At 61.3% G+C, this 230686-nt stretch carries 154 protein-coding genes, 6 tRNA genes and 1 pseudogene (2 of these 161 only partly in view); 77 read left to right on the forward strand and 84 right to left on the reverse strand.

The annotated features are described in order from the left end of the window. Both KBB96_RS06910 and KBB96_RS06915 read left to right on the forward strand, forming a co-directional pair. Positions 1 to 471, forward strand: the 3' portion of a protein-coding gene (locus tag KBB96_RS06910) for a fumarate reductase/succinate dehydrogenase flavoprotein subunit (protein ID WP_211633860.1). It extends 1500 nt beyond the left edge of the window; the window shows 471 of its 1971 coding nt (coding positions 1501-1971); its start codon lies beyond the left edge, outside the window; the stop codon is at positions 469 to 471. A gap of 19 nt (positions 472 to 490) precedes the next feature. Further along, positions 491 to 1255 (forward strand): succinate dehydrogenase/fumarate reductase iron-sulfur subunit, encoded by a 765-nt coding sequence (locus KBB96_RS06915; RefSeq protein ID WP_211633862.1) that lies wholly within the window; start codon positions 491 to 493, stop codon positions 1253 to 1255. Between the two features lie 82 nt (positions 1256 to 1337). Here the strand turns inward: KBB96_RS06915 and KBB96_RS06920 are convergent, their stop codons facing one another. The 5 genes from KBB96_RS06920 to KBB96_RS06940 all read right to left on the reverse strand — a co-directional run bounded on the left by KBB96_RS06920 (position 1338) and on the right by KBB96_RS06940 (position 11559). After that, positions 1338 to 3086, reverse strand: a complete 1749-nt coding sequence (locus tag KBB96_RS06920) for a methylmalonyl-CoA mutase family protein (protein ID WP_211633863.1) — start codon at positions 3084 to 3086, stop codon at positions 1338 to 1340. Further along, a complete protein-coding gene (locus KBB96_RS06925) occupies positions 3083 to 4165 on the reverse strand; it encodes a cobalamin-dependent protein (protein WP_211633864.1) in 1083 nt (360 codons plus the stop codon). The genes KBB96_RS06920 and KBB96_RS06925 overlap by 4 nt, the downstream gene beginning before the upstream one ends. A gap of 84 nt (positions 4166 to 4249) precedes the next feature. Further along, complete coding sequence (locus KBB96_RS06930; RefSeq protein WP_211633865.1) at positions 4250 to 5359, reverse strand: nucleoid-associated protein; 1110 nt, start codon at positions 5357 to 5359, stop codon at positions 4250 to 4252. Between the two features lie 113 nt (positions 5360 to 5472). Further along, a complete protein-coding gene (locus KBB96_RS06935; RefSeq protein WP_211633866.1) occupies positions 5473 to 10530 on the reverse strand; it encodes an autotransporter-associated beta strand repeat-containing protein in 5058 nt (1685 codons plus the stop codon). A gap of 81 nt (positions 10531 to 10611) precedes the next feature. Beyond that, positions 10612 to 11559, reverse strand: a complete 948-nt coding sequence (locus tag KBB96_RS06940; protein ID WP_211633867.1) for a pectinesterase family protein — start codon at positions 11557 to 11559, stop codon at positions 10612 to 10614. 69 nt (positions 11560 to 11628) lie between these two features. Between KBB96_RS06940 and KBB96_RS06945 the strand changes: the two genes are divergently transcribed. The 3 genes from KBB96_RS06945 to KBB96_RS06955 all read left to right on the forward strand — a co-directional run bounded on the left by KBB96_RS06945 (position 11629) and on the right by KBB96_RS06955 (position 14616). Beyond that, complete coding sequence (locus KBB96_RS06945; protein ID WP_211633868.1) at positions 11629 to 12360, forward strand: class I SAM-dependent methyltransferase; 732 nt, start codon at positions 11629 to 11631, stop codon at positions 12358 to 12360. Then, positions 12357 to 13220, forward strand: coding sequence for a sialate O-acetylesterase (locus KBB96_RS06950; protein WP_211633871.1), 864 nt, complete (start codon positions 12357 to 12359; stop codon positions 13218 to 13220). The genes KBB96_RS06945 and KBB96_RS06950 overlap by 4 nt, the downstream gene beginning before the upstream one ends. 76 nt (positions 13221 to 13296) lie before the next feature. Further along, on the forward strand, positions 13297 to 14616 hold the full coding sequence (locus tag KBB96_RS06955) for a DUF2252 domain-containing protein (protein ID WP_211633873.1): 1320 nt from the start codon (positions 13297 to 13299) through the stop codon (positions 14614 to 14616). Here the strand turns inward: KBB96_RS06955 and KBB96_RS06960 are convergent, their stop codons facing one another. After that, positions 14617 to 15453: an alpha/beta hydrolase gene (locus KBB96_RS06960; RefSeq protein ID WP_211633875.1), complete on the reverse strand. Its 837-nt coding sequence runs from the start codon at positions 15451 to 15453 to the stop codon at positions 14617 to 14619. A gap of 181 nt (positions 15454 to 15634) precedes the next feature. On the opposite strand from KBB96_RS06960, the gene KBB96_RS06965 reads away from it, so the two are divergent. The 4 genes from KBB96_RS06965 (at position 15635) to KBB96_RS06980 (ending at position 20120) form a co-directional block, all read left to right on the forward strand. Then, positions 15635 to 15719, forward strand: a tRNA-Ser gene (locus KBB96_RS06965). A 104-nt stretch (positions 15720 to 15823) separates the two neighbouring features. Continuing rightward, a complete protein-coding gene (locus KBB96_RS06970) occupies positions 15824 to 17560 on the forward strand; it encodes a site-specific integrase (RefSeq protein ID WP_211633877.1) in 1737 nt (578 codons plus the stop codon). A 312-nt stretch (positions 17561 to 17872) separates the two neighbouring features. Then, positions 17873 to 18412, forward strand: a complete 540-nt coding sequence (locus KBB96_RS06975; RefSeq protein ID WP_211633878.1) for a hypothetical protein — start codon at positions 17873 to 17875, stop codon at positions 18410 to 18412. 826 nt (positions 18413 to 19238) lie between these two features. Further along, a complete protein-coding gene (locus KBB96_RS06980) occupies positions 19239 to 20120 on the forward strand; it encodes an IS1595 family transposase (RefSeq protein ID WP_211633880.1) in 882 nt (293 codons plus the stop codon). Positions 20121 to 20277: 157 nt separating this feature from the next. On the opposite strand, the gene KBB96_RS21305 is transcribed toward KBB96_RS06980, so the two are convergent. After that, complete coding sequence (locus KBB96_RS21305; RefSeq protein ID WP_211633881.1) at positions 20278 to 20526, reverse strand: helix-turn-helix domain-containing protein; 249 nt, start codon at positions 20524 to 20526, stop codon at positions 20278 to 20280. Positions 20527 to 20590: 64 nt separating this feature from the next. Between KBB96_RS21305 and KBB96_RS06990 the strand changes: the two genes are divergently transcribed. Further along, a complete protein-coding gene (locus tag KBB96_RS06990) occupies positions 20591 to 20920 on the forward strand; it encodes a hypothetical protein (RefSeq protein ID WP_211633882.1) in 330 nt (109 codons plus the stop codon). Here the strand turns inward: KBB96_RS06990 and KBB96_RS06995 are convergent. After that, positions 20914 to 21129, reverse strand: a complete 216-nt coding sequence (locus KBB96_RS06995) for a hypothetical protein (RefSeq protein WP_211633883.1) — start codon at positions 21127 to 21129, stop codon at positions 20914 to 20916. The genes KBB96_RS06990 and KBB96_RS06995 overlap by 7 nt on opposite strands. 10 nt (positions 21130 to 21139) lie before the next feature. Here KBB96_RS06995 and KBB96_RS07000 point away from each other — a divergent pair, with 10 nt between their 5' ends. Beyond that, positions 21140 to 21394, forward strand: a complete 255-nt coding sequence (locus KBB96_RS07000) for a hypothetical protein (protein WP_211633884.1) — start codon at positions 21140 to 21142, stop codon at positions 21392 to 21394. Positions 21395 to 21492: 98 nt separating this feature from the next. Next, on the forward strand, positions 21493 to 22125 hold the full coding sequence (locus KBB96_RS07005; RefSeq protein ID WP_211633885.1) for a hypothetical protein: 633 nt from the start codon (positions 21493 to 21495) through the stop codon (positions 22123 to 22125). 160 nt (positions 22126 to 22285) lie between these two features. Here the strand turns inward: KBB96_RS07005 and KBB96_RS07010 are convergent, their stop codons facing one another. The 5 genes from KBB96_RS07010 to KBB96_RS07030 form a co-directional block, all read right to left on the reverse strand. Continuing rightward, positions 22286 to 23074, reverse strand: coding sequence for a hypothetical protein (locus tag KBB96_RS07010; protein ID WP_211633887.1), 789 nt, complete (start codon positions 23072 to 23074; stop codon positions 22286 to 22288). Then, on the reverse strand, positions 23071 to 23496 hold the full coding sequence (locus KBB96_RS07015; RefSeq protein ID WP_211633888.1) for a PIN domain-containing protein: 426 nt from the start codon (positions 23494 to 23496) through the stop codon (positions 23071 to 23073). The genes KBB96_RS07010 and KBB96_RS07015 overlap by 4 nt, the downstream gene beginning before the upstream one ends. Positions 23497 to 23685: 189 nt before the next feature. Next, a complete protein-coding gene (locus KBB96_RS07020) occupies positions 23686 to 24546 on the reverse strand; it encodes a hypothetical protein (RefSeq protein ID WP_211633890.1) in 861 nt (286 codons plus the stop codon). Positions 24547 to 24612: 66 nt separating this feature from the next. Then, positions 24613 to 25263: a hypothetical protein gene (locus tag KBB96_RS07025; protein ID WP_211633892.1), complete on the reverse strand. Its 651-nt coding sequence runs from the start codon at positions 25261 to 25263 to the stop codon at positions 24613 to 24615. Between the two features lie 489 nt (positions 25264 to 25752). Then, positions 25753 to 28386 carry an autotransporter-associated beta strand repeat-containing protein gene (locus KBB96_RS07030; protein ID WP_211633893.1) on the reverse strand — a complete coding sequence of 878 codons (2634 nt, stop codon included), beginning with the start codon at positions 28384 to 28386 and terminating at the stop codon, positions 25753 to 25755. A gap of 83 nt (positions 28387 to 28469) precedes the next feature. Here KBB96_RS07030 and KBB96_RS07035 point away from each other — a divergent pair, with 83 nt between their 5' ends. Beyond that, positions 28470 to 29381, forward strand: a complete 912-nt coding sequence (locus tag KBB96_RS07035; protein ID WP_211633894.1) for a helix-turn-helix transcriptional regulator — start codon at positions 28470 to 28472, stop codon at positions 29379 to 29381. A 299-nt stretch (positions 29382 to 29680) separates the two neighbouring features. Here the strand turns inward: KBB96_RS07035 and KBB96_RS07040 are convergent, their stop codons facing one another. Beyond that, complete coding sequence (locus KBB96_RS07040; protein WP_226373698.1) at positions 29681 to 32293, reverse strand: DUF6797 domain-containing protein; 2613 nt, start codon at positions 32291 to 32293, stop codon at positions 29681 to 29683. Positions 32294 to 32328: 35 nt separating this feature from the next. Continuing rightward, complete coding sequence (locus KBB96_RS20960) at positions 32329 to 33048, reverse strand: 3-keto-disaccharide hydrolase (RefSeq protein ID WP_226373665.1); 720 nt, start codon at positions 33046 to 33048, stop codon at positions 32329 to 32331. A gap of 406 nt (positions 33049 to 33454) precedes the next feature. Here KBB96_RS20960 and KBB96_RS07045 point away from each other — a divergent pair, with 406 nt between their 5' ends. Further along, positions 33455 to 33841 carry a VOC family protein gene (locus KBB96_RS07045; protein ID WP_211633896.1) on the forward strand — a complete coding sequence of 129 codons (387 nt, stop codon included), beginning with the start codon at positions 33455 to 33457 and terminating at the stop codon, positions 33839 to 33841. Between the two features lie 95 nt (positions 33842 to 33936). Here KBB96_RS07045 and KBB96_RS07050 read toward each other — a convergent pair whose 3' ends face one another. Further along, on the reverse strand, positions 33937 to 34278 hold the full coding sequence (locus KBB96_RS07050; RefSeq protein ID WP_211633898.1) for a zinc ribbon domain-containing protein YjdM: 342 nt from the start codon (positions 34276 to 34278) through the stop codon (positions 33937 to 33939). 133 nt (positions 34279 to 34411) lie between these two features. Between KBB96_RS07050 and KBB96_RS07055 the strand changes: the two genes are divergently transcribed. After that, the gene (locus KBB96_RS07055; RefSeq protein WP_211633899.1) at positions 34412 to 34801 is read left to right on the forward strand and encodes a hypothetical protein; all 390 of its coding nucleotides are present in this window, start codon (positions 34412 to 34414) and stop codon (positions 34799 to 34801) included. Here the strand turns inward: KBB96_RS07055 and KBB96_RS07060 are convergent. After that, on the reverse strand, positions 34798 to 35703 hold the full coding sequence (locus KBB96_RS07060) for a tRNA1(Val) (adenine(37)-N6)-methyltransferase (protein WP_211633900.1): 906 nt from the start codon (positions 35701 to 35703) through the stop codon (positions 34798 to 34800). The two genes, KBB96_RS07055 and KBB96_RS07060, sit on opposite strands and share 4 nt — an antisense overlap. Positions 35704 to 35806: 103 nt before the next feature. Between KBB96_RS07060 and KBB96_RS07065 the strand changes: the two genes are divergently transcribed. The 3 genes from KBB96_RS07065 to KBB96_RS07075 all read left to right on the forward strand — a co-directional run bounded on the left by KBB96_RS07065 (position 35807) and on the right by KBB96_RS07075 (position 38371). Further along, positions 35807 to 36766: an arabinan endo-1,5-alpha-L-arabinosidase gene (locus KBB96_RS07065; protein WP_211633901.1), complete on the forward strand. Its 960-nt coding sequence runs from the start codon at positions 35807 to 35809 to the stop codon at positions 36764 to 36766. 189 nt (positions 36767 to 36955) lie between these two features. Then, positions 36956 to 37357, forward strand: a complete 402-nt coding sequence (locus tag KBB96_RS07070) for a hypothetical protein (protein ID WP_211633902.1) — start codon at positions 36956 to 36958, stop codon at positions 37355 to 37357. A 36-nt stretch (positions 37358 to 37393) separates the two neighbouring features. After that, positions 37394 to 38371 carry a tyrosine-type recombinase/integrase gene (locus KBB96_RS07075; RefSeq protein ID WP_211633904.1) on the forward strand — a complete coding sequence of 326 codons (978 nt, stop codon included), beginning with the start codon at positions 37394 to 37396 and terminating at the stop codon, positions 38369 to 38371. A gap of 574 nt (positions 38372 to 38945) precedes the next feature. Here KBB96_RS07075 and KBB96_RS07080 read toward each other — a convergent pair. Further along, positions 38946 to 41345: a family 20 glycosylhydrolase gene (locus KBB96_RS07080; protein WP_211633905.1), complete on the reverse strand. Its 2400-nt coding sequence runs from the start codon at positions 41343 to 41345 to the stop codon at positions 38946 to 38948. A gap of 467 nt (positions 41346 to 41812) precedes the next feature. Beyond that, entirely contained in the window at positions 41813 to 50590 is an 8778-nt protein-coding gene (locus tag KBB96_RS07085) for a putative Ig domain-containing protein (protein WP_211633907.1), read from the reverse strand. 426 nt (positions 50591 to 51016) lie between these two features. Here KBB96_RS07085 and KBB96_RS07090 point away from each other — a divergent pair, with 426 nt between their 5' ends. Both KBB96_RS07090 and KBB96_RS07095 read left to right on the forward strand, forming a co-directional pair. Further along, complete coding sequence (locus tag KBB96_RS07090; RefSeq protein ID WP_211633909.1) at positions 51017 to 51343, forward strand: hypothetical protein; 327 nt, start codon at positions 51017 to 51019, stop codon at positions 51341 to 51343. A 444-nt stretch (positions 51344 to 51787) separates the two neighbouring features. Beyond that, a complete protein-coding gene (locus KBB96_RS07095; RefSeq protein WP_211633910.1) occupies positions 51788 to 52861 on the forward strand; it encodes a substrate-binding domain-containing protein in 1074 nt (357 codons plus the stop codon). A 543-nt stretch (positions 52862 to 53404) separates the two neighbouring features. On the opposite strand, the gene KBB96_RS07100 is transcribed toward KBB96_RS07095, so the two are convergent. From KBB96_RS07100 to KBB96_RS07130, 7 genes are all read right to left on the reverse strand, one after another. Beyond that, on the reverse strand, positions 53405 to 63793 hold the full coding sequence (locus KBB96_RS07100) for a putative Ig domain-containing protein (RefSeq protein ID WP_211633911.1): 10389 nt from the start codon (positions 63791 to 63793) through the stop codon (positions 53405 to 53407). A gap of 804 nt (positions 63794 to 64597) precedes the next feature. Next, the gene (locus KBB96_RS07105; protein WP_211633912.1) at positions 64598 to 64918 is read right to left on the reverse strand and encodes a glycosyl hydrolase family 95 catalytic domain-containing protein; all 321 of its coding nucleotides are present in this window, start codon (positions 64916 to 64918) and stop codon (positions 64598 to 64600) included. Positions 64919 to 64942: 24 nt separating this feature from the next. Continuing rightward, complete coding sequence (locus tag KBB96_RS07110; RefSeq protein ID WP_211633913.1) at positions 64943 to 65632, reverse strand: 3-keto-disaccharide hydrolase; 690 nt, start codon at positions 65630 to 65632, stop codon at positions 64943 to 64945. Positions 65633 to 65668: 36 nt separating this feature from the next. Beyond that, positions 65669 to 65944, reverse strand: a complete 276-nt coding sequence (locus KBB96_RS07115) for a hypothetical protein (RefSeq protein WP_211633914.1) — start codon at positions 65942 to 65944, stop codon at positions 65669 to 65671. A 64-nt stretch (positions 65945 to 66008) separates the two neighbouring features. After that, positions 66009 to 68639, reverse strand: a complete 2631-nt coding sequence (locus tag KBB96_RS07120; RefSeq protein ID WP_211633915.1) for a hypothetical protein — start codon at positions 68637 to 68639, stop codon at positions 66009 to 66011. Between the two features lie 242 nt (positions 68640 to 68881). Beyond that, on the reverse strand, positions 68882 to 69997 hold the full coding sequence (locus KBB96_RS07125) for a GntR family transcriptional regulator (RefSeq protein ID WP_211633917.1): 1116 nt from the start codon (positions 69995 to 69997) through the stop codon (positions 68882 to 68884). Positions 69998 to 70263: 266 nt separating this feature from the next. Continuing rightward, complete coding sequence (locus tag KBB96_RS07130) at positions 70264 to 71331, reverse strand: LacI family DNA-binding transcriptional regulator (protein WP_211633919.1); 1068 nt, start codon at positions 71329 to 71331, stop codon at positions 70264 to 70266. Between the two features lie 217 nt (positions 71332 to 71548). On the opposite strand from KBB96_RS07130, the gene KBB96_RS07135 reads away from it, so the two are divergent. After that, a complete protein-coding gene (locus KBB96_RS07135; protein ID WP_211633920.1) occupies positions 71549 to 76804 on the forward strand; it encodes an autotransporter-associated beta strand repeat-containing protein in 5256 nt (1751 codons plus the stop codon). A gap of 649 nt (positions 76805 to 77453) precedes the next feature. Here KBB96_RS07135 and KBB96_RS07140 read toward each other — a convergent pair. Further along, positions 77454 to 77530, reverse strand: a tRNA-Pro gene (locus tag KBB96_RS07140). Between the two features lie 67 nt (positions 77531 to 77597). After that, positions 77598 to 78272 (reverse strand): lipoyl protein ligase domain-containing protein, encoded by a 675-nt coding sequence (locus tag KBB96_RS07145; RefSeq protein WP_211633921.1) that lies wholly within the window; start codon positions 78270 to 78272, stop codon positions 77598 to 77600. Between the two features lie 92 nt (positions 78273 to 78364). Between KBB96_RS07145 and KBB96_RS07150 the strand changes: the two genes are divergently transcribed. From KBB96_RS07150 to KBB96_RS07170, 5 genes are all read left to right on the forward strand, one after another. Further along, a complete protein-coding gene (locus tag KBB96_RS07150) occupies positions 78365 to 79189 on the forward strand; it encodes a CbiX/SirB N-terminal domain-containing protein (protein WP_211633922.1) in 825 nt (274 codons plus the stop codon). A gap of 12 nt (positions 79190 to 79201) precedes the next feature. After that, positions 79202 to 79870, forward strand: a complete 669-nt coding sequence (locus KBB96_RS07155; protein WP_211633923.1) for a DR2241 family protein — start codon at positions 79202 to 79204, stop codon at positions 79868 to 79870. Positions 79871 to 80420: 550 nt separating this feature from the next. Next, positions 80421 to 81299, forward strand: coding sequence for a metal ABC transporter substrate-binding protein (locus tag KBB96_RS07160; RefSeq protein WP_211633924.1), 879 nt, complete (start codon positions 80421 to 80423; stop codon positions 81297 to 81299). Positions 81300 to 81387: 88 nt separating this feature from the next. Then, positions 81388 to 82296, forward strand: coding sequence for a hypothetical protein (locus KBB96_RS07165; protein ID WP_211633925.1), 909 nt, complete (start codon positions 81388 to 81390; stop codon positions 82294 to 82296). A 205-nt stretch (positions 82297 to 82501) separates the two neighbouring features. Continuing rightward, the gene (locus tag KBB96_RS07170) at positions 82502 to 83824 is read left to right on the forward strand and encodes a DUF4062 domain-containing protein (RefSeq protein ID WP_226373667.1); all 1323 of its coding nucleotides are present in this window, start codon (positions 82502 to 82504) and stop codon (positions 83822 to 83824) included. Positions 83825 to 84017: 193 nt separating this feature from the next. On the opposite strand, the gene KBB96_RS07175 is transcribed toward KBB96_RS07170, so the two are convergent. The 8 genes from KBB96_RS07175 to KBB96_RS07210 all read right to left on the reverse strand — a co-directional run bounded on the left by KBB96_RS07175 (position 84018) and on the right by KBB96_RS07210 (position 100736). Further along, entirely contained in the window at positions 84018 to 87941 is a 3924-nt protein-coding gene (locus KBB96_RS07175; RefSeq protein WP_211633927.1) for a S8 family serine peptidase, read from the reverse strand. Between the two features lie 192 nt (positions 87942 to 88133). Next, a complete protein-coding gene (locus KBB96_RS07180; protein ID WP_211633928.1) occupies positions 88134 to 89486 on the reverse strand; it encodes an efflux transporter outer membrane subunit in 1353 nt (450 codons plus the stop codon). 161 nt (positions 89487 to 89647) lie between these two features. Then, entirely contained in the window at positions 89648 to 92830 is a 3183-nt protein-coding gene (locus tag KBB96_RS07185) for an efflux RND transporter permease subunit (protein ID WP_211633929.1), read from the reverse strand. A 125-nt stretch (positions 92831 to 92955) separates the two neighbouring features. Next, positions 92956 to 94149: an efflux RND transporter periplasmic adaptor subunit gene (locus tag KBB96_RS07190; RefSeq protein ID WP_211633930.1), complete on the reverse strand. Its 1194-nt coding sequence runs from the start codon at positions 94147 to 94149 to the stop codon at positions 92956 to 92958. A 70-nt stretch (positions 94150 to 94219) separates the two neighbouring features. After that, positions 94220 to 94822, reverse strand: a complete 603-nt coding sequence (locus KBB96_RS07195; protein WP_211633931.1) for a TetR/AcrR family transcriptional regulator — start codon at positions 94820 to 94822, stop codon at positions 94220 to 94222. A 125-nt stretch (positions 94823 to 94947) separates the two neighbouring features. Continuing rightward, entirely contained in the window at positions 94948 to 96300 is a 1353-nt protein-coding gene (locus tag KBB96_RS07200) for an efflux transporter outer membrane subunit (protein ID WP_211633933.1), read from the reverse strand. Next, positions 96293 to 99469, reverse strand: a complete 3177-nt coding sequence (locus tag KBB96_RS07205; RefSeq protein ID WP_211633935.1) for an efflux RND transporter permease subunit — start codon at positions 99467 to 99469, stop codon at positions 96293 to 96295. The genes KBB96_RS07200 and KBB96_RS07205 overlap by 8 nt, the downstream gene beginning before the upstream one ends. Positions 99470 to 99569: 100 nt before the next feature. Then, entirely contained in the window at positions 99570 to 100736 is a 1167-nt protein-coding gene (locus tag KBB96_RS07210; RefSeq protein WP_211633936.1) for an efflux RND transporter periplasmic adaptor subunit, read from the reverse strand. A gap of 140 nt (positions 100737 to 100876) precedes the next feature. Between KBB96_RS07210 and KBB96_RS07215 the strand changes: the two genes are divergently transcribed. After that, on the forward strand, positions 100877 to 101812 hold the full coding sequence (locus KBB96_RS07215; RefSeq protein WP_211633937.1) for a LysR family transcriptional regulator: 936 nt from the start codon (positions 100877 to 100879) through the stop codon (positions 101810 to 101812). A gap of 56 nt (positions 101813 to 101868) precedes the next feature. Here the strand turns inward: KBB96_RS07215 and KBB96_RS07220 are convergent, their stop codons facing one another. After that, positions 101869 to 104937 (reverse strand): FG-GAP-like repeat-containing protein, encoded by a 3069-nt coding sequence (locus tag KBB96_RS07220; RefSeq protein WP_211633938.1) that lies wholly within the window; start codon positions 104935 to 104937, stop codon positions 101869 to 101871. 258 nt (positions 104938 to 105195) lie between these two features. On the opposite strand from KBB96_RS07220, the gene KBB96_RS07225 reads away from it, so the two are divergent. Further along, on the forward strand, positions 105196 to 105360 hold the full coding sequence (locus KBB96_RS07225) for a hypothetical protein (protein ID WP_211633939.1): 165 nt from the start codon (positions 105196 to 105198) through the stop codon (positions 105358 to 105360). A 56-nt stretch (positions 105361 to 105416) separates the two neighbouring features. On the opposite strand, the gene KBB96_RS07230 is transcribed toward KBB96_RS07225, so the two are convergent. The 5 genes from KBB96_RS07230 to dnaB form a co-directional block, all read right to left on the reverse strand. Beyond that, entirely contained in the window at positions 105417 to 106037 is a 621-nt protein-coding gene (locus KBB96_RS07230) for an LON peptidase substrate-binding domain-containing protein (protein WP_211633940.1), read from the reverse strand. A gap of 43 nt (positions 106038 to 106080) precedes the next feature. Beyond that, positions 106081 to 106857 carry an acyl-ACP--UDP-N-acetylglucosamine O-acyltransferase gene (gene lpxA, locus KBB96_RS07235; RefSeq protein ID WP_226373668.1) on the reverse strand — a complete coding sequence of 259 codons (777 nt, stop codon included), beginning with the start codon at positions 106855 to 106857 and terminating at the stop codon, positions 106081 to 106083. 197 nt (positions 106858 to 107054) lie between these two features. Further along, complete coding sequence (locus tag KBB96_RS07240) at positions 107055 to 107540, reverse strand: hypothetical protein (protein ID WP_211633942.1); 486 nt, start codon at positions 107538 to 107540, stop codon at positions 107055 to 107057. Positions 107541 to 107603: 63 nt separating this feature from the next. Next, positions 107604 to 108908, reverse strand: coding sequence for a PA14 domain-containing protein (locus KBB96_RS07245; protein ID WP_211633943.1), 1305 nt, complete (start codon positions 108906 to 108908; stop codon positions 107604 to 107606). Between the two features lie 171 nt (positions 108909 to 109079). Continuing rightward, positions 109080 to 110519, reverse strand: coding sequence for a replicative DNA helicase (gene dnaB / locus KBB96_RS07250; RefSeq protein ID WP_211633945.1), 1440 nt, complete (start codon positions 110517 to 110519; stop codon positions 109080 to 109082). A 282-nt stretch (positions 110520 to 110801) separates the two neighbouring features. Here dnaB and KBB96_RS07255 point away from each other — a divergent pair, with 282 nt between their 5' ends. Further along, positions 110802 to 112019, forward strand: a complete 1218-nt coding sequence (locus KBB96_RS07255) for an aminotransferase class V-fold PLP-dependent enzyme (protein ID WP_211634630.1) — start codon at positions 110802 to 110804, stop codon at positions 112017 to 112019. Positions 112020 to 112042: 23 nt separating this feature from the next. Here the strand turns inward: KBB96_RS07255 and KBB96_RS07260 are convergent, their stop codons facing one another. The 4 genes from KBB96_RS07260 to KBB96_RS07275 all read right to left on the reverse strand — a co-directional run bounded on the left by KBB96_RS07260 (position 112043) and on the right by KBB96_RS07275 (position 115417). Next, positions 112043 to 113347 carry a glycoside hydrolase family 2 TIM barrel-domain containing protein gene (locus KBB96_RS07260; protein ID WP_211633946.1) on the reverse strand — a complete coding sequence of 435 codons (1305 nt, stop codon included), beginning with the start codon at positions 113345 to 113347 and terminating at the stop codon, positions 112043 to 112045. A gap of 60 nt (positions 113348 to 113407) precedes the next feature. After that, complete coding sequence (locus tag KBB96_RS07265; RefSeq protein WP_211633947.1) at positions 113408 to 113848, reverse strand: VOC family protein; 441 nt, start codon at positions 113846 to 113848, stop codon at positions 113408 to 113410. Between the two features lie 98 nt (positions 113849 to 113946). Then, a complete protein-coding gene (locus tag KBB96_RS07270) occupies positions 113947 to 114543 on the reverse strand; it encodes a redoxin family protein (protein ID WP_211633948.1) in 597 nt (198 codons plus the stop codon). Between the two features lie 79 nt (positions 114544 to 114622). Continuing rightward, complete coding sequence (locus KBB96_RS07275; RefSeq protein WP_211633949.1) at positions 114623 to 115417, reverse strand: protein-disulfide reductase DsbD domain-containing protein; 795 nt, start codon at positions 115415 to 115417, stop codon at positions 114623 to 114625. A gap of 307 nt (positions 115418 to 115724) precedes the next feature. Between KBB96_RS07275 and KBB96_RS07280 the strand changes: the two genes are divergently transcribed. Next, positions 115725 to 119312, forward strand: a complete 3588-nt coding sequence (locus KBB96_RS07280) for a PVC-type heme-binding CxxCH protein (protein WP_211633950.1) — start codon at positions 115725 to 115727, stop codon at positions 119310 to 119312. Between the two features lie 166 nt (positions 119313 to 119478). Here KBB96_RS07280 and KBB96_RS07285 read toward each other — a convergent pair whose 3' ends face one another. From KBB96_RS07285 to dnaX, 3 genes are all read right to left on the reverse strand, one after another. Continuing rightward, positions 119479 to 120483: an endonuclease/exonuclease/phosphatase family protein gene (locus tag KBB96_RS07285; RefSeq protein WP_211633951.1), complete on the reverse strand. Its 1005-nt coding sequence runs from the start codon at positions 120481 to 120483 to the stop codon at positions 119479 to 119481. 76 nt (positions 120484 to 120559) lie between these two features. Next, positions 120560 to 120865: a YbaB/EbfC family nucleoid-associated protein gene (locus tag KBB96_RS07290; protein WP_211633952.1), complete on the reverse strand. Its 306-nt coding sequence runs from the start codon at positions 120863 to 120865 to the stop codon at positions 120560 to 120562. Positions 120866 to 120985: 120 nt separating this feature from the next. After that, entirely contained in the window at positions 120986 to 122554 is a 1569-nt protein-coding gene (dnaX, locus tag KBB96_RS07295; RefSeq protein WP_211633953.1) for a DNA polymerase III subunit gamma/tau, read from the reverse strand. 54 nt (positions 122555 to 122608) lie between these two features. On the opposite strand from dnaX, the gene KBB96_RS07300 reads away from it, so the two are divergent. Both KBB96_RS07300 and KBB96_RS07305 read left to right on the forward strand, forming a co-directional pair. Next, positions 122609 to 123079 carry a GAF domain-containing protein gene (locus KBB96_RS07300; protein ID WP_211633954.1) on the forward strand — a complete coding sequence of 157 codons (471 nt, stop codon included), beginning with the start codon at positions 122609 to 122611 and terminating at the stop codon, positions 123077 to 123079. A 106-nt stretch (positions 123080 to 123185) separates the two neighbouring features. Continuing rightward, positions 123186 to 124757, forward strand: a complete 1572-nt coding sequence (locus tag KBB96_RS07305) for a glycoside hydrolase family 75 protein (RefSeq protein WP_211633955.1) — start codon at positions 123186 to 123188, stop codon at positions 124755 to 124757. A 162-nt stretch (positions 124758 to 124919) separates the two neighbouring features. Here KBB96_RS07305 and KBB96_RS07310 read toward each other — a convergent pair whose 3' ends face one another. Both KBB96_RS07310 and KBB96_RS07315 read right to left on the reverse strand, forming a co-directional pair. Continuing rightward, positions 124920 to 125519: a hypothetical protein gene (locus tag KBB96_RS07310; protein ID WP_211633956.1), complete on the reverse strand. Its 600-nt coding sequence runs from the start codon at positions 125517 to 125519 to the stop codon at positions 124920 to 124922. Between the two features lie 82 nt (positions 125520 to 125601). Then, on the reverse strand, positions 125602 to 126003 hold the full coding sequence (locus tag KBB96_RS07315; protein ID WP_211633957.1) for a hypothetical protein: 402 nt from the start codon (positions 126001 to 126003) through the stop codon (positions 125602 to 125604). An 88-nt stretch (positions 126004 to 126091) separates the two neighbouring features. Between KBB96_RS07315 and KBB96_RS07320 the strand changes: the two genes are divergently transcribed. Beyond that, entirely contained in the window at positions 126092 to 126913 is an 822-nt protein-coding gene (locus KBB96_RS07320) for an aminotransferase class IV (protein WP_211633958.1), read from the forward strand. 5 nt (positions 126914 to 126918) lie between these two features. On the opposite strand, the gene KBB96_RS07325 is transcribed toward KBB96_RS07320, so the two are convergent. After that, positions 126919 to 127794 carry a helix-turn-helix domain-containing protein gene (locus tag KBB96_RS07325; RefSeq protein ID WP_211633959.1) on the reverse strand — a complete coding sequence of 292 codons (876 nt, stop codon included), beginning with the start codon at positions 127792 to 127794 and terminating at the stop codon, positions 126919 to 126921. 316 nt (positions 127795 to 128110) lie between these two features. Between KBB96_RS07325 and KBB96_RS07330 the strand changes: the two genes are divergently transcribed. The 3 genes from KBB96_RS07330 (at position 128111) to KBB96_RS07340 (ending at position 134358) form a co-directional block, all read left to right on the forward strand. Beyond that, entirely contained in the window at positions 128111 to 129355 is a 1245-nt protein-coding gene (locus KBB96_RS07330; RefSeq protein WP_211633962.1) for a hypothetical protein, read from the forward strand. 267 nt (positions 129356 to 129622) lie between these two features. Then, positions 129623 to 132898, forward strand: a complete 3276-nt coding sequence (locus KBB96_RS07335; protein WP_211633964.1) for a DUF1553 domain-containing protein — start codon at positions 129623 to 129625, stop codon at positions 132896 to 132898. Continuing rightward, positions 132895 to 134358, forward strand: a complete 1464-nt coding sequence (locus KBB96_RS07340) for a DUF1501 domain-containing protein (RefSeq protein ID WP_211633966.1) — start codon at positions 132895 to 132897, stop codon at positions 134356 to 134358. The genes KBB96_RS07335 and KBB96_RS07340 overlap by 4 nt, the downstream gene beginning before the upstream one ends. Positions 134359 to 134380: 22 nt before the next feature. Here the strand turns inward: KBB96_RS07340 and KBB96_RS07345 are convergent, their stop codons facing one another. Beyond that, positions 134381 to 135154: an AraC family transcriptional regulator gene (locus KBB96_RS07345; RefSeq protein ID WP_211633968.1), complete on the reverse strand. Its 774-nt coding sequence runs from the start codon at positions 135152 to 135154 to the stop codon at positions 134381 to 134383. A gap of 72 nt (positions 135155 to 135226) precedes the next feature. Between KBB96_RS07345 and KBB96_RS07350 the strand changes: the two genes are divergently transcribed. From KBB96_RS07350 to KBB96_RS07365, 4 genes are all read left to right on the forward strand, one after another. Next, positions 135227 to 137470, forward strand: a complete 2244-nt coding sequence (locus KBB96_RS07350) for a PSD1 and planctomycete cytochrome C domain-containing protein (RefSeq protein WP_211633969.1) — start codon at positions 135227 to 135229, stop codon at positions 137468 to 137470. A 1-nt stretch (position 137471) separates the two neighbouring features. Continuing rightward, positions 137472 to 138926 (forward strand): DUF1501 domain-containing protein, encoded by a 1455-nt coding sequence (locus KBB96_RS07355; RefSeq protein ID WP_211633970.1) that lies wholly within the window; start codon positions 137472 to 137474, stop codon positions 138924 to 138926. A gap of 101 nt (positions 138927 to 139027) precedes the next feature. Then, the gene (locus tag KBB96_RS07360; protein WP_211633971.1) at positions 139028 to 139369 is read left to right on the forward strand and encodes a YciI family protein; all 342 of its coding nucleotides are present in this window, start codon (positions 139028 to 139030) and stop codon (positions 139367 to 139369) included. A gap of 254 nt (positions 139370 to 139623) precedes the next feature. Continuing rightward, a complete protein-coding gene (locus KBB96_RS07365) occupies positions 139624 to 141798 on the forward strand; it encodes a hypothetical protein (protein ID WP_211633972.1) in 2175 nt (724 codons plus the stop codon). A gap of 98 nt (positions 141799 to 141896) precedes the next feature. Here KBB96_RS07365 and KBB96_RS07370 read toward each other — a convergent pair whose 3' ends face one another. The 3 genes from KBB96_RS07370 to KBB96_RS07380 all read right to left on the reverse strand — a co-directional run bounded on the left by KBB96_RS07370 (position 141897) and on the right by KBB96_RS07380 (position 146971). Continuing rightward, entirely contained in the window at positions 141897 to 143300 is a 1404-nt protein-coding gene (locus tag KBB96_RS07370) for a TonB-dependent receptor (protein ID WP_211633973.1), read from the reverse strand. Then, the gene (locus tag KBB96_RS07375) at positions 143297 to 144421 is read right to left on the reverse strand and encodes a hypothetical protein (protein WP_211633975.1); all 1125 of its coding nucleotides are present in this window, start codon (positions 144419 to 144421) and stop codon (positions 143297 to 143299) included. Before KBB96_RS07375 ends, KBB96_RS07370 begins: the two co-directional genes overlap by 4 nt. A 63-nt stretch (positions 144422 to 144484) precedes the next feature. Beyond that, the gene (locus KBB96_RS07380) at positions 144485 to 146971 is read right to left on the reverse strand and encodes a transglycosylase domain-containing protein (RefSeq protein WP_211633976.1); all 2487 of its coding nucleotides are present in this window, start codon (positions 146969 to 146971) and stop codon (positions 144485 to 144487) included. Between the two features lie 32 nt (positions 146972 to 147003). Between KBB96_RS07380 and KBB96_RS07385 the strand changes: the two genes are divergently transcribed. After that, on the forward strand, positions 147004 to 148116 hold the full coding sequence (locus tag KBB96_RS07385; RefSeq protein WP_211633977.1) for a class I SAM-dependent methyltransferase: 1113 nt from the start codon (positions 147004 to 147006) through the stop codon (positions 148114 to 148116). Between the two features lie 209 nt (positions 148117 to 148325). On the opposite strand, the gene KBB96_RS07390 is transcribed toward KBB96_RS07385, so the two are convergent. From KBB96_RS07390 to KBB96_RS07400, 3 genes are all read right to left on the reverse strand, one after another. After that, positions 148326 to 148673: a ribbon-helix-helix domain-containing protein gene (locus KBB96_RS07390; protein ID WP_211633978.1), complete on the reverse strand. Its 348-nt coding sequence runs from the start codon at positions 148671 to 148673 to the stop codon at positions 148326 to 148328. Between the two features lie 96 nt (positions 148674 to 148769). Continuing rightward, positions 148770 to 149483: a DUF4145 domain-containing protein gene (locus KBB96_RS07395; RefSeq protein ID WP_211633979.1), complete on the reverse strand. Its 714-nt coding sequence runs from the start codon at positions 149481 to 149483 to the stop codon at positions 148770 to 148772. Between the two features lie 11 nt (positions 149484 to 149494). Next, the gene (locus KBB96_RS07400; RefSeq protein ID WP_211633980.1) at positions 149495 to 150082 is read right to left on the reverse strand and encodes a DUF2239 family protein; all 588 of its coding nucleotides are present in this window, start codon (positions 150080 to 150082) and stop codon (positions 149495 to 149497) included. A 111-nt stretch (positions 150083 to 150193) separates the two neighbouring features. Here KBB96_RS07400 and KBB96_RS07405 point away from each other — a divergent pair, with 111 nt between their 5' ends. Both KBB96_RS07405 and KBB96_RS07410 read left to right on the forward strand, forming a co-directional pair. Next, positions 150194 to 151141 carry a hypothetical protein gene (locus KBB96_RS07405; protein WP_211633982.1) on the forward strand — a complete coding sequence of 316 codons (948 nt, stop codon included), beginning with the start codon at positions 150194 to 150196 and terminating at the stop codon, positions 151139 to 151141. Between the two features lie 64 nt (positions 151142 to 151205). Further along, positions 151206 to 151281, forward strand: a tRNA-Ala gene (locus tag KBB96_RS07410). A 188-nt stretch (positions 151282 to 151469) separates the two neighbouring features. Here KBB96_RS07410 and KBB96_RS07415 read toward each other — a convergent pair. Together KBB96_RS07415 and KBB96_RS07420 are read right to left on the reverse strand one after the other, a co-directional pair. After that, positions 151470 to 151631 (reverse strand): hypothetical protein, encoded by a 162-nt coding sequence (locus KBB96_RS07415; RefSeq protein WP_211633983.1) that lies wholly within the window; start codon positions 151629 to 151631, stop codon positions 151470 to 151472. 121 nt (positions 151632 to 151752) lie between these two features. Next, positions 151753 to 151962 (reverse strand): hypothetical protein, encoded by a 210-nt coding sequence (locus KBB96_RS07420; RefSeq protein ID WP_211633984.1) that lies wholly within the window; start codon positions 151960 to 151962, stop codon positions 151753 to 151755. A gap of 200 nt (positions 151963 to 152162) precedes the next feature. Here KBB96_RS07420 and KBB96_RS07425 point away from each other — a divergent pair. Continuing rightward, positions 152163 to 152247: transfer RNA gene (locus tag KBB96_RS07425), tRNA-Leu, on the forward strand. A gap of 254 nt (positions 152248 to 152501) precedes the next feature. On the opposite strand, the gene pssA is transcribed toward KBB96_RS07425, so the two are convergent. Beyond that, a complete protein-coding gene (gene pssA, locus KBB96_RS07430; RefSeq protein ID WP_211633985.1) occupies positions 152502 to 153395 on the reverse strand; it encodes a CDP-diacylglycerol--serine O-phosphatidyltransferase in 894 nt (297 codons plus the stop codon). A gap of 315 nt (positions 153396 to 153710) precedes the next feature. Here pssA and KBB96_RS07435 point away from each other — a divergent pair, with 315 nt between their 5' ends. Together KBB96_RS07435 and KBB96_RS07440 are read left to right on the forward strand one after the other, a co-directional pair. Then, entirely contained in the window at positions 153711 to 154259 is a 549-nt protein-coding gene (locus KBB96_RS07435; RefSeq protein ID WP_211633986.1) for a rhodanese-like domain-containing protein, read from the forward strand. Between the two features lie 153 nt (positions 154260 to 154412). Further along, on the forward strand, positions 154413 to 155351 hold the full coding sequence (locus KBB96_RS07440; protein ID WP_226373669.1) for a sugar phosphate isomerase/epimerase family protein: 939 nt from the start codon (positions 154413 to 154415) through the stop codon (positions 155349 to 155351). Between the two features lie 158 nt (positions 155352 to 155509). On the opposite strand, the gene KBB96_RS07445 is transcribed toward KBB96_RS07440, so the two are convergent. Together KBB96_RS07445 and KBB96_RS07450 are read right to left on the reverse strand one after the other, a co-directional pair. After that, positions 155510 to 156235: a hypothetical protein gene (locus KBB96_RS07445; RefSeq protein ID WP_211633988.1), complete on the reverse strand. Its 726-nt coding sequence runs from the start codon at positions 156233 to 156235 to the stop codon at positions 155510 to 155512. Between the two features lie 81 nt (positions 156236 to 156316). Beyond that, entirely contained in the window at positions 156317 to 165721 is a 9405-nt protein-coding gene (locus KBB96_RS07450) for a Calx-beta domain-containing protein (RefSeq protein WP_211633989.1), read from the reverse strand. 506 nt (positions 165722 to 166227) lie between these two features. Here KBB96_RS07450 and KBB96_RS07455 point away from each other — a divergent pair. Next, complete coding sequence (locus KBB96_RS07455) at positions 166228 to 167256, forward strand: COX15/CtaA family protein (protein WP_211633991.1); 1029 nt, start codon at positions 166228 to 166230, stop codon at positions 167254 to 167256. Positions 167257 to 167547: 291 nt separating this feature from the next. Further along, positions 167548 to 167622, forward strand: a tRNA-Thr gene (locus KBB96_RS07460). A 19-nt stretch (positions 167623 to 167641) separates the two neighbouring features. Here KBB96_RS07460 and KBB96_RS07465 read toward each other — a convergent pair. The 6 genes from KBB96_RS07465 to KBB96_RS07490 form a co-directional block, all read right to left on the reverse strand. Continuing rightward, on the reverse strand, positions 167642 to 168736 hold the full coding sequence (locus KBB96_RS07465; protein ID WP_211633992.1) for a site-2 protease family protein: 1095 nt from the start codon (positions 168734 to 168736) through the stop codon (positions 167642 to 167644). Between the two features lie 93 nt (positions 168737 to 168829). Beyond that, complete coding sequence (locus KBB96_RS07470) at positions 168830 to 169828, reverse strand: TIGR01777 family oxidoreductase (protein ID WP_211633993.1); 999 nt, start codon at positions 169826 to 169828, stop codon at positions 168830 to 168832. Continuing rightward, the gene (locus KBB96_RS07475; RefSeq protein ID WP_211633994.1) at positions 169825 to 170313 is read right to left on the reverse strand and encodes a thiol-disulfide oxidoreductase DCC family protein; all 489 of its coding nucleotides are present in this window, start codon (positions 170311 to 170313) and stop codon (positions 169825 to 169827) included. Before KBB96_RS07475 ends, KBB96_RS07470 begins: the two co-directional genes overlap by 4 nt. Before the next feature lie 30 nt (positions 170314 to 170343). Then, a complete protein-coding gene (locus KBB96_RS07480) occupies positions 170344 to 170784 on the reverse strand; it encodes a hypothetical protein (protein ID WP_211633995.1) in 441 nt (146 codons plus the stop codon). 37 nt (positions 170785 to 170821) lie between these two features. Continuing rightward, positions 170822 to 171235 (reverse strand): hypothetical protein, encoded by a 414-nt coding sequence (locus KBB96_RS07485; protein WP_211633996.1) that lies wholly within the window; start codon positions 171233 to 171235, stop codon positions 170822 to 170824. Positions 171236 to 171290: 55 nt separating this feature from the next. Next, the gene (locus KBB96_RS07490; protein ID WP_211633997.1) at positions 171291 to 171812 is read right to left on the reverse strand and encodes a GbsR/MarR family transcriptional regulator; all 522 of its coding nucleotides are present in this window, start codon (positions 171810 to 171812) and stop codon (positions 171291 to 171293) included. A gap of 428 nt (positions 171813 to 172240) precedes the next feature. Here KBB96_RS07490 and KBB96_RS07495 point away from each other — a divergent pair, with 428 nt between their 5' ends. Both KBB96_RS07495 and KBB96_RS07500 read left to right on the forward strand, forming a co-directional pair. After that, positions 172241 to 173563 (forward strand): SGNH/GDSL hydrolase family protein, encoded by a 1323-nt coding sequence (locus tag KBB96_RS07495; RefSeq protein ID WP_211633999.1) that lies wholly within the window; start codon positions 172241 to 172243, stop codon positions 173561 to 173563. Positions 173564 to 173700: 137 nt separating this feature from the next. Then, entirely contained in the window at positions 173701 to 175026 is a 1326-nt protein-coding gene (locus tag KBB96_RS07500) for an SGNH/GDSL hydrolase family protein (protein WP_211634001.1), read from the forward strand. Positions 175027 to 175487: 461 nt separating this feature from the next. Here KBB96_RS07500 and KBB96_RS07505 read toward each other — a convergent pair whose 3' ends face one another. The 3 genes from KBB96_RS07505 to KBB96_RS07515 all read right to left on the reverse strand — a co-directional run bounded on the left by KBB96_RS07505 (position 175488) and on the right by KBB96_RS07515 (position 178805). Further along, the gene (locus KBB96_RS07505) at positions 175488 to 176396 is read right to left on the reverse strand and encodes a ThuA domain-containing protein (RefSeq protein ID WP_211634003.1); all 909 of its coding nucleotides are present in this window, start codon (positions 176394 to 176396) and stop codon (positions 175488 to 175490) included. Positions 176397 to 176500: 104 nt separating this feature from the next. Further along, the gene (locus KBB96_RS07510; RefSeq protein WP_211634004.1) at positions 176501 to 177664 is read right to left on the reverse strand and encodes a Gfo/Idh/MocA family protein; all 1164 of its coding nucleotides are present in this window, start codon (positions 177662 to 177664) and stop codon (positions 176501 to 176503) included. A 97-nt stretch (positions 177665 to 177761) separates the two neighbouring features. Continuing rightward, on the reverse strand, positions 177762 to 178805 hold the full coding sequence (locus KBB96_RS07515; RefSeq protein ID WP_211634006.1) for a sugar phosphate isomerase/epimerase family protein: 1044 nt from the start codon (positions 178803 to 178805) through the stop codon (positions 177762 to 177764). A gap of 239 nt (positions 178806 to 179044) precedes the next feature. Here KBB96_RS07515 and KBB96_RS07520 point away from each other — a divergent pair, with 239 nt between their 5' ends. Further along, entirely contained in the window at positions 179045 to 179470 is a 426-nt protein-coding gene (locus KBB96_RS07520) for a Minf_1886 family protein (RefSeq protein ID WP_211634008.1), read from the forward strand. Positions 179471 to 179606: 136 nt separating this feature from the next. Here the strand turns inward: KBB96_RS07520 and KBB96_RS07525 are convergent, their stop codons facing one another. Then, on the reverse strand, positions 179607 to 179957 hold the full coding sequence (locus KBB96_RS07525; RefSeq protein WP_211634009.1) for a hypothetical protein: 351 nt from the start codon (positions 179955 to 179957) through the stop codon (positions 179607 to 179609). Positions 179958 to 180276: 319 nt separating this feature from the next. Here KBB96_RS07525 and KBB96_RS07530 point away from each other — a divergent pair, with 319 nt between their 5' ends. Genes KBB96_RS07530 through KBB96_RS07565 form a run of 8 tightly spaced genes read left to right on the forward strand, consistent with a single transcriptional unit; the run spans position 180277 to position 190392 of the window. After that, complete coding sequence (locus tag KBB96_RS07530) at positions 180277 to 181224, forward strand: TlpA family protein disulfide reductase (RefSeq protein ID WP_211634011.1); 948 nt, start codon at positions 180277 to 180279, stop codon at positions 181222 to 181224. Between the two features lie 50 nt (positions 181225 to 181274). Continuing rightward, positions 181275 to 182246, forward strand: coding sequence for an AAA family ATPase (locus KBB96_RS07535; protein WP_211634013.1), 972 nt, complete (start codon positions 181275 to 181277; stop codon positions 182244 to 182246). Positions 182247 to 182257: 11 nt separating this feature from the next. Continuing rightward, a complete protein-coding gene (locus KBB96_RS07540) occupies positions 182258 to 183112 on the forward strand; it encodes a DUF58 domain-containing protein (protein ID WP_211634015.1) in 855 nt (284 codons plus the stop codon). Continuing rightward, on the forward strand, positions 183109 to 183927 hold the full coding sequence (locus tag KBB96_RS07545; protein WP_211634017.1) for a hypothetical protein: 819 nt from the start codon (positions 183109 to 183111) through the stop codon (positions 183925 to 183927). The genes KBB96_RS07540 and KBB96_RS07545 overlap by 4 nt, the downstream gene beginning before the upstream one ends. Further along, positions 183924 to 184841, forward strand: a complete 918-nt coding sequence (locus tag KBB96_RS07550) for a vWA domain-containing protein (RefSeq protein ID WP_211634018.1) — start codon at positions 183924 to 183926, stop codon at positions 184839 to 184841. The genes KBB96_RS07545 and KBB96_RS07550 overlap by 4 nt, the downstream gene beginning before the upstream one ends. A 5-nt stretch (positions 184842 to 184846) precedes the next feature. Then, on the forward strand, positions 184847 to 185854 hold the full coding sequence (locus KBB96_RS07555; RefSeq protein WP_211634020.1) for a VWA domain-containing protein: 1008 nt from the start codon (positions 184847 to 184849) through the stop codon (positions 185852 to 185854). Continuing rightward, positions 185851 to 186588: a hypothetical protein gene (locus KBB96_RS07560; protein ID WP_211634022.1), complete on the forward strand. Its 738-nt coding sequence runs from the start codon at positions 185851 to 185853 to the stop codon at positions 186586 to 186588. Before KBB96_RS07555 ends, KBB96_RS07560 begins: the two co-directional genes overlap by 4 nt. 33 nt (positions 186589 to 186621) lie before the next feature. Further along, the gene (locus KBB96_RS07565; RefSeq protein WP_211634024.1) at positions 186622 to 190392 is read left to right on the forward strand and encodes a hypothetical protein; all 3771 of its coding nucleotides are present in this window, start codon (positions 186622 to 186624) and stop codon (positions 190390 to 190392) included. Positions 190393 to 190915: 523 nt separating this feature from the next. On the opposite strand, the gene KBB96_RS07570 is transcribed toward KBB96_RS07565, so the two are convergent. Continuing rightward, positions 190916 to 191416, reverse strand: a complete 501-nt coding sequence (locus KBB96_RS07570) for a hypothetical protein (RefSeq protein ID WP_211634025.1) — start codon at positions 191414 to 191416, stop codon at positions 190916 to 190918. Between the two features lie 34 nt (positions 191417 to 191450). Further along, on the reverse strand, positions 191451 to 197141 hold the full coding sequence (locus tag KBB96_RS07575; RefSeq protein ID WP_211634026.1) for an RHS repeat domain-containing protein: 5691 nt from the start codon (positions 197139 to 197141) through the stop codon (positions 191451 to 191453). A 148-nt stretch (positions 197142 to 197289) separates the two neighbouring features. On the opposite strand from KBB96_RS07575, the gene KBB96_RS07580 reads away from it, so the two are divergent. Further along, positions 197290 to 197553: a hypothetical protein gene (locus KBB96_RS07580; protein ID WP_211634027.1), complete on the forward strand. Its 264-nt coding sequence runs from the start codon at positions 197290 to 197292 to the stop codon at positions 197551 to 197553. Positions 197554 to 198145: 592 nt separating this feature from the next. Here the strand turns inward: KBB96_RS07580 and KBB96_RS07585 are convergent. From KBB96_RS07585 to KBB96_RS21230, 4 genes are all read right to left on the reverse strand, one after another. Continuing rightward, positions 198146 to 198625 carry a hypothetical protein gene (locus tag KBB96_RS07585; protein WP_211634028.1) on the reverse strand — a complete coding sequence of 160 codons (480 nt, stop codon included), beginning with the start codon at positions 198623 to 198625 and terminating at the stop codon, positions 198146 to 198148. 475 nt (positions 198626 to 199100) lie between these two features. After that, positions 199101 to 199658 carry a hypothetical protein gene (locus KBB96_RS07590; protein WP_211634029.1) on the reverse strand — a complete coding sequence of 186 codons (558 nt, stop codon included), beginning with the start codon at positions 199656 to 199658 and terminating at the stop codon, positions 199101 to 199103. A gap of 44 nt (positions 199659 to 199702) precedes the next feature. Further along, positions 199703 to 200254, reverse strand: coding sequence for a hypothetical protein (locus KBB96_RS07595; RefSeq protein ID WP_211634030.1), 552 nt, complete (start codon positions 200252 to 200254; stop codon positions 199703 to 199705). Between the two features lie 762 nt (positions 200255 to 201016). After that, on the reverse strand, positions 201017 to 206533 hold the full coding sequence (locus tag KBB96_RS21230; RefSeq protein ID WP_211634032.1) for an RHS repeat domain-containing protein: 5517 nt from the start codon (positions 206531 to 206533) through the stop codon (positions 201017 to 201019). A 148-nt stretch (positions 206534 to 206681) separates the two neighbouring features. On the opposite strand from KBB96_RS21230, the gene KBB96_RS07605 reads away from it, so the two are divergent. From KBB96_RS07605 to KBB96_RS07615, 4 genes and pseudogenes are all read left to right on the forward strand, one after another. Beyond that, positions 206682 to 206945 (forward strand): hypothetical protein, encoded by a 264-nt coding sequence (locus KBB96_RS07605; protein WP_211634027.1) that lies wholly within the window; start codon positions 206682 to 206684, stop codon positions 206943 to 206945. A 156-nt stretch (positions 206946 to 207101) separates the two neighbouring features. Then, positions 207102 to 208145, forward strand: coding sequence for a glycosyltransferase (locus tag KBB96_RS07610; RefSeq protein WP_211634033.1), 1044 nt, complete (start codon positions 207102 to 207104; stop codon positions 208143 to 208145). A gap of 31 nt (positions 208146 to 208176) precedes the next feature. Further along, a pseudogene (locus KBB96_RS21310) lies at positions 208177 to 208512 on the forward strand (glycosyltransferase family protein); the annotation flags it as partial. Further along, entirely contained in the window at positions 208513 to 211797 is a 3285-nt protein-coding gene (locus tag KBB96_RS07615; protein ID WP_264176992.1) for an alpha-1,2-fucosyltransferase, read from the forward strand. Between the two features lie 108 nt (positions 211798 to 211905). Here the strand turns inward: KBB96_RS07615 and KBB96_RS07620 are convergent, their stop codons facing one another. Both KBB96_RS07620 and KBB96_RS07625 read right to left on the reverse strand, forming a co-directional pair. Further along, positions 211906 to 212241 (reverse strand): hypothetical protein, encoded by a 336-nt coding sequence (locus KBB96_RS07620; protein ID WP_211634035.1) that lies wholly within the window; start codon positions 212239 to 212241, stop codon positions 211906 to 211908. Positions 212242 to 212616: 375 nt separating this feature from the next. Then, a tRNA-Leu gene (locus KBB96_RS07625) sits at positions 212617 to 212703 on the reverse strand. Positions 212704 to 212826: 123 nt separating this feature from the next. On the opposite strand from KBB96_RS07625, the gene KBB96_RS07630 reads away from it, so the two are divergent. Both KBB96_RS07630 and KBB96_RS07635 read left to right on the forward strand, forming a co-directional pair. After that, on the forward strand, positions 212827 to 215814 hold the full coding sequence (locus tag KBB96_RS07630) for a M16 family metallopeptidase (RefSeq protein WP_211634036.1): 2988 nt from the start codon (positions 212827 to 212829) through the stop codon (positions 215812 to 215814). Positions 215815 to 216408: 594 nt separating this feature from the next. Next, a complete protein-coding gene (locus KBB96_RS07635; protein WP_211634037.1) occupies positions 216409 to 219285 on the forward strand; it encodes a M16 family metallopeptidase in 2877 nt (958 codons plus the stop codon). Between the two features lie 139 nt (positions 219286 to 219424). Here KBB96_RS07635 and KBB96_RS07640 read toward each other — a convergent pair whose 3' ends face one another. Together KBB96_RS07640 and KBB96_RS07645 are read right to left on the reverse strand one after the other, a co-directional pair. Then, positions 219425 to 219931, reverse strand: coding sequence for a DUF3592 domain-containing protein (locus tag KBB96_RS07640; protein ID WP_211634038.1), 507 nt, complete (start codon positions 219929 to 219931; stop codon positions 219425 to 219427). A gap of 42 nt (positions 219932 to 219973) precedes the next feature. Next, positions 219974 to 220516, reverse strand: coding sequence for a GNAT family N-acetyltransferase (locus KBB96_RS07645; RefSeq protein ID WP_211634039.1), 543 nt, complete (start codon positions 220514 to 220516; stop codon positions 219974 to 219976). A gap of 148 nt (positions 220517 to 220664) precedes the next feature. Between KBB96_RS07645 and KBB96_RS07650 the strand changes: the two genes are divergently transcribed. From KBB96_RS07650 to KBB96_RS07700, 11 genes are all read left to right on the forward strand, one after another. Further along, positions 220665 to 221120 carry a GatB/YqeY domain-containing protein gene (locus tag KBB96_RS07650; RefSeq protein WP_211634041.1) on the forward strand — a complete coding sequence of 152 codons (456 nt, stop codon included), beginning with the start codon at positions 220665 to 220667 and terminating at the stop codon, positions 221118 to 221120. 3 nt (positions 221121 to 221123) lie between these two features. Beyond that, on the forward strand, positions 221124 to 221786 hold the full coding sequence (gene ispD / locus KBB96_RS07655) for a 2-C-methyl-D-erythritol 4-phosphate cytidylyltransferase (RefSeq protein WP_211634043.1): 663 nt from the start codon (positions 221124 to 221126) through the stop codon (positions 221784 to 221786). After that, positions 221783 to 223021 carry a M16 family metallopeptidase gene (locus KBB96_RS07660; RefSeq protein ID WP_211634045.1) on the forward strand — a complete coding sequence of 413 codons (1239 nt, stop codon included), beginning with the start codon at positions 221783 to 221785 and terminating at the stop codon, positions 223019 to 223021. The genes ispD and KBB96_RS07660 overlap by 4 nt, the downstream gene beginning before the upstream one ends. After that, complete coding sequence (gene gluQRS, locus KBB96_RS07665; protein WP_211634047.1) at positions 223018 to 223851, forward strand: tRNA glutamyl-Q(34) synthetase GluQRS; 834 nt, start codon at positions 223018 to 223020, stop codon at positions 223849 to 223851. The genes KBB96_RS07660 and gluQRS overlap by 4 nt, the downstream gene beginning before the upstream one ends. Before the next feature lie 31 nt (positions 223852 to 223882). Then, on the forward strand, positions 223883 to 224128 hold the full coding sequence (locus KBB96_RS07670; protein WP_211634048.1) for a hypothetical protein: 246 nt from the start codon (positions 223883 to 223885) through the stop codon (positions 224126 to 224128). Between the two features lie 87 nt (positions 224129 to 224215). Next, entirely contained in the window at positions 224216 to 224758 is a 543-nt protein-coding gene (locus KBB96_RS07675) for a peptidylprolyl isomerase (protein ID WP_211634050.1), read from the forward strand. Between the two features lie 231 nt (positions 224759 to 224989). Beyond that, on the forward strand, positions 224990 to 225712 hold the full coding sequence (locus tag KBB96_RS07680) for a hypothetical protein (RefSeq protein WP_211634052.1): 723 nt from the start codon (positions 224990 to 224992) through the stop codon (positions 225710 to 225712). Positions 225713 to 225747: 35 nt separating this feature from the next. Next, positions 225748 to 226269 (forward strand): hypothetical protein, encoded by a 522-nt coding sequence (locus tag KBB96_RS07685; protein WP_211634054.1) that lies wholly within the window; start codon positions 225748 to 225750, stop codon positions 226267 to 226269. Continuing rightward, a complete protein-coding gene (locus KBB96_RS07690; protein WP_211634056.1) occupies positions 226266 to 227312 on the forward strand; it encodes a hypothetical protein in 1047 nt (348 codons plus the stop codon). Before KBB96_RS07685 ends, KBB96_RS07690 begins: the two co-directional genes overlap by 4 nt. Positions 227313 to 227387: 75 nt before the next feature. After that, complete coding sequence (locus KBB96_RS07695) at positions 227388 to 229403, forward strand: ABC-F family ATP-binding cassette domain-containing protein (RefSeq protein ID WP_211634058.1); 2016 nt, start codon at positions 227388 to 227390, stop codon at positions 229401 to 229403. 201 nt (positions 229404 to 229604) lie between these two features. Beyond that, positions 229605 to 230686, forward strand: partial view of an FN3 associated domain-containing protein gene (locus KBB96_RS07700; RefSeq protein WP_211634060.1) — the 5' end (the start) only. The gene runs 3241 nt beyond the window's last position; only the first 1082 of its 4323 coding nucleotides appear in the window; its start codon is at positions 229605 to 229607; its stop codon lies beyond the right edge, outside the window.

Consider the following 230686-nt stretch of genomic DNA (forward strand, 5'->3'; position numbering starts at 1 on the left):
GGCAAGCGCACGGTGGATTCCTTCCACCGCGACCTTGGCAAGGTGATGTGGGACAAGTGCGGCATGGAACGCAGCGCCGAAGGCCTGCAGGAAGCGCTCAAGGAAATCCCGGCCATCCGCGAGGAGTTCTGGAACAATGTCCGCATCCCCGGCTCCGGCGAGGGTGCCAACATGGAACTGGAGAAGGCAGGCCGCGTGGCCGACTTCCTCGAGTTCGGCGAGCTGATGTGTTACGATGCACTGAACCGCGAGGAGTCCTGCGGCGGCCACTTCCGCGCCGAGCACCAGTACACCAATGCCGACCCTGAAGTGCAGTCCGGCAAGACCCAGGCCGGTGAGGCGAAGCGTGATGACGAGAACTTCGCCTACGTCGCCGCCTGGGAATTCACCGGTGCGGGCAACCGCCCGTCGCTCCACAAGGAGCCGCTCGTGTTCGAGACCCTCAAGCCTTCCGTCCGCAGCTATCAATAAACCTTCCGCCGACCATACCATGTCCAAGAAGCTCAATCTCACTCTCAAGGTCTGGCGTCAGAAGAACGCCGACGCCACCGGCAAGATCGAAACCTACGCGGCGAAGGATATCCCCGAGGAAGCTTCCTTCCTCGAGATGCTCGACATCGTCAACGAGGAGCTCGTGAACTCCGGTGACGAGCCGATCCACTTCGACCACGACTGCCGCGAAGGCATCTGCGGCATGTGCTCGCTGACCATCAACGGCATCCCGCACGGCAAGGACCGCGGCGTGACCACCTGCCAGCTCCACATGCGCAAGTTCTCGGATGGCGACACCATCTGGATCGAACCGTTCCGCGCCAAGGCCTTCCCGGTCATCCGCGACCTGATCACGGACCGCTCGGCCTTCGACCGCATCATTGCCTCCGGTGGTTACATCGACGTCCGCACCGGCTCCGCCGTGGATGCGAACGCCCTGCCGATCCCGAAGGCGGATGCCGACTCGGCTTTCGACGCCGCCGCCTGCATCGGCTGCGGTGCCTGCGTGGCCGCGTGCAAGAACGCCTCCGCGATGCTCTTCGTCTCCGCGAAGGTGAGCCACCTCGGCCACCTGCCGCAGGGCCAGCCGGAGCGCGACAAGCGCGTGCTTGCGATGGTCCGCCAGATGGATTCCGAAGGCTTCGGCAACTGCACCAACCAGTACGAGTGCGAGGCCGTCTGCCCGAAGGAAATCAGCGCCGACCACATCGCCCGCATGAACCGCGACTACGCCAAGGCCGCTGCCAGCGAGGCACTGGTCTGATCGTTGCCCTCGTTTTCAAAAGCTAGGATCGGTTCTCCGATCCTGGCTTTTTGTTCGTGGCGGCGGTTTCCAACCGCCACCATCACACCAGCGGCCTGAACCGTCCCACCGTCTCCTGCAAGGCCTTCGTAATCTGCCCCAGCGAACAATACTCCACCGTCTCAATCAATTCGCTGAACACATTCCCACCGTCCCTCACCACGCGGGTCAATCGCGCCAGCGCAACCAGCGCACGCTCCGCATTCCTCAGTTTGAAATCTTGGAGCCGATCGATCTGAAACTGCTTCCGTTCATCGGGAATCCTCACCAGCACCGGAACCGGCCGCGGCTCGTCACTCCAATACCGGTTCACCCCGATCACCGGTCGCGTGCCATCGGCAATCTGCCGTTCATACCGATACCCCGCCGCTTGGATCGCGGACCGTTGGTAACGCTGTTCCATCGCCTCCAATACGCCACCCAGACGGTCCAACGTCTCGAATTCTGTTAGAATCGCCGCTTCCACCGCGCGTTCCACCTGCGTCATCCCCGATGAACCGGCGAGCAGGTTCATCGTGTGGCGGAACAAACCGCTTTCCTCCAGCAGGATCGACTGCGCATGCGATGCCAGCCGCGCGTATTCCTCCGTGGGCGTGGTGAAGGGTTCATCCGCGCTGTTGCTGTGGCACGAATTCGTTCCATTGAGGCAGGCCAGCAACAACTCCAGAGCCGTGCGGGTAAGGTTATTCTTGAACTCCGCCGATACCAGCGAGCGCCCGCTGGTCTGGGTGTGCAGCTTGAACGACTGCCCGCGCTCCGTCGCACCGAACACATCGCGCATCCCGATCGCCCACAGCTTCCGGCAGACACGCGCCAACGCCACGAATTCCACATCCAGCGAGCAATCGAGGAAGAACGAAAGCCGCGGCGCAAACTCATCCACCGGCAATCCGCGCTGCCGCAGCATCTCCACATACGCGAATCCGTTCGATAGCGTGAACGCCGCCTGTTGCACCGGCGTCGCTCCGGCCTGCGAGATGTGATAGCCGCTGATCGATACCGGATACCACCGTGGCATCTTCCGCACGCAGTGCTCGCACATGTCCAACAGGAACCGCAGCGAATCCTCCACCGGGAACAGCACCTCGTTCTGCGCCTGCACTTCCTTGAGAATATCCGCCTGCACCGTGCCGCGCAGCTTCTCCGCGGCATCCTTACCAAACCGCCGTTTCGCCGCCGCCACGAACATCGCGAGGATCGTCGGAGCCGGTCCATTGATCGTCATCGAGACGGACGTGGAAGCCGCCGTGAGATCAAAGCCCGCATAAAGCTTCTCCATGTCCTCCACCGTATCGATGGCCACCCCGCCCTCTCCGATCTTGCCGAAGACTCCGGGCTCATCGCTGTCCATGCCATAGAGCGTCGGTCCATCGAAGGCCGTGCTCATGCGGTGCGAGCGCTGGTTCTTCGTCAGCAGATGGAAGCGCTCGTTGGTATCTTCCGCCAGGCCGAGTCCCGCGAACAATCGCGTCGGCTCCTCCGTGCGCGGGCCTTCAATGGGATCGAGATACAGCTCCGGGTACGCCGATGAAATGTATGGAAATTTCCCCGGCAATCCCTCGCCCTGGAGAAACTTCACCACCGCCCCCGGCTCATCGAGCTCCGGCAGCGCCAGCCTTGGAAGGCGCAGGCCGGTCGGTGTCTCCACCTCGGGAACCTTGGCTCGAAGCACACGCCACTCTTCCATCACGGCCTGTCCTTTCGCCGGGTCGGATCGGACCTCCGCCACGCGCTCTTCCACCGCCGCATTGAAACGGCGTATGGCCTCCACGATGTCCCCCAGTGTTTTCATAGCAGCTTCAAGAGTTCGGCAACTCCCGCGTCCCCATGCCGGCTGGCCACGCTCCGCACCAGCGGCTTGCCCGGGGCGATGGCGTCGAGATGGCGGCGAATCTCCAGTGCCGCTGCATCGCTGCCCGGCCGATCCTGCTTGTTCGCCACCACGATGTCCGCCACTTCCAGCATCAGGATCTTCTGAAGCTGCAGGCGCGCGCCGTAGTCGGTGTTCATCACCAGAATCCGGCGATCCACCATCCGATCCGGAAACGGCAGCGCTTCCTGGCCGATGCCGACCGTCTCCACCATCACCAGGTCGAATCCGGCCTCGGCCGAGGACAGCCATGCCAAGGCGGGCCCCGTCGCGGGTGACAATCCACCCTGCCGCCCCCGCGTCGCCATGCTGCGCAGGAACACACGGTCATCCTGTGCATACACCATCGTCGCCCGGTCTCCCAGCAACGCTCCCTGATGCAGCGTGCTGGGATCGTGGGACAAGATCGCCACCCGATGGGCCGGATGCTCCACCAGATACTGGCGCGTGAGTTCATCGATGAGGGTCGTCTTCCCAGCTCCTCCTGGCCCCGTGATGCCCACTACCTTCGCAGATCCGCGGGATGGAGCATCCAGAATCATCCCCTCCTCCAGACACGTGATCATCCTCGCGAGGCAAAGGGGGGCGCCTGCCTCAAGGTGCTCCGGCTTCTCCACTGTGCGCTCATAACGCTCCCGGACATAGCCCACCATGTCATCGAACGATGCACCGGCCAAAAAGATCCGGTCCGTCCCCTCCACATGCATCCGCTCCGCGTCCGCCGGAGTGATGGTTCCCCCGCCCCCGCCGAACAATCCGATCTCCCGACGCCCGGCTTTCCCCAATCCGTCCGCAACCTCGCGGAAAAACTCAATGTGGCCGCCATTGTAGCTGGAGATACCCACCGCCGCCACATCCTCCTGCACCGCCGCCCGGACAATATCCGCCACCGACCGGTGGAAACCCAGATAGACCACCTCGATCCCGTGGCGGATCAACTCCAGATTGACCGCCGTGATCGCGCTGTCGTGACCGTCGCACAGCGGGACGGCGGTGAGCACGCGAACGGGAAACCCGGCCATGCTTCACCATAGCAGAGTCCGCCGCGTCACGCGATCATTTCCAGGAGGCGCTACAACATTCCATCAAGACAGGTCCTCGTTGAAGTAGACCTTGATGAACTTCATCTTCTTGTCCTCGTCGAAGCCACGTTCCAACACCGAATCCGCCTCACCGGAAAGCGTGGGCTTCAAATGAATCTCCACGCCGGTGTCCAGCTTCACTACCGCAGCGATCTTCTTCTTCGCCTTGTTCACGTCCTTCTTGGAAATTTGGAAGGAATCATCGAATGTGTGACCTTGATCCCGCTCCACCTCGGCGCGGTGGCGCTTGAATTTTTCCACCGCCTCCGGAGTCTTGAGCACCTGCTCCTCGAATTCCTGGAGACTGAAGTTCTCCTTTTCCTCGAAATAGGAGATCGCATCCCGGGCCGCGCTGTGGGTGCCCCATGGCGGCGTGTCATCGCCCGGCTCGGTTTCCTCCGGAGCCTGTTCCTTGCGCGCTTCCTTCTTTGCCTTCTCTTCCTTCTTCACGAAGGCCACCGCCATGTCCGCGTATTTGTTGGTCAGGAATGAAGGATCGGTCACCGGCACCACGCCGAGGAAGTCACGCACCCAGAAGCGCGACTCCGCACCGGAGCGGTCGAAGGTCAGGACATGGTAGCCCTTTTGCGCATGGTGGTTCAGGATCAGGCAACCCTTGTCGATCTTCTCCGGATTGATGCCCTGCTCGGTGTGGAGTTCGAGGTCGCCGTCCTTCGTGGAGATGCTCAGGAACGGCACCACGCTCTCCGATTTGAGAATGCAGATACCCTGCACCAGCTCGCCATTCACCTCGATATCCCTGATGAAGGAGATGCAGAGATCGCCGGACTTGATGTTCGGATGGTTCGACTTCGAGTAGAGGCGCTTCGCGATGTCGCAGCCGCGCTCCAGCAACCCATCCTCCGAATTGAAAATCGCCGTCGCCAGCGAGTTCATCTCGTGCTGATCGAGCGAGGAATGATGGCTGAAGCGATGACCGGAGAGGTTCTTGAACGGCTTCAGGAAGATCGCCGTCAGCACCTCCTGATCCGCCTCATCCACATGGAAGACCTGCTTGGAGGTCTGCAAGGGTTCCTCGCGCTGCGGGTGGCCCACTTTGGCGAGGACGAGACGGGTGGCGGATGCGGAGGTGAAGCGGATCTTGGCAGCCATGGCGACGGGAGGCGGAACCTAGGCGGATCCCCGGTTTTGAAAATCAAAAATCGGGGCCGTATTCACCACCGGTTCGCTCCCCGTTCACACTCAGGCAGTCGCACGTTTGCGTTTCACGGAACCACTTTCACCCGGTAAAACCGCTTCGGCAGTCCGCTGGCATCCGTGTAGTCGGTGGTCGTCGCCGTCGCGGTTTTTGTCGCAATCACGGCCCACCCGGAGGACAACATCGTAGCGGCCTCCACCTGATAGGATTTCCCGGCCACCGAATTCCAGGACACTTTGAAGCCAGCACCCTCCTTGGCCACGGATGCGCTGAAACGCGAGGCGGGGTTCTTCGGCAAGGTGCCCGCGAGAAATTCCACCTGATTGCTCTGCCCGTCACTGTCCGGATCGGCATTGGGGTCGGACTCCAATGACGAGTAACTCCCGAACTTGGAAAAGCGCCACTGCTCGTACGGTCCCGCCAGCACGACCGCCACCTGTCCAGCCACGGTGGTATCCAGCACTGCTGTCAAACCCGATGGAGCTCCCGTGAGGGACACCGCTCCCACCTGCACACTGCCGGACACCGTGAACAACGGATAGCGCCCCGCGGCGGTTCCCGCTGGTACGGACAGATTGAGAATCCCTCCCATCGACAGATCACCAGCCACCGACACCGAGTCCGCCGAGGCTCCGATACGTGCCTGAAGCAATCCTCCATCCGGCAGCGTCAGGCTGCCCCCGACCACCAACGGCCCGCCCGTCCCGGTGCCGTAGCCCCGGAGGGATAGCGCACCTCCACCCACCAGATCACCGGTCACGGTCCCGTAGGCACTCATGATCGCACCGGCTCCGGCGGTCACCGTATCGAGTGCCAGCGTGCCGCCTTCCAGTTGCAGCGCGGCCCCGTTCGCCACTTCCAGCGTGTTCAGGCTGGTGAGCGAGCCTGTGACCTTGAGCACCCCCTGCTCCACCGTGGTGCGACCGCCATAGGTGGAATTCCCGGAAAGAGTCCATGTGCCGCTGCCCGTCTTCACGACCGAGGTCGGACAATAGACGTTCTGGTCCGCGATCACACCCGCGAAGGTGGCGTTCGTGCCAATGCCGCCGATGCGATAAGTGAGAAAGCGTCCACCGGTGGCACCGCCCATCAGATAGGCGCTCGCGTCACCGGATACCTCTCCGATGGAAACGGTCGTTCCATCGCCACCGGAAAGCGTGCCGACGTAATACGCCGTGGTATTGGCGGTCAGCTCGACCGCCGCGTTCGGAAAGCCGGGATAACCGTACGATGGGCCGAACCGGAGATCGCCACCATTGTTGGTGGAGTCGATCACCCGCAGCTTGCCGGTGAAGCCCGACCAATCGCCATAGAGGGTCGTGCGGACGTAGGGGATGCGGAAATCCAACGTTCCGCCACCGGTCAGGGTGCCATAGAGATCGCAGCGGTCGTCCGCATTGAACGTGCCGGTTTGTCCGGCGGGCACGACGAAGTTGTAGGTCGCGCTGTTGTAGGTGGCGGAATTCCGGTACATCGACAAGGTCCCGCCCTTGAAGGTGATGGGACCCGGTCCGAGTCCATACGCATTACCATCATCATTCGTGAACTGGATGGTGCCGCCTTCGATGTCGGTGCCGCCCGTCCACGAGTTCATCGCCACATAACGCAATGCAACCGGAGACGCGGTGGCCGTGGCATTCTGTGAAAGCGTCAGCGTACCACCATCAACGATGGCGGCGATCACCGTGCCCGCCGGAATGCCTGGGCCGGTCACACTCATGCCTGCGGCGAGGTTGGTGGTGACCACTGTCACAGTGGCGCTTGAAGCCGTCGTTCCCGAATCGAGGGTCACACCCACCGGGGAGAGCGTGAGCGTGTTCGTGCCGCGTTTGGTGAGCTTGCCAGTGCCCGAAATCGCGTGACCGGCCAAAGTGTAGGCCTTGCTGCTATTGTCCACGATCATCGAACGCGGAGCCACCGGACTGGCCAGCGTGAGCATGGCTGTGGTGGCGGTGTCATCGAAGGTCAGCGCATCAAAGTTATAGTAGGTGGAAGCCACGCCACCGTTGGTCCAGTTCGAGGTCGTATTGAGATCCCAGTTGCCGTTGGTATTCCCCTTCCATACCAGCGAGGCGGCATTGCCGGTCACGGTCAGCCAGATCGAGGAAGGATTGCTGCCCGAGGCGGAGCGTCCGAGCGCGAAAGTCTGGCGGGTGCCGGTGGTGGGAAGATTGTGGGTCAGACTGAGGCCGGAGATCGCACTGCCGGTGGCTCCATCGATCAGCGGATAGGTCCCCGGTCCGAGCAATCCATCGGTGAGGCGGAATTTGAAATTGAGCGTGCCGGAAGCCGTCAATGTACCACCTTGCATGGCGACACGGTCGTTGCCGCCGGAGGACGACGACGAGAGATCGAAAGGCAGCACGGAGCCATTCGGCAGAGTGACGCCGCCTGCCACCTGGAGCACTCCCGCCGGAGTGGCGGCGGTCCCGGGGGACAAGATGCCCCCGCTCTGGAGCGTGACCGGACCGGTGACCGAGCCGGTGCCCGCAAGGGTGCCGCCATTGGCTACGGTGATTGCCGTACTTCCAAGCGCGCCTGTGATCGAAAGAGTCCCGGCGTTCACCGTGGTGGTGCCGGTATGCGTGCTGGTTCCCGCCAGCGTGAGGCTGCCCGCGCCGGTCTTGATGATGTTCGTCGCCGCGTTTCCCGTGCCATTGACGATCGCACCGGAGAAAATCGTGCTCTCCCCCTTTGCCCCGATGCTGTAGGTGCTGGCCGCCACCACGCTCTGCGCTCCGCTCAAGGTGCTGCCCGATGCGCCGGACAACGAACCGATGTCGTAGCTGGTCGCGCTGCCATTGCGATTCATCAGCTGGCCGTTCGTCCCGAGATCCACCGCCACGGCGGGACTGCCGAAGCCGCCATTGAGCCGGATGCGCGGTCCACCCGCTCCCAAGGTCAGCCGTCCGGTGTAGCCGGTCCACGTCCCGCCCACCGTCCACAGGTAGTTGCCATTCACCGTGACATTGCCCGCGCCGGTCCAGTTGCCGGTTTCATTGTGCTGGGACTGGACGGTGATCGTGGTGTCGGTGTCGAATTGCAGCGCATTGGAAATCGTCCCGTTCGAGGCGGCATTCAGCGTGAGAGCCCCGCCGTTCATGCGGATGGGAGCCGTGCCCGCCGCTCCCGCGGAATTGAGAGCCAGCGTTCCTTCCTCCACCGTTACCGCGGAGAAGCCATTGGTGGCCGAGTTCGACAGAGACAGAGTCCCGGTTCCCCGCTTGAGCAGAGGCCCCGTACTCCCGATCGAACCCGCACCGGTGAAAGTGTAGTTCGCCGAAGCAATGACATCCATGGAGCCGGGCGAGACCGTGGAAGGAATGGAAACCGATGGTGACGTGGACCCTGTGTCATCGAACACCAGCCGGTCGCCATTGCCGAACGCGGTGACCGTGCTGCCCTGCTGGAAATTCAGCGAGGAAGTGTCCCATAGATTGCTGGTGCCATCGCCCTTCCATTTGAGATCACGCGGCAAGGCACTGGAACTGACAAGAATGCCGCAGGTCTGTGTCCAGGTGCTGCCATCCGCATCCGTTACCGTGAACTCAAAACGCGCGCGCCCTGACGTGTTGACCGTCGGATTGAAAGTCACGATCGCGCCACCGGTCCCGGATTGCACGGCGGCGCCACCGGTGACTCCGGAAAGCGTGAAAACCGGAGTGTTTGGAAAACCGAGCGTGAACTTGCGCAGATCGATGCTGATCGAAGTCGGCGCGGACCCGGTGCTCTTCGCCACCACTCCATGCGGGATGGCGAGGAAATGGAGATACTCCTCCAGCCGGGTGTAGCCCAGCGGAGTGGATGCGGGGAAGAAGGTCGTTCCGGTGATCACACCACCCGATCCGGTGAAGGCGGTATTGTGGTCATCGACAGCGGGATTGAATCCCAGCGCCTGCTCCCAGTAGTCCGGCATCCCATCCTGATCGCTGTCGATGGGCGAGCTCGCGGACGCCAGCGTGCCAAAACCGGCATTCGAGGCACCGGTTTCCGATTCACGGGTCACATGCTTGTGAACCTGCCCGGTCAGGGCGGCGAAGAGGATCGTATCAACCTCATCGCGCAGCGTCTGCGAGGCATCCACGGAGAGCCGCAGCGCGCCACCCTGCGACACCACCTTTTTGTAAGCCGTCAGGGCATTGTCCATGGTCACCGCCACGGCACTGGAGGGGAATGGCGTGGCGGAAGTGTTGTAGGAGCCGGAGGCGATGCCGTAGCCCTTGTCGGTGCCATTGAGAATGCCATCTCCATCGGCATCATGCAGGCAGCCGTTCAGGTAGAGGCTGAAGTTCGGCACGCCATTGCGGTCGAGGCTGGCTTTCTCCAGCGCCTTGGAGCGCAGGTTGCCCGGCGGGCTGAGGAAATAGTTGTTGCGGACGTTCGCCTTCCAGCTCGCAGGAGTCTCGGAGTCCCCCATGATGAAACCGATGTCCCAATCGAAGGTGACGTTGTTGATCCAGTCGAGCGTGCCGGGTCTGGCCTTCGGGTTGCGGGTGTGGTTGTGCGCCCACAGTGTGTGATGGGCGGTGGCGTGGTTCTGGTCCCACAAGCCGCCGCAGGAATGGGATTCCAAGCCCCAGGCATTGACCGCCCACTGGAGCGTCAGATCCTCCGGCGGACTGCTGAAGCTGGACATGTTTTCGTCCGTGCTGAACTGCATCGAGATGTGATCCAGCACCGAGCGCGTCGAGTTGCTGTCCAAGTCGATGCAGTCTCCGCCGGAGCCATACTTGCCATGGCGGAAGCGCAGATGGCGGATCACCACGTCATCCGCTGAGATGCGGAAGGTGCCGTCCTTCAGACCGATGCCATCCCCCGGTGCCGTCTGGCCCGCGATGGTGACCTTGTTCTGGGTCATCCGCAGGTTGGACCCCGGCACATGAATGTAGCCGCTGACATCGAAGACGATCGTGCGCCCGGCCGCGGGCGCATTGGCGATGCCATAGGCCAGCGAACCCGCACCGCTCGAATTGAGATTCGTCACATGATACACGTCACCCCCACGTCCGCCGACGGCGAGCGCGCCAAAGCCCTCCGCTCCGGGGAAGGCGGGAATGGAGGCCTGGGCATGGAAGGTTTGATTGCCGAGCAGCAGCGCTGCCGCGACGAGGGGCTTTCGTGGCATGCAACTTTTCAAGACCGAAAGTTACCACGCTCCGCTTGTAGCATTCCGGAGAAGCGTCGGAAAACTACAGATGATCCCCTTTCACCATTTCGGTTCCCAGCCGAGCACGGCTCTCATGGTGCAAGCGGCCGCTTCTTCGGCCGCCAACTGCCGCGACCAAGCCACGCGCCGGATGATGGAAGCTCCCTCGCCTGTATTCTGGAATTCGGCATATCGGGCCGTCTTCTCGTTTTCAGGATTCCGCCAGTTGTCCCATCCCTCCGGAGCGATTCCCTTGCCCAGCGTGCAATTCAGGTAGGCAACCGCCGAGTACGGGCGCCAGGGACGCCCGAGATAGACGCGCTTCGCCGCAGGCGCGACTGAAATGGCACAATGATCGAACACGAAGCCATATGCCTGATTCTCCGGAGTCGAGGCGGCAGTGATGTAGCCATTGTCCTTCACATGGATCTCGCACGCATGAAAGTAACCGATGCCCGCCCCAAAGATGAAATCCACATCACCCTCGATCCGGCAGCGATCGAAAAGATGCGCCCCGGACTGGATCAGCAGCGTGTCCTGGCTGCCCAGCAGCCGGCAGTTCCGGAACTCGCCCCGCTCGCATGCCAGCGATACCGCCACGGCCTGGCTGCCCTTGCCGCGGGAGTTCTCAAACGTGAGGTGGCTCGCCCGGATCTTCGGACAGCGGAAGGTCACCGTGGCGCTGTCAAAGGTGCCGACCGTCCCGCCTTCCGGTCGCGGTGTGTCCGCGCCATCGCCGAAGACAATCACGGTCTTGCTCTCATCCTCTCCTTCCAGGGAGATCTCGCCCGCTTCCTTCGGAACCACCAGTTTCTCGCGATAGATTCCCGGCTTGATGACAATCCGGCATTCGCCGGCATGCTTCGCCGCGCGCGCCACCGCGGCATCGATCGCCAGCTTCACGGTCGGGAATGCCTTGCCGTCCGTAGGATCGACCACAAGAGTCTGCGAAGCCGCGAGAACGGTTGCCGTTCCCGCGAAAAGCCAGGCGATGAAGCCGCGTATCATGTCCCGATCCATTCTTGTCCGATGACGGTTTGTCCATCCCGAATCCCTGCAACCGCAATCCTGCTGGCGATGACCATCCTCTCCGGAGGATGTCGCAAAACGGGCACATCCGCGGCCGTAGCGGCCCCTCCTCCAGCGGTCACCGCACCTGCACCACCACCTCCTACGGCATACACCTTCGCGACGGGAAGTCCTGATGGCATCGGCAAGTTCTTCCATGGCCGGGAGATCGCCAAGGTCATGGGCCATCCCGCCATCGGCTGGCTGGAACGCGACGAGCGCGAGAAGGAAGAGGCCCCCACGAAGGCCATCGCCGCCCTCTCCCTGAAGCCGGATGCGGTGATCGCGGACATCGGCGCGGGCTCCGGCTACTACAGTTTCCGTATTTCCCCGCAGGTCCCGCAGGGCAGGGTCGTGGCCGTGGACATCCAGCCGGAGATGCTCGATTTCCTCCGCAACAAATCCCGCGAACTGGGCATCACCAATGTCGAGCCTCACCTCGGAGCCGTCGATGGCGTCCAACTCCCCGCCGCATCCCTGGACGCGGCCTTGATGGTGGATGCCTATCACGAATTCTCCCAGCCCGCGGAAATGCTGGCCTCCCTCCGTCACGCACTGAAGTCCGGAGGAAAGGTCTATCTGCTGGAGTTCCGTGGTGAGGATCCGGAGGTGCCGATCAAGATCCTCCACAAGATGACCGAGGCCCAGGCCCGGCTGGAATTCGAAGCCGCGGGCTTCCGCTTTGTCTCGAATTCCACCGCCCTTCCATGGCAGCATCTGCTCGTCTTCGAGAATCCATGATCCGCGCGTTGCTCTTCCTTCTCTGTCTCGCCTGTCCGCTTTCAGCGCGGGAAGTGGATGTCTACCTCCTTGGCGGGCAGTCGAACATGCAGGGCATCGCGAAGCTCACCGATCTGCCGCAACATCAGCTCACTCCTGCCCCGGGGGTTCTATTCTGGAATGGCAGGGAATTCGAACCGCTTGTGCCCGGCAAAACGAAGTCTTCGAAACATGAAGGCGAATTCGGCCCTGAGCTCGCCTTCGCCCACGCGATCCCCACTCCGGGCCGCCCGGTGTTTCTAGTGAAATACTCCGCCAGCGGCATGCCCCTCGATCCCGGCTGGAATGCCGACAAGTGGCTCGGCGGCGAAAAGCCCGGACGCGTGAATTTTTATCCGGGTGCCAACCGCACCGATCCCAACCGCGGCCGCCTCTACTCGGCGATGATCACCTGCTTCGGTGAGGCGATCGGTGCGCTCTATAAGCACGGCGATACACCGGTGATCCGCGGCTTTCTCTGGATGCAGGGCGAGCAGGATGCCAAGCACCCCCTCTCCGCAGAGCACTATCCGGCAAACCTCAAGCTGCTGCGGCACCGGATCTCCGAGGACCTGCGTGTGGAGAATCTGCCGATAGCCTTCGGCCAGGTGCTGCCCCATGATCCGCCTCTGCCACGCTTCATCGCCCGCGACCAGATCCGGCGCCAGATGGCCGCCTGTGACATGGACTCCGGAAGTCCGCTCGCCATTCCCCGCTGCCGCATGATCTCCACCAACGGTTTTCCGATCGGCACCGACACCGTCCACTACAACGCCAAGGGGCAGTTGCTGCTGGGAGCCGCCCTGGCCAAAGGAGTCGGCGAGGCGATGCTCTCCAAATAAGGGGCAACATTTTCAGCCACACAACCTTTCGGATTCGCTTCCGTGAAAAACTGTTGTTAGGTTCGCGGTTGATCTCATGAAGCCGCCCCATCTCGCCGACTACCGTGAACGGCTCGCCGCCGGACGCACCCTGCGTTTGAAACTCCCCCGCAAGGAACTCGGTACCTGGCAACCGGCGGAGCGGGATGTGGTGGAACTGATCCGCCATTCCAATCAGGACCGCGTGCACAAACTGGTGCCCCTGAAGATGGCGCGTATGGCGGCCTCGCCGTTTTCGTTTTATCGCGGCACCGCCTTCCTGATGGCGGGTGATCTCTCGTCCTCTCCCATCACTGGTATTCACACGCAGATCTGTGGGGATGCCCATGTCCGCAACCTCGGCGCCTATGCCACGCAGGACGATCTGTTCCTCTTCGACGTGAATGATTTCGACGAGACCACACCCGGGCCATGGGAATGGGATCTCAAGCGGTTGGCCGCGTCCATCATCCTGGTCGGACGGGAAGCCGGACAGAGTGAAGATGCCTGCGCCGATGCGGTGCATCAGATGGCCGAACGCTACCGGAAGTCCATGCGGGCCTTCGCCCGGATGCCCGTTCTCGACCTCACCCGCTATGCCGTGATGCGCTCGGTGGGGCACGGGCCGGTGCAGCGCATTCTTCGCAAGGCCGAGCGCAAGACTCCCGCGCAGGAGATGGAAAAGCGCACCGCACCGGACGGGAACGGCCTGCCACGCTTCCGCGAGCTTCCCTTGCAAACACCGGTGCCGGAAGCCGTCGCAAGCCGGGTGATCGGTTCGCTCAAACACTATCGCGAGACTTTGACCGCCAACCGCCAGTCGATCTTCGATGCCTATCATCCATCCGATGTCGCCTTCAAGATCGCCGGCACCGGCAGCGTTGGCTCGCGGGACTACGTGGTCCTGTTGTTTGGAAACGGCCCGGACGATCCGCTGTTCCTCCAAGTGAAGGAAGCCTTCGCCTCCTGCTACACCCCCTACCTCCCGGAAGTCGGAGTGCCTGCTCATCACGGGCAGCGCGTGGCACAGGGCCAACAGCGCATGCAAACCGTGAGCGACCCATTCCTCGGCTGGACCACGATTGGAGACCGCCACTTCCTCGTGCGGCAGGTCGCGGACCGCAATGCCGCCATCGATCCACAGGATCTGAAGGGCAAAGCTTTGCTCCAGTATTCCCTCGTCTGTGGCGAGGCACTTGCCAAGGCCCACGCCCGCACCGGTGACCCGGCCTTGCTCGCCGGCTATCTGGGGAAATCGGAAAAATTCGCCAAAGCGCTCGCCGCGTTCGCCCGCACCTATGCGGATCAGGTCGAGAAGGACCACTCCACCTTCACCGCCGCCATCGCGGACGGCAGACTCCAGGCTGCGATGATCTGATCAATCCCCCTTCCTCAGCACCCGGTCCAGGAAATCGATCGCGGCATCGTGGGCTCCACCGGGGAAGAGGAATGCCGTGATGTGTCCCCTGCCCTTGAGCCAATAGATCTCATGGGAAATCCCCTTCCTCTCCAGCGCGCTGGCAAATCTCCGGATGTGCTCCGGAGGCACCAGCCCGTCCATCGTACCGTGATAGAGAAATACCGGAGGGCTGTCCTTGGTCACCTGGTACACGGGTGAAGCCTCAATGTAGCGCCGGGGAATGCGCTCCTTTTTCCCGCCGAGGAAGTCCGCCACCATGCTTCCACTTTCCACCATGGTCAGGTCGGCCGGATCACCGCCCGCCACCACCGCCTTGATCCCCTCGTCATACGGATGCTTCAGCAATCCTGCCAGCGAGGCGAGATGAGCACCCGCCGAATAGCCGTAGGTCGCGATCCGCGTGGCATCGATGCCGTTTTCCTTCGCATGCACACGCATCCATAACAGTGCCTGATGGATATCCTCGACCTGCGCGGGATAAATCCAGCGCGGGGCCTTGCGATACGTGATATTGAAAACCACATAGCCCCGCCCGGCCAGCTTCCGGGCGATCGGAGCCATGTGATTGCGGTGATCCTCACCAGTCCATCCGCCATAATGCAGCAGCAATACCGCGGGGGCAGGCTCCCCGGCCACGGGCCGATAAAGATCCCCCTGCAAAGCCTCCGGCCAATCGGACGGCGTGTAGGTGATGTCCCGCCACACCGTATAGTCCGTCCTCACCGGTGGCACGGACTTTCCCACGTGGCCCACATGCGTCGCACATGAGGCGAGGCCGAGACAAACAAAGGCCATCCCCCACCGCAGGGCTCGCAAAGGTCGTCGGAACATGCCTGGAACCTAATCCGCTCCACGGCCAAGAAAAGAATCCGCGCCCACAAAAACCGCATCGAGCCATTCATCCCAAGCCCTGCCGGTGGTTTTCCCTTGAAAGCCTGCTCCCGGAACCGCATACGAACGTCGCTACGCGCAACCGGGAGAGGTGGCAGAGTGGTCTATCGCGTCGGTCTTGAAAACCGAAGACGGGAAACTGTCCGTGGGTTCGAATCCCACCCTCTCCGCTTCATTTTCGCAACTTGTTTGGACTCAGCGAATCTGCTTATAATCAAGGTCTTGGACTACGATTATGGGACACACGACTGGGACACAAAACGAATCGCGAGAAATGGGCAAAAACCACCTAATCAAGCGTGGCAGCCGCTACTTTTTCCGGCGTCGGGTTCCTGAAGTGATTCAGGCGATTGTCGGCAAGAAGGAGCTAAAGGCTGCCCTTGGCACTTCTGATTTCAAGGAAGCGGTCCGCAAGGCCACCGTCGAAACTCTGAAATCCGACGAACAATTTGAGGCAGCCCGACGTGCACTGAAATCGGTGCACCCGGGTGCACCAGCCAAAAGGCGGGTCGGATACAGCGAGGCCATGCACCTTCTGACGAGGTGGTATCAAGAACTTGAAAACGGTTCTCTGGTCTGGTTTGAAGAGAATCACGGCATCCGTGGAAACCCTGATGAACTGCGAGACGTCCTTGAAGGAGGATACACCGATCTTGCCGCCTACAGCGGAGAGCGGCACCCAAATGATGGATGCTGTCGAAAAGAGCTTCGGTCACTGATCGAAGACGCCGGAGTAGAATTCGGGGGCACCGACGACGAATTCACCCGCCTGTCAGGACTGATGAAGCGGGGACGTGTGCTCGATCTTCAGAAGCACATCGCTCGCCTTGAAGGCACCGGAGAAATCCAAGCGCCACAGATGTATAGCGGAATCAGACATGAAAAATCGTGCGCATCTGGATTTCCTTCCTCATCTCAACCGGTCAACGCTCCGAGCGTTGGGGACGTAATCGACGAGTTCTTGGAAGCGAGGAAACTGAATGACAGAACTGACGCCACTTTGAGGGCGTATGCGGGACCAACCAATTTTCTACGGAGCATTCTTGGTGGGAGCACTCCAATCGCCAACGTGGATCGCGCCCAAATGAAAGAGGTGCTCAAGCTGCTCGTCCAATTCCCGGCAAACGCTGCGAAACACTACCCCGGCAAGCCAGCCCTCCGATGCATCGAATTGGCAAAGGCGGACGGAAGAAAAGCCATCAGTGCCAACACACTGAAAAACTACCTCATTTGCGTGCGTGCACTGTTCAATTTCGCGGTGGAAGCGCAGATGATTTCTGTCAGCCCTTTGAGGGGAATTTCGTTTCCGGGACGTGGGGTGAAGGGCGGATCAAAACGGCCACTCTTCACAGTCGATGAGGTGAATAGGCTCTTCCGTCACGATTTCTACAACGACAACGAGGCGAGACGAAAGCTCTCCCTCGAAAACGTTCCCGGCCGATTTTGGGTTCCCTTGATCGCGCTCTTCCACGGCTGCCGCTCCAACGAAATTTGCCAGCTTTACACCGACGACGTTTTCGAAAAGGACGGCATCCTTTGCATCAACATCTCAGACGAGAGAGCAGACGGTTCATCCTGCGAGAAGCGCCTTAAAACCCAGCAAAGCAAGCGGTTGGTTCCAGTTCATCCAACACTGCTGGAAATAGGGTTCAAAACCTTCTGGAAGCAGAGGGGGCGCGATCAGAGGAATCCTCGGCTATTCCACGATCTCACGTTGGGCAAAAACGGAAACTACAGTGACGCATTTCAGAAGCACTTCCACAGATTCCTTTCTGATTGCTTCAGGGAAAAAATGCCAAAGGCAACCCTCCATTCCTTCCGCCATATGTGGAAAGATGCTGCGACCGAAGCTGGCATTCCTGAAGAGGTGGCAAGACGACTGGGGGGCTGGGTTGGCGACCGAAGCGCGGCTGCCGGGTATGGACGTGGACCCTCCGTTCAAAAGCTCTTCGAAGCTGTCCAGCGGATCGAATTTCCCGGACTCAAAATTGATCACATCCGGTGGGTCTGAGAACGCCACTTTTTGCTTTGCCTTAGACGCTCCGAATCCGTCATGCTGCATGTGTCCGCGAAAGCGGACGGAGCCTGAGAAACTCCAGATAAGCGGTAATGGCGTTGGCCGTGACAACGTCGCCACCTCGAAATGGTTCGGGGAGGCGGCTGTATGTTCAGGCTGCTCTCGTAGCGGCTAAAACAGTCGCGGCTGGCTTATCCAGTTTCTCAACTCCCCGAGCCACCTGCGGAATGCGGCGGCTCTTTTCCTGAGAAACGAACAGCCATGAGAGCCAGAGCCGCAAAAGTCAGCAACATCCGCCAAGGGTGCATGAAAGTCCTCCTTGGAGTCATTTTCGCTTTGGGAGCCATCATCCCGATCAGCAAAATCTTTTCTAATTCACCTCGGGAGAAGAGTGAGAGTGCCAGCAACCGCGAAGCTCAGATGCAGACCCTCAATGGGCGTTCCTTCGTTCTCGCAGAAGAAGCGGGAATGACTGGCGTTTTCATTGAAATCACCCCTCAAGTGGATGCTCAAATGAGGGACGCACAGCGGGTGAAAATCACCTTCTCAGCGCCGGGAAGATCGAATCCCGCAGAAATGCGGAAAGAGGTGTATTTGCTTGTGAAGGAATTCTTCAAGCGATCCAAACAGACCCCGGGATTTGAGGACGTTTCATCATACTGGTTTTCCCCAACGGCAAAATTGGTGGACCAATATGGACACGAAACTCAGGGGGCGGCAGGCAAGCTCGTTATTGATAGAGAGGTGATGTTCAAGATGAATTGGGACAATGCCACCCCACAAAGGATAGAGCAGCTTTTTAATACGGAAGCAACATTGTCTTGGAAACGCTCAGAACAGGAATAAAATCTAACCGGCATCATTATGATCCTTGTGTTTCTTGGGGCGATATTCGCAGCCCTTGTCATCGGAGGCGTTGGGGGCACGTTCTACGGCGTGTATGTGTTCTTCCGGAATCGTCGTGAGCAACGTGAATACCATGAGTGCTACTTGGACGAAGAAGACGCAGACTTGGCTTTGGATTTGCCTGCACATCCAAAGCCATCAACCCGCGCAAAGGCCCGTTCTTGTGTGCCACCTGTGATACCGAATCACCGAACGCAGCCCGGCACGGGCCGTTTGCTTCCGCCTCCACCTCGTCGGGTGTTGCGAGATTAAGCAACACCCTTATATACCTGAAACACCCACGTTTTGCAAGCAAAATCGCCAATAAATCTTGACAAAATGACCGAATTCGCTGTTTGCGGGTGATAATGTTGAAAATTCGATTTCAGACCATGGGTCTAGGCATGGCCGGGGTTCCCATTCCTAGCGAAATTCAATCGCCTGTTCCCTTCGAAAAGGGGCAAACGGTGTATCACAAGAACTCTGACCGCCATCGTCATTTTGAGGTGTATTCGGCGTATTGGGTCGTGGATGATTGTGATGGAGAGTTTTACCAACTCGTTTCACTAGGAATGCCACTCCCCAAAGGAGAAGACGGTTCCTACGAACCGTAGCGTAATCAATCTGCCACCCTTCTCCGTTCCAAAATATCGGCCTCCCGTGAGGGTCGATCTGCCATCTTTCGTATTCATTTTTAGTCATTATTCTTTCTAGTTCTTTCGCATCCCTCGTTAGGTGATTGACACACCCAAGTCTTTCTGCTAGAGTCCGCGCCAATCAAATTTATATGTATAGTTTTAATAAGATTTTCCCCGATGAGGCGGCAGCCATAGCCTTCCTCGAAAACGCCCGATGGCCTGACGGCAACATCCAATCGCCCTACGGGGACAAGGGCGCGTATCGAATCGAAACCCGCCCCGGCGTTTATAAATGTAGGGCTACCCGCAAGCAGTTCAGCGTAAGGCAAGGCACAATTTTTGAGGAATCACGCCTACCCCTTCACAAGTGGTTTTATGCGATTTTCCTTACGCAATCGACCAAGAAGGGAGTGTCCAGCATCCACCTCGCAAATGTGCTTGGCGTCACCCAAAAAACTGCATGGTTCATGATGCATCGCCTTCGTTATGGAGTCGAACATGGGGATTGCTTGCGTCCCCTTTCCGGGATCGTTGAAATGGACGAGCATTATTCCGGTGGCAAGGGACGCGGCAAACGTGGTCGTGGTGCGGAGAACAAGACTCCGGTGTTCGGCATGGTTGAACGTGGCGGCGAGGTCCGCGTGCAGGTCGTTCCCGACTGCAAGAAAAAGACGCTGATACCGATCATCAAGAAGCACGTTTCCACGGAGAACACGGAGGTCATGACCGACGATTTCCCCACCTACAATGCACTCGATGGCATGTATGACAGACAGGTCATCAACCATAGCGCCAAGCAGTATGTGCGAGCAGACGGCCACGTTCACACGAACACGATTGAAGGATTCTGGAGCCACCTCAAGCTAGGTTTGAAGGCGGTTCAAATCCACGTCAGACCCAAGCACCTGAACCGCTATTGCAAGGAATACGAATTCAAGTATAATACGCGCAAATTGACCAATTTTGAGCGTTTTTCCCGTTGGTTTGACTTCTGCAATGGGCGTCTCACCTACAAAGCTTTGACCGCCTAGCATCATGCCGCCGAACCCGCGCCCGATCAACTACCCTGATGATTCTTTCGAGAACATCTTGAGAAGGCTTGCCCGTGTTCCCCCGCCACCGAAGGAAAATCCCCCAGACGACAAGCAAGAAGCGGTGAAACCTAGGAAGAAAAAGAAGAAGTAATTACTATTCTTCTAGTTTCTTTTCACAGGCGGCAAGCATTTCGCTAGGAGTCGTTCCAAAGACCCATGCCAGTTTGGCCAGTGTCTCCACCGTTGGACGACGCTTGGCGTGTTCTAGGTCAGAGACAAAGGAGACGGACAATCCGGCCCTTGTCGCGGTTTCGTTCTTCGACAAGCCGCAAGCGGTTCGCCTCGCAGTTATTTCGTTTCTAAGGAGTTCTGAAAGTTGGTCAGCCCGTTCGTTGATCTTCATCCCGACAAGCTAGCCGTCTCTCCAGCTTGACGTTTCTTTCGCTATAGCGGAAACTGGAGAGGCTATGAGCGATCCTCAAAGACCGAAAAAGCGCAACCTCTCCACCTACGGGAAGCAACCAACCCCGGATTTCGACATGGTTTCCATCCTGTTTGGTTCCCTCGGGATTCTGGCTGGAATCGTGTTCGTGATCGGATTCTTCTGGTATGCCGCTCACACCGAAAACCAGACTTCCTCTAACGCTTCCCGTTCAAAGTATGACTCCATGAGTCAGGAGGAATTGACGCGGGCCAGAGAACAGGAGAAGCAGGACGGAGCCAACGTGCTTCGTCAGATTGACGAGCACCGGGAGAACACCCTTTGGAAGGAGGAGAAGAAACGCCGGGGTTATTGAGAAATCAGTTCTTCGGTTTTCGCATAAAGCAAATATAAAGATTGGTTCTCATCTCCACAGGGATCAATGCGCAAAAAGGTTCCATCACTGAATTCCAAATGAGCGACGCGAATGGCACCATCATCGGTTACAACTGATTCAAAATCAGATATTTGCTTGCCTCGCAACAACGCGGGCATTTTTGCTGGATCGTCTATATGTTTTTTCATAGTTTGAGTAATGACTTACGAAGAAGCTGAAAATAAAGTTAATGTTTATGAGGATAGCGATAAAAGCGGAAGGGCGTTTTCGGCTGTATGCCCATATTGCCCGGACCTCCACAAAGAGACTGTAATAGTTTCTAGACTTAACGATGGCCAAGCAAAGCATGCTGTGGTCGGAAGAATGATCGCTCATTTCCGAAGAAAGCATTTCGTTGTGGATGAGCCGCCTGTGGCCGAAGAGGAAGCGGCAGAAAAAAAGGAAGAAGAGTAATAAATATTAATCTCGCCCCGGCCCCACCGGGGCTTTTTTATGCCCAAATTGGGTGTTCAATCTATATAACCGCCAAATTTTATTTAAATGATCACCTATTGCATGAATTTGAAAGCCGACTTGGGCACAATCGTGTGGTTTTCACTAAGAGGCTTTCAGATGTTTTGCACGCGCTTGAGATACCGGTTACGCCCCAAGAGGAAAAAGCGGAAGAAGAGAATCTTCAGAATTTGAGCGTCAATGCTGTGTTGCTAGATGAACAGCTTTTAGAAAATGAGGGAAAGGAACGGTGGTGGATGAAAAATTCGACGGAAGGAATCGCGCAGGCCATCGCACACAAACAACAATGGATGTCCGAGAGCGGAATTGGGGGAGCCCTTAAAGCCTTAGAGGAGCAGCAGAAGTTATTTTCGCAGGGCGCGTTTGGGGGAATTGCGAAAGCCATTGCAGATCAACAAAAGTGGATGTCCGAGAGCGGAATTGGGGGAGCCCTCAAGGCTTTAGAGGAGCAGCAGAAACTATTTGCGCAAAGCGCGTTTGGCGGCGTCGCGAAGGCCATCGCAAGTCAACAAAAGTGGATGTCCGAAAGCGGAATTGGCGGAGCCCTTAAAGCCTTGGAGGAACAACAGAAGTTATTTTCGCAGAGCGCACTTGGGGGAATCACGAAAGCTCTGGAACAGCAGCAAAATTCGATCGGCAAAGCGTTAAAAGGCTTCGTGGAACCATTGTGAACTGTTGCGATTGGATTAATAAATCGTGAATTGCCCCATCACGCTTCAATAATCCAAATGCCTGCATGGAGGGTCGCTTATCCATTCAATCATTGAAACAAGAAGATCCGAAAATCATGCCAATAAACTTCCGCATCCTTCATTTAACAGGTGCATGCACTCAGTCTGCCTCGTCATTTCTAAAAAAGAATGTGCCCCTCTCCTTGGAGGCACTAATAATCCATTCTTGAATAATAGGAACAAGGTTTCTTGCCGCGTCCAAATACTCTTGGATCGAATTCAGGAAAGACCCATTTAATTCATCAGACACCCAAGTGAGATCCTCATTTTCTGACAAAAACCCGTACTCTTGAATGGCATATATTCTGAGCAGGATTATTTCTCTTTCATAGCAATCCCGCAACTCCATGAATTCTTCAGCTTGAACATCTGAACGGAAATCGCTAATTTCTAGATCAATTCGATCAGCTAATGATGCCGTTAATCCCAGCATGAGGCGATAGTTGTCCTGTGATGGTCCGCATCTATGGATATATCGTCTTAATAGGCTGGAGTAGACTACGCTTTTCACCGCGCTTCGACCGGATGCCAGAGCTTGAAGAAACGTCCACTTTTTCAGGGTGCGGTGATATATCGTTACGTCATTCAGGAAAGGATCAAATGTCCTTGTTTCCCAAGCGTGCTTTTCTGAGTAATTTTGGTGTTCTTCGGGATGCTTGTTCCAATAGAACACAATTCCTTTGGTGGTGGAAAAATTGCTAGCATGCTCCTTATGTCCTTCCTCCGCTAAAAAATACGGCAAATCTTTTCTCCTTAAGAACCTGCATGTGGTGTGTGAAGAATGCTTCAAAATTGAGCCATGCTTCAGGCAAAATCCATGCCGCGTTCCCAACTCTTGATATTGAGAAGGGTTGAAAATGCAATTGTCGCATGTAAACGGGTTGTTCATGCTCGACGAAAAAACGGTTGGATCTGGCTTCCGCACCAATTAATTCGGTCCTTTCGATCCACGTGGGAAAAATCGAATTCCCACGATATTACCGCTTCGTGGGCTTTTTCCGCATATTGAAGGGCTCGCTGGGCCAAAACCCTTTCTGCTCTTTTGGAAGCTTGAATCAGAAGGCGCAATTCTTCGCGAACAGCGGTGTGAGCTACAAACCGATGGCTGTTAGCGATGACCTCTTCTGGTGAGGTGGAGTACAGTTCTCCGCCAAAATGGCGGATCGATTCCTCACGTGCCGAAACCGACGTGAGATGGGTCTTCAAGCCTCTGCATTTGGTGATGTGTTCTACCAGCGTAACCACATTATCTGGATTAGGCGGGGTGATTCCATTTGGGCTGTCCTTGCGATAGTGGAGCGGAATCGACATCAGTAGGGGTGGGCGGAGCTTTTGAGCCAGTATTTTGATTCTTAGGAAGAGCCTTGGGGAGGAAAATCTCAGAAACCTCCATTTTTCTGGCTACCTCCCTTGATCGCTAGCCTTCTAGTGTGAGGCAATTTTCCTGCTTGCGGCGTCGAAGCTCCACCAGCAAGGGAAAGCTGCGAGGTTTCAGTTTTTCTACATTTTTCCATCCCGCCATTCCTCAAACGTTCGGCAGAGCTTCGTCCCTTGTCGGATATGTCGCTTTCCTGCCGGAGAAGGAGCAAGAAGATCGTGGATCAAAAAGTCAACGAGCTCAGGAAATCTCTGAACTCCCAGATGATTTCGAGTCCGTTTTCCAAGCCGGAATTTCGTTTTGATTTTTTTACCGAGGCGTCCGGGAGACATGGCCGGAATGCTCTTCCAATAGGTATTTGCCAAGTCTACGAGGTACTCGATGTAACCGCAAAAATTAGCATCGGCTCCAATACTGTTTGCTGGGAACTTTGGCTTTGTTGCCTTCTCAGAAGCAAAATGATTCACCGTAATTGGTGCGTGATTGTCCCTGCCGACAGCAACAGAGACCCCTTTGTTGCCAGATACAGCGGAGACTCTTGGCTTGGGATTTACATGCTTGAGCAGCAAATTTGCTTGCGCCTTGAGTTCCCCGGTCCATTCGCGAATACCTTTGCTCTCATGCAGAGTTTTGATCTCGCCTAGCAATTCCACCGTGTAGGTCTTCTCATTTGAATCGACAATTTTGTGGCAGGTCTTGCAGAGGACGAGAAGGTTCGGGAAATCGTTGCGTTCTTTAAGAGTCAAATCGGGATTATAGCGCGGCCCTTTCTTGTTTCTGGCCCCGATGTGGCAAACGTCTCCGACTACCGTTTCGCCAATAATGATCGGACTCTTGCATCGAGGCATGGCGCATTCGTTATGAGAGCCAGCGAAGAGCCGCTTGATCGTTCTTTCTGTGTAGGGCACCTCTGTATTAAAGGGTTGAGACTGAATTTGAAAAGGGCTTCGTGCCAAGCTAGCTGAACATTTCTCCTGATCCATCTCCTTCTTGGCAAGCGGCGTCCAAAGGGTAATCTTCTCCGCGTTGGCGTATTTTAGGCTGTCTCGTCAGGCTTTCGAGGCCGCTGCTTGGGGCGTGGCGCTTTGATCTGATCTTGTCGAAACAGGCCCCGGAGGCGGATTGTGAACATACTCCAATTCCGTTTGGGGGGTTCCTTTGTATCGGCAAAGAATCCAGTAATCGGAGGTCAGCTTTTTTCGATTGGAAATGATCTCACTTTCGATCAGGCGCAAAAAGTGCCCTATTCTACCAACGGCCACTTTGAAAGATTCGAAGCGAGCAGGCTGACCAGCTAGGAGCGAGTAGCAGAGGCTGTTCAGATCCTGTTGCGCGTGAAAGAGTTGCTGGTGGAGAAACGAAAGCTGAGGGAAATACAAGCGGATAAACATAATGATCTTCTTGTTGTGATTCAGCCCATAAAGGTCGTCGATTTTTTGAATTTCAAATTTCTCGTCCGGCTTGCCGTGGAACCATTTATCAACAGCATCGAATCTAGCGACATTGTCTTGAGCCGACTTATTCAGGAGGAGGTAGAGTTCTTCTAATTTCGCGATTAGGAGCTTTGTTTGCTCCCGCTTGGATGTGGCAAATTGAGTGAGAACACCGACCAGAAATGCTACGGAGGCTGCCACCCCTGCCGCAGCCAAAGGCACCAAGGTGCTTGGGTTTGCCGAGAAAGAATCGGAAAGGAAGGTCATTCAATTTACGAGCGAGGGTTGATGGAGCCGTTGTTGATCCACGGGCATGCGCCCCAAAATCAAGCTGCTACGACATTCTCACGATGGAACAGCGGTTGCTAGCCCGTTCCTTGCGGTACCTTGAGCATATTTTCATGGTTGCAAAATGGGACACAAACCTGCTCCACTTCGTTCGTGTCTCGCTAGCTTGAATTGTTGATTTCAAGCAAGTTACGATTGATTGGTGGGTTTCCCACCCTCTCCGCCATCGACAGTTCACGGCTCGCACGAAGGTGCGGGCTTTTTTTGTGTGACCATGGAGCGGGAGGGATGAGAATGCGACGGTCGCCTGCGACCTTGTCGAAGCGAAGCCTGTTTGGCATGGAGCCCCAGGCTCAACCTTCCCGAGCGAAGCGAGGCTACTGACCCTTTTTCAACGGTAGGCCGTTGAGAAAGTCTTTGAAGTGAGGGGTTTCAAGTTTTCAGGTCGTAAGCCCGCGCCGGGGGGGATTAGTTTGGGGTGATGGAGAGACGCACGAAGCATCTGCCCTGTCTCGAGGGAAGCATGTAGGCCACCGATGCGGCAAGGTTTGTCAGGTTGGCATCACCTGTCGGGATGTCTGCCCAGCTTGCGAGATCCGACGATGTCTGAACCTTGAATTCGGTGCCATAGGCGGTCGCGGCGATGGTCCCTCCGTTCGGCCAGGTGATTTTGCCGCCAACGATTCCGGGAAGGGTGATGACGCCAGTGTTGTTCATGAAGTAAGCGATCCCATTCTGAACGCCGTCTCGGTTGTAGTCCTCATCCGCGGCCTGTCCGCCGGCATGGCTGGCTGCCCATAGAGCGTATCCCGTCAGGGGGACGACTATGAGCACTCCGGTGGCGGGCACGAATTCGTAGGTGACCCCGTTCTCGTTCATGGTCCATTTGCCTGCTTTCTTGGTGAAGGCTCCCCGGGAGCTGCTGGCGAGCGCAAAGGTGCTGCCGTAGGTTTCCGCCAGGGTGGAGGTGTTCACCAGAGTCCAGGCATTTCCCGGAGCATTGCCCGCGGTGGTGAGATCGAGCACCAGGGTGCCGTCGAGATTGAGAGTGCCGGTGCCGGTGAGTTTGTTGCTGACGCCATTCGCGCCGACCTTGAACCGCAGGGCTCCGCCGCTGGCCAGGGTCAGCGCGCCGCCGGAAATGAGGGTGTCGCCCGTGTAGGTGTTCTGGCCGGAGAGGGTCTGCGTGCCGGGACCGTTCTTCGTGAGGCCTGCAGGGGAGGCGCTGGAGATCACGCCGGAGAAAGTGGCGCTGGCACCACCGGCGAGAGTGAGTGTGTTCCCACTGAGGATGACATTTCCAGAACCTGCCAGTGTGTCCACGGTCTGAGACAGGCCATATCCTGTCAGAAATCGGCCAGGAGAGTTGATGGCCAGGGCGGTCACGGAGGGGAGCGCGTTGCTCACCAGTGAAACGAGGTCGCCCTGGTTGACCGTGGTCTTCCCTGTGTGGGTCATACCCGCCGTCAGGAGAAGGCCTCCTGTTCCGCTTTTGGTGAAGTCTCCGGGGCCGGAGATCGTGCCTCCGACGGCTCCTGAAACAGGAAATGAGGGGTTGCCGAAATACACATTGCCGACATTCGCAAATTCGAGATCAGAGGGACCTGTCTCGGGATCAAGGAAATCGACATAGTAATCCCCGTGCGGATGTTGCTCGATGAGCCGGGAGTTGAGCACACGGATGCGACCGGTCCGGTAACCTGCCGGTGCGGTGCTGTAGTCGGCAGTGAGGGTGAGGGTGGCGGCCCCGTTCTTATAGAACTCGCCAGCACCGGAGATGAGCCCGCTGTAGGTAAAATCGCTGTTTGTGGGGATGACCAGTGTGGCACCGGAATCGATGAAGAAATTGCCGATGGGTTGCGGAGTTACAAGGGTTCCGCCGGTGATGGTGGTCCCGCCGGTGTAGGATTGTGGATTGCTGAAGGTGAGATGACCATCGCCGGCTTTGGTAAAACTGCCGGTACCGGATATCGTGGCTGCGAAGAGTCCCGACGCGTTCCAGGTGAGTTTGGCACTGCCGCTGAGATTGTAGCTTTGTGCCATCGGAGCACTCTCGACAAGGCTCCCGCCCGTGACGAAGACCCCGCCTCCCGCACTGTTTTGTGTTCCGGTCAGGGTCAGATTGTATGATCCGCTCTTGGTGAAGGAACCCGTGCCGCTGATCCTGTCTCCGTAGGTCTGGTGGCTCGTCCCCGTTCGGAGTTCCAAATCACCACCATTGAAGGTGAAGCTGCTGGTGACGTAGGGATTGTGGAAGGTGGCGACGACAAGCCGGCCGGCCTCGACCGTCGTGGACCCGGTGTAGTAAACGTCCTGCGTCATGATCAGTACCGCTCCGCCTTTTTTCACGAAGGAGCCGTCGCCGTAGATGTTTCCGCCGTAGGAAAGATCTCCCCGGGTCCCCCACCCGGAATCGGTCGGAATATCGAAGCCCATGGTGGCGCCTGCGCGGATGTTGTAGTCGTTGATCGGATTGTCCGTGATCAGTGTCCCGGCAAACACGTTGGTGCCGGAGATGACCGAGCCGCGCTGTTGGTTATAGGGAGAGGCGATGACGGCGGTGCCGCCCTCATATTTATTCAAGCTCCCGCGGCCATACACGTTGGCGTTGAGGGTGAGCACCGATCCAGTATCGACGTTCATATCCATGTAGGACGACGCAAGGGAAGTTCCGAAGGAAATGCCATAGGTGGAATTGATCGTCACCTGCGGGCTGGTGTGGTTGACATTGAGATGCACGGACGACGCGGAGGTGGCTCCCGAGGCGATGGCGCCGACATTCAGCGTCCAATTCTGCTGGGAGAAGTTCAGCGACGACGGGCTGACGCTCCGGGTGGTCGTGACGATGCCGTTGACGTCATGGTAGCCACCACTGCCGAAATAGAGATCGTAGCTGCTTTCGTCGTTCGAGTTGAGGAGAGAAGTGCCAATGCCGGTGCCTCCCACATCCCAGTGGGAACCGTCCCAATCGTCGGAGCTTCCTCCCATCCAATAAGCGTTGATCGCATGGGCGCAGGGGCCGAGGGCGAGTGCGCCTATGGGGATGGCGGAAGCGGCGATCCGGGTGAAGAGGCGGCGGTGGATGCGACGGGAGGTTTTCATGAGACGAGGCGTGGGTTGCGACGGACGTTCGTGCAAAACATGTGCGGGATGCATCCTGACGATCCGATTGCCTCTCCGCCAGGGTGCTGATCAGCACCCTGGCGCGGGTCGGCTGGCGGCTACGATCTCCCGGTGTCATGACACGACGAAGGGTGTCGGGGACCGGCATTGCGCTGGCTTTCGCGGCGCATTCCTGCATTAACATCGCCATGACGGACGCCCAGCGCGAGAGGGTTCACCAACTATGGGATTCGCTTACGGATTTTCCGGCCTCCGAGACCGAACGCGCGCTGGAGCATCTCATGGCCGGCATCGCCAACATGATCGATGCCGGCAATGCCTACTGGCTGGGCTACATCCGCCTATGTGCGCCGGTGCCGGATGATCCGCTCAAGGGACTCCGCCCAGGAGCCGGGCGCTACCTTCATCCCACGCCGACGCATAGCGAATCCGCCCGCAGCCAGACGAACCAGTGGAATCGCCGGCAAGTCAACGAAGGCTACGTCCGGGCCGCGCGCGACGTGGGGCGGTTTCGCTCCTTCCGCCTCCGCAAGGAAATGCGACCCGCCTATTTCGAGGAGGAGTTTTACCAAACCTTTCACGCGGCCCGCGGATTTCATGACCAGTGCATCGTTTTCTTCCCGGTGAACGACGACTACGAATCCATGTTCAACTTCCAGCGCGTCGGCGTGGCCCGCGATTTCACCGCTGCCGAGGAAGCCATCGCCGCCTACGCGTTGCGGGGCATCAAGTGGTTTCACCGCCAGGTCGCCCTCGGCTACGGCCTCCTCCTCGCGGAGCCCCCCCTCACTCCGATTCAACGCCAAATCAGCCGCCTGCTCCTCACCGAACGCAGCGAAAAGCAAATCGCCGCGGAAATCGGCCGGACCCAGGGCATGATGCACAAGCACATCACCGAAATTTTCCGCAAATTCGGCGTCACCGGCCGCGCCGGCCTGATGGCCGTCTGGCTCGGGAAGGTGAAGGTCGTGTAGCCGGCCGCACCGGGGTTACGTGCGTTTCGGTGCATCAACGTCAGTAAGAATCCGCCACAGCACGTCGAGAGCTTGATGGCGAAAGCCTCGGAAGGTCGCTGATACATCGTCTGACATGGAGGCATGAACGGAACGGCGAAGCAACGAACGGAGCGAGGCGATGTTGCGGGAGCGGCATGCCCACCACCAGCTTGATTCCGAAGCTGGTTCGTAAACCGCACTCGCCCTCTCCGCCAGCTCAACATCAGGGAGCAGGAGCTCCCACTTTATGGTCGGATGTGGATATCCGATCCATTCCCTCATCTTCCCTCTGGGTCGCAGGGCGGGTGTCGCTTGAAAGCAGAGGCGTGCATTTTCATTTCGCGCGGGCTCCCGTCCTCTGCTGTGTAGCGCAGGATGAGCTCATATAGATCCGTTACCGGCATCTCGCATTCGATGAAGAGAGTCCTGCCTTGATTGAGCACATGGTAGGCTTTGACGGGGATCGCCGGTTTATCATGCTTGAGATCCCGCATCCCGTATTGGCTGCTCCGCACCATGTCCCAGTGGATCAGGGATGATCTCGTGTCATCCACCTGCTTCACGGCGTCCGTAAAATCGAGGCGAATTCCATTTTCAAAGACTTTCACCGACCCGGGATAATAGGTGGGCCGTCCCGTGTAGCGCACCCGGTAGAAGCCGCTGGGAGCCGTGCGGCTGGACGCCCAGTCACTCAGTCCACAGGTGTAGAGTTGACCGTCCTTCGGATTGAAGTGTCCGCGCATGAGCCCGGTGCTGGCATAGTCGGCGCTCCCTTGGCGGACCGGCACTTCGATGTAGGCTCCTTGTCGCTGGCCATCGACATCATCCATCGCGATGTGGAAGATCTTTCCGCAACCATAGGACAGGGCGATCAGTTCTTTTCCGAGAGGCCCCCACTGCTTGCTATCGACCTCAAGCATTTCGGAGGGTGAGCGATCGACGTCACGGTTTACCCACAGTACGGGTTTCGTCACGTATTTGTCATCCTTCGCCTTGTCACCCAGTTGATGGTAGCCATAGGTGTAGCCGAAGAACTGGGGATTTTCAGCATTGGGTTCGATCAGGTTGATGGCGTTCTCCGGCCTCCAATTGCCTTCTTGGTCGGAGAGGTAGATCTCCCCCTCGGAGGTCATGCAAAGCCCGTTTGTCGCCCGGAAGCCGGTTGCCACCACACGACTGGCCTTGCCATCGGAGTCCACCTGGATGCAGGTGCCGTGCTGCGGAACGAGGAAGGGCGACGAATGGCGCCCTGCCTTGGTGTAATAGAAACAGCCTTTTTGATCCACGATGAGTCCGGAGGCGAACTCATGCCAGTGAGTGGTCACCATCTGGTCGCTGTTGAAGGCCTCCACAAAGTCAATTTCCCCATCCTTGTTATGATCAGCGAGGCGGGCGATCTGATCACGGCAGGTGACATAGATATCACCACGGTGGATCTTCAGTCCCAGCGGTTGAAACAGGCCGGTGGCGATGCGACGCCATTGTACTTGCCCGGTGGTGATGCCCTCGATCAGCCACACATCGCCGTCCCAGGCGCAAATGGCGGCGCGATCTGGGTTGTCAGGGAAGAAATCGATACCAGCGAATCGCATCCGGCAATGCCATGGTGCTCCCGTGGGTGCCGGGATGGCGTCCACCACATAGGGACCGTCGTCCGGATTCCGGACCACCGTGGTGGTGAAGGTTTGATTCCAGTGCGGCGCGTCGAATTGTTGGATCGCCTTGGCCAGATCCGGGATGGCACCGGCCTCCGGGGTCAGTTTCTCCAAATCGAGTTCCATGCTAGCGGTCAAGGTCACCACCACATTCACCGCGTTGCCGGCGGGGACGTGCAGCATGTAGTAGCCGTCCTGTTCGTTCACGGTCACGCCATCGCCGTGACGCACCGCCACCTTCACATCCGCGGGTGCCAGACGGTGCAGCAACTCATGAGTGCCCGCGCCAACATGCATCACCCGCTGGAAGACACCCATCGCCGGGCTGCTGTATTGTTCCAACACCTGGCGCTGGCCGATACGGTATTGAAGGATGGGTAAATCCCTTTGGTAGTGAATGCCTTCGAAACGTCCCCATGCGGCAGGGAGCGGTCCGTAATGCTTTTGATCGGGGCCGGTATAGCGAAGATCATCAAATTTTCCCGTCGCTGGGTTCGCCCACGCCGGTTGATTGGGCATGGTGAAGCGCACCGTGCCCACTTTTTGATGTTGGTCGTCCGGTGTCCGGTTCCCAGCCAGCGAAATGACGGCATAGTCCGAAAATATCCCTTCCCAGCCCGCAGCAGGCTGCAAGGTGTCTTGGTCAAACACCATCCAGATGGCCCCTTTGGTGATGCCACCCATCCCCTTGTTCAAGCGCACGGCAATTCCCTTCATCACCGAATACTGGTGGATGTCATAGGTCGCCGCCATGGTGGGGCCGTAGTCCATCATCTGCCACGGCTTTTCCTGCTTTGCCTGATATGGCAGCTTCATTCCCGCCGCCTTGTCCAAGTAGGCGGCATCCAGTTCGGTGTATTGGCCCGGGCGGTGCGGCTTCACGAAGTGCTCGCGGATGTAGTGAACCACATCGTAGATTTCCGCGTCCGAGAGTTGCACTTGCGGCGGCATCTGGCGAAACCCCTTCTTGATGGTGTTGAACATCTCATGAGGAGTATGGCCGTTCTGGAAATCCGCTTGGGCAAATCGTCGTGCGTCGGGCAGCGACCCCGGCGCTTCAACCGTGCCGTGGCAAATCTGGCACGTGCGGGTGTAGATCTCTTCCCCCCTTTTGAATGCGTAGTTGTCGAGATTCCTCAGGTAAGTGGCATGGGAAATTTCCCCCTGTGCCTGGCTGGTGACGGGAAGAAATCCAGCGGTGATGAACAGAGCGAGTGCGACGATGCTGCGTTTCATTGAATGCAAGGCCCGGTGAACCCTGGACTGATGCGTCACTTCGCCGCCACGGGCAGCTTCTTGACGCGGATGTTCCGAAACCACACTTCGCCACCATGATCCTGGAGTCCAATGATTCCATTTGGCGCAGCCCCCTTGGCGGGGCTGCCTTTCCATTCGCTCGCAGCGAAGGCTTCCTTGAATTCCGGAGAGTCGAGATCCACTTTCAAGATGCACTTGCCATTGAGCCAGTGCTCCAGATGGCGGCCATCGGCGACGATGCGGGTCGTATTCCATTCGCCCGGCGGCTTCAGGTCCTTCCCGTCGTTGGGACCGAGGATGGAATACAGCGCGCCCGCGCGGTGAATGGGGGGAGCCTTTCCATCATGGAATCCCTCGTCATCGAGAATCTGGTGCTCGAAGCCGCTTGGCCATGGCTGGTTTTGACCGTCCTTGATGCGATAGAAAACTCCGCTGTTGGCGGCCTTGCCGACCTTCCATTCCAGTTCGAGCACGAAGTTTTGATAGTCCGACTCGTCGGTGGCGAGATCTTGCCTGGCCCAACTGCCATTGCCCGGCGCGCGATGCAGCGAACCATCGGCCTCGACCGTCCACACTGGTGGAAGGCCTTCATGCTTTTCGTGGCCATACCAATGCCAGGCGCTGGCAGGGAGAGGAGTCCACAGCTCGGTTTGAGCCGAAGAATCGGCTGAAAAGGCGGCGGATATGATGGCGAGGAGGGCGCAGGGAAGAATGGCGGGCAGGCGGATTTTCATCAGAGATGGCGATAGCGGGGCTGCGTGGTTGGCAAAGAGCGCGGAGAATGAAAATGCAAAGTTGGAGGGTAGGTCTATTTTGTCCGCACCATGTCTGCGAAATGTGTCGGCTGGCAGTGGGCAGTACTGTCCGTCTCCCGTGGACTTAACGAATGGTTTCCAACCAGCCTTTCTCCAAAATCACCGAAGCCCCGATCCGCAAGCCAAGCCGCCGAAGGGCGCATTGATCCAACTGACGGGCAGGGCCGGAGGCAATCCCACCCGGAGATCACTCGATCCCCCCAACCACACCGCCACACATTCCTTCTTGCACGCGCTTCCTTCCATGCCATGGGTGGTATTCCTCTGATCGGCTCCCGGAGGTCCCTTGCATGTCGGAGCCGCCTACCACGAACCACTTACTACCATGGGACAACAAGGCTACACCCCCGGCGACTTCGGCTGGTCCGAACTCACCACCACCAATGCGGCGGACGCGCTCTCCTTTTACGGCAGCCTCGTCGGCTGGGAAAAGAAAGGCGAACCGGCTCCCGGCTATCATTGCTTCGGCCGCGGTGATGAAATGCTCGGCGGCATCACCCAGCCACAGGAAGGCTGCGGCGGCCCGCCACGCTGGATGCCCTACATCACGGTCGAAAACCTGGACGCCACTTTGGCCAAAGCGACCGAACTGGGTGCGACTACCATCCTCCCGCCGATGCCCTTGCCCGAGGACTCCGGCCACATCGCCATCATCCAGGACCCGCAGGGCGTGATGACCGGCCTGGCGCAGTATAACAAGAAGGCCTGTTAACAACGGCTTTGCCCTTCACCTCATCAAAGGCCGACAGCTCCATGCCGTCGGCCTTCTTCTTTGGCAGGAATACCAAGCACTAGCTGGTATCACATTCACCCCTGTACCTTCTTCACATAGCACGCCTTCAGCGCGATCGAGATGCCGTTCATTTTGCAGGAGATCTCGTGATCACCATCCACAAGACGGATCGGTTTAGACTTCGCACCGGTCTTGAGAACCTCCGAGGTGCCTCCCAGCTTGAGATCCTTGATCATCGCAACGATGTCACCGTCCGCCAGTATGTTGCCGTAAGCATCCTTCACCACGCGCACATGCTCCGGTTCATCGGCGGCTTCCTCCTTCGCCCATTCATGACCGCAGGTCACGCATTCGTAGCGGGTGCCATGATCGAGAAGTTCGGTGCTATCGCAGATCGGGCAGACGGATTCACTCATGCACAAGGTGAGCGGATGGCGGACACTTTGTCCATCGAATGCAGCAGGTTCAAAAACGGCCACCCATTTGTCACCAAACAGGTTTTGCACCCGACCGGCCGGGAAGGATTTACTGGCAGCCCATTCGTCGCCGATGCACCTCGAACGATGCCAGGAACAAAGCCAGCGCACGCTGGATCAATTTTACGAAGAGTTTCTGCGGGCGGATCATTCCCCCTCCCGTGAAGGCGCCCGCACGATGCTGGGATTGATCCACCGGCTGCGCGCCTTGAACGATCCGCGCAGGGTTCACGGACGAACCTCCCATTTCATGCTCTGCCTGCTGGCAACCGATCACAGTCTGGCTCCGCCACACGTCACGATCCACGTGAATAACGGCAATGGATTCCGCATTGATTATCTGATGCCCGCGCACACCGCACCATGGCCCGGCGCGCGTGTCACTGCTGAAGCATGGACCGAGGATGAGGCGCTGGGCATGGTGCTCGAAGCCATGGACCTCTCAGGCGGCTGGAGCTTCTAGCAGCCGTGCCCGCCGTGGGCTTCGCCGTCTTCAAAGCCGAAGCCGCGCCTCACCGCCGCCATCTCCGCGGTAAGCCGGCCGCTCTCGTAGCGGACCACCAGCGGCGGTTCATCCTGCGTTTCCTCAATCGCCACCTCCGGAAAGCGGCAGGCAAAAAGCGTGAACAACGGCGGCAATGTCTCACGCGGCACCACATCCCGCATCCGCACCACCTTCAAACCCGCGGCCGCGATCCCATCGAGCGCACGCTGTTTTTGCCGGGAAGGAAAGCACAGCACGAACCACCCGTCCGGCAGCAGGTGCTTCACGGCAGCCCGTGCATAGTCGGAGACATCTCCACGTAGCTCGAAGCGGGCATGCGCCTTTTGCGAATCCTGGGGCACCACACCATCCGTCACCGGAAAATACGGGGGACTGCCGGTAATGAGCGGAAACTTCTTCTCCAACGCCAGCTCGCGCAAATCCCCATGGGAGCAATCCACCCGCGAGCGCAGTCCATTCGCATCGAGGTTCGACTGCAACAGCCGGTAACTGATCTCCTGCGCCTCCACGCAGGTCAGCCGGGCTTCCATTCCCATCCCCCACAGCGTCAGCAATCCCACCGTGCCGATCCCGGTACCGAGATCCAGATGTTCCAGCACCGGCGGCGAACATTGGAGGGCATACCAAGCGGTCAGCACGTCATCCGCGGAATGGCGATGGCCCTTCAAGCGCTGCGCGATCAACCAACCAGCGGAGTATCCACCGTCATCCTTCAATCCATCCACGGCACAAACACCCCGCGGACCAGTCAGCGCATCAAGGGTGATGCGTTCTCCCAACTCCTCTTCCAGACGCTGCCGCTCCTCCTGCCAGTGTTGGAGGGACGGATGGGACGAGGAAGCACGGGTGGCAGGAAGCATCGGAGACGGAAATTGTCCGGGCACGGACCGCCGACGAAAAGCCCGAAATCCCTTCCACCCCACCGGCTTGAACAAAGCGAGCCCATCCGGCGTATTCCGCTCCATGCCATTTTCCCTCCCCGGTCTGATCATGCTGTTCCTTCTTGCTGCCGCTCCGGTGCAGGCCATGTCGAAAGTCCACGATCCCTCAACCATCGTGCGATGTAGCAAACAAGCGTGGTTCTTCAGCACCGGTCCCGGGATCAAATCCTTCAATTCGCCCGACCTGGTCACATGGACGGAAGGGCCTCCTGTTTTCAAGGCCTTCCCCGCATGGCACGAGTCCTTCGTTCCCGGTAACCGTGGCTACCTCTGGGCACCGGACGTGATCCTGAGCAAAGGCCGCTACTGCCTGTATTATTCCGTCTCCACCTTCGGAAAAAACACCTCGGCCATCGGCCTCGTCTCCACTCCCACTCTCGACCCCGCCGATCCACGCTACGGATGGAAGGATGAAGGCGTGGTCATCCGCTCGCGGCGCGGTGATGACTTCAATGCCATCGACCCGGCCGTCCACGCGGACAACGATGGCAGGCTGTGGCTCACCTTCGGCTCCTTCTGGTCCGGCATCCAGTTGCTGGAACTCGATCCCTCCAGCGGTCTTGCCAAGAAGGATGCGAAGCCGAAACGGATCGCCTGGAACCAACAGATCGAAGCGCCCGCCATCATCCATCATGGCGATTTCTACTATCTCTTCGTGAACTGGGGTCTGTGCTGCAAGGGCATCGACAGCACCTACGAAATCCGCGTCGGCCGCAGCCGCACGATTGCAGGTCCGTATCTCGACAAGGATGGACGCGACCTCGCCACTGGCGGCGGAACGCTCTTCCTGAAAAGCGAAGGCCGCTATATCGGTCCCGGCCACTTCGGAGAAATCGTTGGCTCCTCCAGGGGCCGTTTCTCTTTCCACTACTACGATGGCGCAGCCGCCGGCATGTCGAAGCTCGGTGTTCGCGAACTCACGTGGACGAAAGAAGATTGGCCTGAAGCAGGCAAATGGATCTTTCCCGCCAACCCCCCGTGAAGAAGGGAGCAGATCTCAAGGATCACTTCGTGCGAGGTCGGGCTGACGGCACGGACAACCACTCTTTGAAAAAAGGTGGTCGGGACGGCCAGATTCGAACTGACGACATCATGCTCCAAAATAAACAGAAATTTCAATTCGACCAATTTATTCTAAAACAATTACAAATTCACTCTCAGGTTTCACGCCTTGAATTTGTCCGATGATTTGTCTAAAATGCCATTACCATGGCACGCCCCCCCTCGCCTTCAACGTTTCAGAATCGAACGCTTCAAGAACCCCAGCGGAAAGCAAGTTTGGCGGGTCGACGGCTACCGTTCCAGCGGTGGACGTATTCGGGAAAATTTCAAGACGAAGAGTGAGGCCCTCGAAAGAATGAACGCATTGGAGCAGGCGGAAGCTGAAGGCGCACTCTCGACGGTGCCAGTTCTCCAACGCACGATCCTCTCCGCGGAACAGATTTCCGACGCCGAATCTGCGACGGCGATGGTTCCCGGACGTTCCCTTGCGGCATTGGCCGCGCACCTCACACGCTGGGAAACCCAAGCGGCACGGATCGGACTCAGCGTCGATGAGGCACTGGCATTCTGAGAGAGCCGTTACCATCCCGATCTTCAAGAAGTCACCGTGCTGCAAGCACGTGACGCGTTTCTGGCATCGCGGCGCGGAATTCGTGAGAAAACCCGGTCCCACTATGAATCCGCCACCCAGCGGCTGCTTCGCCCGGACCCGAACAAACTCGTTCATCGCATCACGGTTTCCGATCTTGAGAGCATTCTCAAGAACTACGAAAACCCCAATTCGTATCGGACTTACCGACGCTGTGTCAGCACCTTCTTCAGATGGGCTGTACAGAAGCGCATGTGCGCGGAGAACCCTTGCGAACGGTTGGATCTTCCTCCACCAGTCTCTTCCCATCTCCAGATCCTGAGCCTCCGAGTAACGACGCTCCTGCTGAGAGCCGCAATGCTTTACCGCAAGGGCGAAACGGTCCCCTCAATCGCGATTGCGCTCTTCGGAGGACTCCGCCCAAGCGAACTAGAAAATTTGCGCCCAGAAGACGTGAAGCACGATCGCATCCGGGTGACCGGGGGAAAAATGCGGCGAACTTTGAAACGTTCCGTCCCCATCCCGCCCAATCTAGCGGCGTGGTTGAAGGCGTATCCTTTCAAAGGATTGCCGAAGAACTTCTACGGAAAGTTCCGAACTCTTCGGAAGGCTATCGGAGAGACCACATGGGTTGCAGACGTTTTCCGTCACACCAGTATTTCCTTCCAGCTTGAGAGGGACAAAAACGAAGCATTGACGGCATACAACAACGGAACGTCGGCCAAAATGATTGAATTCCACTATCGAGACCTCGTCGATAACCCGTCGGAGGTTGTGGCATACTGGACTCTATCGCCGGGGGTCGTTGCACAAGCACTGACTTCGATTCAACTGCCAAAGTCATCCACCGTCGAATGGCCTGGCAACGCCGTTCTCGCCAAGTGGGTTCAGTCCACATCCCTGAGCAAAATCGGCGCTGAACTAGGGGTTTCCGATGTCGCGGTGAGAAAGCGCTGCCTCAAACAAAAGATCATCCTGCCATCACGACACGCCTAAAACGAACGAGGTTAGTGAAGTGGTGGTCAGAGCGGGGTTCGAACCTGCGGCAAAGCCGTGCGCCACATGGCGTATGGCGTCCTCGAAGGCATCGGTGATCGCGGGCGTGTCCCGGACGGAAATCACCGTGGCCTCCGTTGAGTTCTTAATTCACCCGGAGTGAGAAAATTTCGGGATTTATCTACGCGGAATGACTTCCCGGGATGAAGGCTTCGGAGATCGACGCATTGCTCCCGAAGAACTGGCAGCCTGCGAACGAGGTTCTCGTGCCGATCCAAGCTGCGTTCTCAAAAGAGGCTCCATGCCTCCCTCAGTCAAGAGAGACCCCATGGAGCACTTACGTTTGGCCTCGTTGAGATCCATCTGCCCGAACTGCTTTTTCCAGCGGTGGAATGTCGACCCCGGCTACGGCAAGCACCTTCTTTCCGTGAAAAAGCACCGGCCCCTCCCCTTCCTCGACTTGAAACCAAAGGGAGGAGCTTTCGTTGTTCACCTAGGAAAATTATCCGACTCAAAAGCCTTCTCCAACCTCCACGAAGTCCCTTCGGAAACACCGGATGTGGCAACTTGGCGGTTACTTTCCGGTGCGCTTCATTACTTCCAGTTCGAAGATCGAATAGCCCCATGAGGTCACGGGTTCCTTCATCACGATCCGGACGTGGCGGGCCTGTACGGCCTGAAATCCTATCCTGGTACGGTCACCTTCCACATGCGCCGCAGCAACCGGCTTCCAATCCTTGCCATCCTGTGAAACCTCCACCTCGGCCTGTCCAGGCCGGGCGGCTTCCCATGCGATGTCGATGGCATTGAACTCCTTCCCACTGCCGAGATCGACTGCCAGCCATTGGCTCGATCCCGTGGGCCCGGACGACCAACGGCTGGAGGAACTTCCGTCCACCGCCTTGTCCGGCGTGAAGTCGTGCTCGTCATCGGAAACCGATGCGCTGACCGCCGCTCCCGCAGCCAGATTGTCCGGCATGTCCAGTCCCGCTGCGCGTCCGATTTCCTTGGCAGAACATGCGCGGTTGAAAACCTTCAAGTTCCGGACCGTGCCGACAAAGGAGTTTCCGTTGGGACTGCCCAGCAGAGCCAGCGGACACAGCATCTGGTTGTTGCTTTCGCCCACCTTCACGCCATCCAGGAAGACCGTCGTCTTTCTCTCATCCCCTACCACGGCCACCTTCACCCACTTGTCCTTGGCGGGAGACGGTCCATAGACACGGCTCACGTCGCCGACGATGAAAGAGGATGCCGGATCCGCTCCTGGCGTTCCGGCGGCCCGCACGATGCCTATGCCCTTCAGGGTTTCCTTGGTCGTGATCTCCTTGTCGTCCGTACCTTTGGATTTCCTGTTCTCGGTGCGGGAATAGTCGGCACAGATTTCGGCCAACCCGGACGATAGGATGACACCGCGCCGCTCTGTGTCGGCGGTTTTCCGGATCTCCATCGTCAGCGTCCACGGGTATTCCAGATCGGCCCGCGCGCGGCCTTGGAAGGCGAGCGGTTGTCGCGCGTCCACTGAGTCGAGCGTACGTTCACCGGGCAGGTCCAGCACCAGGCCCTCCGGCCCCTTTGCGGGTATGCGGTCGAAAACCTGCACACCGGGCACCGGCGCGATGAGAGCCGCCCGCTTTTGAAACGCCGCGTAGCTGGTGGAACCCTTCGTGCCCCACATCTTCTCGGAAAAAGCCTGGATGCTGGGAAACGTGAGGGAGGCGATCTCCGTCATCGTGTAGCCGGTCGGTCCCTGGTCGTTCCACACGTGGAGCTTCCCGCCGAGCAGGCCTGGATCCCCTTCTCCCGGATTTTTGGATGGATCGCCACTGATCCTCCACGGCTGCCAGTTCTGATAAACCCCGCCATTACTAACCCCATAGTAATGCGCCCCGGGGACGATGTAGGTGGTGCCGTCGCTCGAATTAATCACCTTGTGACCCGCCGCGATCTGGCTCTTCGCATCGTTGGTTTCCCACATGTCGATCGTGATGGAAGGATCGATCGCCGTGGTTCCGCCCATGTTCTCGAATCCGGACCAAATCCGCATGTTCTTGCCCCGCGAGCGCACGTGCGCGTTCATCGTATTGATGAACTTCCGGAAGGCTTCGTGTAGTTCCGCCTTCCGTTCCTTCGATCCCTCCACCCGGTACTCGTCGGTGCCAATGTGGAAGTCCGGCGCATCGAACAAAGGAATCATCTCGTCCAGCAATTCCTTCATCCGCTCCACCGTCTTCGGGTTGGTGACGTCCATGTAGTCTGGTTTTCCGGGCAGGGCGAGGTCCGGCCAGAAGTTGGTGAAGCAACGGGAATGCCCCGGCATGTCGATCTCGGGTGTGATCGTGATGCCGAGTCCCCGCGCCATGTCCTGCAGCTCGCGCAGGTCCCGTTTCGTGTAGAACAAGTCCTTCGCCGCAAGCCCGGGAAACTTCGCGCTCTCCACCCGGAAGGCCGCGTACCCGCCGCCGAATGACTCGTCGCTCAAATGGAGATGCAGCTCGTTGAGCTTGTACCACGCCATCATCCGCAGGTAGTCCTTCAGCACCGGCAGCGGGAACGGCTTGCGGGCGACATCGAGCATCAACATCCGGCGCGGTACGGAGGGCCAGTCCTCGATGGTCCCGTGAGGCAGGACCGGATCATGAGCCGCCAGTTGCAACACCGTGAACATGCCATTGCGGAGACCTTGCTCGTCCGCGCCCCGGATGACCAATCTCTCCCCGATCTCCACCGCATAGCCGCCTGGCTTCAATACATGGCCCGCACGATCCAGTGTCAGCACGATCTTCGGGCCCTCCGTTGCCGGAGTTCCGCCGGTAGCCGTCGCAAGCTGCTTCGAGAACATTCCGGCGATCCCCTCCAAGGCCTTCGAGCCGCCCTCCGTCGTCACTGCGCCGCCCTTGGCATTGAATGTGCCGTCCGCGGCCTTCCACGACCGGACGGCGGGCACTACGGCCAGATCCTCCGCATGCAAGGACATGGTGAAATTGGAAATGCAAAGGACAGCCAGCGGCAGGGGTTTTCGAAAGCACAGTTTCATGGTGATGGATCAAAGATATTCAGGACATCCGGTTTGGATGCTGTGGGCGGAGCATACTATTTGAAGGAGACGGCGAAGTGATGGTGATCAAGAGCTGACCAGTCCTTGATTTTGGTTCATGAAAGCACATCACGTTGACGGAGGCGCTGGAAGCATTGATCCGCTTCTGTTGTTTCCCAGGCCGGTCCGGGACCTCCAATTCCCAAAAAATCATCTGGTCCGACGAGGCCTTCGAATCCCATGGATCCCATGGATCCCATTCCTCCCACAGTTCCCTGTCATTCCCGTTGGTGCACATCGTGATGGACAATATTCGGACTTCCGCCCCCACCTATGGATGGGCGGCAGACCAGTCGTTCATCGACCGATACTGCCGCCCGCTTGGATTCGTTCAACTCACCCGAACGTCACGGAGTTACCGTGATGTTGTCGAACGTCGAGGCATTCAGCCCGGTGGTGTTGCCGCTGCCCACGGCCAAGCCGATGTAGCAGTTGCCCGCCATCGTCACCGTCACCGTGCCCACCGTCGTCCAGCTCGTGCCGTTCGTGCTGCTGTAGGCCGTGATGTCATTGCCCACCCGTATCAGGCGCACCCATACGTTCGGAGCCGTGGCCGTGCCGCTGTTCGACGTCGTCGTGCTGCCCGCCGTCGCCGTCCGGCGGGTCCAGGTGAAGGCACCCGAACCGTCCGTGCCGAGGAACACATGGCGCGCATCGACGGCCAGCGTGTCACGGATCATCACCCCGATCCGCGAGCTGGTGCCGGTGTTGGCGAACGTCGGGATGCGCACCGTGATGTCGCCATCCGCGGTCAGCGCCTGATACGTGTAGCGGAAGCCGTCCGCCGTTCCTCCCACCACGCCCGCGCCGTTCAGCGTATGGACGTTGTTGAAGAACTCCGAGCGTCCCGCCACGCCGGTGGTGCCGATGTCCCCCGTGACCCACGGCGAGGGATACGGAGTCACCGTCACGTTGTCGAACGTCGCCGTGCTGGCCGTGGTGGTGGAGGTGGCGTCCACCGCCAGACCCACCCGGATCGTCGTGCCCATGGTCACCGTTTCCTGGCCGACCTGCGTCCACGTCGTGCCGTTGGACGACACGTAGGTGGTGAACAGCGAGCCGCAGCGCGTCACCCGCACCCAGTTGTTCGGGTAGGCGTTGAGCGCCGGTCCGGCGATGTGGCTGCTGCTCGCACCGGTCGTCGCGCGATACTGGTTGGCGAAGCCGTTGGATGGAGTCACCACCATCATCGCGTGGGCGGAACCGGCGGCGGTCGTATCACGCATCATCACACCGGCCTTCGCCCAGCCGCCCGTATTGGTCTGCGAGGTCACCCGCGCGCGGATCTCGCCGTCACCGGTCATCGCGGTGGAGGCGTATTGGAACGCATCAGCCGTGCCCCAGATGTCCGAGCCCGCACCACTGATGGTGTAGAGGCCGGTACCGGAGGTGTAGCCGCTGGAACCCGCGATTCCCGTGCTGCCGATGTCGCCCGCCGTCCAACCGGACGGCAGAACCCCATAGACCGTGATGTTCATCGTCGCCGTGGCGCTCTGGCCGTCCGGATCGGTGACGCTCACCGAGTAGCTGCCGGCGCCCGCGTCGCCCGCTGCCGGAGTGCCGGACAGCGTGCCATTCGAGGCGATCGTCAGCCAGGACGGACCGGACACCTTGGCGAAGGTCAGCACGTCGGTATCCGCATCGGTGGCCTTGCCCACCAGGCTGCCGGAGTAGGCGCTGCCCACCGTGGCATTGCCCATCGTGAACGAGCTGGCGGTGAACGCCGGCGCGCGGTTGGCGATCAGGCCGTCATGGAGGCCGTTGAGTTCACTGGCGCTCAGCGCGCGGGTGTAGAGGCGGACTTCATCGAGCAGGCCCTTGAAGCGACGGTTGTTGTCACGCTGGTCCCAGCCGATCGACATCGTGATGGTGGACACCAGGCTCTTGGCGGTGCCGGAGGCGGTGGCCAGCGGATTGCCGTCCACATAGACGGTGCCGGTGGTGCCGCTGCGGGTGGCCGCCACGTGGTGCCACTGGTTGTCGTTCACCAGGCCGTAGGTGGACGGCGTGACGATGTCGAACTGGTAGCCGTTGTTGTAGATGTAGAACTCGACGGTGCCGTTGGACAACACCTGGAGTCCGTATTCGCCGTTGTAGCCGGAGCCCGTCGCGTCGCGCTGCTGGATGATCACGCCCGTGCCGGAACCCGGAGCGATCTTCACCCAGGCTCCGACGGTGAAGTCACCGGTGCCGGAGAGCGACGGAGCGGCACCCAGCGTGATGCCGTCATCGGTGCCGTCGAGGTTCAGCGCGTTTCCTACGATACCTGTCGTGGAAGCCGGACTGCCCGCGATGGTGCCGTCCTGCACGCGGCCGGTGGCGTCATCGGCGTTGGTGCCGGAGGTTTCGTCGAGCTTCCACCAGCCGCGGAGGTTGGTGTAGATCGAGCCCGGGACGGACGCCACGTCGAATGGCGCGGTGCCCACGGTGAACTCCAGGCCGGTCGGCGAGCCGTCGCCATCCGGATCGGCGGCGAGGTCGGGGATGATCACGTTGATGGTCAGCGTGGTTTCGGCATAGGCCCCCGTTCCATCGGTGGCGCGCACCGTGAAGACGTTGGCGGTGCCGCCATCGGCGAGTCCCGGCGTGCCGGTGAGCGTGCCGTTGGAAGCGACCACCAGCCAGGACGGGCCGGACACCTTCGAGTAGGCGAGCGTGTCACCCGCGTCCACATCGCTGGCCGAGCCCGCAATGCTGCTGCCGGTGTAGGGCATGCCGGAGGTGGCGTCCGGAGCGGTCAGGGTGGTGGCGAAGGTCGGCGCGTCGTTGGTGTTGGCCACCGTGATGTTCAATGCCGTGGTGGCATTCGCGCCCGCCGCATCCGTCACCTTCACGGTGAAGGCGTTCGCACCGACGTTGCTGTTGTCCGGTGTGCCGGACAGAGCACCGTTGGAAGCCACGCTCAGCCAGGACGGGCCGCCCACCTTGGAGTAAGTGAGGGTGTCACCCGCATCGATGTCCGCGCCATAGCTGGCGATCGAACCGGAATACGCACTGTCTTCCGTGGCACCGGCACCTGTGATCGGATTCGCGGTGAAGGCTGGGGCGTCGTTCGTGTTAGTCACCGTGATGTTCAGCGTCGTGGTGGCATTGAGCCCGGCCGCGTCGGTGACTTTCACCGTGAAGCTGTTCGCCCCCACGTCGCCATTGAGCGGCGTGCCACTGAGCGCACCGTCGGAAGCGACCGACAACCACGACGGGCCGGACACCTTCGAGTAGGTCAGCGTGTCACCCACATCGACATCCGCGCCATAGGAGGCGAGGGAGCCGGAATACGCGCTGTCTTCCGTGGCACCGCTGCCCGCTATCGGGTTCGCGGTGAAGGTCGGAGCATCGTTGGTGTTGGCCACCGTGATGTTCAATACCGTGGTGGCATTCGCACCCGCCGCATCGGTCACCTTCACGGTGAAGGCATTCGCGCCAACGCTGCTGTTGTCCGGAGTTCCGGACAGAGCGCCGTTGGAAGCGACCGAAAGCCAGGCCGGACCGGACACCTTCGAGTAGGTCAACGTGTCCCCCACATCGACATCCGCACCGTAGCTGGCGATGGAACCGGAATACGCGCTGTCCTCGGTGGCACCGGCACCTGTGATCGGATTCGCGGTGAAGGCCGGGGCGTCGTTCGTGTTAGTCACCGCGATGTTCAGCGTGGCGTCGTCGGTGGCTCCCAGGCTGTCCGTGACGCGGACGATGAAGCTGTTGGCACCGACATCGCTATTGGAGGGAGTTCCGGTGAGATCGCCGTTGGCGGAAACCGCGAGCCAGGCGGGACCGGACAGCTTTGAATAGCTCAGCGATTCGCCGGCGTCGGGATCGGTGACGCGGCCGGCGAGGGTACTGCTGTAGGCGGCGTCTTCGGCGACGGCGGGCGTGGACATCGGATCGGCGGTGAAGGCCGGCACGGTGTTATATCGGGTGTAGGCGAGCACCAGGTTGTTGCCCGACTGCTGGATGGCCCAGGTCCCTTGCGGGGTGGTGAGGCCGCTGGTGTTGATGATGAATTTGTCCGCGCTGAAGCCGGTGATGCCGGAGGTGGTGGTCGCGAGGACGAACGATGTGCTGGCCTCCGTGAAGTTGGCGAGGGCCACTTCCGACAGACGAATTTCAACCGGGTTGCTCGAGCTCGCGGTGATGCTGAGGGAATTGGCCGTCAGTTTGTCCCAACCCGTGCCTGCCGTTCCCGTCCAGTTGGAAATTTCGCAATGGATGGACGAGCTGTCGGCCAGCGTGACAGAGTTGTTCACCGTGAAGTTTCCGACTCCGTTGGCACCCGGAGCCAGCGTGCCACCGCCTTGGACGGTGGTCGGACTGGCGAGGCTGCCGGTGCCGGCAAGCGTGCCGCCCGTGACGGTGGTCGCGCCGGTGTAGGTGTTCGCACCGGTAAGGGTGAGCGTGCCTGTGCCAGTTTTGGTCAACGTGCCGCCAGTGCCACTGAGCACTGAATTCACCGTGGCCGCGCGGCCGGAACTGATGTTGAAAGTGTGCGCGCCCGTGTTCGCCAAGGTGATGGGGATATTGGCCGCAATGGTCAGGTCAGTGCTGGCATCAAAGTTGGCGATCGTGCCGTCATTCCAGTTGAAGGCCAGGGTTTGGGCTCCGCTGCCCGCAATCGATCCCTTTTTGATGTTCTGCGCGGAAAGGATGCTGCCACCGTTCAGGTTCACGGTTGCGGCCATACTTGTGTATTGGCTGTTCCAGTTCGAGCTGAGCAAATTCAGCGTGCCGATTTTCAGAGCCGCGCCATTCGTGAGATTGACCGTACCATTGGCAGCCGGCGCATTGGCTCCGCCTGGGTAATAGGCATAGCCCATATTCATCGAGCTTGCCGCCAACGATCCGCCATTGAGAGTGAGCACTCCGGTTCCTGTTAGCCCATCTCCGTTGTTTTCGTAGCCGACATACACGTTGGGCGCGGTGGCGACGACCCCGGTAAGATTCAAACTGCGCGTTCCTGAAGCCGCGCCGGAGGTGGCGTCGCCGATATAGAGATCGCTGGTGTCACTCAAGTTGCCACCGCTGATCGTTCCGGTGATGCCGTTACTGAAGGTGAGTTTGCCCAAGGTCTGGCTGGTGCCGCCGAGTGCCAGGATGCCGTTACCGGAGAAGTTGACGGTGGTCGCAATCGGCAAGCGGTTGGTGCCGCCCGAGAGCGCGAGTGTGCCCGCAGCGATGCTGGTCGTGCCGGTGTAGGTGCTGACGCCTGAGAGTGACAGTGTGCCCGCGCCTGCTTTCGCCAGGCCTTTCGTGCCCGCGAGCCCCACATTCACCGCAGCCGTCTGGTTGTTCACCGTCATGGTCGGCGTCCCGCTGGTCACATCGAGTGTGAGCGAGCCGCCGCTGCCGGCGTTAAGCGTCCAGTTGTTGCTCGGTGTGGTGTCTCCAAAGACCAGGTTTCCGATGGTCCAGCCACCGTCCAAAGTCACCGTCGCGTTCGCGGTGAGGTTCAGGGTGCTAAAGTTTGCCGTTTTGTCCGCACCACTCGCAATGGTGCTGCCGCTCCAGTTTCCGGCATTGAACCAGGAACCGCCCGCCGCATTGGTCCAGGTGCCATTGCCGGAGGGCAGGTTGACCGTCACTTGAAGCGTGGCGTCTGCAGTGGCCCCGCCCGCGTCGGTGACGCGCACGGCAAAGGAATTGGTTCCGAAGTCCGAAATTGCCGGTGTGCCGGAGAGCGCTCCATTGGTGCCCACGCTGAGCCATGCGGGGCCGCTCACCTTGCTGAAGGAAAGCGTGGCGCCCGATTCCTCGTCGCTGGCGTCGCCCGCAAGACTGCCCGAGTATGCACTGCCTTGGGTGGCGTCAGGCTTGGTGATCGTTGCGCTCGTCCATACGGGGGCGTCGTTCACACTCGTCACGCTGATATTCAGCGTGGCAGTGGCGATCGCGCCACCCACATCCCAGGCTTTCACGGTGAAAGTGTTCGCGCCAATGTCGCTGACAGTTGGCGTGCCGGACAGCGTGCCGTCGGCCGCCACGCTGAGCCAGGCAGGACCGGAAAACTTCGAGTAGCTCAGCGAGTCGCCCGCGTCCTGATCCGTCGCACTGCCGGCGATGGTCGCCGAATAGGCGCTATCCTCCGCGGCTGCCGGCTTGGTGATTGGATTGCTGGTGAAGACCGGAGCATGCGACCAAACGCCCGACGCATACACCTGGCCAATCTGCTGCGCGGTGAGCGCGCGTGAATACACCCGCACTTCATCCAGGCTGCCCTTGAAGAAACGGCCACCAAGGGAATCCTGGCCAATGTAAGCGGTCGCGTTGAACGTGTGCGAGGAGTGCGCGACACTGTTCACCACGCTCTGCATCGCCCCGCCCGCAGGCTGCATGTAGAACGTGGCCTTGGTCGGTTCCACGACGACCGCGCAGTAGGTCCAGGTGTTGTCGGGGATCACCAGGCCGCTGGCGAAGTTGTAGGAAGATGCGGCACCATTCCAGTGGTAGCGCAGCTCGCCATTCGATTTCAGGTTTAACCCCGTCGCGTTGCCGCGCTCGAAGAACACGCCTGCCCAATCGGCTTGCGTGCCGTTGCGCTTCACCCACGCGGACATGGTCGCGGTGTTGGAACTGAAGTTCAGCGTCGGCACCTGCACGGATTGGTTGGCTCCATTCAGCGTGATGCCGTTCCCGGAAAACCCGGACGACCAAGATGCGGCATTCATCAACGTGCCGTTTTTGCCGTTGCCCGAGCTATCGATGGTGGTCGAACCGCTGCCTTCATTCAATTTCCACTCGGCTTTGGTATCGGACAGGATGTCACGCACATCGACTTGGATCGTTGCGGTGTCCGAATCGCCGTTGTTGTTGCTGATTTTCACGGTGACCGTATTCGGCCCCACATCGCCTGCCCCTGGAGTTCCTGAAAGGATCCCCGAGGCGTTGACGCTCAGCCACGATGGCCCGTCAAGGATTTCGAAATTCAGCGACGCGGCATCACCACTCCAAACCAAGTTCCACAACGATTGGCTCCATGCCTGTCCGGCGAAGACGGAATACTGCATCGTCTCTTCAAAAAATTCAGGGGCACTCCCGCCAACCTGGGCGACGAGACCCTGCACTTCGGAGGTGTTCAAGGCCTTCGAATAGATCCGCACGTCATCATAGCAATACTTGTCCCTGCTGAAGCAGCCCAGCGCCAAGGGCGCGCGGCCGTTGAAAATCATGCCATTGGAGGTGAAGGCATTGTTCTTTGTCGCCACCACCTGGCCGTTCACATAGAGCCGGATTTGATTCGCCGCGCGGTCAAACACCGAGGCGAAGTGATACCAGCGCCCCGGAATCAGGTTGTAGGGAGCGCTGAATGACTGGATGCCGGACGCGCCGTCAAAGATGCGGTAGTGCATGCCGACGGTTCCGTTCATCGCGTAGATATCCCATCCCACGCTCGTTTCCGGGTGCCACCAGCGCGAGGCGATGTAGGCCATGTCAAACCCGCCGGGGAAATCCGTGCCCGTGTAACTATCGCTGCGGAACCAGGTGGCAAAGGAGTAATCGCCATCAAGGATGTCGTAATGACCGCCATGACGATTGAATTCCAGCTCGAATGGCGTGGCGTGCCGGTTATTCACCAAGGGGACCGGCGAGAGACTGCCCGATCCCACCAGCATGCCGCTCCAGTTGGCGTTCTCGATGTCATCGTCATTCGGAAAGCCGTTCACGCGGATCCCGTGACCCAGCGGTGAGGTCACCCTGTCGGTGGCGAAATTCGCGCCATTGAGGTCACCCGGCACACCGCCTGGCACACCGTTGCCAACCGAGGTGCCTGAAGTTTCCTCCATCTGATAGCTCACCATCAGGCCAGGACTGGCAACCTCGACGTGGACGGCATCCCGGGTCTTCAAGCCCATGGGCGAACTGTCCCGCACCGTGTAGGCAATCATGTCCTTGCCCACGTAGCCGGCCGGCGGGGTGTAGCGCAGTTGGTTGCCGACGATCTCCACCGTTCCGCCCGGAACGGTCGTCGTCGAGCAACTGTCGATCACGAGCGTGTCGCCGTTGGAGTCGTGGTCATTGGCCAGCACGTCGATCATGACGGCGGTGTCCTTCGGCGTGCGTGCGACGTCCACATAGGTGTGGGGAGCCACCGGATCCGTGTAGGGCGCGGCGACCGGCAAATCACCACGGTCGATGGCAGATTTCCGCCCGTTTACGAGCATTTTATCGGTGGTGATCGGTCCGAGCGAAGGCTTGTTGCCCCCCATGGTGTCGCACTGGTAAACCAGATGGGAGGCTCCCCATTGATGGGTGGTTTCATGGTAGAGCGCACCGCCAGCGGCGCCGGCTTGACTTTTGCCAACCCCACCGTTCGCGGAGATGCCTTGCGAACCCCAGACGGTATCCCAGCGGGCCGTCGCCAGCGGCGCGGATTTCCATGTGTTGGCATAGTCACCCAGGCCCGGCGTCCCGGGATCGGCGGGATAGAAGTTCTCCGTGCGGACGACGATGGTCGGAGTCACCACGCGGACGAACACGTCGCGGATCATCATCATCTCGAAGACCAGAGCATCGAGTTCATACTTGGCGAGCACGTTGTCGATGGTCCCTCCGGCGCCGTTGTATGCCGCGACGGTCATATCCATCCCGAGTTCGAATTCCACGATCGAGCCATAGGGCACCCCGTTCGCAGCGGTGCCGGTCGGCACCTTCGGGCCGATTTTTGCGGGCCCGGTCGAACCATTGATCGGTTGTGCCACTGTCTGCGCCGGCATCGGCGCGGGATTGGTGTCAGGGGTCGCCAGTTGGCTGGAGACATCCATCCCGTCGACTTGCCAGCGGAAGTTGTGACCCCACGCCATGTCGATGCAGCGGACCCTGAGCTTGTTATTGCCGTCGATCGACGCGAGCACGATGGCATTCGGGTTTTCCGTAACGGTGCCGCGGTAAGTGCGCGCTTCCGGGGTGATCACCTCGTAGCCTCCGGCGGAGCTCCATTTGTAAATGACTGCATCCGCCGTTCTCGCGGTGCGCTTGTGCAGGTTCAAGGTCTGCGTGCCGCCATCCGCAGTGATCGTCAGCTTCAGGTCGTTCGGCAAAGGAGCCGCGTGCAACCCGGTGACGCCGAGAAGCAGCAGCGCGGCCCGACGAAGCACGACGGGAATCGTGTGCGAGGTTTCTGTGGTGGGTTTCATGGGTTTTTGGCGGTTGCGAGTCCGACAGCCCTGGAAAAAGGGCGGATACTCAAGGTTTTACGAAGGCCGGGGGCAAGGGAAGAGGTTCTGTCAAAACAACCCGTCGAGATTTTCGATGGGTTGGACGGGTGACGGAAGGCTGAGAATCCGCTTTTCTCCGGGCGGAAGTCGGCCGCATGCTAGCGTGGTGAAGCGCGTGGAACGGCTTGGATTGACGGCTCAGACCGTGGAATTCCTGCGCGGGCAAGTGGGCCGGCAAGTTTCCGGGGATTCACGCGATGGCCGCCGAGTGCGGCGTATCCCACGATGTCATGCGGGCTGCGGTGCTGCGGCTGGAAAACGAGGGCTGGATCGTGCCAGGTGGCGGCGGTGACGCCTCGTGCCAGCCGACGGACGCTGCGGGTGGTGATCCTGTTAGCCTTGCCGATGAAGGACGAGGACAGTCAGATGCGCGATGTTTTCCAAACGATGCAGGCTTTGATCGAGTCCGGCGGCCATTCCTTCCGCTTCGCCCCCAAAAGCCTGCGGGATCTGAAACACGACCTCAACAAGGTGAAACGGTACGTCGCCACCCAAGCGGCCGACGCCTGGGTGGTGTTGGGGGCCGGGATGGACATTCTCCAGTGGTTCGCCGATCAAGCAACCCCGGCCTTTTCCTTTGGAGGGCATCTTTTGAAGATTGGGATCGCCGGGACCGGCTTCATGAATCACCACTCCCGATTGCCCCGAAAGGGCGGTCAAGACGGCGAATGAGAGGCATCTCCACACCGTGGAGAACGCCTCGCGATTGGAATACCATGGGAAGGAAGTGGATCGGAAATCATCTCGGTTTGAGTGACAGGAGTGTCGGTTTCGGAACCCAAGCCGCAGGTTAATGAATGGAATGAAGCCGATGCCGTTTCCCGAATGGGATGGATCGCCGATGCAATCCCTGATTGGCGCGAGCACGACGACCAAGCTGGAGTAACGGTTGTAAGCATGGGGTGGATTCGATGCGGACAGCGTATCAGATGCCGGGCCCACCAAGGCCCGGGTGTATTTGCGATCACACAGACGGAACGCCCATATCCGGACAAGCGGCTTCGCCGTGCGAACCACTCGGAAAATTCGAGAGATCTACCGCTACACAACGGGCCACCCTCCTCATTGGAAAATCCAGCTTGCCACCGTCTCCGTGGACGGAGCAATGATCCAAGGGTGAAGCGGATCCAAAAGATCGGACTAGCCGGCCAGACGGTTGAGTTCTTGCGCGAGCAACTGCGCGCGGGCAAATGGGCCGGCAAGCTTCCAGGGATTCAAGCGATGGCAACCCAATGCGGGGTTTCCCACGACATCATGCGCGCAGCAGTGTTGCGGCTGGAACAAGAGGGCTGGATCGTACCGGGAGGCGACGGGAAGCGGCGCGAGGCAGTGGTGAAGGCAGACCCCACCCAGCGGCGAAGCCTTCGGGTCATGACCCTGCTGGCCATGCCCATGGAGGATGAGAACAACCTGCTACGTGAAGCCTATCTCAAGATGCAGGCCTTGATTGAGACCGACGGCCATACCTGCCGCTTCGCCCTCAAGACCCTGCGGGATTTGAAACTCGATCCCAACCGGATAAAACGTTATGTGTCCACCCAGTCGGCGGACGCCTGGGTGGTGGTGGGCGCGCCTGTGGATGTTCTCCAATGGTTCGCTGACCAAACGACCCCGGCCATTGCCTTTGGCGGTGGCAGCCTGCATATCCGGATAGCTGGGACGGGGAGCCTCTTGCTCGAAGGGTTGGGCCCCATCTATCGACGTCTGATCGACCTCGGCCACCGCCGGATCGTCATGATCGCCACCGACTTGATCCGTCACTCCACTGTGATCCCGCTCATCCGGGAAGAACTGGCCGCCTGCGGAGTGCCCATGAGCAACTACCACGTGCCGGAATGGGACGAAACGCCGGAGGGCTTACAGGCACTGCTTGCGAACGCCTTCCACATGACACCCCCGACGGCGTTGCTTGTTCAAAACTCGAACTGGCTGGCAGGCGTGATCTCGTTTCTAGCCGCCTCGAACCTGCGGGTGCCCCAGCATATTTCACTGGTCAGCCTCACGAACGATCCCAGCGTCGCTTGGTATCAACCGCGGATCGGGCATCTCCACAGGGACCATATGGAACAGGCACACCATGTCTCGCGCTGGGTGAACGAAGTGGCCCGGGGGAAAAACGATCGAACGTTCCGCCCGGTGAAGCAGACGTTCATCGAAGCCGATTCGGTCGGAAGCCCTCCGAGGAAGTAAGCATCGGTATCGCCTGATTTCGCATTTCGCACCGCACGCTCCAACCGCAGCGGAGCGATGAGGTCGCTTTCAGATCCCACTGGTACCGGACAACTGGCCCCATCGCACGGCGATGGCAGGCAGCACGGTGATGATGACGGTGGCGAGCAACTGCTACCTCGACCTGGTGACCGCCAGTGGGAGCACCACCGCGCTCAATATCTAGGTGACTCCTCAATGGGAAACCAAGATACAGCCGCCGCAACTTGGGCTTTGAACCAGATCGACGAACCGCTGGATGACCTGCGCCTCATTTGGGCAGATGGCGGCTACGCGGTACCCAAGCTTCAGGGTTGGGTGCGGGAGAACCGGGGTCTGAATCTCTCCCACCTCATACCGGTGCGCTATCCATGTTTATCATAGTTGCTGCAATATGCCGCCTCTCGTGATCAACAGTTGATTGGAGTCGGAGGGTTCCTGATCCCCATCCGCAGAATGCAGCTTCGGAGATTGTCCGATCCCCGAAGCCGCGTCCCGCCTGGATTTCACTCAACTCAACCGTCGTTACGGAGTCACCGTGAGGTTGTCGAATGTCGAAGCGTTCAGCCCGGTGGTGTTGCCGCTGCCCACGGCCAGGCCGATGTAGCAGTTGCCCGCCATCGTCACCGTCACCGTGCCCACATTCGTCCAGCTCGTGCCGTTGGTGCTGCTGTAGGCCGTGATGTCATTGCCCACCCGTATCAGGCGCACCCATACGTTCGGAGCCGTGGCCGTGCCGCTGTTCGACGTCGTCGTGCTGCCCGCCGTCGCCGTCCGGCGGGTCCAGGTGAAGGCACCCGAACCGTCCGTGCCGAGGAACACATGGCGCGCATCGACGGCCAGCGTGTCACGGATCATCACCCCGATCCGCGAGCTGGTGCCGGTGTTGGCGAACGTCGGGATGCGCACCGTGATGTCCCCATCCGCGGTCAGCGCCTGATAGGTGTAGCGGAAGCCGTCCGCCGTTCCTCCCACCACGCCCGCGCCGTTCAGCGTATGGACGTTGTTGAAGAACTCGGAGCGTCCCGCCACGCCGGTGGTGCCGATGTCACCGGTCACCCACGGCGAGGGATACGGAGTCACCGTCACGTTGTCGAACGTCGCCGTGCTGGCCGTGGTGGTGGAGGAAGCGTCCACCGCCAGTCCCACGCGGATCGTCGTGCCCATGGTCACCGTTTCCTGGCCGACCTGCGTCCACGTCGTGCCGTTGGAAGACACGTAGGTGGTGAACAGGGAACCGCAGCGTGTCACGCGCACCCAGTTGTTCGGGTAGGCGTTGAGCGCCGGTCCGGCGATGTGGGTGCTGCTCGCACCGGTCGTCGCGCGATACTGGTTGGCGAAGCCGTTGGATGGAGTCACCACCATCATCGCGTGGGCGGAACCGGCGGCGGTGGTGTCACGCATCATGACACCGGCCTTCGCCCAGCCCGCGGTATTGGTCTGCGAGGTCACGCGGGCGCGGATCTCGCCGTCACCGGTCATCGCGGTGGAGGCGTATTGGAACGCATCAGCCGTGCCCCAGATGTCCGCGCCTGCTCCACTGATCGTGTAGAGGCCGGTGCCCGAGGTGTAGCCGCTGGAACCAGCCACTCCGGTGCTGCCGATGTCACCCGCCGTCCAACCGGACGGCAGAGCGCCATAGACCGTGATGTTCATCGTCGCCGTGGCGCTCTGGCCATCCGGATCGGTGACGCTCACCGAGTAGCTGCCGGTGCCCGCGTCGCCCGCTGCCGGAGTGCCGGACAGCGCGCCATTCGAGGCGATCGTCAGCCAGGACGGACCGGACACCTTGGCGAAGGTCAGCACGTCGGTATCCGCATCGGTCGCACGGCCCACCAGGCTGCCGGAGTAGGCGCTGCCCACCGTGGCATTGCCCATCGTGAACGAACTGGCGGTGAAGGCCGGGGCGCGGTTCGCGATCAGACCGTCATGGAGGCCGTTGAGTTCACTGGCGCTCAGCGCGCGGGTGTAGAGGCGGACTTCATCGAGCAGGCCCTTGAAGCGACGGTTGTTGTCACGCTGGTCCCAGCCGATCGACATCGTGATGGTGGACACCAGGCTCTTGGCGGTGCCGGAGGCGGTGGCCAGCGGATTGCCGTCCACATAAACGGTGCCGGTGGTGCCGCTGCGGGTGGCCGCGACGTGGTGCCACTGGTTGTCGTTCACCAGGCCGTAAGTGGCCGGCGTGACGATGTCGAACTGGTAGCCGTTGTTGTAGATGTAGAACTCGACGGTGCCGTTGGACAACACCTGGAGTCCGTATTCGCCGTTGTAGCCGGAGCCCGTCGCGTCGCGCTGCTGGATGATCACGCCCGTGCCGGAACCCGGAGCGATCTTCACCCAGGCTCCGACGGTGAAGTCACCGGTGCCGGAGAGCGATGGAGCCGCACCCAGCGTGATGCCGTCATCGGTGCCGTCGAGGTTCAGCGCGTTTCCTACGATACCTGTCGTGGAAGCCGGGCTGCCCGCGATGGTGCCGTCCTGCACGCGGCCGGTGGCGTCATCGGCGTTGGTGCCGGAGGTTTCGTCGAGCTTCCACCAGCCGCGGAGGTTGGTGTAGATCGAGCCCGGGACGGACGCCACGTCGAATGGCGCGGTGCCCACGGTGAACTCCAGGCCGGTCGGCGAGCCGTCGCCATCCGGATCGGCGGCGAGGTCGGGGATGATCACATTGATCGTCAGCGTGGTTTCGGCATAGGCCCCCGCTCCATCGGTGGCGCGCACCGTGAAGACATTGGCGCTGCCGCCATCGGCGAGTCCCGGCGTGCCGGAAAGCGTGCCGTTGGAAGCGATGACCAGCCAGGACGGGCCGGACACCTTCGAGTAGGTGAGCGTGTCACCCGCATCCACATCACTGGCGGAGCCGGAGATGCTGCTGCCGGTGTAGGGCATGCCGGAGGTGGCGTCCGCCGCCGTGAGGGTGGTGGCGAAGGTCGGCGCGTCGTTGGTGTTAGCCACCGTGATGTTCAATGCCGTGGTGGCATTCGCGCCCGCCGCATCCGTCACCTTCACGGTGAAGACATTCGTCCCCACGTCACCGTTGAGCGGCGTTCCAGACAGAGCACCGTCGGAGGTAACCACCAGCCAGGCCGGGCCGCTCACCTTCGAGTAAGTCAGCGTGTCATCCACATCGACATCCTCGCCATAGCTGGCGATGGAGTCGGAGTAGGCGCTGTCTTCGGCAGCACCGGCACCCGTGATCGGGTTCGCCGTGAACGTCGGAGCATCGTTGGTGTTGGCCACCGTGATGTTCAGCGTCGTGGTGGCATTCGCGCCCGCGGCATCGGTCACCTTCACGGTGAAGGCGTTCGCACCGACGTTGCTGTTGTCCGGCGTGCCGGACAGCGCACCGTTGGAAGCAACCACCAGCCAGGACGGGCCGCTCACCTTCGAATAGGTGATCGTGTCACCCACGTCGACATCCGCGCCATAGCTGGCGATGGAGCCGGAATACGCGCTGTCTTCCGTGGCACCGGCACCCGTGATCGGATTCGCGGTAAACGTCGGAGCGTCGTTGGTGTTGGCCACCGTGATGTTCAGCGTCGTGGTGGCATTCGCACCCGCGGCATCGGTCACCTTCACGGTGAACGCATTCGCCCCGACATCAGCATTCAGCGGTGTGCCGGAGAGTGCACCGTTGGAAGCAACCACCAGCCAGGATGGACCGGACACCTTCGAGTAGGTCAGCGAGTCACCCACGTCGACGTCCGCGCCGTAGCTGGCGATGGAGCCGGAATACGCACTGTCTTCCGTGGCACCGGCACCCGTGATCGGGTTCGCCGTGAACGTCGGTGCGTCATTGGTGTTGGTCACCGTGATGTTCAGCGTCGCAGTGCTGTTCGCACCCGCGGCATCGGTCACCTTCACGGTGAAGGCATTCGCACCAACGTTGGCATTGAGCGGTGTGCCGGAGAGCGCACCATTGGACGCGACCGAGAGCCAGGAGGGGCCGGAAACTTTCGAATAGGTGATCGTGTCACCCACATCGACATCCGCGCCATACGAGGCGAGGGAACCGGAATACGCGCTGTCTTCGGCAGCACCGGCACCCGTGATCGGGTTCGCAGTGAACGTCGGAGCATCGTTGGTGTTGGCCACCGTGATATTCAGCGTCGTGGTGGCATCGGCACCCGCGACATCGGTCACCTTCACGGTGAAAGCGTTCGCACCGACGTCACCATTCAGAGGCGTGCCAGACAGTGCGCCGTTGGAAGCAACCACCAGCCAGGACGGGCCGGACACCTTCGAATAGGTGATCGTGTCCCCCACGTCGACATCCGCGCCATAGCTGGCGATGGAGCCGGAGTAGGCGCTGTCCTCGGTGGCACCGGCACCTGTGATCGGATTCGCGGTGAAGGCCGGGGCGTCGTTCGTGTTAGTCACCGTGATGTTCAACGCCGTGGTGGCGTTCGCACCCGCGGCATCCGTCACCTTTACGGTAAAGGCATTTGCACCCACGTCACCATCGAGCGGCGTGCCGGAGAGCGCGCCATTGGAGGCCACGCTCAGCCAGGACGGACCGGACACCTTCGAGTAGGTGAGTGTGTCGCCCGGGTTGATGTCGGAACCGTAGGAGGCGATGGAGCCGGAGTAGGCCGCATCCTCGGTGGCATTGCTGCCATTGATCGGATTCGCCGTGAAGGTCGGAGCCGCGTTCGGCACCGTGAACGACGATGTGACGGAAGTCACCGTACCACCGCTGTAGATCGCCTTCGCGGTGAAGTTGTGGCTGCCCACCGTAACGTTGTTCGTCCAGGTGATCGAGTGCGGGGCGCTGCTGTCGGAACCGATCAGCGAGCCGTCCACGTAGAACTCGACGGAAGTCACGGCCAGATCGGTCGCCACCACGTTCGCGGACACGGTCACGTTCGATCCGGAGGTGAGGTTGCTACCCGCCACCGGCGCGCCCACATTGATGCACGGAGGCACCGCGGGAGCGAGGAACTGCGGGAAGATAGCCGTGGCCGGAATGGCCGCGCGGCTGATACCGGGACCCTGCCAGGCCACCGAAGCGTGGTCACCGCCACCGCCTTCGTTGTGCTGGACCTCCATGTAATACACCTTGCCGGCGGTCAGCGTGAAGGTCGCCGACTTCTGCGAAGACTGCGAATCCCATGACTGGAAGCCGGTGTAGCCGCTGACGGTCGCGATCTGCGACTTGTTCGCCGCGGTCTCGTCCGTGCTCAGGTAGAGGCGCGAGGCATCGTCCGAAGCGATCCAGAACGTATAGTCGCCGGTCGTGGGCACCTGGATGTAACCGGTGAGCTGGCGCGAGTAGCTGTCCGCCACATCCTGCGGCGTGGTGAACGTCGCGAGCGAACCGGTGTAGTTGGTCGTGCCGGTCCAGGTGTTGGTGTTGTAGGCCGTGGCACCGGCGAAGCGCTTCTCACTCACACCCGCCACCGCAGGCGGATTGCACACCACCTTGAACGAGCCGTCGCCTGTGGCACCCGCGCTGTCGATCGCACGGACGACGAGGTGACGCACGCCGGGATTCGGCAGCGAACCGGGAGTGACCAGCGTGACCTGGCCGCTGGCATTGATGGCGAACAAGCCGCCTTCATCACCTGCGACGATCGCCCAACCGGTGATGGTGCGGCCGGAGGCCGGGGTGGCTGTGGCCGTTCCGAGCACCGTGCCAACGCTCATCGCGGAGGTCGCATTCACCTGGTTTGTGGCTACCACCGGTGCGCTCGCATCGAGAAGCGTGACGGTCATCGAGGACGGAGCGGTCAGCGAGGCACCCGAGGGGCTCGACAGCGATACCACGATGCCTTCCGGAGCTTCGCCGATCGCATCGGTGAGGAGGCTCAGCGGCAGTGACTTCATCTGCTCGCCGCTGTTGAAGGTCAGCGTGCCATTGGCCAGCGAGTAGTCGCTGCCATTGGTCGCCGTGCCGGTGGAGGTGTAGTTCACCGTGATCGGGGTGGAACCCGCCGGACGATCGAGCAGCACCTGGAGCATCGGCTCGGAGCCGTCGGTTTCCAGGCGGGTGCTCGAAGCACTCAGCATGCGCACCGTGCGCGGAGCGGTATCGGTAGGCAAGTAGCTGATCGGCGTGCGGGTGAAACCCGGGCCCTGCCAGGCGACGGAGACATGGTCGCCCCCCCCACCCTCCTGGTGCTGGACCTCCATGTAGTAGGTCTGGCCTGCCGTCAGCGTGATGTTCGCCGATTTCTGCGAGGCGTTGGCATCCCAGTTCTGGAATGCCGTGTAGCCGGACACGGTGGCGATCTGCACCTTGTTCGCGGCGGTGGCGTCCGTGCTCAGGTAGAGGCGGGAGGCGTCATCGGAAGCGATCCAGAAATTATACGTACCGGTGGTGGGAGCGGTGATCGCACCGACCAAGCGCCGCGAATAGTTGTCGGCGACGTCCTGGGCCGGAGTGAACGAGGTGAGGAAGCCGGTGTAGTCGGCGTTGACCGTATTCCAGGTGTTATTGGTATAGACGGCGGTGTTGTTCCAGCGCTCCTCGGTGACAAGACCCGAGATGACATCGTCGAAGATCGCGAGAGACTCAGTGATGCGGCCAGTGGTGAAGCTCGCGTTGACCGGATTGATCAACTGGAGCACGGCGGTCTCCATGCCTTCGATATAGCCGTCGTTCTTCACCCGGATGCGGAGATTCTTCGTCGTTGTTCCCGGCGGGAAGGTCAACGTGGCGTATGGAATGACCGCGTTGCCATTGGCCGCATCGACGAAGGCCCAGTCGACATCGTCGCCCATCGCGCTGCCACCGCTGGAGATGCAGTTGACGGTGACGGTGGAGGCGGAGGCGGCGGAGAGCACAACCGGCAGGTCGCGATACTCACCCAGCGCGCCCGGCTGCTCGCTGAGAGCGATGGCCGCCTGCTGAAAACCGACCGTGACCGGGGCGACATCGTTGTCGGTGATCTGGTAGGTTGCGGAGGCGGGAAAATCCGGGCTATAGCCGGTGCCCGCAACCACGGTGACGGTCACCGTCTCGGAACCCTCCACCAAGGCGTCGTCCACAGACGTCACCGCGACGGTCGCGACCGCCGCTCCGTCCGGAATGACGACCGTGCCACTCAGGTTCGCGTAGTCGGTGCCATTGGTCGCCGTGCCGGAAACCGTATAGTTCACCGTCAGGTCGCCCGTGGTGCCCACCGCGCGGGAGAAGTAGAAGTTCGCCGCCGTCGGACCAGCTTCCGAAGGCGTCTGGTTGGTGGTCGACACCACCACCCGCTCGCCACCGCTGTCATTGTCGCGGATCAGCGCGGTGGCCGAGGGATCGTTGTAAACCTTGTAGCCGGTGCCCGGGGTGATCGTGACCACCACCGTCTCGGTCGGCTCGACGGTCGTGTCGTTGAGGACCGGGATGATGACCGTCGTGTCGTTGGAGCCGTTCACCGGAACACTGACGGTGCCCGAAAGCGCGGTGTAGTCACTGCCCGCGGTGGCGGTGCCGCCGACGGTGTAGTTCACCGTGAGATTGCCGTTGCCGGTGCCGATGGTGTGGAAGATGAGCGTGGCGTTCGATCCGCCTTCCGTGCCGATTGATCCCGCACGGACGGTGACCAGCACCGGATCGTTGTTGTCCGTGAGGGTGACCGTGCCCTGGTAGGCGGAGCCGATGCTGTAGGCATTGTTGAAGGTGCTCAGCGAAAGCACCACGGTCTCGGCGGGCTCGCTGATGTCGTCGTCATACGGCGTGATCACCACCGGGGCGCTGGTGGCACCCGCCGCGATCGTCACCTGTCCGGTGAGGGCGGCGTAGTCGGTGCCGTAGGACGCGGTGCCGGTCAGACCGTAGTAAACGGTGAGCGGAGCGGCGGTGCTACCGGTGCGGGTGACAAGGAAGGTGCCGGTGTCCGGGCCGCTTTCCGAGGCGTTCGGATCGGGCACGCTCACCGTCACCACCGGCGTGTCGTCATCGGTGATGATGACGCTGGCGGTGGTGGCGCCGGCATCGCGCAGATACGCGGCATTGGTGGAGATGGTCGCGACCACATCCTCCGGCACTTCGATCGCGCTGTCGTCGGTCGGCGAGACGATCACGTCCACCGAGCTTTGTCCTACGGGGATCGTCACCGTGGTCGGCAGCGTGGTGTAGTCGGTGCCATTGGTGGCGGCTCCGCTCCAGGCGACGGTCAGGTTCAGCGCCGCGGCGGTCGAGCCGGTGCGGGTGAACGTGAACTTGCCGGTATCGGTGCTGGAGGGAGCTTCCGTGGCATACGGATCGGGAGCGGTCACGGCCACCAGCGGCAGCGTGGTGTCGTTGTCATTGACCGTCATCACCACCGAGTTCGAGCTGCCGGAGACATAGCCGGCGGACGAAGCGAGCTGCAGAGTGATGGTTTCCGGTCCTTCCGCGGCGGTGTCGTTCACCGCAGCCACCACCACATCGAGCGTGGCCGAGCCCGCGGGGATCGTGAAGGACTTGTAGGAACCGGACGCCACGTAGGCGGGCGTGAAGGTGTAGTCCGTGGTCATCGTGGCGGTGCCGCCAACAGGCGAAACCAGCACGACGAGATCCGCGGAGGTGTCCCCGGCGCGGGTCAGGCGGAAGTTGCCATTGGAGCCGCCTTCGGTCGGATCCGCGGTTTTCGTCAAAGTCACCAGGGTCGGCACGGCGCTCGTCCAGTTCACCGTGTTCGTTCCGGCGACCACCGTGTAGGGATTGGCCGTGGAAGGCGTGAAGGTGTAGCCGGGCAGCGAGGCCGTCAGCGTGGTGGAGCCGGTCGAAAGCCCCGGCAGCGAATAGGTGCCGTCCGCATTGGTGAAGGCATACTTGCTGCCATTGCCGATCATCACGCCCGCGAGCGGGTTGGTGCCGTCCGTCACCGTGCCGGTGATCTGCTGCTTGCCGTGCGAGCCGACATTGATCACCACCGAACGGCGGACCGTGCCACCCTTCATGTCGGAAACGGTGAGCATCGCATTCACCTGCGCCGCCGTGTTGAATGTGCGGGTGAACACCGCGTTGTTCGTGCCATAGGTGCCGTCATCGAACTGCCAGTAGTAGGCGAGCGGATCGCCATTGGCATCGGATGCGGTGGCGGTGAAGGTCACGCTGCCACCTGTGGAGATCGTCGTAGCAGAGGCGCCGAGCGTCGCGGTCGGAGCGACATTGCCCGGGAACGGTCCGCGGTTGTAGACGACATCCAGCGAGACCGGCGTGGTCGCGTTCTTCGCCACCACCGTGAAGTGCTGGTCGGACTCCCAGTCCGAATACGTGCGCCCTTCCCCGATGCCCGCATCGCCCTTGCCGCCCGGGGTTCCGGGAGTGGTGTCGAGCAAATGGCCGGCGTTGGTGCCCCCCATGCCGTCGTAGATCACCAGCGCCTGGTCCGCGAGCAGTCCGCCGCGGGCCGGATGATACTCAATGTTGTAGCTGCGGATGCTGTCCTTCGGGACGTTGATGGCGTAACGCTTGCCTTCCTCCAGTTGCGGCTGGTCGTAGGCATAGATGCGGTAGAGGCCGTTGCCCTTCGGAGCATGGTAGTAGTTCGGCTGGATCCAGCTGAGCCGGCGCTTGCTGATGGTGTTGTAATGGCCGCTGAAGCCGTAGGCACCGCCCATCACGTCGTAGCCGTTGCCGTAATTCTGGCTCGCGCCGGTGCCGTAGGCGGTGCCATCGCTGGTGTTCCAATAGTTCGCGTGGTTGAGGCCGAGCGAGTGGCCGCATTCGTGGTTGAGCACGTCCATGCCGTCCCACGTCACCCACACGCTGCTGCCACCGCCCCAGGAAGATCCACTCAGGAGAGGGCCGCCGTTGACACGGACAATCGTGCAGTCGAACTGGCTGGAATCGTAGCCAAGCGCCTTCGCCGCGGCGCGGGAATCGCTGTGCACGAGGTTCAAGCCCACCTGGTAGCCATCGTTTTCCTTGTCGATGTACCACTTCTGCGTGTGCGGCAGGGTGACCAGCGGCGAGAACGTCGTGGTCTGGGTCATCTTGCCGTAAGAAGCCTCGATGTAGTAGCGCGCGTTGTTGCGCATGTCGTTGTAAGCGCTCTCCTCGGTGTTCGGCGCGGAGGTCTGATCCTGGTAGAGCACGCGGATGTAGAGGCACTTGAAGGCACCGATCGAGCGCGATGCCGTCCCCGGGAAATTGTCCATGAAGAACCCGCCGCCACCGGAACCGCTGGCCTGGGCATAGGTGCGGTAGTCGTCCTGCAGCACCGCCACGTGCCCGCCCTCACAGAGCGAGATGATCGTTTCACCGATCTGCACCGTCGGCGTGTCCTGGGTCACCGTCTCACCGGCGGAGACCGATTCCGTCGTCTTCCCGGACACCGGACAGGTGGTCTGCACCGTGGTCCCTGCGGGAATCTTTTCGCCGACGTCCAGCGGACGGACCGCATTCGAAGCCACCGCGAAATCGCCCCCATCCGCATAGCCCTGCAGCGGTGTGCTCGGGATCGACAAGACACTCTGCAACTCGGCAGGAACGTGGGCCTTGTAGCTCACGCCTCCCGTCACAAAGGAGCGCATCGTCAATGCCTCGCCCGGAACCTCGAGCCCAGGTGCGGGCCGCCCCATGAGAACATTGTAAGCTCCGACCGCAGACACCGGAGTCTCCAGCTGGCTGGTGATCTCGGCAGGCAGATCCTGCCGCTGCACGCGTGTCACCGCGCGGTCCACCGCCTGGCGGGGATCGAAGGAAATCAGCGCGCGGTATTCCGGACGGCGGTCGCCTGCGAGACGCGCGCCCTCCTTGGCCAACGCCTTCCGCTCTTCCGGCGTGGCGTTCTTCCACTGGGCCATCCAGCCGTCGAAGGCATCGAGCTTGGCGAAGTCCGGCTCACGCGGCTTTTCATAGGCCCAGGTTCCGAAGTCCCCCTGGCCGTTCGCGGCCGGGGCATTCGCCGCGGCTGCCGCATCCCCGGCATCGGTGGCTGGAGCTTGCGGACTACCTGGCTGGCCGGGGGCGGGATGAACGGCTTCCACTCCGCCCCGGGCATGGGACTTCGCGGTGGAGGGTGTCGACTTAGCGTTGGGATATAGCCTCAGAATGACGGCCGTACCGGCGACCAAGAGCACGCCAAGACAGACTATGGAAGATCGGCGGGATTTCATGGGTTTTTGCAAGGGAATAGATGAACGAACAAAGCGGATCAGCGAAAGATGACGGAGCAAACCGATCCACTACCCGATTCATCGTCTTCCCACCAGAACCCAAATCGTCAGGCTTCGATCAAGTGCATACAATTCATTGGTTGGCCTAAGATTAGACCACTTGACCCGATGGCCCCGGAGATTCGGCTTCACAACGAGTCACATCCGGGCCGTACACTTGTGGAGATCGGGTATGCGGGTCGGGCGATCTCCGGCGATCATCTTGATGGCGGCTCGTCTTTCGACCGGCAATCACATTCATCACTCAACAGTTTGAATGATTTCGCCCTGCTATCGCCTTTCGGACGACGATTTCCTGCCTCACATAGCGCGCCGCGTGGGAGCAGCGAGGGGGTCATCACTCCTGCCTACAGCCCGTCAATTCCGTTTGGTGTTCCCGCCTTGTTGCACCGCCACGTTTGAGGGACAGCCAGGAATGGACGGGGGGAGCCGATCTTCCGTCCGCAGAAACCGGCGTGGCTGTTTCTTCGAGGCATTCTTCCTCTCACACGAAGGGAGGCCAGCCGGACATTTACCGTTTTCCATGAACCACCTGATCAAACCCCATCTCATTGCAGCCCTCCTTCCGGCCTGCGCATTCACCGGGCATGCGATGGCACAGGGGACGACGGTGGTTTACACCCAGACGCAGTCCACGGTGAACGGGCAGCCCTTAGCGGGCAGCGGCGAATCAGGGCGCGAGCCGGCGACCATCAGGTGGCGGCCGAACTGGAAATAGAGGGCCTCGAGCGCGGGGTCCTGGGTTTGCTTGACGCGCTTGAGCCGCTCCGGTGTCGGCAACTTTGCGGCGTCGGTTTGCAGTAGCTCGAGCTGGCAGCGGCGCATGTAGCTGCCGTGGTCGGCCGCGGAGGCATCGCGCATCGCGACAAACGAATGGTCGAGTGCCCTTTGCAGGCGTTGGTCGATCACCGCGGTAAAGTTCGTTTTGTCGAACATGTCGGTGCCATGGTTTCAACCGCCTTACTTCACGATCTCGCGGATCTTGATGTCGCGGAAAAAATAGCGGTGACCTTCAGGACCCAAGTGGACCTGAAGGGCGATGAAGCCTTCGGCCGCGCCCTTGTCGTCGGTCAGGTCGGACGCGGCTTCACCGTTGAGCCAGGTGCGGATGCGGTTGCCTTCGCAGACGATTTTGATGTGGTTCCAGTCGTTGTGCTTGAAGGTCTTGCCGGCGGCGAACACGGGCAGGTCTGCCTTGGCGTCCTGCGGCTTGACCGGTTGCAGCCAGCCGCGGCCGGCTTCCTCCTGAATGCCGCAGGTCCAGGCGCGAGGCGAGGGATCCACTTCGCACTGCCAGCCGCTGACCCTGCCTTGCTCGTTGATCCGGCTGCGGACCTGGATGCCGGAGTTCATGTAGGAGGTGTCCTTTTCCTCCAGCTTGACGTCCACTTCCAACTCGAAGTCGCGGAAGGTTTTGTCGGAGCACAGGAAGGTGTTGGAGCCGCCCTTGGCGCTGGTGCCGACGATCACACCGTCCTCGACGGCGAAGGTGGCCTTGCCGCCCGTACCCTTGGTCGACCACCCGATCAGGGTTTTGCCGTCAAAGAGCGCGACCGCTGCCGCCGCGTTGGCGGGCTCGTCGGCGTAGCTAGTGATGCAACCCAGTACGGTGCAGACGAGAAAGAGGGCGGAGCTGGATCGGATTTTCATGAGGGTATGGAAAAAAGATGGGGGTGAGGAGGACTTTCATGGGTGGTGAGCGGGAACCGCCTGCGCGAAATGGCCGCCGGGGCGGTCTTGCGTGCGATCGAGGGATTCCGCCTGCAGCCTGGAACCTTCGATCCCGTTGTAGCCGGCGGTGAAGAAGTGGCCGCTTCCGCCGCCGCTGCCGTCGGTGTTCGGTTCCAGGCTGAGCATGCCGAGGGTGGAGCCGCCTTCGCGGATCAAGCCGAGGTATTCGGCGAAGGGCCATGCCGGAGCGGCGAGGGCGAGGAAACCGATGGCGAGGCGGGATAAGGGCAAAGCGATGGTTTTTTCATCGTGGGGAATCGGTCAGACGCTCTTGGCTCTCAGGAATCAGGGCCGGCTATTTCTTTTCCGAAGCCTCGATCTGTTTCGTGAGCACGTCGATTTCCCGGTTGATGGCGTTGATGCGTTCCTGATTGCCGCCCCTGGCAGTGTCGGCATTCAGACGATCCAGTTCCTTTTGCAAGGCTGCGATCTTGCTCTGTAGGGCTGATGCATCGGATCCCTGTTTGCCGCAGTATTCCGCATACACGCGGTCGATGACCACCGATGACGCATCCTTGGCGCACCAGGCCGGTTTATCATAGCGTTGGTAGCCGTCCATGATGCCAAACCATGCCTCCGCCCAAGGAGCCAGATTGATCTGTTGGTTTTGCGCCGAGGCGATGATGCCCTCGAGCCGGGCGGCCATGTCCTTGCAGGTCGGCGTGTCCCGTTTGGAGGCGACATGCGCCTTGAGGCCCTCGCTGGTCAGGTCGAGCAAGGCCTGTGTCCATGCCTTCTCGTCCGGCTTCGAGCCGAGGGCGTTTACCAGAAACATGGCTGCTTCATCCTGGACCACTTGGTAGCCCTTGCTTCCTTTGGTCAGGCACAGGCCGCGCCTGGCGTACTGGTCCGCCTGCGATTTCATCCAGACTTTTTTCTGCTCGGGATTCTTCATGTTGTCAGCGACATACTGGAGTTTATCCCGCATGGCTTTGCGTGCCTCCTCCGTGCGATAATAGGCGCTGAAATGCTGGTTGAGGTCCTTGGTGAGGCCCGACAGGAACTTGTCCCCACCCTGCGCCGCAATCTCATATTGGCTCACGAGTTTGACCGGGGCGCCCGAGGCTTGCATGGCGGAGTAGATGCGGCTGCAAAGCGCGCGATCGCTTGGCACGGGATACTTTTGCAGTTCCGTGGCGAATTTCTGAAAGGGATTGCCGGTCACATACCCTTCCTGCGGGCAGCCAGGCTTCTCCTTGGACGCAGTGAGCGCGGCTTGGAAGCCCTCCCACGAAGCGATCAATTGCTCAGGGTTCTTCATGCTTTCCAGCGCACGATAAGACAGATCGAGGTTATACGGATTGCGCATCCATGCGCTTTTCAGCAAGCCGGGCCCGTAGGTGTCGGCGACCGTTTGGGGAAGCTGCATGAAAAGCGACCAGCCCAGATTCGAGTCCGCGAAACCTTGCAGGCCGTAATTCATCGCGGCGGCGAGGGACAGCGCCTTGCGGTCGCCGCCGAGGACCGGCTGCGGTTTCACGTCGAGGGGTTTTTCCCCGAAATACCACTCATCGCTGCAACTCGCATCCGCTGTGGTGTAGATGCCCTTGGCGTCCTTTTCGAAGAAAGCTGGGTAGGAGTGGCCGGGCGAAGAAGCGCTCAGCGGGCATTTTCCGAGCGCCACGCCGGCCAGATTGGAGGTGGCCGTGTGCGTGCCGCAGACGCCGCCGTCCTTGCGCATCATGGGCAGGGAGCCGTAGGCGAATTCGAAGGCGGTCATCCGCCGCAGAGCCAGCTTGGGCGGATCCTGGGCCACTTGGTTGACATATTCGATATAGCGCATGGGCCGCTTGCCTGTGCGCTCCTCTTCCCAGGCGAACTCCGCTTCACGCAAGGGAACCGGGTTGACCATCAGATACATGGCGAAGGGCCAGGCATCCGGCAAAATGGCGCCGCGGGTTTCCGCGTTGTCGATCTGGTAGGCGAGCCAGACATTCGGCAAGGGCTTGTTGTCGCGCTTGGCCGGCAGACGACCCTTCGCGGTGTACGCGTCGAAAAACATTTTATACGCCCGCGTATGGTCCTTCACATGCGGGAGGGTCCAGGCGACGGCCGTGAAGCCCCAATGCAGCTCCTTGTCGCCGCAGTCCAGTGGCTGCCAGTCCTTTTGCCTGGAGGCCATGTAGGCGTTGAATTCGTTCTGCAATTTCCTGTCGGCCACAATGTCACAGGCCCGGATGACTTCGCGCCGGGGGACGACGGAGACCTTGCCGTTCCTGAGGGTTTCCTCCTCCTCCATGAAATTGATGATGTGGTCATTCATGTCCAAGGGCCTGTCCTTGGGATGTGTATCCACTTTGACCAAGGGCGACTTGGGAATCTCGACCTTGAGCGGCGCACGCGCTGCCAGGCTGAGATACCTGATCCCTTTTTCGTAATCCTTCACATGACGGTCGCGGATGTAGAAGGTGGAATCTTCCGGTTTGGCGAGGTCCACATGGCCGGCGTGAAGCATGACGGTCGCCAGAACCGGCTGCGGGTACTTCGACATGCGCGCGGTGCCGAGATCCAGCTCCAGGGAGCGCAACAACACCAGCGCCTGGGCGGGACTGGCGCCACGGATTCCATAAAGGGTCGATGCGACCGTGGGTGTCTGTTCTACCCAGGCAAACAATGCGGCGGGAAGGACGATGCGGTGCTTCGCCAGCTCCTCCATGGCCTGCGCCTTCCGGTATGCCAGATAGGACGACTTCACCCCATCGGTGAACCCGCCCCGGTCATTCTTCAGTTGCTGCAGTAATAATTTAAAACCAGCGTCCGCGCCGGCCACACGAGGAATGGTGGTGTTCGTCGCCGCTGCGGAGGGCGGTGTGCTTCGATTGGCGTCCTGCGCGAGCGCGAGGCCTGGGTATAACAGGGCGACAAGGTGAAGACGAAGTTGTCGCCCGACTTCTGCGCCTGCATGGCGGAGGAGGTTTTTCTTCACGGTATAGGCAAGGTGTTCGGTCTGCAATGAGGAGAATTCAGCAGCATAAGCCGATGGTGAACCTACGGGAAACGTGAGGGAGTCGAAGCTTCGCCGGGACAACATGTTGTTCCGGACACTGCTTCAGATCCGCCACTCCCTTTGAATCCCCCTGCTTAGTTGGCTTCTTGATTCTTCCTCCAAAGATCCCGCTTCGATCAAGGAACAGTATCGAACTCGATGGCCTACCATTAGGCCATTTTTTAAGCCCCCCGCTTGGGCTCATCCACCTTGACCCGACCGATCGTATTGCCACGAGCCAGCAGATAGGAACCGAGGTATCGCTTCGTCGCCTGACGCCCAAAGGCCTGGTCTTCGATCCACCGGGTGATATTGCGGACGAACTCGTCGTCGTTACGCTGCAGGCCGGTGAGTTGTTTGCCGGGCCAATACCACGCGAGCGACCGGACCTCCCCGACCACCGCCACTGACACATCGTCCGGCATCTCCAAACGCTGCCGACTTAGAAATCCCAGCACACCGGAGGCATAATGCTCATCAAACAGGATGATCGCCGTGGGTGGCGTGAGCCGGAAAAGCGATTCGAGCAGGCGTTCCAGCCCCTCTGGAGTCTCCTCCCAATCCGGCAGGTGATAGTCACTGAGCTGGATTCCCGCCTCGCTCAGCACATTCCGATAAGCCACAAGAGACTCCGACAACACCGGCTGGCGATGGATCCTGGAGGTGATGAATACAATCCGGCGATGACCAAGCGCCAGAAACTCGCACGCGAGTTCGAGAAGCGCGGATTTGATACTGATGCCCCCAGCGGGAATCCTTCTGAGACCGTGGATCGAACCTCCCCACGCCAGGACCGGCTCGTGACGATGCCCATCCAGCCACTCCAACACCACCCGCGGGCCACAAAATACGATCCACGCATCGGCATTCATGGAATCCATGAGCTTCTCCAGTCGTCCCAATCTGGGCGAATCATTGGAAAGGGCCATGTGCGCGACACAGGGCGTGTGCCCGAGTTCCATGATCGAGCTCATGATGATCTGGCGGTCGATGCGCCAGAATTCCATTTCGTCCTCCGCCTCCACGGGCACGAGGATGCCGATGCGCCACTGGCGCGTCTTCGGCTCCACCACCGCCTGCGCGTTCGCCACGACCACGCGTCCCCTCGATCTGCCGGACCGCGCCACGCAGCCCTCAGCCTCCAACCGCTGGAGCGCCTTCGCCAAGGTCATGCGGGCCACTTTCAATTCCGCCGCCAGTTGACGCTCACTAGGCAGACGCCCTCCCCAGCAACCGTTGCCAATGCCTTCAAGCAGCAATTGGTAAACCCTATCGACGACAGGAAGGACCGGTTCCATGGAGAATCGAAGTTGGTTTCAAAGAAAACAAACGGACTCACGAACCATCCGGAATTTCGAATGGCGTGACATGCCATCTGCGCCAAAAATCCGCCGCCGTAAAAGCCATTGGAAATCAAAATCATTCAAACTATTGAATAACCGGTGTGAATGCCAATTCAGCCCGAACCCATCCTTGTTGGAACTGGAATCACCCGTGAACCACCGGCCGGATCAGAAGGTCCCGCCTGCGCCGCCATCGGCCTGATCACCGGAGCTGCAGGTTCCTATAGACGCTTCCGCCCTTTGCTCTTCGCCCGCTTCAAGGTCTTTCCCGCGTGCCACCTGCCTTCGATCAGATGATGTATCGGCGACACGGGCACGCCCGTTTCATGGCGATGAATCATGCTGACAACCAGGTCGATCATTGCCTCGCCGATCTTCTCGAAATCCTCGTCAACTCCGGAGATATCGATCCCGCTTGCCGAGAAGCCTCGTCCTGCTTTTCCGCAGTCCGGATGCCAATCCTCGACCTTGAAGGATGGCGCGGCTACCCCCACATCTCTCGGCACGCGGACTCCCTTCGATTCAATTACCTGGATGATCACCTCAGGCCTGCTGGTGACAATCACATCCGGCAGCTCCCGTTCGAACCAGCCCAGCAGCCCCCTTGCCACCTCGGGATCGCCTTCGAACGGTGGCACCCTGTCTTCCCTCGGAAGGGGGGCTTGGGCGTCTAGAAATCCCGCTCTCCAATAGTGGTCGGTGTGACCGTGGGAATAACGACCCAAACACAGGCCGGGTCGCCGGTATCCCAATGCGAACAGCTCTCGCATCAACACCTGCATGTTGTAAAATTGATGCGGCTGGACCCGATGCAAACGCGGCTGCGCCAGCGTGTGTGCCATGGTGATCGCCGAAAAGCCCGACCAGTCGAGATTCATCACCAGATTCTCCACATCCTGTGGCGCAATCAGGACTCCTTCGATTCCACGCGCTTTCAAAATCCTTCCAATCTCTTCCGGAGAATGTCCCGAATGACCGGCACATACCTCATCCAGCTTCCATCCCAGCATCTCCGCACGTTTGCTTGCTCCCGCCCATAGTGCCCGGAACCCTTTGCGGGAGCTCTTGGGTGGCGGCCAGAAGTCCACCCACGCAATCGACTCATGAGCGATCTTCCGGATCTTGCTGGATCTGTATGTGGCCAGTGCGGATAGGAGCGGATCAGGCCGGTAGCCCATCGCCTCGGCGATCTTCTTCACATGATCGCGCGTCACCTCCGGAATGCCGGGACGATCGTTCAGCGCCAATGAGACCGTTGAATAGTGAACCCCTGCCTTTTCCGCGATCATCTTGAGGGTAACTCGTCTCTGGATCGGCATCGCCCCCTTTATTCAATAGTTTGAATGATTTCAATCCACAATCGCCTGTTGAGCAGCGGCTTTTTGCATCACACGACGCGCGATGCAGGAGAGCAGAGCGAAAGCTCCATTACTGAAAACCGCGTTTACCCTGATTCCTCTTATAACCTGTGCATTGACCGGACATGCGGTTGCACAGGGGACGACGGTGGTTTACACCCAAACGCAGTCCACGGTGAACGGGCAACCCTTCCTCGCGAAGGGGGCGTATAACGGCATCGCCAGCGACTTCCCGAAAATTGCCGGCTACGGCATCAATGTGGTCCAGAACTACGGGTTCAGGAGTTGGACGGACGCCCAGGTTCAGAGCTACCTGGATCAGGCCCAGGCCAACGGCCTCAAGGTTCTCTTCAATCTGAACGCTGCCGTGCCGACGCAGGCGATTGTGGACCAGGCGAAGGCGCGTGTGGCGATGTTCAAGGACCATCCTGCGATGTATGCGTGGTACCTGGCCGACGAGCCCAATGCCGCCAACACCGATCACGCGCTGCTGAAAAGCCTGTATAATTGGATCAAGCAGACGGATCCGAACCACCCGGTCTTCTCTTCGAACTGGGAGTTGGACACGTTCAAGGATTGCTGCGATGTCGACATGCCGCAGCTTTACAACGGGCCGCCGTCGCGTCAGCGCGGCGGTGCCCTGCCCGGTATGGAGCAGTATCGGGCAAGTACCGGCATCCCGTGGATCCCCATCCTCAATGTCACTGACGGTTTTGGTGGCGTCGCCAGCCACCTGGATACGCCAATCAAGGTCCGGGGCGCGTTGTTCGACATGTTCGCTCACGGGGGTAACGGGGTCTTCAATTACCTCCTGTACGCCGAAAACAATCCGGATTCGATTTTCTACACCCCGGCGCTCCGGAGTTCCTTCAGCTCCACCACGCAGGAGTTGGATGGACTCTGGCCGCGCATCAGCGCCCCGTGCCAGAACTCGTCCACGTGGTATGAGGAGTCCGGCGATGTGTTTCTCTGGTATCGCCGTGTGGGCAATCAGATCACGGTGATGGCCGTCAACGAGAGCGAGAACGTCCGGACGGTGAACACACCTCTGCCGAGCCTGTCGAGTCAGCCATCCATCAACGCCACGGTCAGTAGCGAAAACCGCAGCGTCACGGTACTGAATGGCTATCTGTCGGATACCTTCCAGCCCAATGAGGCTCACATCTACCTGATCGACGGCGCGGGGCCGGATACGGACTCAAATGGAGTCTGGACCAACGTGACAGGAGGATCATGGCAAGCGGGCGGCAACTGGAGCGGAGGGACTCTCGCCAATGGAGTGGGCAAGACGGCGGACTTCAGCACGCTGAACCTCACTGCCAACGCCACCGTTACTCTCAATGGAAGCTTCATCATCGGCACCCTGAAGTTCGGGGACGCCACCACGGCGAGCAACGACTGGACGCTAGGCCCGGGCACGGGAGGTTCGCTGACCCTGGCTGGTGGCGGTGCCATCGACGTGGCCAACCGCACGGCCACTATCAGCGCCGTACTAGCGGGACAAGGTTTCCAAAAAACCGGTTCGGGTTCCCTCATGCTGTCAGGGACGAACACCTACCGGGGTGGCACAACGGTTTCCACAGGTTCGGTGACCGTCAGCGGAGATCAGTCTGGCGCCAACGGGGGATGGACCGTCAAGGCCGGTGCGGCGACCTTCCAGAGCGGTTCGAACATCGCGGTAACGAGCACGCGATCGGTGTCGATGGACAATACCGTCTCCGCGCACTCCATCACCACCTCCGGCACGGTCACCAACGACGGCTCCCTTTCGATGGGCGGCGCCAGCACGCTGACGCTCAACTCCGGCGCCAACTGGAATCAGAACGGCCAGATGAACCTGGCGCCTTATTGGTCATATGCCACGGCGCGCATCCAGGTGAACACCGGAGCCACGTTCACCTACACCGGCACCTCGGTCATCGCCCTCAAATCCAGCAGCGTCTCAGGCACCACGGACAAGTCCATCGTCACGATTTCCGGCGGCTCCTTCGTCACCGGCCAGGGTTTCCAAAACCCGACCGTCGGCGGGGCCGGTTACGCAAGTATGGAGCTCTACGGCGGAGGCACGTTGAAACTCACCGGCGATATCCCGGCACTCGCGACCACGGCGGACCGTCCCTTCAATGTGCTGGTTGGTGCAACGGGTGGCGGCATCGTCGATACCAACGGCTTTTCCACCACCATCACACCAGCCATTGCCGACATCAGCGGCCAGACCGGCGCGTTGACGAAACGCGGTGACGGCACGCTGACTTTGGCAGGTGCCAACAGCTACACCGGAACGACCACCATCGAAGCCGGCACGCTTGCGATCAACGGCTCGCTCGGAAATGCCCCCGTAACGGTCAAAAACGCCGCCACTCTCAGCGGCACCGGCACAATCTCCGGCGTGGTGACGGTGCAAAACGGTGGCACTCTGGCACCCGGCGCGGGAGGAATCGGGACTCTGACGGTGAACAACACCGTGACCCTGTCCGGCACCACGCGGATGGAGCTGGGCAAGTCCGCCTCCACGCTCACCGCCGATCTGCTCAGCGCCACCACCCTGAACCATGGCGGCATGCTGGTGGTCACCCATGGGGGCCCTGACGCGCTTGTGGTCGGCAATAGTTTCACCCTTTTCAGTGCCACCAATCGCTCGGGAAGCTTTGCCAATATCCAACTCCCGGCCTTGGGGGCGAACCTCGTTTGGGACACCTCCACGCTTTACACCAATGGCACCATCCGGATTCGCGCGCTACCGGTGGCGGTGACGGACTTTGCTCCAGTCGCGGTCAACGGCTCGGTCACCATCGCGGTGCTTGCCAATGACAGCGATGCCGACGGTGATCCCCTCTCCCTCCAATCCATCACCCAAGGCGCACATGGCACGGTGACCAAATCCGGCAATAGCGTGATCTACACCCCGGCGGCGGATTGGAGCGGCACCGATAGCTTCACCTATACGGTTGCCGATGGTCGGGAAGGGACGGTCGTCGGCACGGTCAATGTGCCCGTGGGCGTTGGGAACCATGCGCCTACATTCACCAGCAATTCCTTCAGCCGCTCCGACGCATCCACAGGAGCCCCCTATTCGGACACGATCGCCGGAAGTGCGACGGACCCGGACTCCAGCCTGGGCGACACGCTGACCTACTCGAAGGTTTCCGGCCCCACCTGGCTCACCGTCGCCGGCAGCGGAGCACTGGGCGGCATGCCCACGAACGCAGATGTCGGAACGAACATCCCTTTCACCGTGCGCGTCACGGACATGGGCGGTGTTTCCACCACCGCCACGCTGACCCTCAGTGTCGTGGTCGGCCCCACCGACGGCACGTGGTACAATGCCACGGGCGGAAGCTGGTCCACCGCATCGAACTGGAGCGGAAGCCTGATCGCCGGCGGCGCAGGCAAGGCCGCCGATTTCAGCGCGCTCAATCTCACCGGCAACACCACCGTTGCGCTGAATGGCGCGATCACCCTGGGAGGTCTCGTTTTCGGTGACACCACCCCGAGCCACAACTGGAGTCTCACGGCGGGCACCGGAGGCGTCCTTACCTTGGATGCGAACTCCGGATCACCGGCCATCGCGGTGAACAATCAAGCCACCACCATCAGTGCCGTTCTCGCCGGGTCCAAAGGACTGACGAAAACCGGTGTCGGCACGCTCGTGCTGACGGGCACGAACAGCTACACCGGCGGCAACACGGTCTCCGCGGGAACCCTCCAGCTCGGTGACGGCACCACCAACGGCTCGATCAACGGCAGCTATCAGATCGCAGCCGGAGCCACCCTGCGCCTTGCGCGCACCGCCAAGACGACCGTGGCCAATAACGCGCTCACGGGGGCGGGCACCATCAGCCTCTACGTGGCTGGCACCGCCAATGGCACAGGCGCCTACCAGTGGGACAGCTTCACGACACTGGACTCCAACTTCACCGGCAAAATCGTCGTGGAGGAAGGGCGGATCTATTACACGTCCGCCAAACTGGGAGGCACCACCGCGATCGAAATCCAAAATGGCGCGCAGTTTCTCGCGAAGAATGGCTCCACCTACCCCCAAGCGATCAGCATCGCGGGTCTCGGTTGGGGCGAAAGCGGTTTCAACAACGGCGGCCTGCGCATGGAGTTCGGCGGCACAGGCACATGGGCGGGCCCCGTCACTCTCACCGCGAACTCCGGCATCATGGCCCAGCCGGGAGCCACCTTCAACATCACCGGTTCCATCAGCGGAAATTTCGAATGCCTGTTCTATGCGGGCGATCCGAATACGGATACCGGCACGATCAACGTCACCCCCTCGGGGACAGCTCAGAATTCCTACGGCTCCACTCGAATCAATGGCCGGCCCAGCACTTCCATCGTGGCGGGAAACTCCCGCGCCTTCAGTCCCGGAGGCCTCGCCGTGAATGGAGGCATTCTCAAGCTCAACGGCAACAGCTTCACTTTCACCAACCTGAGCGGCTCAGGCGGTAAAATCGGCAACTATGGTGCTGCCGCCGCTTCCCTCACTGTGGGTGGCGACAACACCAGCACCACAAGCGCCACCGTCCTGCTCGACGGCGGAACCGGATTGCTCGGCCTCACCAAGGCCGGTACTGGCACGTTGACCCTGACCGGTGCCAGCACCTATACCGGAGCAACTACGATCAACGCGGGCACGCTCGCCATCAGTGGTTCACTCGGAGCCACAGCGGTGGAGGTGAAGAACTCGGCGGCACTGGGAGCAGGAGGCAACTTCGGCGGAGCAGTCACGATTCGTTCCAACGGGCACCTGGCATTCGCGATCGCATCGTCACCGGGAGCCCAAACCGCCCGCACCATTGGCGGCACTCTGACCTTTGATGGCGGCAGCGTACTGGATCTCAACGCCATCTCAACACCATCTGTCGGCACCTACACACTCGCCACCGCGTCGTCGGTTTCCGGCATGCCCGGCACCGTAACCCTTCCCTCTGGCATGAATGGTTCGGTTTCCGTGTCGGGCAACAGTCTGATCCTGACCGTGAACGCATCGTATGCGACTTGGATCGCCACTTACAACACGGGCGGCAAAGCGGCGGCGAATGACGATGCGGATGGGGATGGCATTCCGAATGCCGTCGAATACGTCCTCGGCACCGCGCCCGATGTTCCCAATGCACCAAATGCCGCTACGCCGCAGGCGCAGAAGTCAGGCAGCAATTTCGTCTTCAGCTTCCATCGTGAGGATAGGTCGAAGCAAGGGAACCTTCCGCTTGCCGTGGAAGTCGGCTTTACTCTCCAGTCGTGGAGCCAAGTTTATCAGATCGGAGCGACAACAGCAGAGTCCAGTTCCGGAGTCATCGTGACGGAGAACGATTCAGCGCCGGATACCATTATAGTGACCGTGCCCGTCAATAACGCTTCCAGTTGCTTCGCCCGGCTCAAGGTGACGGTCCCGTAGTGATCGTAACATGACCTCGCTTTTTCGGGACTGAACACCTAGTTCCCCATCGTGATGGCATCCACGTCCATTTCGGGGCGACTGGCAAATTCATCCCCCAAAGCAGCGCTCAAAGCGAGGATGGCCAGTTGGACTGGCCGAGGGTCACCGCTGTCAGTCGACCGACTTGAACACTTCGACCGGCTTCATACCCAACGATCGAAGGGACTCATTGAGGCGGTAATAGCCTCGCAAGCCGTGGACCGGTAGGATTTTGCCGCGATTGACCAAATCGAAAAAAGTCGACCGAGCGATCGGTGGCTCGAAAAACGTGGAAAGCGTCTCACAGTTCACCGCAAATTCAGGCACATTGGGAGTCGTCACTGGTGATTGCGGAATTGTTACCCAATACGCCCCACTTTGGAAAGCCAATGGACCTCCCTAGCTTTCTGGTTCACGGACGGGAGCTGGCCCACTAGAATTTGGCTCGGCGTATCCGCCCAGCCCGACCCGAAAAAGTTCGAGCGTGACCCAAAAATTTGCCCATAAATTTGTCCATATTACCCCATTTCTCCGGATTTCGGCGGACTTTCCGGAATCCAGTGGACTTTGGCACAAAAAGCCGATTCCTCAAAAAGCCCCAAATTCCAGCAACTTACTGAAAAGAAAGTGGTCGGGACGGCCAGATTCGAACTGACGACATCCTGCTCCCAAAGCAGGCGCTCTACCAGGCTGAGCTACGTCCCGCGACGCGGGCGCGAAAGTTCTCCATTCCTTCGCGGGAAGCAAGGTTTTAACCACACGAAATGATCATTCAGCGGCGGGCGGTCCATTTTGCATCGGCATAGTGGCGGACGCGCATCTCGAGGAGGCCGTCAGAGAGGAGCGGATGGAACATGTCCCACCGTTCCGATAGAACCTCCGACAAGCGTTCGGCTCGAATGACCGCATCAGCCCAATCCGGGCCTCCACTCACCGAACCCTGGTGCAGCAGCCCGTTCCGGGTGCGTCGTTGCCCGGCACCGGCGATCTTCCGGCCCGCCTCATCCACCAGATCATGGCACACCGGATTCTCAAAACAGGAAGCAGCGCCGGTCTCCAACGAGCCGTCCGCCAATCTCACGTTCCAGCCCTCCTGCGGCAAGACCTCCGCCAGAGCGGCATGGATCACGCGGTAACTCTCCGCACCGCGGGCGGTGGCCAGTTCCTCTTCCGTCGGCACGACGAGGGTATAGGTCCAGTCCACACGATGATCGACCGTGCCCCCCCCGGTCCAGCGCCGGACCCAGGACAACTCCGGGAAACTGTTCCGGGCTTCCGCCAAGGCGCCGAAATACCCCAAGCTCCCCCACCCGGGCTGCCAGCGATAAACGCGCAGCACAGGCTGGAGAGCGGTTTCGTGCAGCCATTCGTCCACCGCCATGTTCTCCGGTCCGCCGCGCTCGACATCGTCACACCAGCACAGGAGGCTCTGGAATACAGGAAACACGCCCGTGCCGCTAAACCGTTTCCGCGCGGAGAAAAGCGCAAATTTCCAATTCCGGTTTCCCCGCCCGCGTTTTTCGCGCTTAACCTCCGCCCATGCCTCTCGCCCCGAAGCCCGAAAGCGCCCTGTTCATCGTAGGACATGGCTCGACGGAGAATCCGGACTCATCCACTCCCTACTTCGACCATGCGGACGAAATCCGCCGCCGCGGTCTCTTCAAGGAGGTCCACTGCTGCTTTTGGAAAGAGGAACCATCTTTCCGCGAGGCGTGGTATCTCACCGACTGCCAGGAGATCTACGTGGTGCCGGATTTCATCAGCGAAGGCTACTTCACCCAAGACATCATCCCCCGGGAATTCGGCCTCACCGGCCCAACCTCGGACATCCGTGGAAAAACCTTCCACTACTGCCAGCCGGTCGGCGTCCATGCCTCGATGACAGGCCTGTTGCTGCGCCGCGCCCGGGAGGTCGCTCCGGGCATTGATCCGGCATCCACCACCCTCGTCATTACCGGCCATGGCACCGGATTGAACCAGAATTCCACCAAGGCCATCCGCGATCAGGTCGATCTGATCGCCGCCTCGGGAGCCGGATATGCCAAGGTAACCGATGCCTACATGGAAGAGCAGCCGTTCATCGCCCGCTGGGACGAACTGGCACCCACCGGGAACGTGGTGGTCGTCCCCTTCTTCATTTCGGACGGCGCTCATTCCTACCAGGACATCCCCGTTCTGCTTGGAATCGAGCCCGAGGTCGGCCTTGCGGCCTCCCAGCGCGAAATCTTCCGCCATAATCCCCATCACCTCCGGGGAAAGACATTGTTCTATTCCTCCGCCATCGGAACGGAACGCCACCTCGCGGACGTAATCCTGGACCAAGTCGCCGATTTCGACGCACGCCGCGCCCTCGCGACCGCCTAATTCCCTCTCCGCATGTCCATCCTCCAGTTTCTCTCCGATTCGCTCCGGAATGGGGTGCATCGCATCGGTCAGATCGAAATCCAAACAAACGATTCAATCGATCAAATCCAGCTCGTTCATGTGGACGATATTCCCCTCGCCGCCCAGCCGGATCAGGGTGGATTGAAAGTCCATCGTGACCCGGAAGCGGCACGCGATCTCTCCACCTTTTCGGAGGACGGGGAATATCGATTCACCAAGGGACAGACCAACCTGCGCCGTGGCTGGTTGATGGAGCTTTCTTCGCTGGACGAGCTTCGACGGGCACTCGACCTGTTCTATCCGGCAGCCCTCGGCCTGCTGGCAGCCCAAAAGGAAGGCCGGTTGGAAATCGAACACCTCCGGGACAAGTTGAACCGCCAGACCGGCATGTACCGGTTCGCCCGCACCATCAGCGACGCCGGAGCCCAACAGTTGGTCCGTGAGGTCTGTGGACCAGCCCACCAGTGCGCCAAGCGCATTCTCTGGCAACTCGATGCCACGACCTCCTTGGAAGACAGCGATGCCAGCCGCTACAGTGGCATTCCGGGTGACATCGTGGAATCGGAGGCTTTCCCTCTTCTTTGCCGGGAGGCCTGCAATCACTTCGTCGCGGAATGCCGGAAAGTTTCCAAGGCAGAAGCGGATCGCGCCAAAGCCTGATGGGCGCAAATTCGGCCACGCAAGTGTTTATAGACCAGCATAGAAACAGCTTTTCAACAAGTTGTTCACAATGGCTTTTTCGGTGGCTCAATGGCTGCGCGACTTTGCGAACGTTTGTTTGAGTGACGGATCTGTCACTGGGTCATAGCCGGTTGAGCGAGGTCTAAAATCGATCTGATGATGACTTCTTCTTAAACCCGTTTTTCACCGTAAAAATTTTTGTTAATCCATTAATTTCAAATAATTTAACTGAATCAATCAGCGCTCTCACAACCGAAAAATCATACGATTGATTTAATCATTTTTGAAAACCCTGCCACTTATTTGATGCCGGTGGAGCTTATGTTTCTAACATCATTTTGATAGCCTTTATCGGCATCCACCTTACTCAAAAGAACGATCGTTTGACTCCTTCTATCGAGGTTATTCGCGGAGTTATCCAGAGAGCTGTTCTTGCATTGCTCCTTTGCTTCACGAGCCAATCCGGCGCGAACCAAATTGCAAAATACTTGTATAAAGTCATTTCAGCCGCACATTGGCCTGCCGCCCGATGTTTCGTCCGCTTCTGTTGATCTTCTCCTTCCTTTTCTCCGGCATGGCCGTCGCGAGGATGAAGGTAGCGACCTTCTATCCCCTGCTCACCGATCTGGTCCGTCAGGTCGGTGGTGACCGGGTGGAGGTTGTGGACCTCATCAGTACTTCAGGAGATCCCCATCACTTCGAGCCTTCCCCGGAAGACCTCCGGAAGGCGACGGGAGCCCGGTTGTATCTCGTCGCCGGCCTGGGATTGGAGGCTTACCTCCCTTCGCTTCAAACGATTGTTCCTTCCACCAGTCGATTGGTTGAGGTGGGCGCGAGTTTGCCGGTCCTGCATGGCTCGTGTGACGAAGCCGATCACAACCACTCCGATCATGAAACCGATCCGCACTGGTGGCATTCCATTGATCGCTTCAGGCGTGCGACCACGGTCGTCGCAGAGGCCCTCGCCACGGCGGATCCGGAAGGTGCCTCCTTTTACCGTACGAACGCTGCCACGTATCGGGAGAAACTGGACGAGCTCGAGCGATGGACGAGAAGCCAGGTGGCGAGAATCCCCCGCGACCGCCGCCAACTCGCCACCACCCACTCCGCGTTCAACTACTTCTGTGCGGATTATGGATTCACTCCTTTCTCCGTCCAAGGTTTGAACCAGGAACAGGACCCGAGTGCGGCCACTCTCGCGAAATTGGTCGCGGATTTGAAACAGCACCGGGTCTCCGCCCTCTTCCCGGAAGTGGAAACCAACCCGAAGCTCTTGTCCGTCCTGACCCGGGATACCGGCATCCGCCTCGGCAAACCGCTGATCGCGGACGGCACCAATTCCCCCACGTACGAGTCGATGGTGCGCCACAATGTGTCGGTGATCGTAGAGGCTCTGGCTGCCAAGTAAGGCACTCGCCTTCGGAAGCGGAACCACCAATGGGCTTGAATCACTCTCCGCTCCGATGATGGAATGACCCTATCCTTCCATCACGTCCATGCGCCCCCTCCTCCCATCGGCATGTCTCCTTCTCCTCGCCTCCGCCATCGCCCCGGCGGAAACTCCGGGTGCCAACGAGAGCACCGAGCTCACCAATCTCCGCGCGATCTATGAAAGCCAGCGCAAGGCACTGGATGAGCAGTATCGGTCCAAGCTGGACACACTGGCCAAAATCCAGATCCAGCAGGGCAATACCGGCGGCGCCGTGGCGACGCGTGAGGAGTTGAGGAAACTGGATACCGCAACAGCCCCTGTGGAGAACGCCAGTGCTCCCCATGTGGAGACCAATCCGTTCTACAGCGGAACGAAGTGGTGGGAAAGCAACGGCGGCTCCGTTGTGGAATTCAGATCCAACGGCATCTGGTCTGAAAACTATCACGGTTGCGAGTTCTTCGGACGGTGGAAAACCAACGGTCTCTATAACTCCGTGACCGTGACCCTGCCCGATGGCAATATGGTGGAGTACTCGGCATCCGCCGATGGCGCTCACTGCACCCGGGTCCGGGACAAGCTCTACTATGAAAAAAGCTCCACCTTCTTCCGCAGCGAAGCGATGGCAGGCATCTCGGTGATCGGTAATGCTCCCATTCCTCTGGCATCATCTCCTTACTCCGGTTCCCGCTGGGAAACGTTGAACGGGCAGGCTGTCATCGAGTTCAAGGCGGACGGCTCCTGGGTCGAACACTGGGATGGCAAGGATACTCCCGGCAAGTGGACGACCACTGCGATCAAAACGGAGGTCAAGGTGACCTGGCCCAAGTCCGAACCGTTGGTGTTCGCCACATCCGATGACGGGCTCTTCACCCTACGAACGAACGACCACAAGCTTTTCAAGCTGATGAATACCAAAGGCGCCGCCCCATCGGGAAATTCCGACAAGGGAGGTTCGAATCCACGTCAATTCTGAATCGACATTCAAATCCGTACCCCAATTCTTCATTCGCACTAAGGAGGCCTATTCTCGGCCTGAGCAGCCACCCCAATATTACCAGATTTACATTTCCTGCTTTTCGTTCAGAATCCTCATACCAATCGCCGAAAACGAAGTAGATACACACGGCAGCTTCCTTTCGGTTTTCTGTTAAGAAATTCCTTCCCGACAGATACTCATCATGGGACGACGACTTCGCGTTTTTGTAAGCAGCACAATGAAGGACATGCGGAACGAACGTGCCGCCGTAGTGGAACGATTGAGCTCGTTCAACATTGAACCGGTTAATGCGGAAGGCTGGACGCCTAACGGCTCAAAATCATGGGATCGCATTGAACCTGAGATTGAATCTTCTGACATATTTGTCCTAATATTAGGAGCCAGTTACGGTTGGATTCCCGATGAAGGCCCGAAAGCCTCACTAGGCATTTCGGTCACCCACTTGGAATTCACTCACGCCCAACAACAGAGGATTCCGGTTATTCCCTTCCTTAAGCGCCTCGAATACGACACAGATCGAACATCTGAAGATTCCATAAGGAGAGATGCTTTCAGAAAAGAGGTTCAAAATTGGAACGGAGGCTACTTCACCTCCGAATTTGAACTGGCTGCGGACCTCGCTACCAAGGTCGGTGAAGCTCTCGTAGGCCTGTTGACGGATGAATTTCAAAAGGCGAAGGTAAGGAGCAGATCGGTAGTGACGACGAAAATGGCATTGGCTCTGGACACAGAGCCTGCGGCACCGCATCGACCCCCTATTCTGCCAATCGACCTCATAGATGCAGTCCGGCATAACCGGGCAATTCTGTTTGCAGGATCTGGAATCTCGCTCGCAGCCGGTCTCCCATCCGCAAGCGCATTTGCTGAAAGCTTTATTCAATCAATCAGAAGGTCCACGCCCGGCTATTCGGCAAATCCAACTGGAGCGGCATTCGCCGGCATCGCGACCGATCTCGAAGCATCTCACGGCAGGAATTACTTACTTGATTCAGTCGTACGGCTTATTGATTCACCTCAAGGGATCGAGCCGACGATTGCGCACAAGATCGCAGTCAGCCTATTCAGTAAGATCATTACCACCAATTACGATACCCTTTTTGAATCAGCCGCCGTCAATCAGGGCGTAAGCATGCAAGTCCTCGCAAATGAGCTAAGTGGTGAGATTGCCCAACGATCAATAATCAAACTACATGGTTCTTACGATTCGCCTGAATCGCTTCTTCTTACAGAACGGGAGGTTTTTATGTTTGATAGAAGCCGATCTCGATTGTGGGACTCGGTGAAATCCGAGCTAAGCAGAAACATGGTTATTGTCGTTGGCGCCTCGTTACACGACCCAAGTATTATCCGACTATTTAGCGAGATTGGCCAACTATTGGGTGGTTACTTTATCGCCCCAAAATTGTGGGACTCCACACCAGAAAGGCTCCGTCCTTGGAATTTAAAATGCATCGAAACGGAAGCTGATTCGTTCATGATTGAATTATCCAAATGCCTCGTATGAGGTGCCATGAGAGTCTCATGATAAGGTTACTTAGAGTGAGTGTTTTACATACAGCAGATCGGAGTCCCGCATAACCGAACTTCCTGGGCCGCGTGCGTAGAGCATTCATCTCTAGATCAGTCGATTGCCGCCGTAAAAAGACCAGCATCATCGCAGATACCGCGCTCTGTAAAGTCTTGTTGCTAGTCGCAGCTTAGAAATTGCGGCGTGCGGACAAACGGAAGAAGGCGGCGGCTGGCTGGGGATCGCTGATCCGGACCCGCAGGCGATGCACCCCCGCCGGCGTGCCGGTGGTGCTGTCCTCCAGCACCTGCACGCGATCCGTGCGCCAGCCCCCCGAGAGACTTTCGCTCCACTCGATCTGATAGCTCACATTGGGATCGCCGGGCCGGGCTTGGAACTCGAAGACATTTCCGGCGGCCGAGGTCACACTCTTGGGGTTGCGTGCGGTCGGATCGTTTCCGGTCAGATACTCCAACAGGTTGGACACGCCGTCACCATCGGCATCCGCCACATCGGCCCACAGGGTGCCCTCGGCGTCATTGGCCAGCATGTTGTCGCTGGTGAAGTTGGCAGCCAGCCACGAGCTGTATTGAACGTTGGGAATGACCTTGAGTACCACCGGCAGGGTGAGATTCGGATGGATCGGATCGTTCGAGTTCAAGGCGATCACCTGGGTGTAGGTGCCCACGCCCAAGGAGGTCGTATCCACCGTAAGAGGGATATTGGCGGAAGCTCCTGCCAGGAGCGTTCCAGCGGTCACCTGGGGCTTCAGCCAGGAAGGCAACACCGATTTCAAAGCCTTGTAGGCATTGAGACGTCCCTGGCTCGCCACTTTGCCTCCAAGGGAGCCGAGCGAATCGGAGCCGAACATGAGCAGTTGCTTGATCTGAGACGGGGTGAGCGACGGGTTTTTGGAAACCAGAAGCCCGGCGACCCCGGCGACATGGGGTGCCGCCATCGAAGTGCCCGATTTGGAGGCGTAGCCGCCTCCCGGCTGGAGGCTGAGGATGTTGGAACCCGGAGCCGCGATGTCCACTGTGGCCGCACCACGGTTCGAGAAATAAGAGAGATTGTCCCGCTCGTCGGTTGAAGCCACCGACACCACATTCGGAAGCTGGTAGCTGGAGGGATATTGCGGCGTGACATCGTTGTCCGCAGCGTCATTGCCCGCGGATGCCACGAAGAGATCGCCAGCTTGTGCGGCTTGATTGATCGCATCGTAGAGAGCCTGCGAATAGCCGCCGCCGCCCCAACTGTTGTTGGAGATCTTCGCGCCCATGCGGGTGGCGTAGGCCACGGCCTTGACCGCATCCGAGGTATAGCCGGAGCCGTTGTCCGCAAGGAACTTCACCGGCATGATGCGGGCGCTCCAACAGACACCGGAGACTCCCGCCGCATTATTCCCACGAGCGGCAATGGTGCCAGCCACATGCGTGCCGTGGCCATGACCGTCCGCTGGAAGCGCGTCATTGTTTGCGAAATCCCAGCCATTGACGTCATCGATGTAACCATTGTGATCGTCGTCGATGCCGTTGTTTGGAATCTCACCGGTATTCGTCCAGAGATTGCCTTGGAGCTCGGGATGACTGCGATCGACACCGGTATCGATCACGGCAATGACCGCACCCGTGCCACCGGTGGAAACCGCCCAGGCATGCAGGGCATCAATGCCCCCGCTACCGGAGGAAGGAGCACGCAACGCCCATTCGGAAGAGAGCATCGGATCGTTGGGGCTGACCGGCTGATCGGTAGGTGTTCCCGCATCGGTGCCGACTCCCTTGAGAACCAGATTCCAGTTCAGGTTGGCGGCACCGGTATTCGCCAGATTGAAGGTGCGGGTACCACTGGTTCCAGCCACCATGCTGACGTCGAGGGTGAGCGGAGAAAGCGTTGCGACGGGGACACCTTGTCCGGTTCCGGTGACGGGAACCGCACAGACCGGTTGGGACGGATCATTGCTGGTGATCGTAACCGTTCCTGAAGCCAAGCCCATGACTGTCGGCTTGTAAGTGACTGGCACGGAGAACGATCCTCCCGGCAGGATGGAAATCGTTCCTGGTGGAGTGACGAGGAACTGGGAACTGGAGGATACCGCGCTTTGCACCGTCAGCGGCTGACTGCCGTTGTTACGAAGATCCAGATACCAGGTGCGGGATGTCCCGATGGGCAGGGATGGGAAGGCCAGCGATCCGGGTGAGACGATCAAACGCGGACCTGTCGTGGGGCCGGAGGAGGTTCCATACGCATAGATCCGGATATTGTCGAAACCGGCCAAACCCGATCCGGTATCGGCCGTGTGGAAGCGGATGTCCTGCACGTCTCCTCCAGTGGTGACGAATGAACGGCTCCATTTGGAAACCCCATTGACGAAAAATTCCCAGCGTCCAGCAGCCATGTCGATATCCACGGCGATGCGGGTCTTCGTCCGGGGGCTGATTCCCGCGGGATAGTTGAAGGTGGACGAAATCTGATAGACATCCACGGAGCCATTGGGTTTGACCATGAACTTCTGGACGGCTCCGCCAGTCGCAGCACCGTCGAACAACACCGAGAAATCGGTTTGCAAATCCAACCAAGCATCAAACTCCAAACGGTAGGCCGCCGCCTGCTGCCGGACTCCGAAGCGGATCTGCTGATAACCGCTGCCTTTCAATTCCAGAGCCTGGCCATCCAGATCGCCAATCGAGGGCCGGATGGTCGGTGTCCCGAAGTTGATGCTGCTGGGTGCATAGGCGCCACTGACCGCGGTTAGCAGCCCCGCGGTGTGCTTGGGGGCATCAAAGGTCACGTCATAGAGCAAGGGTGGCTCCGGTGAAGCGGGTGGAGAGGATTCCTGGCCGTCCACCTGCACTCCGATGTTGTCGACCATGTAATGGGGCCCGCTCACCACCACGCTCTTCAGATTCGAGAAGCCGGCGTCGAAGGTGAAATGCTGGAAATCCTCGGCCACTCCCGTGCCGTCGATCACGCCATCGGTCGTGAAGGTCTTGGTGACGGTTCCGCCATTCGCCTTGTAGCCTGTGAAAGTGATGTTGGTGGGGGTCGCGAAGGTCGTGCTGTACTCCGCGAGATCCACCGAAAGCATCGCGAAGGGAAGGTTCTCGCGATGGCGGATGGTCACATTGTCCGAATATCCCATACTACGCAGATAGTAGGATCCGTTGTTGGGATATCCCGATGTGTAGGCGCCTTGGACGTAGGTTGAATCGGCGCAGCCGACCACGAAGTTCTGCTCTTCAAGATAGGGATCGTAGGATGCCGGGCCGCCAAGGAAGTAGGGTGCGTCAAACCCGATCACACGGGCACCCGCGGGGAGTGCCTGCAGGCGTTGCTCTTGATCCGCCTCCAGGGTCACCGGATCCGAAGCGGGTGCGGCCGCCTGCTCCCCGGCTCCCACCGGCAGCAGTGAATCACTCCGCACAAGCTGCCCGTCCACCATCTCAAGCACCACATCCTCTCCCGGAATGTCCGATGCATGGACAAGATAATCCGGCTCGGCGTAGGCGACGCTTCTGTTGCCGGACAATTTCGCGATGGCCTCATCCACCCCATGCAATGAAGCGGCGGGAAGAGAGACCAGCCAACCGCCATCCGGAGAAAGGTTCTCACGAACCGTCAGCCCTGCCGCAGCCATCGCCGCGCGGAATTCATCCGAGCTCACTCCGGAGGCCGGACGGACCACCAGATGATCGGCCACTTTGGCAATGGCCCCCGTCAGTTCGTTGTTCTCCGCGTCCTTCCTGCCGGCCGGAAGCAGTCCCTCGAACACGAGCCTGGAATACTTTCCCTGCACCTGGACCAACGCGGTTCGGTGGATGCGGCCATCGGGAGTGGCGTTGTCTTCCGTCGCGAGGACACGCGGTTGATCCAAGCGGCTCCACAAGGCAGGAGCGGACGGACGTGCGGGTAGATTGCGCGCCGTCTCCATCAGGGCATCCTTTGGCCCCTTGACCTCCGTCGCCCCTTGAGATTCGGAAATTCCGGCGTTCCGAGGAACCGGCATCACCGGACCGGTCGAAGTCGCGGACGGACCGCCACCCATCTGCCAAGTCGCCAAACCAGCCACCAAAAGAGCACCTATCGGCAATAGAGTGCGGGTATAACAGGACTTCATTGAAAAGGGGGAAAAGGAAGATGCAAATTTCGTAGCCAAGTTAGATATCACACGGAGGCGAACAAGTCCGGAAATGTGAAAAAACCATGAAGTCACAGGTGACTCCACCTTTTCCCAAAGGCTGCCACAGCAGAAAGGCCGGTGGTTCGCACCACCGGCCTCTCACGTTCAACTCACTCGCATGGAAAAGGCTCACCAACCTCCGCCCAGCGCCTTGTAGAGCGACACAAGGTTCGCCTCGCGCGACAGACGCAGCTGGATCAGGCTCTGCTGCGCCGCATACAGGTCCTGCTGCGCGCTGAGAACCTCGAAGTAGCTGTCCACCCCGCGCTGGTAACGGGCATCCGCCAGCGAGAAACGCTTCTCCTGCGCCGCCACCAGCGCCTCCGTCGCCGAGATCCGGTTCGCCAGCCCGCTGCGTGCCGCGAGGCCGTCCGCCACTTCGCGGAACGCCGTCTGGATCGTCTTCTCGTACGTCGCCACCTGGATGTTCTTGCGCACCACCGCCGCATCCAGGTTCGCCTGGTTGCGGCCGCCGGTGAAGATCGGCAGGTTGATCTGCGGTGAAAACAGCCACGTGCCGCTGCCGCTCTTGAACAAGCGTGAGAACGAGCTGCTCGCCGTGCCGCCATTCGCTGTCAGCGTGACCGACGGGAAGAACGCCGCACGCGCCGCACCGATATCGGCATTCGCGCCGATCAGATTGTGCTCCGCCTCGCGGATGTCCGGACGGCGCGTGACCAGGCTCGAAGGCAGGCCGGGCGACAGGTCGTGGACGATGCCGGAGTCGAGGCCGCGGCCGCCGGGCAGGTTCGACGGAATCGAATTGCCGGACAGCAGCATCAGCGCGTTCTGCGTCTGGGCGAGCTGCTGGCGGTAGGTCGCGAGGTTCACCTTCGCCGTCTGTACCTGGGTGTTGACCGACTGGACGTCGAGATCCGAGGCATCGCCCGCGGTGAAGCGCTGGTTGATCAGGTCGTAGGTCTTGCTGACCGCGCCGAGCGTGCGCTCGGACAAGGCGATCTGTTCGAGCAGCGCGCGCTCGGTGAGATACTGGACGGCCACTTCGGATGCCAGAGCGAGCTGGACGCCGCGGCGTGCTTCATCCGAAGCGAGGTAGTTTTCCAAAGCCGACTTGTTGAGGCTGCGGACACGGCCGAAGAGGTCGAGCTCGTAGGAGGTCACGCCGACGGTGGCACCGTAGAGGTGCGTCGTCGTTCCGGCGCTGCGGCCGCTGGCGGCCTCGCCGCCGACGCCGACGGTCGGGAACAGTTCGGAACGCGAGATGCGGTACTGGGCGCGGATCTGCTCGACGTTGAGCGCGGCGATGCGGACGTCGCGGTTGTTTTCCAGCGAGAGGGCGATGATGCGGCGCAGGCGCGGGTCGCCGAAGAAGCCGCGGGAATCGATGCCGTCCTTCGACGAGCCGCCGCCACCGTTCGGCCAACGGTCCGCGACGGGAGCGCCGGGGCGCTGGTAGTCGGGGATCAACGAGCAACCGCTCAACAGCAGCGGGATCAAGGGAATGAAGAGTCGGGAGTGCATGGGAAGTCTTTCTTTGTAGCCGGAGTGGTGACACTTCGGGTTGGGTGGATTCGCCCCCACCCAAGGGCTTGGTTCTCCGGAGATCGAAGGGCAATGGTTGTCTGAGGGATGGCATTGGTTTACCCCGCCCGAAGTGTTACCACTTCGGCTACGCCCCGGGATCACGCGGGTTCTTGCAAGCCATCATCTTCCATGGGAGCCGGAGCCGGTTTCGGCTTCTTTATTCCGAGTTTTTCCAACACCACGTAGAATACCGGCGTCAGGAACAAGCCGAAGATCGTCACCCCGATCATCCCCGAGAACACCGCCACGCCCATCGCCTGGCGCATTTCCGCACCGGCCCCCTTCGAGGTCACCAGCGGGAATACCCCGGCGATGAAGGCGATGGAGGTCATGAGGATCGGGCGCAGGCGCAAATGCGCAGCCTCCACCGCGGCCTCCACGATGCCCCTGCCCTCTTCGCGCAGCTTCACGGCGAACTCGACAATCAGGATTGCGTTCTTCGCCGCCAGACCGATGAGCACGATCAAGCCGATCTGCGTGAAGATGTTGTTGTCACCGTCCTTGATCAGCACGCCGGTCATCGCGGCGAGGATCGCCAGCGGCACGATCAGCACCACCGCGAACGGCAGGCGGAAGCTTTCATACTGTGCGGCCAGTACCAGCAGCACCAGCACGATGCAGAGCGGAAAGACCAGCACGCCGGTGTTCCCCGCCACCTGCTTCTGATAGCTGAGATCGGTCCAATCCAGCTTCATGCCCTTCGGCAAGGTCTCGGCGGCCAGCTTCTCCATCAGCGCTTCGGCCTGGCCGGAGCTGTAGCCGGGTGCGGGCGCGCCGGTGATTTCCGCGGCGGGATAGCCGTTGTAGCGCATCGCACGGTCCGGGCCGTAGGTTTCCTTCACATTTACCACCGAGGCGAGCGGCACCATCTGGCCGTTCAGGTTACGCGTTTTCAAGCGGCCGATATCCTCTGCACTGGCACGGAACTTCGCGTCCGCCTGCGCCACCACCTGATAGGTGCGGCCGAAGCGGTTGAAGTCGTTCACGTAAAGCGAGCCGAGGTTGATCTGGAGCGTGTCGAAGATGTTCGCCAGCGGCACGCCCTGCTGCTTCGCCTTCGCGCGGTCCACATCCGCATAAAGCTGCGGTGTGTTCACGGTGAAGCTGGAGAACATCCCTGTCAGTCCCGGGGTCTGGTTCGCCTTCGCGATCAACGCCTGGGTGGCGGTGTAGAGTTCGTCGTAGCCAAGACCGGCGCGATCCTCCACGTAAAGCTTGAAGCCCCCGGTGGTGCCGAGACCGTTCACCGGCGGCGGCGGGAAGATCGCCACGAAGGCCTCCTGGATCTGACCGAACTCCTTCTGGAGATCCGCCGCGATCGCCTTGCCGGACATGTCCGCGCCCTGGCGTTCCTCGAACGGCTTCAACGTGGCGAAAACGATGCCGGAGTTCGGACTGTTGGTGAAGCCGTTGATCGAGAGGCCCGGGAAGGCGATGGAATCCTGCACGCCGGGATGCTTCTTCGCGATCTCGGTCATGCGGCGGATCACTTCATCCGTGCGGTCGAGCGATGACGCGTCCGGCAACTGCGCGAAGGCGATCAGATACTGCTTGTCCTGTCCTGGCACGAATCCGGACGGCACCTTCTGATAGGTGCGCGCGGTCATGAACAGCAGACCGCCGTAAATGAGCAGGGCGACAAAGCTGAAGCGGATCACCCGTCGCACGCCGCCGGAATACTTCGCCGACGCCCAATCGAAGAAGCGGTTGAAAGGACGGAAGAACCAGCCGAACGCGCGATCCATGAAGCGCGTAAGCACGTCCTTCGGCGCGTGATGATCGCGCAGCAGCAGCGCGCTGAGCGCGGGCGAAAGCGTCAGCGAATTGAATGCCGAGATCACCGTGGAGATCGCAATGGTAATGGCGAACTGCTTGTAGAACTGACCGGTGAGGCCGGGCATGAAGGCGGTGGGGATGAACACCGCGGACAACACCAGCGCCGTCGCCACGATGGGTCCGGTCACCTCTCGCATCGCCCGCTTGGTAGCCTCCACCGGCCCGAAACCAAGCGCGATGTTACGCTCCACATTCTCCACCACCACGATCGCATCGTCCACCACGATACCGATCGCCAGCACCAGCCCGAAGAGCGAGAGCGCGTTGATACTGAACCCGAGCATGTGCATCACCGCGAAGGTGCCGATCAATGACACCGGCACCGCCGCCAGTGGAATGATCGAGGCCCGCCACGTTTGCAGAAACAGGATCACCACCAGCACCACCAGCAGGATCGCCTCGATGAGGGTATGCACCACCGCCTCGATCGAATGGCGAACGAACACCGTTGGATCGTAGGCGATGGCGTAGTCCAGACCATCCGGGAAATTCTTCTTCAGCTCCTTCATCGTCTCGCGGACCTTGTCGGACACCGCGATCGCATTGGCACCTGGAAGTTGGAACACCGGCAGCGCCACCGCCGGCTTGTTGTTGAGCTGCGAGCGCAGCGCGTAACCAGAGGCGCCGAGCTCAACCCGCGCCACATCGCGCAACAGCGTGCGCTGGCCGTGATCGCCGTTCTTCACGATGATCTCGCCGAACTCCTCCTCATTGATGAGTCGTCCCTTGGTGTTCACCAGCAGTTCGGTGTCCACCGGATTCGGGTTCGGCTGCTGGCCCACCGCACCGGCGGCCACCTGCACGTTCTGCTCGCGGATCGCGGCCACCACTTCGGAGGCGGTCAGTCCGCGCGAGGCGATCTTGTTTGGATCCAGCCACACGCGCATCGCATAGTCACCGGAGCCGAAGATCTGCACCTGGCCGACCCCTTCCAGACGCGACAGCGTGTCCTTCACCTGGAGCGTGGCGTAGTTGCGGACGAAGATATCGTCGTAACGGTTGTCCGGGGAGAAGAGGTGCACCACCAGCGTCATGTCCGGAGAGCTCTTCACCGTGGTCACGCCGATGCGTTTCACTTCATCCGGCAGCTTCGCCTCGGCCTGGGCCACGCGGTTCTGGACCTGCACCTGCGCCTTGTCCAGATCGGTGCCGAGCTTGAACGTGACGGTCAGCGTCATCACGCCATCGCTGGTCGCCTGCGAAAACATGTACATCGAGCCCTCCACGCCGTTGATCGCCTGCTCCAGCGGAGTCGAAACGGTCTCGGCAATGGTCTTCGGGTTCGCACCGGGATAGGTCGCGGTCACCACCACCGTCGGCGGCACCACTTCGGGATACTCGCTGACGGGAAGATTCCACAGCGAGATGCCACCCACCAGCAGGATGAGGATGGACAGCACGCCCGCGAAGATCGGGCGCTTGATGAAGAAGTCTGAGAAGTTCATTGAGGGAGGCTGGAAGGAGGTCGGAAGACGCCAAATGAGGCGGCGAGGGACCATCGGCCGGGAGCGACGAACGCTCCCGGCTTTGATTCAATTTCGGAGGATCGCGCGCGGATGGCGCGATGGGATCACATGCTGGTGGTCTCGACCGTCATGCCCGGGCGGGCATGCTGCAGGCCGTTGATGATCACGGTTTCATTGGCGCGGAGACCATCGCGGATCACGCGCTTGCCTTCGACCAGCGGCCCGAGCTTCACCGAGCGGTAGCCCACGGTCTTGTCCGGGGCGACGGTGAGCACGAACTTCTGGCTCTGGTCGGTGCCGATCGCGCGCTCGCTGACCAGCAGCGTAGGCTGCGAGGCACTGACGGGCAGGCGCACGCGAGCGGAGAGGCCGGGCACCAGCTTGCCATCCTGATTCGGGACCACCATGCGATATACGAGGCTTCCCGTACCTGGATCGACGCGGTTGTCGGTGGACTCGATGTAGCCGCGGTGCGGGAACCCGGTTTCGTCGGTGAGCTGGATGTCCACCGGCACACGGCCGTTCTCCATGTGGATGCGGCCTTCATCGCGGAGGCGGTTGAAGTTCAGCACCGTGGACTCGTCCGCATCCGCATAGACGTAAACCTCACCCACCGAGACGATCGACGCCAGCAGCGTGGCTCCGCCCGGCGAACCGGACACCAGGTTGCCCGCGGTCACCAGCGCCCGGCTCACCCGGCCGCGGATCGGCGCACGCACCTCCGTGTATTCCAGATCGAGGCGGGCGCTTTCCAAGGTCGCCTGCGCGGCTGCCAGATCGGCCTTCGCTTCGCCCAGCGTGGACTGGCGCTTCTCCGCCTCCTCGGCGGAAACGGCGCGCACCTCGCGGAGTTCGGTCGAGCGCTTCGATTCGCTCTCGGCAATGGAGACGCGGACCTTCGCGCGATCCACCGCAGCGGTGGCGAGATCGAATTGCGCGCGGTACCAGCGTGGATCGATGGTGAAGAGCACATCGCCCTTCTCGACGATCTCGCCCGCCTTCAGGCGCACTTCCTGGATGTGGCCGGAGACACGCGGACGCAGCTCCACGGACTCCACCGCATCCACGTGGCCGAGCAGTTCGCGGTAGTCGACCAGCGGCCGCTCCTCCACCGCCGCCACCGTGACCGTAGGGGCCGGTGGCGCGGGCGGAGCCGCGGGCGCGGAGGATTCCGCATGGCTGCCAGTCACCCAATAACCGCCCGCCACCGCGGCCACGACCGCGGTCGAAAGGGCGATGTTCCGCACCCGGGAGCGGACCGATACCACCGGGGCCGATGCTGTTTCAGAGGTATTCACGACTGAGGATCAAGGAATAGTAGTTGACTAAATAGTAAAATATCAGAGCAAAAAAAGAGGAAGCACCTGCTCAGGCGCGCTTCGCACCGAGGAAATCCAAGACGACCGCCGACAGGTTCTGAATGAAGGTCAGGTCATTCTGGATCCGGGACTGCCCCATCGCCCCCTCGAACAAGGCGAACAGGCACTTCGCCTTCATCGCCGCATCGCCAGGAGCGATCGCCCCCTCACCCTGCGCGTCACGGATCGCGGATTCGAGGTAACGGAGCTGGGTTTGGAGGATCTCCTGGGTCTTGGTGCGGAGTTCCTCGTTCTGAGTACTGACCTCAGTACCCAATGAAAAACAAGGACATCCAAGCACCTGGCCATGCTCCTTCTGAAGTTCCGCCTGGGTATCGTACATCATCCGCAGGTAGTTCGTAATGCGATCCAGTGGCGGCACGGAAGCGGAGAAAATGGAATCCCACTTCACCTTGCCGCACTTCTCCCAGTTCTCATCGAGAGCGGCGACCGAGAGCTCGGACTTCGATTCGAAGAAGTAGTAGAAACTCCCCTTCTTCACCCCGGCCTTGTCGCAAATGGCATCGATGGTCACGACGCCGTAGCTTCGTTCCCAAATCAAACTCAACGCCGCATCGAGCAGACGTTGGCGGCCATCACTTGCGCGACCCATAAACGACTAGTAGTTGACCGTTTGGTCAAATACAAGCGGAAAAATTCGAATCCCTGCATCAAGCAGAAAGGCCGGTGGTTCGCACCACCGGCCTCTCACGTTCAACTCACTTGCATGGAAAAGGCTCACCAACCTCCGCCCAGCGCCTTGTAGAGCGACACAAGGTTCGCCTCGCGCGACAGACGCAGCTGGATCAGGCTCTGCTGCGCCGCATACAGGTCCTGCTGCGCGCTGAGAACCTCGAAGTAGCTGTCCACCCCGCGCTGGTAACGGGCATCCGCCAGCGAGAAACGCTTCTCCTGCGCCGCCACCAGTGCCTCCGTCGCCGAGATCCGGTTCGCCAGCCCGCTGCGTGCAGCGAGGCCGTCCGCCACTTCGCGGAATGCCGTCTGGATCGTCTTCTCGTACGTCGCCACCTGGATGTTCTTGCGCACCACCGCCGCGTCCAGGTTCGCCTGGTTGCGGCCGCCGGTGAAGATCGGCAGGTTGATCTGCGGCGAGAACAACCACGTGCCGCTGCCGCTCTTGAACAGTCGCGAGAACGAGTTGCTGGCCGTGCCGCCATTCGCTGTCAGCGTGACCGACGGGAAGAACGCCGCCCGCGCCGCACCGATGTCGGCATTCGCGCCGATCAGGTTGTGCTCCGCCTCGCGGATGTCCGGGCGGCGCGTGACCAGGCTCGAAGGCAGGCCGGGCGACAGGTCGTGGACGATGCCGGAGTCGAGGCCGCGGCCGCCGGGCAGGTTCGACGGGATCGAGTTGCCGGACAGCAGCATCAGCGCGTTCTGCGTCTGGGCGAGCTGCTGGCGGTAGGTCGCGAGGTTCACCTTGGCGGTCTGCACCTGGGTGTTGACCGACTGGACATCGAGGTCCGAGGCATCACCCGCGGTGAAGCGCTGGTTGATCAGGTCGTAGGTCTTGCTGACCGCGCCGAGCGTGCGCTCGGACAAGGCGATCTGTTCGAGCAGCGCGCGCTCGGTGAGATACTGCGTGGCCACTTCGGAGGCCAGCGCGAGCTGGACGCCGCGGCGCGCTTCATCCGAAGCGAGGTAGTTTTCCAGCGCCGATTTGTTCAGGCTGCGGACACGGCCGAAGAGGTCGAGCTCGTAGGAGGTCACGCCGACCGTTGCCCCGTAGAGATGAGTGGTGGTGCCGGCGCTGCGGCCGCTGGTGGCCTCGCCGCCGACGCCGACGGTCGGGAACAGCTCGGAGCGCGAGATGCGGTACTGGGCGCGGATCTGCTCGACGTTGAGCGCGGCGATGCGGACATCGCGGTTGTTTTCCAGCGAGAGGGCGATGATGCGGCGCAGGCGCGGGTCGCCGAAGAAGCCGCGGGAATCGATGCCATCCTTGGACGAGCCGCCACCGTTCGGCCAACGGTCCGCGACGGGAGCGCCCGGGCGCTGGTAGTCGGGGATCAACGAGCAACCGCTCAACAGCAGCGGGGCGATGACCAGAGGTGCGAGTGTCTTATGCATGTTGTGTTTCTCCTTTCTCGGGAGTTTCAGAAGAGTCTTCGCCGGGGCCTTCAGGTTCGCGCGGGGCGTCGGCATTCTTGCCGCCCACCAACCGGCTGACGAACACATAGAAAACGGGCACGAGGAAAATCGCGAGCACGGTGGCGGCGAACATGCCCCCGGCCACGCCGGTGCCGATCGCATTCTGGCTCGCCGAACCGGCGCCGGTGCTGATCGCGAGCGGCATCACGCCGAGGATGAAGGCCATGGAGGTCATCAGGATGGGGCGGAGCCGCAGATGCACAGCCTCCACGATGGCCTCGACCAAGCTCATGCCCTTCGCCCTCAGTTCCACCGCGTATTCGATGATGAGGATGGCGTTCTTCGTCGCCAGACCCACCGTGGTGAGCAGGCCCACCTTGAAGAACACATCGTTCGGGAAGTCACGCATGGTCACCGCGAGCAGAGCACCGATGATACCCAGCGGCACCACCATGATCACCGCGAACGGGATCGACCAGCTCTCGTAAAGCGCCGCGAGGCAGAGGAACACCACAAGCAGCGAAAGGCCATAGAGCATCGGTGCCTGCGAGCCGGAAAGACGTTCCTCATAAGACTGGCCGCTCCATTCATAGCCGATACCCGGAGGCAGATCCTTGGCGAGGCGTTCCATCTCGACCATCGCTTCACCGGAGCTGCGGCCCGGCGCCGCGGCACCCGCGATGTTCACCGCCGGCACCCCGTTGTAACGCTGGAGCTGGGGCGAACCGAAGCTCCAGTTGGTGGTGAGGAAGGCGCCGAGCGGCACCATTTGCCCGCTCTTGTTGCGCACGTGAACGTTCTTCAAATCCTCCGGGCTCATGCGGAACTTCGCATCAAGCTGCACGATCACGCGCTGGATGCGCGGGCCGTTCACGAAGTTGTTCACGTAGAAGGAACCGAACGCCGTCTGCATCGTCGTATTGATGTCCGCCAGAGAGACGCCGAGCGCGACGGCCTTGTCCTGGTCGAGCTCCACCTTGAGCACGGCGGCGTCTTCGAGACCCTGCACACGCACACCGGCGAGCACATGACTCTTCACGGCTTCGGCCATGAGTTGGTCGCGGGCGGCCATCATCTTCTCATGACCCACATTGGCTTCGTCCTTCAACCAGAAGTCAAAGCCGGTCGAGGTGCCGAGCTCGGCGATGGCTGGAGGATTGAGCGGGAACACGATCGCGTCCTTGATGCCGCCGAAGCCCATCATCGCGCGCTTGATCACCTCCTGCACCTTGTGCTGCGCGCCCTTGCGCTCTTCCCAAGGCTTGAGACGGACGAAGGCGAGCGCGGAGTTCTGGCCGCGGCCGTTGAAGCTGAAGCCCGCCACCGTGATGTAGCTTTCGATTTCCTCCTGCTTGCCGAGGTAGTCCTCCATCTGGAGGATCACGTCACGGGTGCGGGTATCCGCCGCGCCCACGGGCAGGTTCACGTTGGTAAGGAAGTAGCCCTGGTCCTCGTCCGGAAGGAACGCGGACGGCAGCTTCACGTAGAGGAATCCCACGCCGACGATGATGGCGATCAATGCCACCATGCCGAAGACGGTGCGCTTCACAAGCGCCCGCACCCAGCCCGAGTAGCTGTGGGTGAAGGCATTGAACGCGCGGTTGAACCAGCCGAAGAAGCCGCGCTTCTCGTGATGATGTCCAGCCTCCACCGGCTTGAGCAGGGTGGCGCAAAGGGCCGGAGTGAGCGACAGGGCCAGGAACACCGAGAAAATCATCGAGGCCACCAGCGACATCGAGAACTGGCGGTAGATGGTGCCCACCGATCCGCCGAAGAAGGCCATCGGGATGAACACCGCGGTCAGCACAAGGGTGATGCCGATGAGCGCGCTCGTGATCTGTCCCATGGCCTTTCGTGTCGCCTCCTTCGGCGACAGGCCCTCCTCGGACATGATGCGCTCCACGTTCTCCACCACCACGATGGCATCGTCCACGAGGATGCCGATCGCCAGCACCATGCCGAACATGGTGAGCACGTTGATCGAGAAGCCGAAGGCCGCCATGCAACCGAAGGTTCCCAACAAGGCCACCGGCACCACGATCGTCGGGATCAGGGTGGCGCGGAAGTTCTGCAGGAACAGATACATCACGAGGAACACCAGTACGATGGCTTCCACGAGGGTCTTCACCACTTCCTCCACGGAGATCTTCACGAAGGCGGAGGTATCCAGCGGGTAATCCACGCGCACACTGGCGGGGAAAAACTTCGAGAGTTCATCGAGCTTCGCGCGGATCGCCTCGGCGGTATTCAGCGCGTTCGCGGACGGAGCAAGCTTGATCGCAGCGGCGGACGAAGGGCGGCCGTTCACACGGGCGCGGCTGGAATAGTCTTCACCGGCGAGTTCAACACGGGCGACATCGCGCAGATAAACGCGCGAGCCGTCGGTGTTCACACGCAGGGCGATGTTGTTGAACTCCTGCACGTCGCGCAGCGTGGCGCGGCCCTGCATGATGATGTTGAGCTGCTGCTGGTCGACCGATGGCAGCATGCCGATCTGGCCGATGGGCACCTGCGTGTTCTGGGCCTGGATGGCCGCGGAAATGTCGGCGGGCGTGAGGTTGTAGCTCACCAGCTTGTCCGGGTTCAGCCAGACACGCATGGCATACTGCGTGCCGAACTGGGTCACCTCCCCCACCCCTTCCACACGGCGGATCGGGTCGAGCACGTTGGCGGCGAGATAGTTGCCCAGGGCGATTTCATCCAGGCTGCCGTCCTCGGACGAGAGCGTGAAGAACATCATGAAGTTGCGCGTCGCCTTCGCCACGGTGATACCGGTCTGCTGCACCACCTGCGGCAGGCTCGGTGTGGCGAGCTGCACCTTGTTCTGCACCTGTACCTGCGCGGTATCCGCGTTTGTGCCCGGCTTGAAGTAGAGCGTGATGATCGTCACCCCGGAGGCGTCCGCGGTGGACGACATGTAGAGCAGGTTGTCGATGCCGTTGAGCTGCTGCTCGATCACCGAGGTCACCGTGTCGGTGAGGGTTTCCGAGGAAGCACCGGAATAGACCGCCTTCACGGAGATGGCGGGCGGAGCCACGTTCGGATACTGGGCCACCGGCAGACCGGTGATCGCGAGTACCCCGAGGAGGCAGATCAGGAGTGAGACCACCCAGGCGAACACGGGGCGGTCGATGAAGAAACGGGCCATGATAGGAAATGACTGATAACTGAAACGAAATGACTAAGAAAGTCCGGAGCGCGACCAAACGGGCGCGTGTTGCTTGTTAGACAGGAGGAGCAACGGAACCTCAGCCCTTGTCCGGGGCCGTCTTGCCGTTGTTGCTCGAGGCGGTCTTGGAAACGAACGGCTCGGGCTTCACCTCGGCGCCGGGACGGGCCTTGAGGTGGCCTTCCATGACCACGCGTTCACCCGCCTTGAGGCCTTCCGTGACCACCCACTTGTTGCCCACGGCGGCATCGGTGCGGATCATGCGGAGTTGGACGTGGTTGGAATCATCAATGACCAGCACGCTGCCGGTACCGCCCTGGCCGCGGGTCACCGCCTGCTGTGGCACGGTGATGGAGTTGTCCTTCAGCGCCTGGGTCACGCGGACGCGGGCGAACATGCCCGGCAGCAGCGTGTGCTCCGGATTCGGGAACTGGGCGCGGAGGCTGACCATGCCGGTGGTTTCATCCACGGACACTTCCGAGAACAGCAACTTGCCGGGCTGCGGGTATTCCGTACCGTCTTCAAGCAGCAGCTTCACGACCGAAGCTCCGTCCTTGTCGAGCTTGCCTTCCTTCAACGCGCGGCGGAACGCGAGCAGGTCGGTGCTGGATTGGGTGAAGTCCACATAGATCGGATCGAGCTGCTGGATCACCGCCATCTTGGTGGCATCGGTCTGACCGACCAACGCACCCTCGGTGACGAGCGCCTTGCCGATGCGGCCGTCAATCGGCGCGGTCACGGTGGCGTAGCCGAGATTGAGTCCGGCGGTCTTGATCGCGGCCTCCGCCGTCTGGACCTCCGCCTGAGCCGTTTGCACGGCGGCTTGGGCGAGGTCGTAGTCCTGGCGGCTGATGGCCTTCACATTGACCAGTTCGGAGTAACGGTTCGCGGTGGTCTGGGCTTGCTTGAGGTTGGCGGCGGCCTTCGCAAGCGAGGCCTCGGCGCTGGCCTTGGCAGCTTCCAATGGAGCGGGATCGATGCGGAAAAGTTCCTGGCCGGCCTTCACGTTCGCGCCTTCCTCGAAGGTGCGCTTGAGCAGGATGCCAGCGACGCGGGCACGGACCTCGGCGACACGCACGGCGTCCACCCGGCCGGGAAGATCCCGGGTGAGCTCCACCTTCTCCGATGAAACCGGAACGAACGAGACGGCGGCCGGAGGCATCTGCATCGGCGGGGCCGCCTTTTTCTCGCAACCGGTGAGTCCGGCGGCGATCAAGGGAAACAGCGCGTAAAAGGAGGATCTCATAAGGGCGGTAAGGTCGGGGAATGAAGCCGGATGTCGTTGCGGACCTCGCGGTAAACAAGATGGTATTTAACTGCTCAAACGCTCGTTCGGAATGACTTTGTTGTTTCCAGAGTGGAAACTACAGGTTACCAGTGCCGTGGATGGAACTGAGGCACCTGCGTTATTTCGTCACCGTGGCGGAGGAACTGAACTTCCGGCGTGCAGCGGAGCGCTTGAACGTGACGCGTCCCGCCTTGAGCAAGCAGATCAAGGACCTCGAGGAGGAACTTGGCGTGACTTTGCTGGATCGCAACACGGTCCGCGTGACATTAACCGATGCGGGAAATACGTATCTCGTGGATGCGCGGGCGATTCTCGCCCATGTGGATCGCGCCAAGGTCCTCGCCCGCGAGGTGCAGGCGGGCCGCCGTGGTCATTTGTTGATCGCCAGCGTGGGCCCGATCGCCGCCGGCTTCATGCCGGAGGCGCTGAAATCCTTCGGTGATGAATTCCCGGACGTGGATGTGGGTTTCGTGGAAATGATGCCGCCCGACCAGTTGGACGCGCTCACCAAGGGACAGATCCACATCGGTTTCGCCTATGGCAAAAAGGCTGCCCTGCCCCGCGGCTTCAAGAGCCTGCGCATCCTTCAGACGAAGTTCGCCGTGGCGCTCTACCACGGCCATGCGCTGGCGGAGAGGAAGAGTCTCACGCTCGGTGACATCACCCGCGAAACCCTGCTGTGCCTGGGCCGCGAATCGGAGTCCAAGCACTGCAAGGACGTGCGGACCTTTTTCAACGCCGAGGGTGTGACCCACGGCCCGACGCGCTACATCCAGGGCTTTGACTCGCTGCTCACGATGATCGCCGCGGATCACGGCGTGGCCCTCCTGCCGCGCATCCTCGATCTGAACCGGATTCACGGCATCGTGCTGCGGCCGCTCATCGCCACCAAGGCGGACCTCGATTTCAGCATGTGGGCCGTGTGGAAGGACGACGTGGCCTCGCCGCTCGTCCATGAATTCATCCGCCGCCTGAAGGACCGCCTGCCGGTGCCCTTCAAGTCCCCCGCCGCCGGGATGGAAGGCGCGGCGTGAAATAAAAAAGGCGCGGTGGAGACCACCGCGCCTTGGAATCAGAATACAAGCCCTTCTCAGCGGGTGACCGTGAAGGTTGCCGAAGTCTTATCACCCAACACGAACGACGTATCCGGCAGCAGCGACACGGTGCAGCCGAAAGCCGCCTTGGCCGACTTCACGTGATAGACTGCCGAAGAAGCGTGCGCCGGGAAAGTGACGCGGCGGCGCGTGGAAGACGGACGGCCGCCGACCGGATTCTTCTCCTCCACCAGTGTGAACGTCACCGATTGTTCCAAGCCACCGCTGCGGACGACAGGCACATCAACACCCGACACGGATGGAGCCTGGGTTTGCAGGCTGACCACCGAGCTCACATCCAGCAACTCGATCGTCGCGGCCGAACGTCCCGCAATGGTTCCATAGCCCGTGCCACTGGTAACAGTCAGAGTCACCGTTTCGATGCCTTCCACGATCTTGTCCGCGGTCGGGGTGAAAGGCACGGTCACCGAAGACTGGCCTGCGGCGATGGTTGCGGTGGTGGGCAGCTTGCGATAGTCCTTCGCCGCCGTAGCGGAGCCGGAGGCCACCAGGTTCACCTTCAGAGCCTTCGAGAGATCGCCCGTGCGGGAGATCACGAAGCCGCGCGAACCAGCAGCGGCGGTTTCAGAAGCTTGGGAGAGCCCGTTGAGCAGCGCGATGGAAACGGCGGTTTCGTTGTCCGCGACATCAAGGGTAGCCACGCCCGGAAAATCGACCTTGTATGCGTTCCCGGGAACCAATGCCACGACGAGTTTTTCCGGGCCTTCCGCGAGCGTGTCATCCACGGCCTTGATCGTTCCGGCAGTGGTCGCCGATCCTGCCGGGATGGTGGCCACCCACATGCCGTCTCCGGCATTGGCAGCTCCCTGGATGGTCACATCCGAAATGGACGCCGTGCCAGCCAACGTGAGGCGCACGTCGAGCGGCGACGAAGTCGGACCCGTGCGGGACACGGTGAAGGAAGATCCGGCCTGCGAACCTTCGGAAATCGCAAGAGCGCCAAGGCTGAGCCCCACGGCAGGTCTCACCTCCACACCCGCGGGCGCGGTCTCAAACGCGGAGAAACCATACTCGTAACCACCGAATGCCTCGTAACCATCCGCGGTCCAGAGCAATCCCGGCACGCCATCGCTCAATGTCGCACGGGTTTCCGTGGACCAGATCGGTCCCGTCGAATCCGGCCAATACTGGAAGCGGTTTCCGGAGTTGATCCACAGGCCCTGGTCCGAGCCCGAAAGCAAACCGCTGATCTTCGCGTTCGACACGGCCAGCGGAGTTCCGGCGGAATAGGTTCCCGGCGCGGTCGCCGTATAGCGAACGGTCTTGCCGTCGGTCTTGCCCAAGGTGAATCCGTTGTTTTGGAGAGTCAGCGCGGAAACGCCTCCTCCCACGGAAAGCTCCACGGACCGGGCAACCAGATCCACCACGGCAAGGCCATTGCCGGTGCCACAAAGAACAACTTCGGGAGCACCATCTCCATCGACATCTCCAATCTCCATGCAGGTGAAGCCCTTCGTATCCGTGCCCAGGATCGGTGAACGCCATTCCACCGTGCCTGTCGTGTAGTCGATGATGCTGACACGCGAACCATCCCCGCCTTTGTTCACGGCAACGACCTCGAGTCTGCCATCTCCATCCAAATCGACGATTTCCGCGTTGGTGTAGCTGGCGTCCGCAGGTTTGTCAGGGTTCGACCAAATCTTGTGGAACGTCCTGCTGCCCGGTTCGTAGTGCAATATCGAGATGTCACCTTGGCTGGCATGATCTCCGGTGATCACGATTTCCTTGGTACCATCGCCGTCGACATCACGGAGTTTCACACTGGTGATTCCGAAATTCGAGTCAGCGGAAGGAAGCTGATCGGACGTTGCGAGGATCTCCAGGGACTGGCAGTCGAAGACCACGACATTTCCATGGAAGGAGTAGCTTGAGGCACCGATGATTTCCGGAATCCCATCGCCTGTGATATCTCCGACCACGGGAGGGAGAAACGGACTACCCAACAGCGTATTTCCCGCCCACCGTCCTGCCAAGGTATCCCCGCGAACCAGCAGAAAAGGAAAATCACCTACCGAGCTTCCGTTCGGACTCACCAGCAGATCCTTGACACCATCTCCATCCACATCGCGTCCCGCCAGGATGCTCTCCGCTCCACCATCCGGGACATATATCCCGAAGTCGAAGGCGAACGATCCCCCATTCAAGGAATAACCTGAGATTCCCTCGGCATCACCAATCAGCAACTCCAGGCCGGGAGTATCGTCGATGTCGGCGATCGTGAGAGATTTGACCGCGGACGAACGAGGCTGGTTGATCAGGAGCCGGTTTTCTTGCACGTCAGCAGCCGAAAATCCATACGAGGAAGCCTGTGTCACAAAACTGTAAACCTCGTCCCGGCCGTCGCCATTGGCATCCGCGAGAACCAGCTGGGACCATGTGGGCCAGTCCGACGGGCGCGTCCATTGGATCGCGTGTGTTGCGCAATCGATGACACGCCCCGATGACAGGACGATTTCCTTGGCCGGATCGTCGTCCACCTGTCCGACTGCGATATCCCAGGTCGTACCGCTAGGCGACAGGGATGTGGTCCATAACAAGACCCCGTTTCGGTCATACACGCTCAGCGCGCTGGATGTCTGCGCCACAATCTCCGGAAGACCGTCACCATCCACATCCGCGATCTGCATCCCTCTGGGCGTGGTCGAAAAGCCGACGGGGATTTGAACCGTTTTGACCAGTTCGAAGGTCACCGGATCGTAAGCCAACACGGTCCCATCATTGTATCCCGCGACAATCTCGGGGGTGGCACCGCCGGTCATCCTTGCCGGTACGATCCGCAGCGCGCTCCCAACAGCAGGTGCCACGTGCTTCTGCTGGAAAGAAGAGGTCGCCGGATCCCACACCATGGCATACCAGAATGAGCCGGACTTCACGATCACCTCGCGCCCTGATGGGGTATCCATCGTAAAGAGAGGAGTACCAGAGAAGTTCGCATACTCCCAAAAGGAACGGATGGCGGATTCCGCTGGCACATCCCACACGGCCGCAGAAGCGGCAACGGGCATGGCGAGCGCGGCGGCAACAAGAGCTGAGCGGGCAGGCATGGCACGAACTAGGAGCCCGCGTTCCGCCTCGCCAGTAAAATCCCGTGTGATTCGCCGATTTCACGGAATCTTCACAATCCCTCGCCGACCGGACTCGCAGCTCAAAATGCAACGCCGCTCATTTGCATAAGTTTATATTTTCCAACAATCTACGTGATATCACGATCACTCGATTGCATGAGTTGCATCAGCATCAAAATCGGCCATGTTGCGTGCATCGCTACCGCGTGATGCGGCAACGGACTCCTCCCACCTACCGTGCACATCAATGGCTCGATCTTCGCGAACAGCCTGACGACCAGCTCCGAGGTCCATCTTCCCGGCTACAACGGCAATCTCAACCTCGTACCGGAGCCCTCGTCCGCCCTGCTCGGCGGACCCGGCATGACTCTTTTATTGACGCGCAGAAGGCGTCAGGGGTGAAGCCTGTGTAATCAGGCGGGTCCCGGAGCCGGGGTGGCTCCGGGACTCACATCCGCTCATCCGTGGCCGGTGGCCTTGCGGAGGTATTCGCAGATCATGCCGATGCGCTTGCCCGCGGAGTCGGTTTCCAAAATTTGTTGGCGCACGTCCGGATCATGGACGAACTGCTGGGCCACGATGTCGGTCAGCAGCGGCGGCTCATTGCCATGGTGGATCAGGTTCATCACCTGCTGCTTCACCTCATCCGGCATGTCGCGGATCGCATCCTCCACCGCACCGCGCAGCGTTTTCATTGCCGCCTCTGCCTGAGCCTCCGGCTCGAAGAACGTGATCAATGGCTCGATAGTCGCATAGGGATACGGCTTCTCCAGATGCCAATGAGTGAACTTCACACGGATCACCCCGTGCAGCAGCAGTTGCGAGGTACCGTCCTCCTGCTGGTGGGAAGCGCGGACGAGTCCGATGGTGCCGACCTCCGCGGCACAGTCCGCGGGATTGCGCGTCTCCTCACCCAGCAGGCGGGTGACGGCGAAGAACGCCGAGCCCTCCAACGAGTCCTCCAGCATCTTGCGGTAGCGCGGCTCGAAGATCCGCAGGGGCAGCCCGCCATGGGGAAACAACGTGCAATCCGGCAGCAGCATCACGCCGCAGGTTTCGGGGAGATGGAGGGCGGACATGAATGGATCGGGTGTCTGACTAACAGCGGCACCTTCCACCGGATCAGCCTACAATCACGCCTTTTTTCGAAGGTGTCGCCACGGCATCGATCAGCGCTCTGGCTGCCGCACCCCACTCGCTCTGTGCAACGAGCGCGAGTGCCTGGGAAAGCGGAATATGGGAGAAGAGCAAAAGCTTCGCCGCAGCCTTGATCTCCGAGCGGGCGGCGGCATCGAATCCGGCGCGGCGCATGCCTACCACATTGAGGCCCGCAAGCTGGTTCTGGCCGTGGCAGATGCAATAGGGCGGCACGTCCTGGCTGATTGCGGCATTTCCCTGGACCATCGCGAAATCCCCCACATGGATGAACTGGTGGAAGCCTGCTCCGCCGCCGAGGAACACGCGGTTGCCAATACGGACATGACCTCCCAACAGCACGTTGTTCGCCAGCACGTTGTGATTGCCCATCGTGACATCATGGGCGAGGTGGACGCCCGCCATGAGGAAATTCCTCTCCCCCAGCGTGGTGTAGGTGCCGTTCTTCGAGCCGCGGTGGATCGTCACGTATTCCCTCAGCGCATTGAATGGACCGAGGCGCACTCCGGAACGCGTCGAGCGATCGAACGAAAGATCCTGCGGATCCGCACCGACCACCGCGCCCCAACCAATGTCGCAACCTTCGCCGATCTCGGTATCGCCGGTAATACAGGCATGTCCGCCGATCTTCACCCCGGCGGCAAGTTTCACCGGCCCCTCGATCACGGAGAAAGGCCCGATCGTCACATCATCAGCGATGATGGCTTCCGGCGAAACGATGGCGGAGGGATGGATCTGCGGCACGCCGGGATGTTGGGCGGACAGACCGGTGCTGGAAAGGTTTCTTCGTGCGTAGTTCCTCCTTCAGGAGGGCGCGGAGAACTCCGCAGCCAAACTCAACCGTCTTGCGGCTCCCGTCCAGCTCTCGGTACTTGCCGCAGTCAGGAGCAAAGATGTCTCCTCCGCCCTCCTGAAGGAGGAACTACATACGAAGAGAAAGATCACTCCCGGCCGCTGCGCGCACTCTTCACATGCGACCATGCCAGCGCCCTCGCCAGGGTACGCTCGTCATCATGCAGGAACTTGAAGCGTTCCCATACCGAAACGCGCTTCACATAGCTGACCTGATAGTCGGTGACCTTGTCTCGGTTCGGGGTTTTCTCGACCAACCGGAACGTCCGGCTCGCGGGCACCTTCGAGGGAACAAACCCCGCCGAGTACACCACGCGGCGCTGCCGTGCCGGTGTGCCGGGGCTTTCGCCCAGATCCTTCAGCACGGCGGGCGGACGGCTGGCCAGGAAGTTGCCAATGCCGGAAGCCAGCAGCACCCTGCCCTCGCGGGTTTGTGGAGCGCGGCTGACGGGACTGCCGATCCGCTGCCGGACCTCCGGCTCCGATCGTTCGCCCGAGACATTGTAGTAATGCGTGGCGCAGCTGCCTTGCAGCAGGAGAACGCCGGTCAGGGTGATCGCACGGAAAGGCTTCACGCCCCTCCGATAGCGGATCTCCGGCAAAATGACACGGCGATTTCTCCTACGACCTTATTGAGATCAGATGCCGCCGATCGCGGTGCGCTTGGACACGGTCCAGATCGAGCCCTGTGGATCGTAGGGCGGCTGGTTGTCACCATTGAGCTTGCCCGGCAGGGTGCCATCGGTGCGGAACAGCGGCAGGATCGGTGATCCGCTGGAGGACTTCTGATAGGTCGCCCCTACCTCCTCGATCATCAGCGAGGCGGCGAAAAGTCCGCCCCAGCCTTCGCAGATCAGGATGTCGATGGGATACTCCTTGCCCGCCTGGACTTCGAACTCCGGCCCGACCGCGCAACCGCCGATCTGACTGTTCCAGTTCCCCGTGGTGGGATATTGATAAAAGGTCACCGGAGCCTCCATCGGGCAACCGCGCAGGGCATTGCGCTGCTTGGGATCCTTCAGCGCGGCGAGGAAGGTCTCATGGCGCACGGTGCCCGAAATGAAGCCGAAGTCGAAGATGTTCCGGTTGTTGAAACGCACCACCATCGTGTCATCCCCCGCTCCGACAAAGCGGTACTTGCCCGTCTTCGGCGGAATGATCGTGCCGCGATAGACCACCATCCAGCGCGGATGCTCGTCCGGCGTCATGCCGAACGCCTTCGGTGCCTCCGCCGCATTCATCGCAGGCATGTAGATGCGGGTCTGATAGAGTTTCTTCGGGGATGCCTGGTACTTCGCGAGGCTGGCATCCTTCCATCCGCGCGTGACGAAGTCGTTGATGATGTCCCACTGCCGCGGATTGTCCGTCTTCAGTTCGTTGCCGTCCGAACGGCGGTCGATGTTGTAGAACGTGCCCACCAGCGCATTGGCATTGGGATCGATCATGCCGAACGGGCTCATACCGCTGGCATTGCCGCCACCGAGGCCCGGGCCCATGCCGCTGCCGAAGCCCTTGCCCTGGCCATCGCCACGGCCGCCACCGGAGCCGCTGCCGCCGAGACCGCCCGACAATCCGCCGCTGCTCAGCGAGCCCACCGAGGACATCGCCGAGGCCGCGTCCGGCTCGGGAAGCGCGAAGCTGCTGGTCGCCCCCTTCGCCGCCATGCGCGGCGTATTCGGCGTGGACATGGTCGCGCGCTGCTTCTTGTTGCTGATCTCCTTCACGCCCGGAGAGCCGCCACCGCCACCCTTCGGCATGAAATCGGGATCCGGCACCTTGTCCGGGATCACTTGGAAAATCCACACCAGCCCGATCGAGAGCAGGATGGCGTGAACGATGAGGGAGATCGAAAGCGATCCACCACCCAGTTTCTTCCAAAAAGACGGCTTGTTTTCCGCAGCGTGGACTGCCTGCGGCGGCTGATCAAAATCATCGGAGGTCATGGCAATAGAACAAAAATTGCAAGTAACATTTGTGACGAAGCGATTCAACAATCGTCACAACCCTTTGATTATATCACTACTCCGACTTCTCCACTCCAGCAAAAACAATGGGACGATTTGGTAGAATCCGGGCAAAATTTGGGATGCCCGCGGCTCCGGATATTCTCCGGTTCAACCTTGCGGCTCATCCGCCGGACGACCGGTTTCGAAGCGCATCAGGTCCGCGATGAACGTCAGCGGAATGTGGCCGGTTTCGCCGTTGCGGTTCTTTGCCAGCACCAGCTCGGCCCGGCCCTCTTCCGCCGCCTTCGCTTCCGCGTCTTCGGCGTAATAAGCGGTTCGATAAAGCAGGCCCACCATGTCGGCGTCCTGCTCGATCGAGCCGGATTCACGGAGGTCGGACATACGCGGCACGCCGAGGCTCTTGCCCGTACGGCTTTCCGGACCACGGTTGAGCTGGGCGAGGATGACAACGGGAATTCCCAGTTCCTTGGCCAGACCCTTGATACCGGCGGAGATTTCCGCGATTTCGCGCTCACGGGAGTTCTCCGCCTGCTTGGTGCGGGACTTCATGAGCTGGAGATAGTCGATCGCGATGAGCTGGATGTCCTCGTCGCGCTTCTTGCGGCGGGCCTTGGCCCGCACCTCGTTGATGGTGATGCCCGGCGTGTCGTCCACGAACAGCTTCGCTGCGGAGATCTCGATGGCCGCGCGCTGGATGCGCTGCAGGTCGCCCTTGCTCGGGGTGTAGCCGCGGTTGAGCTGGCTCATGGCAAAGCGCGCCCGCGAGAACAGCAAGCGCTGCACGATCTGGAACGTGCTCATTTCGCAGGAGAACACCATCGCGGGCTTTCCCTGATCGATGCAGATGTGCTCCACGATGTTCATCATGAACGAGGTCTTGCCCATCGACGGACGGGCCGCGACGACGAACATTTCCCCGGGCTTCAGGCCGCTGCACATCTTGTCCAGCACCTCGTAGCCGGTGGAGATCCCCTGCGCACCACGGTCACCGGAAAGGAGAGCCTCGAATTGCTCGATCACCTCCGTCACCGATTGCTTGGTCGTCGGAGCCTTGTTCGTTTCCGAGCCTTCGCGAATCCCGAGCACGCTGGCCTCCACGGAATCCAGGAGTTCGTTCACCTCATCCGGCGATTCGTGTGCGCGGGAGATGGCGGAGTTCGCCGTCTGGATGATCGCGCGCAGCACGTGCTTGTCCTTCACCAACTGGAGGTGGTGGCGGAAATGGCCGGCGGTGGGCGCGTAGGTGAAGAGATCGTAGATCGCCGAAGGCCCGCCGACGTGGTCGATGAGCGCCTTGTCGTGGAGTTTCTGAACCAGCGAAACCAGCTCAATCTCCTGCCCCGCCTCGTAGAGATCCACGATGAACCCGTAGAGCGTGGCGTGGGCCGGGAGGTAGAAGTGATCCTTGGTCAGCTTTTCTTCCACCGCGATGCCGATGTACTCCTGTGCGTCCTGGAGCATCGAGCTGAGAATACTCTTCTCCGGCCCCAGCGCATGGGGCAGCGAGCGCATCACATCCTCCGCCGATACAGGGGACTGTTGGAGGGAAGGAGCAGCAGGCGGGGAACTCAGAATCTCAGGCGGCATCAGCGGAACGGGAGGATGCAAAAGTCAGGCCATCCCTGCAAGCGCCCGTCTCTTCGTACGTAGTTCCTCCTTCAGGAGGGCGGTGCGTGGCGCTTCGTGCTGAACGGCTTCCAAATCAGAAAAGCCATCTCCTGCTACAGGGGACAGGGCCGCCCTTAAACGAAAATCACTCCTCCCCACCCGCCTGAAGGCGGAACTACGCACAAAGACCCACAAACAACCGATTGAAGCACCCCTAAGCCTTGGCGGACTGGTCCTCCCGTGCCATGGTCCCGCCACGCCATGCTGGATGCCGCCTCTCTTCGCCGTGATTTTCCGATTCTGAGCACCACCGTGAACGGTCGTCCGCTCGTATATCTGGACAATGCGGCCACCACCCAGAAACCGCTGGCGGTGCTGGATGCCTCCCGCCGCTACTACGAGGAAACCAACTCGAACATCCACCGCGGCGCACATTTCCTCGCCCGTCTCGCCACCGAGGGCTTCGAGGCCGCCCGCCACACCGTGGCCACCCACCTCCATGCCGAATCCCCGGACGAGGTGATCTTCACCTCCGGCTGCACCGATGGCATCAATCTCACCGCGATTTCCCTCACCCGCTCCGGTCTGATCGGCCCGGGCGACAAGGTGCTGATCTCCACGCTGGAACACCATTCGAACATCGTGCCGTGGCAGATGCTTTGCGAGCAAACCGGCGCGTCATTGCTCATCATCCCCTGCCATGAGGATGGCTCGCTCGATCAGGACGCCTACGCGAAACTGCTGGAGCAACAGCCGAAGCTGGTCGCCTTCAACTGGATCTCGAACGCCTTCGGCACGGTGAATCCGGTGGTGGACATGACCGCCAAGGCGAAAGCCGCGGGCGCGCTGGTCTTGATCGATGCCGCGCAGGCCGCACCCCACCTGAAGATGGATGTCCAGGCCATCGGCTCCGACTTCCTCGCCTTCTCCGGCCACAAGGTCTATGCGCCCACCGGAACCGGCGTGCTCTGGGGCAAACGTTCCGTACTGGAAGCCATCCCGCCCTATCGCGGTGGTGGCGAGATGATCAAGGAGGTGACATTCGAGAAAACCACCTACAACGATCTTCCGTTCAAGTTCGAAGCCGGCACGCCGAACATCGAAGGCGGCATCACCCTCGCCGCAGCCCTCGACTACGTGAACAGCGTGGGCCTCGATGCGATCCGCGAGCATGAGACCAAGCTGATCCAATCCGCCGCTACAGGTCTTTCGGAAATCGACGGCATCCGCTTCTATGGTCCGGACGATCGCGCGGGCGCGCTGTCCTTCGCGATCAAAGGCGTTCACCACTACGACCTCGGCACGTTGCTCGACCAAATGGGCGTCGCCGTTCGTACCGGTCACCACTGCTGCCAGCCGCTGATGGCGCGCTTCGGCATCACCGGCACCACCCGGGCCTCCTTCGCGCTCTACAACACGGAAGAGGATGTGGCCGCGCTCGTTTCCGCCGTCAAGAAGGCGGCGGTGATGCTGGGGTGATCCTCACCGGGATCACCGGTGGTCTATTGAGGATCGATCAGGTAGATATGGGTTTGGTTCCCGCTGAACTGATCCTTGAGGATGCCGTTTTCGATTTTTACGCGCCGATTTTCCCCGCTGACCGTGGCATGCAGAACAGGGTAGCGTTCAAGGCTGGGAATGGGAGTGTTCACGTTGTGCGTGGCGGTGCTCTCATTCACCAGCATGAGGGTGATGCGCGTGGTTTCACGGCGGAACCAGCAGAACACATCCTTCGTTTCCTTGTCGTACCAAGTCGTTGAATTTTTGGCCGGGGCGCAGATACGCGGCCAGAGAGTGTCGAGTTCGGCCAGAGTGGACTTCAAGGCATCGCGCAAGGCCGGGCGGGTGAAGATCGTGTAGTATCCGTATTGTTCGTTGATCGAATCCTCAGGCTGATAGAGCCAGTAGAAGATTCCATTCGAGCCATGGGCCATCATGGCGAATGCCTGGCCCCGGACTTTCTCCGGAGTGTCCGGAAAGGCGGGCAGTGTCTTGTAGGGAGGATTCGCCAGGTGAGTCTGGATGGCTTTGATCTTGGTGCGGATTTTTCCGGGATCCGCATCGGGCAGATGTTTGGCAGCGCCCTCATTTTTCATGAGATAGGCGGGGCTCAGGCACTCCGCGTCCGGAGGGACGGGGAGCGAAAACTCAAGCGCATCGTGGGTGTTGGCGATGGCGATCCACGGCACGCCGTTTTTCTCATATATGGATTGCCGCTGCGGCAGGGGCCCGTTCCGCAGGCGCGATGGCGGGCCATGGTAAAACTGTGGCATGTCCACATCGCAGGCGTCCTTGAAGTTGTTCAATTCCCAGTTGGAGGAAAACACGGGATGCGCCGGATCGGTCTTCTTGATCCATTGGTAAAGGGCGGCCAGATCCTCCGGCTTGTACTTCGCCACGCTGGGTTCGTCGGCCAGATACCATGCGTAGAGGGCGGGATGATCCTTGAACTTCCCGACGCGCCGTCTGACGGGGTCCACCACATCGGGCGTCAGCTTGTTAACGCCGAGATGGAACAAAACCTTCAGCTTCCGGTTCTGCGCCTGCTTGAGATAGTCGGCGACTTGTTCATCGGTCCAGCCGCTGAAGCCGTAGTTTTGCACGACGTTGAAGCCATAGCCGGCGACTTTGCCCATTTCTTCCATCCCGACTCCATAGACGCCTTTCACGAGGAAAGGCTTGCCGCCGATGGCGGAGGTGCCCTGGTCGTAAACGACTTCGCCGCGAAGTACGGCCGCAAGTGCGAGCCCGAACACAAATGCGGTCGCCGCCACGCAAGGGCGCAGGCTATGGATGAGTCGCTTCATGAGACTGGGCAGCAGATGTTCCAAGGTGGCTGCCAGACGAGTCCGAGGAAAATACTCCCGTCACCCGATCTCCTCCGCCAGTTCGATGATGATCCCCTCCGGCCCCCGGACGTAGAGCAGCTTGTAGCAGTCCTCGTAGGTCTCGACCTCGCTGAAGAGCTCCACGCCCTTGCTTTTCAATTTCGCGACGATCGCATCGATGCCTTCGACCACGAACGCCAGGTGACGGATGCCCAAGGCATTGGCGGCCTCCGGACGGATGCCGCGTTCATCCGCGGCGGTGTGGAACTTGGCCAGCTCCACATTGGAACCGCCGTCCGGCGCCCCCAGCATCACGATGGACGTTCTCACGCCTTGGAGCCCGACGATCCGGTCGAGCCATTCCCCCTGCATCCCATCCATTTTCCCCAGCACTTCGAAGCCGAGATCAACAAAGAACTCCGTGGCGGCGGCGAGATCCTCCACGATCACCCCCACATGATCCATTTTCCGGACTTTCATGACTTCAGTTTGCTGGTGGTTCAATGATCCGTCCCCTCCCCACGAAAAGGGACGGCTCGCGCCGTCCCTCCCGGAAAACAGGATGATCTACGATCTCCTTAGTACTTCACACCGCAGCCATACGGCTCGGTCTTGGCGGTGGTGACGGCCTTGCCTGCGAGGGCGGCATCGGCGGCGGCGGAGACGTAGTTCTCGGAGGAAGCGATGTCATCGGCCTTCGGCGTCGCCTTGGAATCAATCGCGCCGTTATAGACCAGCTTGCCTTCCTTATCGATCACGAACATGTGCGGCGTGGTCTTGGCACCATAGGCCTTGCCGATCTTGCCATCGCCATCGATGAGGTAGTGGGAGCCCTTCCACTTTTCCTCGGAGGTCTTGCTGAGGGCGGCGGCCGCATCGAGGAAGCCTTCCTTGCCGGTGGCGGCGGAGTTCACCGTGAGCCAGACCACACCCTTGCCGGTGTAGGTTTCCTGGAGCTTCTGCATGTTGCCGCTGCCGTAGTGTTTCTTCACGAACGGGCAGCCGAAGTTGTTCCACTCCAGCACCACGACCTTGCCCTTCAGATCGGAGAGGGAAACGGTCGAGCCCTTGGCGTCCTTCGCGGAGAAATCCGGAGCGGGCTTGCCGACTTCGGCGGCATGGGCGGCGGCGAGGGCGACGATGCCTGCGATGGCGGAGGTAATCAGTGTTTTCATGAGGTTATGGGGTATGGGGTCGGTAACTAACGTGAAAAGGACGGTCGTTTTGTCCAATGACTTTCGCCTCGGCTGTTATTTATTTGTTCTGCCAGGTGACAGTGGCCGGGTGCGGCAATCCGCCGCCATCCAACACCAGTTCGAGCGTTTTGGCCGGGCCGCTGAGATACTCGCTCTTTGCCACCGTGGCGGTCCACGCATCACCCGATTTCGCGAACTGGATCTTCGCCGCCGGATCGACCACCTGCGGCGTGGCCTGGAATACCGAGAAGGCTGCCGGATTCACATCCTTCGGCGCGGTGAGCGTGAGCACCAGATTCTTGTCCGCATCCTTCACCTCCAATTTCAGGCCTTCCACTGGCGCGGGCACCTTCGTCTTCGCCTTCGCAATCACCGGTGCCGCGGGCGTCGGCGCGGCAGCCCCCGGCGACAACGCCACCTCCAGCGCCGCATCGCCAGGCACACAGGCGGCGTCATTGCAGGTCAGCCAATCCACCTTCAGTCCGATCTTCGCCGGCCCGGTGGCGTTGGCAGGAGGCGTGAGTGTCACCGGCAGCACGATCTCGCCGAAATATCCGAAACCCGGCAGTTCTCCGGTCATGAAACGCCCCGGCACCGGCCAGCCCACCTCACCGGCCTTCCATCCCTCCGGAAGCTGCCACTCGATGCCGAGCTTCATGCCCCCTTCCCCGGGATTGGTCCAATACGTGTGCCACTCCGGATCGACCGTGATGCGAATCGCGGCATCCACCGGCTTCGCCGCTTCATAGGTCGTGGAGGCGGCGATCAACTCGGCGGCGGCGTGACCGGAATGGGTCGCAGCGGAAGCCACCGAGGCGGCCATCAAGGGCGCCAGAGCGTGAAGCAATTTCATCAGGTCCGCACTTTCACGCGAAATGCAGACAGGGCAAGTCCTTCCCGTCTGCGAATATGTGAAAGTCCGGCCAAGCGGTGGGGAAACACCCGTTATCTTGGCGGAAAATGACATCCACCAACGAACTGGAATACCCACCCAACTCGCGCTAGAATAGGGATTATCCGGAAAATGACGCCCTCGCCCCGGGGAATCAAAACGTCGCAAATCTACACACGTTGAGCGGATTCCTACAAGCTGTTTCCGGGTTCCTCGTACACTGTGAAAGAAGGATCGCGCTCACCGGCGTTGCCCAATCATCCCATTCATGAAAGCCGCTTTCATTCTCCCTTCCCTCCTGTTCGCTGCCCGCATGGCATCGGCGGCCCCCGCACCCGTTGTGATGCCCCAGGAAAACGCCCGCCGTCTGGAAGTGCTCTTCTTCGGAGCACCCACGGCCAATGGTCCGCACCACGATCCGATCGAGCGCTACCGCGAGGCCAAGAAGCATCTCGGTGTCTCCGGCATCAATCTCACCTACAGCGAAAGCCTCGCCGATCTGAACACCGCCGAGCTCAACCGCTATGACGCGGTGCTGCTCTACGGCAACTGGCCGAAGGTCACCCCCGATCAGGAAAAGGCCATGACCGCGCTGGTCGACTACGTCGAGTCCGGCCACGGCTTCCTGCCGATCCACTGCGCGTCCGCCTGCTTCGAGAATTCGGAGGCCTATCTCCACCTCGTCGGCGGCCACTTCAAGTCCCACGGTACCGGCGTCTTCAAGACCACCATCGTGGATGCGAACCATCCGGTGATGCGCGGCTTCCAGGGTTTTGAAACGTGGGATGAAACCTACGTCCACGACAAGCTCACCAACGACCGCGGCCTGCTCCAAAAGCGCGAGGACGAGCCATGGACCTGGGTCCGCACGCAGGGCAAGGGCCGCGTGTTCTACACCGCCTATGGCCATGACATGCGCACCTGGTCACAACCCGCTTTCGAAGATCTGCTGCGCCGCGGCATCATGTGGGCGGTGGGCGATGCCACCCGCAGCAAGGTGCTCGCATTGAAGCTGCCGACTCTGGAAACCGAGGAAGTGAAGCTCCCCGGCTATCGCGATCACCAGATGATCACCCGCGCGCAGAAACCACTGGAACCCTCCGAGTCGATCAAGCTCGCACAGGTGCCACCGGGTTTCGAAATCTCCCTCTTCGCCAGCGAGCCGGACATCCTCAATCCGATCAACGTCGCCTGGGATGAAAAAGGCCGCGCCTTCGTCGTCCAGACCGTCGACTATCCGAACAACGTCCAGACCAACGATCTCGGCCACGACAGCATCAAGATCTGCGAGGACACCAATGGCGATGGCAAGGCGGACAAGTTCACCGTCTTCGCCGACAAGCTTTCTCTGCCCACCTCGCTGGTGTGCGCGAACGGCGGCGTGATCTGCACCAATGGCACCGACATGCTGTTCCTCAAGGACACGGATGGCGATGGCCGCGCGGACGTGCGCAAGGTGCTCTTCACCGGCTTCAAGATCCACGACACCCACGCCGGCGTTTCGAACCTCCGCTACGGCTTCGACAACTGGATCTACGCCACCATCGGCTATGCCGGTTTCGAAGGCACCGTCGGCGGCGAGCGCCATTCGTTCAACCAATGCGTCTTCCGTTTCAAGCCCGATGGCTCGAAGCTGGAAACCCTCCAGAACACCACCAACAACACCTGGGGCCTTGGCTTTACCTCGGACTTCGACGTGCTCGGTTCCACCGCCAACGGCAACCCGTCGTGGTACACCACCTTCTCCAAAGCCCAGTATGCCGCCACTGGTGTTTCCCAACCGAAGACTCCGGCCGGTGACAACAACCCGATGTTCTTCCCCAGTTCGCTGGACATCCGTCAGGTCGACCAGTTCGACCGCTACACCGCCGGTGCCGGTCACTCCTTCGTGACCTCCACCCGCATGCCGGAATCTTACAAGGACCGCATCGCCTTCGTCTGCGAGCCCACCGGCAAGCTGGTGGGTGCATTCGATGTCACCCGCAACGGCGCGAAGTACGTGTCCAAGCAACTCCCGAACAACCTCTTCTCCAGCGCGGATGCTTGGTCCTCCCCCGTCTGCGCCGAGGAAGGTCCGGATGGCGCCATCTGGGTCTGCGATTGGTACAACCTCATCATCCAGCACAACCCGACCCCGAGCGTGAAGTCCGCCGGTTTGGAAGCGAAAACCGGTCGCGGCAATGCCTATGAGACACCGATCCGCGACCGCCACGCCGGCCGCATCTACCGCGTCTATCCAAAGGGTTCCACCAATGAGGCCAACCCGAAACTGGACATCAAGAATCCGTCCTCGCTCGCCACCGCCCTGAAGCACCCGAACCTGTTCTGGCGCATCCAGGCCCAGCGCCTGATCGTGGAGAACAAGCTCACCACCGTGGCTCCATCCTTGAAGGAGTTCGTCGCCACCGGCGAACCCGGTGCCACCCAGGCTTTCAATGCCCTCGTTGGTCTCGGCCAGCTCGATGCGGATCTGCTCAAGACCGCTCTCACCTCGAAGTCCCGCGGCCTGCGCCGTGCGGCTGTCCAGGCCGCACCGGCCGGTGACTCCACACTCGCCGATGCCGTGATTCAGGACGGTGTGGTGAAAGCCGCCGATGGCCGTGAGCTCGCGGAAACGCTCGTCGCGCTCGGCAATTCCGCACCTTCTGAAAAAACCGGCAAAGCCATCCTCGCCACGCTGAAGGCGAATCCGGAGCAGTTTGGGAAAGACTCCGTGCTCCGCGATGCGTGGCAGATCGCCGCCCGCCTTCAGGCCTCCGGCGTGCTCGTCGCCGCTGCGACCGAGTTGCCCGTCGGTGATACCAAGATCGAAGCCGCCGCTCCGAAGAACGTGCTGCCGAACGCCGATTTCTCCGAGAAAAACGGCAGCCTGCCCGCCGGTTGGACGCTGCGCAATTACTCCGCTGACAATCCCGGTGCCGTCACCCTTTCCATCGGCGAAGGCGGACGCAGCGGTGGCACCTGCCTGAAGATCGAAAGCAGCGCCCGCGCCGATGTCGGCGCCGGTGCCGACGTGGAAGTGAAGCCGAATACCCGCTACCGCCTCTCCGGTTGGATCAAGACCCAGGACATGCAAAACAAGGGCGGCCGCGGTGCGATGATGAACGTCCACGGCCTCGATGCCGATACCAAGGCCGTCAGCGGCACCCGCGATTGGACGCAGGTGCAGTCCGAGTTTGAAACCGGCAACCAGAACCGCGTCCTCGTCCACTGCCTCTTCGGCGGCTACGGCGGCTCCACCGGCGTCGCCTATTGGGATGATGTCTCACTGGTCGAGATCGGTGATGCGGGAGGCAGCAATGACCTCGCCTCGTGGGTGAAGCCGGTCGCTTCCTTCCTCGCTGGCAAGGGCACCGATGCCCAGAAACAGGCCGCCGTGAACGCCCTCAACAAGCGCGGCGACGATCTCGGCAAGACCCTCGTCGTCTCCATCGGCACCGCTCCGGTCGCCGCGGTCGCGAAGGTGAAGAAGTTCAAGGCCGATCCGGAAGTCCACAAGCGCGGTGCCGAGGTCTTCAGTATGATCTGCATCGCCTGCCACGGACCGGACGGCAAGGGCGTCCCTGAAACCTTCCCGCCACTCGATGGTTCCGATTGGGTCACCGGCGATCCCACGCTGCCGATCAACATCGTCCTCAGCGGCCTCCAGGGTCCGGTCCAGGTCGGCGAACACAAGTTCAACAACATCATGGCACCGCTCTCGAACCTGAACGACCAGCAGATCTCCGATGTGCTGACCTACGTCCGCCAGAGCTGGGACAATGACGCCTCCGCGGTAGATGCAGCGACGGTCGGCAAACTCCGCGCCGCCAACAAGCGCACCACCCCATGGACCGCTGCGGAACTCCGCAAGTGACCTACTTCTGATTTCCTAGCCCGATGAGATGAGAAGCGGTCCGGACGAAAGTCCGGGCCGCTTTTTCGTGTGAAACCGGGTGAGACGGCACCGATTCTTTCGCACCGACCTAGACTCGTATGAGCGGGCCGTTGGCCCTTGGTATTTCCACCCATTCGCCTCTCCCTCACCTATCCAACAACAGATCCGCCACCACCAGCCGGTGGTCGGTGTTCCGGCTGGTGACGGCACGACAGCGGACGGGCGTGAACTGGCGGGTGGCGTAGAGGCAGTCCAGCCGTAGGATCGGCACGCGGCGCTGAAAGGTGTCTCCCCAGCCGGTACCGGCAGCGGAGAAAACATCGGTGAAATCCCGCGCCAGCAGATGATGGACCGGATCGCTGGCCGGGGAATTGAAATCCCCGCCGAGCAGGGTCGGCCGCTCGGGAAACGGCGCGGTCTGCCCGAGCAGTTGGAGCGCGATCGACAACTCCTGCCGCCGCTGCTGGCGGACTTCCCGGTGCTCATGCCAGGCGGATGGACTCCACAACCGCAAATCCGTGGCGGCACTGGTGAGATGCACGTTCACCACCTCGATCTCACGGCCCGCCGGGTCCTGGATCGTCACCTGCTGTTCGCGGAACGCAGGATTCCGCACCTCGCGCTTGATCTTCCAGCGCGTCACGACGCCGTTGTAGTCGTGGAACCTGTAGTCGCCATGACCGCCATAAAGGGCGCTGGCGATCTCCTGCACCTCCACCGGAGAAACCTCCTGCAACAGCACGATGTCCGGTTGCCATGCCGCAATGTCCGCCGTGGGATTGCCAAACTCCCGGTGCCCGCAGTTCGCGGTCAGCAGGCGGATCACCGGCTGGCCCTTGTATGGCTCTGCCGGACCGGGCGCAGGCGCTTGCCTGGCGAAATTCGCCAAGACCCGCGCCTCGTCAGCGCCGAGCAGAATGGTGACCGCCCATATGCCGGTGACGACCAGCGACAGGGACGCCCGCAGATAAAGAAACGCCACACAGGAAAGCAGCAGCCCGAAACCACCCCATATCCAGATCGGCATCACCGTGAAGGCCGCCAGACGGTCCGGCTGTCGGGAAAACGCGAAGACCGTGACGAAATGCAGCACCAATGACGCACCCACCAATCCCCATCCGAGGTAGCGGCGGAAGCGGGCGGTGTTCATGACGCCACAGTATCTAACAGGATGCCGGAAAAGCGAGCGTTCTTCCGCTTGTCCCGGCAGGATGCGTCCCCGCTCCTTACAGTCCCGGGATGCCGAGGCCGCCGGTGAGCTTCTTCATTTCCGCCGCGGCGAATTCCTTGCCCTTGTTCACGGCTTCCTGCACGCCCTTGAGCACCAGGTCCTCGAGAAACTCGACATCGGACGGATCAACCACGGACGGATCGATCTTGATCGAAAGCACGTCACCGGCGCAGGTGGACACGACCGTCACCTTGCCGCCACCGACGCTGGCCTCGACGGTGCGCTGGGCGAGTTCTTCCTGCTTGGCGGCAAGCCCGGCCTGCATCTGCTGGGCTTGTTTCATCAGTTTCTGGATGTTCATTTTGAAGAGGTTGAGAGTTGAAAGATGAGAGTTGAGAGAAAGAGGAGGAAGGATCGGGAGTAGAGGGCGGAAAGGGAGTCTTCCTCTGACTCTCAACTCTCAACCATCCACTCTCAACTGCTACCCGACCACCCGGCCTTCAAGAGCGGCGAGAGCGTGTTCGATGAGCGGATCGCGGTGGAAGTTCTCATCCACCGCCGCGCGGGTCGGTTTCGGCGGTTCGGGTGGCGCGGCGGTTTCCGCGGACTTGAAGGGAGGCGGCTCCACCAGCGGTGGCGGCGGTTCGCTATGCTCCGGTGCGGCGGCGATCAGCGAATCGAACCGGCTGGTGATGGCATCCAGCGAACGCTTCGGCACGGAGGAAACCGGCGCGGCAACGGCCCGTTCTTCCTCCGGTTCCCATACCTTGGCGGGCGGAGGCGGCAGTGGAGCGGGTTCCGGGACGTATTCGGGTTCCGGCTCCGGTTCGTAAGCCGGAGCGGCTTCGCGAACCGGTTCCGGAGTGGACGGAACGACAGCAGGAATTGCGGCGGCAATCCCGGCATCGCCGAGGCTGTCGGCCCCCTTGGCGAGCACTTTGATCACATCGGAGAGGCGGACCTCGCCAAGCACCTGGATGGCCTTGATCAGGCCGAGTTCGAAGTGAAGGCGCTTGTTCGTGGACCACTTCATGCGGCCCTCTGTTTCCGCGAACACATCGATGGCGGAAAGGATGCGGTCCGGCGGGTAGGCGTCCGCGGCGGAAAGCAGGCCCTGCCACAGTTCGGCGGGGATGCCATCGCCATCCGCGGAGGGATCGAGCTTCGCCACCAGCAGGGCGCGCAGGGCGCCGACGAGTTCGCCGAGAAGCTGGCCGAGCTCGCGACCGGATTCGGCTTCCTTCTGGATCAATGAAAGCGCCGCCGGAGTCTGGCGGGAAAGCAGTGTGGATGCGAGTTGCGCGACCTTTTCACGGGAAGTGAAGCCGAACACGTCCAGCACGTTCGCCTCGGTGATGTGATCGCCGCAGAAGGCCACGAGTTGGTCGAGCATCGACTGCGCATCGCGCATGCCGCCGTCCGCTCCCTTCGCCACGGCCCATGCCGCAGCTTCATCGAGCTTCACGTTTTCCTCACTGGCGATGTGCAACAGGTGCTTCGCGATCAGATCGGTGGGGATCGGCCGCAGGTCGAACCGCTGGCAGCGGGACAGGATGGTCGGCAGGATCTTGTTCGCCTCCGTGGTGGCGAAGATGAACTTCACGTGCGGCGGCGGTTCCTCAAGCGTTTTCAGCAGGGCGTTGAACGCCGCGTTGCTGAGCATGTGGACCTCGTCGATGTAGTAGATCTTGAACTGGCCGCGGGCCGGGGCGAAGCGCACGGACTCGCGCAGGTCGCGCACCTGCTCCACGCCGTTGTTCGAGGCACCGTCGATTTCCAGCACGTCCAGCGAGCGGCCTTCCGCGATCTCCACGCACACGTCCTCGTTCGGGTCGAAGTCGGCCTTCGGGCCGCCGGTGCAGTTCAGCGCCTTCGCCAGGATGCGCGCGGTCGAGGTCTTGCCGGTGCCGCGGGGACCGACGAAAAGGTAGGCGTGCGCGAGGCGCTTTTGCTCGATGGCATTGCGCAGCGTGCGGACGACGTGGTCCTGCCCGAGGACGTCATCGAAGGTTTTGGGGCGGTATTTGCGGGCGAAGACCTGATAGCTCACGCGGCGACTGTATTGGAGTTTGCGGGTTTGTCAGTTTTCAGTTTTGCAAAGGGCATGCGAATTCCGGAACGCGATGAGAAACAAAGGCTTTACGAGGACGCCCGGCTGCGGATCAGCGGCCTGACCGCCGGAGAACCGGACCGGATCGCCCGGATGGCGGGCATCGTTTCCGTGCTCCACGGGCTGATACCGCACTATTACTGGACGGGATTCTACCGGGTGGTGGGCGGACAACTGGTCATCGGACCGTATCAGGGCACGGTCGGCTGCGCGCGGATCGCGTGGGGCCGGGGTGTCTGTGGCGCTGCCTGGCAAACCGGCGAAACGCAGGTGGTGCCGGACGTTCATGCTTTCCCGGGTCACATCGCCTGCGACGCGCTTTCCGAAAGCGAAATCGTCGTTCCCGTGCGGGATGGAGCCGCACGGATCATCGCCGTCTTCGATGTCGATTCCACCCTGCCTGGTGCCTTCGATGAGATCGACCGGATCGGCCTGGAATGGATCTTCTCCGCGTGGGGAGAGTGAGTTGGGAGCCGTTGGGCCCACCCTTGATCCCCGCTTCCAACAAACCCGCATTCTCTTGATCGACGGAGGTTGCTGGCGACGTTGAGGCTGCTAGATTGTCGCCAGCATGTCCGAACGGCAGGATCCCAAACACATTTCCGGAGTGAAGCGCCGTCAGGCCGGCAAAACCGCGCCGCGTTGGGCGCTGATGCTGGTCGTGCTTGGATTGGTCGCCGCCGGATTCCTGTTCACGCCCGTGCCCGGCAAGATCAAGCGCGGTCTGCGCGAAGTTTTCGCACCGAAGGTCAGCGCCACCGGCAAGTCCCAGCAGGAGATCGAGGACTTGCTTCGCCGCGAGGGCGACCGCATCCGCGCCGAAAAGGATGCCGAGGCCCAGAAGGAAATCGACGACCTGCGCCGCGAACTCGAAAGCGCCCGCAAGACTCCGCCGCGCCAGGACAATCCCACGCAAACTCCTGCCACACCGGACGAACCTTCCGGTCCGGAAACCGATGTCCGCAAGCTCACTTCCGGCATCCCCTTCAAGGTGGAGGTGAAGCTCGACCACGGCACGCTCGCCTCGAAGGAACGCGTGACCCCGGACAGCTACGCCGCTTTTTACACACTGAACGTCCGCCTGCCCGCGCCGGCCAAGACGTTGGCCGAGCTCCAAACTTCCAATCCCAAGCTCGGCGCGATCCTGCCCGGACTCGGAGAAATTCTCACCAAGGGCGAAGTGTCGAAATGGTACTATACCCTCTACGACAACAAGACCACGCGCATCAAAAAGGATGCCACGGCCCTCAACGAACTGCTCACCAAGCACAACCTCTTCGACTGTGAAACCATCCTCAACCTGAAGTCCGCCAGCGGCCGCCGCGCGATGCTCATGCAGGCGGACATGGACGTGGTCTCGGACGGCTCCGATGGGGACCGCCTGCCGAAGATGCCGGACGAGATCGTCAATTCACCGAACTACCAGCCCTTCACCAGCTACGGTTGGTCGAAGAAAACACAGACGCCGAACCCGATCGTCGCCGGTTGGGAAAGGCGCGTCGCCGCGGGTGAAAAGGAACTCGCGGACAGGGGGACCACCGCGGAGCGCAAGACCTGGCTGCGCAGCCGCATCGCCATGCTCAAGCGCGGCATCACGGACATGAAGGGGCGCTCCTTCCTCATCGCGGAATACGATCCCTTCATCGTCATCCCCATCAACATCCTCGGCAATTCCAGTGATCCCTTCGCCCCGAACATCGGCGACTACGCGCTGGTGATCCATGGCGAAAAGGTGCTGCCCGCGATCGTGGGTGATGGCGGACCGAACTTCAAGGTGGGCGAGGCCTCACTGCGGATCGCGAAGGAACTCAGCAGCCGCGCCACGCCCTACAACCGCCCGGTGTCCGATCTCAAGGTGACCTATCTCGTCTTCCCCGGTACCCGCGATCCGAACGCGCCGCCGGACTACGGTGCATGGCGTACCAAATGCGAAACGCTGGTGGGCGAGTTCGGCGGCATCGGGGAAGGCTACAAGATCCTCGAGTGGAAGAACCTGTTGGAACCACCCGCGCCGCCCGTGCCACCACAGCCCGCCCCCGGCCAATCCACCCCGGCGGGTCAGCCGGTCCCGCAGCTTCCCACACCCACGACTCCGCAGTCCGTGCCACCGGAGATCAATGCCCCGAAGCCCGGCGGAAATTGAGCGGAGCAATGTGGTCGAAAGCTCCGCTTTCGAACCGGGTGCGGCCGGACCGGATGAGAAGAGGCTTGAAGACCAGACGACACGCCCCCACGCAGAGGGAAAGCGGAGCTTCCCCCTACATTCTAGCAGAGCTTTCAGCTACAATGAAGAGGGGGCCAACTCTCACCCCTCCCGACGCTCCTCGATCACATCCGGCAGCTCGAAGAGCTCGATGTAACCCGCAGGCTCCGGCGCGCGTGGCAACTGGAGCACCTCGAACGATACGATGTCCTCCGCCAGCGATCGCTCTCCAATCGCCTTCTCCAGCACCAGCCGCACCGCCTGGCGGACATACGTGGGCGAGGTGGAGGTGTAGTTCGGGATGCCCACGCGGATCGCCAGTTTTCCGGGCACCGGTTGTTCGTCTGGCGTCATGAACCACATCGCCTGCGGTTCGTAGCGCGTGCCGTGGTGGTTCAGCGTGAAGGCGAAACCGAATGCCGGTTTCAGCGCGATCACCTGCCAGCCCGGTATTGCCGGAGCGGCGGCGGCCACGGCCTCCGCATGGGGAATGCTCGCAGCGGTGGCACCGGTGGTGACGATGAGCGCGGGGCGCGATGCTTCGGCATCGGCCTCCAGGCTCAGATGCGGATCGAGTTCCTTCAGCTTGGCAGTGGCTGCTGCCAGCAGGGGGGAATCCGCGTTGCTCAGGGTGTGATGTTCGGCTTGGCGTTCCTGAAACCAAAGCCAGAACCCAACAATCAAGTCAGGGGGGGTGTTCATAAACAGGGGACAGCAGAAAAAAGCGTGGGGGTTCACGCCGCCCCCAGCCAAACGGACCCGCCGCCCCCGGGCAAGACTCTTGTCAGTCCTTCCCCTCTTCCGTCTCCTCGCCCTCCTCCAGCATGCGCCGCAGACGCTCCGCGTGGAGCGTTTTAATCACCCCCACCAGCAGGAACAGGCAGATCACGGTGACTGCGACCTCCAGGATCGGCAGCGGGCCATGCTCCTGCTCGCCTTGGAAATACTTGATCAGCCCCGGGAGGTTGAACAACCCGCGGCCGAATGCCAGCAGCGCGAGGATCCCACCACCAAACAAGCCGTGCCAGAACCAGCGCGTGGCGAAAAACCCGCAGATGATCAGCCCGCCGCCCAATGCGAGCGCTCCATTCATGAAGCCCATGGCGTCATTCTGATTGAGAGCCTTGAAGGCCGCACCGGCCAGGGCGAGGACGGAGATGCCGCACAGGAAGAGAAGAAAGCGCATGCCGCAGAGCATTTCCCCCGCGCTCGCCCGGTCAATCCCGAAGCGCCGCACGATTGACACGCCGCCCGCCACAGGGCGTGCTTGCGCCATGAGCCGGCAGGTGTGGTGCAACGGGCGGATGATGTCCGCGGAGGAACTCCGGATATCCCCGTTCGACCGCGGCCTGACCGGGGGGCTCGGCCTGTTCGAAACCATCCTCGCGATCGAGGGCCGCCCCGTTTTTCTGGAACGCCATCTCGCCCGCCACGCGGAAGGCTGTGCCCGGCTCGGCTGGGAAGCCCCTCAGGAGCCGGAAATCGCGGAGGCCATCCACACGATCCTTGCGGAAAACCAGCTCACCACCGGCCGCGCCCGCGTGCGCCTCTTCCAGACCGCCGGTGAAGGAAGACTGGATGCCCTCCAGCGGGGGCCCGACGCGGCGGTCATTCTCACCGCCGCGCCGAATGCACCGGTGCCCGCGGCGGTTTCCGTCACCTTCTCGAAATGGCCGCGCAACGAGCGTTCCGCCCTCACTGGCCTGAAGTGCGCCTCCTATGCGGAAAACCTCCTCGCCCTCGCCGATGCCCGCCGACAGGGCTATGACGAAGCCTATTTCCTCAACACCCGCGGTGACGTCTGCGAGGCCACAACCGCGAATCTTTTCGTGGTGAAAGGCGGCCGGATCACCACTCCTCCACTGTCGAGTGGTTGCCTCCCGGGAATCACCCGCGGCTGGCTGCTGGAAACGGCCGCCGCCCTGGGGCTCTCCATCGCCGAGGAGCGCGTGACACGGAACGATCTGTTGGAGGCTGACGAGGTCTTTCTCACCTCCGCCACACGCGGTCCGGTGGTGGTCTCCCGTTTGGATGGCCGCGAATATGCCCCTCCCGTGCTCACCCCCCGCTGTCGGGCGGCTTGGGAGCACGCCTGAGCACCTTACTTTCTCTCCCCTCCGGATTCCCGGTAAACCTCCGGTGAGCCCCCGGTGCGCTTGTGGAAAACCAGCCGCATCTGTTCGTGGCTGTTGAATCCGGCACGACCCACGATCGTCTTCACCGGCAGATCCGTCTCCACCAGCAGCCACGCCGCACGCGTGAAGCGGCAATGCTGGATCTCCTCCAGCACGCCATGCCCGGTCACCGCACGAAACCGGCGCTCCAGGCTGCGGCGTCCCGTGCCCACCGCCTCCACCACGCCCGGCACATCCAGCATCCCGTGGCTGAAGTTCCAAATATGCTCGATCGCCGCATCCACCACCGCGTCTCCGGTCGTGCTCTTCCGAGCCGCATGCCCGCCCGCCTCCTCATCGACCACGAAGTGGGACAGCAACCCCACCGCCTGCCATGAAAGCTGCAGCGAGTTCCGCGTCGGGTCCGCGTGTGCCTTCGTCACCAGTCTCTTGAACTCCTCCAAAAACAGATCCGCATGCTCGATCGCAGGATAGTTGTGATTCGCGCCAAAGGCCCCCTTCGCCAGCCATTCACCGGGCCTTCCACCATTGAAGTGGATCCACATCAGGTCCCAACCCGTCTCCGCACAAGGCCGGTGGCGGTGCCATTCACCCGGAGCGATCAGAAAGACGCTGCCTTCCCCCAGCACCTTGTGCCGGGATTTGGTCTGGGACTCCCCCTTCCCCGCCATCACCACCGCCATGCAAAACTCCGGCAGCACGCGGCCTTCCTCCCACGAATAGTGGTAGAACAGAGGATGGTGATCCTGCTTCGGATACGTCTCTCCGGGGAGCACCCGCTCCCAACCCACATGGGTCACATACAAGCCCCCGCTGAAAAGCTCCTCATGGACGGGTAACACATGATGAAAGGGCTGGGGGAGACGCATTAGAAGGATCATACCTCGTAAGGCTCATCCCTTTTACATCAAAATTTTCACTTTCCAGGCCTCTGAAGCACGGTTTTTCGTCGCAATTCAAGGATAGAAACCATTTGCAGATAAATCCACATTTTCACACAGTATACCAAACCCGCCTCATTCGTTCCAGTTGGAGATACCACCTCAACCCAGAACCGATAAATACCCATATTTGACGTTCACGATTTATTCCATTCTTTTAATTTAAGCATGTTATCGTGGAATCGAATGAGCATTTTTGACAAGAACCCAACTTTCCATGACACCGAGCCACCCCGATCCAGCGCTCCCGCCCGCGGTTCACGCCGTTGAGAGCAAGCCTTCCGTTTGGAAAAAACTCGGCGGCGGCTCCCTTTCGATCTCGCTGATGGTCCATGCCATCCTGCTTGCCATCGGCGTCTTCTGGATCTTCCAGATCATTCCGGAAAAGAAAGCCGACGTGGACTTCATGCCAAAAGGCGGCGGTGGAGGCTCGCCGGGGGTGAAGGAGATCAGCAACAAGAAGCAGCGCGCCACGGTTTCGATGCCGAACGCCCCGCGCATGGCGGCGAAAGGTGCGACCAGCAACTTCACCTTGCCTGAACCGGATGCGGCCTCCGCGATGTCTTCCGTGGGCGCGCTCAGCAATGGCGGCTTGTCCGGCGGACTGGGTGGCAGCGGCTCCGGTGGCGGACGCGGCGATGGCACCGGCAAGGGCTTCGGCAGCGGCAAGGGCCCGGGCCTTGGTGGAAACGGTCCCGGCTTCAATCCCTTCGGCATGCTGCCGGACCCGAACTCGCTGGGGCTGACCGGCACTTTCTATGACTTCAAGCGCAACAAGGATGGCAAGCCCACCGGGGTGCAGGCGCTTGATGCCGCCATGGCCGCGAAGATCATCAAGGATTTCGCCAAAGGCAGCACTTGGCGCGAACCGCGGAACATCCCCCACTACACCTCGCCGGTGAATCTCAGCACCCGCGCCGCGTTCTTCCCAGGCGTGCCGGATACCGAAGCCGGAAAAGCTTTCAAGTCTCCCGAAACTGCTCCCGGCCTCTGGGTCGCCCACTACACCGCGACTGTCGTCCCAAACACCAGTGGCATGATCCGCTTCGTCGGCTGGGGGGACAACTGCCTCGTCGTCGGCGTGAATGGCAACGTCCGTCTCGATGCTTCGGACCACGGCTATACCGGCGAAAAGCGCGAAAGCCTCGGCAGCGCGAACCTCAAGGGCAAACCGGGCGCCGCCGTCTTCGCCGGCGAATGGTTCCAGATCCGCGCCGGACAGGCGATGACCGTGGACATCCTCATCGGAGATGAAGGCGGTATCTTCGCCGCCGGAGTGCTGGTGCAGAGCAAGGATCAGGAATTGACCAAGGAAGCGAACGGAATGCCGAATCTCCCCATCTTCCGGACCACGGACTTCAACGAGGAAGAACAGAAATTCTTCAAGGACCAGTGGCCCTCCAATGCCCTGAAAGGACCCAAGTTCGAAGTCAAAGGAGGCCAACTTCTCGGGGGCATCTGAACCTCCATCCATTCATCCAACGCCGTCCGCGTGGACAATATTGTCCATGCCCGGAGATCTCATTCCACGCGACCGCAGGAAGGGCGGTTTCCGCGAATCTGCGGAAAATTTCCTGCGAACGAGACCACTGCGCCCATTGCTGAAAGCCCGGGCAAAACGCTCCGTATTTCGCCGAACCGGACACTTCCACAACCACCCACATTCCGGATGTCATTGCAGCCCATGTCCATCTTCCCGTCCCTCCGCCGCTTGCGGCGATGTTCCGCCGTGCCCGCGATCTCTCTTGCCGTACTCGGAACACTCCTCACCAGTTGCAAGGAAGGCGGAAAGGCTTCGGTGAAAACCGGAGACAAGAGCACCGGTGGAGAAGCTCCGGCGGCTCCGCACGTCGTGCCGGTCTCAGCTCCGGCGGCTCCGCACGTCGTGCCGGTCTCACTGCCGAAGGAGATCACTTTCAACGAACACATCCAGCCGATCCTCTCGGAGTATTGCTACCATTGCCATGGTCCCGACTCCGGCACGCGCAAGCCGAAGGACGCACCGCTGCGCCTGGATCGCGAGGCCGATGCCTTCGCCAAGCGCGAGAACGGACAACCGGTCATCATCAAGGGCGATCCCGCGGCCTCGCTGCTGGTGAAGCTCATCAAGTCCCATGACCCGAAGGAGGTCATGCCGCCACCGGAAGGCCACAAGGAACTCAAGCCGCAGGACATCGCGCTGCTTGAGGAATGGATCCGCCAGGGAGCGAAGTACGAGCCCCACTGGGCGTTCGCCGCGATCAAGCATCCCGAACCGCCCGCCGCCGGGGAAGGCTTCGCCACCAATCCCATCGACCGCTTCATCGCGCAGAAACTGGAAGAAAACGGTCTCAAGCCGAATTCGCCGGAAGATCCGCGCCGCTTCTACCGCCGCCTCGCTTTCGATCTCACCGGCCTACCTCCATCCACCGCGGACACGGATGCCTTCGTGAAACGTTCGGCGGAAGATCCGAAGAAGGCCGTGGAGGAAGCGGCGGACAAACTGCTGGCCACTCCATCCAGCGCGGAGCACTTCACCCGCCAATGGCTTGATGCCGCGCGCTACGCGGACACCCATGGCATCCACATCGACAACTACCGCGCCATCTGGCCCTACCGTGACTGGGTGATCGGCGCCTTCCAGGCAAACATGCCATGGGACCAGTTCACCATCGAGCAGATCGCCGGAGACCTGTTACCCACCCCGACCCTCGACCAGCAAGTGGCCACTGGTTTCAACCGTTGTCTCGCCACCACCGGCGAGGGTGGAGCGATCGGAGAGGAGTACAACGCGATCTACGCCAAGGATCGTACTGAGACGACCTCGGCGGTGTGGCTTGGTCTCACCACCGGTTGTGCCGCGTGCCACGATCACAAGTTCGACCCGGTTTCGACCAAGGAGTTCTACTCCATGACGGCGTTCTTCCGGAACAGCACCATGTCCGCGCTGGACGGCAACAACGCCGAGCACCCGCCGAACGTGTTCGTGCCGCTCATGAGCGACCGCGCCCGCTGGGGTGAACTGGCGACCGCCATCACGGACACCAACAAGCAGATCGCGGAGCGGGAAAAGACCGCCCAGCCGGATTTCCAGAAGTGGGTTTCGAATCCCGTCATCACCGAATCGAAAGCCATCGATTCCACCCTGGTGCTCCACCTTCCCCTCAATGAAAACGAGGGAGGTATCAAGGGCATCGTGGATGGCCAGGCCCGCGAGTGGCCGGACCAGCCAAACCGCATCGATGGTCCGCTCGGCAAGGCTCCGGTCGTCAGCGACAAGCCCATCGAGATCGGCGATCTCGCTTCCTTCTCGCGCGGGGACCGTGTGACTTACGGCGGCTTCGTCCGCATCGAGGGCACACCCACCGGCGCGGTCGTGGCCCGGATGAATCCCGCCCAATCGTTCCGCGGCTGGGACATCTACCTCCAGAGCGGAAAGCCCGCCACCCACGTCATCGATACCTGGGACAAGGCGGCGAACAAGCTCACGGCGAATGATCCGCTTTCCCCCGGCGTGTGGCACCACGTGATGATGACCTACGATGGCACCCGCCCGGGCCACCAGACCTGCGCGATCTATGTGGACGGGAAAAAGCAGAACGGCTCCCTGTCTCCAAGCTCCGTCGGCGGCACCATCGAAACCCCGGTTCCGTTCCGTCTCGGCTCGCGTGCCAACAACGACTCGAAGCTCAACGGCCCGGTCGCCCTCCAGGACTTCCGTTTCTACCGCCGCCTGCTCGCACCGGAGGAGATCAAGGACATCGCGGACAACAGCATGCTGCGCAGCCTTGCCGCCATCCCGGCCGGCCAGCGCACCAAGGTCCAGAACGACCAGCTCTTCCGCCACTTCATCAGCAACGTCGATGTCCGCTCGCGTGAACTGCGGACATCGCTCGACGCGCTCAAAACAGAGCAGACCACCTTGCGCGCACGCGGCTCGGTCAGTCTGGTCATGGATGAGAAGAAGGACTCCGCGCCCTTCGCGCATGTCCTCGCCCGTGGCGTCTATTCCGACAAGGGCGAGAAGGTGGCACCCGATGTTCCCGCCGCGCTGCCGCCGCTGCCCGCCAATGCTCCGCGCAACCGCCTCGGCCTGGCCCAATGGCTCGTTGATCCCGCCAATCCCCTGCCCGCCCGTGTGACGATGAACCGCGCTTGGTACTACTTCTTTGGTACTGGCATCGTCGAAACCACCGAGGACTTCGGCATCATGGGCGCGCGCCCGAGTCACCCGCAGCTTCTCGACTGGCTCGCCACCGAGTTCATCACGTCGAAGTGGGACTACCGCCACATGGTGAAGCTCTTCGTCACCTCCGCCACCTACCGCCAGTCCGGAAACGTGACTCCGGAGAAGCTGGAGAAGGACCCGCTCAACCGCCTGCTCTCGCGCGGCCCGCGCGTGCGCCTCGATGCCGAGCAACTCCGTGACATGGCCCTCGCCTCCTCCGACCTGCTGGTGGACAAGGTCGGCGGCCCCTCCGTGAAGCCCTACCAGCCGGAGGGCATCTGGGAAGCGGTGGCGATGAAGGAATCCAATACCAAGAACTACAAGCAGGATTCCGGTGAAGCCCTCTACCGCCGCTCGCTCTACACCTTCTGGAAGCGCAGCGCCGCACCTCCCAGCATGGAACTCTTCAATGCCCCGAGCCGCGAGGTCTTCTGCGTCCGCCGCGAGCGCACCAACACGCCCCTTCAAGCTCTGGTGATGCTCAATGATCCGCAGTTCGTGGAGGCCGCCAAGATGCTCGCCGCCCACGCGCTGGAGAAGGGCTCCACCTTCGATGCCCGTCTTGATTTCATCACCAGCCGTCTGATCGACCGCCCGCTGAAGGCCGAAGAACGCAAGGTGGTGAAGACGACCTTCGACCGCTTGTTCGCCAACTACACCTCCAAGCCGGACGAGGCGAAGCAACTGCTCGCCACCGGTGCCACCGCCGCACCCGCGCAACTCCCCGCTCCGGAACTCGCCGCCTGGACCGTCGTCTCCAGCCAGCTCATGAACCTCGACGAAACCGTCACCCGATGAATCCGATCGAAACCTACAACAACGCGCTGACCCGCCGCCAGTTCTTCCGCAGCTCCGGCAGTGGTCTCGGCGTCGCGGCGCTGGCCGCCCTGATGGGCCGCACCGCTTCCGGCGTGGTCGCGGACTCCGCCGGATTCCTCGCCGGGCTGCCGCAGATCGCGCCGAAAGCGAAGCGGGTGATCTACATCTCGCTCATCGGCGCGCCTTCGCAGCTCGATACCTTCGACTACAAGCCCGCCCTTCAGAAGCGCTTCAAGGAAGACCTCAACGAGTGGCTGAAGTCGCAAGGCCAGCGCCTCACCGGCATGACCTCCGGCCAGAAGGCGTTCCCGCTCGCGCCCTCGATCTTCAAGTTCGCCCAGCACGGCCAGTCCGGCGCATGGGTCAGCGAGTTGCTGCCGTGGACCGCGAAGATGGTGGATGACCTTTGCATCATCAAATCGATGCATACCGATGCCATCAACCACGAACCCGCCAACCAGCTCATCTGCACCGGCTCGATGCAATCGGGCAAGCCATCGATGGGTTCGTGGATGTCCTATGGCCTTGGCTCGATGAACCAGGACCTGCCCTCCTTCGTCGTCCTCCACGCCACCCATTCCTCGCCCTACTCGAATGTCCAGGCCATCTCCTCGCGCCTGTGGGGCTCCGGCTACCTGCCCGGAAAATATGCCGGCGTGGCGCTGCGTTCGCTCGGTGATCCGGTGCTCTTCCTGAAGGACACGCCAGGCGTCTCGCGCGAGGTCCGCCGCGACATGCTCGACGGCCTCAATGATCTCAACCGGAAATCGTACGAAGCCGTCGGCGACCCGGAGACCCAGACCCGCATCCAGCAGTATGAGATGGCCTTCCGCATGCAGGCGTCCGTGCCTGAGCTCGCGGACATGTCCGGAGAGTCCGAGAAGGTTCACGCGCTCTATGGCCCGGAAAGCAAGGTCCGCGGCACCTTCGCCAACTCCGCGCTGATGGCGCGCCGCCTCATGGAGCGCGGCGTGCGCTTCGTGCAGATCTTCCACCGCGGCTGGGACCAGCACGGCGACCTGCCGCGCGATCTCGCCTCGCAGTGCAAGGACGTGGACCAGGGCTGCTACGGCCTGATCCAGGACCTCAAGCAGCGCGGCATGCTGGAGGATACTCTGGTCGTCTTCGGCGGCGAGTTCGGCCGCACGATCTACTGCCAGGGCACGCTCACCGAAACCACCTACGGCCGCGACCACCACCCGCGTTGCTTCAGCCTCTGGATGGCGGGCGGCGGCATCAAGAGCGGACAGGTCTATGGCGAGACGGATGAGATGTCCTACAACATCGTGAAGGATCCCGTGCATGTCCGCGACCTGCACGCCACCATCCTTCATACCCTCGGCCTCAATCACGAGCGCCTGACCTACAAGTTCCAGGGACTCGACCAAAAGCTCACCGGCACCGAACCGGCGAAGGTGGTGAAGGAATTGCTCGTGTAAGCCCGCATCGCGAGGAGGAGCATCAGGATTTCCGTCCCTTTCCCGCATGACCGGGAGAGGCCTGATGTTCCTTGCGAAAGCGGGAGGGAGTGACACCTTTCTCCTTCACGAAAGCCTTCGTGAAATGGGCGTGATCATAGAATCCGCATTGCTGGGCGATTGAGGCCACGGTTTCACCGGTTTCCACCAGCAGACGGCAGGCGCTTTCGACGCGGATACACAGAAGGTATTGACGCGGGCTGGTGGCGAATGCCTTGCGGAACAGCCTCTCGAACTGGCTGCCCGAGAGGCCGGCTCGTTTCGCAAGATCGGAAATCGTGAGCGGTTCAGCATGGTGGCAGTGGAGCAAATCCACGGCGGCGGCCAGCTTCTTGATGACCGTGTCCGCACAGCGCAGGTGCTCGACCCGGCGGGAGAAACCAGCGACGCCGATGATGCGTCCGCTGCGGTCTCTCACCGGGATCTTGTTGGTGACCACCAGCCGGGGTGAGCCCTTGTTTTCAGGCGCGGGCTCGATCCGGTTCAGAATGGGCATTCCGGATTCCATCACCGCACGATCATCGGCCATGTACTCGTCGGCATTGCTCCGGGGGAAGAAATCCCGGTCGGTGCATCCGAAGGCATCGCGCTCGGATGCGACACCGCAGAACTCGCAACCCATCCTGTTCAAAGCGACGAAGCGCCCCTTGGTGTCCTTCATGAAAAACGAGATGTCCGGCATCAGATCGTAGAGGGATTGGAGTTCCCCCGGCGCGAGCTCGCGAAGGAAATCTTGTTTCGGATTCACCGTTTTCATGCAGCGTTTTTACAAATATTTGCAGATTGCGTCCAAGACTTTCACACCCAAAGCAGGGCACGGTCCTTACCGATGAAGTTTGTCTGGATGAGCATGATGGCGATCGGTTTGCAGGCTGGGATGCAGGTCCTTGCGGCGGACACGCCCTTGTTCAACCGGGACATTCGTCCGATCCTCTCGGAGAAATGCTATTCGTGCCACGGGTTCGACCCGAAGCACCGCAAAGCGGATTTCAGGCTCGATACACCCGAAGGTGCCTGCGCCACCACGGACAGCAAATTGCCCGGCATCAAACCCGGCTCCACCAGCGGCAGTGAAGTCTGGCAGCGCATCCTGGCAACCGACCCGGATGAGGTCATGCCTCCTCCGGAATCCCACAAGACACTTTCTCCGGACGAGAAGGAACTCATCCGCAAATGGATCGAAGCCGGTGCCCGCTATGAAAAGCACTGGGCCTTCGAGGCTCCCGTACGGCCTGCGGTACCGCAACCTTCCGTGAATCCGATCGACGCGTTCCTCGGTGAACGCCTGCTCCGCACCGGCTTGAAGCCCTCCGCCGAAGCGGACAAGGAGACGTTGCTGCGCCGGGTCACGCTGGACCTAACAGGATTGCCACCGACGATCAAAGAGCTGGATGACTTCATCGCCGATCAGGACCCGGATGCCTATGACCGCGTGGTCGCACGATTGCTGGAATCGCCCCACTATGGCGAGCGGATGGCCACCCAGTGGCTGGATCTCGCGCGCTATGGCGACACCAATGGGTATCTCCACGATTTGCTTCGCACCGGCTGGCCATGGCGGGACTGGGTCATCCAGGCTTTCAACGCGAACATGTCTTACGATCGCTTCGTGATCGAGCAACTCGCGGGCGACATGCTGCCGGAGGCCACTCCGGAACAGATCCTCGCGACCAGTTTCAACCGGAACCATCTGATCACCGCGGAGGGCGGCACGATTGCCGCCGAGTATCTGAATGAATATGCGGCGGACCGCGCCCAGACCGTTGGCACGGCTTTCCTGGGTCTCACGCTCAACTGCTGCCGCTGCCACGATCACAAGTTCGATCCCATCAAGCAGGAGGACTTCTACAGCCTTCAATCCTACTTCAATTCCATCACCGAGAAACACGTCGAAAACGACAAGTCCGCGGCGTATCCTCCGCTGATCGAAATCGCCTCTCCTCTCGTTCCGCAGGGACCGAAGGTGAAGGTGATGGTCATGCAGGAGGCGGCCACGCCCACTCCGACGTTCGTGCTGACGCGCGGGCAGTATGACCAGCCGGACAAGAGCCACCCGGTGGTCAGGCGCCCGCCTCCGGTGCTCGGTGAATCTCTCCCCGATGCTCCCGCAAACCGGCTGGGACTGGCACGCTGGCTGGTGTCGCAGCGCAATCCCCTGCTCGCACGGGTGACTGTCAACCGCTTGTGGCAACAGTTCTTCACCACCGGCATTGTGAAGTCGGCGGATGACTTCGGCATGCAGGGCGAATATCCCGTGCATCCGGAGTTGCTGGATTGGCTGGCAGTGGAGTTCCGGGATGGCAGTGCCTCCGCGAGGCCCTGGGATGTGCGGCACATGGTGAGGTTGATCGTGACCAGTGCCGCCTACCGCCGTTCATCCGTCATCCGTCCTGAAGTGACCGCCAAGGATCCCGATGGCAGGCTGCTCGCAAGTTTTCCACGGCGCCGGCTCACTGCGGAAGAACTGCGGGATCAGGCGCTCTCGGCCTCGGGTCTCTTATCGGAGGATATGGGTGGCGCTCCGGTCTTTCCCTATCAGCCATCGGGCTTGTGGGAAGAACGCTCGAATGAAGGCAGCAACACCAAGGCCTACAAACAGAGCCTGGGCGGCGCCCTCCATCGTCGCAGCCTCTACACCTTCTGGAAACGGACCTCTCCGCCTCCCTTCATGATCCTCTTTGATGCCCCCGACCGCACCTCCTGCTCGGTCCGTAGAATGCCGACCAATACGCCGCTGCAGGCCTTGGCCACGCTCAACGACGAACAGATTCTCGAATGCGCGAAGCAACTCGCGGAGCGGATGCTCAAGACCTCCATCCCGACCCGCGGGCGGCTCGTTCTGCTCTTTCGCACCGTCACCGCAAGGTCTCCTTCCGATGCCGATATACGCACGCTGGCGGATGGCTTGGATGCACTCCAAGCACGCTACCGTGCCACCCCTGCCGATGCCGCCGCCTTGTTGCAGCAGGGTACCACGGCCGTCGATGCCAGCCTCAACCCATCGGAACTCGCGGCCTGGATGCTCATCGCCAGCACCGTTCTCAATCTCGATCAAACCCTCGTCCGCGACTGAAATGCAATCGGCCCATGATCATTTGTTCAATCTGAACCGCCGCCAGTTGCTGAAAGGTGCCGCGGCCGGTGGACTCTCCTTTCTCGGCAGCACCGCACTGGGTCGTCTCCTGGCGGCGGAGCAACCCTCCGCACCAAGCCTGCCCATGTTCCCGAATTTCGCGCCGAAGGCGAAGCGCGTCATCTATCTCTATCAGGAAGGCGCGCCCTCCCAGCTCGACACCTTCGACTACAAGCCGGGATTGCACGAGTTCTTCGACAAGGACCTTCCCGCCTCCGTGCGTGGAGCCCAGCGTCTGACCGGCATGACCTCCGGCCAATCCCGGCTGCCCATCGCGCCTTCGATCTTCAAGTTCGAACAACACCCGAACCGCCAGGAGGGCCTGTGGGTTTCGGATCTGCTGCGCCACACCGGCGGCATGGCCGGTGAGCTGTGTGTCGTGAAGTCGATGATGACCGAGCAGATCAACCACGGGCCGGGCGTCACCTTCATGCAAACCGGCAATCAGAATCCCGGCCGCCCCTCCATCGGTGCCTGGCTCTCCTACGGCCTCGGCAGCACGAATGAAAACCTGCCCGCCTTCGTGGTCATGATCAGCCAGGGCCGCGGCCAGATGCAGGCCCTGTTCTCCCATCTGTGGGGGGCCGGCTTTTTACCGGGGGAACATCAGGGCGTGCAGTTCCGGGCCTCCGCCGATCCGGTGCTCTACCTCAATGATCCGAAGGGCATGCTGCGCGGAGACCGGCGCAAGATGCTCGACATGCTCGGCGAGATCAACCGGCGTGAAGCCGAATCCAACGGCGACAGCCAGGTACTCGCCCGCATCGCCCAATATGAAATGGCCTATCGCATGCAGACCAGCGTGCCGGACCTGACCGACTTCAGCACCGAACGGGAAAGCACCCTCGCGCTGTACGGCCCCGATGTGAAAAAACCCGGCACATACGCCTACAACTGCCTGATGGCCCGTCGCATGGCCGAGCGGGGCGTGCGCTTCATCCAACTCTACCACCGCGGCTGGGACCACCATGGCAGCGTCGTGCGGGATCTTCCCCTCCAATGCCAGGACGTCGACCAGGCACAAGCCGGATTGCTGCAGGATCTCAAGCAGCGCGGCCTGCTGGAAGACACCCTGGTGATCTGGGGCGGCGAATTCGGCCGCACCGTCTATTGCCAGGGGAATCTCACGCCCACACAATACGGGCGTGATCATCATCCCCGGTGCTTTTCCATGTGGCTGGCCGGCGGCGGAATCCAAGGCGGCATCTCCTACGGCCGGACGGACGACTTCTCGTACAACATCCTCGAGAACCCCGTCACGGTGCATGACCTGCATGCCACGATGCTGCATTGCCTCGGAATCGACCACACCCGACTGACTTACAAAAGCCAGGGGCTCGACATGAAGCTTACCGGCGTGGAACCGGCGAAGGTCGTGAAGGAATGGTTCGTGTGATCGCTGTCTGAACCGCGGGGAGAAGCGGAATTCTTTGACGGCTTGTCCAATTCCAGTCGTGCTGTTCGTCAATAGGATGAACCCCATTGCAATAGAACGCCATGAACCAGTATTGGATCACCATTCACCACCCCGATGACTACGACCCGTTTCTGCTGGAGGACGAGGCGATGCACCGCGAGATCGATGTGCTCAATGAGGAGATGATCGCCGCCGGTGTCCGCGTTTTCGTCGGCGGTCTGCAACCCGCAGGCACCGCAAGATCACTGCGCGGGCAACCCGGTGGCGGAGTCGTCATCACGGACGGACCCTACCTGGAAACCAAGGAACACGTGGGAGGCTTCTGGGTGGTGGAAGCCGCCGGTCTGGACGAAGCGCTGGAGTGGGGCCGCAAGGCGGCCATCGCCTGCCGGGCACCCGTCGAGGTGCGTCCGTTTTATTGACGGATCGTGCGGCCCGCCTATGAAGATAGGAACACCACACCGGTATGCCCTATCTCCAACGTGCAGGACGAAGCGGAATCTTTCTCACGCAATTCCGCCACAATGCCCGGAAAATGTTTATGAAGATGGGATACCGGAAAAAGTCCGCTGCATGAAGTGTATGGAAGGAGACCATTCCCGGACATCGCGAGTTTGTTGTCACCACAGATGCGTCCATGAAACCCACATCGAAATTTTTGCTTCGGTCCCTGATTATGACTTCCGTCGTGGCGCTCGCCTTCTGGGCCGGACGCGCCAGCACGCCGGAAAGTGACACCGGCAAAAAGGAACCGGAGAAGCGCCCCACCCGCTCCGCGGACCGTTCATCCTCCTCCCAGACCCGTACGCCGAAGCTCGTGCTGCCCGGGGCCGGTGGCGAGGCGATCACCACCGCGCTCCAACTCCGCGATTTCTACAAGCGCAGTGGCGGCAACTACGAAAGCGGCACCGCCATGGCCAATGCCGCGCTTTCCAAGATGAACGCGGACGAGCTCGCCGTGCTCGTCACGGATCTCGCCGAGGCCCAGGCCTCGACGCCCGGCTACGCCTACACGTTGGAGATCTCCACCGCCTGTGCGCGTTGGGCCGCCGTCGATCCCGATGCGGCGCTGCGTTTCGTGCTTTCCGCCAAACAAGCGTCCTTTCGTTCCGCCGCCATAGGCAACCTGCTCGCGGGCATCGCCGCGGACAATCCGGAGCTCGCCCAAGCCAAGCTCGCCTCCATCCGTGATCCACAGTTGCGGGCCGCCGCGCGAACCGGGCTTTGCAATGCCTTGGCCACCTCGCAACCTGATGCCTGGCTGGACATGATCAAGAACGATCCATCCCTGGCCCGGAACATCAGCGTCACGGGCATCGTCGGCGAATGGGCGGTGGACGATCCCGCCGCAGCCGCCAAACGGCTTGCCCTGCTTCCATCCTCCGTACGGGGTGATGGAATCTCCGCCCTCGCCAAGATCTGGGCGTCCAAGGACAGCACCGCCGCCCTCGCGTGGGCGAATTCCCTGGGCAATGACAGCCAGCGCAACAAGGCGCTCGGAGCGATCGCCGGTGGCATGGCCGCACGGGATCCGGATGGAGCACTCGCGACCTTGGAAGGAATGCCCGCCGCCGCACGCCGTGCGGGCCTCTCCTCGATTTTCCAAACGCTCGCCGATCAGGACTTCGGCTCCGCCATCGAACGCGCCACGTCCTTGTCCGACCCGACGGATCAGCGCAACGCCATCCTGATGCTCATCGGCAGGGATGCATCCGGAGATACCTACTACACCCGTGATGCGAGCCAGATCGCCGCAGTGATCGGAAAGCTGCCCGCAGGCGCGCTGCGCGATCAAGCCCTCGACCAGCTCGGCAGCCGCCTCGCATCATCCTCCCGTGAGGAATCCGAAGCGATCCTCCAAGGCTACTCCGCGGCGGAACGCCAGAAGGTCGAGAAGAACATGGTCCAGTCCCTGTCCTATTACGATCCCGCCCGCGCCTTGGAAATCTACGACTCGCTTCCCACCGGAAAGGCGGAGTCCTATACCTTCCAGAGCATCTTTTCATCCCTCGCGTCGAAGGACCCGGAAGCCGCCCTCAAGCTGGCCTTGTCCCGCAAGAATCCGGTCGAGCAAATCCGCGCGGTCTCTTCCGCACTCGGGCAGATGGCAAACAGCAATCCCGAAGCCGCCCAACGGCAATTCGCCGCCCTGCCCGCAGGCCCCGCGCGTGAGGCCGCACTCCAGACCATGGCATCGAGCTGGGGCAGTTCCGATGCCGAGGCCGCCATGCGGTGGGCGGCAAGCCTGCCGGCGGAAGAACGCACGAAAGCCACGCTCACGCTCATCCCGTCCATGGCTCGCAACAATCCTGAGGCCGCCGCCAACGCCATCGTCCCATTCCTCTCGGATACCTCCAAAAATCCCAATATCTCCAACGCCGTCTCCCAGGTTTCCAGCTACTGGGCGGCTCAGGATCCCACAGCCGCCACGCAGTGGGCGGCAAGCCTTCCCGACGGCACGATCAAGGACAGCACCATCCAGAGCATCGCCTACTCCTGGTGCGGCAAGGACCCGGACGGCGCGGCCAAGTGGATCGACAGCATGCCGGATGGCAAGACCCGCGACAACGCCGTCAATGCCATGATCAGCACGACCCAGCAAAACGATCCGGCGACCGCTTACCGCTGGGCGGAAAGCATCAACGACGACCAACATCGCTATTCCGCCGTCAGCAACGTGATCTCGAACTGGGCGGGCAGCGATCCCGCCGCAGCCAGGGCGGCGGCACTCAAGGCGGATCTACCGCAGGAACAGCGCGCCAACCTGCTTCAAGGACTGGAAAGCCGCGGCAAATCCGTGACACCTTCCTCCGACGTCTACTACAGCGTCGATCCATTCCTCGGACAGTAACCGGACTGGACGGAAAATCCCATCACACCACCCGCGATCTTCTCTCTTCCCTCCGGCTCCCTCTGATCCGTCACGGTCCCACATGTCCGCGCGGCGGGTCAGTGCAGATGCGATCCGCGCCGTGCCGCGATCGAATGCGCCTCCTGCGGCACGTAGTCGGTCCACGTGGCATCGCCCAGTTCGATCATCCGCTGGATGTCGCGCCCGGTGTATTGGAGCAATCCCGTGTCCTTGCACGGCACGCTGCGGACCATCCCGTTTTCGAGGAAGTGGCGGTAGAGATGCTTCTCACCCTCCGGCGGCACGAAGTTATCCGCCGTGACCAGCTCGCCATTGCGGCGGTTCTTCCATGGAAAGACATAGAGCGACAGACCGCTCTTGAAGAGGCGTCCGAAGGATTCCATCAAGCCACCCGCGAGATTCTCCGACCACTTCGCTTTGAAGAGTTCGTTGAGGAGGCCGATGCTGAGCACGATGCCCAGCGGCTTGTTCGTGCAGCGGTTGAGGAAGGCGGCGAGGCGGTGGAACTCCGCGAACTTCGACACCAGCACGGTCTTCCCCAGCGCCTGCAGGGCATCGGCGCGGTCGATGAAATCCACCGGGTCCAACTCGGCGCCGCGCAGCAGGTTCGACATTGATATCTCGCAGATCTCCATTTCATTGCCGCGGTCGGCGGGGTCGATCACCTGATGGAAGACGCCGCGCGCCTGCTCCAGCATTTCCAGATGGAGCTTCATCACCGGATCGAAGCTGCCGCGGAGGAGCAGCACCGGACGCTTGTACAGCGTCTCCGCGGGCTGCACCACCTCGCCATCCGGCAGGAACAAGGTCGCCTCCGTCAAACCGCTCTCCACGAGCTGGAGCGCGCACAAGCGGTTGTCGAAGTAGCCGTAGCCATGGCCGCTGAAGGACAGCAAATCCACCTCCACCCGGCCGGGCAGCAGATTATCCACCAGAGACTCCACGAAGTGGCGCAGGTGCCCGCGCTGGCGGAAGGTCGCGTATATCAAATTCACGCCCACGATGCCGAGCGCCTCGCGCTGCTCGTTGGCGGCGGCATCCAGCAGGCGGATGTGAAGGACGATGTCGGACGGTGGATCGCCGGCTTTCCGCTGGAAGCGGATGCCGATCCAGCCGTGGCATTCGGCGGTGTCCTTCCAGCCGCGCGCGCGCACCGTGTTGCAGAACGAGAAGAAGGTCGTGTCCTCACCGCGCTTCGGGCCGAGGCGTTCCGTTAGAATCGCGAACTCATGGTCGAGCATGGCCGTCAACCTCTGGCGCGAGACATAGCGGTCGGTGCGTCCGTAGATCGCATCGCTCATCGTCATATCGTAGGCGGAGATCGACTTCGCCACCATGCCGGCGGCCCCGGAGGCGCTGAAGAAACGGTTCGCGGTTTCCTGTCCCGCACCGATCTCGGCGAAGGTGCCGTAGATCGTTGGATCGAGGTTCAGGTTCAGCACCTTGTCATAGGTGGACTGGATGGAAATGTTGTCGTTCATGGTTCCTGCTTGGATTGCGGTGCCACCCACCCTTGGGATACAATCCGGCTCACGATCACCTGGTCCGCGCGGCCGCCTTCGGGGAAGCGCAGTTCCACCTGGCAATGGACGCCCTTCGGAGAATCTTCAAAGCGCAGGGATTTGTCCGTCTCGGATTCCCGCTCGATATAGCCGTCGAGATGACGCTGGCCGTCCACGGATTCCAACCGCACGGAGCGCCACTTCTTCTCGTCCGTAAAACCAAAGTTATAGTAGTTGGCCTCGGTGGCGATCACCCGGAATGGCACCGGCTCGATGGATCTCTTCGCGATGAAATCGTCCCAGCCCATGGCGGACCAGTCCACCCAGCTTTCCCAATCGATCCTCCAGCCCTGCGGGGTCTTCACGAAATACATCAGGCGGCTTTTGAAATCACCCGTCACCACCAGCGCCGCGGCGGTGTCGCCCGCCACGGTCACCTCGCCGGTCTCCGCAAACGATGAGAACCCCACGGGAGTGATCCGGCCATCCGGCCACTTCCGCATCAACCGCGGGCCACTGGTCTCCGGATGACCGATGACCGGCAGGACCTCGGATACCTTCCCGGCGGTGAGAAATGTCTTCACCAGCGGTTCAAGACTTTCCACCAGCGCCTTCGGATCCACCACCGGTGCCGCGGGGACTGGAGTGGGCGCGGGCGTCACCACCGCGGGTGCCGGAGCTTCAGCCCGTGGCACCCCGGGCTGCGGCGGCGATCCCGGCTTGCTCTTCAGCAGCAGCAATGTTCCCGCCGTGAGAGCCAGCATGGCGACCGCCACCCCACCGATCACCAGACGATCGGAATTGGAGGAACGCTTGCGGCCATCCTCTTCCCAGGAGGGCTGCTCACGGCGGCGGCGGCCTCGTTCCCGGGGATGCGCCATCGGTTCCGCGATATGCGGAGCCTCCTGCTCCGGGGCGATCAATGGCGGCAGGATTTCCCCCGGAGATGGCAATCTCAGCATCCGCCGGCAGGACGGACACACGAGGCCGGTACCATCATGGTCGCGCGGCACACGGAACACGAACCGGCAGTCCGGACACACATATCCGCTCCAGCGCCGCGTGCTGCTTTCCGATGTCTCCGCCACGCCGCGAACCATGGGCGGACCATCGCACGCGCGCAAGCCCGGGCACCTTCAAATGCGCGAGACTTCACCTCCCCATCAATCGCCGTTGATCTGGAGCTTTTCTGGGCGGCGCATCTTCAACTGTTCCTCGGTGCCCTTGAGGTCGAGACTGTCCAGCACGTTGGTACGGCGGCGGACAAAGCCCCCGTCTCCGCTGATCGGCGTCGTGTCCGGCTGCTCGGCGTGATAGGGATCATCCCCCAGCAGTGACGGAGCCTTCGGGCGGATCGGAATCACATCCATCGACTGGACGTTGTTGACCGCCAGATGATTGCTCCCCGGCAGGCCGTCCGCACCGGAGTGCAGCGTGCAGAAGGGCATGTTCTCCGTGCCGCGGCGGAAATACTCCATCGTCGCGGCGCTGCGCGAGCGCACCTGCTTGGTCGCCGGATCCTCGGCCATCTCGTAACAGAACTCCGTCGCGCGCTGGCCGGACACCCGGCACACCGGCACCTCCACCACCGTCGCGGGCGGCTTGATTTCATCGCCACCAAAGGACGGGGCGGCGGCATTCATCACCGCCTGCCACACCGGCAGCGAGAGATCGCGGCTGAAGGCGCCCTCGTATATCGGACGGCCGTTGCTCTGCAGGAAGCCCGTCCAGACACCACAGGAGATGCGGTTGTTGTAGCCGAGGAACCAGGTGTCCTGGAAATCCGCCGTGCTGCCGCCCTTGCCGCCGCCGAGGAACGGGCGCTCGATCAGGCCGTTCAACGCGCCCTGCGAACTGCCCCGCAGCAGCGATCCCGCGAGCATCGAGTGAACCTGGAACGCCGTGGCCGCATCAATGGCCGGAGCACTTTCCTTGGTCACCGCCGAGCGCCGGTAAACGGTCTCGCCCTTCAGCGAATCCACGCTCTCCACGTAATGCAGCGAGGCCGGACCCGGCGAGCCGCCGCGACCGAAGGTGGCGATCGCCCGCACCGCTTCCTTCATCGAAAAACTGTCCCACCCCACGCACAGGCGCGGCAGCGGTTCAACCCCCTTCGCAGGCAGGCCCATCGCCGCCGCACCATCGATCACCCGCTGCAATCCCGTCTGCTGGCCGAAGCGCACCGTGGCCGCGATCTTCGATTGCTCCAGCGCCCGGCGCACCGGGATCTGGCCCTCATAGGTCGGAGAAGCAACCTCCATCCCCCATTCGCCGAGAATGCCTTCGCGCCCGCCAACCATCACGGAGCGGTTGTCCATCGGCTCGTCCGCCACCGTCGTGGCCGGGGTGAGCCCGTTCGACAGGCCCGCCGCATAGATGAACGGGAAATACGCCGTGCCCAGCGGGCGGCGGCCCATCTCGATGAAATCGAACGGCACCTGCGCGTAATCGCGTCCGCCCACGTGGGCCAGCACGCCGCCGGTGCGGTGATCCACCATCAGCACCGCCCCTTGCAGATACTCCGCCGCCTTGCCGGAGGATTTACGATAGTCGGCGTACTTCGGGTTCGCGTAGTCCTTGCGCGCCTCGGCGGCATTGAGGCTCTTGATGAGCGCGTCCTGCGCCGCGTTCTGCGCTTCCGCCAGAATGGTCGTGTGAATGCGGTAGCCACCGGCGGCCAGCGCGTCATCCCCGAGAACGTCGCGGATCTCATCGGCGATGCGTTCGTAGAGATGGGAGGTGCCGCGCTGCAGCGGCTTCGGATTGATCGTCACCGGCATGGCACGATAGCGCGCCAGCTCCGCCGTGGTGATGAAGCCCTCCTCCTGCATCCGGTCCAGCACGTGGTCGCGGGTCTTCTTGTTTCCCGCCAGGCTGTTGAGCGGCGAGAGTCCGGTCGGGTTCTTGATCAGGCCGACGATTGACGCGCATTCCTCGGTCGAGAGATCCTCCGGCTCCTTGCCGAAGTAACCGAGCGAAGCCGAGCGGATGCCGTGGAAGCCGCTGCCGAGGTAGATCCGGTTCAGGTAGAACTCGAGGATCTCGGTCTTCTTGTAGCGCTTCTCGATGCGGCGGGCCAGATAGGCTTCCACCAGCTTCCGCTCGTACTTGTCCTGGTTCTTCCGCAGCGCCTCGTTCTTCAGGTCGTAGGCATTGCGGGCGAGCTGCTGGGTCACCGTGCTGGCTCCCTGGCTTTCGCGGCCCGTCCACTTGTTGAAAAACGCGGCGCGGCCGATGCCGATGTAGTCCACGCCATCGTGGGTCCAGAAACGCGAATCCTCCCCGGCGATCAACGCGTTGATCAGACGTGGCGGCATCTTGCCATAGGGAATGATGCTGCGGTTCTGGACGAAAATGCGGCCGATCTCCTTCTCGTTGCGGTCGAGGATCAGGCTGGGGATTTCCAAGTCGTTGATCCGCTCCAGATCGTAGGTTTCCGCATGCTCGCGATACTTGCGCGTGCCTTCCCAGAAAACCACGCAACCCAGCGCCGCCACCAGAAGGCCCGTGAGCAGGAGGCCGAACCAGAAGCGCTTCTTTTTGTAAAAGCGGCGCTTGCGGGTGGTTTTCCTCTGGGAGTTGTCTCGTATTGCCATGCCGGTTCCGGAGAGTGAGAACGTGCCTGTCGCCCGTGACAGTCCCACATCCATATCCCCACGCAGGAGGCTCGGCAACCCCCACTTTGGCCAGCCTTCTGGCCGATCGCATCGCCCGCGAAGGCCCGGTTTCCTTCGCCGATTTCACGGCGGCCGCCCTCTACGATCCCATCCGCGGCTACTACGCCCGGGAAACCCGCCAAGTGGGGCGCGGAGGAGACTTTTTCACCAGCGTGAGCGTCGGCCCGGTCTTCGGCACCCTGCTCGCCCGGCGCTTCCTGAACTGGTGGCACCGGGCCGGACAACCGGACCGCTGGCGGATCACCGAACTCGGAGCCCACGACGGCACGCTGGCAGGCGACGTGCTCGATGCCCTGCTGGCGATGGATGCACGTGCCTTCGGGACGGTGGAATACGCCATCATCGAACCGCTGCCCACCCTCGCCGCCGCCCAATCCGCCGCACTGGCGAGATTCGCCGGGCACTACCGAACCGTCCGGGAGGTCACGGAGCTCGCTCCCTTGCCCGGCATGGTCTTCGGCAATGAACTGCTCGATGCCCTGCCCTTCCACGTCATTGAACGCCACGGCGGTTCATGGCACGAGAGCATGGTCACCATTTCAAACGATGGATTCCAATGGGATGCATCTTCCCAATGGGGAGGTCCGGTGCCTGAAACCTCCGCCCCGCTGCCGGATGGCTATCGTACGGAAATCCGGACCAACTACCGGGAACTCCTGGAACCACTGGCCCGAACTCTCGACCACGGCCTGATGCTGTGGATCGACTATGGCTTTGCCCGCCCGGAATACTATCTCCCGGAAAGAACCCGCGGCACCTTGCGAACCTTTTCCCGGCATCGGGCGGGCGATGATCCGCTGGATTCCCCCGGGGAGCGGGACATCACCGCCCACGTCGATTTCACTGCGGTGGCGGAAACGGCTCTCGCGCTGGGCATGACTCCCTGTGAATTCCGCGACCAAGGTGCCTGGCTCACCCGCCTCGCCGGGCCTTGGCTTCAGGAGCAGGAACAACAGCCCGATCCCGCCGCGATCCGCCAATTCCAAACGCTCATCCATCCCGCCCACCTCGGCGCACGCTTCCATGCGTTGGAGCTGGCGGTCAGAGAGCCGGTCGAGGAATCCGCCCGGACCCAAGCCGTCGCGAGATTGGCACTGGCTCCTCTGCAACGTAGCTGAAGTCGTAAGACTTCAGGCTGGGAGGACTCTCCCTATTCCCGAGAGGGAGTATCGAAACCTCCTTCGTCCCATTGGGACGAAGGAGCTTCACCCGGGGTTTCGGTACACCCTCTGAGACTCCAATTCGGAGCGGTCGAAGGAGGACTGGAAGTGTGGGGAACTGCCTATGTTCGCCCCGCCCGAGGTCTCACGACTCCGGCTACACGTCTTCAAGACGCATTCAGCAGTTTCCGCAGCAACGAATCCGCGCCCTTCTCGATCGCCTCATTGTCGTCGCTGCCGAGCGTATCCTTCACCCACTGGCGGAACGACTGTGGCTTCGCCGGTTCCCCGGACTCCGCCAGCTCCCGGATCTCCTGGATCACCCGTTCGCGGTCCTTCGTCGGCAGCGCCAGAATCCGGGCGGTCAGCGGAAAATCCCCACCGCACAGCCCGTGATAGAGCGCCAGATGCCGGATCACCTCGGACCGTGAAATCCCCAATCGCGATGCCGTGGCGTCGAGAATGCGTTTTTCATCGTTCGAAATGTAAAGAGAGACCCGTGAGAACCCTGACATGCACGTTGGATACTTTAGAACTGCGTAGTTTGTGAAGGAAGGAGTTACCGTTTTCCTTCATCTTTCGCAAGCACAATACTGTTCATTAGAACAAATTCATGCTATCTGGGAACGCAGCCGCACCTCCTCCGTCTCCTTCTTCCCCAACTCCAGAAGGCGGGCGGAAAGCGCGGGAACCCGATAGAAATAGTCCAACAGATCCTCCGCGATCTCCCGCACCAGCAGGCACGCCTCCTCGGTTGGTTCGCCATCGGAATCGAAGTGCGGTCCGAGCGTCCCCGCGAAGCGCAATGCATGGGCGAGATTCTTCAAAGGCTGCCGGAATTCCTCCTGATCCGCGAGGTGCTCGATCTGCCCGGCCAGATGACGCACGGAGTCCGTGGCCTTCATCGGCTGCCGGCAGATCCCTTCCAGCAAGCGCCGCAGCGAAGCCGATCCCGGCGAATAAAGCGCATTGTTCAGGCACTCCACCGCATCCTGATAGGCCCGCTGGATGGAGGCAGGCGCGTTTTCATACTCCTTCGCATCATCCTTGGCGGACAGCTCCATCAGACAGTGGATCTCCCCCGCTCCCGCGAAGGAGGTTTCCTTGTCATGAGGATCGAGCACGAAAACTTTCGCCCGGTGCTCGCAGGAGTTGCACGTCATGACTCCCACCAGACAAGCGTGATCCCCCGCCTCCGCCCACGCTCCGCAATCGAACGATGTCCGCTCGGGACAATGGGCACAGCGCACGCGGATGATCTGCGGGACATGATAGTCCCCGAAAACCGTCCAACGGCGCACCGCCTCGATCGCGATCTTTTGCATGATCCTGCATATCAGGAAGACATGGGTGGAGTCGATGAGGAAAAGCCCGGCTCCCACGCGCCCGCCGCCAGCTTTTCCGTGTATTCGCGCAAGTCGACCGGCCAACCGGCAAGGTGGCTGCTGAAAGCGCCCCGGTTTCCGGCAAACAACGCACGCGTCGCTTCCTCGTATCCCGGCAGATCCCCCGCCGCCGCGAGCATGAATTGATAGGCTGCTTCCTTCGCCGCCCGCATGCCGTCCGCGCCCACATTCGCGCGGCGCGCCTCTTCCACCAGTTTGCGCAGAGCCACCGAGGCCCCACCCGGTTGGCTGGAGAGCCAGTCCCAGTGCCGCGGCAGCAGCGTGACCTCCCGGGCCACCACCCCGAGCTTCGGGCGACCGCGCCCGGCCCGCACCGACCCTCCCTCCACGCCCTCCGGCGACTCCCGCAGATCCAGGTCCACCTGCTTGCCCGAGACATCCTCGAACACCATCGGCATTCTCTCCGCCCCGCCGTCCGCGTTCATCCGCTCTTTCAAAGCAAGGACCACCGAACGCCGATCCCCGGCAGCAATCCGGATTCCACCGACGAAGGCGGTAAAGTTGTCTTCATTCATCATGAGAGATTTTTTACCCGGATATAATTACCCCGCAAGTATTTTTACCCGGATTTTAATTCACCATCTGTTTACCGCACTTGCCCCCCGGCCACGCGGAGGCGAGAAACCCGCATGGAGGACGCGCTGGAGCCTGTGAAAAAGAGCCGTTGGGTGGTGGTGTTGCTGTGGTTGGTCCCGGCTTGGCTGCTGGTTTCTGCATCAGGCGCGATCTGGATGTATTTCCAATCGAAGAAGGAGCAGGAGCGGAAGGAGAGCATCAAGTTCGCCCGCGCCGTGTCCGCCAAATCCATCGCGGATGACCTCCAGAAGCTCGCCAAGGTCATCGGCCCGCGCCATCCGGCCGCAAACGAAGGCATCGGCCTCACCCGTGCCGCCGCGTGGATCGAAGGCAATCTCGGTCCCTCCAACACCGGCTACGCGGTGAAGCAAATCCCCGGCCCCGCCCAATGGCCGGTCCTGCAAATCGACCTCCGCGGCACCGATGACGATGCACCGGCGCTATGGATCGTCTCCGCCTACGATACGCCGCAGGATGAAAAGGCCGGTGACGCGACACACGCGGCCGCAGTCGTGGCCCAGATCGCCGCCGCGCAGGCCCTGGCCGGAGAAACCTTCGCCCCCACGCTCCATTTCGTCTTCCTGCCCCACGGCAATGAAACCCGGTCCGGCCGTGATCCCTTCGCGCCTCCCCAGGGCGACGAAGCCTCCCGGAAGGCGGCGGACGACCGCCGGAACGCCTGCATCGCCAAGCTCAAGACCATGATCCACGATGCCGGACCCGCGCTTTCCATCCTCCTCCTCGAGGACATGAACGGCGGGCAGTTCGTGAATGTCTCCACGCCAGATACGGTGAATCCCGTACTTTCCATCGTGCCCTCCTCCTTCGGCACGCGTTCGCCGTGGGATTCCAATCACATCAGCGTCAGGACGCTGTGCGACGCCCGCCTCCCCGCCGTGCGCGTTTCCGCCAGTGCCGCGGAAGAACCGGATGAAGACCCGCTCGCGCTGGTGTCCGGACAGCTCGTCGAACTGATCCGCCGTCTCGCGACGAAAAAGTAACTTTTCGCATAAAAACGTCTTGCGCGGCCGGGTCGGTGCCGCATACAACGCGCCCGCACCTCACGGGGCATTAGCTCAGTTGGTAGAGCGCCTGCATGGCATGCAGGAGGTCAGCGGTTCGAACCCGCTATGCTCCACCATCCTTCTCTTCCGATCGTTTCGGAAATCAGGATGGACCCCGTTGAATGAGGCACCCGATCGAATCCGGTCCGCTTTTCTTTCTCTTGCCGCACGCGTATTCGCGCGGCGGGACCACGATCACCAGCATCGACCTTCCAACCCGATGCCTGACTTCTTTCTATGCCCCGGCAGGAGCAAAGACGCCCCCTCACGGATAGCGCGTCATGAAAAGCAACAGGCCCAGCGGCCCGAGTGCCAACCCCCATGCCGCTCCCGACCACCCCATATCCCGGGGACGCCCCAGGAAATATCCTCCCACCGTCGAGACCGCGATGGTCACCAGCCAGCACTCCAAAAGGATGATCAACACGCGCCGCCGTATATCATCATCACGGATGACCCGCAAGTCCCCTCAACCCTCCCCAAAACAAAAGCGGGCTTCCCCTTCCATTGTCCGGAAAAGAAAGCCCGCTGGAAATTTCAGCGCGATCTCACTTGTCGCCGAACAAGCCCTTCAACCCGCCGACGATGCCGCCGAGCGCGCTGAGGTCCGGCATCTGGCCGGCCATGACCTGGTCGAGCATTCCCTGGTATTCGCCGGGGATCTTCGCCTTGATGAAATCCACCACGGCCTGGATGGCCTGCTGGGCTTGCTCCTGGCTGAGGCCGAGCCCGGTGAGTTTGTCTTCGAGTTCTTTCATGACGATGTGGGTGCGGGTTGGTTCGAATGGGAAATGAAATGATGACCGCGGAGATACCACTCTCCACGATCGGTCAGGATTGCTAGCGCAAGATGGTGCGGAATTCCAACAAAACCCTGTTCCCGCCATCACAATCGCCGTTCCCCTTCCAGCCCGGTTGACCCGTGGCGGAAATCTGTCATAGCTTCCCCCCCACGAAGGCCGGGATGGCGGAATTGGTAGACGCGCCTGACTTAGGATCAGGAGCCGCAAGGCGTGCAGGTTCGAGCCCTGTTCCCGGTACCATCACCCGTCGAGAGACTGGACAATGCCCCGATATTCCGGAGGCCAACTCAGGCCCTGGGTATCTTCGCACGTAGTTCCTCCTTCAGGAGGGCGTCTTGCACCTCATTTGTTCTCCACGGCTGCCAGATCCCGGGAGCTCCTGACAACGTCATGAAGGAAAGCTCCACTCATTTGGCTGCTGCAACGCCCGATCAACGTTGGAGACACCCTCCTGAAGGAGGAACTACATGCGAAGATGCGCTTCAGAATCCCCTTTAGCTCGGACTCAGCGGAGTCGTATCCTCCGGCCCGTCATCGTCATCGATGTCCTCATCCACCGAGGACTCGATCTCGCGGCGCAGGCGCTTCGAGATGAGCGGACGCACGAGACCATAGATCAGATACATGCTGAACAGCACCACCGGCATCACGTAGCGGAACTTCACCGTCACCACGATCAACACCGCCGCCAGCACGATCGCCCACAGCGTGCTGCGCGTGCGCAGGTCCACCTTCTTGAAGCTCGGATAGCGCACGTCGCTGATCATCAGCACGGACAGGCACAGCATCGCGCCCGCCAGGCCGTATTTCCAGAAACCCAGCTCGCGGTCCGTGCGGTAGAGATCGATGATCAGGAACGTCAGCGAGGCGATGAAACCCGCCGCCATCGGGATTGGGATGCCGCGGAACTCCGCCTTGTCGCCCGGCTTTTTCGGCAGCAGCGCGAGGCAGTTGAAGCGCGCCAGGCGCATCGCCCCGCACAGCAGATACACGAAAGCGAGGATCCAGCCCACATTGGCCGGCAGCGGAAACAGCACCGCCTTCGATACCAGCATCGCCGGTGCCATGCCGAAGGACACGATGTCCGCCAGCGAATCGAACTCCCGCCCGAACGGCGAATCCTGTCCGCCCAACCGCGCCAGACGACCGTCCAACAGGTCGAACAAACACGAGCCGAAGATCAGCAGGATGGCATACTCATAGTACTGCCGGGACACCTCGTAGTACTCCTTCGCCATCAGCGCGCCATCGCCGGAGACCCGCTGGACCTCCAGCAAGCCCTTGAAAATCATCAGCACCGCGAAGAATCCGCACGCCAGATTGCCCGCCGTCATCAGGTTCGGCAGGAAGTAGATCTTCGGTTCGTCCGGGTCTCTCTCGCGGGGCATCTTGAGGGACTATTCCCATAGGACCGGACCAGGAGACAGTAAAAACCCAAATGCCGGACAGGAAATCCTCAACCTCCCCGGGCACTGGGTAGTATCATCCGGGAGAGACCAGGACGCTCCTCTTACGACCTCGAAGAGGTTGCGGACAATAGCCGGAGTGTCGCGAAGCGACCTCCGGACCATGCGGCCCTTTCCATATTTTCTTCGACCCTGAAGGGGTCGCCCCCCGGTGGATCGGTCGGGATCTCGTATTTTTCCAATCCCCTGTCCAATATTCGCGGTTCAAATCCGCCGGTAGGGTATTAGCCTACGCTCATGGCGCAGCCGCAGATCACAGCCGATACGAAGATGGGGGACATCATGGACGCCCTCCCCGGAGCGCGCCGTGCCCTCTTCGCCCGCTATCATCTCGGCGGCTGCTCGAGCTGCGCCTTCTCCAATGACGAGACGCTCGCGGAACTCTGCCTGCGCGCGGAAAACCTGCCCGTGGATGAGGTCATCGCCCATCTGCTGGACAGCCACCAGCACGACCTCGCCATGCTGGTCGAACCGGTGGACGCGAAGACCCGCCTCGACTCCTCCGCCCCGCCGCGCCTCATCGATATCCGCACACGCGAGGAATTCGAGGCCGTCGCCGTGCCCGGTTCCGAGTTCTTCACCCAGGAACTCCAGCAACAGCTCTTCGCCGGAGATCCCGCCACCGTTGTCTTCCTCATCGACCACACCGGCCGCAATGCCCTCGACATGGTCGCCTGGTTCCGTGGCCACGGGCTGAAGGAAACCTACGCCATCACCGGCGGCATCGATGCCTGGAGCCGGGACGTGGACAAATCCTTGCCGCGTTACCGCGTCGAGATGGAGTGATCTTCGTACGTAGTTCCTCCTTCAGGAGGGCGTCTGAAGCATCGTTGCCCTACCCCGCCCTCCTGAAGGAGGAACTACAAACCCAGACAGGACCCTCCTTGCAAGGAGCCGCGCGATCATGCTGTATCGGCAGCGCACGTTTGCCCTCAGTCCATGAACCGTCGCCACTTCCTCGCCACCGGAGCGCTCGCCTCCCTTCCTCTCGCCGTCCGCGCTGAAGAAAAGTCCGCCGCGCCGGCTCCGCCCCCCACACCGAACACCCGCCCGAACCGCATCGGCATCTCCTCCTACTCCTTCTGGGGCTTCAACCGCGAGGACCTCCGCCCCATCGACATCTGCATCGAGCACGCCGCGCGCATGGGCTTCGATGGTTTCGAGATCCTGCAGAAGCAGCTCCTTTCCTGGGAACCCGCGGAGCTGATGAAGATCAAGCGCCGCGCCTTCCTGCTCGGCCTGGACCTCATGGGCTACTCCACCCACCAGGGTTTCCTCTCTCCGGACAAGGAAGCGCGGAAGAAAAACTACGACCACACGCTCGCCTGTCTCGAACAGGCCTACAACCTCGGCATCCCCACCATGCGCGTGAACTCCGGCCGCTGGGACACCATCAAGAACTTCGATGAACTCATGCGCCGCCGTGGCGAGGACGACCCCATCTCCGGCTACACCGAGGAAGACGCCTACCCGTGGGTCATCGAAGCCTACACCGGGCTCGCGGAGGAAGCGGGCAAACGTGGCATCATCATGGGCCTTGAGAATCACTGGGGCCTCGGCCGCACGCCGCAGGGCGTGAAGCGGGTGGTCGATGCCGTGAACTCGCCATGGCTCAAGGTCACGCTCGATACCGGCAACTTCCTCGAAAACCCCTATGACCGCCTCGCCCAGCTCGCGAAGGACACCGTCCTCATGCAGGCGAAGACCTACTACGGCGGCGGCGTCTGGTACACGCTGGAACTCGACTATCCCCGCATCGCGAAGATCATGAAGGACGCTGGCTACACCGGCTACATCTCTCTGGAGTTCGAGGGCAAGGAAGACCCGCTCACCGCGATCCCGAAGAGCCTGGAACTGCTGCGGAAGGCCTTCGCGTAGCTCTCTGCAACGTAGCTGGAGTCGTGAGACTTCAGGCTGGGCAGACGCACGCCATCCTCCGCATTTCCGGTCCCATGTCGTCTCTTGAAACCGGCGCGTTGTGACCGGGGCGGATCAGCCCCACCCGAAGTCCCACGACTCCGGCTACTATACATACCCTACTTCGCCGCCGCCTGGAGCTCGCGCATGGCGTCATCCTTCAGCGCGCCGTCCGGGAAATCCTCCACCCATTTGCTGGCTCCCTCGTAGTCCTTCCGCGCCCAGCGTTGCAGCACGGAAACCACCGCACGATTCTGCACCGCGCCGGGACGGATCTCGTCCGCCGCCAGGGTGGCCGCGTCCGCCGGGGAGTTCTCACCCGTGGCCGTCACCCAGCCGGTGATCGCCTCATCGCGTTCCGCCGGATCATTGCGCTCCTTCGCCCATTGCAGCGCGGCGGCCGGATCCTGCACGGACCACTCCGCCACCAGATGGGACATCACCTGCTGGCGCTTGTCACCGGCAGGCAATGCTTCCGCCGCATCGAGCGCCGTCGCCAGATCCGTGGTGACGCAGCTCCACGCCAGTTGCTCCAGCGTCGCATGGCGCTCCTTCTCGTCCTCGATCGCCTTCGCCCACGCCAGACCCGCCGCCGGGTCTTCCTGCGCGTAGCGCGCCACGGTGGTCGCCCGCTTCGCCGCGGCCTCATCGCCGCTGCTGGTGATCTCCTGCGTCACCACCGCGGGCCGAGCCTGCCGCTCCCGGTCCGGCCGGCCGCTGCCGGACGCGCTCGCGGAGGCGGCGTGCGACGGCTTCTGCGGATCGATCCCATCGTTCCCCTTCTTCCCATCGCAAGCGGCGAGGACGAGAGGAGCCACGAACACGGCCAGACGGAGCGAACGCATTCCGACATCCAAGCGTGGATCGGAAGGTTCCGCCAGCATCGATTTGCCGAAACCCCGCCCACGCCTGGATTCCTTCACCCGTCAGTTCCGCTGCGCCTTCAGGCGGAAGAAGTACTTCGGCGAGGCCGCCATGGAGTCCGGACAACCGACATCCACACCCACCCGTCCGCCCGCAGGCGTGCCGACGGTCAACTTCGATGTCCCGCCAGCCAGCCAGCTCCACGGACCGGTGCCGGACTTCGCCGCCAGCGTCGTCCACGTGCCCCCGAGCAGGTTGATGCCCTCGACCGTATAGGTCACATCGGACGCGGCTGGATCAGGCATGTCGAGATGGAACAGCGCGGGGGAAACGCCCGGCTTGAGCTTCGGCATCGGGGTCTTGCCGTCCAGCGGATCGGTGCCCAGCGCATACTCCAGCAGGTTGGAGACGCCGTCATGATCCGGGTCCGCGAGATCACCCGCCACCGCCGGATCATTGGCGGAAGCTCCGAACTTCGTTTTCTTCCACGCATCCACCGGCAGGTCCGCGATGGTCACAGTGCCGTTCACCGTCGCGCCCAGCGTGTAGGCCGCGTCCGCGGTGAGCGTCAGCACCGCCGTCTCGTCCCCTTCCGCTACGGCATCCACCGTAGGAGTGATGGTCACATCGGCCGAGGCGCTGCCCGCGGGAATCGTCACGGTAGAGGCCACGCTGGTGTAGTCGGTGCCATTGGTGGCGGTGCCGGACATCGCCACGTTCACCGTCAGCGCGGCCAGCGTCGAACCACTGCGCGAGATCGTGAACTTCCCGGCCACCGGACCGGACTCGCTGGCGCTGGGCAGCGGTGTCGTCATGGAAACCACCGGCAGCGGCGAGGTCGCCGTGACCGTCATGTCATCGAAGGTCTTCACCTCGCCATCGTCGCCGATCAAACGCAGCACATACGTCCCGCCCTGGCTGAAGCTCGCGCTCGTCGCCGGTGTGGAGGCGTTTCCAAAGGTCACCGTGCCCGGCCCGGAAACCTTCGTCCACGTCGTGGTCAGCGCGCCGGGCGAGACCGGCTTGCCATCGTCGCTCGCCGTTCCTGCCAGCGTCGCGTTTGCGGGCAGCAGCACCGGCTGATCCACGCCCGCATTCACCGCAGGCCCCACGTTCCCGGAGTAGCCGAACCCGCTCACGTTGTCGAAGGTCGCCGTGCCGCTGTTCGCGCTGTCCGAGCTCCAGCAAAGCCCCGCCCGCACGTCTCCGGCCATCGTGATCGTGCCGCGGGAGGTCCACGTCGTGCCGTCATCGGAATGATAGCCGGTGATCGTGGTTCCCACCCGCACCAGACGGCACCATGTCGGCAATCCCATCGCCGCTTCCGTGTACTGGTCGCGGACGTTCGCACCGCCCGCCGTGGTACGGGTGATCCAGTAGCCCCATTCGGTCGGAGTCGTATCCATCCCCACGAACGCGCTCACCCCGTTGGCCGCTCCGCCCGTGCCCAGGCGCACCACCAGACCCGCCCGCTCGGTGGTCGAGTTCGATATATTCGTTCCGCTGGCCACCCGCGTCTTCAGGTCGAAGTCTCCGCTGAAGGTCGATCCGAGCATGAAGAAACCGTCGGACGTGCCGCCGCTGTCGATGCCCGATGAAGCCCCGCTCAGGCTGTAGCTGGAGCTGCTGATCGTGGTGTAGCTGCCCGCCCCTCCGCTGCCGTAGGTATATCCCGCGAGAGTCCCGCCCGGGGTCACGCCCACGTTCACCGTCACGTCCGCGGTGGTGGTCACGCCGCCGTCATACGCGGACAGGCGCAGCACGTAGGTGCCATTCGCGGAAAACAGCGCCGTCGTGTTCAGCGCGTGCGTGTCGCCGAAGGTCACGGTGCCCGGACCACTCACCATGCTCCACGTCGTCACCAGCGCGGAAGGCTGGCCGTCATCCGTGGCGGTGGCTTCCAACAGCAGGCCCACGCCGGTGGGGATGCTGGTGCTGCCCACCGTCGGCGAGGTGATCGCCACCACCGGAGTCACATCGTTGTCCGCGATCGTCACCGTGCCGGTGCCAGCACCATTGATGCCGTAGCTCGGGTCCGCCGTCACCGTGAGGATCACCGTTTCACCGCCGGTCTCCTGGAGGAAGTCATCGATCGGAGTCACCGTGATCGTCGCACTGGTCTGCCCCGCCGGAATCGTCACCGTGCCGGAAAGCGCCTGGTAGTCCGTGCCGTTCGTGGCCGTGCCGGAAAGCGTGTAGAGCACGTTCAACGCGGCGGCCGTGGAACCACCGCTGCGCGTCACCGTGAAGCTGCCGGGATCGAGCCCCACCTCCGCGGCATTCGCATCCGGAGTCGCCAGCGCCACCGTCGTGATCGCCGTGTTCACCGTCACGTCATCGAAGGTCTTCACCCAGCCGTCGTTGGCCGTGAGACGGAGAACGTAGGTGCCGGACGAGGAGAACGAGGCCGTGGTGGCCGCCGCAGCCGCATTGCCGAAGGTGGTCGTGCCGGTGCCGGAAATCTGCGACCACTGGAGCACGGGCGCCGCCAGCGGCTGGCCGTCATCGGTCACGCTGCCGGACAGGCTCACGGAAGAAGTGGCCACCGTCTGATCCACTCCGGCATTCACCAGAGCGCCCTTGTTCACCAGCGGCGCCACCGTGAAGTTGTCGAAGGTCGCCGTGCAGGTGGAGCCGGTGTTGTTCGCGCACAAGCTCAGGCCCACATAGACATCCGTGCCCATCATGATCGTCGCCGTGGATTGCTGCGTCCACGTCACGCCATCCGCGGAATACGAGCCGGTCAGCGTGTTGCCCGCACGCGAGATCCGCACCCAGTACGGCGCGGTCGCTCCGGCGGTGTTGCTGTTGTCACTGCCACCGTCGGTGGAGTCGCGCCACTGCATCGCCGTGCCATTGCCGGGAGTCACGCTCATGAAGGCATGCTTCGATCCCGCCGCCAGCGATTCGCGGATCATCACGCCCGGCTTCGCCCAGGACGAAGTGTTCGTCACCGAGATCACCCGCGCCGTCACCGTCACATCGCCGTGCGCCCGCTCGAAGGCATAGCGGAACGAATCCGCGTTGTTCCACAGGTCGCCGCTGCGGCAGGCCAGCGTGTGTACGCCGGTGCCCTCGTTCAGCGAATAGCTGCCCGCGCTGACGCTGCTACCGATGTCCTTCGCGTAAAGCGTGTCGGTCCCGCCCACGTTCACGATCTGGTCGGCGGTGGAGGTCTGGTTGCCATCGTAGGCGGAGAAACGCACCACATACGTGCCGTTCGCGGAGAAGGTCGCCGTCGTGTTCAACGCCGCGGGCGTGCCGAAGGCCACCGTGCCCGGACCGCTCACCTTCGTCCAACTGTAGGTCATCGGCGCGGGCAGGCCGTCATCCGTGGCGGCGGCTTCCAGCAACAACCCCGCCCCCGCGGGCAACACGATGTTCGGATACAGCGGGCTGGTGATCTGCACATACGGCGCGAAGTCGTCGTCCTCGATGGTGATCGAGTCGAAGTACGGCGCTCCTAGTGTGTAGTTTGCATTGGTGGAAAGTGCCACCAGCACGTACTCGTCGCCCTCGCTGGCGCTGTCGTTGATCGGTGTCAGCGTGATGGTCTTGCTCGCGGAACCCGACGGGATGCTCACCGAAGTGCCGATGGAGGTGTAGTCGCTGCCGCTCGTCGCACTGCCGGAAACCGTGAAGTTCACCGTCAGCGCGTTCGTCGTCGGCCCGGTGCGGCTCACCGTGAAGGTGCCCGTGGTCGCGCCCGTTTCCGTCGCGATGTTGTCCGTGGCCACGATGCTCACCACCGGCATGTCATCGTCCGTGATGGTCACGGTGGCGGCGGCGGGCGAACCCACCGTGTAAACCCCGGCGCTCGCGGCCAGCGTCACGATCACCGTCTCGGAAGTCTCCGCCGTGGCATTGTCCACCGGCGTGATCGTCACCGGCGCGCTGGAGGCACCCGCCGGGATCGTGACCGAGGTGCCGATCGCGGTGTAGTCCGTGCCGGAGGTCGCCGTGCCGGAAACCGTGAAGTTCACCGTCAACGCGTTCGTCGTCGGCCCGGTGCGACTCACCGTGAAGGTGCCCGTGTCCGTGGCCGAAGGGCTCTCGGCCGCGGTCGCATCCGTAGCCGTGATCGTCACCACCGGCGTGTCGTCATTGGCGATGGTGTAGGTGTGCGAGACATTCGCGCCCAGATCCGCGCCGACCGGATTGGAAAGCCCCACGATGATCGTGCGGTCCGGCTCGATCACCGCGTCATCCACCACCGTCACCGGGATCAGCTTCACCGTCTCGCCCGCGTTGAAGGTGAGCGTGCCATTCGCCAGCGTGTAATCCGTGCCGGATACCGCCGTGCCGCCGGTCACCGCGTAGTCGACCGTCACCGCCGCAGCCGGCTTGAAGCTCAGCGCCACCGGCAGGTTCACCGTGGTGTTCGATTCCGGACCGGAGGAAGCGGCCGCCGCAAAGCCGACGGTCGGCTGCGCGGGCGGCACATCGTTGTCCGAGATCGCGAGGATGTGCTGGGTGATCGTGCCGAGGCCGGCCCCGCCCGCATTCACCAGCGAAACCACCACGTTCTCGGTGTTCTCCACGATCTGGTCATCGGTGATCTGCACCGGGATGTTCAGCGTGGTCGTGCCCGCCGGGAAGGTCAGCGTGCCCGAGGCCAGCGTGAAGTCCACGCCGCTGCCCTCGGCATTCGTCACCGAGCCGGCACGCCACTGGAACGCCACACCGTTGCCGGGTGTCAGCGAGCTCATGCCGTGGCGGGCATCGTCGAAGAGACTCTCGCGGATCATCACCCCGGCCTTCGTCCACGCCACGCCACCGCTGATCGCGGTCACACGCGCGGTCACCGTGCAATCGCCCGTGACCGGCGTGGAAACGAAGTAAAACGAATCCACGCTGTCGTAGATGTCATTCGTCTGCGACTTGAGCGTGTAGGTGCCGGAGACGTTCGTCCAGCTTCCCGGCTTCGGCGTGTAGCCCACGTCCGTGCCGGTGAAGGTGCCGCCCGCAGGAGTGACCGTGACGTTGTCGAACGTCGCCGTCGCCTGCGAGGCCGCGCTGTTGTTCGAGCCGAGGCACAGCCCCACGAAGGCCGTGTTGCCCATGCCGATCGTCTGCGTGGTCCCCTGCTGCGTCCATGTCACGCCATCGGAGGAACGATACGCCGCCAGCGAGTTGCCGGTGCGCGTCATCCGCACCCAGTACGGCGCGTTCAGGCCGGTGGTGTTGCTGTTGTTCGAGGAGGTCGAACCACTACCCACCACGTAGTTCACCGTCACCGGATTCACGGAGGCGGCGGAGAGGCTCACCGGGATATTCACGGTGCCCGCGCCCTCGGCGGTGGTGCTCGCGGCGCTGTTGAAGCCCACCGTCACCGCGGAGGTGTCGTTGTCCCCCAGATACAGGGTGGCCGGCAGCGGCGAGCGGGAATACGCGCCCGGAGCCAGCGTCAGGATGATCGTTTCCGTCCCCTCCCCAGCCGTGTCGTTCACGGGCGTCACCGTGATGTCCACGAAGGACTTGCCCGCGGGAATGGTGGCGGTGCCGCTGAGCGCGGTGTAGTCGCTGCCATTGGTGGCCGTGCCGCTCATCGTGTAGTTCACCACCAGATCGGCCGTGGTGGAACCGGTGCGCAGCAGCGTGAACTTGCTGTTGGTGGCAGGCTCCGCCGGGCTGGTGTTGGACGCATCCACGAACACCGTCGGCTGCTCGTCATCGTAGAGCCACATCGTGGCATGATCGCTGGCAGGCCAGGTGACGTAGGACGCGGACGGAGTGATCGTGAGCGTGACATCCTCCAGGTCCTCCACCGCCACATCGTTGATGGGCGTGACCGTCACATCCACCGTGCGGTTGCCGCTGCCCGCCGGGATCGTCACCGTTCCGCTGAGCGCGTTGTAGTCGCCGCCCGGCGTGGCGCTGCCGCCGACGGTGTAGTTCACCGTGAACGACGAGGTCACCACTCCACTGACGGCGAACCGGAAGATGCCCGCCGTGCCGGACTCGCCGAACGAATCCTCCGCCGCGGCCACCGAGACGAACGGCTTGTTCGCCGGGTTGCTCTTGATCGTGAGCGTGCTCGTCGAATTACTGCCCAGCTTGTAGTTCGATCCCAGCGAGCCGAGCAGGATCGTCACCGTCTGGTCATCCTCCAGGATGCCATCGTCGATCGGCGCGATCGTCACCGCCGCGCTGGTCTGCCCCGCCGGGATCGTCACCGATCCGGGCAGGATCACGTAATCGACTCCCTGCAACGCCGAGCCCGCGAGGCTGTAGTAGAGCGTGAGATCCTGCGAGGTGTCCCCGGTGCGGGTGACGAGGAAGGTGCCATTGTCCGCCGGGCTCGCGCCCTCCGTGGCGATGGCATCGGACGTCGTGACCGTGAGGATCTGCAGGTCGTCATCCACGATCGTGGCCGTGGCCGCGTTCAATGGTGAGGCCTCGATGAGGTAGGCGGCATTCGTGGACAGTGTGACCACCACCGTCTCGTTCGTCTCGGAGGCGCTGTCGTTGATCGATGTCACCGGGATGTCCGCGGAGGATGCTCCGGCAGGAATGGTCACGGAACCGGGCAGCGCGGTGTAGTCCCCGCCCGCGGTGGCCGTGCCGCCCACGGTGTAGTTCACCGTCAGCGCGGCGGTGGTGGGGCCGTTGCGGCTCACGCGCAGCAGCGCCGGAGTGGCGGAGTTTTCCACCGTGACCGGCACCGCGGCCACGATGCCCACCTTCACCCCGTTCGTATTGGGATCGTTGTCGATGATCGTCACGGTCGCCTCCTGCGAACCACCGATCACATAGGACGAACTCTGCGCCAGCAGCAGCCGCACCGTCTCCGGGCCTTCCGTGCTGGCGTCCGTCTTCGGTGTGACCGTCACGTCCAGCGAGGCCGCGCCCGCGGGAATGGTCAGCGTGTTCGAGGAGATCGCCGGGGACAGCGTGTAGTCCGTGTTGTTGGTCGCCGTGCCCGCCACGCTTTGCATGGTGATCGCCAGCGCGTTGGTCGTCGGACCCGTGCGGGTCAGCGTGAATTTTCCGGTCGATCCGGCCAGATCCTCGGTGCAGGTCGGCACCGTGGCCGTGATCGTCACCACCGCTCCGGCGGCGGCATCGAAGTTCGCGGTGTCCGTGTTCGGCCCCACTGTGATCGAGGAGCCCTGGCTGCCGGTGAAGCTGTAGCCATCCAGCCGCGGCGTCACCGAGTAGGTGCCCGCCGCGAGGCCCACCAGCGTGTAATAGCCGTCCGAGTCCGTGACCGTCTCCTTGTTCGTGGTGGAAACCGGGATGTTCGCCAGCGGCTGGACGCCGTTCGTCACCCGCCCGCCGATGCTGTAGGTGGTGTTCGTGCCGACGTTGACCACGATGCTGCGCACCGCGGTCTTCCCCTTCATGTCGGACACCGTGCAGGTCACCTGGTACTGGCCCGCGGAGCTGAAGGTGCGGTTGATGGACGCCGCGTTCGGCAGCGCCGTCTTGTCGCCATTACCATAAGTCCAGTAGTAGGACAGCGCGTCGCCATCCGGATCGTTCGCCACCGCATTGAAGGTCACCGTCGCGCCCGTGGGCACGTTCGTCGCGGAGGCGTTCAGCGCGAGCGTGGGCGGCTGGTTCCCGGGGAACTGGCCGAGGTTCACCACCACGTCCACCGTCTTCGGGCTGGTCGCCTTGTTCACCGCCACGGGCGTGAGGTGGATGCCGGAGGCGGCGTCCGAGAACGTGCGGCCCACGATGATGTTGCCGTCCGCCTTGCCGTTGATCGAGCCCGGCGTGGTGTCGATGAGCTGGTTGTTGCTGCCGCCGCCGGACGGATACTTCCATTCCAGGCGGATGCCATTGGACTGCCACGGCTGGTTCGCGTCCGCATCGGAAAGCTGGCGCACCTCCGCGTAGTAGGTGCGCAGCGGGTCCTTCACGATCTTCAGGCCGTAGCTCAGCGCCGGATCGAGGATGTTCGAGTCGTGCGCCGCGATGCGGTAGGTGCCGCTGGAGGCCACGCTGGTGAGGTTGTCCGCCGTGAACCACTTGATCTGCTCCTTGGAGGCGATGTTGTACTGGCCGGTGGTGATGCTGCCGCCGCCCATGATGTCGAAGTCATCGCCGTATTCCTGGTTCGAACCGTAGCCGATGCCATTGACGCCGTTGCTGTCCCAGAAGTTCGCGTGCGCCAGGCCGAAGGTGTGGCCCATCTCGTGCGCCACCACCTCGCGCCAGGTGGAGCTGTAGATCCACACGCTGTTTCCGCCCACCGTGCCCCAGCCGCCCGCGCCGCGGGACACGCCGTAGGCGTAGGATTGCAGCACCACGATGCAGTCGTAGTTCGCCGGATCAAAGCCAGCCGCCTTCGCCGCCGCGCGCGCGTCCGTGTGGGTCAGGCCGAGGCAGTCGATGTTGCCGCCGTTGTCCGCATCGTTCGCCTGATACCACTTGCCATTGTGCGGCATCATCAGGCAGGGCGTGACCGTGGTGGCGATGGTGAGCTTTCCGAAGGACGACTTGTTGTAGTAGTCGGCGATGTCCTTCATCGTGTTGTAGGCGTTCGCCTCCGTGGTCGGCGCCACGTTCTCGTCCGGGAAGGTCACCGGGATGTAGAGCACCTTCATCACGCCGAGCGCCTTCGTGGAAACGTAGGGCAGCGGCCCGTTGAAGCCCACTCCGCCGCCACCCGCGCCCTCACCGGCCACCAGCTGGTTTTCGAAGACCGTGGTGTGGCTGCCATTGCACAGGTAGAACACCTGGCCCTGCGCCTCCACCACCGGCTCGTCCGCCTTCACCGCCGCAGCGGCCTGCTCCGGCGGCAGCGCCGTGGAGTTTCCGGAAACCGGGCAGATCTCCACCTTTGGCAGCGCCGGGTCCGGGCGCTCGCCCACCTCCAGCGGCCGCACCGGGCGGGGATCGAGCGCGAGCTGCGCCATGCCGCCCTTCGGCCGGACCGCCACGCCGTTCACCGAGCGGTTCGCCTTGTAATCCATCAGATACTGCTCACGCCCGGACGTGTAAGCCTGGTAGGTCACGCCATCGTTCAGCTCCAGATAATGCACCGCGGCCACCGGCACACTGCCCGGCAGCGTGGTATTCGCATACGTCCGCAGCGCCCCCACGCCGCGCACGCGCTCCTCCAGATGAGCCGTCACCTTCGCAGGCAGATCCTGCCGCACCACCATCGGCACCGCCTCCGCCAGCGCGCGCGCCGGATCGGTCTTGATGAGCTTCAGGAATTCCGGGCGGCGCGCCTTCGCCAGCGCCACACCCTCGTCCGCCGCCGCCTTCCGCTCCTCCGCGGATGCCGCCATGTAGCCGCGCGACCAGTCCTTGAAGGCCTCCAGCTTCCCGAAGTCCACCGGACCGCCCTCCACCGGACGCGGCTCCTTCGCCACCTCCGCGCGGGCCGCCGCCTCATGGCGGAGCGCTCCACCGGGACGGAACGGGCTGGATGATTTCTGGTAAATGTAGGTGCCGAGCGCGAACGCGCCACAAGCGGCCAATGCTGCAACAAGCCGGGAACGACGGGACATGGGTTTTTTGGGATGCCTGAAGAGATGCAAAGAACGGGAACAACAAAGTCACATGGCCGGAAATGAGACCATCGCGTCGCGAAGACGGCCTTCCGGCGTGAAGAGCCCTGTCGGCTCGAAACGGGAATCGGACAAAAATGCGGATCAGGGACGGATGCCTGGGTGCCGGAAAAAGCGCCGGATGCCTCCGGCGGAAGTTTTGGGTTTTCTGGGTTTCTGATGCGAACGAATGAACGATCCGACGGTTTTCAACCGTAGAACTATCGGCGCATTAGCCGTGCGCGGAGGGGTTAGAAAGCAATTTCCTGCGGACAGGTCCAAATAGGGAAAAAATGCGGGAATATCGGGGAATCGCCTGCCATTTCCTGCGTAAAATCCCTCCCCCCGGCGCGCCAACGGGGAACGCAAGGGGCGTCCTCCCAGACCGGAGTCGCGGACCTTCGGGACACGGCCCGCCCGGCCACCTTCTCCTTGCCTCCCGCCGGGGTCTTCCCAACTCTCCGCGCATGCCTCTGGCGCGATTTCAAAAGGTGGCCGTCGCGGCGCTGTGTTCCCTGCTGCTCCTGATCGTCGCCGGGGCGGTGGTGCGCGTGAGCGGCGCGGGCATGGGCTGCCCGGATTGGCCGACGTGCTGGGGCTGCCTGGTGCCGCCGACGAAGGTGGAGGACGTGGATTTCTCCAAGCTCAAGATCCAGAAATTCAAGGACAAGGCCGCCCGCGAAGGCCGCGATCCGGACACCATCACCTCGGAAACCCTGCGGGCGGAATTCAACCCGCGCCTCGCCTGGACGGAGTATCTCAACCGCCTCTGCACCACGCCCCTGTCCGTCTTCACGCTGGCCACGTTCATCCTGTCCTTCTGGCAGCGGCGGCAGCGCCCCTCCGTCTTCTGGGCGGCGTTCCTGAGCCTGCTCCTCATCGGCGTGAACGCGTGGATGGGCGCGCGCATCGTCTATAGCGGCCTGAAGCCCGGCATCATCACCACCCACCTCGCGCTGGCCATGGCCATGTTCGGCCTGCTCGCCTGGTGCGCGTGGCGCGGCACGGACCGCCCGTGGCGCGCGGACATCGCACAGGCTGCCGCCGGGAAGCTGAAATGGGGCCTCGTCCTGCTGCTGGGCGTCGTCATCGCGGAGGGCATCCTGGGCGCGCAGATCCGCGAGATCACCGATGAAATGGCGAAGGCCCACCACGCCGCGCCGAAGGAACAATGGATCGGCGAGCTGGAGCGCCAGTGGATCTACTTGATTCATCGTAGTTTCTCGTGGGTGGTGCTGGTGGTCACCCTGTGGCTCTATCTCATCGCGGCCCGGCACGGGAACCCCGGACGCGTGGGGAAGGCGGTGCTCGGCATCGTGCTCGCGCAGATGGTGCTGGGGGTGGTCATGTCCCAGGTCCACCTCTACGCGGGCGTGCAGGTCCTGCACGTGGTGCTCGCCGCGGTGCTGCTGGTGTTCAACTGGCTGTGGCTGTTCGGGGCGTGGGAGGTGGGGACGCACCGCGAGGGCTGGTGGGGGGAACGTCCGCTGGTGTAGCCGGAGTCGTGAGACTTCGGGTTGGGTGGATTCGCGAAGGCGCGTGCAGGATCGGTGGGCCTTTGAGCGGCCAGTGGTTGGTGGCCGGTGATCAGTGAAGAGAGGAAAAGAACCAGAGGAGCGTTCTTCTTCTTTTCTGGCCACTCCACGGCCAACTGGACCCGCACAGCTTTTGGCGAGTCTTCCCCGCCCGAAGTCTTACGACTCCGGCTACGCTGGAAAGAGTGCCAGATTTCTCTTCCCCCGCGCCGCCTGATGGGAATACTCCCCCGCGTCACCGCAAGGAGGCATGCCGGTTTAGCTCAGTGGTAGAGCAGTTGATTTGTAATCATCAGGTCATCGGTTCAAATCCGATAACCGGCTCCAGTTTCCGAGGAGCCTCGCGCTACTTTTTCCACTCCGCGATGGCGTTCCGCAGCAGCAGCAGCTCGCCGATGTTTTCCGCGCTGAGCAGGCCGATCACGCCCTGCTCGCGGGTATCCCGCACCGGCAGCACCTCGGACGGCAGGGCGCGCAGGACCTCGAAGGCCTGCTTCAGCGGCGTGGCGGGAAAGACCGCCGGGATGTCGCGGAAGATCAGCCCCACCAGCGGATGCTCCGGACCGTAATGAGTGAGCCCCTCGATCAAGCGTCCGCGCGTGAGGATGCCTGCCAATGATCCATCCGCGGCGAGGATCGGGAAATCGTGCTGAGATCCGGCGATGAGGGCGTCCGCCGCGTCCTTGAGCAGGCCGCTTTCCGGCAGCGTGTGGAAGTCGGTGATCATCGCATCCGCCAGCGTGAGATGGCGCAGCGCCTCATTGGTCTGCACCGCTTCGTTCTCCCCGCGGGCGGCGAAGAAAATGAACAGCGCGATCAGGAAGAACATCGGGTGCAGCCACATCAGCGCCATGACCACGCCCGCTCCGGCGATGGCCTGGCCGATCATGGAGGCGATGGCGGTGGCCCGCGCATAGGGCAGGAACATCGCCAGCAGCGCGCGCAGCACGCGCCCGCCATCCATGGGGAACGCGGGAATCATGTTGAAGATCACCAGCGCGATGTTGATCTCCATCAACCGCTGGCCGAGGCCGACCGGTGAGGAGAAATCCAGGCCGCGCGGCGTGTCCGCGGCGGGCAGGCCGAGCATGGCCATGAGCACGCCCGCGATCACCACATTCACCATCGGTCCGGCGAGTGCGACGATGAGCTCCTGCACCGGCTTCTCCGGGATGCGCTCCAGCCGCGCCAGCCCGCCGATGGGCAGCAGCGTGACATCCGGGGTGCGGATGCCGAAGGCGCGCGCGGCGAAGATGTGGCCGAACTCATGCAGCAGCACGCACAGGAACAACGCGCCGGTGAAGGCCAGCGCGCCCGCCGCCACGACCGCCCCGCCCTTGGCGAAGTACATCATGCCCACCGCCGCCAGCAGCAGCAGGAAAGTCACATGGATCTTCACCACCGTTCCGGCGATGGTGGCGATGGGAATCGACCATTTCACGCTTCATTCTAACACAGAGCCACGGGAAGGAAACGCGGGTTTTGAGGGGACTCTTCGTAGCCGGAGTCGTGAGACTTCGGCTACGGGAAGAGATCACACGCGCCCCGGCAGCCAGGCGCGTGATCCCATCGAGCGCGAGCCGACGGGGCGGAAGAATTCCTCCATGCCCTCGTGCGCGCGGAGGTCGGCGATGGCTTCGGCGATGTGGCCATGCTGCCAGCGGAAGCCCGCCTCGCGAAGGCGGCGCGGATCGGCCCAGCGGCTTTTCAGGATCAGCTCGGTTTCCGTGCGCAGCACCTTCGCGCCGATCTCCAGCATCCACCGCGCCGCAGGCAGGCCGATGGGCATGCCGGCCGCTTCGCGGAAATGGCGCATGAGTTCCGCATTGGTCGGGAACTCCGGCGCGGTGAGATTGACCGCGCCATCCATGAACGGTTCGTGCCGCAGGAAATCGACCGCGCGCAGGAAGTCGCCGATGTGGATCCACGAGACGCGCTGCGTCCCCTTCCCCATCGTGCCGCCGAGTCCGGCGCGGACGAGTCCACGCAGGACCTCGAACACGGTCTCCGGTTCATTCGCCAGCACCATGCCGGTGCGCAGCGCGATCTTCCGCGTTTCACCGGGCACCATTTCATCGAAGAACGCCAGCTCCCAGCGCCGCGCGACATCGACCGAGAAGCCCTCGCCGGGTTCGCCGCGCCATTCGTCCTGCGGAGCATCCTCCGCATGGCGGTAGTAGGTGGCGGTGGACGAGTTCATCCACACCTTCGGCGGCACGCGGCAGCCGCGGATGGCCTGGCCGATCACGCGGGTGGAGGCGATGCGCGAATCGAGAATCTCGCGGCGGTTCTTCTCATCGTAGCGGCAGTTCACGCTGCGCCCGGCGAGATTGATCACGAGCTCCGCGCCTTCCAGCGCCAGCGCCCACGGGCCAAGCGTGCGGCCGTCCCATTCCAGGAACACGCCATCGCCGCTCCAGCCGCGCTTGTGGCGGGCGATCGATGCGACCTCGTAGCCCTGCCGGGAATAATGGCGTGCCAGGTAACGGCCAAGGAAGCCATTGGCACCGAAGATCACGACAGTAGGTTTCATCGCTGGGCGGGAGTGAGAGGTTCGGGAAGGGAAACGCGTGGCAGCGCGGGGGGCAAGCCGCATCCGCCATCCGTGCACACGGGATCGGGCGTCTGGCGGAGATAGCCGGCCAATTCGTCATCGCCGCGGAGCCGGAGCAAGGTGGAGAGGCGCAGGCGGTTTTCGGAAATCAGGTTGATCACCTTGATCACCCACGGTTGCAGCGCGGGAGCGGCGAGGCGGTAGGACCACGCGCTGTAGTCGCGGGTGGCCCACAGGCAGGTCAGCCAGGCCCCGGTGCCCTGCCACCAGCGGCCGTCATCGGCGAGGACCACCACGTCCTGATCCGCCCGCACCTCGCGGATGCGGGGAAACAGGCGCAGCGCCTCCTCCGAGTCATAGGGGATGAAGCGGATCGACACCCGCGCGGGCCGGGTCATGAGCCACCGGCGGAACCGGTTGCACAGCCCGCAACGGGCATCGAAGAAGATCGTGAGCGATTTCATGGGTGGGAAGTGTGATCGGATTCGTTCGATTCAATTCAGTGCCATGGCTCGGGTGGCCAGATGCCGCAGATGGCACTCCTCCCGCCATCGCGCCGCGACGGCAGCGACAGCCCCGTATGCTCCGGCAATCAGGCTCGGACCGAATCTTCCCAAATAGACGATCTCGTATGCTGCCACAGGCAGCATTCCGAATACGAATCCGGTGAGACCCACCCCATACGCGGTCCAACCATGCCTCGGCCATGCCCAGTAGATGGGCAGAGCGATCACCAGCCACGCCGGGAAACAGACGATCGCCGTTGCCACCGCCCAGATCAGCCAGAGCTCAGGAGATTCTCCCAATGCACAGGCGACCAGGAGGACCAGCCCCACCAGCCACGCCATCACCATCCCATAGAGGGAATGACGGACGCTCACTCCACTGCGCTCCTCGCGCAGCTTTGTGATGATGTCGTCGCGGTTCAATTTCATGGCAGGAGGAGCTTGGCGTTTGAAACAAGGTGGAGGTTCAGCGTTGCGGCATCACCGGCGGCTGCGGGATCATACCAACCGGCGGTACCGGAGGCGGGGCTTGGTCCCAGGCGGCGCGGCGGCGCATGCGCGTGAAGACGAGCAGGTTGAAGAAGTGCATGCCGCCCAGAGCGAGCATCACGATGCCGATCTTCGAGCTGACGGTTTCGAAGATGCCGCGGGTGTCGTTCACGTCCCCGGTGATGCGCAGGTAGAGCGAGACGAAGCCGAGGTTGATGAGGTAGAAGCCCACGACCAACAGGCGGTTCACGCTGTCCGCGAGATTCTCGTTGCCGTGGAAGCACTCCACGAGGAACACACGGCCGTTTTTGAAAAGCGTGCGTGCGACCCATATGGTGAGCGGCAGCGCGAGGATGAGATAGGTGGCGTAGGTGGTGACGGTCGGGTTCATTTTATTCTGTTTTTTCAGTAATTAATGAAAATAAGGGCGAAATAAAAAGGCGGGGTCAGCCCAGCAGTTTGGCGGCGAGTTGGATGGCGAAGCCGTGCTTCATGCGGGAAACCTTGTCGGAGACCTTGGAGGCGAAGCCGATGAATTCCTCGAGCTGGCGGATCTGGTCGTGGAAGGCCTTGCCCTCGGCGGATTTCATGTTGGCGGTGCTTTCCGAGCATTTGCCGAGCAGGGCCATGGCGGGCTCGATCTCGCGGCGCTTCCGCTCGCGGGCGACGGTGGCGAAGATCTGCCAGACGTCCTTTTCTGCCTCGAAGTATTCCTTGCGTTCACCCTTCTTCGCCACGATGCGGACGAGGCCCCAGGCGACGAGTTCCTTGAGATTGGTGTGGGCGTTGCCACGGCTGACGTGGAGCTGCTCCATGACGTCATCCGTGGTCAGCGGATCGGTGGAGGTCATGAGCAGCGCGTGGATCTGCGCCATGGTGCGGTTGATCCCCCACTGCGTGCCGAGCGCGCCCCACTGCGTCACGAATTCCTCGCGTGCTGCTTTCAGGGTTTCGGCCTCGGCGCTCATCTTGTTTTCACTATTTACTGAAAATTCAGACAGACAAGAAAAATGTTCCGCTTCGGTCGTGGCAGTAGGTTTTGACCACGGATTTCACGGATTGAACGGATTTGGGAAAGAAGAATGGGACCACAGATTTCGCAGATTACACAGATTGGAGAAAAAGGAATCATAGGGAGCTGCGATGAGGATGGGCGCTGAATCACCTTCTCTTCAATCAGCGTAATCTGTGTAATCTGTGGTTTCCTTTCCCGGACGCCATGAGTGCTTCGACAGGCATGTGGAACTGACCGCGCTCTTTCCAAAATCCGTTCAATCCGTGAAATCCGTGGTCATCCCAGCGTGTCAGGGAAACCGTGCTTCCTGCGCGATGAGAGCGTGCAAATCTCCCGCAGACTGGCGGTGGATTTCCGGTCGCTGGCGGGTAGGTTTCCTGCATGTCCGGGAAATGGATGTCCGTGTTCTCCGCTTGTTTCATGACCGTCATCGGCATGACAGAGGCAGCGCCGCTGCGCATCCTGGCGGTGGGCGACAGTCTCACGGAGGAATACGCCTACGAGCTGACCTTCAGCGCGCCGGACTCAGACAAGACGAACGCGAACGTGCGGAACTGGCCGGAGCTGCTGCGGATCTACCGGCCCACGGAGGCGAGCCTGGGCCCCTACGAACCGACCGCCTTTTCCTACAGCGACCTGCGCAATGCCGGGCACGAGTGGAACTTCGGCATTCCCGGGATGACGATCCGGAACTGGATCGTGCTGCTTGCCACAAACAATCCGCTCGATCCACCCTCCGGAGAGGCGCTCGGCTACGGCTACTATGCAACCCGTAGCGCGCTGATCAACCAGCTCCCATCCGCGGAGGTGATCGTGATCGTGCTCGGCTCGAACGACCTCAAGCAGGACTACAACGACATTTTCAATAGCACCGAGCCCGCGAGCTTCTATACGCTCATCACCGCGCGCCTCGGCTCGATCCATGACTGGATCCGCCAGCGCCGGCCCACGACGCCGATCGTGATCGCCACCATTCCGGACGTCGGTGCCACGCCGGTGATCGCAGGTACATACAGTGATCCGGTGCGGCGGGCTTCGGCGCGGGCGAAGATCGCCACGCTGAACCAGAACATCGTGAACCTCGCGGCCTCGAAAGGCGCGACGGTGGCACGGCTCGACAAGCTCACGGACCGCGTGTTCGATGAAGTCCCCTTCCAGCTCAATGGCACGGTGTTCACGCTGGCGGGCGCTCCCGAGAACCCTCCGGACCGCGTGTTCTGCAAGGACAGCTTCCACGCGGCCACGGTGGCGCAGGCGCTGATCACCAACACGATCCTCACCGCCTGCACGACCGCCACCGGCCGGGCGGTGACGCAGTTCTCGAACCGGGACATCCTCACGCTGCTGGGATTCAATCCGGATGCTCCGTACAATACCTGGGCTGCGGCTTATCCGGAATTGGGCGCGCAGAATGCGGATGATGATCGTGATGGAGTGCAGAACCTGGTGGAGTATGCGCTGGGGACTTCGCCGAAGCAGTTCGGCACGCCGTTCACCTTCACCACGCCGACGACACTGCGTTTCGGCACGTCCGCTACCGCGCTGCGCTATGCCTCGCTGACAGTGACGGAGTCCACGAATCTGAGCACGTGGAGCGCGGTGCCTGCGGGACGGATCACCATCGGTGGGGATGGGACGTGGACGGTCGCGCCATCGGGAGCGGCGAAGACGTTCTACCGGCTGGCGGCATCGCCACGGCCGTGAGGATTTGGATGTAGTCGAAAGTTCTGCTTTCGAATGGTATCCGCCAGCTCCAGTTGGCGGTGGACGGTCAGGCCAATCGATCCTTTTTCCCAAAGAGGGAAAGCTGGAGCTTCCCCCCACATTCCGAACGATGGAACATGCCCTCCGCCCGTGACAGCGCGTCGTTTTTCGCTACCGTTCCGGTCATGCGAATCGTGCGGCGGCTTCTTCCCCTGCTCCTGCTGGCGGTCCTGCCGGCGCAGACGCGGGCGGCGGTGAAGATCCTCGCCATCGGGGACAGCCTGACGGAGGAATACACGGACGAGGCATCGCTCGCGGGCATCGGTCCGAACATCCACAACTGGACGGAGCTGATCCGCAGCTATCGTGCGACGGAGGCGAACCTCGGCACGTTCAAGGCGGGGAACTACTTCGATTGGCGTACCAAAGGCGCGTCCGCGAATTTCGCGTTCCCGGGTTTCACCACCTCGGACTGGATCGGCATCCTCAACACCACGTCCACCACCAACTACGACGGCAAGACGAAGGCCGCGATCATCAGCGAGCTGCCGACCGCGAACGTGGCGGTGATCTTCCTCGGCGCGAACGATCTGAGCGATGTCTACGGCAGCGTGTTCAACAACACGGAATCGCCCACCGCGCTGAGCGACATCGTCAACCGGATCGCGACGATCCACGACTGGGTCCGAGCGCGCGACGCCACCATCCCCATCGTGATCTGCACCGTGGCGGACATCGGCGCGACACCGAGCAAGGCCGCGACCTACAGCGATCCGGCGAAGCGAATCACCACGCGTGCGAAGGTGGCCGCGTTCAACCAGAGCATCATCACGATGGCACAGGGCAAGGGTGCGACGGTGGCGCGCATCGACCGACTGACGGACCGCGCATATGACGAGAATCCCTTCAACCTGAATGGCACGGTATTCACGCTGGCGGGCGCTTCCAACAATCCGGCGGGCCGCGTGTTCAGCCAGGACAATTTCCACCCGGCGACAGTGGGGCAGTTTCTGATCCTCAATGAAGTGCTGGCCGCGTGCAAGACGGCCACCGCGCAGACGCTGACGGTGTTTCCGAACCGGGAGATTCTCACCAATCTCGGGTTCAATGCCGATGCGCCTTACAATACGTGGAGGGCGGGCTATGCGGGACTCGGTGTCCCAACGGCGGATGATGACAAGGACGGCCTCCCGAATCTGGTGGAGTACGCGCTGGGCACCTCACCGCAGACGCGGACATCACCGTGGACCTTCACCGTGCCGATGAATGGGACGGTGAAGTTTCCGACATCCGCGATCAACCTGCGTTACGCGAGCCTGACGGTGATGGAGTCCGTGAACCTCACGACATGGTCGGCCGTACCCGGAAACCGCATCACGGTAGCCGGTGATGGCACGTGGACAATCATCCCCGCAAGCAGTGGCAAGGGATTCTATCGTCTCAAGGCGGAGGTGAGGCCGTAGGTGATTCCACAGCCCCGGTGGCATTGATCATCATTCGCATTGGGGCGGTTCCGTCTTCCGACCTCGGAGAGGTCGCAGATCATAGCCGGAGTGTCGCGTAGCGACCTCCGGATCAGGATCTCTCTCTGAATTCCGACCCCGATAGTGGGTCGCAGAAGGGCGTAAAGACCGGGGAAAACGAATCACCGGAAACGCTTTACGAACCTTGCCGCCCTTCTGGCACCCCCTCCGGGGTGCTGATATTTTATCGGACATCTCTACCCCGAGTGGCACTCGCCAAGGCTCGTTGACCCGGGGCTATGATCTGTGATCCCTCCGGGATCCGACGACATCCCAATGGCCCGCTATCAAAAAGGCCCGGTCCCCAACAGGTGGGAATCCGGGCCTTCGTGAATCTGTCTGCCTGACGGGTGGGATGTGCTTCACCCCGCCCTCCTAAAGGAGGAACTACGTACGAAGCATCAATTCTTCACGTCCACCTTGTAATCGCCGAGCGCCCATTGGATGCCGGCGAGGTAATGCTTCAGGACGAGCGGATGGAAGTAGATGTCGTGGTTGTGGCCGAGGGAGCTGTAGAAGACGCGGCCCTTGCCGTAGTGCTTCGCCCAGGAAACGCCGAAGTCCTTGTCCGTGCGCTTGATGCCACCGAGGTTCATCGGCGACTTGTCCGGATCGAGGCGCAGCACCACGTCCTGCTTCTTCGAGTCATACGGCGGAGACTTCATCTGATAGATCTCCTCCTTGAACTCGATGTTCTTGCCCTCGAACATCTCGACGAGAGGGTTCTTTTCCTGTCCCGGCTCCACCTTGATGCTGACCTGCGTGCCCGCGGTCCACGGGTGGCCGTCGAATTGTCCGCCGATCATCTCGCCGTATTCGGGCCACTTGTAGAAGGTGTCCGTGGCGGCGTGGATACCGACGAAGGCACGGCCGGACTTGATGAAATCGAGCAGGTTCTTCTTGAGGCGGTCGGATTTCTCCTCGGCCTTCTTCACGTCCTCCGGGCTCATGGTCTTGAGCTTGTCCGGATGCGGAAGGAAGACTTCCATGGTGGTGCTGAGGAAGCAGACGCCGTCGAAGCCCTTCAGCTTGTCGACCTCGAAGTTGTCGAGGTCATCGCTGACCACGGCCTCGAAGGCACCGGTCTTCTTGCCGAGCTCGGTGAAGGCGATGTGGCCGGTCTCGATGGAGTCGTGGTGGTAGCCGTTGGTGACGGAGAAGACGAGCAGCTTGCGCGCCTTGGCGGGCTTGGCATAGGCCTTGTCCGGCAGCGCGGCGGCGATTTTCTGCGCGGCATCCGCAGGCGGTGCGGCGTGGGCGGAGAGCGTGAGTCCCGCGACGAGGGCGAGAGCGGCGAGTGAGGTTTTCATGGGAGAGAGGATTTCTGAGTTTGTAGTTCCTCCTTTAGGAGGGTGTGGAGAAGCAGCGATGTGCAAGAAGCCCTCCTGAAGGAGGAACTACGTACGAAGAGGTCTCAACCTTCCAGCGGAGTCCACGCGGCGTTCGCCTTGGAGGACTGCACCACGGCGTCGATGAACGCCATGCCGCGCACGCCATCGGCGATGGTCGGGTAGTCGAGCACCGGATCGCCCTTCGCGACCTTGCGGCCGTTCAGCTTGGCGCGGATGTGGCCGGCGAAGTTGCGGTAGATGTTCGCGAAGGCTTCGAGGTAGCCTTCCGGATGGCCGGCGGGAATGCGGGCGGCGGCGGCGGCGTTCGCGCCGAGGTAGCCGAGGCCGGTGCGGTAGATTTCCGTCGGCTTGTCGAGCCACTTCACGATCAGCGTGTTCGGCTCCATCTGGCGCCACTCGATGCCGCCGAGCTCGCCATAGACACGGATGTTGAGGTTGTTTTCCTCGCCCGCGGAGATCTGCGAGGCGTGGAGGATACCCTTGGCACCGCCCTTGAAGCGGAGCAGCACGTTGCCATCGTCATCGAGCTTGCGGCCCTTCACGAAGGCGGTGATGTCCGCGGCGAGTTCCTTGATCTTCAGGCCGGTGATGTACTCGGCGAGGTTCTCGGCGTGGGTGCCGATGTCCCCGATGCATCCGGCGGCGCCGCTCTTCTTCGGATCGGTGCGCCATGCGGCCTGCTTCTGGCCGCCTTCCTCGATGCGGTTGGAGAGCCAGCCCTGGGGATACTCGACGACGACCTTGCGGATCTTGCCGAGCTTGCCTGCGGCGATGAGGTCGCGCGCTTCCTTCACCAGCGGATAGCCGGTGTAGTTGTGGGTGAGGCCGTAGAGCTGGCCGGACTTTTTCACGATCTCCTGCAGCGCCTTCGCCTCGGTGAGGTTGAAGGTGGCGGGCTTGTCGGAGAGGACGTGGAAGCCGTGCTCGAGCGCGTACTTCGCGGGCGGAAAGTGGACATGGTTCGGCGTGACGATGGCCACGAAGTCCATGCGCTCGCCTTCCGGGAGCTTGGCCTCGGCTTCGATCATGGTCTTCCAGTCCGGATAACAACGGTCCGGCGGCAGGAAGAAGTCGGCACCGGAGTCCTTCGAGCGCTGCGGGTCGGAGGAGAAAGCGCCGCAGACCAGTTCGATCTGCCCGTCCAGATTGGCGGCCATGCGGTGTACGGCGCCGATGAAGGCACCCCGGCCACCACCGACCATGCCCATGCGGATTTTGCGGTTCATGTAGAGGAAAGTTATTGGTTGTTTGTTAGAGGTTATTGGTCAGAGGGACGCAGAGGAAGTTCTTCCCCAATAACATCCAACCTCTAACCTTTAACTGTTACTGCTTCGATTTATCGAACGCCGCATCGAACGCGACCCTGCTCGGCGCGAAGTCGATCGCGCGGACGAACTCGGCGGCCTCGGTGCCGCCGTGGACGCGGTCCATGCGGATGTCCTCCCACTCGACGGAGAGAGGGCCCTGGTAGCCCACGTCGTTGAGCGCGACGATGACGTCCTCGAACTGGACATCACCACGGCCCGGGGAACGGAAGTCCCAGTAGCGGCGGGCATCGCCGAAATCGGTGTGGCCGCCGAAGACCCCCACGGTGCCATCGCCATGCCCCCACCATGCGTCCTTCACGTGGCAGTGGAAGATGCGCTCGCCGAAGGTGCGGATGAACTTCACGTAGTCCACGCCCTGGTAGCCGAGGTGGGACGGATCGAAGTTGAAGCCGAAACGCTTGTGGCCGCCGACGGCCTCGATGGCGCGCTGGGCGGAGACGATGTCGAAGGCGATCTCGGTCGGGTGAACTTCGAGTGCGAAGTTCACGTCATTCTTCTCGAACGCATCGAGGATCGGCAGGAAGCGCTTCGCGAAATCCTTGAAGCCCTTTTCGTAGTAAGCCTGCGTGGTCGGCGGGAAGGCGTAGATGGAGTGCCAGATGGAGGAGCCGGTGAAACCGTTCACCACGGCCGGGAAGTCGTCCTTGCCCTTGCGGCCCGGCTTGGCGTTGAAGAACGCACGGGCGGCCTTGGCGGCGGTGGCCATGTTTTTGGCGGCGCGCTTGCGGACGCCTTCCGGGGAGCCATCGCCCCAGATCTCATCGGAGAGGATCGCCTTGTGGCGCTCGTCGATGTTGTCGCAGATGGCCTGGCCGACGAGGTGGTTCGAGATGGCGAAGCAGGTCAGGCCGTGGTCGGCGAGCAGCTCCCATTTCTCCTTCACATAGGACTTCGAGGAAGCGGCGGCGGTGACATCGAAGTGATCGCCCCAGCAGGCGAGCTCGAGGCCTTCGTAACCCATGTCGCTGGCGAGCGGCGCGAGTTTCTCAAGCGGCAGGTCGGCCCACTGGCCGGTGAAGAGTGTGACAGGTCTTGGCATATCGCAATGGATGGGATGGGAGCCGACGCTAGGGAGTCTCCCCGCGCTGGCGGAAGCAAAAACGCCGCGGAGAAACCTCTTTGATCATGCAATATCGGGAGGGTCTGGCGGCCGGAGAGGGAACAACGGGTCTCCCGGTGTGGAAATCCGGGGAAAATGGGGGCGATTTGCGCCCTTCCAGCCCTACGGCCATCTAACTCCTTTGACAGGACAAGGCCATTCCCCCTAGTGTCCCGGCCATGCAGCCCGTGCAGTTCGAGCAAGCAGTCATGACGATCGTCAGTCGCGACAAGCGTTACGAGCCCCACGGCTTCTTTTTCCTGAAGGACGCCCTCGATTTCACGCTGAAGCGCGTGGCCGATGGCAACGCGGGAAGCGCCCGCCACGTCAGCGGCCAGGAGCTCCTGGATGGCTTCCGGGATCTGGCGCTGGAGCAGTTCGGCCCCATGGGGTCCACGCTGATGGCGGAGTGGGGCATCCACGAGTGCAGCGACGTGGGCGAAATCGTCTTCCTGCTGATCGAGGAGGGCATGTTTGGCAAGCAGGAGTCCGACTCGAAGGAGGACTTCACCGGTGATTTCAATCTGCGCGAGGCGCTGACCCACCCTTTCATGCCGAAGCGGCTCGTCCCGGCCAAGCCGGCCAAGAAGGCGGTGAAAAAATAGTAGCGCAAGTATGTAAGGGGAAGCTCCAGCTTTCCCTCCGTGGGGTTGGAGATCGTTCGGCCTGACAGGCCCCCGCCAACTGGAGCTGGCCGACACATCCCGAAAGCGGATCTTTCGACTACATCGGGGTATCGCGCTACCTCCCCCGCTTTGCCATCGCGCGCTCGTATACCTCCTTTGGCGAGGTGGCGTCCTTGATGCCGCTGGCACCGGCCAGCACGGTTTCATCCACCGGACCGTAGTCGAAGTTGTCCTTCGGCAGGTCCTGCTTCGGCATCACGGACGCCAAGTAATAGATGCGGCTCTTCAGATACTCGCGGAGTTGCGGGGTGAGGTCCTTACGCTGGAGGTTGTTCAGATGGATGCGGAACTCCGTTTTCCCCGGCGCGGACGCCGTCACTTCCTTCAGGCTGATACCCGTCCACACCCCTACCGTGAAAAAAATCCCCACGAGCGCGATCACTCCCAGGATGGCCGCCAGTTTCATGCCCGGATGTATCGATGCCACCCCGCGCAGGGTCAACCCCGGATGCCCGTGGAGGCAATCGGACGCATGATCTTTTTCTGACCATTTGCATACGGCTGATATGGATTGAAATACGTGAGTTCCATGGCGGTTCAGCGGCTTGACGCGGCCTGCGGACAGGTCCAATTCTCAAAAAACGAAGAAAAGTCTGAAACGTCTAACGGTTTTCCGAGCCGGTGGCGTTTTAGTTGAAATCATCGCGCAACAAGCGCCTCCGGAATCCGAATGGAGATCGAGGGAACGCTTTCTGCTCCACCCACTCCAAACCCACCGTGATCCCATGAAACCCTGGCTCATCAGCCTTCCCACGATTGCCGCGTGCATCTGGTTCGCACCCGCGGCGCACGCCGTTTTGAAAACCGGCGATCCGGCCCCGAAGATCCAGGTCAGCGCCTGGGCTCAGGGCGATGAGGTAAAGGAATTCGAAGGCGACAAGGTCTATATCGTCGAGTTCTGGGCCACCTGGTGCGGCCCGTGCGTCGCCTCGATCCCGCACATCAACGACATCCAGAAGAAATACAAGGACAAGGGACTCGTGGTCATCGGCCAGAATCTCGGCGAGGACAAGAAGACCGTCACCGACTTCATCAAGCAGATGGGCGGGAAGATGGGCTACCGCGTGACCGTGGATGACAAGTCCGATGGAGGCTGGATGGGCAAGCACTGGCTCACCGCCGCCGGACAAAACGGCATCCCCTGCGCCTTCGTGGTGAACAAGAAGGGCAGCATCGCCTACATCGGCCATCCGATGTCGCTGAAGGAAGAGGTTCTTGAAAAGCTGCTGGGTGAACCTTCCACCAAATCCTCCGCCGAGCCGGCGGCTCCGGCGGAAGATGCCGCCCCGAGCGCGAAGGCCACCGAACTGGCCACCCGCGCCAAGGCCGAAATCGCCGCCGGGAAACTGGCCGAGGCGGAAGCGACCATCGCCCAGTTGCAGGAGGCGCTCCCGGCCAAGTTCGGCTACATCGGCGGGCTGGCGCAGTTGGACCTGCTGATCGCGCAAAAGCAGCCAGGCGACGCGGTCGAGCTCTCGAAGCTGCTTTGCGAGGACTACGCCAAGCAACCCGCGGTTGTCGCGGAGGTCGCCGCCCATCTGGTGGCACAACAGGACCCGGCGGCATCCCTGAAAGCCGCCGCGGAAAAGATCGCCACTCCGCTGGCAGCCACCGCCGGTCCGGCGCAGGCCAACGCCTCCGCCACCCTCGCGCGCATCGCTTCCTTGAAATAAGCCCCTCCCCTGCCTTTTCCACCGCCCTTTCCCACCCTGCCTTTTCTTTCATGACTGATACCCGAACCCATTTCGTCCAGGCCGTCCGCGACCGCGTCAGTGAAGTCGTCGTCGGCCAGGATGTCGTCGTCGAGCGCATGATGATCGCGCTGCTCACCGGCGGCCACCTGCTGCTGCTGGGCGTGCCCGGCACCGCGAAGACCCTGCTTGTGAACGCCGTCGCCCGCGCCATCGACCTCCAGTTCAGCCGCGTGCAGTTCACCATCGACATGCTGCCGTCCGACATCATCGGTTCGGAACTTCTTGACCAGGCCACCGGCCGCTTCCGCACCCACCAGGGTCCGGTCTTCACCAACCTGCTGCTGGCGGATGAAATCAACCGCGCCGCCCCGAAGGTTCAGAGCGCGCTGCTGGAGGCGATGCAGGAACGCAAGGTCACCATCGGCAACGCGACCTATCCGCTGCCGATGCCTTTCCTCGTCATCGCCACGCAGAACCCGGTGGAGCAGGCTGGCACCTTCGAACTGCCGGAAGCGCAGCTCGACCGCTTCATGCTCTGCCACCGGCTCGACTATCCGTCCGCCGAACAGGAGGAGGAAGTACTACGCAGACAGTTGAAAATGGGCCTGAAGAAGGTCGAGGGCGGCGCGATGCCGAAGAGCGCCTTCGACATGATCAATGCCGAGCCGGTCTGCCACCTTGATGACCTCATCGGTGCGATGACGGACGTTCAGGCGGTGCATGTGAGCGAGGTGTTCATGAAGCACTGCGTGGAACTCATCCGCCTGACCCGCACGCATCCCTCCATCGAGATGGGCTGCTCCACCCGTGCCAGCCTGGCCATCGTGCAGGCCGCCCGCGCCCGTGCCTTCGTGAACCAGCGCGACTATGTCGTACCGGAGGATCTCTTCGCGCTCGCCGAGGATGTGATCCTCCACCGCATCCGCCTCAGCTACGAGGCCCTCGCGGATGGACGGAAGCCCCGCCAGGTGCTTGAGGAGCTGCTTCACCAACTCGGCTGATCCCGCGCGCGATGAATCCCTCCGGGACCCTGTCCTCCGATCATCTGGACGCGCGCCAGTTCGAGATCGCCGTGAAGCGATTGGCGGATGCGCTCGCCTACGGCCAGGAAAGCTCGCCTTTCCTCGGCTCCGGCATCGAGTACGTGCAATCGCGCCTCTATCAGAGCGGTGATCCCGTGAAGTTCATCGACTGGCGCACCACCGGCCGCACCGGACGTTTTCATGTGAAGGAGTACGAGGCCCCGAAGCAGATGCCCGTCTATCTGCTGGTGGACACCTCCGCCTCGATGTCCGTGAGCTCGTTGAAGCTGAGCAAGTACGCCTGGGCGGTGCAGATCGCCGGCGGCCTCGCGCTCGCGGCAGTGGAGCACATGAATCCGGTGGGCCTCATGGCCGTGGGTGAACGCACGCTGCATCACACGCCCGCGCTTTCACGCGGCATCATCCTCCAGTGGCTGCACCAGCTCCGCCACTATCATTTCAATGAAGGCACCACGCTGGGCAAGCGCGTGCGCGAACTCATCCCGCGTGTCGAACAACGCTGCCTGTTCGTGGTCATCAGCGACCTTCACGATCCGGACGCGCTTCCGGCGATCAAGCTGATGGCGCAGGATCACGATTGCGCCGTGCTGCATCTGGAAGATCCCGCCGAGCGCGGGAAGTTGCGCGCGGGCATCCTGCGCGGCGTGGAAGCGGAATCCGCGCAGGAATTCGTCGCACGCGGCGGCACCAAGTTCATCACCGATGAAGTGGGCGCTCCCTTGCGCCGCGCGGGCGTGGATTACCTGAAGCTGCCCACGGACGAGCCGATCCTCGCAAAGCTGCGCCATTTCCTGAAGAACCGCTCGAACAGGAGGAACGCATGAGATCACGCGCGTCCGCCATCCTCCGTCTGGCCTGCTGTGCCGTGGCTGCCACGCAGCTCGCAAGCGCCGCGCCGAAGCCCGGCGACATCGGCTTGGAAAAAGATTATCCCATCACGCTCGATCGCGGCGACTACCAGCCGCGCGCGCTGGATGACCGCACGCCGATCATCCTGCGTCTGGAAAAGATCCAGCCGGAGAAGGACGGCCGCTTCACCTACATCTTCCATCCCATCGGCTTCGAGCCCGGCTCCTACAAACTCGCGGACTACCTCGTGCATCCGGATGGCACGCCCGCCACCGAGATCGGCGATGCGAGGATCGACATCGGCTCGCTTCTTCCTCCCGATCACATGGGGATACTCAACCGTTTCGAGCCACGGCCGTTTCCATTCTTCGGCGGTTACCGCATGATGCTCGGTGGTCTGGCCGTGCTGTGGTTGTGCGGACTTCCCGCATTGATCTGGTTGGGACGGAAAAAGAAGGTCGTGGATACCGGGGAAGTCGCTCCGCCCGCACCTTCCTATGCCGAGCGCATGCGTCCCTTGGTGGAAGCCGCCGCCGCGGGTACTCTGACCGCCACCGGACAGGCAGAGCTGGAACGCCTGATGAGCGGCTACTGGCGCGAAAAGATCGCCACTCCCGACCAGCACATGACCGAGGCGCTCGCCGCGCTCAAGCGTCATCCCGAGGCCGGATCGCTGCTGCGTGCGATGGAGCGCTGGCTGCACCATCCCGGCGGCGCTTCGAAGCAGGAGATCGATGCCTTGCTTGAACCCTACCTTACCATGGCGGTGGAAAGCGGGGTGGCCGCGTGAGCTTCCATCATCCCGAACTGCTCTGGCTCCTCGCGCTTCCCGTCTTCTGGGGCTTCTGGCAATGGGTGCGCCGCGGTCATCCGGTGGTGCTGCCCTTCGACCACGGCCAACAGCGCAGTGGCAAGGCGCTGCGCTTCTTCACCAATCTGGCGGGCACGCTGCCCGCTCTGCTGCTCGCCATCGCCGTGCTGATGCTGGCCGGTCCGCGCAAAACCGCTCCACCGCAGGACGAGCGGATCATGAACAACATCATCCTGTGCATCGATGTCTCCGGCTCGATGGGCGCGCGCTTCGGAAAAGGCACGCGCTTCGAAGCCGCCGTGGATGCCGCGCGCGAGTTCTGCAACTACCGCAAGGGCGATGCCTTCGGTCTCACCATCTTCGGCTCCGAGTTCATCCACTGGGTACCTCCCACGAAGGAAATGTCCGCCATTTCCAGCGCGATGAACTACGTCCGTCCGGACAACATGCCGCCATGGATGGGTGGCACGCTCATCGCCAATGCGCTCCACGGCTGCCGTGAGGAACTGGAACGCACCGAGCAGGGCGACCGCGCCGTGGTTCTCATCACCGACGGTGGCAGCGGCGACTTCGCCAATGGCGGCGACCGCCGCATTGCCGAGGAGCTGAGCGCCGCGAATGTCCGCGTATTCGGCATCCAGGTTGGCAACGACGGAATCGGCGGCGGCGGCATGGAAACCATCGCCGGAACCACCGGTGGCAAGGTCTTCAATGTCGATGACCGCTCGGCGCTCGACAATGTGTTCCGCGAAATCGACCGCATGCAGAAGGCGCGCTTCAAGCAGGTGACCGCGGATTGGGTCGATGATTACACGCCTCTCGCCATCGCCGGACTCGTGACGGCGGCTCTCTACGTCCTTTCGCTGCTGGGACTCCGTTACACCCCCTGGTGATCCCCATGAATCCCGAAACCCTCCATCTCCAAGCCATCTGGGCCGCGCTGGCCGCCGCCGTGATCGCCGGCATCGGCGAGTGGCTCCACACCCGCCGTCTGAAGCGGGTGCAGGCGCTGGCCTTCGGACCGGCCGGACGCCCGCGGCGCTGGACCGTGATCGCGCCGGTGTGCCGCATCGTCGGAGTCACGGCACTCGCGTGGTCGCTGGTCACACTGCTTTCCTTCGACCGCCTCACGCGCCAGCGCGATGGCCGCAAGCCGCCGGATCGCAACCTGATGATCCTGCTCGATGTCTCCCCTTCCATGCTGCTGAAGGACGGCGGGGAAAATGGCACGCAGACCCGGAACGAACGCGCCGCCGCCGTACTGAAGTCCGTGCTCGACCGCATTCCGGGCGACCGCGTGCGCTTCACCGCCGCCGGATTCTATACCGAAACGCGCCTGCTGGTGAAGGAGTGCCAGGATCGGGAGCTGATCCTTCACCTCGTGGGCGGCACGCCCTTCCACATCACCTACGAACCTGGCAAGACCGACCTTCTCAAGTCGCTGAACCAGGCAGGCACGATCATGAAGGGCTGGGAACGCAAGTCCACCACCCTGCTCGTCATCTCCGATGGCGATAGCGTGCCCCCGACCGGCTTGAATCCGATGCCTTCCTCCGTCTCCGAAGTCATCTTCGCGGGTGTGGGTGATTCCAGCCGCGGCACCTTCATCGACGGCCACCTTTCCCGTCAGGACACGTCTAACCTGTCCCAACTCGCACGGCGGCTGCACGGCACGTTCTACGATTGCAACGTGAAGCACGTCCCCAGTGAGGCGCTGAAGAAACTGAATGCGGAGGACACGGGCACCGCGCGCTGGCGCACCGACCGCCGTTTCATCGCGCTGGCTTCGCTGGCGGTTTCCTCCGTGCTGCTGTGCCTGCTGCCGCTGCTTCTCGAATACCTCGGCAGCGCGTGGCGTCCGCGTCCCGCCCCGCTGCGTTCACTCCAGCCCAGCCCGGTCCCATGAGAAAGTATCTCGTCCTCGCCTGGCTCCTTCTGCCGCTGCCGGTCGTGGTCATGCATTTCGGCCGCGGCCAGGAGTGGCTCGCCCGCGACAAGGCCCACTCGATCATCCAGCGTGCCGAGGCCGCGGAGAAGAAAGGCGAGTGGCAAAGCGCCTATGAACTCTATCGCGAAGCCGATCGCACCGCCGGATCGCAGGACCGCCAGCTCAAGCTGCGGCTCGATCTCGCCCGCGCGCGCACCGGCTTCCGGGTCGGCGAGGCAGTGGCTTCCATCGATGGCATGGACAAACTGCTCGATGATGCCGCCACGGCCACCATGCCCGCGGAGTTCCAGCAGGAGACGCATGAACTCGCCGCCCGCCTCCACTACTACGCCGGCTGGGTGATGCGGCTGGAGGGTGCGAAGCGCGAGCTGTGGATGGAGGAGGCCGAACTCGCCCGCCAGAATTTCCGCCTGCTCTCCGAGCACTACTCCGATCCGAAGAACGAGGATCAGACTCACCGCCAGAAGGAGGATCTCGAATCCGCCGTGCAGCTCCAGCGGCTGAGTCTCACCGAACTGATGGCCCGTCCGCTGCCCGAGGAAGGCCGCGCGATGAGCGGCCAGGGCCTCAGCGAACAAATGGGCAAGCGCCGCGGCCAGCGCGGCAAGCAGCCCGGTCGCGGCCCGAATGACAAGGGCCCGCCCGCACCCGGCGGCGGCATGCGCCGATTCCAGCCGGGCTCCGGCTCCTAACCGACTTCAAAAACCATCCATTCCCGTATTCCCATGAAGCCTTCGTCACGCAACCCGCTCTTCCCTGGATCGGTGCCGCTCAGCCTGGTGCTCGCGGCCTCGGCGGCCTCCGCCCAGGTGGTCCAGATCGTGCCGCTCCAGCCAGCCGCGCAGGCCCAGCCCGCCCAACCGGTGAACCCGCAGCAGCCCGCGCAACCCGCCGGAGAAGCCGCCGCCGGACCGGCCAAGGAGGGCGAGAAAAAGGAAGCCGATCCCACCAAGGAGTTGGCCAAGGAGCTCAAGTCGATGCGGTTCGACCGCTCCGGTGAGGCGCTGCTGGCCGCCACCAAGTCCCAGAAGAAGGACACGCCGCCGACTCCCGCCGAAACCTTCGGCATGGCGGTGATGTTCGGCGATTGGACGGAGGTCGGCAAGACGCTGGCCACACTGCCACCGCAGGATGCATCCGCCATCTATGGGAAGCTGTTGGATTCGCTTGGCGATCAATCGATCTCCGTAGGCGCGGTGCTGAAGACACCGGAAAATTCATCGGATGAGGACGAGGACCCGCGCGAGCGCATGCAGCGCCAGATGAAGGAGCGGGAGGAACTGAAGAAGAAGCCCGCGCCGATCCTCAGCGAAGACTTCTACGCGATCGTCAACGCCAACCCCGCCGATCTCAAGGAGGAGAACATCCCGGCACTCACCAAGCTGGTGAAGACCGCGCTTGGCGAAGGCGGACGTGCCACGCTCGTCACCCGCATGGAAAAGGGCTGGAAAGGTCTCGGCGGCACCACGTCGGAAGGCAGGAAGCTGGCCACGCGCCTGCTTTCCTCGCTCGGCTGGATCCGCGATGCCGGACCATTCCTGCCACTGAAGAAGGAGGATTGGGACGACGCGGAAACCTCCCAGCTCATTTTCGCGATGGAGTACTTCACCCGCACCGGCGTGGAGGAAAAGGACGAGCGCCAGCTCCAGCAGGCCGCGGATCTCGCCGCGCGCGTGATGAAAACCGCACGCTTCGGCAACTACACCCGGCCGCAGTTCCGCCCCGCCATGGAGCGGCTGGTGCAACTGCTGCCCGCACTCGATCCCGCCCAGGCGCAGAAGCTCATCCGCGAGCAACTCTTCAACCAGACCGCCACGCTTTCCGAACTCATCGGCATCATCGGCGAGCTCGGGCAGAACGCCTCCAAAGGCACCGACGTGCAGGCCCGTGCCTCCAGCCTCGGCACCCAGCACCTCATCCTCGAAGCCCTCGCGGGCAAGGAAGGCGCGTTGCCCTCGAACACCGCCGTGCTGGTGATGAACTGGCTCAATGAGGCCGAGGCCTGCTACCGCGCCGGTGGCGTGGTCACCACGGAAATGTCCCAGGCGGAGCGCATGATGCTGCGTCGCTACGGCTACGGCAACAATCAGGAGAAAGCCCCCACCCTCTCCACCGAGCAGGTCCTTTCGACCGCACCGCCCAAGGCGTTGATCGCACGGCTCAATCCCGGTCTCGCCCAGCGCGTGGAACTCACGTTGGTGAAGGTGGGCGTCCTCCTGCCGGACGAGGCGGACCTCTCGCTGCTGAAGGACTATGTGAAAAAGTATCCGGGCCTCGAGCGCGAAGTCTGCCAGGACGTGCTGGCCGGATGGGTCTCCAAGCGCACGAAGCCCGCGGAAAGCGAGCAGGTGAAACAGATGCGCGCCTACGGCTACTACATCCCGCCGCAGATGCAGCAGCAGGGTTCCGGCATCCCGCTCACCCGCCTGCGCCAGAACCAGAACATCCAGCACTTCAAGGCGCTGCTCGGCGACCTGCGCTCGATCTCGCCGGAACCGCTCGATCCGAAGCTCATCGTGCAGGCCTTCATGACGCTGCACAGCGGTGCGGAGGTCTATCGCATGGAAGACATCGAGGCGATCTTCGGCCCGCCTGAAAAGATGGTGCAGAAGGAACTGCTCGACCTGCTCGGCGGCATGCGCGGCCGTCTCAACCAGGAATGGCGTGATCCGAAGACGCAGCAGCAGGCCGGCACCAACCGCACCGAGCAGGAAGCGAAGGACGAGGTTTCCCGCGGCTACCGCACCGCCCTCGAACTCGCGAAGCGCGGCATCCGCCCGGAGAGCGAGGATTGGTCCGCCTTCATCACCCGCGGCCAGTTGTTCTACGATGCCTCGCAGTATGAACTCCAGCGTCAGGTGAAGCTCACCGACTATGTGAACCTGCGCGACGAATCCTTCGCCAGCTTCCGCAAGGCCACCGAGCTCTATGCAGCGAAGATCCCCACCCTGCCCAGCGGCCAATGGACCATCGAGCCCTATCAGGCATGGTTCTTCGTGATGCTCGGCGCGAGCGATCTCGCCCAGCTCACCACCAATACCGCACGGGTCGATCCGGGCCTCAAGTCCATCGGCGATGCCATGCGCGCTCTGCCGGGCGATGCCGGTCCGCGTCACCTGGAGATCTTCGCCAAGATGCTCGGGGAGGTCTTCCCGCGCGTCCCCGCGAACATGCGCCAGCTCTTCCTCGGCTCCGGATTGGGCATCGTGGGCGCGGACAATCCCGCCGCTTCCGCCGCCACCAAGTCGCTCGACTACTACAAGGAACTGCTCGATGAAATCCAGCTCCGCATCAAGGTGGACGGCCCGAGCCGCGTCGGCCACGGCCAGCCCTTCGGCGCCGTCGTCTCGCTGGAGACCACACGCCAGCTCCTGCGCGAAAGCGGTGGATTCAGCAAGTATCTCCAGAACCAGTCCGACCAGCAGCGCTCGATGTTCGGCGGTGGTGAGGAAGGCGGATCGAAGAACCTGCGCGACGACTTCACCAAGAACATCCACGCCGCGCTGGACGAGACCTTCGAGGTGGTGTCCATCACCTTCCACGATGCCGCGGTGAAGACCATCGACCTGCCGCGCGAGGGCTGGGTGGAAACGCCGCTCGCCTACATGGTGCTGCGTTCGAAGACCGCCGCCGTGGATCGCATCCCATCGGTGCAGCTTGATGTGGATTTCGTCGATCAGCCCGGCCAGGTCGTGCTGCCGGTGATGTCCCAGGTCGAGCCGATCGATTCACACGATGCCGATGTGGAGAACCGCCCGTGCGGCGACCTCGCGCTCTCGCTCACCATGGACGAACGCGAATGGAAGGACGGCAAGGTCGTGGTGGAAATCCAGGCTCGCGGCCAGGGAGTGATCCCGGATCTCGACAAGCTCTTCGACACCAGACGCGAGGGTTTCGATCTGGAGAGTGTCGATGGCAAGCTGTCCGTTTCCCAGTTCGTGAGCGATGGCAAGAAGCGTCTGCCACAGGCCGACCGCAACTGGCAGCTCACCTACCGCCGCAAGGCGGACCTGAAGGGTGACGTGACCTTCCCCTTCCCCGCGCTCAAGTCCGGCGTCAAACCGGCGTCCATCGACTACAAGCACTACCAGGATGCCGACCTCGTCGAGATCGATGCCGCCAAGGCCACTGCGGGCGTGAAGCTCGCCGGACGGACCGGAAGCTGGCTCGGCACCTCCGTCATCGTGGTGCTGCTCGTAGCCGCCATCGCTGCATTGATCGCCTTCTTGAAAAAGAGAAAGCGCCAGACGGCGGAAGTGGCGAAGGAACTCTCCGCTCCCTCCAATCCCACGCCGTTCTCCACCGTCGCCTTCCTGCGCCGCATCGGCCTGACCCATGGCGATACCATGTCGGACGGCGAGAAGGTCGCCCTGTGCGAGCAGATCGCCGAGATCGAGTCCCGCTACTTCAGCGCCAAGGAGACATCGGCTGGCGATCTCTCCCCCGTCATCAGCAAGTGGCTGGAAGTCGCGCGGCGCTCCTCGGGCGTTGCCTGAAGCCCCCGCAAACGGGCAGCCACACCCGTGGCTGCCCTGTCATCGTATATTTGGCTTCCAAACGGGAGGAGCCGATCTCAACGGCTTCCCCCTACCCGCCTCGCGTAAATTTTTGCATCACATTCACATTCCAAATTCCCTTTCCAAATAGCCCTCCCCCCGACCCGGTTACGTCCATCGCGGGAAGGCGGGATTGAAGGCATGTTAGAATCGCGGAATCTGACAGGCTTCCAAGCCACATCATCGGACGAGTCGCGCTTCTCATCCGCTTCCCAAACCTGCATGGCTGAAAAACCCTCTGGAATGCAGGCATGATTGCCGGAACATCGCCAGAGGCGGTTTAGACCAGCTATCAGGTTGCCCCGGACTGAATCAGACAGCTTCTGAGGTGGGTGGACCTCGGGTCGAAGCTTTGGGAATTGGTAAGATCGCAAACCATCACGAGGACATGTTTACGAGGAGCTCAGATCCGACTTCGCATCGAAACTGAGTGGCATATCTCAGACTGTGGGCTGCTACTTTTCTAGAAATCCGCCACGACATCGTTCCACAGATCAGCGGAAAATATCAATCTCCTTCTAATATCCGCCGGTTTATGAATATTTGAATCAAATTGCACTATATTCATGAAAGACATGAGAGCATCTCCCAAAATACGTCTCTGCAATTTATCACAGCTTTTCACTATCAGCCGGATTTTCTCTTCATTTTCTGAAACTTGTAAATAGTCGGAAATTAAATCCTCATTCAAAAATGAAAAATCAGAATCAATACAACACTCAATAAATTTATAGGTTATAGTCGCAAATAAATAAAATAACCATGCGTCAGAAACATACAAAAATGGATAATATTTATAGAATCCTGAAATATTTAATCCATCTACCGGAAAATCACTCCCTTCAATTTGACGTGCAAGATGCTTCATGTCGAAAACCAAACCAGATTCTCCAGTAGGGCGCTTCTGGAAACACTTGCGCATTTTTCTCAAGACCTCTTGAGCATCAGAAATATCTTCTTTCATAAATTGGACTTCTATCAAGTGATGGTATCAATCTTCATGCAATTGGGCGTGATCCGGGTTGCGCCAAGTGATACCAATCAAATTCGTCCATATCCCAACACCCTCTATCCTTCATTCTAGCCTTAAGATTTTTGAGTTCATTCCTTAGCGCCTCTGCATGTGCATCATGTTTTTTGGGATTCTTACTCCATGGCACGTCATCGCATCCTTCTTTTATATAATCCATCCTCACCTTCCTCTCGTTGATAAGACCTTTTGATTTTTGGTACATATCCTCGCAAGTATTTTCCCCAGTAGGCCGCTTATCCTGGATATTCTTATACTTATCATGCAACCTGCAGCAATCATTCACTTTTTGCCGCCTATCTTGCTTTTCGTTAACTCCATTAGGCTCTTGAGTCCAGCGATCCACCATATCCCAATCTATATGATCATGATCCTCGTCTGGTTCAGGTTGTGGAGAAGTAGGATTGGGATAAGGAGCCCACCTTGAAGACGGTTCTGTTATAGTTCCAGGAGGAAGAGGATCCAAAGGCATATAGCGAGGTGAGACAACTTCTGGCACCTGAACCACCGTCCGCGGGAACGTATAGGTAAGCGTTTCTGGAGTCACAACCGGAGTCGGTCGGAAATAAAAAACAAGTCCAGATAGACCGAATTGATCTATAGAGTTCACAGGATTATTTCCAAGCATGCAATACATGTTTGATCCAGCAGCTTCCCCAAGAATATCACGCGAGCACCATCTCCCTAAACCGGTGTGATAAAAACGAAATCCATAATTATACAACCCTGTCTCCAGATCCTTAAATTCCGCGTGGAACAAAAACGTCCATTCATAACTACTTTCATCTTTTTGCTCGAATGACGCGCTCAGGATTTGTTCTGCCCCAAACGCATCATAATCATAGCGTTCAATGACAGAACCTGATCGATCAATCAAAGCCACTGGATCAAAATAGTCTTTCAACGGAAATACCAATTCATCGGACTCCACCCCTTCTGTCGATCTTACTCGTCGGATCAAATCCCAACGGTCGAAGGGATTCCATCCGTACTGCCGATCAACAATTGTGGGCGTCTCGGCGAGACGCTCTTCTATCACCCGCCACTGATTGTCGTATATGAAAATTTTTCCTATTCCGTCTACGACAGATTTCACGCGACGATTTCTTGAGTCATAACTATAAACAGCCAAAACAGAACCCTCATCGTCTTTAACTCGAACTAGACGGTTCCACGCATCCCAAACGAGTTCATATCCCATAGTCGGATTTTTCGGCGTGGGGATAGAGATCATGTTTCCAGCCAAATCGTAAGCCGGTTGGATGACACCAGATGGGCCATCCAAACTGACGATTTGGTTAGATTGGTTGTTCACTCGACTCTGAGAAAAGGAAGGCTCTTGTTTATAGGTGGAATTCCAATTTGCGGATTCATCAAAGACAAATATCTCTTGCTGAGAACGAGGCATATCTATTGTATTCTCAATACCAGTGTAATATGGGCCGAATGATGGTATCAGATTACCACGATCGTGACGCCTCACTTGCTGAAGATCGTCGTACCAATAATAGCTATCCTGTGTATTAACGGACATCGCGTGTGCCTTCTCGTCACGCCTCCATTCTATTCCACCGACTCTGTTTCGCCCATAACGGGAATGCACCTGTTTGCCATCGGCGTTTTCCCATATAATTTCCACTCTGCGACCAAAACGATCAAGGCCGGTATATTTATCTCCAGCGTCCCCAGTCGCCCCATTTTTCATTGTCCATTTTGCGATTGGGATAGCAGGTAATCCATCCGAGAATATTTCCTCATCCACTAATGTAGCCACCCCCAAATATGTAGTTCTAAAATAGGACAGAGGAAACTCATAATTAATTTGATCAGGTCGGCTCAAGGCGTCCGCTTTGACCGACCCATATTGAATAGCCACACCCTTAGAAGAAACGATACTGGATTTCGTCATTCGAAGTGTATTTGAACTGCCGTCTTCATATTCGTAGGACACCTCTACCGAAGGGAGTTCTGAGGAACCGTTGGGTTTCTGAGTTTCCGCTTTAAGTTGATTAAAGAAATTATAATCATAAATAACTTGATTAATACTACTCGTCCCATCCACGCTGAAACTAGTTTGAGACTCAACAAATCCGGAGTCACTATAAACTGTTGTAACCCGACCTATTGTGGCATCAATTCCTTGACCGAACTCTTCTACTTGATCGACCAGTAGGCGGCCTAATTTATCAAGGCTATAGGCATGAATGGTGCCATTAGGATCGGATACCCTCACAGTTTGAAGTTGACGGTTGTATAGACTGGTAACTCTATCGGAAGCTCCTGTACTGTTGGGATAAATCTTCTGGAAGACCAAGCGGTTGCTATTGATCGAGGACCCCTGAGCAATACTCACCCCGCGCACCCATTCTGTGATCTGTAGACCAGTGTCCGGGTTCTCGCACTTGAGTTTGGTCAGCCAACCGTCATCCGTATATTCATAGTGGGTAGCACGAAACCCAAAGGAAGCATCATTTTCTACAGTGGTAATCAGACGGCCAGCGTCGTCGTAAACACGCGAGTTACTGATGCCAGCAGCATTGGTCAGGACCGTTGTATTGCCAGCGGCATCATACAAGGTCGAAGTCACTAAGACAGTGTCCGAACGCAGCGGCGTGGTCTGGCTGCGACTCCACGAGCCTCCCCCATTGGTACCGTAGTCGGAGGTTGCCATTAAGTGTCCGACAGCATCTGCATAGGAAGCAATATAGCTTACTCGAGCCTTTGGCGAAATTGAAGAATCCCCTAACTCACCAGTATCTACATCTGGAGTATCATCGAATCGCTGGCGGTGAATCTCACTAAGAAGGTTGCTTGCCTCGTCATAGTTCATCTCCTTTTGGTCCATCACAACTGCATGAACAATCGATGATGGATCGACTAATGGGTTGTCGCCTGTTGATGGCCAAGCCCGGAATATTTTCTCAATACGTCCTACGCTATCGTATCTCCTGACGATAAAGAGCTTACTCCCGGAGGGAGCACTGCGCGCTAGCCGACCTGAGGCGTCATAATAGAATTGCGAGATCTGCGGGTTGCTCCAGTCTCCATTGTTCTGATAGACGCGTGTTCTGAAAGGGTTTTCAAGCGCATCATAATCTGTATCCGTGCGTGCAATGACGTTGCTGGGAGAAGTGGTGTCGCTTTTGAACGTCTGTTGGGAAGTCAATAGATCTCGGTTGTCGTATGTGTAGCCGTTAATGAATGCGAACGGACTCTCGTCGAGATGACGGGCCGATGTTTCCAAGCGGTTGCGGAAATCGTAGGTGTTCGTCGTCACCCGGTCGTTCGCGGTGTTCGTGTCCACCGGCGCGGTGACCTGGGTCACGTTGCCGTTGGCATCGAACTCGCGCACCGTCGTCACACTCAGGCCCGCCACCGTGCCGAGTTCCTCCTGCACCGGCCAGCCCATCGCGTTGAATGTCGTCTGGTCGATCGTCGCCCCGGCACACATCGTCCAATTCTGGCGGCCCACGCTGTCATACGCCAACAGCTTGCGACCGTAGTTCTCCGACTGATGGCCGTAGCCGCCGAGCGGGATGTTGAAGTAGGTCCATTGCTCCTTATACTCAGACGCGCGGTCGCTGAGGCCGACGGTCCAGCGGGTCCACGTTTCCTGGCCGAAGACGGTGTCCGGCGCGGGGATGCCCTCGCCGTCATAGACCGCCTGGATCAGCGACGACTGGCGCCAACCGGCGTAGGCCGCCATGTCCGCGGGCGGCGGCAGGTTCGGACGGTTGATGCTCACCGGGCCGACGATCTGGTCGACCGCCGGGCCGACGGTGGTGCGGTAGCCATTGAAGGTCCACGTGCCCTCGATGTCGTCCTGGAAATAGGTCCAGCGGCAGGTGCGCAGCGCGGTGGGCGTACCGGCGAGATCGACCTCATGTTCCGGTCCCAGAGTCAGAATGGTGCGGCCGCGGCGGTCCAGTTCGTAGTCGGTGACCAGATTCAACCCCGTGGGGTCCTGCGTCATCTTCGTCATGCCGCCGGTGGCCGCATCGTATTCGTAGGTGGTCGCCACGCCGAGTTGGTCCACGATCTTGATCAAGGCACCGAGGGTATCGAAGTGCGACTCGGTCTGGTAGGACGCGCCGGTGCCGTTTTCACTCGTCGGGACCACCGGCAGATGGGTGGTCTTTTTCGAAATCTGGTTGGTGCCGCTGTGGTAGTCGTAGGAGTAGGTCGTGACGACCTCCTGCGTACCGGCATCATCCCGGTAGGTGGTGCGCTTGTTGACCACGTAGATCGTGCCGTTGGCCGTTTCCGGGCACGCCTGGTATTCCAGCTTCTCCTGCGGAATCAGGGTTCCGGAGGTGCCATTCTGGATCTTCGTATTCTGCAGATAGCCCGCGGCCGTATAGTCGTAGACAGTGATTTTCCCCACCGTGGCCGAGAGGTTCACCAAGGTCGGGGTGCCTTCATCAATGCCTTCGATCGCGGAGCCGGACGCCGACAGCAGGATGCGGCCGCTGCCTTCCTCGAACTGCTGGCACAGCGGATACCACGTCTGGTCACCATCCTGGACCATCTTGAGCATCAGCTGGCCGCTGCGGTTGTAGTAGCAGCTCATCACCGAGCCGTCCGCGCGCACCACCTCCGTGCAGGAGGCCCAGCCGGTGAACGCCGAAGCGGGCGGCACCGGGTTGGTACGATAGCTGAAGGTCTGCTGATACCGCCGCCCGCTGGTGTAGAACAGCGTCACCCGGTTGTTCGCATCGTACTCCGCGAACTCCGAAGCGGCGTATTCGTTGAGCTGGCTCTCCGTGGCCTCCTCCGGATCGATGCCGTTGTTCATCATCTGGCGGTGGATCTGCGGCGGGATCACATGCCGCATCCGGTTGCTGCCGGGATGATAGCTGTAGAAAGTGGTCGAGATCGGGGCATCACCCCAGTCCGCCGGTTCTCCCGCGGGGGCGCGGTTTTCCCACAGCTTGACAGTCGTCAGGTTGCCATCGGTGTAGCCGTAGGTGGTCTTGAGCACCGGATCATCGTCCACCTCGTACTTGAGCTCCGAAGTCATGCCCGCGGTGTTCGTCTCATAGCGGTAGCGGTTCGATCCGCCACCCAGGCTGGGGATGTTGATGTCCTTGAGGCGGTCGCCGTCGAAGGTGAAGTTGGCGGCGACGTTGCCCGCGCCGACCATGGTCTTGAGCTTGCCGTTGATGTCGAAGGTGAACTTCTTGCCCGTGCCCTGCAGCATCGTGTAGATGCCGCCGCCGCCGACCTCGCTCTTGAACGAGAACTGGTCCTTGACGAAGTAGAGCGTGTTGAAGGTGGTGGTGCCGCCCGGAGGCGGAGGAGGAGTGCCCGGAGGCAGGCCGCAGACGGCGCGGTCCTGCTGGGGTTTGCACACGATCGGGCCGCTCGCCGGGCCGCTGCTGTTGGTGCCGGAGAGGCCGGCGCAGCCGCAGGCGATCCACTTCTGGCCGTGGTCCGCGCCATTGCTGCCGGGGCCGCCGGAACGGCTGCTGTAGGAAAGGCCGGTATCGATCACCACGTCGCCCTTGCCGCCGCCGCGGGGGGCGGGTGGATCGCCCTTGGGACGGTTGCCGCCCGCGCCGGGATCGCCCTGGGGTCGGCGGCTGTTCGGCCCCGGATCGCCCTTCGGCAGGCTGGAGGGATTGGCTCCGCCGGAGCGGTTGCCGCCATAGGCCGGCATCCCGGCGACCTGCGCATTGGCCGAACCGTCGGACAGGGAGACCGAGCCGCCGCCGGCGTCACCCGATTCCGCGTTTTCCGAAAGACCACCCTCGCAGGAATCCTCACACGAGCCGGAGGGACACGACGGCGAAGGCGGCAGGCTGGAGGTGAACTCCGAGGAGGACGAATCACCGGACGAACCACTGTCGGAGGACGACGAGCTGCTCTCCGAAGGGCCCGAACCGGAGGAGGAATCCGATGAGGAGGAACCACTGTCAGCTCCACCCGAACTCGAAGACTCGGATTCCGACGAGGAGGACCCGCTGTCCGGGAATTCCGAGGAGCTCGAAGATTCAGAAGATGGTGCGGACGAGGACGACGAAGATGAGGATGACGCCATAAAAAGAGGCTGGTTCCAGCTTCCTCGCTGAAATCAGAATCCATGACTCCGGTCAATGGATTTCCCCGTCTTCACGGTAATTTCACACATCCCGTCATCTTCACATAAAATCCATCGTCCGGCGCTCCAAATTCCTTGCCACCGACATCGGCCCAACTATGCGTGATATCGGTCGATCGACACCACCATGCCAGCCATCAAGCGCTTGTTTGTCCACGGGTTCCCCGGCCTCTACGGCGGGGCGGGTACGGAACTCCACCCACCCGGTTGCGTCCATCGCGAGAAGGAGGGGCTGGAGACTTGTTAGGAGGACGGGATCTGACAGGCTTCAGGCGACATCATCGGACGAGTCGCGCTTCTCATCCGCTTCCGAAACCCGCATGGTTGAAAGACGCTCTGGAATGCGGGCTTGGTTGGCGGAAACAGGACTTACAGTGTGGGTGGAGTTTGTCTTGAAGCGTTCGGAATGGTAAGACCGCAAGCCGTCACGAAGCCTCTGCGCACGAGAAGCTCCGATCCGGCTTTGGCATGAAAACCGAATGGCACGCCTACTGCGGTTGGTTGCCACCATTTTTTATTCCGGGAGCCACGCACCATGCCCTTGGCGGCGCGTGCAGTTTACTTTACTCCGCAACCGAAATGACTACATAAACATTTTTAGGAGCTTTCTCGAGTTGTACAATTATAGGTGAAAAATTTGGTTTATCTGAGCGACCTAAGGAGTCATGACGAACAACCAGACTATCACCATATAGCTTCAGGCTATGCTTTCCTGTCTCGTTTGAAAAAAGACCGCGAACCAAGAAGGCCTTTTTACCATTATCTTGCCGATAGTAGTGCCCTGTGAGGTACTTCGCCTGCTCAGGAGTCAATTCCTTTGATGAATTTCCCCCCAACCAACCTACGGCGGTGTAAACATGTGTGAGGCCAACTACATAAAAATTGGTCTCGGCCACCTCTGTTGCGGGAGTTGAAAGTGTTTCTGGAGGGTTTTTCAGCCAATCTTTGGGCGATGGCGGATTTGGGTCAGCACCAAGAGAAAGAGTATTTCCCGCGATCGTCACCGCCAGAACCATCATCGCGATTCCAACACATGTTTTCATTCAAATAAAATACCCATGTTGATTTTTCATCGCAATCACATTGTCGTAGCGCCATCCATACTATCGCCAAAGGTCTGTCTCATCGGCACTACGGAAGCCGATCAACGAACTTCCCGGAAGTAGTCGTTGTCCTGGGTGTTCACGGACATCGCGTGCGCCTTGTCGTCGCGCCGACACTCTACCCCGCCCACCCGGTTGCGTCCATCGCGGGAAGGAGGGGCTGGAGACTTGTTAGGAGGACGGGATCTGACAGGCTTCAGGCGACATCATCGGACGAGTCGCGCTTCTCATCCGCTTTCCGAAACCCGCATGGCTGAAAGACGCTCTGGAATGCGGGCTTGGTTGGCGGAAACAGGACTTACAGTGGGTGGAGTTTGTCTTGAAGCGTTCGGAAGGGTAAGACCGCAAGCCGTCACGAAGCCTCTGCGCACGAGAAGCTCCTATCCGGCTTTGGCATGGAAACCGAGTGGCACGCCTACTGCGGTTGGTTGCCACTTTTGTCGGCATCGGTCAGTTTAATGATGGCACTCCATTTCTCATATTCCTCAGGCTTTTTATTGGGCCCCATATTATCTAATTTGAAGACGGTCGATCGGACCTCCAACTCGTCGTCCTTTCTGAATTTAACAATATCCGTAACCCACATTCCTTTATTATCGCCGCACACCAAATACCCATCGCCCAACATTCTAGATTGAATTCTTCCATCTGTGGATTTCAAAACCAACAACCCAGAAAAATTATACCCCAACCCATGCCGTTTCCTGATCAACAATACACATCTATTTTTCTCAGCGATGGCCCCCCAAACACTCCCATCTGCTTGGGAAAACAATACCATCCCGTTTTGATCTCTAATCTTCAGCAATCGCTGATCCTTTTGAATACTCAGCTTAAATACTTCACTTAGCGACAAATCACCCTTCAATTCGTCTTTGGGAATAGTTTCGAATGGAATCTTATCGACAAGAGAGGCGTCTCCCCCTCGAGCCCAACAAGAAAATAGAAACAATACTAAAATCGCCTTTCTCATAAATCAATTAAAGCCTATAAGTATATGAATTACTACCCTCCCCGCTAGACCCAGGCCCTTCCCCCGGGAGTACCAGGAACGTCTACTCGCGGCCCGACTTGGGTTGCTCCGGGGCTATATGGAAGAGTAGTAAATGCCAATGTTCTTGTAAAACTCTTGGGGAATTCGTCATCGGTATTGGGGCACTCATCCACACATCGATCTACCTTTGTGCTCATACTCCGAATCGACTGCGGAGGATCACCTGATATTGATCTTTTCAGATCGCAGGTATACGTCAACAAAATCCAGTCGCCCGGTTTGGGGATCGTGGTCATGTTGCCCGCCAGATCGTAGGCGGGTTGCACCACGCTTGCCGGACCATCCAGACTGACGATCTGGTTGGCCTGGTTGTTCACGCGGCTTTGGTCGAGCGCCGGGCTTTCGCTGTAATTGGAGTTCCAGTTGCCGGTCTCATCGAAGTTGAACAGCTCCTGCTGCTGGCGGTTGTCGACCCCGGTGTAGGGCGGACCGAAGGAAGGCACCAGATTGCCGCGATCGTGGCGGGTCACCTGCTGGAGACCGTCATACCAGTAGTAGTTGTCCTGGGTGTTCACGGACATCGCGTGCGCCTTGTCGTCGCGCCGACACTCTACCCCGCCCACCCGGTTGCGTCCATCGCGAGAAGGAGGGGCTGGAGACTTGTTAGGAGGACGGGATCTGACAGGCTTCCGGCGACATCATCGGACGAGTCGCGCTTCTCATCCGCTTCCGAAACCCGCATGGCTGAAAGACGCTCTGGAATGCGGGCTTGGTTGGCGGAAACAGGACTTACAGTGGGTGGAGTTTGTCTTGAAGCGTTCGGAAGGGTAAGACCGCAAACGGTCACGAAGCCTCTGCGCACGAGAAGCTCCGATCCGGCTTTGGCATGAAAACCGGGTGGCACGCCTACTGCGGTTGGTTGCCGCTATTCACTTTTCTCTAAACAAATCATTAACGTTCGATTCAATAAATTCTCGCCGAGGAACACCGCCTCTAATGCGGTCTATAATCGACATTACTTCTAGAGGCACACGCAAACCCACAACGACAACACCATCATCGCATCGATCACACACAATTCTCCCAATAACATCCCCAACCCTACATGGATGCAACCCATCATCCAAAATAACAATATACCCAGAGTGAAAACTTTCTATTTGAAACACACAGCCATCACTAACCAGTTCAAATATCACTTGCCCCCGAACGACATACGACCCATTCGGCACCACCCACCCATTCATTTTCAAGTCCTCAGGCAGCGACAATGACACAACAGGAACGTAAACATCTTCAACTATCATAGCCAAATATTTGTTTTAATTTTATCGAACTTAGCCATTGGTCCAAGCGCCCGTCATACCCTCAAGAATCGGCTTACCCACAGGAACCACCGGGAACGAGAACGGACAATCCTCCTTCTTGAGCGCAGGCACCACAACTATTGAAACATCCGAACATTTATATACACAACTGCAAGAAGTGGATCCACCATGTTCCAATGGCACACCAGACTCATTCATAAATGGACTACCAAACCTATCGAATGAGCATATAGGAACTCGCCTTTTGGGCTTTGGGTCTGGTTGGGGCAAGACGGGTGGCAAGACGGGTGGTTTAGGCTCGGGTTTAGGCTCGGGATCGGGATCGGGGTTCAGCGATGGATTTTTCTTACGCGCAGCATCAACTGCCGCTGCCGCGACAAGCATTGACACTCCAAATGTCTCCGAAATTTCAGCAGCTGTCATCCCCGCAGCGGCCGCACCAGCCACCCCTCCAGGAAGTGTAAGCTGGAGGCCAAGATAGTCTTGACCATCGATAGGATTATCGCCGACGAAATTATATAAATTCAACCCACCCTTCTCCCCTATCGGATCCATTGAAATCCACCTACCGAGATCTGGATGGTAATACCGGTATCCGTAATTATAGAGGCCCGTCTCCACATCTTGGAATTCCGCGTGGAATAGGAAGTTCCACTCGTAGCTGCTGGACGAGCGCGATGCGAATGAAGCGTCCATGAAGCTCACAGGGCCGAAGGCATCGTAGCCGTAGCGCTCCACCACCGCACCCGTCGCATCGATCAGAGCCACCGGATCGAGGTAGTCCTTGAGCGGATAGAGCACCTCGTTGAGGGTTCCTCCTCCGGTCGAACGCAAACGACGAACCAGATCCCAGCGGTCCAGCGGATTCCAGTCATACTTGTGATCGATCACCGTTGGCGTCGCCACCGGGCGCTCTTCCAGCACCCGCCACTGGTTGTCGTAGATGAAGTTCTTCGCCACCCCGCCCACCGTGGTTTTCACCCGGCAGTTTCTGGCATCGTAGGCATAGGAGGCGATCACCGTCGCGCCGCTCTTCACCGTCACCAACCGGTTCCAGGCATCCCATACAAGGTCATAACCCGCCGTCCAGTCGCCCGGTTTGGGGATCGTGGTCATGTTCCCGGCCAAATCATAGGCGGGCTGGACCACGCTCGAAGGACCATCCAGGCTGACGATCTGGTTGGCTTGGTTGTTCACGCGGCTTTGGTCGAGCGCCGGGCTTTCGCTGTAGTTCGAATTCCAGTTGCCGGTCTCGTCGAAGTTGAAGAGTTCCTGCTGCTGGCGGTTGTCGATCCCGGTGTAGGGCGGGCCGAAGGAAGGCACCAGATTGCCGCGGTCGTGGCGGGTCACCTGCTGGAGACCGTCATACCAGTAGTAGTTGTCCTGGGTGTTCACGGACATCGCGTGCGCCTTGTCGTCGCGCCGCCACTCTACCCCGCCGACGCGGTTGCGTCCATAGCGGGCATGCACCTGATCCCCGCCGGTGTTCTTCCAGAGGGTTTCCACCAGCCGCCCGAAGCGGTCGAGGCCGGTGTATTTGTCACCCGCATCGCCCGTCGAACCGTTCTGCATGGTCCATTCCGAAATCGGCACCGTGCTCGAACCCGCTGAATATACCTTCTGGTCCACCAGCGTCCCCAGCCCCAAATACGAGGTCCTGAGGATCGAAATCGGAGTGGAGTAGTCGATTTCGTCCGGCCGGCTCAACGCATCGGCCATCGCCGAATTGTAGACAATCTGAACCCCGACGGAGGAAATGATGCTGGATCTCGTCATCCGCAGGGTATTGGCGCTGCCGTTCGCATATTCGTAGGAGACCCCCACCGAGGGAGAAGCCGCAGAGCCATTGGGCCGCTGGGTTTCCGAGGTGAGCTGGTTGAAGACATTGTAGCTGGACAGCACCTGGTTGAGGTTGACCGAACCATCCACGTTCCAACTGCTCTGGACCGAGAGCAGGCCGTTCGGGTTGTAGCCGGTGGTGATCCGGCCCACCGTGGTGTCCACGCCGGTGCCGAAGGCCTCGACCTGATCGACCAGAAGGCGGCCGAGCTTGTCGATCTGGTAGGCATGCACGGTGCCGTTCTGATCGGTCATGCCCGTCACCTGGAGCTGGCGGTTGTAGAGGTAGGTGATCCGGTCGGCGGTGCCGGTGCTGTCCGGATAGATCTTCTGGAACACCAGCCGGTTGCTGTTGATGGTGGACCCTTGGGCGATGCTCACGCCGCGGACCCACTCCGTGACCTGCAGGCCGGTGTCCGGGTTCTCGCTCTTGAGCTTGGTCAGCCAACCGTCATCGGTGTATTCGTAGTGGGTGGTGCGCGAGCCAGTGGCGGCATCGTTCTCCACGGTGGTGACGAGGCGGCCGGCATCGTCGTAGAAGCGGGAGTTGGTGATATCCGCCGGATCGGTGGCGGCCGTCGCATTGCCCGCGGCATCGTAGAAGGTGGAGTTCACCAGAATGGTGTCCGAGCGCAGAGGGACGATCTGGCTGCGGTTCCACGAGGTTCCACCATTGGTGCCGTAGGTCGCCACGGCCACCAGGCGACCGGTGGCATCGGCATACCCGGCGGCATAGCTCACGCGGGCCTTCGGCTGGGTGGTGGAAGCGGGAGTGCCCAGAGGACCGTCGCCGCTGGCGTCGTCGAAGCGCTTGCGGCCAATCGTGCTGATCAGGTTCCCTACTTCGTCGTAGGCCATTTCCTGCTGCTCCATGACCACGCAGTGCGACATGTCGGTGGGATCGGTGGTCGGACTGTCACCGGTGTCCGGATAAGCCTGGTAGGAGACAGCCAAGCGGCCGACCGCGTCATAGACATTCGCGGTGAACAGCTTGCTGCCGGAGGGGGCGTTGCGGGCCACCCGTCCGGTGGCGTCGTAGTAGAGCGACGACTTCTGGCGGTTCGTCGAAATGCCGTTGCTCTGGTAATTCCAGATGGTGAAGGCGCGTCCAAGCGCGTCATATTCGGTATTCGTCCGCGCGATGGAGTTGCTCGGGGCCGCGGCGTCGGTCTTGTAGGTCCGCTGGGAGGTGACCAGATTCCGGTTGTCGTAGGCGTAGGTGTCGATGAACGCCAGGGGGAACTCGTCGAAGTGACGCGCCGAAGTTAAGAGGCGGTTGCGGAAGTCGTAGGTGTTCGTCGTCACCCGGTCGTTCGCGGTGTTTGTGTCCACCGGCGCGGTGACCTGGGTCACGTTGCCGTTGGCATCGAACTCGCGCACCGTCGTCACACTCAGGCCCGCCACCGTGCCGAGTTCCTCCCGCACCGGCCAGCCCATCGCGTTGAATGTCGTCTGGTCGATCGTCGCCCCGGCACACATCGTCCAATTCTGGCGGCCCACGCTGTCATACGCGAACAGCTTGCGACCGTAGTTCTCCGACTGGTGGCCGTAGCCGCCGAGCGGGATGTTGAAGTAGGTCCATTGCTCCTTATACTCAGACGCGCGGTCGCTGAGGCCGACGGTCCAGCGGGTCCAGGTTTCCTGGCCAAAGACGGTGTCCGGCGCGGGGATGCCCTCGCCGTCATAGACCGCCTGGATCAGCGACGACTGGCGCCAACCGGCGTAGGCCGCCATGTCCGCGGGCGGTGGCAGGTTCGGACGGTTGATGCTCACCGGCCCGACGATCTGGTCGACCGCCGGGCCAACGGTGGTGCGGTAGCCATTGAAGGTCCACGTGCCCTCGATGTCGTCCTGGAAATAGGTCCAGCGGCAGGTGCGCAGCGCGGTGGGCGTGCCGGCGAGATCGACCTCATGCTCCGGTCCCAGAGTCAGAATGGTGCGGCCGCGGCGGTCCAGTTCGTAGTCGGTGACCAGATTCAACCCCGTGGGGTCCTGCGTCATCCTAGTCATGCCGCCGGTGGCCGCATCGTATTCGTAGGTGGTCGCCACGCCGAGTTGGTCCACCGTCTTGATCAAGGCACCGAGGGTATTGAAGTGCGTCTCGGTCTGGTAGGACGCGCCGGTGCCGTTTTCACTCGTCGGGACCACCGGCAGATGGGTGGTCTTTTTCGAAATCTGGTTGGTGCCGCTGTGGTAGTCGTAGGAGTAGGTCGTGACGACCTCCTGCGTACCGGCATCATCCCGGTAGGTGGTGCGCTTGTTGACCACGTAGATCGTGCCGTTGGCCGTTTCCGGGCACGCCTGGTATTCCAGCTTCTCCTGCGGAATCAGGGTTCCGGAGGTGCCATTCTGGATCTTCGTATTCTGCAGATAGCCCGCGGCCGTATAGTCGTAGACAGTGATTTTCCCCACCGTGGCCGAGAGGTTCACCAAGGTCGGGGTGCCTTCATCAATGCCTTCGATCGCGGAGCCGGACGCCGACAGCAGGATGCGGCCGCTGCCTTCCTCGAACTGCTGGCACAGCGGATACCACGTCTGGTCACCATCCTGGACCATCTTGAGCATCAGCTGGCCGCTGCGGTTGTAGTAGCAGCTCATCACCGAGCCGTCCGCGCGCACCACCTCCGTGCAGGAGGCCCAGCCGGTGAACGCCGAAGCGGGCGGCACCGGGTTGGTACGATAGCTGAAGGTCTGCTGATACCGCCGCCCGCTGGTGTAGAACAGCGTCACCCGGTTGTTCGCATCGTACTCCGCGAACTCCGAAGCGGCGTATTCGTTGAGCTGGCTCTCCGTGGCCTCCTCCGGATCGATGCCGTTGTTCATCATCTGGCGGTGGATCTGCGGCGGGATCACATGCCGCATCCGGTTGCTGCCGGGATGATAGCTGTAGAAAGTGGTCGAGATCGGGGCATCACCCCAGTCCGCCGGTTCTCCCGCGGGGGCGCGGTTTTCCCACAGCTTGACAGTCGTCAGGTTGCCATCGGTGTAGCCGTAGGTGGTCTTGAGCACCGGATCATCGTCCACCTCGTACTTGAGCTCCGAAGTCATGCCCGCGGTGTTCGTCTCATAGCGGTAGCGGTTCGATCCGCCACCCAGGCTGGGGATGTTGATGTCCTTGAGGCGGTCGCCGTCGAAGGTGAAGTTGGCGGCGACGTTGCCCGCGCCGACCATGGTCTTGAGCTTGCCGTTGATGTCGAAGGTGAACTTCTTGCCCGTGCCCTGCAGCATCGTGTAGATGCCGCCGCCGCCGACCTCGCTCTTGAACGAGAACTGGTCCTTGACGAAGTAGAGCGTGTTGAAGGTGGTGGTGCCGCCCGGAGGCGGAGGAGGAGTGCCCGGAGGCAGGCCGCAGACGGCGCGGTCCTGCTGGGGTTTGCACACGATCGGGCCGCTCGCCGGGCCGCTGCTGTTGGTGCCGGAGAGGCCGGCGCAGCCGCAGGCGATCCACTTCTGGCCGTGGTCCGCGCCATTGCTGCCGGGGCCGCCGGAACGGCTGCTGTAGGAAAGGCCGGTATCGATCACCACGTCGCCCTTGCCGCCGCCGCGGGGGGCGGGTGGATCGCCCTTGGGACGGTTGCCGCCCGCGCCGGGATCGCCCTGGGGTCGGCGGCTGTTCGGCCCCGGATCGCCCTTCGGCAGGCTGGAGGGATTGGCTCCGCCGGAGCGGTTGCCGCCATAGGCCGGCATCCCGGCGACCTGCGCATTGGCCGAACCGTCGGACAGGGAGACCGAGCCGCCGCCGGCGTCACCCGATTCCGCGTTTTCCGAAAGACCACCCTCGCAGGAATCCTCACACGAGCCGGAGGGACACGACGGCGAAGGCGGCAGGCTGGAGGTGAACTCCGAGGAGGACGAATCACCGGACGAACCACTGTCGGAGGACGACGAGCTGCTCTCCGAAGGGCCCGAACCGGAGGAGGAATCCGATGAGGAGGAACCACTGTCAGCTCCACCCGAACTCGAAGACTCGGATTCCGACGAGGAGGACCCGCTGTCCGGGAATTCCGAGGAGCTCGAAGATTCAGAAGATGGTGCGGACGAGGACGACGAAGATGAGGATGACGCCATAAAAAGAGGCTGGTTCCAGCTTCCTCGCTGAAATCAGAATCCATGACTCCGGTCAATGGATTTCCCCGTCTTCACGGTAATTTCACACATCCCGTCATCTTCACATAAAATCCATCGTCCGGCGCTCCAAATTCCTTGCCACCGACATCGGCCCAACTATGCGTGATATCGGTCGATCGACACCACCATGCCAGCCATCAAGCGCTTGTTTGTCCACGGGTTCCCCGGCCTCTACGGCGGGGCGGGTACGGAACTCCATCACCAGATCGTCGTCTGGCAGCACATGGGAATCGAGGTGAACCTCATTCCGAGCATGAAGAACTATGAGTTGGAGCCGTTGTATCCCGAAATGCTGGAACGCGGCGTCAAGATCCACCCCCACAACGAATGGCCTGCTGTGCAGCCTGGGGATCCCGTTCTCGGTTTTTGCAACTCTGAATTCCTCAACAACTTGCACGAAATCCGCAAGCGCACGCGCCGCACGGTGTTCCTCAATTGCATGACCTGGCTTTTCCCCAAGGAGAAGGACCGGATGGCCAACGGCGAGATTGCGATGTTCCTCTACCAGAACGAGGACGTGCTCCGGAAACACGAGCCGGAACTCCGGGCGCTGAACGAAGATCCCGAAGTCCGTTTCATGACCTTCAGGCCGTACTTCGACACCACCCGTTTCCCTTTCCACGCCTCCCGCGAATCCGAGTACTTCGGCTGCGGCCGGATCTCCCGCCAGGATGCCGACAAGTTTTCAAAGAACACATTGCATATCTACGAGTATTTTGTTTCCCCGAGATTCAAGCGTGGCTTGTTCCTTGGGTTCGACCAAAGGAGCGAGACCAAGATCGGCAAACCTTATAACTGGATCCGCACCGCCCGGGATCATCACGAAATATCCCAACAGGACTTCTACAAACACTGTGAGATCATTCTCCAGCCGACGGACACGACCGAAAACTGGCCGCGCGTCGGATTCGAGGCGATGGCCAGCGGCAGCGTGCTGATCGTGGACAACCGCGGCGGATGGAAGAAACAGGTCGAGCACGGAGTCACCGGCTGGCTGTGCGACCACGAGCGCGACTTCATCTACCATGCCAGCAGGATGGCCTACGAGCCCAACCTCCGTGCAGACATGGCGGAAGCGGCACGATTGCGTGGCTTGGAGCTCGGCGGGTTGGAAGCCTCGATCGCCAGTTGGGAGGAGGTTTTCGAAGCAATCGCCAAACTTCCCGAGTGAGGCGGGGAACGGGATGCAACCAGCGCCATCGATGTCCACCCTTCCTTCATCACCCTCCGGGGCCCTTCTTCCGAAAATCCTGGTTGGGATCTGCAGTTGCCGTGCTTATCCGGAAAAGCGTGCCGCCGTCCGTGAGACATGGCTCGCGGAGGCCCGGCCGAACATCGAGTGCCGCTTCTTCGTGGGCCGTGGAGAGACGGCCCTTCCGGGGGAGGCCGATACGATCCAACTCGATGCGGACGACTCCTATCATTGGCTGCCGGAGAAAGTCATCGCGTTCTTCAAACATGCCCTCGCCACATCGGACTTCGAATGGTTGTTCAAATGTGACGACGACACCTATGTGGCCTTGGACCGTCTCACCGGCTTGATCGATCCCGCGTTCCAACTCATCGGCAGCGAGTATGTCCAGCAACGGGGCTCTCCCAGCGGAGGAGCCGGGTATTTCCTGCCCCGGGACATGGTGGCGAAGATTGCCGCCGACCGGACGCTACCGCTTACAGGAGCGGAAGATGTCATCATCGGAGAAGCGGCTGTCCGCCTCGGAGCTAAAGCGTTGGGTTCCGCCCGCTTGAGAATGAGCGCGACTCCCTTCCCTCGTCCCGAAAACGAGGTGGTGACGGCGCACTGGTGCTCACCGGACCGCCTCAGGGCGGTGCATGCGATCTACCGGACCGATCCCATCCGCATCACCCGCTATCGGCATCCCTACTGGCATGACGACATCTTGTTTTACGAAAGCGGCCATTTTGTCCGGCGGGCCACCGCCTGCTCCGGCACCTGGACCACGGATACTTCGGGCACCCGCCATCTGGTCTGGTACGATTGGGAGGAACAGATTCAGATCCCATCGCCTCCCGCCGTGAGGAGCCGGGTTTTTGACGCCCTCCATCACCATTGGAGCGATATGGTGGTGCTGCACCCGGACGGCACCTTCCAGCGCGCCTCGACAAGCTGCGGCGGCCGTTGGACGGAAGCGGATGGAGTTCTCCTTTTGAACTGGGCGCAGTGGCCATCCGATACCCTGAAGGCGGAGGGCGACGGCTACAGGAGTGATTCGCTGGTTTTGAAAGAGGCGCCGTCCCTGTCGGATGACTGGCCGGAGCGTCCTCTGGTTTCCGATGAGCGGATCTCCCGAACCGGGGAATGGAACGGGCAATGTCCCGACCATGGCTGTTACGATTTCCGGCTGGGGAATGCCATCGCGGAACTGCTCGCACGCCAAGGCTGCCGGTCGGTCGTGGATTGCGGCTGCGGCTCGGGACGGTACACGTCGTTGCTGCGTGTCCGCGGTTTCGAGGCGATGGGATTCGATGGCAACCTTGAGACCGATGTGTTGTCAAAGGGAACCTGCCGGAGCAAAAATCTGAGCCGGCCAGTGGAACTCCCCTTGTCGGACGCCGCGATCTCATTGGAGGTCGGCGAGCATATTCCGGCGGAATACGAGGATGCGTTTCTCGACAACCTGGTTGGTGCCACCCGCTCCCTGCTCGTATTGAGCTGGGCGGTTCCCGGGCAAGGTGGCCGCGGGCACGTGAACCTGCGGCCGAACCTCCATCTCGAAGAGCAATTGAAACGGCGCGGCATGGTTCGTTGGCATTTCGCCGAGCACCTTCTGCGTGAGCAGTGTTCGATTGGTTGGTTCCGCAATTCGCTGATGGTTTACCGGCGGTCACCACAGAGCGAAGACACCACCACGCTGTTCGCTTTCGAAAGCCATCCGGATGAGCGCTCGAAAAGAGAAGAAATCAGGCGGTCCATCCTTTCGCACAGCGACGATCGCGCACAGATCTGTTTCTTTGCTCCCGAAGAAAGCGGTCGGCTGATGGACGAAGCCGACTTTATCCAGGTGCCGTTGGGAGAGCAGCGCACACCGGACGCCGTATTGCATGGCTTCCTCGCGCAAGCCGTTCATTCCAGCGATTTCAGCCACCTCGTCATATCGACCACCGAACACGGTTCTCCCGTCGGGACGAATGGCTCCAACGATGGTGGATCCCGGTGGTCGCGGGAAGAAGTGGAGCAATGGGTCCATCGTTTCAACCTGGGTTTGAAGACCCCGGGTCCCACCCATCTCACAGTTGGGCTCGCGGGCGGAATGGGCAACCAGATGTTCCAGTATGCTTACGCCCTCCGGCTGGCGCGCCAGTTCGGCCTTCCCCTCAAAACCACCTTCCTCCCGCTCGGGCGGGCGTTCGCCCTTCGCATGTTCGGAATCGAACCGGATGCCACCCCGAGCTCCCCCTTCGAGAAAATCGAATACTGGGATTCCTACCCGGGGCCCGTCGGCTGGACCGTGGCAGGAAGGATTCGTGAATCCTCCACCCCCGAAGTCCTGATCGCCGGATACTTTCAGAATGAGGAATACTTCCTACCGGTGGCCGATGAGATCCGGAGGCTGTTCAAAATCGAACCCCATCTTCCCATCTCTTGTGGGGAACGGCTGCCGGTTGCGATTCATGTCCGGAGGGGTGACTTTCTGACCGTTCCTCAGCACCAAGTCTGTGGAATGGATTACTATCGCCGGGCGATGGAGCTAATGAGGAACTTGGTTCATGCTCCTCAGTTCATCGTGGTTTCCGATGACCCGGATTGGTGTTCAGCGGAGTTCGGAGGCGCGGACGATGTTTTTGTCTGTGGCATCCAGAACGAAGCCCAGGCAATGGCCACCTTCGCCGGGTGCCGTGCATTCATTCTCTCCAACAGCACCTTTGGTTGGTGGGGCGCCTGGCTCGCGAACGCGGCCCCGGTCATCGCGCCGGACCGGTTTCTCAACAGCCGTGAGTGGCAAGCCTGGCCCGATCGCTGGATCACGATCCCGGCATCGCTTTCCTCCCCACCGAAGGGGCCGGTGCCTGTTGTCGTTGGCGCCAAGTCGAATGGCGGCAAGGAGGCCGTCGTGACGGAGCACCTGCCTATCCGGCTTGGGCTGCTCTTCCTGACGCGGCAGGATCTGAACCACCCGCAGCTTTGGAAGCAGTTCATCGACTCGGCAGACGGCGAGGTTGCCGTGTTCGTCCATCCCAAACACCCGGCTGAAATCCGGACTCCGTGGTTGAAGGAGCATGTGATCCGGGAGCTTCATCCCACGAACTGGGGGGACGCTTCGTTGGTCCGGGCCATGCTCGCGCTACTCAAGGAAGCGTTCAGGGATGCGACGGTAACGCACTTCGCGCTCTTGTCGGAAAGCTGCATCCCGATCAAGGCCTGGCACCAAATCAAAACCGCCTTGCAATCCGATCCGAGATCCAGAATCGACGAGCAGACCATTGATAGAATGTCAGGATCCCACCGTGGGCGATTTCAATCCAGCAGCAGGGTGTTATCCTCCAGCTGGCGCGTGCATTCGCAATGGGTGCTGTTGGACCGGCAGGCTGCAAGCGAGATTCTGCTTGCAGGCCGCCTCAATGATTTCGGAAATGTGTTTGCCGCTGACGAGCACTACTTCGGAACGATGCTGGCTTCGCGTGGCTATCCGGATGACAAGCTCAACCGCTCTTCTGCAATCTGGATCAGATGGGCCGGAAGTCCTGTTTCATTCGAGCACCTGGACGAAGCCCTCATTGAGGAACTACGACGTTTTCCCGGGTTCTTCGCGCGGAAGTTCCCACCTCAAGCGGACATTCAATCGGTTCGATTTTCAGAAGATTAACGGGTATTGGATTCATGAAGACCTCTTACATCGCAATCGGCTTTATTCCCGGTTGTGATCCATCGTAATCCCAACCTCACACTCACCCTCAACCACCGGAGAACATCCTCAAATAGCCGCCTTTTTCAGCCGGTGAAGCTTCGCTTCCGCTGCCGCCAGTTTCCGGCGAAGGTCCGACACTTCCGCTTCAACCACTGCCAGTTCGGCCAATCTCCTCGCCCGTTTGTCCCGTCCCGCCCCCACCACCTCCATCCAGCCCTCGCCTCCTTTGGCGATTTTATAGCCAGCCATCCAGTATGAGACGGCAGCATCACTGAGCCCGAATTTTGCAGCCGCGGCCGCCTGCCCTCCCTTGCCATGCTTCTTGTTGTGACTGAGCACGAAGGCCACGATTTTCGATTTCTCTTTGGCTGAGAATATCTTGCGTGTCCTCTTGGCGGCCATGGAGCATGGGATAGTTACCTGCTGCGCGCGGGGCAACCATGATTTCTGCCCGGGACTGAGCTGGGGTGTCTCTGATTGAGGTCGTGCCATTTGCCGAGCCTTCACACCGATACATGTGACGTCCGAAAGCCAACGCCCGGGATACGTGGAAACTCCAGGCCCAATAGAAGACTCAGCGCGAGGGAGCGTCGGAAGGCATGAAAAGAATGTATGCGGGCAAAGGGGGGGAGTCTGGGAGAAAATCTGCCAACCCATTCCCCTTAACAAGTAGATGTCCCGCCGCTTCGGCAGGATCGGGCACAATACGGGCACCACTGTCCCCCGTCCAACGAAAAACGGAGCCTTTGAGGCTCCGTGATTCCCAGACTAACATGATGGTGCGCGCGAGAGGACTCGAACCTCCACAGGGTTGCCCCTACTAGAACCTGAATCTAGCGCGTCTACCAATTCCGCCACGCGCGCATCCTGTTGTTGTGACCGGTGAACCGGCGGGCGGAAAGCACCATAGTGCCGGACGATTTGCAATATCGATTTGCAAGAATTTCGTCACAGAGACGGAAGTCCCCCGCCCTGCCGCTTTCAACGTTGCAATCCCCACCCCGGGGCCACCACGTTCCCACTCATGCAAAGTTTGACTCCGCTCGCCATGGTTGCGGTCCTCGGAGGCTCGGCCATCTACTTCCAGGCCAGCTCGAAGACCGCCGCGCCCCCGGCTCCGGCGGCTCCGAAAGAGGAGGCCCCGGCGGCTCCCGTGACGAAACCGGCCAATCCCGCCAAGCCCGCGGCCGAAGCCCCGGCCCCGCTCCCGCCCCGACCTCGAAGGCCCAGCCGTGGCCGCAGGAATCCTCCGACATCAAGGCCGATCCGAAGGCGGTCTTCGGCAACCTGCCGAACGGTTTCCGCTACCTGATCTATCCGAACGGCGAACCGGCGAAACGGGTGTCACTGCGCCTGCACGTCGCCACCGGCTCGCTGATGGAGGCGGATGACCAGCAGGGTCTCGCCCACTTCCTGGAGCACATGGTTTTCAACGGCTCCACCCACTTCAAGCCGGACGAACTGGTGAAGACCATGCAGCGCCTCGGCCTCGGCTTCGGCGGGGATGCGAATGCCTTCACATCCTTCGACCAGACCGTCTATATGCTCGACCTGCCGAGCCTGAGCGAGGAGGAGCAGGAGTTCGGCTTCAAGGCTCTCCGTGATTTCGCCGATGGCGCCTCGCTGCTCGACAATGAGATCCAGGACGAACGCGGCGTGATTCTCTCGGAGAAAACCAGCCGGGACTCGGTGGAGTCCCGCCTTCAGGAGAAGCAGTTCGCCCAGCTTCTGCCCGGATCGCTCATCGCGAACCGCTTCCCCATCGGCAAGGAGGACGTGATCTCGAAGGCTCCGCGCGAGCGTTTCGCCGACTACTACAGCCGCTACTATGTGCCCTCCCGCATGACGTTCATCGTGGTGGGCGATGTCGATCCGGCGGAGGTACAGGTGCGGATCGAGAAGGCCTTCGGTTCGATGAAGAACCCGGAGAACCCCGGCAAGAACCCGGATCTCGGGCCGGTGAAGTCGCCCGAGGGATTGGAGACCGCGGTATTCACCGACAAGGAGGTGAAAGCCACCGATCTCTCGCTGGTATCGGTGCGACCCTATACCGTGGAAAAGGATACGACCACAACCCGTCTCAAGCATCTGCCTCTGGATGTGGCGCACTCGATGATCTCCCGCCGCTTCGAGCGCTTTGCGAAAAAGGAAGGCTCGCCGATTCTCAGCGGCTCCGCCTCGCGGGACACGATTTTCAATCACGCCGAACTCGGTGGCATCAGCGTGACGGTGGCCGATTCCAAATGGCAGGAAGCCGTTCCCGTGCTGGAGCAGGAGTTTCGCCGCGCCATCGAACACGGGTTCACCGAAGCGGAACTCGCCGAGGCCAAGGCGAACCTTCTCAACGCCTACGAGCAGGCGGTGAAGGCCAAGCCGACCCGCAAGTCCGATGACATCGCCACGGAAATCGCGCAGTCGATGCCGCAGGAGGACGTCTTCTCGACTCCCGAGACGGATCTGGAAATCGCCCGCAAGGGCCTCGATGCCCTGACGCTGGAAGCCTGCCACAAGTCTCTCAAGGACTTCTGGGGTGACACCGGCCTGCACCTGATCCTCACAACCAGGGAAGCGCAGGAGGAAACGAAGAACGATCTCGCCGCCGCCTATCAGGAATCCCGTGGCAAGCCGGTGGCGGCGCCCGTCGGCTCGAAGGTTGCCGCCTTCGCCTATGCCAGCTTCGGCCCGGCCGGAAAGGTGACGACCACCAAACAGGTGCAGGACCTCGGCATCACCCAGCTCGTGCTGTCCAACAACGTGCGGGTGAACCTGAAGAAGACGGACTTCGAGAAGAACAGCATCCGCCTGATGGCGCGCATCGGCTCCGGGCAGCTCACGCAGCCGGCGGAGAAGCCGGGCCTGGCCATCGTGGCAAACGCGCTTTTCGCCGGAGGCGGCCTCGGCAAGCATTCGGTGGACGATCTGGAACAGATCCTCGCCGGACGCAATGTCGGTGCCTCGATCGGGATCGGCGAAGATGCCTTCACGCTCGCCGGACGCACCACGCCGGAGGATCTGGCGCTGGAACTCCAGCTCGCCTGTGCCACGCTCTCCGATCCCGGCTACCGCGATGAAGCGCTGCGCCAGTTCCGCAAGGCGCTGCCGATGATCGAACAGCAACTCAAGCATTCCGCCGCCGGTCCGCAGGCCGAATTGGAATCGTGGCTCCGTGGTGGCGATCCGCGCTTTACCATGCCATCGGTCCAGAAACTCGGCTCGTATGGCATCGAGGACGTGAAGAAATGGGTCACTCCCGATCTCGACAAGGGCTATCTCGAACTGAGCATCGTCGGTGACTTCGAGGAAGACACGCTCATCCCCGCGATCCTCAACACCTTCGGCGCGCTGCCGAAACGCGCCGCCGTGAAACCGCCGGTGGACAACCTGCGCAAAGTGAAGTTCCCCAATGCCCCGGCGCTGAAGAACTACACCTTCGACAGCAAGATCCCCTCCGCCACCGCGCTGGCGCTTTGGCGTACCGATGGCGTCCGCGGCAATACCGCGGAAGTCCGCCGCCTGAACATCCTCGCGGACATCTACGGCGACCGCCTGCGCGAGGAGATCCGTGAGAAACTCGGAGCCTCCTACAGCCCGAATGCCGGAGCCTCCGGTTCGGACGCGTTGGACAAGTTCGGCTACATCATCGGCGAAGCCTCCGCGAAGCCGGAAGACGTCGAGCGCCTCGGCACCGTGATGCGCGATCTCGCCGACAAGTTCGCCCAGGGCGGCGCGACCGATGACGAACTGGACCGCGCCAAGAAGCCGGTGCTCGCTTCGCTGGAAAAGACCAGCCGCGACAACAGCTACTGGCTCGGCACCGTGCTCGCCCAATCACAGGAAGATCCGAAGCGCCTCGATCTCGCCCGCCAACGCGACAGCGACTATCGCTCGATCACGCTCAAGGAGATCAACACGCTGGCAAAGAAATACCTCGGCGCGGCGAATGCCATCAACGTGGGCATCAAGCCGGTCGAATAAGCGGCAGCCCCTATCCACTCTCATTCGAAAGGCCCGGCACCTCGCCGGGCCTTTTCTTCTCCCGATCTCGGAGAGGTCGCGGATCATAGCCGGAGCGTCGCGTAGCGACCTCCGGATCAGTCATCACTCTTGGGATTCCGACCCCGATAGTGAGTCGCAGAAAGGCGGAAAGATTTGGGAGAGCGAATGGCAGAACCAAATTCAACCGCCTTTCCGCTCTCTTGTGGCACGCCCTCCGGGGTGCTGGGATTTTGCAAGCTGCCTTACCCCGGGTGGCACTCGCCGAGGCTATGTTCCGGTATCCCTTCGGGCTCCAAGAGTCATCCCCACCGCGTTCTGAGATGGGTATAAGGATCAGACCTTCACCCCAGGCTGGCATGGGCCGCACCTTTGGCACGGTAGAGTTCCATCGCAACTCCACGCCGGGCCTGCGAGCGCCCACCATTGCTGACCATTCCGCTTGGTTCACTAGGGCTTGACATTCCGTCGATTGCACGGAAACAGCCATGGACTTGCCGTGTTTGCACGCGTTAGACAGATGCCTTCCACAGCATCGCTGACGGCCCTGTGAACATCCTGATCCGAAAGACCCACATGCAACGCATCCACCCGATCGCCCTGGCCGCGATCCTCGGCGCATCCGCCACCAGCTTCGTCCCGCACGTCCATGCCGAAACCCAGGCACCGGCCAAGGCTCCCGCCACTGCGGTCAAGCCGAAGCCGTGGCCGCAGGATGGCTCGGACATCCCGGCGGATTCCAAGGCGGTCTTCGGCACCCTGCCGAACGGACTGCGCTACATGATCTATCCGAACAGCGAGCCACCGAAGCGCGTGTCGCTGCGGATGCACATCGCCACCGGTTCGCTGATGGAGGCGGATGACCAGCAGGGTATCGCCCATTTCCTGGAGCACATGGTCTTCAACGGCTCGAAGCACTACAAGCCGGACGAACTCATCCCGGTCATGCAGCGCCTCGGCATCGGCTTCGGCGCGCATGTGAATGCCTTCACCTCGTTCGACCAGACCGTTTACATGCTCGACCTGCCGGATCTGTCCGAAGGCGTGCTCGATCTCGGCTTCAATGTGATGCGTGACTTTGGCGATGGCGCGCTGCTGTTGGACAAGGAGATCGACAACGAGCGCGGCGTGATCATCTCGGAAAAGGTCAGCCGCGACAGCGTGCGCCAGCGTCTCCAGGAGAAACAGTTCGCCACGCTGCTGCCCGGCTCGCTCATCGCAAACCGCTTCCCCATCGGCAAGGAGGACGTCATCTCGAAGGCTCCGCGCGAGCGCTTCACCGACTACTACAGCCGCTACTACATCCCCTCCCGCATGACCTTCATTGTGGTGGGTGATGTCGATCCGGTGGTGATGAAGGAGCGCATCGAGCAGTCCTTCAGCTCAATGAAGAACCCGGAGAACCCCGGCAAGAACCCGGATCTCGGTCCGGTAAAGTCGCCCTCCGGTCTGGAAGCCGCAGTGTTCACCGACAAGGAAGTCGCGACCACCGAAGTCTCGCTGGTCGCCGTGCGTCCGTATGAGAAGAAGCCGGACACCACCGCGAACCGCATCAAGGACATGCCGCTGGCGATGGCCAATGCGATGATCGGCCGCCGCTTCGACCGCCTTTCGAAAAAGGAAAACTCGCCCATCCTCGGCGGTGGCGCGGGGAAGGATGATCTCTTCAACCACGCGGAACTCGGCAGCATCGAGGTCACGGTGACGGACACCCGCTGGAAGGAAGCGGTGCCGGTGCTGGAGCAGGAATTCCGCCGCGCGCTCGAGCATGGCTTCAATGATGCCGAGCTCGCCGAGGCCAAGGCGAATCTCATCAATGCCTACGAACAGGCGGTGAAGACGAAGTCCACCCGCAAGTCGGAAGCGCTCGCCTCCGCCATCGCACGTTCCATTCCGGATGAAGAGGTGTTCTCTTCCCCCGAAACGGATCTGGAGATCGCCAGCAAAGGTCTGGACAGCCTCACCGTCGCGGCCTGCCATGCGGCTCTCAAGGAGTTCTGGAAGGACCAGGGACTGCACCTGATCCTCACCACCAAGGAGGCCCCGGACAACGCCAGGGACGAACTCGTTTCGCTCTACAAGGAATCCAACGCCAAAAAGGTCGAAGCACCGGAGGCCAACAAGGCGGTGCCATTCGGCTACACCGAGTTCGGAACACCGGGTACGGTCGTTTCCGAGAAGAAGGTCGAGGATCTCGGCATCACCCAGCTCGTGCTTTCCAACAACGTGCGGGTGAACCTGAAGCGCACCACCTTCGACAAGGACAAGATCCAGTTGCTCGCACGTATCGGCTCCGGCCAGCTCAGCCAGCCGAAGGACAAGCCCGGTCTCGGCATGCTTGCGAAGGCGCTGCTCGGCGGCGGAGGTCTCGGCAAGCATTCGGTGGATGATCTGGAACAGATCCTCGCCGGTCGCAATGTCGGTGCCAGCATTGGCATCGGAGAGGACTCCTTCGCCCTTTCCGGCGGTGCCACTCCGGAGGACCTGGAACTGGAGCTCCAGCTCGCCTGCGCCACGCTCACCGATCCGGGCTATCGCGAGGAAGCGCTGTGGCAGTTCCGCAAGGCGTTGCCGACCATCGAGCAACAGCTCAAACACTCTCCGTCCGGTCCGCAGGCGGAAATGCAAGGTTGGCTGCATGGAGGAGATGCCCGCTACACCATGCCGCCGATCGCCACGCTTGCCGGATACACCATTGATGATGTGAAGAACTGGATCACGCCGGATCTCAAGAAAGGTTATCTGGAACTCAGCGTGGTGGGTGACTTCGATGAAAGCGCCATCGTCCCGCTGCTGCTGAAAACCTTCGGTGCGCTCCCGGAGCGCGCTGCCACCAAGCCGGCCATGGAAGACCAGCGCAAGGTGGACGTGCCGGACGCACCGGTGACGAAGACCTTCACCTTCGACAGCAAGATCCCGACCGCCGTCTCCATCACGCTGTGGCCCACCGATGGCCCGCGCGGCCACGTCAAGGAAGCCCGCCGCCTGAACATCCTCGCGGACATCTACGGCGATCGACTGCGCGAGGAAATCCGTGAGAAGCTCGGTGCCTCCTACAGCCCGGGTGCCAAGTCCAGCGGTTCCGATGCTCTGATCGACTATGGCTTCCTCATGGGCAATGCCACCGCGAAGCCGGAGGATGTCGAGCGGCTCAATGGCGTGATGCGCGATCTGGCCGACAAGCTCGCCAAGGAAGGCGCGACCGCGGACGAACTCGACCGCGCGAAGAAGCCGGTGCTCGCTTCGCTGGAGAAAACCAACCGCGACAACAGCTACTGGCTCGGCACCGTTCTCTCCCAATCACAGGAAGATCCGACCAAGATCGGAAGCGCCCGCGAACGCGACAAGGATTACGCCGCAGTCACCCTTGAGGAAATCAACGCGCTGGCGAAGAAATATCTCGGAGCGGACAAAGCGATCAGCGTGGGCATCAAGCCTGCGGCCGCGGAATAATTCGTTCGCAATTCCTCTGCTCTTCAAACGCTGCGATCCACGGAGATCGCGGCGTTTTTGTTTGGATGCGAACCTCGCCATCGCGGCAAGACCTCTTCCATCTTCAGGGCCAAAGGCCCTCAAGATCCGATACATGCGATTATCTCCGCGGCACCGTACGCCGACCACCCATGAGCGCACCCGCCGCAATCCCCAATCCTCCCACCACGAACAACGCCGGGAACCAGATCGAATACAGCGGCGCTTGTGAATCCGTCTTGAGAATGGCGAAGGACGGATCATCCGGATTCACATGGCACGTGAACGTTCCGCCCACGGGATATTTCGCCACATTCGCCTCGGCATCCTGTGGCTTCGAGGACCACGGGCTTTCCCGCCACGTCCAGTGCGTGGAGGTGTAGGGCTTGCTCTGCCATTCATAGCCATACTGGATCGCGAAGCGGAACTCCGGCGCGGAGTTCGGATCGATGCGGCGTTCCTCCACTCCGGAATACAGCACCACGCAGGAAACCTCCGGCCACGCCCGCATGTGATGCGCGCGGTCATACGACCGCCACATCAGCCAACAGAAAAAACCGCCCACCAGCGCGAGCGCCATGCCGATCATCGCGAGGTAGAGCCGACCGGCCATAGAACCGCTTGCCATGCCGGGTGCATAGACCGCTCCAGCCCGGAGCGCCACTGCGATTCAAGAACCCATCCGAAGTTCCAGTATCTCCTCGATCCCATCCACCTCATCCACATGCTCGCCGATGCGGTGGAAGCCGAGCCCGGAGGCCAAGGCCTGCGATGGATGGTTGCCCGGACTGATGGTGAGAACGAATGCCCGCACCCCGTGTTCGTCCACCGCCCATCGCATCATCCCCTGCGCGGCCTCACGAGCATAGCCGCGTCGCCGATGTTCCTCCAAAACACTGAAACCGAACTCCACCGCACCCGGCGACCACGGTTCCAGATACTCCGGTCCCGGAGCGGTGTGAAAGCCGATGTGACCGACCATCGTCCGCGTTTCACGCAGCACCATCGCCCTCAGCAGCCACGGCTCCAGCGCGGGAACTGCCTCCAACTGCTCCAAGCGCATCGCAAGAATCTCTGGGATGGAGGGCCAATCCGGCGGTAAGGTCGCCCCGATCGCCACGGAGGCCGCAGCCGGATCCCCGGAAAGGGAGGCCCGCAGGAAATCCGGTCCCATCGGGATCAGATCGAGACGTTCGGTGGAGATCACGGCCATGGGACGGAAGGTGGCACCCGTCTATTCCGAACCGCATCACCAAAAAAGTCCGGAAACTCCGCCGGAGAACCTTCGCCTTACAATCCCGCTCACAACTGCGCATCGGGGTTTTGCTTGGCCGTTGGCCGGGCCGTGCTACCTAGAACGCATGAGCGAAACCGCCGCACGCATCCCCGAGGATCTGAAAACCGCCATGAAGGCCAAGGACACCGTGGCCCTCAATGCCCTGCGTGCCCTGAAGACCGCGCTGACCAATGCCGCTATCGAGAAAGGCGGACTCGGCACCCCGCTCGATGAACCCGAAGTGCTGGCCGTGATCCGCAAGCAGCTCAAGCAGCGCCAGGACTCCATCGCCCAATTCGAGCAACACGGCCGTCCGGAGCTGGCCGAGGTCGAAAAGGCCGAGATCGCGGTGCTTTCCAAGTATCTCCCCGCCGCTCTCACGGAGGAGCAGATTATCGAGATCGTCGAGCAGGCCGCCACCGAAACCGGTGCCACCGGCAAGGCGGACATGGGCAAGGTCATGAAGCGCGCCCAGGAACTCGCGGACGGCCGTGCCGATGGCAAGGTCCTCTCCGCTGCGGTGATGAAGCGCCTTTCCTGAGCCATGTCCTGCTGCGCGATCGTGGTCGCCGCCGGTTCCAGTCGGCGGATGGGATTCGACAAGCTGGCCGCGCCACTGTCGGGCGTGCCGGTGCTGCGCCGCAGCGTGGAGAAATTCCTCGCCTCCTCCGCCGTCAGCTCCGTGGTCGTGGTCGCTCCCGCCGATCGTTTCGATGAGCTGTTGGGCGGATCGTTCGCCAAGGCCGTGATCCGTGTCGATGGAGGCTGCAACCGCCAAGATTCCGTTCAGAACGGCCTCGCCGCCGTGCCGCAAGGAACCACCGTCGTCGCGATCCACGATGGCGCGCGCCCCTTGGTCACTGTGGAAGCCATCGACCGCTGCATCGCCGCCGCGGCGGAAAGCGGTGCCGCCGCCCTCGCCCGTCCGGTGACGGAAACCCTCAAGCGCGCGGACGCCGATGGCCTTGCTCGCGAGTCCGTGGACCGCGAGCAACTGTGGTTCATGGAAACGCCGCAGTGCTTCCAACTGCCGCTGATCCTGCGCGCCTATGCGGAGGTGAACCAGCGCCAGATCACGGTCACCGATGAAGTCTCCGCCCTGGAGGCGATCGGCATCCCCACGCTGCTGGTGGATGGCCGTCATCCCAATCTCAAGATCACCCACCCTTCCGACCTCGCCCTCGCGGCGGCCCTTCTCGACTCATGAGCGGCGCACGTTACTCCTGGCAATCGCTTCCCGGCGGTCCGCGTCTCGCGCTGGCCACCCTGCCGCAATCCGAATGCGCGGCGGTTTCCATCTACATCCCCACCGGCAGCCGCGATGAAAGCGATGTGCCCGCCGGTCTCGCCCACTTCGTGGAGCACATGGTTTTCAAGGGCACGCACCGCCGCAGCGCGCGCGAACTGAGCTTGGAAATCGAAAGCGCCGGCGGTCAGATCAACGCCTGCACCAGCGAGGACAACACGGTCTATGAAGGCCGCGGCGAGGCCTCGCTGCTGCCGCTTCTCGCGGACGTGCTTGCGGACATGGTCTGGCACCCGGTGTTTCCGGAAAGCGAGATCGACCTGGAGCGCGATGTCATCGGCGAGGAGATCACGATGTATCGCGAGAGCCCGTCCGATCACATCGGCGATCTGCTTTCGCAGGCACTGTGGTCGCCGCATCCGCTGGGGCATCCCATTTCCGGCAGCTTGGAATCCATCGCCCGCATCGACCGCAAGACGCTGGCGAAGTTCCGCGACCGCCATCATTTCCGCAGCGATATCGTGATCGCCGTCGCCGGTCCGTTTTCCAGCGACGAAGCCCTCGCCGCGATCCTTCCGCATCTGCCCACCGCCTTCAAAACACCGCAGCCATCGCTGAAGTTCGACCGCACCACCGCACGCTCCCGCCAGTTGGTGGAGCACCGCGATACCGAGCAACTCCAACTCGCTCTGGCCTGGCATGCGCCGGGCCGTCACGATTCCTCGCGCCACGCGATGCGCCTGCTCAGCCTGATGCTCGGAGAAACCGCCAGCTCGCGGCTGTTCCTCGGCCTGCGCGAGGAACGCGGGCTGTGCTATCAGGTGGCCTCGGACGTGACGCTGTTCGATGAAACCGGCGCGTTTGAAATCGTCGCAGGTCTCGATCCCGAATCTCGCGATGAAGCACTCGAATGCATCCAAGCCGAGATCGCCGATCTAATCGCAAACGGCCCGCGCTCCGGTGAACTCGATCGCGCCAAGCGACTGGCGATCGGCCAGAGCAAGATGGCCTTCGAAAGCACCGGAGCCCAGGCTTCGTGGGCCGGTGAATGCCTGCTCGATTTCGGTCGCATCCCGACTCCGGAAGACTGGCGCAAGGATATCGCCGCCGTGACCGATGAGGACATCCACGCGGTGGCGCGCAGTTTGTTTGAGAACATCGAGCCCAGCATGGCGGAGATCCGGCCGGAGGCATGATCCGCACGCGCTTCGCTCCCAGCCCGACGGGGCGGCTTCATCTCGGCCACGCCTACGCGGCGAAAGTGGCGCGGGATCTGGCCAGGAGCGATAGCGGTGAGTTCCTGCTGCGCTTCGAGGACATCGATACCACCCGTGTCCGCGAGGAATTCTATCAAGGCATCGAGGAGGATTTACGTTGGCTGGGGCTGGAGTGGGATGGCGTTCCTCTCCGTCAGACCGCACGGCTTGCGGCCTACGATGCGGCATTGAAAACGCTGGAGCAGCGCGGTGTTCTCTACCCGTGCTTCTGCACCCGGCGGGAGATCGACAGCGAGATCGCCCGCATGGCCGGTGCCCCGCATGGGCCGGAGGGTCCGCTCTATCCCGGCACCTGCAAACGGCTGCCGCTCTCCGAACGCGCGGCGAAGCTGGCTGGCGGCCTGCCTTTCAGTTGGCGGCTGGATGCGGAGTCAGCAGCGGCGGCCACCGGTCCGCTTTCCTTTCTTGACCTCCTGCATGGCATACAAGAGGTCGATCCCGGTCTGTTAGGCGATGTCATCCTCGCGCGGAAGGACATCGGCACCAGCTACCACCTCGCCGTGGTGGTGGACGATGCCTATCAACAAATCACCCACGTCACCCGCGGCGAGGATCTGCTGGCGTCCACTCACGTCCACCGGCTGCTGCAAACGCTGTTAGGTTTCCCCGAGCCCGCCTACCTGCACCACCGCGTGCTCACGGACGAAACCGGCAAGCGCCTGGCCAAGCGTCACGATTCGCTCTCGATCCGTGTGCTGCGGGAAGGCGGCGTTTCCGTGGAAGACGTGATGGCCCGACTCGCGGATTGATTATAAACGGGGCTTCACGCATCGTTCACGCGTGTCACCCATCCTCGCATTCGATTCCGGAGATGCCCGCCGCTGGTTCTGGGTGATCCTGGGCGGCGTCGTTTTCAGCATCATCGGCCTCGGGGCCTTCGGCTACGGCAAGAAGCTGGAGCTGTGGAAGCCCAAGGCCATCGGCCTGCTGCTCATGGGCTACCCGTATTTCGTTTACAACGTTTGGGCCGTGTGGGGCATCGGTTTCGGACTCTGCACCCTGCTGTGGTTCCATCACGATGAGTGAAAATGGACTCTGAGAGCCGGTCGCCTTCCCGGACCGCCACCTCTCTTGGTTCTGGACTCCGGATTCCGGACTCCCGATTCTCCCGGCATGTCCGATATCCGTATCACCGTCCACACCACCGCTGGAGACTTCGACGCCACCATTTTCGCCGACAAGGCGCCGGTCACCTCGGCCAACTTCCTCAATCTGGCCAAGCGTGGCTATTACAACGGCGTGGCCTTTCACCGCGTGGTGGACGGCTTCATGATCCAGGGCGGCGACCCGACCGAATCCGGCCGTGGCGGCCCGGGCTACAAGTTCGGCGATGAGTTCCACCCGGAGCTGCGCCACAACAAGCCGGGCATCTTCTCGATGGCCAATGCCGGCCCCGGCACCAACGGCTCCCAGTTCTTCGTCACCCACGTCCCCACCCAGTTCCTCGATGACCGCCACTCCGTCTTCGGCGAGGTGACCAAGGGCTTGGAAATCGTGAAGGCCATCACTGGCAAGAACAACACCGGCGAACGCGGCTGCAAATTCAACGGCACCGGCGACAAAATCACCTCCATCACCTTCCACGACGATGCCTCCGCTCTGTTCGAAAATCAGAAGGATAACATCGAACATTGGAACTCTATCTTGGATCGTTGATATTTTGGATTTCTTGAATATAGGCTGATTTTGGCCTCCATCTAACACTTCAAAATCCCCTGCAGCCCTTGGCAGCAGGGGATTTTCTGCGTTTTGGCGTTCAAACTGAGTCCCCCACGCAATCGCGTAGGTTATTACGAAACCGTTGAATTCAAAGGGGATGAGGGCGTAAGGTGACGGCGGTTCGGAAGTTCCCCAAGTGCTTCCAGACTGTTGTTTCCCCCCACAACCATGAAACGCATCCCGCTCCCCCCGCGGGCCCTCGTACTTGCAGTGCTGTCTTTGGCAGCGGCTGCATTGGCCCCCAACATCAAGGCTGCCACCACCGACACCAACTCGGTTCCCCGCGGCACCCTCACGACCAGCGCCGACCTCCTGCGGGTGGGCCTGAAGCCGACCCTGTCCTGGAACGTCGAGTTCCCGAGTGAAATCAGCACCGTCGTTGACATCGTCCCGCCGAATACGGTCGTCCCGAAACAGGACGTGACGATGAAGATCCGGGTGCTGGGAGCCTCCTTCCAGGAAAGCCTCCTCTCCTTCCTCACCGTCCAAGCCTTCTACCGCACCAACGGCGGCTCCTGGGTCACCGCTTTCAGCGGCCTCCAGACGCTCGTCAACCCGAGCTCGATCCTGGTGCAGAAGACGATCACCAAGAACACCAGACTGGACTTCGGCGGCCGCGGCTACCGTTCCGGCTGGCTCACCCTCTACAACACCGGCTCCACCGCTCCGAACGTGGTGATGCTGAAAAACGGCGACAATGTTCCCGACACCACCCCGGCCTTCCAGCAGGGTGAGATCGAGAGCTTCCTGAAGCCCTACATCAACTCCACCACCAAGAAGATCGCCATCGGTCCGAAGGACCTGATCATCCTCTACGAACTCGGCCAGACCGATCCGGATGCCTCGGGCTTCGACCTTCAGGACCTGGTGATGCTGGTCACTTTCGAATAAGCTGTCCGTCCCCACCCTCACCCCACAACCCAGCCATGAAAGCCCGCGGTTTTCCCCACCCGTCGGTTCTCACCGGTCTCGCCCTGTTCGCCTGCCTGCAGGCACATGCGGAGCCGGCGATGAAAGACATCACCACGCCCGAACAAATGGCCGCCAGGATGCGCGCCAATCAGGAAGCTCCGCTTCCGGGCGAGCCCGTGACCGGTGAAACCCGCGTGATCAACAAGGCTCCGGAGGGTATCTTCGAAACCTCCCAGATCCTCGTCGCCAACGGCCAGTGGACCTTCGTCCCGAAGGGTGCCGTGGTTCACATCCCGCCCACCCTGCAGAGCTACGTGACCACCACCCCCACGGGCAAGCTGGTGCCGCTGCAGGACTTCATGGCGGTGAACCGCCAGTGGCTGACGAATGAAGAAGTCAGCATCGCCCAGGCGGCGGGCCAGGAAGCCCTCAAGCCGGACACCCGCAAGAACTGGACCGGTCTGAACAAGGTCGTGATCGCCACCCATCAGGGCGGCGCCGTGTCGTTCAAAACCGAAGCCCCCGCGAAGCCATGAGAACCCTGCTGCTCACCACCCTCGCCACCGCGGCCACCATTTCTCCGCTTGCCGCCCAGTCGTCCGCCTACACCACCTTCATCCGCCAGACCCAACAGAGCACGGGTGTGGTGTGGGACCAGCCGTTCACCACTCTGACCGGTTCCTCCACGGCACAGCTCGCCATGGAGACGAACGGCGCGCTGTTCCAGCTCTATGCCGTGAAAACCAGCGGCGCGACCAGCTACCTGCTCGATCAGAAGCTGGTGGGAGCCTACCTCCCGACCGCCACCGTCAAGACCGTGACCGAGGATCCCTATACCAAGGTCACCCGCACCCGCGCCGACCGCCCGTTCTCGGTGCAGGTCACGGTTGCCGGCCTTGTCAGCGGCACCACCACCACCGGCGGCACCGTAATCACGGATGGCGCGAAGAAGGTTCTGGTCCAGCGCTACACAACCAACTACCCGACCTCCGGCACGCTCACTCTCGCCCAAGCCACCACCGGTACTCCGAAGCAAACGTGGTACAATCAGACCAATGGCACCACCACCACCAACTATACCCTCACCGGCCTGACACCGACCACCGGCCAGCTCGCGACCAAGGTGACGGGTGAGGAATGGTTCCTCGTCCAGGCACTGGCGGACTCCAGCATCGCCCAGACCCAGATCGCCTCCGGCTACGTGCAGATCCATCCCGTGCCATCCGGCTCGATCAGCGGCATCGCCAATGGCGACATCATCCGCCTCAAGGCCCCGACGATCACGCTGCCGCTGAAGGACATGTATCCCCGCAGCGACACCTGGCTCCAGGTCTATCCGGGCAGCCCGGCGCTCAATACCGTGGGAACCACCGTCCCCGGCTCCATGCTGGTGCTCGATCAGGAGAAGCCGGACACCCGCACGCTGACGATTTCCGATTGGGATTCGGCGTTCACCACGGATGGTCCCTACACCATCGAGCTGCTGACCAAATCTTTCGTGGGTACCGAGCGACTGGCGTATCTCACGGTCACCGTGAAGCGCACGCTCAGCATTCAGGCAACGGTGGTGGATTATTGATCGTGGAAAAGGCGGAGATTTCCGCCGCTTCCCGATTGACCAGGCGGTTGGAAGTGAAGAACTTCCCGCCGCCTCATGCTTTCCATCCAGTCACTCCGCGTCGAATACGGCGCCCGCGTCCTGTTCTCCGACCTCGCCTTCACCGTGCAGGCCAAGGAGCGCATCGCCTTCGCCGGCCACAACGGTGCGGGGAAATCGACGCTGATGAAGTGCATCGCGGGTATCATCCAGCCCACGGCCGGCCGGATCAACATGCCGAAAGGCACCCGCATCGGCTACCTGCCGCAGGAAGGCATCCACGTGAAGGGCCGCACGCTGTGGGACGAGACCGAATCCGCCTTTGGTGAAACGATCGCCCTGCGCGAAAAGATCGAGCGCCTTTCCAACGAACTGGAGAAACTCGACCCGCGTTCCTCGCCCTACGGCGATCTGCTGGAGGAGATCGGCGAGCTGGAGCTCCAGCTCGATGATGTCGATCCGGACCGCATGAAGCCGAAGATCGAGAGCGTGCTGCAGGGCCTCGGCTTCAGCAAAAAGGATTTCACCCGTGACTGCGGCGAGTTCTCCGGTGGCTGGCAGATGCGCATCGCCATGGCGAAGCTGTTCCTCCAGGAACCCGCCGCGCTGCTGCTGGACGAACCGACGAACCACCTCGACATCGGCACGCAGCGCTGGGTGGAGGAATATCTCAAGAGCTACCCGGGCGCGATCCTGCTCATTTCCCACGACCGCGGCCTGCTCGACACCCTCTGCACCCGCACCATCGCCTTCAGCCATGGCCGGGCCGAGGAGTATGCCGGAAACTTCTCCTACTTCGAGCGCGAGTCCGTGCTGCGGAAGGAGATCCGGCTCAAGCAATACACCGCCCAGCAGCGGGAGATCGCAGACATCCAGCGTTTCATCGACCGCTTCCGCGCTTCCGCGAACAAGGCTACGCTCGTCCAATCCCGCATCAAGATGCTGGACAAGATCGAGCGCATCCCCGCGCCCGAGCAGGACGATGCGGTGATGAACTTCCGCTTCCCGAATCCGCCCGCCTCCGGCCAGTCGGTGGCGAAGCTGGACAATGTCTCGAAGGCCTACGGCCATCTCCAGATTTTCAAAGGCTTCGATTTCGAGGCCACCCGCGGCGAGAAGATCGCCATCGTGGGGCCGAACGGCGCGGGCAAGTCCACCTTTTGCCGCATGATCACCGGCCAAGAGGCTCCGGATGACGGCAGCCACAACTTCGGGCACAAGGTCGCCACTTCGTTCTTCTCCCAGAACCACGCCGACGAACTCGATCCGACGAAGACCGTGCTCGAAACGGTGGAGGAAGTCGCCAGCCGCGAGAACGTCGCCCAGGCGCGCAGCCTGCTCGGCTGTTTCCTGTTCCGTGGCGACGATGTCTTCAAGAAGGTCGGCGTGCTGTCCGGCGGCGAGCGCTCGCGCGTCGCGCTCGTTCGCATGCTGCTCCAGCCCGCGAACTTCCTGATCCTGGACGAGCCGACGAACCACCTCGACATGCAGTCGCAGGACGTGCTCCAGCGTGCGCTCATCGACTACTCCGGCACGGTGATGATCGTGTCCCACAACCGCTACTTCCTCGATCCGCTGGTCACGAAGACCCTCGAGTTCCGCCCCGGCGAGGATCCGCGCGTATTCGTGGGCAACATCACCTACTACCTCGACAAGATCGCCGAGGAAGAAAAGGCCGAGCGGAACTCTCCCGCGAAACTCTCCAAGCGCCCGGCCACGCCGGTGATCAAGCCGATCGTCGCGCCCCAACCTGCCGCCGCTCCAGCGGAAACCGCAGGCAACCGCAAGGACCAACGCCGCCAGGATGCCGAGCTGCGCCAGAAGCGCGCCAAGGTGCTGAAGCCACTGGAGGATGAATTCGCCGCGCTTGAAAAGAAGATCGCCGAACTGGAAGTGGCCCAGAACACCCTGACCGAGCACCTTTCCGACCCGGCGGTCGCCGCCGATCCCGATAAGTTCCGGCAGGCCTCGAACGCCGTGGCCTCCGTGACCACCCAGCTTGAAACCGCCTATTCCCGCTGGGCGGAGCTTTCCGAGGAAATCGAGAAATTGTCCGCGCAGTTCGCGGGTTGAGGTAGTGACGAATGCGTGGCTGCGGCGTCCCGCCGCAGGCCGTGGTCGTGACGTCCCGCCGCGACATTATTTATCAGAACATCGGTGGGAGGCCGATGCCACGGACGGTTTGTTACGAGGGGCCAAGTTTTGGATGGCGTCGGGCGAAAGATTGCGTGTAATTCACCAATCGTCTTTTTCTTTATCTTTTTCCGATCCCCCATGAATCGTCACACAATTTTCCGGCATTTGATTGTGGCTTTGCTCGGTATCTCTCCTCTGGGAGCCCAAACCGTCAATCCTGCGGACTTCGGAACGATCTCCCTGCACCTGAAGGCGGATGACCTCACGCTGGCGAACAACGCCCCTGTCACCACCTGGGGTTCTCTCGCGACGGCCACCGACAATGCGCCGACCTACGTCGCCAGCGACGCGAGATTCAACAACAAGCCGGTAGTGCGTTTCGATGGAGCGGACGATTTCCTGTTTCGCGCGGCGGCGAACACCAAGGCGCGGACCATCTTCGTGGTGGGCACGATGGAAAGCGGCTCGGTCTCGCTGGCCACGCTGATCTCCACCGGCCAGGACAAGCTGGACATCCGTCGTGATGGCACCGCCGCGCGTTACCGGGGGCCGGGTGCGAATGCGGACACGAACGACTTCACCACCTCCGGAACGGTACAGGTGAACCAGGTGGCCGGAGGCATGGTGACCTATGGTTCGCCACACCTGCTGCTCCAGGTGGCGAGCTCGCAAAAGACGTACGGCGACTTCTATCTCGGCAATGCTGGCACCTCCACCTCCGGAGCCACACTGACCCGCTACTGGAATGGTAGTATCGCGGAAGTGATCGTCTATGACGGCGTCCTCACCACCGATGGTATCAACCACGTCGGCTGGTATCTTCAGAACAAGTACGCCCTGCCCACCACCTATCCCTCCCCCGCTCCGGCGGCCACGCTGACGGCCTCCGTCAATGGCATCACTTCCGGCAAGGGAGTGCTCTCCACCAGCGGCACGGCGGTCACGCTGGCGTGGACGATGCAGAATGGAACCTCGGTTTCCATCGACAATGGCGCCTTGGCCACCACCTCCGCCACCAGCGGCAGTGTGACCGTTTCCCCCACCGTCACGACCACCTACACGCTCGCCGCCATCAACAGCTACGGCACCACCACCATTCCCGTCACCGTGACCATCGGCGGCTCGACCCAACCGACCACCATCAACGAGTTCCTCGCCAGCAATTCCGGCGGCTACCGCGATGAGGATGGCGACAGTTCAGACTGGATCGAGATCTACAA

The organism is Luteolibacter ambystomatis, from assembly GCF_018137965.1.
GTDB classification, from domain to species: domain Bacteria; phylum Verrucomicrobiota; class Verrucomicrobiia; order Verrucomicrobiales; family Akkermansiaceae; genus Luteolibacter; species Luteolibacter ambystomatis.

What these genes read in the sequence shown, in the direction of transcription:
- KBB96_RS06915 (WP_211633862.1), top strand. Translation starts at nt 491, where the DNA reads ATGTCCAAGAAGCTCAATCTCACTCTCAAGGTCTGGCGTCAGAAGAAC.
- KBB96_RS06920 (WP_211633863.1), bottom strand. Translation starts at nt 3,086, where the DNA reads ATGAAAACACTGGGGGACATCGTGGAGGCCATACGCCGTTTCAATGCG.
- KBB96_RS06930 (WP_211633865.1), bottom strand. Translation starts at nt 5,359, where the DNA reads ATGGCTGCCAAGATCCGCTTCACCTCCGCATCCGCCACCCGTCTCGTC.
- KBB96_RS06935 (WP_211633866.1), bottom strand. Translation starts at nt 10,530, where the DNA reads ATGCCACGAAAGCCCCTCGTCGCGGCAGCGCTGCTGCTCGGCAATCAA.
- KBB96_RS06940 (WP_211633867.1), bottom strand. Translation starts at nt 11,559, where the DNA reads ATGATACGCGGCTTCATCGCCTGGCTTTTCGCGGGAACGGCAACCGTT.
- KBB96_RS06945 (WP_211633868.1), top strand. Translation starts at nt 11,629, where the DNA reads ATGACCATCCTCTCCGGAGGATGTCGCAAAACGGGCACATCCGCGGCC.
- KBB96_RS06950 (WP_211633871.1), top strand. Translation starts at nt 12,357, where the DNA reads ATGATCCGCGCGTTGCTCTTCCTTCTCTGTCTCGCCTGTCCGCTTTCA.
- KBB96_RS06955 (WP_211633873.1), top strand. Translation starts at nt 13,297, where the DNA reads ATGAAGCCGCCCCATCTCGCCGACTACCGTGAACGGCTCGCCGCCGGA.
- KBB96_RS06960 (WP_211633875.1), bottom strand. Translation starts at nt 15,453, where the DNA reads ATGGCCTTTGTTTGTCTCGGCCTCGCCTCATGTGCGACGCATGTGGGC.
- KBB96_RS06970 (WP_211633877.1), top strand. Translation starts at nt 15,824, where the DNA reads ATGGGCAAAAACCACCTAATCAAGCGTGGCAGCCGCTACTTTTTCCGG.
- KBB96_RS06975 (WP_211633878.1), top strand. Translation starts at nt 17,873, where the DNA reads ATGAAAGTCCTCCTTGGAGTCATTTTCGCTTTGGGAGCCATCATCCCG.
- KBB96_RS06980 (WP_211633880.1), top strand. Translation starts at nt 19,239, where the DNA reads ATGTATAGTTTTAATAAGATTTTCCCCGATGAGGCGGCAGCCATAGCC.
- KBB96_RS21305 (WP_211633881.1), bottom strand. Translation starts at nt 20,526, where the DNA reads ATGAAGATCAACGAACGGGCTGACCAACTTTCAGAACTCCTTAGAAAC.
- KBB96_RS06990 (WP_211633882.1), top strand. Translation starts at nt 20,591, where the DNA reads ATGAGCGATCCTCAAAGACCGAAAAAGCGCAACCTCTCCACCTACGGG.
- KBB96_RS06995 (WP_211633883.1), bottom strand. Translation starts at nt 21,129, where the DNA reads ATGAAAAAACATATAGACGATCCAGCAAAAATGCCCGCGTTGTTGCGA.
- KBB96_RS07000 (WP_211633884.1), top strand. Translation starts at nt 21,140, where the DNA reads ATGACTTACGAAGAAGCTGAAAATAAAGTTAATGTTTATGAGGATAGC.
- KBB96_RS07010 (WP_211633887.1), bottom strand. Translation starts at nt 23,074, where the DNA reads ATGAACAACCCGTTTACATGCGACAATTGCATTTTCAACCCTTCTCAA.
- KBB96_RS07015 (WP_211633888.1), bottom strand. Translation starts at nt 23,496, where the DNA reads ATGTCGATTCCGCTCCACTATCGCAAGGACAGCCCAAATGGAATCACC.
- KBB96_RS07020 (WP_211633890.1), bottom strand. Translation starts at nt 24,546, where the DNA reads ATGGATCAGGAGAAATGTTCAGCTAGCTTGGCACGAAGCCCTTTTCAA.
- KBB96_RS07025 (WP_211633892.1), bottom strand. Translation starts at nt 25,263, where the DNA reads ATGACCTTCCTTTCCGATTCTTTCTCGGCAAACCCAAGCACCTTGGTG.
- KBB96_RS07030 (WP_211633893.1), bottom strand. Translation starts at nt 28,386, where the DNA reads ATGAAAACCTCCCGTCGCATCCACCGCCGCCTCTTCACCCGGATCGCC.
- KBB96_RS07040 (WP_226373698.1), bottom strand. Translation starts at nt 32,293, where the DNA reads ATGAAACGCAGCATCGTCGCACTCGCTCTGTTCATCACCGCTGGATTT.
- KBB96_RS20960 (WP_226373665.1), bottom strand. Translation starts at nt 33,048, where the DNA reads ATGAAAATCCGCCTGCCCGCCATTCTTCCCTGCGCCCTCCTCGCCATC.
- KBB96_RS07045 (WP_211633896.1), top strand. Translation starts at nt 33,455, where the DNA reads ATGGGACAACAAGGCTACACCCCCGGCGACTTCGGCTGGTCCGAACTC.
- KBB96_RS07050 (WP_211633898.1), bottom strand. Translation starts at nt 34,278, where the DNA reads ATGAGTGAATCCGTCTGCCCGATCTGCGATAGCACCGAACTTCTCGAT.
- KBB96_RS07055 (WP_211633899.1), top strand. Translation starts at nt 34,412, where the DNA reads ATGCACCTCGAACGATGCCAGGAACAAAGCCAGCGCACGCTGGATCAA.
- KBB96_RS07060 (WP_211633900.1), bottom strand. Translation starts at nt 35,703, where the DNA reads ATGCTTCCTGCCACCCGTGCTTCCTCGTCCCATCCGTCCCTCCAACAC.
- KBB96_RS07065 (WP_211633901.1), top strand. Translation starts at nt 35,807, where the DNA reads ATGCCATTTTCCCTCCCCGGTCTGATCATGCTGTTCCTTCTTGCTGCC.
- KBB96_RS07080 (WP_211633905.1), bottom strand. Translation starts at nt 41,345, where the DNA reads ATGTCCTTGCATGCGGAGGATCTGGCCGTAGTGCCCGCCGTCCGGTCG.
- KBB96_RS07085 (WP_211633907.1), bottom strand. Translation starts at nt 50,590, where the DNA reads ATGAAACCCACCACAGAAACCTCGCACACGATTCCCGTCGTGCTTCGT.
- KBB96_RS07090 (WP_211633909.1), top strand. Translation starts at nt 51,017, where the DNA reads ATGAAGGACGAGGACAGTCAGATGCGCGATGTTTTCCAAACGATGCAG.
- KBB96_RS07105 (WP_211633912.1), bottom strand. Translation starts at nt 64,918, where the DNA reads ATGTTCGACAAAACGAACTTTACCGCGGTGATCGACCAACGCCTGCAA.
- KBB96_RS07110 (WP_211633913.1), bottom strand. Translation starts at nt 65,632, where the DNA reads ATGAAAATCCGATCCAGCTCCGCCCTCTTTCTCGTCTGCACCGTACTG.
- KBB96_RS07125 (WP_211633917.1), bottom strand. Translation starts at nt 69,997, where the DNA reads ATGGAACCGGTCCTTCCTGTCGTCGATAGGGTTTACCAATTGCTGCTT.
- KBB96_RS07130 (WP_211633919.1), bottom strand. Translation starts at nt 71,331, where the DNA reads ATGATCGCGGAAAAGGCAGGGGTTCACTATTCAACGGTCTCATTGGCG.
- KBB96_RS07150 (WP_211633922.1), top strand. Translation starts at nt 78,365, where the DNA reads ATGCCTCTCGCCCCGAAGCCCGAAAGCGCCCTGTTCATCGTAGGACAT.
- KBB96_RS07155 (WP_211633923.1), top strand. Translation starts at nt 79,202, where the DNA reads ATGTCCATCCTCCAGTTTCTCTCCGATTCGCTCCGGAATGGGGTGCAT.
- KBB96_RS07160 (WP_211633924.1), top strand. Translation starts at nt 80,421, where the DNA reads ATGTTTCGTCCGCTTCTGTTGATCTTCTCCTTCCTTTTCTCCGGCATG.
- KBB96_RS07165 (WP_211633925.1), top strand. Translation starts at nt 81,388, where the DNA reads ATGCGCCCCCTCCTCCCATCGGCATGTCTCCTTCTCCTCGCCTCCGCC.
- KBB96_RS07170 (WP_226373667.1), top strand. Translation starts at nt 82,502, where the DNA reads ATGGGACGACGACTTCGCGTTTTTGTAAGCAGCACAATGAAGGACATG.
- KBB96_RS07175 (WP_211633927.1), bottom strand. Translation starts at nt 87,941, where the DNA reads ATGAAGTCCTGTTATACCCGCACTCTATTGCCGATAGGTGCTCTTTTG.
- KBB96_RS07180 (WP_211633928.1), bottom strand. Translation starts at nt 89,486, where the DNA reads ATGCACTCCCGACTCTTCATTCCCTTGATCCCGCTGCTGTTGAGCGGT.
- KBB96_RS07185 (WP_211633929.1), bottom strand. Translation starts at nt 92,830, where the DNA reads ATGAACTTCTCAGACTTCTTCATCAAGCGCCCGATCTTCGCGGGCGTG.
- KBB96_RS07195 (WP_211633931.1), bottom strand. Translation starts at nt 94,822, where the DNA reads ATGGGTCGCGCAAGTGATGGCCGCCAACGTCTGCTCGATGCGGCGTTG.
- KBB96_RS07200 (WP_211633933.1), bottom strand. Translation starts at nt 96,300, where the DNA reads ATGCATAAGACACTCGCACCTCTGGTCATCGCCCCGCTGCTGTTGAGC.
- KBB96_RS07205 (WP_211633935.1), bottom strand. Translation starts at nt 99,469, where the DNA reads ATGGCCCGTTTCTTCATCGACCGCCCCGTGTTCGCCTGGGTGGTCTCA.
- KBB96_RS07210 (WP_211633936.1), bottom strand. Translation starts at nt 100,736, where the DNA reads ATGAGATCCTCCTTTTACGCGCTGTTTCCCTTGATCGCCGCCGGACTC.
- KBB96_RS07215 (WP_211633937.1), top strand. Translation starts at nt 100,877, where the DNA reads ATGGAACTGAGGCACCTGCGTTATTTCGTCACCGTGGCGGAGGAACTG.
- KBB96_RS07220 (WP_211633938.1), bottom strand. Translation starts at nt 104,937, where the DNA reads ATGCCTGCCCGCTCAGCTCTTGTTGCCGCCGCGCTCGCCATGCCCGTT.
- KBB96_RS07230 (WP_211633940.1), bottom strand. Translation starts at nt 106,037, where the DNA reads ATGTCCGCCCTCCATCTCCCCGAAACCTGCGGCGTGATGCTGCTGCCG.
- KBB96_RS07245 (WP_211633943.1), bottom strand. Translation starts at nt 108,908, where the DNA reads ATGACCTCCGATGATTTTGATCAGCCGCCGCAGGCAGTCCACGCTGCG.
- dnaB (WP_211633945.1), bottom strand. Translation starts at nt 110,519, where the DNA reads ATGCCGCCTGAGATTCTGAGTTCCCCGCCTGCTGCTCCTTCCCTCCAA.
- KBB96_RS07255 (WP_211634630.1), top strand. Translation starts at nt 110,802, where the DNA reads ATGCTGGATGCCGCCTCTCTTCGCCGTGATTTTCCGATTCTGAGCACC.
- KBB96_RS07260 (WP_211633946.1), bottom strand. Translation starts at nt 113,347, where the DNA reads ATGAAGCGACTCATCCATAGCCTGCGCCCTTGCGTGGCGGCGACCGCA.
- KBB96_RS07265 (WP_211633947.1), bottom strand. Translation starts at nt 113,848, where the DNA reads ATGAAAGTCCGGAAAATGGATCATGTGGGGGTGATCGTGGAGGATCTC.
- KBB96_RS07270 (WP_211633948.1), bottom strand. Translation starts at nt 114,543, where the DNA reads ATGAAAACACTGATTACCTCCGCCATCGCAGGCATCGTCGCCCTCGCC.
- KBB96_RS07275 (WP_211633949.1), bottom strand. Translation starts at nt 115,417, where the DNA reads ATGAAATTGCTTCACGCTCTGGCGCCCTTGATGGCCGCCTCGGTGGCT.
- KBB96_RS07280 (WP_211633950.1), top strand. Translation starts at nt 115,725, where the DNA reads ATGAAAGCCGCTTTCATTCTCCCTTCCCTCCTGTTCGCTGCCCGCATG.
- KBB96_RS07285 (WP_211633951.1), bottom strand. Translation starts at nt 120,483, where the DNA reads ATGAACACCGCCCGCTTCCGCCGCTACCTCGGATGGGGATTGGTGGGT.
- KBB96_RS07290 (WP_211633952.1), bottom strand. Translation starts at nt 120,865, where the DNA reads ATGAACATCCAGAAACTGATGAAACAAGCCCAGCAGATGCAGGCCGGG.
- KBB96_RS07300 (WP_211633954.1), top strand. Translation starts at nt 122,609, where the DNA reads ATGCGAATTCCGGAACGCGATGAGAAACAAAGGCTTTACGAGGACGCC.
- KBB96_RS07305 (WP_211633955.1), top strand. Translation starts at nt 123,186, where the DNA reads ATGTCCGAACGGCAGGATCCCAAACACATTTCCGGAGTGAAGCGCCGT.
- KBB96_RS07310 (WP_211633956.1), bottom strand. Translation starts at nt 125,519, where the DNA reads ATGAACACCCCCCCTGACTTGATTGTTGGGTTCTGGCTTTGGTTTCAG.
- KBB96_RS07315 (WP_211633957.1), bottom strand. Translation starts at nt 126,003, where the DNA reads ATGCGCTTTCTTCTCTTCCTGTGCGGCATCTCCGTCCTCGCCCTGGCC.
- KBB96_RS07320 (WP_211633958.1), top strand. Translation starts at nt 126,092, where the DNA reads ATGAGCCGGCAGGTGTGGTGCAACGGGCGGATGATGTCCGCGGAGGAA.
- KBB96_RS07330 (WP_211633962.1), top strand. Translation starts at nt 128,111, where the DNA reads ATGACACCGAGCCACCCCGATCCAGCGCTCCCGCCCGCGGTTCACGCC.
- KBB96_RS07340 (WP_211633966.1), top strand. Translation starts at nt 132,895, where the DNA reads ATGAATCCGATCGAAACCTACAACAACGCGCTGACCCGCCGCCAGTTC.
- KBB96_RS07345 (WP_211633968.1), bottom strand. Translation starts at nt 135,154, where the DNA reads ATGAAAACGGTGAATCCGAAACAAGATTTCCTTCGCGAGCTCGCGCCG.
- KBB96_RS07350 (WP_211633969.1), top strand. Translation starts at nt 135,227, where the DNA reads ATGAAGTTTGTCTGGATGAGCATGATGGCGATCGGTTTGCAGGCTGGG.
- KBB96_RS07355 (WP_211633970.1), top strand. Translation starts at nt 137,472, where the DNA reads ATGCAATCGGCCCATGATCATTTGTTCAATCTGAACCGCCGCCAGTTG.
- KBB96_RS07360 (WP_211633971.1), top strand. Translation starts at nt 139,028, where the DNA reads ATGAACCAGTATTGGATCACCATTCACCACCCCGATGACTACGACCCG.
- KBB96_RS07365 (WP_211633972.1), top strand. Translation starts at nt 139,624, where the DNA reads ATGACTTCCGTCGTGGCGCTCGCCTTCTGGGCCGGACGCGCCAGCACG.
- KBB96_RS07370 (WP_211633973.1), bottom strand. Translation starts at nt 143,300, where the DNA reads ATGAACGACAACATTTCCATCCAGTCCACCTATGACAAGGTGCTGAAC.
- KBB96_RS07375 (WP_211633975.1), bottom strand. Translation starts at nt 144,421, where the DNA reads ATGGTTCGCGGCGTGGCGGAGACATCGGAAAGCAGCACGCGGCGCTGG.
- KBB96_RS07380 (WP_211633976.1), bottom strand. Translation starts at nt 146,971, where the DNA reads ATGGATGTGGGACTGTCACGGGCGACAGGCACGTTCTCACTCTCCGGA.
- KBB96_RS07390 (WP_211633978.1), bottom strand. Translation starts at nt 148,673, where the DNA reads ATGTCAGGGTTCTCACGGGTCTCTCTTTACATTTCGAACGATGAAAAA.
- KBB96_RS07395 (WP_211633979.1), bottom strand. Translation starts at nt 149,483, where the DNA reads ATGCAAAAGATCGCGATCGAGGCGGTGCGCCGTTGGACGGTTTTCGGG.
- KBB96_RS07400 (WP_211633980.1), bottom strand. Translation starts at nt 150,082, where the DNA reads ATGATGAATGAAGACAACTTTACCGCCTTCGTCGGTGGAATCCGGATT.
- KBB96_RS07405 (WP_211633982.1), top strand. Translation starts at nt 150,194, where the DNA reads ATGGAGGACGCGCTGGAGCCTGTGAAAAAGAGCCGTTGGGTGGTGGTG.
- KBB96_RS07420 (WP_211633984.1), bottom strand. Translation starts at nt 151,962, where the DNA reads ATGAAAGAACTCGAAGACAAACTCACCGGGCTCGGCCTCAGCCAGGAG.
- pssA (WP_211633985.1), bottom strand. Translation starts at nt 153,395, where the DNA reads ATGCCCCGCGAGAGAGACCCGGACGAACCGAAGATCTACTTCCTGCCG.
- KBB96_RS07435 (WP_211633986.1), top strand. Translation starts at nt 153,711, where the DNA reads ATGGCGCAGCCGCAGATCACAGCCGATACGAAGATGGGGGACATCATG.
- KBB96_RS07440 (WP_226373669.1), top strand. Translation starts at nt 154,413, where the DNA reads ATGAACCGTCGCCACTTCCTCGCCACCGGAGCGCTCGCCTCCCTTCCT.
- KBB96_RS07445 (WP_211633988.1), bottom strand. Translation starts at nt 156,235, where the DNA reads ATGCGTTCGCTCCGTCTGGCCGTGTTCGTGGCTCCTCTCGTCCTCGCC.
- KBB96_RS07450 (WP_211633989.1), bottom strand. Translation starts at nt 165,721, where the DNA reads ATGTCCCGTCGTTCCCGGCTTGTTGCAGCATTGGCCGCTTGTGGCGCG.
- KBB96_RS07455 (WP_211633991.1), top strand. Translation starts at nt 166,228, where the DNA reads ATGCCTCTGGCGCGATTTCAAAAGGTGGCCGTCGCGGCGCTGTGTTCC.
- KBB96_RS07470 (WP_211633993.1), bottom strand. Translation starts at nt 169,828, where the DNA reads ATGAAACCTACTGTCGTGATCTTCGGTGCCAATGGCTTCCTTGGCCGT.
- KBB96_RS07475 (WP_211633994.1), bottom strand. Translation starts at nt 170,313, where the DNA reads ATGAAATCGCTCACGATCTTCTTCGATGCCCGTTGCGGGCTGTGCAAC.
- KBB96_RS07480 (WP_211633995.1), bottom strand. Translation starts at nt 170,784, where the DNA reads ATGAAATTGAACCGCGACGACATCATCACAAAGCTGCGCGAGGAGCGC.
- KBB96_RS07485 (WP_211633996.1), bottom strand. Translation starts at nt 171,235, where the DNA reads ATGAACCCGACCGTCACCACCTACGCCACCTATCTCATCCTCGCGCTG.
- KBB96_RS07490 (WP_211633997.1), bottom strand. Translation starts at nt 171,812, where the DNA reads ATGAGCGCCGAGGCCGAAACCCTGAAAGCAGCACGCGAGGAATTCGTG.
- KBB96_RS07495 (WP_211633999.1), top strand. Translation starts at nt 172,241, where the DNA reads ATGTCCGGGAAATGGATGTCCGTGTTCTCCGCTTGTTTCATGACCGTC.
- KBB96_RS07500 (WP_211634001.1), top strand. Translation starts at nt 173,701, where the DNA reads ATGCCCTCCGCCCGTGACAGCGCGTCGTTTTTCGCTACCGTTCCGGTC.
- KBB96_RS07505 (WP_211634003.1), bottom strand. Translation starts at nt 176,396, where the DNA reads ATGAAAACCTCACTCGCCGCTCTCGCCCTCGTCGCGGGACTCACGCTC.
- KBB96_RS07510 (WP_211634004.1), bottom strand. Translation starts at nt 177,664, where the DNA reads ATGAACCGCAAAATCCGCATGGGCATGGTCGGTGGTGGCCGGGGTGCC.
- KBB96_RS07515 (WP_211634006.1), bottom strand. Translation starts at nt 178,805, where the DNA reads ATGCCAAGACCTGTCACACTCTTCACCGGCCAGTGGGCCGACCTGCCG.
- KBB96_RS07520 (WP_211634008.1), top strand. Translation starts at nt 179,045, where the DNA reads ATGCAGCCCGTGCAGTTCGAGCAAGCAGTCATGACGATCGTCAGTCGC.
- KBB96_RS07525 (WP_211634009.1), bottom strand. Translation starts at nt 179,957, where the DNA reads ATGAAACTGGCGGCCATCCTGGGAGTGATCGCGCTCGTGGGGATTTTT.
- KBB96_RS07530 (WP_211634011.1), top strand. Translation starts at nt 180,277, where the DNA reads ATGAAACCCTGGCTCATCAGCCTTCCCACGATTGCCGCGTGCATCTGG.
- KBB96_RS07535 (WP_211634013.1), top strand. Translation starts at nt 181,275, where the DNA reads ATGACTGATACCCGAACCCATTTCGTCCAGGCCGTCCGCGACCGCGTC.
- KBB96_RS07540 (WP_211634015.1), top strand. Translation starts at nt 182,258, where the DNA reads ATGAATCCCTCCGGGACCCTGTCCTCCGATCATCTGGACGCGCGCCAG.
- KBB96_RS07545 (WP_211634017.1), top strand. Translation starts at nt 183,109, where the DNA reads ATGAGATCACGCGCGTCCGCCATCCTCCGTCTGGCCTGCTGTGCCGTG.
- KBB96_RS07555 (WP_211634020.1), top strand. Translation starts at nt 184,847, where the DNA reads ATGAATCCCGAAACCCTCCATCTCCAAGCCATCTGGGCCGCGCTGGCC.
- KBB96_RS07560 (WP_211634022.1), top strand. Translation starts at nt 185,851, where the DNA reads ATGAGAAAGTATCTCGTCCTCGCCTGGCTCCTTCTGCCGCTGCCGGTC.
- KBB96_RS07565 (WP_211634024.1), top strand. Translation starts at nt 186,622, where the DNA reads ATGAAGCCTTCGTCACGCAACCCGCTCTTCCCTGGATCGGTGCCGCTC.
- KBB96_RS07570 (WP_211634025.1), bottom strand. Translation starts at nt 191,416, where the DNA reads ATGAAAGAAGATATTTCTGATGCTCAAGAGGTCTTGAGAAAAATGCGC.
- KBB96_RS07575 (WP_211634026.1), bottom strand. Translation starts at nt 197,141, where the DNA reads ATGCCGGCCTATGGCGGCAACCGCTCCGGCGGAGCCAATCCCTCCAGC.
- KBB96_RS07585 (WP_211634028.1), bottom strand. Translation starts at nt 198,625, where the DNA reads ATGAAAACATGTGTTGGAATCGCGATGATGGTTCTGGCGGTGACGATC.
- KBB96_RS07590 (WP_211634029.1), bottom strand. Translation starts at nt 199,658, where the DNA reads ATGAGAAAGGCGATTTTAGTATTGTTTCTATTTTCTTGTTGGGCTCGA.
- KBB96_RS21230 (WP_211634032.1), bottom strand. Translation starts at nt 206,533, where the DNA reads ATGCCGGCCTATGGCGGCAACCGCTCCGGCGGAGCCAATCCCTCCAGC.
- KBB96_RS07610 (WP_211634033.1), top strand. Translation starts at nt 207,102, where the DNA reads ATGCCAGCCATCAAGCGCTTGTTTGTCCACGGGTTCCCCGGCCTCTAC.
- KBB96_RS07620 (WP_211634035.1), bottom strand. Translation starts at nt 212,241, where the DNA reads ATGGCCGCCAAGAGGACACGCAAGATATTCTCAGCCAAAGAGAAATCG.
- KBB96_RS07635 (WP_211634037.1), top strand. Translation starts at nt 216,409, where the DNA reads ATGCAACGCATCCACCCGATCGCCCTGGCCGCGATCCTCGGCGCATCC.
- KBB96_RS07640 (WP_211634038.1), bottom strand. Translation starts at nt 219,931, where the DNA reads ATGGCAAGCGGTTCTATGGCCGGTCGGCTCTACCTCGCGATGATCGGC.
- KBB96_RS07645 (WP_211634039.1), bottom strand. Translation starts at nt 220,516, where the DNA reads ATGGCCGTGATCTCCACCGAACGTCTCGATCTGATCCCGATGGGACCG.
- KBB96_RS07650 (WP_211634041.1), top strand. Translation starts at nt 220,665, where the DNA reads ATGAGCGAAACCGCCGCACGCATCCCCGAGGATCTGAAAACCGCCATG.
- ispD (WP_211634043.1), top strand. Translation starts at nt 221,124, where the DNA reads ATGTCCTGCTGCGCGATCGTGGTCGCCGCCGGTTCCAGTCGGCGGATG.
- KBB96_RS07660 (WP_211634045.1), top strand. Translation starts at nt 221,783, where the DNA reads ATGAGCGGCGCACGTTACTCCTGGCAATCGCTTCCCGGCGGTCCGCGT.
- gluQRS (WP_211634047.1), top strand. Translation starts at nt 223,018, where the DNA reads ATGATCCGCACGCGCTTCGCTCCCAGCCCGACGGGGCGGCTTCATCTC.
- KBB96_RS07675 (WP_211634050.1), top strand. Translation starts at nt 224,216, where the DNA reads ATGTCCGATATCCGTATCACCGTCCACACCACCGCTGGAGACTTCGAC.
- KBB96_RS07680 (WP_211634052.1), top strand. Translation starts at nt 224,990, where the DNA reads ATGAAACGCATCCCGCTCCCCCCGCGGGCCCTCGTACTTGCAGTGCTG.
- KBB96_RS07685 (WP_211634054.1), top strand. Translation starts at nt 225,748, where the DNA reads ATGAAAGCCCGCGGTTTTCCCCACCCGTCGGTTCTCACCGGTCTCGCC.
- KBB96_RS07690 (WP_211634056.1), top strand. Translation starts at nt 226,266, where the DNA reads ATGAGAACCCTGCTGCTCACCACCCTCGCCACCGCGGCCACCATTTCT.
- KBB96_RS07695 (WP_211634058.1), top strand. Translation starts at nt 227,388, where the DNA reads ATGCTTTCCATCCAGTCACTCCGCGTCGAATACGGCGCCCGCGTCCTG.